The organism is Natronomonas gomsonensis, assembly GCF_013391635.1.
GTDB lineage: Archaea > Halobacteriota > Halobacteria > Halobacteriales > Haloarculaceae > Natronomonas > Natronomonas gomsonensis_A.
Window position 1 is genome coordinate 274,289 of sequence record NZ_JACAWU010000002.1, and the last position, 214,980, is coordinate 489,268.

Genomic DNA, 214,980 nt, shown 5'->3' on the forward strand with positions numbered 1-214,980 from the left:
ACCTCCGAAGCCGTCGGGTACACGAAACCCGACGATCGGATGTTCCGGGACGCCCTCGAGGCGACCCAATCCGACCCCGAACGGACGGTGATGGTCGGGGATCGCCACTCTCACGACGTCGCTGGCGCGTCGGCGCTCGGCATCGCCGCCGCCGGCTACGGCGAGGAGGGCTGGGGCCCGGAAGCCGACCACGAACTCGAATCCCTCCGAGAGCTGCTCGCGGTCGTCGGCGTCGCCGAGTGACGTTCGCCCCGCGTTCCCACGACCCCTACTAAACGCCCCTCGTATCACCGTCCAAATCCTTATAGCGAAACCCGGAGACACCTGTGTTGCAATGGACCTAGGACTCGACGACAAAACCGCCCTCGTGACTGGCGGTGCCGGACGCATCGGAAGCGAAGACTGCCGCGTACTCGCCGAGGAGGGCGCCGAAGTGGTCGTCCTCGACGTGAACATCGAAGCCGCCGAGAACATCGCCGACGAAATCGAGGAGGACTACGACGGCACCGCCCACGCCGTCGAGTGTGACCTCACCGACCGCGCCGATGTCGCCGACACCGTCGCCGCCCTCGAAGAGGAGACCGGCGGCATCGACATCCTCGTCAACAACGCCGGGATGGTCGACGCCCGCGACAAGGTCGAGAACTTCGACGACGACATCTGGGACCGCGACATCGCCGTCAACCTTACCGGCGCCTACAACATCACACAGGCCGTCTACCCCGGCATGAAGGAGCGCGGCTTCGGTCGCATCATCTCGATGTCCTCGATGGCCGGCTGGCAGGGTGGCTTCGGACAGCTCTCGTATTCGGCCACGAAGGCGGCGCTCATCGGCTTCGGCAAGACCCTCGCACTCGAAGGCGCCCAACACGGCGTCACCTCGAACATCATCGCCCCCAGCATCGTCGTCGGCCAACTCGCCGACCTCCCCATCGACCAACTCGAACAGGTCGACGAACACTTCGCACGCATCGCCAAGGCCACGCCGATGCGGAAACTCGGCAAGGAGGAGGACGTCTCGAACCTCGTCGCCTACCTCTCCTCCGAACAATCCAACTACATCACCGGACAGGTCATCGGCGTCACGGGTGGTATCGACCTCTTTAGCTTCTAGAACCCTCTTTTTGCACCTCCTTCGCGCGCCTTCGGCGCGCGGTAGTCGGCTCTCGCTACGGCGACTCGACGGCTGCGCCGTCTCGTCGCCGCGAACCGCGCTCGCTACGCTCGCGCGGACATTTATGTGGGACTACCAAACAGACAAGCATCCGCGAGCGCCGGAGTCTCCGGGTCGTTTTTCCCCAAGTTTTTGCGACCGAGTGGTGCCCGCAGCGTGCCGCAGGCGCGCGAGGACACCCGAGGGAGTAAAAGTGGGGTTTCTAGAACGTGGGTGTCCGCTCCAGTTCGTGGGCGTTCTCCTCGGCGCCTTCGAAGGCGTCGCGGGCGATGACGCGCTGGTGGACCTCGTCGGCCCCGTCGACGATACGGAAGGCGCGGACGCCCTCGTAGAAGTCCGCAAGCGGGAGGTCACGGGAAATGCCGGCGCCGCCACAGCACTGAATCGCGAGGTCGATAGTCTCCTGGGCGACGTTTGCGGTGAATACTTTCGACATCGAGACGGGAACGCGGGCCTGTTCGCCGCGGGCGATTTCCTCGGCAGCGTGGCGGACCATCGTCCGAGCGGCATGGAGTTCCGTCTCCTTGTCGGCGATGTCGTAGCGCAGCGACTGTTTGTCCGACAGCGACGAGCCGAACGCCTCTCGCTCGCTCATATAGGCCTTCGCGATGGTGAGCGCCCGCGTCGCCATTCCGGAGAAGCGCATGCAGTGGGTCAGCCGGGCGGGGCCGAGTCGCTGTTGGGCGATTGCGAAGCCGGTGTTCTCCTGGCCGAGCAGGTTCTCCTCGGGGACACGCACGTCGTTGAACTCGAATTCGGCGTGGCCGTGGCCGTCGAGGTCGGGGCCGAGATGCGGGATGTCGCGGACGAACTCGACGCCGTCGGCGTCGGTGGGCACGAGGATGATGGAGGCGCCCTTGTAGGGGTGGACGTCGGGGTCGGTGACGGCCATCACGAGCAGCACGTCGGCGTGGCTGCCCTGTGTCGTCCACCACTTGTGACCGTTGATGACCCACTCGTCGCCGTCCTTCTCGGCGGTGGTTTTGAGCATCTTGGGGTCCGAGCCGGCGCCGGCCCGCGGCTCGGTCATCCCGAAGGCCGACCGAATGTCGCCGGCGACAAGCGGCTCGAGCCACTCCTCTTTCTGGGCTTCGGTCCCCACCAGTTCGATAGTGTGCATGTTCCCCTCGTCGGGGGCGTCGACGCGCATCGCCGAGGCACCCAGAAGCGAGCGACCCGCTTCCTCGAACAGCGGCAACACGTCGGCGAGGTCGTACCCCATCCCGCCGTGTTCCTCGTCGATTTGGGGGCAGTAGATGTCACGCTCGCGGGCCTCCGCCCGGAGGTCCTCGATGACGTCCTCGCCAACGGGTCCGCCGCCGAGGTGTTCGCGTTCGGTTGGGATGACGACGTCGTCGACGAACTCGCGTGCACGGTCGGCGAGTTCCTTCGCTTCCGGGGAGTCGTGGTACTCCATGCCGGAGCGTTTAGGGCACAACATTGTAAAAGAACCGGCGAACTTCCGACCCGTTGTCGCGACGACGGCGGCAGATATTTGGGGCAGGGTCGCACACAACTCCTTACAATGTTAGCGAATTCGGAGGGTGTCGGCCGGTGACGGACACTAGCTCCGACTACTTCGACCGCATCGTCGACCGGGAGAAACTGCAGGCGTATCTCGAATCGGAACTCGGCCCCGCCGAGACCTTCGAGGTCTCCCACCACCAGGAGGGTCACTCCAACGAGACGCTGTTCGTCACGTGGGGCGAACAGGAACTCGTCATCCGGCGGCCGCCGCCGGGCGACATCGCCGAGAACGCCCACGACGTACTCCGGGAGTACCGCGTCATCGACGCCCTCCAGGACACGGAGGTCCGAGTCCCGACGACCGTCTTCGCCACCGACGACCACTCGATTCTCGGGTGTGACTTCTACGGGATGGAGATGGCCGAAGGCGACGTGCTCCGCGACACCGAACCGGAGCGTTTCGCCAACCCCGAGGCACGGGAGGCTATCGGTCACGAACTCGTCGACCGCCTCGTCGAGATTCACGAGGTGGATTACGAATCGGTCGGCCTCGAACACGGCGACTTCGGCTACCCGCCGGGCTTTACCGAACGGCAGGTCCGCCGGTGGTCCGAGCAGTTGACGTGGGCCTTCGAGGTCACCGCCGAAGAACGGGAAGTCGAGACACTGTACGACGTGATGTCGTGGCTCACCGAGAACGCCCCCGACGACGACGAGTACCCCTCGACGCTCGTCCACGGCGACTACAAACTCGACAACGTGATGTTTGCGCCCTCGGATGACCCCGAAATCGCCGCCATCTTCGACTGGGAGATGTCGACGCTCGGTGACCCATTCACCGACCTCGGGTGGATGCTCTCGTACTGGCGCGAGGAGAAGGACCCCGAACCCCCGACGCCGACGCTGGCCTCGACGTTCATGACCAACGAGGGCTACCCCACCCGCCGTGAACTCGTCGAGCGCTACGAGCGGAAGACCGGCTTCGAGTTCGACAACTGGAAGTTCTACTGGGTGCTCGCCGTCTACAAACTCGCCGGCCTCGGAGAGATGTTCTTCCGGCGGTATCTGGAGGGCAACTCCGACGACCCGATGTACCCGAAGATGCGCGAGGGCGTCCCTGCCCTCGCCGAGCAGGCCCAGATGATAATCGACGGCGAGATGGAACTGTAGAAGCCTAACCCTCCCTGTCACCGCATCCCGAACACCTATCGTCTCGGCCGAACAGTCCTCCCCATGCAAGCCGCCGTGTTCACCGCCTTTGGCGACGGTGACGAAGTCGAAATACAACAGCGACCGGACCCGGACCCGGCCGCCGACGAAGCCGTCGTCGACATTCGTGCCTGCTCCATCAACCGTCACGACCTCTGGATTCTGCAGGGCGATTCGGCGATGGTGCCGGAGGGTGCGCTGCCGTTCGTCTCCGGCCTCGACGCCGCGGGCGTCGTCAGCGAGGTCGGCGACGACGTACACGGACTTGAGGCGGGCGACCGAGTCCTGTTGTGTCCGAACCAGACCTGTGGGGAGTGTGAGTTCTGCCGGGAGGGTCCCGAGACGCTGTGCGAGCAGTTCATGCTGTTTCACGGCGCCCTCGCCGAACAGGCCGCCGTCGACGCCAGCCGCCTGATTCAGCTCCCCGAATCGGTGGGGCTCCGCGAGGCCGCGGCGCTGCCGACCGCCTATCTCACGGCGTGGCACATGCTGCAGGAGGCCGACGTGGGACCGACCGACCTCGTGTTCGTCCCCGGTGCGACCGGTGGCGTCGGCGTCGCGGCCGTCCAACTCACCGACGTGCTCGGCGGCGAGGCAATCGGCACCTCGACCTCCGAGCGCAAACTCGAACGCTTGCGTGACCTCGGCTGTGAACACACGATTCACTCGGCGGACCCCGAGGAACTCACCCGGGAGGTCCGTTCGCTCGGCCCCGTCGACGCCGTAGTCAATCACCTCTCAGGGGAGTACACGCAGGTCGGTCTCGAAGCCCTCCGCCGCGGTGGGACGATGGTCATCTGCGGTCGAACCGCCGGCTCCTCGCAGTTCAAGCCCGCCCCGTTCTTCCTCAACCACCACCGCATCGTCGGCTCGACGATGGGCACCCAACCCGAGTTGGAGACGCTCGTCGAACTGCTCGCCGACGGCGCCTTCGAACCGCCGGTCGGCGACACCTACGCGCTCTCGGAGACCGGCGACGCATTCGACGACATGCTCGAACGGGACGCCTTCGGAAAACTGGTCGTCGAGCCGTAGGACTCCCTCGCCGAACCGCCGAGTTATTTGACGCCCCCGCTCCTCGTCCGGGATATGGCAGCACCGGCCGTCGCCTGGTACGTCGTACTCGCGGTCGGTATCCTCGTCTCGCTTTCGACGCTCGTCGCGCTCGCCCGTCCCGGCGGACGCTGGGGACGACTCGCCCGGAAACGGCTCGTGTTGGGCGTCCCGTGGGGGACGCTTCTCGTCGTCGCGGTCGTCGGGGCGTTCTATCTGTTCGTTCAGGACGGACTCGGGAACCCCACCAACCCCGTCACTATCCCGTTTCGCGCGTGGGGGTACTTCTATCCGACCGGGATGCTCACGGCGGGCTTTGCCCACTCGGGGCTTGGTCACGTCACCGGGAACCTCCTCGGAACGCTCGTTTTCGGGACGCTCGCGGAGTACGCCTGGAGTCACTTCCCCCGCGAGCGCGGACGCTCGTCGTTTTCGTCGCTCCGAACGAACCCCTTCGCCCGCATCCTCGCGTGGGCCGGCGGCGTGTTCGCGGTGACCGTCCTCACCTCGCTGTTCGCCCTCGGACCGGTCATCGGGTTCTCCGGCGTCGTCTTCGCCTTCGTCGGGTTCGCGCTGATTCGGTACCCACTGTCGACGCTCGTGGCGGTGCTCGTCAGCGGCGTCGTCAGCCTCGTGTTCAACGCCTTGCGGTCACCCACACTCCAACAGACAGCAGCCGAATCGTTCTCCCGTCCGTGGTGGGCCAACGTCGCCATTCAGGGCCACGCACTGGGGCTGTTCGTCGGCGTCACGCTGGCTATTGCGGTGTGCTATCGCCGGAACGTTCGACCGAACCCGACGCATCTGTGGCTCGCCGCGCTCGTCTTCGCCGTCGACCGAGGGTTGTGGGCCGTCTACATCATCGAGGGCTCGGAGACGTTCCGGCTGTTCCGCGCACTCGGGACGTCGCTCGTTTTCCTGTTGGCGGCGCTTCTCGCCAGCGGTGCCGCGGCCTCGACGCGAGACCTGATAGCCAGCATCGACCTCTCGCGGCGCGAAGCTGCGTACGGTCTCGTCCTCGCGTCGCTGTTCGCCCTCGCCCTCGTCGCCGTCCCGCTGAACCTCTTCGCCGTCGACGACGCCAGCGCCGGTATCGACGACGCCGAACCGACCGAAGTCGGCGACTATACGGTCTTTTACGCCGAAGATGTCGAAAACCAGTTCATACCTGCAGTCCCGCTCCCGGGTGGAAATTCGACTAACCGAATCAACGCCAGCGGCGTCATCGTCGTCTCCGAGGAGCGGAACATCTGGTGGGAGGAGGTCTCGAAGAGCCGACTCGCTTCTCGCGGGACGGCGACGGTTCGACTCGGCGGCCTCACGTGGAACGAAGACGTTCGCGCAAACCGGACGACGTGGCGGCTCGCAGGCGGCAACCAGACGTACAACGTCCGTCTCGGCCCTGCCGCGGCCGACGAACGGGCGGTCGTCTATCGGGCTGACCGAGCCACCGCCGACGCTCGCATCGACGGCCGGAACGTCTCCATCCAGCCAGTAGAGTCACGCTTCGATGTCGTCGTTTCACGGAATAACGACACGCTCGGCCGGGCTGCCGTCCCCGCAAACGGAACGGACACGACTGTCGGCGGCCTCACCGTCGAACGCGACGAACGTGACCTCTTCGTCGAACGCGGCGAGACGCGCGTCCGTATCGCCCAGCGCTCGAGGTGACTTGCCTCACTGCCCCCACTCGATACGGAACACTTCGGTGTCGATACTTCGGGTCGACTCCTCGTGGTGGTCGAACTGCCGCGGAAGGTCGAACTCCGCGGCGAAGGCGTGGGTCACCTCGCCAGCGTTGTCGTCGGCGAAGGATTCGACGAAGGACTCGCTGCCGGCGTTGTGGACGGAGTAGGAGACGGCGGCGATGTCGACGGCCGTCTCGAGGAACGCCCGGTCGGCGCCCTCGTTGCCGGTCTGGGCGCCGAACGGCGGGTTCATCAGCACGGTCACACCGTCGTCGGGACACAATGGCGCCTCGGTGGCGTCGGCGCGAAGCCACGACACGTCGGCCGTCGCGCCGACGCGGCGCTCGTTGTCCAGCGCGGTCGATAGCGGCGCAGGGTCGATATCGACGCCGACGACCCGCTTCGGCCCCCGAAGCGCCGCCCCGAGCGCCAACATCCCCGTCCCACAGCCGAGGTCGACGACCGTCTCGCCCTCGATGTCTCCCTGCAGGTCGGCGACGTGGACGATGTGGGCCGCCAAATCCGGCGGCGTGTGGTACTGCTCCAGCGGCGCCCGCGGGTCCTCGAAGCCGGCGACGACCGCCAGTTCCTGTGCTAGCCGCCGTCGTGTCGCCCCGGGAGTCCCGTCGGTCATCGAGATTCAATACTTGCCAGATATTCTTATAGGTTGGTGTATGTTTGGAGGTAATCTCGGGACCGCACCCGAACCGCCCATCGCTCACCCTTCGAGCGTGTCGAGGGTAGCCCCGCTTCTGGCCACCCCCTGCCGGGCACACTCCGCCGCGGAGACGTACAGGAGGTGGGCGAACGCGGTTTCCTCCGTTATCGCCACCTCCCGTTCGGCGTGTCGGTCACCGTTGCGGAGCAGTCCGTGGGCCCGTCCAGCGAGTTGGCGCTGGAGGGCCGTCCCTTCTGCGACAGTGGTCACCGCCTCGGCGGCACGACGCTTCTCGGTAGGAATCGTTTCAGCCGGAAAATCGTCGGCTTCGAGGCGGGCCAGCGTCCGGTCGACGGCGGTGTCGACGGCTTCGAACAGCACCAGCCACTCGGTCGCATCGACGAGTGCCAGCACTCGGAGGCCGTCCTCGCGGTAGTCATCGAGGTCCGTCGCCCACCGACGGCCCTGGCGACTGACCGACTGTCGGACGCTCCGAAACCGCGTCTCGCCGGGCCGTCCGGAGCCTCCCGGCTGTTCCGGCGCTTCGGTACCGTGCTCCTCGACGATGGACCTGATGTCGGGTTCCAGTCCGGTGAGGGCGTCGTCGATTCGGTCGCGAATAGAGGGCGCGCTCTCGTCGGTCGCCGTCGCGTGGAACTGTTCGACGTCATCGCGCTGCCGACGGAGGTATTCGAGGTGCAGTCGCAGTTCGCCGATTCGACTCGGTTGAACCGCTTCGTCGTCCGCCTCCTCCGTCTCGGCCCGGGTCGGGAACGGCCGTTCTGTCAGGTTATCTAGCTTCGATTCGGCGGCGTACAGCGTCGGCAGGTACCGCTCGACCGGTGTGGCGACGCAGTAGTCGAACTGACCGGGGAGTGCGTCGATGGCGTCGCGTTCGGCTTCCAGTTCCGACCGCAGTGACTCTGCATCGGCCGCTCCGGTCTCCGCCTGCAGAACGCCGAGCAGCCGGCTGAGTTCCCGGAGTGTGTTCGAGGCGACTCTGAGCGCCTGCTCAGTTCGTCCCAAATCACGAACATCTTCGAGTCGTTTTTCGGTGCTGTCGAGTATCGATTTTGGCGTCCCGTATCGGACGCCATCGTAATTTTCGGGCTCGATATCGCTGTCTGCGAGCACCGATTCCACCGCCGAACGCACCGATTCGATGTGATCGATGGCCGCTTGGTGGTGGGATTCGCTGACGATGACGGCCTTCGGAACCGACGGAACGTCGATGTTGGCGGCTTCCTGCAGCAGTTCCTCGTCAGTCTGAGGAACGTCGACCGGCGTGACGGTCCCTTGTCGAGAGGGACTCGACTGTTCGTTACAGCCGGCCAAGACCGCGAGCGCCCCGGCCGTTCCGGCTAGGAAACGGCGGCGAGTGGAGGGAGCAGGCATCGTTCGAGGTTTTCTATCCGGCGGTAAACCTCTTCGGGTCAGCGATTGGGGTCGTCTTCGTCTTCCACTCCCCAGCTCGGCTCGTCGCTGGTGTCGGTCTCCTCGCGGGTGTCCCACTGACTTTCGTCGGCACGTTTATCGCTTCCCCACGCCGAGTCGTCCGTCTCGTCGCTACTCCATCCCGAGTCGTCGTCGGCGTCGCTGCCCCACTCGTCGTTACTGCCTCCCCACGCCTCGTCGACTTCCTTCTGTCTCTCACTGCCGCGGTCGTTACCGGCCGTGTCGATACCGCCGCGGCCGTCCGGCGGTGATGTCGAACCACGCGAACTCGTGGAACCGCCGCCGCTGTCGTCGTCCTTGTAGTCGAAGTACGCGGCGCCGACGCCCATACTGGAGAGGACGAACCCGAGGAGGCCACCGAGAATCGGGACTCCGCCGGCGACGGCCGCGACGACCAACGCGACGAGGAGGACGACGGCCCACTCGTCGCTCACCGACCGGCCGACCGCGAGGTAGCCCAACTGACCGACGATGGCGAGGACGATGGCCATCGGAATCACGGCGAGAATGCCGATGATGGTGATGGCGAGCAGGAACATCACGACGACGGCCGCAATCGAGATGCCGAGGCCGTAGAGAAACGTTTCGAGGGGTTCGTTTTCGATTCGGTCGGTCGTCCGCTCGGTGTACTCCGGGGCCAACAGTATCAGTCCGCCGCCCAGAATCAGGGTACCAACGACGGCGCCGACGACGTTCGTGAAGAACGACAACGCCAACTCGGCGCCGGAATCGACTCCCGGCTGGGTCTGTGCGGCGACTGGTACGGCGACAGCGAGCGCTGTGAGTGCGACGATACTCCCGACTATCGACAGTCGTCGTCGGGCTGGAGGGCCTGACATAGTGGGGCTGTTACTGCCGACCGACGTTACTCTTACTGTTCGAACCGCCGAGAATAACGGCGGGCGGGGAGTTCGGCCGCTACCACGTCCCGTGGAACGTGTCGAATTCCAGGCTGTCGAGGGGTTCCTCGCCGATGGCGATTTTGTACTCGCCGGGCGTCAACATCGGCTGTTTGAACTGCGGGCCGTCGTCGGTCGTGATGCGGGGACAGCCGGTGTTGACGTAGGCGTCGAAGCCGAAGTTCGTCAGGCGGTCCGGCGTCACCTCGTCCATCGTGATGAGGTAGGCGTTGTCGTTTTCGGCGACGATTTCCTCGGCGGTCTCCCAGCGCCCCTGTCCGATTTTGGTACAGAAGATGACGCCCCACTCTTCGGCGTCCATCGCCTTGTGGACCGAGGCGTACCGCTGTTTCATGAACTGCTCGGTGTCCGCGATGGTGACGACGTTGTTGACCGGGTCGGCGATGACGACGTTCTTGTCGGGATGTTCCATCGCCAGGCCGAGTGGGTGGAACTTCCCGCCGCCGACGTACAGTATCTGGTCGGCGTCGACGTCCGCGGAGGCGTAGTTACAGCCCAACACCTGGCCCTCGTGGGTGAGTCGCTCGTCGCCGCGACGGGTCTCGACGACGTAGCCGCGCTCCTCCAGCCACGTCCGCATCTCGTCGAACTTGTTCATGTGCTGGGCGGTCGTCACCAATCCGACGTTCTCGTCGTCAGCGGGGTCGGTCAACTCCTCGAGGGACTCCTCCATGATGGGCAACACGTCGACGTTCGAGAACAGCGGCACGTAGAGGATTTTCTCCGATTCCTTCATCGGCGAGTGGCCGAAGTGAACGAACACGTCCGTCCGGCGCATCATGTAGGTGTCGAGGTCGCAGGCACCGTAACAGGGCTTCCCGGAGGTCATCACGTTGACCTCGTCGGGAAGCAGGTCCCGAAGGTCGTCGACCACGCGGGGGGCGCGTCGCTTGAGTCCCTCCGGGAACTGCAGGCCGACCGTCGTGGCGTCACGTTCCTCGACCGCCTCGACGATGCGGTCCAACTCGTAGTCCCACGTCCGGTCGTGTTTCAGCGACATCCCCGTATTCCGGAGGTCTCCCTCCGTGTACTCGGATTCCGATTCCTGACTCATTACTCGCCGTTGGATGTCGTCGCGTAAAACGTGCGTGCTTCCAAACGCCTTCGTCGCGGCCCGGAGGCGGCCCGTTCCTCATCCGGCACGCCTATACGTCGCCGGTCCGAAAACCGGACAATGAGCGTCGAGACCACCCCCGAGGGCGACGTGACCCAACACGACGTGACCGAACTCGCCGAGTCGCTCGGCGAGGCTATCACTGAACTCCCCGCGTATCAGGAGTTCGTCGAGGCGAAAGTCGCCGTCGAGAATGACGAGGAACTCCAAGAAGAAATTCGAGAATTCGAGCGCATCCGCGAGGAGTTCATGATGGCGCGTCAGACCGGCGACGCGACGAACGACGACCTCCGAGAGCTCCAGAGCGCCCAGCAGGAACTCCACGAGAAGCCGAAGATGGCGAAGTACCTGCAGACCCAATCCGAAATCGAACTGACGCTGCAGGAGCTCAACGTCACCATCTCCGAACCGCTGGAAGTCGACTTCGGCGAGAAGGCCGGCGGCTGCTGTCAGGACTGACTGCGACGGCGATTCTGCGGTTTTTTCACCCGCCGAGCCACGCCACTCGGTTTCGAACACCTGCTTGTAGTCCGGCGTCCCTCTACGCGACGGTTTCCTATCGCGGAATCCAGTTTATTCACTGGTCGAGGACCGACCGACTTTTTGTCCACTCCCCGCGCAGTTGCGAGTATGACCGTCCACTCCGACTGGGGCGATTGGCTGCCCACCGCCGTCGCCGATGCCGAACCCGACGGCCTCCAACTGTGGTATCTGGGCTGTAACGGCTTCGTGCTGAAGGCCGACGACGGAACGACCGTGTTCATCGACCCGTATCTGGGATTGGGCGACCCACCGCGGACGGTTCGGATGATTCCGGTGCCCTTCGACCCGACAGATGTCGTCGAGGCCGACGCGGTGTTGGCGACGCACGAACACACCGACCACGTCCACGGCCCCTCGCAGGCACCGATACTCGAAAATACCGACGCGACGTTCTACGGCCCGTCGGCGTCCGTCGAGACGGCCCGCGAGTGGACGACCGACTACGGCCTCACCGACGACGACTTCGCCGAAATCGAGGAGGGCGACACCATCGAAGTCGGGTCGCTGGAGATCGCGGTCGAACCGGCTCACGACCCCGACGCCGACCACCCGGTGTCGTACGTCATCCGACACGAGGCGGGGACGTTCTTCCACGGTGGCGACGCCCGCCCGAGCGAAGCCTTCGAGTCGGTCGGCGAGCGTTACGACATCGACCTCGGGGTGCTCGCCTTCGGCTCCGCCGGCATGATTCCCGACAAACAGACCCGCGAGCCGAAGTACACGAAGTGGTACTCCGACGAGAACATGGCCGCCGAGGCGGCGGCGCAACTCCAACTCGACCGCCTGCTGCCGACCCACTGGGACATGTGGAAGGGACTGACCGCCGACCCCGAGGCACTCCGGCACCACGTCCGCTCGTTCGCGCTCCCGCGGACGCTCGAGGTGCTGGAAATCGGTGACGACACCACGCTTTGAGGCTGTGGCCGGCGATATATTCGAGTTCACGAATAAGTTTATTGAGGGCAAGGTACAGTAGGAGATATGAGCAACGCCGAACCAGAAGAACGCGTCACGGCGTCGAGCGACGGCGTCACGGTCGAGAAATCCTTCGAGCCGGACGATTTCCCAGTTCCGGCTATCGCTTTCGTCATTCGCTCGGAGCGAGAGGAGACCGTCGCCGTTCGGATGGTCGACTCCGTTCCCGAACACGTCACGCCGGAGGACATCGGCTTCCACCCCAAATACGGGGCCGAGTTCTGGGGCGTCGACGGCGACGCAATCGTCTTCGAGCGGGAGTTCGAACCGGGCGAGGAGTACACCACGGTGTACGGCCTCCGTGGCGGTGACTCCGACGACGTAGAGAAGTACATGACCGACCCGGTGTTGGAGACGGTCCATCCGCCTTTAGAGGAAAGCGAGGACTCCGAAGACGTGGTCCGCGACGTCATCGAGGGCGATGCGGAACCCGAAGACGAGGGAGAGTCCGAAGACGAAGCGGTTCCCGAGACAGACGACGAAGCCCACGACGACATCGAGAGCGCCATTCGCGAGGCTGACACCGATGGAGTCGCCACCGACACCGAACCCGAGGAATCGGCGGAATCGGACGAGGTTGAATCCGAACCGAGCCACGACGACGGCACCGCCGCGGCCGTCGCCGGGGGGAGCCTCGCCGCCGCACTCGCCACCGAGATTCGGGACGGCGAGGTCGACGACGAGGACCTCGAGGAACTCCGTGACGCACTCGGTGTCGAGGCCGACACCGGTGGGGCGGCGGCCTCGAGCGGTGCCGTCGACGCCAGAATCGAACGCCTCCAGTCCGAGGTCGCCGACCTGCAGGCGTACACCGACGCGTTGGAGTCGTTCCTCGACGAGAACGGCGACGCACAGACACTCATCGAGGAGTTCCGGACGGAACTGGACGAGACTGGAGGGCGAGTCGACGACATCGAAGACCGCGTCGACTCGACGCTCCAAGATGTCGAAGCGCGGGTCGAGGAAGCCACCGACGAGATCGAGGAGACCATCGAGGAGCGGGTCACCGACCACGTCGAAGAACTCCGCTCCGACATCGAAGCGCTCGAAGCGCAGGTCGAAGAGGGCGTCGACGACGAGCGTCTCGAGGCCATCGAGGAGGACATCTCCGATATCGAGGACGAACTCTCCGATGTCTCGGAGATGCGCGAGCGACTGACCGCGGCGTTCGGCACGCCCAGCGACGACGAGTAGCGCGCTTTCGGTTCCGTTTTATCGGTCGAGTTCCTCACGCCGACAATGACGACTATCCGTGTTGCCGTCCCGCGGAAGGGACGCCCCCTCGAGGCCGTCCTCGAACGGGTCGCTCGCTTCGCGGGCGTCGAAGACGTCGCCGACGAAATCGCTTCGACGCTTCGCTACGAGAAGGCGGTCACGAAGGGAGACCAGACCGTCGAGGCCGGCGTGTACGACCGTCTCAAATCCTACAGCGACACCGACCGCTACGCCCCCGAGTACACGCTGTTCCGCGATGGCCGCCCCGGGATGCCACGACGGGTCGTCTTCGACAGCCTGATGGTCGATTTGGGCGATGACGACCTCCAGTTGGTCGGCCGCGAGGAGCCGTTTCGCGCCCTCAGGAAACACGAGTTCGCACTCGGATTCGACAGTGCGGACCTCGTCTTAGAGGAGGTCGTCCAACTCACTCCCGAACCCCTCTCGACGCTTTCGGAACTCAACGACCGCATCGACCCTCACGACACCGACGTTCGCGTCGTCGGTGGCCTCGGCGATACGGTGTATCATACCCTGTTGTCGTCGCCCGACATCGCAGAGACCGCGACGCGTGAGTTTGTCGAGTCCTACGAGGGACCGCTGTGTATCTCCCCGCGGTACGAGCGACTGGTCGAGGCCGTGTTGGGCACGCGGGCGATGGAGGGCATCGAGTTCCGGTATCCGGGCGACCGCGAGGAGGAGGCCGCCATCTCCTCTGTCGGTCTCGGCGTCTACCTCACCGTCACGGGGTCGACCGCTCGCGACCACGGGCTTCGGGTTGGACAGGAACTGTTCCCGAGCGAGACCGTCCTGCTTCGGAATCCGGCGGAGACTGTCGAAGCAAGTGAAGCCGTCGCGAAACAGCTCGTCGGCGGTGCCGAAACGGTCGTTTAGGGCCGTTATCGGGTTCGTCCCCAGTGTCTTGGTGCGATTTCCCGGAGGACGTACCCCTCGATTTTGCGGAGGTGTTCGCCGACCGTTGTGGCCGTACAGTCGAGTTCGCCAGCGATGTCGCTGTAGGTCGCTCGACGGGGGTTGTCGTAATACCCCATCTCTAGGGCCGTCAGCAGCGTCTCCCGCTGGCGGTCGGTGAGGTCGGTGAACAGCCGCTCGGTGCCGGGGCGGTACTCGCCGGTCTTCTCGACGGTCACCTGTGCGCCCTCGGGGGCGGCACCGAACGCCGACTGGAGGGACTCGGCGGTGCCGATGAGTCGGACCTGTAGTTCGTCGTCGTCGCTGAACTCGATGGGTGTGTCGACGACGACGCTGTGTTCGTTGGCGACGGTGAGCAGGTCGTAGGCCACGTCGCTCGGGTCGTGGTGGGTGTAGACCAGGGTGTCGTCCCCGAGATGTGCGGTTTCGGCGGGGTGGTCGTGTTCGGCGTGTAAGGCGTCGACGCGCTGTTTGGGGCCGTATATCTCGTAGAGGACGACCATCGTGTCGTCCGACAGGAGGTTGATGTGATGTATCGGCCCGTGACACAGTTCGGGGTCCGCGGCGACCAGTTCGTCGAACTCGTGGAACCACCTGTCTCCGGGCCGAATCTTCAGTTCGACGTACTCCATATGGGTTTGTTTCAGTACAGTAACCTCTCCGTGAAGTGCCTGCCTCCGGATATTCCCCATCTTTTATGTCGAACGTCACTCGGTCCCTTTCGCCGCTGTCGGAACGGTTAGGAGCGACGGCGACGGACCCGAGCCTGTGGAGGAAACCGTCGCCTGGCTTCGGGAGCGCCCGTACTACGAGGGACAGATATGCACCCACGAGACGCTCGATCTCTCCGAGGCAGTATTCGCGGATATCGACCTTCCGACGCGTCTCCGAGAGGCACTCGAAACCCGCGGTATCGACCGCCTCTACGGCCACCAGGCGAGGGCAATCGAGGCGGTCCGAGACGGCGACGACGTCGTCCTCGCGACGGAGACGGCGAGCGGTAAGAGCCTCGCCTACACCGTTCCGGCCTTCGAGCGGGCGATGGACGACCGCGCGACGACGCTGTACCTCGCCCCGCAGGTCGCACTCATCAACGACCAGACCGAGTCGCTGTCGGCGCTGGCCGACGACCTCGGCTTCGCCAGTGGCGTCACCGTCGAACAGTACACGGGCCGGCAATCCCGGAGTGAGAAGGCCGCGATTCGGGAGCGCCAGCCGACCGTGCTGTGCTGTACGCCGGATATGCTGCACTACGGGCTTCTCCCGCACGCCCGCCGGCTGTGGAAGTGGTTCTTCGAGCGGCTCGAAACCGTCGTCGTCGACGAAGTCCACGAGTATCGCGGCGTGTTCGGCAGTCACGTCTCCCTGGTGTTCCGACGGCTCGCTCGCCTGTGTTCGGAGTTCGGTTCGGACCCGGAGTTCGTCTGCTGTTCGGCGACCATCGGCAACCCAATCGAGCACGCGGCGACGGTGACCGGACGGGACCCCGACGGCATCCGACTGGTCGACAGCGACGACAGCGAGTCGGGGTCGACCCACTGGCTGTTGTGGAACCCCCCGGAGTACGGCGACGGCGAGTCGTGGGGGAGCGGCCGGCGCAAGTCGAGTCACACCGAGGCTGAACGGCTGTTCTGTGATTTGGTCTCGGAGGGCCATCAGACGCTGGTGTTCACCGGCTCCAGACAGACCGCCGAACGCTACGCCACCGAAAGCGCGGGCACGCTTCGCGACCGCGGGGCGTACGACCTCGCCGACGGTGTGGCGGCGTATCAGGCCGCGCTGTCGGACGACCGCCGACGCGAGATAGAGCGTGGACTCGACTCTGGGGCGATACGCGGCGTCTGGAGTACGAACGCCCTCGAGTTGGGCGTCGATATCGGCGGTCTCGACGCCGTCATCCTCGACGGTTATCCGGGGACGCGGATGGCGGCGTTCCAGCAGGGCGGCCGTGCCGGACGTGGGGCCGACCCCTCCCTCGTCGCCTTGGTGGCCGGCGAGGACCAACTCGACCAGTACCTGATGTCCAATCCCAAGTCCTTCTTCGAGGGGGACCCGGAGAAAGCAGTCACCAACCCCGAAAACGACCGAATCATGCCCGCCCACGTCAGGTCTGCGGCCGACGAGTCGTGGCTCCGGCCCGACGACGACCGGTACTTCGGGTCGCGGTTTCCCGAAGTGGTCGCCGACCTCACCGACGATGGGTTGCTCTCGCGCCGCGAGACGAGCGAGGGCGTCCGGTGGCTGAACGACGGCTCCAGCCCCCAGTACGACACCAGCCTCCGGGCTATAGACGACCGGCAGGTCCAACTGCGCGGCCCCGACGGCGAGACGTTGGCCGAGTTGGCCTTCGACGACGCGCTGCGGGACGCTCATCCCGGAGCCATCTACCACCACCAGGGACGAAGTTACGAGGTGACCGACCTGGATTTGCGGGCGAACGTGGCGCAACTCCAGCCGACGTGGGCGGATTACTTCACCCGCGTACTCCACGAGAAGGCCATCACGGTCGAGGAGGACCTCCAAGAGCGGACGCTTCCGGCACGCGATGACGTGACCGTCCGGTTCGCCGAGGTGGAGATGCGCAAGCAGATAACCGGGTTCCAGCGCTTCGACGCTTCGAGTGGCGAACCGATGGGGAGTGAGGAACTCGACCTCCCGGAGACGAGTCTTCGAACCCGGGCGCTGTACTTCGCGGTGCCGCCGGACCTCGAGATGGCACTCGTTGAGGGTGGTGACCTCCCGGGCGGCATCCACGCTGCCGAACACGCGATGATATCGATGTTCCCGACGGCGGTGCTGTGTGACCGTCGGGACGTGGGCGGGCTGTCGACGCCGCTGCATCCACGGACCGACGCGCCGACGATATTCGTCTACGACGGCTATCCCGGTGGGGTCGCTCTGGCGAAGACCGGCTACGGGGACATCGACGGCCTGTTGGAGACGACACAGGAGATGCTCGCCGGTTGTCCCTGTGAGGGCGGCTGTCCGAGTTGTGTCCAGTCACCCCATTGTGGCAACGCCAACGACCCACTCGACAAACGACTCGCGAAGCGGCTGCTCGATGGGCTACTCGATTAGGGTGACGGGTCGGCGTCGATGCCGAGAACGGTCGTCGCGGCCTCACGAACGGGTTCGACCGACTCCGACGGCGTGTAGACGCCGAGTCGCCACAGTTCGCGGGCGCAGGCGTCCAATCCCGAAACGAGCGCCGACCGCTCTTCGAGGGGCGTCGGCCGACCGTCGACGAGGATTCGAGCTCTCGATTCGGGTGAACTCGGCACCGCCGGGCTGTCGACGATGACGGCGCCGGAATCGACGCCCGCAGCGGCCGCGATGTCGGCTTCGAGGTCCCGGGTGTCGTCGTAGTCCAATGCCCCGAACTGTTCGGGGGCAGCGTCTCGACGGACCCAGACGGCGCGTTTGTACAGTTGCCGCTGGCGAATGCGGGTCGACAGTTCCGCCGTCGGGTCGTGGTCGCCCATCGTCGCCAGCAGTTCCGCGTCCGTCAGGCGGGCGAACCGTTTCGGCGAGACGACGCCGTCGGTCAGGAGTTGCTCGCTGCCCCGGTCGAGCATCGTCCCGGCGATTCGGGAGACGTGGTGTCGGTACACCGTCGCGTTCATCAGCGTCCGTGCGATGAGGGTGCTTTCGGCGGTGGCGATGTCGCTGCCGTCCAACACGAGTTCCCCGTCGACGACCCGGAGAGAGCGAACGAGTCTGTCGTGGTCGATAGTGCCGTAGGGAACGCCGGTGTGGTGGGCGTCGCGGACGAGATAATCCATGCGGTCGACGTCGAGCGGCCCCGAGACGAGGTCACCCAGCGGCCCGCCGCCGTCGACGGTTTCGGCGACCGACTTTGGGTCGAGTCCACGGGATTCGATGGCATCGCCCAATTCGGTGTCGGAGAGCAACCACTCGATTTCGTCGTGGTGGCGGCCAAGGTGGCGTTCGATGGCGGCCTCGGTCTGGTGGCCGAAGGGGCCGTGGCCGGCGTCGTGGACGAGGGCGGCGATTCGCAGCCGCCGAGCGAGGTCGTCCTCCACGTCGAGTTTCTCGACGGCTTTCGAGGCGAGGTGATAGACGCCGAGGGAGTGTTCGAAGCGGGTGTGGTTGGCGGAGGGATAGACCAACTGGACGGTGCTCAACTGCCTGACGTACCGAAGTCGCTGCATCGGTTCGGTGTCCAGAATCGCCTCCGCGTCGGGGCTGAGTTCGATGTAGCCGTGAACGCTGTCCTTGATTGCCGTCATCGGCTTCCCCCGGTGATTGTGGGTCGGCAGTTCACAGGAGCGCCTCCTCGAGTGCGGCTTCCATCTCGGCTACGCTTCCCGAGTTGTCGATTTCGACGTGCTCACGTTCGAGGCTATCGAAGCGCTCCTTCTGCTGGAGATACGTCTCGAAGGTGGCGTCGCTGACGGTGTCGTTCCGTGCTTCCATGCGGCGCTTGACGACGTTGTCCCGGCAGGTCACGCGGACGAACGTACAGTCGGCGTCCGTCCGCTCGGCGAGGTCGGCGGCTGCCGCTCGGTACCGCTCGGAACTGAAGGTGGCGTCGAGGACGACGCTTCCCCCGGCTTCCAACTCCGACTGAGCGCGGTCGAGCAACGCCTCGTAGGTACGTTCGGTTTCGGCGTCGTCGTAGGTCGGGTCGTCGAACAGTTCCTTTCGAACCTCGTCGCTCCGGTAGCGCTCGGCGGAGCACGCCTCGGCGACGTACTTCGAGGCGGTCGACTTGCCGACCCCCGACAGTCCGCAGAAGACGATAAGTCTCGGGCGGTCCATACCGCCGAATCCGGCGTTCAGCTACTAAACCGCCGGGGTTTGGGGGCGTTACGTGTGTCGCAACCTCTGTCAATTTGATATAGCAATATGTGATTTATGAGGTCGCTGCCGAACAAGATTGTGTCGTTCATATCGGCCAAAATACGCGGTCGGCGGCGAAAAGACGGGCTACAGGAGGTCGTAGACGTTGGCTTCGTACACCTCTCGGACGCGGTCGCCCCAGTTGTGGGTGTAAGTGTCGATGATGTCCGTGGCTACGTCCCCGCGGAGGTACTTCACGACGCCTCTGTCGCCCGTTCTATCGCGGAGATGCGTGGTGAAGAAGTGCCGAAAGTAGTGTGGCGTGACGTTCTCCGAGGCGTCGCCACCTTCTCGGTACCAGCCCCGTCTTCCGGCCTGCTCGGCGACGATGGCCCGGACCATCGACGGCGTCGCCCGCTTGCCCCACTCGCTCGTCGAACAAAAGAGCGGCTCCGCCGTGGATTGTGTGTCCGGCCGAATCGCCAGCCACGCCTTCAGGAGGCGCTTTAGCTCCCCGTCGACCGGAATGACGGTGTCTCGCTTCCGTTTGTTCGATGCCGTTCGCTTCTCACCGTTGTATGTCGCTCCCTTCGCGGGGTCGCTTGCGACGTACAGAGAGTCCGGGCGGCCGTCTAACGCGCCGCGGTGGTCGATTCGATAGGCCGCCTGCACCTCCGAATCGTCGAGGTGTATGTCACGTAAATCGAGGTTACAGCACTCTCCTACGCGGATTCCGGTCTTCAGAAGCGTGCCAACGAGTGCGCGCTCGTAGGGGTGGCGGATGTCCGCGAAGAACGACCGCATCTGGGGGATGGAGATCTCTCGGCGGGCAGGATCGGTATCGATTGACTCGTCCATCTCCTCGGTGACCAGCGCCATCGGGTTTGAATCGAAAGCTCCGACCTGCGTCATGTAGGCGTAAAACCGGTGGACGTAGGAGGCGTACGACGCCACGGTGCTGTCGGCGTGTTCGCCCCGAAGCGAGTGGACCCACGCCATACACTCCCGTTGTGTCGCCGTCGGAAGGGTCGTCCCCCGCTCACTGACGACGAACGACTCGAAATCCCGCAAGACGCGTTCGTAGGCCGCCTTCGTCCGGTCGGTCCGGCCGTGGAAGGTCATGTCCTGGAGGAAGTACGCGACGGGGTCGTCGGGTGTCGTCGTTCCGCTACGGTCGTCAACGCCCATCGTCCACCACCGTGTACCCGCCGTGGCGGCCACTGTATCGAATTCGGTCCTCTGACTGGAGTTCGTCGAGTGTCTCTTCGAGTCGCTCCTCGATGTCGTCGGTGACGCCGGCGAGCAACAGCTCCCAATCCGCGAACGCTTCGTCGCGAAGCACCTCGAGAACGCGGTCTTTCAAGCCCTCTCCCCCAGGGGTAGCGTCCGGAGAACGGGCTTCGACGGAGTTACTCGAGTTGGTATTTAAAGAATCTCCTTCAGTATTTAAATCGAAGCTTCGCCGACCGGCCTGAATCATCGTTCGAACGTACTCGGCCTGACTCATGTCGAGTTCGTCGGCTTCCTCGCGCCACCGCTCCCGTTGGGTCGACGACACGTAGGTCTGCACCGAGACGCGTTCGCCTTCGCTGCTCATAGCGGGGCCACGAACCCCTTCCACATCAAAGTACGTCAGACACACCGATAAGGGCCTTTATCAACGAATATGCGCCCTTAATCGGTGGCATCATCGCTGATTATCGTCGAATCTGGGTTGAATTTTCCCAGTGTGATTTAGATAAACCGATAATTAATTCTAAATATGTGTCGATCCAGAGGACAGAATATGTGGTCGCTTCCCGGCGTGGCTCGTTTCGAGAGCTACGCCTCGAGGTGTGGTCGAGTTGGACGTCTCTCCAACCGGTGGCGAGTGGTGGAAACTGGTGGTGTTGTCGGGTGTCTCTAATTCGCCGCCTCGCCTCGAGATGTTTGGTATCTTCGGGCCACACGGGCGACTGTATGGCGTGTTCGTACTGTTGTTTCTGCTAGATGTCTGGCCGCACGACTCTTCTGAGCCGCTGTATCGGCTGCTAAGGCGCTTGGTGGCTGAAGTGGGGGAATTGAGTGTCGTTCTCGAACTGTCGGTGTTCAATCGGTGATTGGAAATTAAATATATGATTAGTGTCATTATTGTCTGTGGTGCATCGAACTCATAAACTACATGCTGCTATATCTAATATCTCCACATCGGCCCACTCGTTCGGTGTCGGATTTCGGGCAAACTGACGGGGCTACGGCCAATCGTCGCGCTTGTGGGCGCTCGATTGTGATGGCGTCGACGGTGTTTCCTCGGCGAGTTCCCAACCGGCACGGTCGGCGGCGTCGCTCGTCGACCGGTGCTCCCATCCCTCGGGTGCGTCGGCCGTCGACTCGGCCACGAAAACGAATCGGTCGGTGTCGAAGTGCGCCAGCAGATGTTCGAGGGTCTCGGCTGCTGGCTCGACCGCGGGCTCGAAGTCGTTGCGGATGTGGTTGTCGCGAGTGAACTTCGTCAGAACGTGTGGCGGCCGGTCGGTAACGACACCGACGTGTTCGCTCCACTGACGAGCTTGGCGAACGGCGCCCTCGGGGTCGGCGAGACGACGGAGCGCCGAAAGCTCGAAGGCGAGGGTCAAACTCATGGATTCCTTTTTGCTCTTCGAGGGAATTGAGTGTTCGGCTCGACCCGCGGCAAAACAACCCACTATCATGAACATTTATTATAGATACTGCCGAACGGTGCAGTACGCGATGCACCCCAAACCCGTATCCCCGTAAGCCCCCTTCTCCCCGAGTTGCATCGCCGCTTGACCGCCTACGCATCACAAAACCCATGCAGACACCTGACACCAACGACGCGCCACTCGTTCCGTACACACCCGACCGCTCGACCGACGAAACAACCCGAATTGACGGTTCCGGAGGCAAGATTTCGCTACCGTACGACCGTCCACCGAAGACCGACCACGTGACGCCGTACACGCGCGGTGACGAGGAAATCGAACCGTTCGTCGCCGATCTCCGGTAGCGTCGGTGCGGTTCCAGGCTCGAATAGAGGTGAAGGGATTACGCCCAAACAGTAACCGCACGACAGATTTGTCCGTATTTCAGAAAAGCGGGTGAATCACTCCTCGACAGTTCCGCCATCGGCCATCTTCCGCTCACCGCGGGGGAACCACGCGAGTTCGTGGTCGGCGTCGAGGCTGACGAAGACCGGGTCGTCCAGCGACACCTCGTCGGCGTGGTTGTGCATACAGCCGACGACGTCCCCGGAGTCGAGCTCCACCCGGTACAGCACCGTCGGGCCGAGGTAGCGTCGGTGGACCACTTCGCCGTTGGCCGCTCCGGGTTCCGCACCGCGTGAGCGAACGTCGTCCGGCCGGACCATGAGGTCGATATCGGAGCCGACGTACTCCTCGGTGAGGCCGTTGACCTGCTCGAAGGGGATACAGCCGACGCCGGTGTCGACACAGTCCTCGCGCACGCGCCCGGAGACGAACGACGCGTGACCGAGGAATCCAGCTACGAACCGCGAGCGTGGCTGTTGGAACACCTTTTCAGGGGTTCCAACCTGTTCGAGACCACCCTCGCTCATCACGGCAACGCGGTCGGAGATGGACATCGCCTCCTCTTGGTCGTGTGTGACGGAGATGGCTGTGACGCCCGCCTCCTTGAGGATTTCCCGGACCTCCTCGCGCATCTCGACGCGGAGGTCCACGTCGAGATTCGAGAACGGTTCGTCAAGAAGGAGGAGACTCGGTTCGGGTGCCAGCGAGCGAGCGAGGGCAACGCGCTGCTGTTGGCCGCCGGAGAGTTCTTCGGGCGTCTTTTCGCCGTGTTCGGTGAGTCCGACGAGTTCCAGCAGTTCGTCGATTCGGCGTTCGCGCTCCGTCTCGGAGCGGTCCTGTATCCCGAACGCGATGTTCTCGCGGGCGTTCAGGTGTGGAAACAGGGCGAACTCCTGGAACACCACGCCCACGTCTCGGTCCTCCGGGGCCACGAACCGCTCTCCGGAAACCTGCTCGTCGCCGAGTCGGACGACTCCGCCGTCGGGACGTTCGAGGCCGGCGATGAGCCGGAGCGTCGTCGTCTTCCCACACCCGGAGGGGCCCAGAAGGGTGAGCAGTTCCCCCTCCCGGACCGTAAGTGAGAGGTCGTGAATCACCTCCGTCTCGCTGTAGGACTTCCGAACTCCCTCGAGTTCGAGAACCGTCGGACGCTCTCTCGATAGGTCGGTGGTGGCGTTTGCCGCGCCGGCCGTGAACTCCGCCGTTCCGCTAGACATCGGAGACACCTCCTCTCGTCATCGGCGCGTATGCACTCATTACATCGTATTGTTTAGGCAAGCCAAAAATACTTTCCGCTCCGCGCGCATCAAATATCGAATAGTTGTCAACTTCTCACCGCACGAAACGGGTCGGATAAACCTCATGCTCCGATACCGAATCACCAGCCAATCTTGATATTTTCAGGAAGTGTATAATGTCTCGTAGGGTAATCGTTAAACCAATCTGGAGTAGTAGTTGTCTTGAAGAAGCCGTGTAATAGAGGTTGTAACGATAAACTACGGGGGAGAATTCGAATTCATGACACTCGAAAACCGAACCTGCGTCGTCACGGGCGCATCGCGGGGTATCGGGCGGGCAATAGCCGAGGAGTTCGGTGACCACGGCGCGAACGTCGTCGTCAACTACCGCTCCTCCGAGGGGGAGGCACACGAGGTGGCGGAAGCCATCGAGGAATCCGGCGGCGCTGCGCTGCCGGTGCAAGCCGACGTGGCGGACGAAGCCGCAATCGAGGCGATGGCCGAAACGACGCGGGAGGCGTTCGGACCGGCAGATGTCCTCGTGAACAACGCCGGCGTCACCGTCGACAAGAAGTTCGAGAACATGAGTCGGGAGGATTGGAAACGGGTCGTGGAGGTGAACCTCGGTGGCGTGTTCAACGCGACGAACGCCTACTTCGAGGACATCAAGTCGGCCGACGACGGCCGACTCATCAATATTTCGTCGGTCGTCGGTCAGCAGGGCAATTACGGCCAGGCGAACTACGCGACGACGAAGTCGGGGCTGTTCGGCTTCACCCGGACGCTCGCGCTCGAATTGGCGTCCAACGGGTCGACGGCGAACTGCGTCGCCCCTGGATTCGTCGAGACGGACATGTTAGAGACCGTTCCCGAACGGGTCCAGGAGAAAATCCTCCAGCGGGTTCCCCTCGACCGGTTTGCGACTCCCGACGACGTGGCGGGTATCGTCCGCTTCGTCGCCAGCGAGGACGCCAGCTACATGACTGGCCAGATTCTCGCCGTCAACGGCGGCATGGAGTGGTAGGTCGTCGGCCGCCGTTCGTGGCGGCGCGTTCGCTCCCGAACGCTTAGGACAGTTCCGCCGTGAGTCGGAACTATGCCCGACGTTGCTGTCATTGGCGCCTCGATGACGAAGTTCGGACAGCGCGAGACGTGGGTGCGTGAACTGCTCGCCGAGGCCGGTGAAGCCTGCCTCGACGACGCGGGCGTCGCGCCCGACGCAGTCGAACACCTCTACGTCTCGAACATGGCAAGTGGCGAGTTCGAGGGACAGACCGGCGTCCCGAACGCCCTCGCCCACGACCTCGCGGCCGTTCCGGCGTACACCGCCCGCATCGACCAGACCTCGTCGTCCGGTGGCGCCGGCATCTATGCCGCCTGGCAGTCCATCGCCAGCGGAGCCAGCGACATGACCCTGCTCGTCGGCGGCGAGAAGATGACTCACCGCACGACCGGCGAAGCGACCGATGTCATCGCCTCGCTCACGCACCCCGTCGAGTACAAACAGGGCGTGACGTTGCCGTCCTTCGCCGGGCTCACGGCTCGACTGTACCTCTCGCAGTTCGACGCGCCCAGAGAGAGCCTCGCGAAGGTCGCGGTGAAGAACCACGCCAACGGCGCCCGCAATCCACACGCACAGTTCCAGAAGGAGATCGACGTCGAGACGGCCATGGAGTCCCCGATAGTCGCCGACCCGCTCCGCCTGTACGACTTCTGTCCCATCACGGACGGGTCGGCGGCGCTGCTGTTCTGTCCCGCAGAGATGGCCAGCGAGTACACCGACGAGTACGCCGTCGTCTCCGGCATCGGCGGCGCGACCGACACCCACGTCGTCCACGAGCGCGCCGACCCGACGACGATGGGCGCCGTCGTCGAGTCCGGCCGAGAAGCCTACGAGATGGCCGGCCTCGGCCCTGACGACGTTGACGTGGCGGAACTCCACGACATGTTCACTATCCTTGAGTTCCTCCAGATGGAGGGGCTGGATTTCGCACCCAAAGGCGAGGCCTGGAAGGAGATGGACCGCGGGACGACCGAACTGGACGGGGAATTACCCATCAACACCTCTGGCGGCCTGAAGTCGAAGGGACACCCGCTCGGCGCCTCCGGTGTCGCACAGGGCTACGAGATTTACAAACAGGTGACCGGTTCGGCCGGGGACCGGCAGGTCGACGCCGATGTGGGGTTGGCCTGCAACGTCGGTGGTTTCGGGAACTGTGTCACCACCGCGATTATGGAGGGTCGACGATGACGATGGAAGCCTATCGCTACGAGGACGGGTCGATAACGTACCCGGGACACCCCATCGGCCCGGACGGGAGCGAACCGGTCGACACCGTCGACCTCTCTTCGTACACCGCCGAAGTCGTGACGTGGACGACCTCCAACGCGACGCCGCCGGGCGTCCGCGAACCGAACCATCTCGCAATCGTGGAGTTCGACGTCGACGGCACGCCCGTGCGTGCGCTCGGACAACTCACGACCTGTGACGTCGACATCGGCGACGCAGTCGAACCGGTGTACTGCGAGGAATTGCGAGAGCCCGGGGCAGGCATCCGCGAACCCGATAGTCAGGCGTGGGACGGTTACCGGTTCGAGCCGGTCTGATTGTCTACTCCACCGTCAGCGTCGTTTTCCTCGTCGTCGATCTCGCGTTTTATCGACTCCAGTTCCGCGTCCACGTCGATACCGACGGCGTCGTCTTCTGATGCGTCCCGAACGGTGATGCCGACGCTGTCGTCGCCGCGTTCGCGCTCCGGTTCGGGGGTGTCGGTCGCCGCCGCCAGCCGGTCGTCGACTTCCTCGCGGAGCGAGCGGGCTTCCCCGAGTAGCCGCCGAATCTCGGGGTCGTCGGGCTGGCCGCCCGCAGCGGCGTCTTGAACCTCCGCGAGGGCGTCGTCGAGCCTTCGAAGCGTCGACCGACTCACCTCGGCGAGACGGTCGGTGCGTTCGTTCGAGTCGTCGAAGGCTCGTCCCTCGGCCAGTCGGATGGCGCCAGCGAGCAACTCGAGAACGCGAATGCTCGTCTCCAGCAGCGAAATCAGGGCTGGAATGGTGTACTGTTCGGTGAATCGAAACAGCTCTCCGGGCGTCGGCGGTCGGGGGAGGCCTCCCGGGCCACGCGGCGGCGATTGCAGTTCCTCCCGAAGTGCTTCGAGCGTGTCGGCGAGGTCCTCCGTGGCGGCTTTGAGCTCCCGTTCACGGTCGTTCATACGCGTGTGTCGGTGGCCGACGACCAAAACCCCGTGGGTGGCTGCAGATTCGGGACGACTCCGGTGGCGGCTCTGAAGGCTTCGTCGCTGAACACGACCGAACGTTTATACTCCTCGCGGACTTTTCTTCAGAGGATTAGGTAATGAAATTCGAATCGCCGCCGCCGTTCGACGCGGCAGTCGCAGAAACGCTTTCGGCGGTGAAACGGCGAGGCGGTTCGGTGCTCGTCGTGGGACCCTCCGAAGTGTCCCACACCGACATCTGTCGACGCTTCCTCGATGGCGAGGCCGAGGAGATAGCCGTTCGGACAGAGCGCTCCACCTCGGGTGGAAACACCGTCGATAGAGTCATCGAGCGCACGATTCCGACACGGAGCGTGTCGGCGAGCCGGTCAGCGGGAGAGAAGTCGCCGACGAGCGTCGACATCGAGTCGGTCAGCGAGGACCTCCGAACCGAGATGCGCGATGCCGCGGGCGAGGCGTCGTCGTTACGGGTGTGTTTCGATTCGCTTCGGCCGTTCGTCGATTCGGGAGCGGACCGACGACTCGCCGACGCGCTCGATGCGATTCGCTCGACCGCCCGCGAGACGGACGCCGTGGTCCACTTCCATCTCCCGGCGATGCAGGCGGCGGTGCCGTCGGCGCTGCTCGACGCCGTCGATTTGGTCGTCGAGGTGCGCCATCAGGGCGATGCCACGTACCAGCGCTGGCAGTTGGGGTCCGAGGAGCCGACGACCGAGTGGGTTACGGTTTAGGCCGACCAAAACATTTTAGCTACCTGGGCCACGAGAGTCGGTAATGGCAGCTACCTCCGAAGACGAGGACCAGCCGGTCGGACTCAAGGCACTCTGTACCTCGCCCGACAGGACGGTTTTCACCGAACCGGAAAACAACGACGGCTGGATAGCGACCGATTACACCGTCGACGTAGAACGGTAGGTCGGAGGAGCCGAGTGGTTACCAGTTCCTCCCGGGCGGCCTGCGTTCGGTTCGCACGGCCGAGCGAGTTCATAAGCGCTTTTATGCGGTGATGCAGTACGGGAGTGTACAGCCTACGCGGGGTTGTGATGCTCCTAGCCGGACAAGGACAAGCGCGCCCGTCGCGGGTGCGAGAACCGCGTCCCAATTCGGGACGCGTTCGACGGCGGGGGAGCGCGAGCCTGCGCGTGGGAGGAGCCAATACAAACAATGTCAGTGTACGTAGATTTCGACGTGCCGGCTGACCTCGAAGAGGACGCCCTCGAGGCCCTCGAGGTTGCCCGGGACACAGGTTCGGTAAAGAAAGGAACGAACGAGACCACCAAGGCAGTCGAGCGCGGGAACGCCCAGCTCGTCTTCGTCGCCGAGGACGTCAGCCCCGAGGAGGTCGTCATGCACCTCCCCGAACTCTCCGCCGAAAAGGAGATTCCCTACGTCTTCGTCGGCACGCAGGACGACGTCGGCCACGCCGCGGGTCTGGAGGTCGGCAGCGCGGCTGCCGCCATCGTCGATGCCGGCGACGCCGAAGGTGACGTCGAAGACATCGCCGAGAAAGTCGAGGAACTCCGGTAGGTGACCGAAGATGAGTGCTGAAAACGAAGGGGACGGCGCAACCCCTGCCGAAGTAATCGAAGTCGTCGGCAAGACCGGCATGCACGGTGAAGCCATGCAGGTCAAGTGCCGGATTCAGGAGGGCGAAAACCAGGGCCGAATCATCGCTCGGAACGTCCTCGGGCCGGTGCGTGTCGGCGACATCCTACAGCTTCGCGAGACGGCTCGCGAAGCCGACTCCATCGGAGGCCAGTAACCAATGCCACAGACGAAAGCATGTGACTACTGCGGGTCGGACATCGAACCCGGTTCGGGGACGATGTTCGTCGGTATCGACGGGTCCGTCACGCACTACTGTTCCGGAAAGTGCGAGAAGAACGCCGACCTCGGCCGCGAGCCGCGCGACCTCGAGTGGACCGAGACGGCACGTGCGGAGGGACAGGAGGCGGAGGCCGAACCCGAAGCCGAACCGGACGCGGAATCCGAGGAGGACGCCGAGGCAACGACCCCCGACCTCGAAGCCGCCGAGAGCGAATCGGCGGCCGACGAGGAGTCGGCGGAACCCGACGCGGCTGACGAGGCCGAGGAACCCGAAGCGGCCGACGAAGGCGAGGAGGCCTCCGGCGACGACGATGCCGACGAAGAGGAGGCCGAAGCGTAGATGAGCGACCACGAGCGCACGTTCGTCATGGTCAAGCCCGACGGCGTCCACCGCGGACTCATCGGCGAAATCGTCTCCCGCTTCGAGGACCGCGGACTCAAGATGGTCGCGGGCAAGTTCATGCAGTTGAGCGACGACCACGCCCGCGAGCACTACGCGGATCTCTCGGAGGAGCCGTTCTTCGAGGGCCTCGTCGAGTTCATCACCTCCGGCCCCGTCTTCGCGATGGTGTGGGAGGGACAGGACGCGGTCGCTCAGGTGCGGAACATGATGGGCGAGACCGACCCCGCCGAATCGCCGCCGGGCAGCATCCGCGGCGACTACGGCATCGATTTGGGTCGGAACGTCATCCACGGTTCGGACACCGAACCCGGCTCCGCCGAGCGCGAAATCGAGCTGTTCTTCGACGACGAGGAACTCATCGATTACGAGCGCAACGACGAAGCCTGGCTGTACGAGTAACGGCGTCATCGCGACGTTCCGCGTTTTCGTTTCTTCCGACTGATTCGGTCCACCAGCACCAGCCGTGTCACCGACGACGGCCGACGAGTGGGTTCCGACGGCGGGTCTCCGAGAGCCGTGACCGGCGGAAAGCTTAACCTCGTCTCCTTCTACGTGCTAACAGATGGCACGCCCTGCCCCGAATCGGCTGTTGCGCGTGGACCTCTCTTCGGGCAGCGTCGAGAGCGAACGCGTTCCGGAGGCGTGGCGACGGAAGTACGTCGGCGGGAAGGGATTGGGTGCTCGGTATCTCTACGAGGAACTGTCCCCGGGCGTGGACCCGCTGGGGCCCGAAAACGCCTTGCTGTTCATGCTGGGTCCGGTTTCGGGGCTCCTCCCCGGCGAGGACCGCTACGCCGCGGTGACGAAATCGCCGCTGACGGGGACGTTCCTCGACTCCTACGCCGGTGGCTCGTTCCCGACGACGCTCGCCGGTGCGCTCGGAGACCACCTCGGCGTTCTCGTGACCGGTGCGGCCGACGAGTTCGTCCGACTGGTCGTCGAAGCCGGCGACGCACGCATCGAGAGGGCCGACACCGCTGGCCTCGACGCCGCCGAGACGGCAAACGTCCACGACGGTGCGGTGGCGTGTATCGGCCCCGCCGGAGAGGCCGAGGTGGCGTATGCGACGATAGCCTCCGACGGCGCCGAACACCACGCCGGTCGAGGCGGTGCCGGCGCGGTGATGGGTTCGAAGTCGCTGAAGGCGGTCGTCGCCCGGGGGGACCCTCCGGAGGGGTTCCCGGACCTCCGTCGGCGCTACGCCGAGCGGTATCGGCGCGACGACACCGGCAAGTGGCAAGCCGCATCCGGCACCGTCGAGACGGTAGAGTTCGCCGACGAAACCGGAGTACTCGCTGCGCGAGGGTGGTCCGAGCGCGGCTTCGACGGCGCCGAAAGCGTCGGCGTCGGCGCCGTCCGGGCACGCACAATCGAGCGAGAGCACGACGGTCCGATTCCGGGCGGATTCCGAATCGAGACGGAGGCCGGTGACTCGGTGCCACGTGGTGCGACCGCCATGACGCTCGGAGCGGGACTCGCGCTGGACGACTTCGACGCCGTCGCCGAGTTGGGCGAGCGCTGCAACCGGCTCGGCCTCGACCTCATCTCCGCGGGCAACGCGGTGGCGTGGGCAGCCCGCGCCAGCGAATCGGGGTTGGTGGACGCCGACGTGCGTTTCGGCGACGCGGCGGGCGCCCGAGAGCTACTGGAAGCCGTGGCGACCCGTTCGACGCCGCTCGGTGACGCCCTGGCAGACGGCGTCGACGCCGCGGCCCGCGAGTACGGCGGCGGCGAGTTGGTGCCGACGGTCAAGGACATGGAACTTCCCGCCTACGACCCCCGCGGCGCCGCGAGCATGGCGCTCGCCTACGCGACGAGCGACCGTGGCGGGTGTCACCGCCGGGCCCGCCCGGTCGAAGAGGAGGCGTTCGACGGGCCGTGGAGTCCGGACCGAGTGGTCCGGTCGGTCGCCGCCGCACAGGACACCCGCTCGGTGCGGTGGTCGCTCGTCGCCGACGACTTCGTCGGCGAGGTGCTGGCCGACGACGGCGCCGAGTGGCTCGATTCGGTCGGTGCCCCCTACGACGACCTCGGTCGGACCGGCGAGCGCGTCTGGAACCTCGTTCGGCTGTTCAACGTCCGAGAGGGGTTCGACCGCGCCGACGACGCACTTCCCGAGGTCGTCGACCCCGAGGAGTTGTCGGTCGAGTTCGAGGCGACGCTCGACCGCTACTATGCGGCCCGCGGCTGGAGCGAAGCCGGCATCCCGGCCCAAGAGACGCTCGACCGACTGGACCTGCTCGAAGCGGTCGACGAGGAGACGCCTGTGGCGTCGAACCCCCTGACTCTCGACCATGACTGACGAAATCGACCTCGACGACATCGAGACCGAATCCGAATCGGAGTCCGGAAACGACGGTGACTGGCTCTGGCGCGACGATATCGACCAGTCCCCACCGGGTCCACCCGACTCCCCGGAAGCCGATACCGGGGCCGCTCGAAACGCGGACCGAAAGGACGAAAGCGTCGCTGCCGAGGAAGGTGGCTCCGGAGCGGTCCCACACGTCCCCCACGAGAACAAGGACAGGCCGGCGGGCATCCCCGTCGAAGGCGGCGGTTCCGGGGGTGGTGCCGGCCGGACTGCGGAAGCCGAGTCAGCACACCAGGAAACGTCGGAGGACGACCACCAGCAGGCGTCCGGTCCCCACGGCGGCGACGCCGACGACATGACGCTCGCGCTCACCTACGAAGCAGCGAAACGGCTGGCGAACCCCGCCTACGTTTTCGCGGACGCGGCGGAGTGGGCCGACTGGCTCGGGCTGGTCGGCGAGGTACCGGCCCACGTCATCAACCGGTTCCAGCGAGAACACACCATAGACGTGGATTTCTTCAGCGGAAGCGGAACCGGTCCCACCGAACGCCTCGCGGAGATAGACCGCCACTCGATGTTCTACGCCGAGCGGTTCGTTCTCGTCGGCGTCCCCGAGGAATCCGGGTGGGCGCCCGACGGCTGGGAGTTCCTCCCGCTGGAGGACGCCGCGGAGAAAGCCGACTGGCAGGTGGAGTAACCTTTTCATCCTCGGCCACACAACAGTCGTGTGGTGAGTTACCATGGGTCTCAGAACTGCGCTTCAACGGACGCGGTGGATAACGCTCGCGGCTCTCGCAGTCGCGATTTGGTCGGTCGTCGTCTGGTTCGAGGTGTTCGGATCGATAGAGTGGGCGTCGATGGACTACATCGGCCGGGCCGCCCCCAGTGGGGTCGTCGGGTTGGTCGTCCTCGGGGCCTTCCTCGCGTTGCTCGTCGTCCTGTTCGGCGAACTGGGCGAAGAAGAGCCGTCGCCGGAGAGTTGGCCACCCGAATGACGTACTTCGAGTGCACCGACTGCGGGCAGATGGGCAACTTCGCCCGGATGGAGCGGTCGGAACTCCGCCAGCAGTGTCCGGTGTGTGAGGAGGAAACCGTCTGGACGACCGCCTTCGAGGCCGAGGAGGGAGCGTCGTTTTGATATCCTTCGAGGTCAGCGACCGGCTGTACGACGCCGCCGAACAGTGGGGTGAGGCGCGTCTGGAGGACATCGACGACGCACTCGAGACCAAGGTCGAACAGGCGTTGTTGGAGGTCGAACACCTCGTCTCGGGGGCCCACGAGGTGACGTTCGAACTCGAGGGCAGAACCGTCCACCACGACCCGACCGACGAGTTGGCGGCGTTCCTCGAAACGCAGGCCGCCTCGGCCGACATCGAGGCCTCGGACGTACTCGCGATGTACGTCGACCTGTTCGCGCGGGTGTTCCTCGACGAGGCCGACCGACCGTCCAACGCACCGCCGACGGGGTAGCCCTCGACGGGACACCGCACAAAACTTAATACCGTCTCGGGAGTATGTCACGATATGGCACACAAGGACGGCGAATGGCGTCCCAAAGGCGCGACCGAGACGTTCGACGGCTTCGAGGTGTGGGACCACGGGGTCTGGCCGAACGAACTCCCCACCGGCGAAGTCGACGGCGACGTTTCCCTCGAGGAGTAAGAGCTACGGCGAAAACGCCGGAAACGCCCGGTCGGAACGCGGCGGCACGTAGAAGTTCGCCCGCGATTCCACTTCGATGAAGTTCAGCAAGCCGTTGTTCTTCCTGTCGGTCACTTGCTCGTGTTCGTTGCGCAGGAACCACCCGTTCATCGCCTTCCGCGTGGCGACGAAGTCGTCGAGCGACGCCTGAAACGACAGGAAGTGGACGCCGGCGCGGCCGCCGTCCGTCGTGTTGAAGTCCCGACGCAGGATGACCGGTTCGCCGTCTTCACGCGTCCGAGCAACCTTCTCGTGGTGGCCGACGACGCCGAACTCCGCGGCGTGGTCGAAGGCGCTGTCGGCGAACGGGACGGTGTCGGTTAGCGCGTCGACGTCGGACGGGGAGAAGTCGGGTGAGAACATCCGAGCGACGCGCTCTTCGTCGGCCATCGCCCACCAGTCGTCGAGTGACTCCGAGAGATGCGAGAGATGCATCGTCGTGCCGCCGTCGAAGCGGCCGTCGTCGAGGGCTCCGCCGTCGATGGTGATACGGTCTTCGCTCGGTTGTGTGCCCCGGCGCATCGACATGAACCCGGTGAACATGGGTGCGTCTTGGGGAATATCGTTCGGAACGCCTTCGGCGTCGCTGTGTTCGGCTGGAAGGCCCGCCCCGTGGAACCCGGTTCGACGGGCGGCAATCGAGAACACCTCTCCGAGTCGGGCATCGAGGTCCCGGCCTTCGAGGGGGTCGGACTCCGAGAACAGCGCCGTCTCCGTGCGGACCAGGTGTGAGGGCACGTCGGCGGCGAGGACGAGGGCGGCGTCGTAGGAGAGGAGGTCGGGGTCGTCCGTCCGTGACAGCACCTCCGGCTTGCGAATCGGCGAGGCGTCCAACTCGCCGATTCGCTCGAAGTAGTCGGTCCCCCACGCCAGCGCGTGGAGGAGTCCTTCCGGTGACCACTCGTAGGTGGACTCCACCTCGCGCATCGCCGTCTCGACGGTGTCGGCAGCCTCGACGGACGGCTCTACATCCAACTCCAACAGGAGCACGCGGTGATGACGCGGCGGGTGGCGGTTGCCGTGTTCGTCGGTGTGCAACACGGTGTCCCACGCGTGCTGGCGGTCGGGCACCTCGTGGGGGTTCGGCGGGAGCGACACCGGCGAGTTACGGCGCCGCGACAGTACCGCCGAACAGCCCGGAATCGTCGCGGCGCCGACGGCGACCAGCCGTCCGAGGAGACCGCGTCGCGAGGGCATGCCCTGGAGTACGTCTGGACAGTCAAAAGCGTTTTTCGCGGCTCGATGACCTGTTCGACCCACTTCGTGACAGAAACGATTGGGGTTCCACAAGGGTTTAGACTGGTGATTCATAACTATACCCATGGTCAATGGTATCGCACATGTCGGAACGACTCCTCAGGCGTCGCTGACCTCGTTCGTCGTTCTCGGTCTCGGGTTCGTCGCCGTCGCCGTCGTCGCCTACGACGCCTACAGAGAACACTGGTGTTGAAGATGGCCGTCGAAACGGATTCCGACGCGACGGCCGAATTCGGTGTCGAACGGGTTTTGAGCTACGTTCGCGCGACCGTCTACGTAGTCGCGGCACTCATCGGACTGTCGCTTCTGGTCGTCGGTACCGTCGCCATCATCGCCGGGCTGAAGGGAACGTGGCACTGGTCTATCCACCTCGAATCGACCATCAGGTACATGTCGACGCTGGTGAGCTACCTGCTCGCGGCGCTGGTTCCGCTGTTCGGCGTCCTCGTCGTCGGACGGTGGTACGATGGGTGAGATGAGTACCGCGGCGCTGACGACTGCGGTCGGTGCCCTCCTCGCCGTGGTCGCCGGCGTCGGCGTCGTCTCGCTGTTCGCCGAGTGGCGGGGCGTCTGGAGCAGTTACTTTCTGATGGAACGGACGATTGCGGCTGGTGCGCCCCTCGCTGCGGCCCTCGCGGTGCTGGCTCTGCTGTCGGGGTTCGTCGTCGTCTACGGTGCTAGGTAGGAACCTGCTGGGCGACGAGTTCGTCCTCGAAGTCGACGAACCCGACGAGCACTTCCGCGCCGGCGAGAAAGAGGTCCGTCTCGGCGTCGCTCTCGTCCAACTCCGATTCGATGGTTTCGAGGAACGGCTCGTGCCACGTCTGGAGATGTTCGTCGATGAGTACGCGCTCGTAGTCGAAGGCGGCCTCCTCGCCACGCCGCTGACGGTCGACGAGGTTCCGGAGGAACGCGAGTTCGACGGCGACGTGGTCGTTCTCCTCGGGGTAGTCATCCGGTGGTGTCCACCCGGCCGCCGAGTAGGCGGCTTCGACCGTCGCCAGTCCTTCGCCGATGAGTTCGGTATCCTCACGGAAGTACGTCTCGTGGGGCAACACCGGCGGTCGTGGCCCCACGAACAGCCGGGTGTACTCCGTCCGGAGTTCGTCGGCCACCGCCTCGACCGGGCGGGACCGGTTGGCCTCGATGAACGCCTCGAGGCGCTCGAAGCCACGGTCCATCCGCTCGTTGATTTCGTCGTCGGGGACGGCCACATCGCCGGAGAACAGCCGTCCGAGGAACTCCTCGCTCGGGGCGTCGTAGAACACCTCGATGAGGAAATCTATCACTTCCAGTCGGGCCTCGTAGATTCGTGTGTCGTCCATCAGTTCTCACCTCGTTCGAACAGCAGGTGCGTCCGGCAGTCCCCGCAGTACTCGAAGACCGAGTGTGGGGAGTCGGGCGCGATACCTTCGACGGCGTCGCCGACTTCCCCCCGAACCGTCTCGATGGTGCCGGCGGAGGCGAAGGGTTTGCCACAGCGAACACACTCCTGCATCTCGCCGTCGTAGACGCGGGTCCACGCGGTCCCGAGTTCCTCCGGGACGCCGTCGGGGGGTTCCTCGCGGTGTTCCGGCAACAGCGACAGCTCCAACCCGTCCTGCATCGTAATCGCCGTCTCCGGGCAGCCCTCCTCACAGAGTCCGCAGTTGACACAGCGCTCGTGGTTGAAAAGCAGGTCGCCGCCGTCGGTCCGCTGGATGGCGTCGGTCGGACAGAGGTTCGTACACGTCGGCGTCAGGTTGCAGGCGTCCGACACCTCCATCCGACCGAAGTCCTTCAGCCCACGAACGATTTCGCGCTCGGGCTCGACGTGTTCGAGGAGTACGCGAACGGATTCGAGCGTCCACGCGTGGGAGGCGAACGCCGGGCGGTCGATGTCGCCGTCGATGGTACCCGCCGCCTCGTGTTCACCGGTGGGAACCGGCGATTCGTCGAGGCCGTCGACGAACGCTTCCAGTTCCGCACAGAACGTCTCGGGGTCGGCCCCAGGCGCGAGGAACGTCACGCGCTCGCCCAATCCGAGGTCTGAACAGGCGAGATTCAGCCGCTCGACGAGTTCGGCCTTCGGGTCGGGGCCGGAGTGGAGACAGGCCTCTCCACAGCCGACGACCGCGACGCCGTCGGCGCCGGCGGCCAGCGCGTGGAGGGCGTGGGCCTCGCCGACCGTGTCGGTGCAATTGACCTCCACGGGCAGCACCGGGGGGTAGGAAACTTCTTCATCGAGTGCGGCCCGGCGGCCGTACTCCCGCAGGCGGTCGGCGGCCCGCTCCGAGCAGACGAAGGCGACGATGGATCGCTCGATGCCGTCGGTCCCGCGGGAGAACAGCCAGCCACCGTCGTCGTTCTCGGCGGTGAGAAGTGCCTCGACTTCACGGGCGATGCGTTGGTTCGAGGGTTCACGAAGCTTCGTCGCACCCGTGGGACACGCCGACGTGCAGGCGCCACAGTTCTGACAGGCCACCTCGTCGAACTCCACGGAGTCGATGGTCGGTCGCTGGACCGCGTCGTGTGGACAGGCGTCGGTGCAGGCGGTACAGCCCTGTTGGGAGGATTCCCCCGCGGCACACACGTCCATCTCGAGGTCGAGGAAGGCTGGTTTCTCGATGCCGCCGAGGTGGGCTTCGATTGCCGCCGTCGTGGCGGCGTCGACGGGGCCGGTGTAGTAGCCGACGCGACCGCCGCGGGTGTCGGGGTCGGCGTCGGGGTAGACCACCTGGTCGACGACGATTCGACGGGTCGTTCCCTCCATCTCGATGGCGTCGGTGGGACATACGTCGGTCCACTCGCCGTCGGGGGCGTCCGCGGGAATCTGTACGGGTCTGGCCGTGACGCTGTCGGGCCCCTCGCGGACGCACTCCATGCAGTCGATGCAGGCGTCGGTGACTCGCGACTCGAGCGTGAGTTCGAACTCCCCGAACGACCCATCGACGCCGACGACCGTCCCTCGGGCGATGTCGACGTCTTCGAGGTCGACATCGACGTTTGCGAACTCCTTGCCGTCGGCGACGAGGGTTACGTCGGCGGAGTCGGCGAGGGCCGCCGCTGCCTCGACATCGCCGATGACGGCGACCTCGTCGCCGGCCTCTCGGGAGACCGTCCGGGAGACGGCCTCTTCCTGTAGGCCGGCGTGGGTCGCGTTGAGCAGGCGTGCGGTCTTGTCGGTTGCGGCCGCGTCGTCGTGGACCCACGCGTTGCGTTCCCTGTGGTCGACGAACGCCGCCGCCTCCGGGTGTAGCCCCTTCCGGTCGAGTACCTCCCGGAACGTCTTCCGACAGCGGTCGTCGGGGGCCGTCACGATGAGTTGGTCGAGGTCGTACTCGTCGATGACGTGCTCGACGCCGTCGAGGCCACCCTCACAGAGCAACTCCGAGGAGGCGACGACATCGACATCGCGGACGCCCTCGCGGACCTCCTCGAGGTCGACACCACACGTTCCACCACAGCCGCAGACGAACGCCCCTACATTCATCGAGTGTGTTCAATGCTACCACAGATATATGCCTTACGACGGTTCTTTTCAGAAAGGAAATCAAAATAGATTGAATATTCTCGATTATCGACCACTGCTTTAAAAATATGCCCACAGCTAGCCCCGTATTTTAATATAGGATGGTTTCTAACGTGCTAGGGAATCGCAAGCAAAGACGAGGCAGAGAGCCAACTAATGGAATGAGCACAGAACCAGTTTCCCTCGACCTCGACCGGCGGTCGTTCATGAAGGCGAGCGCGCTGGCAGGAGTGGCGGCACTCGGCGGCGGGACGGCCGGGCAGGTACTCGCCCAAAACGACGACGAGGTCGACGGACAGGACACGGAAGGCGAGTTGACAAAGACCATCTGCAACTACTGTTCGGTTGGCTGTGGCTTCCACGGCGAGCGCAAGGGTAACTCCTTCGTCGGCATGGAGCCGTGGGAAGACCACCCGATAAACAACGGCTCGCTCTGCTCGAAAGGGGCGGGCATCTACGAGACCGAACACTCCGAAAAGCGCCTCAAACACCCGATGATTCGGGAGGACGGCGAGTGGCAGAAGCTTTCGTGGGACACCGCCTACGACCGCCTCGCCACCGACATCCGGGCGCTGTGGCCCGACTCGGACGTATCGCCGAGCGATGCGGTCGACGTCGACGAAGAACACAGCCGCGAGAGCGTAATGTTACTCGGGAGTGCCCACCACTCCAACGAGGAATCCTACGCCATCCGAAAGCTCGCGGCGTTCATGGGGACGAACAACGTCGACCACCAGGCGCGTATCTGTCACTCGACGACGGTTGCAGGGCTGGCGAACACCTGGGGCTACGGCGCGATGACGAACACGGTTCCGGACTACCGGAACTTCGATTTGAACATCATCGTCGGGCAGAACCCAGCCGAAGCTCATCCCATCGCGATGCAGCACATCCTCGAGGGGCAGAAACGCGGCGGAGACATACTCGTTCTCGATCCACGGTTCACGAAGACCGCGGCCCACGCCGACGAGTTCGTCCGATTCCGGCCCGGGACCGACGTGGCGCTGATGATGGGCGTCATCAAGGAGCTCCGCGACGAGTACGGGCTGGCGATGGACCCGGATGCCGACGACACGGGTCAGAACATGCTCACGGACCGCGTTCAGGGCTGGGAAGACCTCGAAGTCGAACTCGACCAGTACGACAAGGAGACGGTGTCGGACATCACGTGGGTCTCCGAGGAGGACATCGAGCGCATCGCGGAGATGGTCGATGAGAACCGACCCCACGTCCAAATCGAGTGGGCGATGGGCGGCACCCAGCACAACAACGGCACCCAGAACATCCGCTCGTACGCCGCGTTGAGCCTCGCATCGGGGAGTTCCGCCCGGAGTGGCGGCGGCCTGCAGGTCATGCGCGGCCACGCGAACGTTCAGGGTGCGACCGACCTCGCGGTGGCGAGTCACATCCTGCCGGGGTACTACGGGCTCACCCCCGGCGGCTGGTCGTGGTGGGCCGAAATCTGGGACAAGAACCCCTACACCAGCGGTTCGACTTCGTTCGCGGACATGTACGACCGCTTCGAGTTGATGCCGCCGGACAAGTACGTCCGCCAGCATCCGGTGTACGAGGGCAACGACGAGGCGGACCTCCCGGCGAATCGGGACGACCCCGGACACAGTCCCGAGGAACCCGCCGAGAACTCGATGATGTTCCAGAACGGGCTCACGGTGGCCCGCTGGTTCGAAGGCGCTCTCGACCAGGAGGACCGCTATCAGGAGACGCCGATTTACCAACCCGACCAGGTGAAAATCGCGGTGTTCTGGGGCCACTCCGCGAACTCCATCAGCGAGATGGAGCAGATGAAAGAGGGCATGGAGAACCTCGACCTGCTGGTCGTCATCGACGTGTTCCCGTCGGTCGCGAGCGTCCTTCCGGACTACGAGGACGGCCCGCCGGTGCTGTTGTTGCCGGCGTCGAGTCAGTACGAGCACTACCGCTCGCTGACGAACACGAACCGGTCGGTGCAGTGGTCGGAACCGGTCGCAAAGCCCGCACACAACTCCCGACCCGACCTGCGAATCATGCAGGAGCTGGCCGACGCCCTCGGCTTCGGCGAGCACTTCGACTGGGGGTCCGGGCCCGAGATGCACAACGGGAAGTCGTCCTACGAGAACGTCATCCGGGAGTTCAACCTCGGGACGAACACCATCGGCTACCGCCAGACGCCCGAACGGCTCCAACAGCACTTGGAGTACGACTACGCCTTCTCCAGTGAGGACCTCAAAGGCGCCGAGGGGACGCCCGTCGAGGGCGAATACTGGATGCTCCCGTGGCCCTGCTGGGGCGAGGGGCATCCGGGAACGCCCATCATCTGGAACGACGACATGAACCCCAACAACGGGGGCCAGGACTTCCGGACCCGGTGGGGCATCCAAGCGCCGACGCCGGATGAGTGGGACGCGATGCCGACCGACGCGGACTACCCGCTTCAGGAGACCGTCGACGCCGTCGGCGACAGATACGATAGCCAGGAGGACGCGCTGAGTCTGATTCGGGACCCCTACGTCCCCGATTGGGCCAGCAGCAGGGATTTGGCCGATGACGGCCAGATTCACGGCGTTCCGGAGTATCCGGGCTGGAAGGTAACGCCGCCACAGAGCCTCATCGATCCGACGCAGTCGACACAGTCCGACGAGTTGACCATACCGCAGCAGTACGCGCTGGACAACCAGGAGTCGGTATACACTGCCGCACAGGAGCTCAACGACCCCAACACCGGAAGTCCGGAGTTCGACGAGTACCTCAGAACCAGAATCGGGGAGGGCGTCGACCCCGAGTTCTACGAGGAGTACGACTACAGCCAGCCCGACGCACCGACCGGTCGCGGGCGGGCGCGGGCGGTGGTCTGGAGCTTCCTAGACACGGTTCCGGTCCATCGCGAACCCATCGAGAGTCCGCGGCCGGACCTCGTCGAGGAGTGGCCGGCGAACGGTCAACAGCGGAATTTCTATCGTCTCGACCAGAACAACGCCACCGAGCAACAGCAGGCGATGGACATCATCCACGGTGAAAGCGACGGGCCGGAACTCGACACCATCATGACGACCGGCCGGCAGGTCGAACACCAGGGTGGCGGCTCGGAGACGCGGTCGAACATCCACACGGCCGACCTCCAGCCCCACATGTACGCCGAGATTACGCCCGCGAAAGCCGAGGAACTCGGCGTCGACGGCGGCGACCTCGTCGTCGTCTCCTCGACGGACCGAGGGTCGGTACTCGTGAAGGCGCGCGTGACCGACCGTCCGAACGACGGCGAGGTGTTCCTGCCGTTCCACTGGGGCGGCGTGTTCAAGGGGAAGAGTCAGGAGGACAAATACCCGGAGGGGACCGTCCCCTACGCCATCGGCGACTCCGCGAACGCGATTACGTCACGCGGCTACGACGTCGAGACGCAGATGCAGGAGACGAAGGTGTCGATGGTCGCCGTCCGACCGGCGACACAGGAGTTACTCGAGGAGCTCGGGATGGACACGGACCTCGAGTTCCCGCAGGACCGCGACGGCATCGGTTCACAGAAGAACTTCGACGTCCGTGACAGCGAAACAGTTCAATGAGGTGATAATCCATGTCCCAATCGAACAAAGAGGTAATGGGCGACGGCGTGATGAGCGTCGGGGAGGGAACGCGAATCTTCCCGGACGTCGGCGCCTGCATCGACTGTGGCGGCTGTGTCGTCGCCTGCAAACGTACGTGGGACGTCCCACAGGACGAACAGCGCATCAGTATCTCGACGATGTTGGAGGGCCAAGAAGGGTCCGGGATGTCCGGCGCGGCCGCACTCGCACAGGGGGAATCCCCCGGCGAGACGTCCATCCCGATGCAGTGTTACCACTGCGAGAACGCACCGTGCGTTTCGGTGTGTCCGACAGACTCCCTCATCAAGACGGACGGGGAGTTCGTCGACGTCCGTGAGGACCTCTGTGTCGGCTGTCAGTACTGTCTGTCGGCGTGTCCGTTCGGCGCGCCGCAGTTCCCTGAATCCGACGACGGCGCCGCACAGGTGTTCGGCACCGGTGGCAAGATGGACAAGTGTACGATGTGTGAGGAACGCCAGGACATCGGCAAGGGGCCGGCCTGTGCCGAGGAGTGTTCGACCGACGCCATCCTCGTCGGCCAACCCTCCCAAATCGCGGACGAACTCGATAAACGCGACGAGGGTACGTTCTTCAACGACGTGGCGATGGACATCGTCTTCGGCGAGGACGCCGGTGAGTTCCGATGAGCTACGAGACGCCGGAGGTAGACGGTTACTCCCCGATTTCCGTCCTCATCTCGGCGGTTGTCGGGATTGCTGTCGCGCTCCTGTCGGTGTGGTGGGCCAGCGGTTTCGGGCCGTTCTACGAGACGCTGTTCCGCGTCAACCCCACCGTCGAGGGCGGCGGCGTCGGCAGTGACTGGGTCGCAGGTAACACCATCCCGTCGCTGGACTTCCTCATCGCACTGATTCACGCCGCCGACGTCATCATGGGGGTGTTCATCCTGTTTATGGTGTTCCTCCACTGGGCGAGTTTCCGTCGCCTCGCCGCGCGGATGCGTCACCCCGGTGAGAGCGAGTCGGGCGAAGCCGTGATGGCCGACGGCTCCGGTTCGGGAGGTGAGACGGAATGACCAACCTCGACCACGGGAAGTTCACGCGGGTGACGACGCTGTTCCACTCGCTTTTGGCGCTCGACGTGTTCCTGCTGTTCTTCACCGGCTACGCCATCATGTTCAACTCCGAGTTGTGGTGGATGGTGACGCTGATGGGCGGTGCGACCGGCGTCACCGCACTCCACCGTGCCGCGGGGCTCGGACTCGTCGCGCTCATCGTCTTCTGGATGGTGCTGATGGTCATCAGTCCGACCGGCCGAAGCAACTTCAGTGAAATCGTTCCGCGAAAAGCGGACGTCGACGCGTTCCTGCAGGACGTCCAGTTCATGCTCGGGCGGACGGAGGAACGCCATCCTCACGCCCGGCAGTTCGCCGGCTACGAGGCCGACGAGGTGCCGCTTCTGTCCTACGTCGGCAAGGGGGTCGTCTTCATCTTCGCCGTCGAACTGCTGTTGCTTACCATCTCGGGGCTGCTCATCTGGTCGAAAACCGGACTGATGCAGTACTTCGCGACGCGGACGGCCGCGATGGCGTTCGTCATCTTCCACGGACTGTTGGGCGTCATCATGGTCATGGGGGTGATGTTCCACATCTTCGAACACGGGATGCACCCCGCGTTCTACCCGGTGGAGACGAAGGCGTTCATCCCCCGGAGCATGATTCCGGAGTCCCACGACGAAGACGACGACCACGAGGGAACCGGCATCGAGGCACTGGAACTCGCGCCGAGTTGGCACTCCGTGTCGACGATTTTCGGCTCGCTCGTCGTGGTTGGAATCGTGTCGGTGCTGATGGGGAGCATCGTTCGGGAGGGGTATCCCGTCCCGAGGGAGTTGGTCGTCAGCGGTGACGTGACCAACCTGCTTCTCACCATTGGCATCAACATCGGGATGTTCGTGCTGTTCGTCGGTATCGTCCTCTCGATGTACGGCAACGTCATGCGAGTCCGCTGGGAGAAGGAGATGCAACAGCGACAACGCGAGGGCGAAACGGTCGCTGACGGCGGGGAGCCACAGACCGACGACTGAGGCCTCGATTTTGTAATCAGGCCGTCAGCAGTTCCGCCCCTTCCTTGGATAACTCGAGGGTGACGTCCTGTCGAGTCTGCTCTTGAATCTGGTCGATGTTTCGCGTGAGCACTTCGAGGATGTCCTTCGGCTCCGGATACACCAGCATGTTGCCGTCTTCGTCCTCCATGACCAACTGTGTGTCCGAGAGGGTCACCTGGTCGTTTTCGATGCTGGCGACGATGACCGGAAGCGCCTCGGCGCCCCCGGGGTCGCCCTCTTCGACTTTGGTGATATAGACGGAGTCGAGGCCGATGAGGTCCTTGTACTCGCGGACGCGCTCGGCACAGTCCACCATGTCCCTCGTCACCGCCGTTTTCTGTTGGTTTCCGTGGTCACCCTCGTGGCAGTGCTTGCACACCCGCAACTCGATTCGCATGAGTCACTGTATCGGTTGGATCGGTAAAGACGGTTGTGCCACCAACGTTTTTATGCAGTCGGGAGATATGCTAACGCATGGCAGGAGCACTGAACATCGTCTACGGAGTCATCGTCGCGATGGTCGCAATCGGCGGCTATGCTTACGTGTTGACTCAGTCCGACGACGGTACGGGCAAAGAGACGCGGTGGAGCGACTGGGGTACGATAGCGGCCGTCGCGCTGTTCGTGGTGGCGCTGTTGTGGACGACCGTGTTCTAGTCGCCGACGTAGGCCGCGTCGACTTCGCCCGCGTCGAGTTCGGCCTCGACCTCGCGAGCGGCCTGCACCATGTTCTCCATCTTCTGGTAGGCCACCTCACGCGGTAGGAGTTTGACGCCACAGTCCGGCGAGACGGTCAGGCGCTCCGGCGGAACGATTTCGAAGCCTTTCTTGATGTTATCCTTGATTTCCTCGACGGACTCGATGTCGGTCGTGTGGACGTCGACGACGCCCAACGCGAGGTCTTTGGTGAACTCGTCGGCGGTGAACACGTCTAACTGCTCGTAGTCGCCGTTTGCGAGTTCGAGGTCGTACTCGTGGACGGGCATGTCGAGGATTTCGGGATAGATGCGCGAGTAGTCGCCGTAGCAGACGTGGAGGCCGAGTCGGACATCTTCCGGAATCCCCTCGGCGATGTGTTCGAGACACTCGCCGACGATGGCGTGGTCGTCGGGCGTCGTCGCGAGGGCGGGTTCGTCGATTTGGATGTACCGACAGCCAGCGTCGACGAGCCGCTCGATTTCCTCGTTGACGAGGCCGGCGAGTTCGTAGGCCAACTCCGCCTCGCTATCGTAGTGTTCGTTGAACGACCACGACGCCAGCGTGTAGGGCCCGGTGATGGGTACCTTCACGGGCCGGGTCGTCGCGCCGGCGGTGAACTCGAACTCGTCGACGAGCCACGGTTCGTCGTAGGCCACCTCGTCGGCGACGGAGGGCTTATCGAAGTAGTTGTGTCCCCACACTTTCACAGGGCCGTTGAACTCGTAGCCGTCGATGCGGTCGGCGAAGTACTCGACCATCTCGTTGCGCCGCATCTCGCCGTCACACACCACGTCGAGGCCCGAACGCTCGTGTTCGTGGGTGATGAGGCGGGCGGCGTCGTCGAGGGCCTCCTGGAGGTTCTCCTCGTCGAAATCGCGGTCGTCGTCCTCGTGGAGTTCCTTCGCGCGGTTGAGCCACTTCGGCTTGGGATACGAGCCAACGACGGTCGTCAGCAGGAAGTGTTCGGTCGGGTGGTCCTCGGGGCGGAACTGCTCTCGGGTGTTGGTCTGGTTCGTGAGACTCATAGTGTCACCTCCTCGACGCCGTCGGCCAGCGCATCCAGTTTCGCTTCGAACTTGTTCTGCGGGAGGTAGAACAGTTCTGTGTTGCTCGTCGCGTAGACGGAGTCGAACGTCTGGGCGGGGACGCTGTCGTCGACCCACTCGATGCGCTCGGCGATTTCGTCGGGCGTCTCGACGAGGGTGTTCTGTCCGTCGACGACGCCGAGGGCGATGCTGTCCTTCGTGCCGTACTCCTGGATGTTGTAGACGTTCTGTTCGTGGTCGGCGACGAAGTCGAATCCGATTGCGTCGATTTGGGCGTCCATCAGGTGGGCGTAGGGTTTCTCCGGAATCGCACCCCAGTAGGTGTGGACGACGACTTCGGCGTCGACTGCCGTCGCCACGCGGTCGATGGCCTCGCTTGCGCGTTCGTCCTCGCCATCGTCGGGAGTGTTCTCGACGAGCGACGGTTCGAGAAGGAACAGCGTCTCGGTGTCGAACTCGGCGGCTTCGCCGGCGAGGAACTCTGCGATGGCGTCGAGGAACGCGGCGTCGTCGCCGTAGTGTTCGTCGGTCGCGAGGTCCGCAAGCGAGTAGGGACCGGGGAGAACGGCCTGATTCACGTCCGGTTGGCCGGCCAACTCCTCGGCCACGTCGCCGTCGAAAGTGAGGTCGCCGGTGACGACCGGCTCCCGATAGAAGTTGTTGTTGTCGTAGTAGCGGACGATACCGCGGGTGTCGACGCTGTCGTGGACACACAGCGGGTGGGCGAGCATGTCGTCCCAGCGGAGTTGCCCCTCGACGACGCCGTCTATTCCGGCCTCGAGTTGTCGGTCGATGACTTCCGTCCGTGCGCGTTCGTAGGCCTCGAGGACGTCGTCGCCCTCGTCGCCGGAAATGAGGTCGTCCTTCTGGTGACCCTTCAAATCCGAGAGGTCGTCCTTCGCCCAGTCGGGCAGCGGGAACAGTCCCGGTGTCGTAGCGATTACCTCCGTCATTACCGGCGCTACGTAATGACGGCGTTTAATATTTCCTACTCACGTATGTCTAAGAGTAATTCCAACACGACCAACCGCTCGAAGGGGAACGCCTCCTCGGCGACCTCTCGACTCGTCAATCCGGCGTCTGCAGCGAGGTCGGTCACGGCCTCGACGTCGGTCAGCGAGGAGACCAACAGCAGGACCCTGCCTCCGGGGGCGAGAACGCGGGCCACGTCCGCGATGAACGGCCGAATCACGCGTCGGCCGTCTTCGCCGCCCGACAGCGCGTGTTCAAGCGGGTCGTCCCACTCCCGTTCGGGCGGCGTCGGGAGATACGGCGGGTTGAACAGCACCCAATCGAAGGCGTCGGTGCCGAAGGGGTCGGTCAGGTTCCCGCGGACGGCCGGCACGCCGCGCTCGCGGGTCTGCCGGCAGGCCTCCGGGTTGATGTCGCTGCCGACGACCCGAGCGCCCGTCTCCTCGCCGACGTACTCGGCGACGTGGCCCGACCCGGTTCCGACTTCGAGGACGAAATCTTCACCGTCCACCGTCTCAGCGGCCGTTTCGGCCAGCAGTCGTGAGTCCTCGGCGGCCTCGTACACCGTCGGCATCTCCCGACGGTCCGAAAGCGTCATTCGTCGTCCCTCTCCTCGTCCTCGTTCTCGGGGCCGTCACGTACCGGGTCGGGGTCGCGCTCGAAGCCGTCGACGGCCATCGGGTCGTCGGGATCGTGGCTGTGTTCCTCGCTGACGGGTTCGCTCACGTCGGTCGGTTCCTCGCTCGCCGTCTCTTCGTCCCCGCTCTCGGTTTCGTCCTCGTCGACGGGGTCTCCGGAGGGGTCCCGCCCGTAGTCCTCCTTGAACGGTTCGGACACGTCGGTCGCGGAACGCCCCTGAGATCGACCGTCTCGGTCGTCCGAACCCCGGTTCGCGACGGTCCGTTTGTCGGCGGAGAGCCGTTCCCGCTCGGCTTCGGCGACCTGTAAGCCGCCGGTCTCTTCGCGTCCCATCAACTCCCGCTGTGGGAACGGTATCTTGATGCCCTCGGATTCGAAGGCCTCCTTCACCGCCTCGATGACCTCGTTTTGGGCGCGCCACTTGTGCTGGATGGTCGGCTTGTCTATCCAGTAGCGGAGTCGAAGGGCGACGGCGGAATCGTCGAAGGCCGTCCGGACGACGTCCGGTGACGGGGAGTCTGACACCGACTCACAGCGCTCCATCGCCTCCCTGGCGACGCTCGCCGCCGTCGCCACGTCCACGTCGTAGTCGATGCCAACGTCGGTCGTGATGCGAAGCCGGTCAGTCTTCGAGTAGTTGATCACCTCGCTGCCGGTCACCTGGTCGTTGGGGACGAGAACGTGCTCCTCGTCGAACGTCCGAATCTGAGTGTTGTACAGCGTGATGTCAGTGACGATGCCTTGCCGGTCGTTGACGGAAATCCAGTCGCCGACCTCGAAGGGTCGGGCGAAGAGGATGACGAAGCCCGACAGCGCCCCCGACAGGGTCTGTCTCGCGGCGAACCCGAGGACGATACCGAGCGCACCGGCACCGAGAAAGAGGCTCTGGACCGGGACCCCCCACAGTGCGATGGTGAACAGTATCGCCGGGATGAAGACGGTCAACTGGACGATGTGGTGGGCGACCTCCCGCTGGTGGGCCGTGATGACGTTCCGGCCCGCGCCGAACTTGATGGAGCGTTTCGTCAGGCGCGTGACGGTGAACGCGCCCGCGAAGACGATGAACGTCAACAGGAGTTTCACTCCTGCTTCGGGACCGATTGCGAGAAACGACAGCGACTGGACGACCGTCCCGGTGAGCCCCCAGACGACGACGAGAAACCCACTGAGGACGATACTGCCGACCGTCACGAACACGCCCTGTATGGCCTGCACCGCGTCGCTCCGAACCCGCCGTTTCAGAATCTTCCCGCTGAAGTACGCTATCGCCATCAGGAGACCGAACACTCCGAGTGCGAGCGCCGTCAGGTAGTACCGTTCGGTCGTCGAGAACGTTCGGTAGAACTCGAACTGGAGGTCGGCCCACCACGGAAGGCTCTGGAGGACGACCGATTTCATCCGCCGTCACCTCCGCCGGTCTCGTCTGCGATTCGGGCCAGTCGGGCGAACGCCTCCGGCGGCACGTTCCCGGCTCGCTTGCTCATCAGTTCCTCACCGGCCGCCTCGACGACGGCGTCGGCGTCGTCGATGCCCGAGATGTGTGTCGTGTTCCGAACCGCGTTCCGCATCGTCTTCCGGCGTTGAGTGAAAATCGCCCGAACCAGCGACATGAACGCCTCGTCGTCGGGCACTTCGTAGTCGGGGTCCCGTGGCGTCGTTCGGACGACCGCGCTCTCGACGGCCGGTGCCGGCGAGAACGCCTCCTTCGGAACCGGTTCGACGACCTCGATGTCGGCGTAGTGGCCCGCAGTCACCGATAGCCGGCCGTAGGCGTCGGTCCCCGGTTCCGCGGCCATCCGCTCGGCGAACTCCTTCTGGAACATCAACACCGTCGGCCGCTTCTCCGGGAGGAGTCGGAACGTGATTTCCGAGGAGACGCCGTACGGGAGATTCGACACCGAGGCGGTGAAGTCGGGTAACTCGACCTCTAAGGCGTCGCCTTCGACGACGGTGAGGTCGCCGTCGGCGATTTCGGTCTCGAACTCCTCGTGCAGAAACGACGCCAGTTCCGGGTCGCGCTCGATGACCGTCACGTGGTCTGCGACGGCGAGGAGCCGGTCGGTGAGCGCGCCCGTCCCGCCGCCGACCTCCAGGATGTGGGTCGTGTCGGCGTCCTCGGGGAGGTAGCCTGGGAGTCTGTCGAGGACGCGGTCGTCGACGAGAAAGTGCTGGTCGCGGTCGGGGTCGCCGCGGACGCCAGCACGAGCGATAAGCGCGTCGGGGTCCCGCATGTTGTCCCGCCGTATGCCCGCGCCCCGTATATCGTTCACTCTTTGGTGTCGCGAGCGGTTACTCCTCGTCGCTCTCTCGGCGGGCGAAGATACGGTACTTGAGGTCCTCTTCGCCGAGTTCCTCCTCGATTCGCTCCAGGAGGACGCCCCGGGGGTCGTGGAGTCCCGAGACGCGCTGTTCGATGTCCTCGAAGCTCTCGAAGGGCTTGCGCTTGCGCGCATCGAGGATGTTGTTGCGGAGTTTCTTCCCGATGCCGGGCAGCAGATTGAGTACGTGCAGCCGAGTCGTAATCGGTTGGGCGTCGTTGTAGAAGTCGACGAAGCGCTTCTCGTTCGCGTCGATGATTTCGTTGAGCGCGTACTCCAGTTCGGACTCGGCCGTACTGGAGAGGTCACCGTACGCTATCGCTCGACAGTCCTTGACGTTCTCGCCGGGGGGGTCGATTTCGACCCGGTCGCCGATGTTGACGCCCGCGTCGTCGGTGAGGGCGAGTTCGACGAGTCGGAAATCCGACTCGCCGAGGGCGTAGGCGACCGGCGATTTCTGATACTGTGGCCGGTCGTCGTCGGGGCGGCCCCTGGGTAGGAAATCCAAGACGACTGCGGTAGTAGGGTCTCCGGCGTCGCTGTCGCTCATACCTACGGTACGGGGAGGCGATATTTAAAACAGGTGCCGGTCCGTATCAGGCGTACTTGACGACGATGTCGAGCACGTCGTCGAGTTCGTCACCGGACATCGTGTACCGCCCCTGTGAGAACACCGAGCGGAGTTCGTTGCGGTCCTGCGGAAGGAGGTCGGCGATTTTGTACGCCGTCGCCTCGTCGACCTTCTCCAGTTCGGTCAGCTCCGCGACGAGTTCGCGGGACTCCTCGGCGTCGAGAACCGAAAAGCGGTTGACGTGCTCGATGGCGCGCGCCAACTCGTAGCGCATCTCGCGGTCCTCGTCGAGTGCGCGCTCGGCTTCGATGTCGGCGAGCAGTTCCTTCGCCTCGGAAACGGTGAGGAACTCCTCGTCGACGACCTCCTTGAATATCGTCATTCCTGCTGGCGTTGGAGGTGGGCCGGCGCGACGATGAGCGTCTTCGTGACGCCGCCGTCCTTGATTTCGACCTTGAACGCGCGGCCCTGCTTGCCGGCGACCGTTCCGGTTCGGCCGTTGAATCGGGGGTGGAACTGGCCTTTCGGCACCGAGGGGTCGACCTTGAGGTGGACCTTCTCGCCGTTTTCGTACTCTTCGACCGAGCGCTGCGGCGGGGATGCCCCGCGCTCTCGGGGTTTGTTCTTCAGCTTGTTTCGGGTCGCCTTCCGCGGACCGTTGGAACTCGGCATTGTTGATGAGTCCTAATCAACTCCGACACATAAAACGTGCGTTCCGGCGGCGCCCCGTCGGTCGCCCGACGGTTGGCGATTCGTCTCGGTGGCGCGTCGAAATCGGAGAGAAACGACCGACTATATTCGTCCGACTTCGTCGACGTCGACGCTCTCGACGCCCTCGACGCCGCCGAAGGCCTCCTCGACGGCGTCGGTGCCGCCGGCCTCGTCGGGGATGAGTACCGTCGGGAACAGCGCGATGAGTCCGAACGCCACGTCCTCGCGGTCGACGCGGCTGATTTTCGCGCCCTCGGGCAGGGAGTTCTCGAGGCGGTCCTGCAGTTCGTCGAGGTCCACCTCGGGGCTCTGCGGCATGACCTTCATCTTGGCTGCGACTTTCCCCATCGTTACGGCCCCATGAACCCACAATCCGGGCATTCGTAGAGGTTGCTCTGCTTGCGACACTTCGAGCAGCGGTAAATCTGGTGCCCACAGTCGGGGCAGTCGAACTTCGCCGCGCTCGTCCCGGAGATGTTTATCCCACAGGAGATGCACTTCCGTTCCCTCCGTTGGGTACTCTCGCTACTCATATCAACTGGTCCGGCGCGGCGACATTTAACCCTTATCAAGCGCGTTCGGTCCCGCCGAGCGGTCGTCAGCCACCCCGCTCGACGGCGGGGTAGGACTGTCGCCCTCCGGTCGTGTTCCGCGCGACGATACGCGCCGTCGCGCTGTGTTTTCCCTCGTGAGGCGTCGTCGTCTCGTCGTAGTACAACACCGTCATGTCGAGACAGGCGTGAAGGAGTTCGTTCGAGGCGAATCGGAAGCGGTCCGTACTCGGCCCCGAGAGCGGGCCGTCAGTCGACCGGAGGTGGTGTTCGACGAACAGGACGCCACCGTCGACCAGCGCCGCCTTGATGTCGGGAAATCGGTCGACAGCGCGATAGTAGCTGATAGTGATGGCGGCGTATCGGTCCTCGGGGAACTCGTAGGTGTTCGCGTCGGCCTGAATCGGCTCGATTCGCTCTTCGACGCCGACTTCGGCGGCGTTTTCGCGGGTGATTTTCAGGCCCTCTCGGGACTGGTCGAGGGCGTCGACCTCGTATCCTGATTCCGCGAGGAACACCGCGTTGCGACCCGTTCCGGTCGCCACGTCGAGGGCGTGACCGTCGGGAAACGATTCGACGTAATCACGCAACACCGGCGATGGCTCTGGGTTCTGGGGATACTCGCCGGCGGCGAACCGTTCGTCCCACGTGGGCATCTCAGGGCTCCCGTTCGCCCACCTGCACGAGCTGTTTCCCGATTTTCGTCCCCTCGAACAGCCCGAGGAAGGCGTCGGGTGCGTTCTCCAGTCCCTCGACCTCGTTCTCGCGGTACTCGATGTCGCCCGAGGCAACCCACCCCGAGAGTCGTTTGAGCGCCTCCCCCCAGCGGTCCTCGTAGTCGCGGACGAGCAACCCTTCGACACGGGCGCGTGACTCGATGAGTTTTCCGAGTTTGCGCGGCCCCGTCGGCACCTCGGTGGCGTTGTACAGCGCTATCTGTCCGCAGATGGCCACCCGCGCTCGGACGTTCAATAGCGGCCAGACGGCATCGGTGACGGGGCCACCGACGTTGTCGAAGTACACGTCGATGCCGTCGGGACAAGCTTTCCGAAGCGCTGCGCTCACGTCCTCTTCTTTGTAGTTGATGCCCTCGTCGAAGCCGACGGATTCGAGCCACTCGAGTTTCTCCTCGGCGCCCGCGATGCCGACCACGTGACAGCCGGTGAGGTCGGCGATTTGGCCGACGACGCTGCCGACGGCACCGGCGGCGGCGCTGACGACGACAGTGTCGCCGGGCGTCGGTTCGGCCACGTCCGTCGTCCCGAAGTAGGCGGTGACGCCGGGCATTCCCAACACGCCGAGCGCCGTCGAGATGGGGCCGTGTTCGGGATTGACCCCTCGGAGGTCACGACCGTCGGCAATCGCGTAGTCGGCCCACTGGAGGTCGCCGGTAACCACGTCGCCGGCCTCGAAATCCGGGTGTTCGGAGGCTTCGACTTCGCCGACGACGCCCGCCTGCATCGGGTCGCCAACGTCCCACGGTTCGGCGTAGGATTCGGCGTCACGCATCCGCCCTCGCATGTAGGGGTCGACGGACATGTACAGCGTCCGGACGAGGACTTCGCCCCGCTCCGGGTCGGGGAGTTCCGTTTCGATTAGCTCGAAGTTCTCCATCGTCGGCTCACCGACGGGTCGGCTGTCGAGTATCCACTGCCTGGTTGGAGTTGCCATGCTCGGAGGTCAGCCCCACCGGTGAAAGGGTTTCGCCCAACCGGTGGAACCTTCCGGTACCGTCCCCTTCCGCCGGGCATGGACGCGGTTCGAGAGACGGTCCTCGCCCTGCGCTCGGAGGCCGAAGCGACCAACGAGCGACGGCTCCTCGTCTGTGCCGGAAGCCGCGAGGCCGGCTACGCCGCCGCTCGGACCGCCTGCGAGGCAGCCGGCCTCGATGCCATCGCGCTGTCGGAACGCGACATCGTCGGTCGCCGACTCGCCCCAGCCCGCGCCGACGAACTCCTCGGGGAGACCCACGACTGCGTCGTCGTCGACTGCCACGACGCCTGCCGGCCGAACGCCCTCGGCCGCGCCGCCGGCGCCGTCGACGGCGGCGGACTGCTCGTCCTCGTGGTGCCGCCGCTCGACCGCTGGCCCGACGAACGCGACGGTTTCGACGAAACCCTCGCGGTCCCTCCGTTCGGCCTCGACGACGTGGCCGGAACGTTCCGCCGCCGACTCGTCCGGACGCTCCGAGAACACCGCGGCATCGCTATCGTCGACGTCGATTCCGAGACGGTCGAAGCCGACGGCTGCACCGACCCCTCGCCGAAGTTTGCCGAGGTCCCGTTTTCGCCACCTGATGACGCCGCCTTCCCGAAGTCCGTTTACGAGGCCTGTCTCACCGCCGACCAGCGCGACGCCGTCCTCGCCTGTGAGGCGCTCTCCGATTCAGGCGCCGCGGTCGTCCTGGAAGCCGACCGCGGTCGCGGGAAATCCAGTGCCGCTGGACTGGCGGCCGCCGCCCTCGCTGCCGACGGCCGAGACGTGCTCGTGACGGCGCCGAACTACCGCAACGCCGCCGAACTGTTCGATCGCGCCGCCGAGACGCTGGGAGAAATCGACGCCCTCGTCTCCGACGGCCGAGGCACCGACGCCGCTCACGAACTCCGAGCAGAGGGCGGCGGCGGGGTTCGGTTCGCCCCTCCTACCGACGCGAAAACGGAGACCGCCGACGTACTCGTCGTCGACGAGGCCGCTGCGCTCCCGGTTCGCGTGCTCGAATCCCTGCTTTCGGTCGCTCCGAGCGTCTGCTTTGCCACGACCGTTCACGGCTACGAGGGCGCAGGTCGGGGCTTCGACGTTCGGTTTCGTGACATCCTCGACGACGAGCGGGTGGTCGACACCGTGACGCTCGGCGACCCGATTCGCTACGCCGCGGCCGACCCAATCGAGGTGTGGTTGTTCCGGGCGCTGCTGCTCGACGCTCGCCCCGCCGTCGAACCGCTCGTCGCCGATGCGACGCCCGATGACGCGACCTACGAACGCCTCGGCCCCGTGGCATTGGCCGACGACGAGAACCGCCTCCGGGAGACGTTCGGCCTCCTCGTCAACGCCCACTACCGCACCGAACCCGACGACCTCGCTCGCCTGCTCGACGCGCCGAACATCGCGTTGCGAGCACTGACCGTCGACGGCCACGTCGTCGCGGTCGCACTGCTCGCCCGCGAGGGGGGACTCTCCGAGTCGAGGCGACGCGAGATGTACGAGGGCGCCCGGGTACGGGGGAACATGCTCCCCGACGTGCTGACGAGTCAACTACGGGACCCCGAGGCCGCCCGCCCGGTCGGCCTGCGCGTGATGCGCATCGCGACACATCACGCCGTCCGCTCCCGTGGGCTCGGCTCACGGCTGCTGTCGGCGGTCGAAAGCGAGTTCGACGCCGACGGGGAGCGCCCGGCCAGCGGCCGATTCGACGCCCTCGACTACCTCGGTGTCGGCTACGGCGCGACGCCGGAGTTGCTGTCGTTCTGGGACGACAACGGCTACACGACGGTCCATCTCTCGACGACCCGCAACGACACGAGCGGCGAGTACTCGGCGCTGATGGTTCGCCCGCTGTCGGATGCGGGAATGGACCTCGCAGAACGACACGCAGCGTGGTTCCGGCGGCGAATCCCCGACGTTCTCGCGGACGCACTCGACGACACCGACCCGGATGTCGTCCGCGGCGCCCTCGCCGCGGCGTCCGGCCCCGTCCCGCTGGAGTTGACCGACACCGAGTGGTGCGTCCTCGCAAGCGCCGCCTACGGGCCGGGACTGTACGACGTGGCACCCGGCCCCTTCCGACAGGTGGCGCTCCGGGCGCTCGTCGACGGGGCGCTCGAGGACCGCGACGCCGAGCGACTCCTCGTCGTGAAGGCCCTGCAGGCGACGCCGTGGGACGAGACGGCCGAAAGACTCGGCTACGTCTCTCGCCGGGAGTGTATGCGGACGCTGGGTGACACGTACCAGCCGCTCGTCGACCGCTACGGGTCTGTAGCGGCCCACGAGGAGGCCGACCGCTACCGGGAGTGATTTTTCACGCCGGGCACCGAAGGTCGGGACGTGCTCCCCGTCGACCCGTTGTACGTCGCCATCGTGCTGCTCGTCGCGGCCGTCGTCGCCAGTTTCGTGCCGTTCGTTCCCGGCGGCGCGCTCTCGGTGGCGGGCGTCGGCTACTACTGGTACGCCACCGGCGAACCGAACCTGTTCGTCGTCGCACTCCTCGTCTCGGTCGGCCTGCTGACGCTCGCCGTCGACTGGCTGGCCGGGGCGCTGTCGGCCCGATACGGCGGCGCCTCACTGCGGACGACGGCCATCGCTGCCGTCGCCGGGTTCCTGTTGCTGTTCGTCCTCGGCCCGCTCGGCGTCGTCGTGGGCGTCGGCGGCACCGTTTTCGTAGCCGAGTACTACCGCCACGGCGATGTCGAGCGTGGACTTCGGACGGCGGCGTACGCCACGGTCGGGATGCTCGCCTCGTCGGTGATGCAGGCGCTGTTGTCCGGAGTCGTCCTCGTCGGATTTCTCATCGCCGTGTTCGTCTGACCACAACGGCTGTTAGCCGGGAGGTCCTACGGTGGACATGGAGTGTACGGAACCGGACTGTGAGGAGACGGCGGCCGTCGAGCTCCACATCCCGTGGACCGAAAACAGGGTGGTGTGTCCGGGACACGCCCGCGTCCTCGCTCGGCAGGACGGCGTCGTCGCAGACCCGCTGCCGGACGCTGGCGACGAGTGGCCCTGAACGAGCGGTCGCTACAGCTCTTTTCGCATACAGATAGCCGTCGACGGACAGAACTCTTCAAACTCGCGTGTCTCCCGGACGGCATCGGGGGCTTCTTTCCGGTCGATTTTCGTGTAGCCTCCCTCGGCGAAGAAATCGGCGGCGGTCGTCGTGAGCAGGTACAGCGTGTCGACACCGTCGGCGCGGGCCTTCGCCCCCAGCGCCGCCCGAAGCGCCTCGCCGTAGCCTCGTCCCCGGACGGCCGCTTCGACGACGACTGACCGAAGGAGGGCGTCGTCGCCGGCGGGTTCGAGGCCACCGATTCCGACTCGGTCGTCGCCGTCGAAAGCGACGTAGAACCTCTCCGGGTTCGACCGAACGTCCTCGGCCGGCAGGTCCGCCGCTGTCAGCAGGGTTTCGACGTACTCGAGTGCCTCGGCGTCGGCGCCTCGAAGTCGCAGGCCGCTCTCGTCCATACGAGGTTACTCGGATACAGAAAATAATGGATTACCGGCGTGGAATAGGCTCTGTCAATCCCGGCCTTTACCACCCTACGCGAGCAGCTTCGCCATCATCACTTCATCGAGATACTCGTCGTCGATTTTGTAGTGTTTCTTCCGGATGGCCTCGGTCTCCCAGCCGCGGTTTTCGAGGAACTCGATGGCCGCCTCGTTCGAGGATGGGACGCTGTTGTACAGTTTCTCGAAGCCGTTGTCGAGCGCCCAGTCGACGCCGTGGTCGAGCAGTTTCGTCCCGATGCCGTGGCCGCGGTACTCGTCGATGACGCCGACGGTCAACTGCGCGGTGTGTTCGAGCTTCTCCAACTCGGGGGCGTTGAGGTGAACCCACCCGACTACGTCGCCGTGGACAGTCGCGACGAAGAACATCCGTTTCTGGAGTTCGTTGTGTCGCAACAGGACGTTCTCGCTTTCGACCACGTCGGCGACCGTCTCGCCCTCGATGTAGGTCTTATCGCCCAGCGCCTCCCGAATCGCGCCGACCAACCCGGTCAGGTCGTCCTCGCGGGCCGCGCGAATGGTGACTTCGAGGCCGTCGTCGACGTACGTCTCCTCGCTGTCGTCCTCGAAGGCGATTCGAAGGTCGCTCTCGTCCGTTTTGGAGACGATGCCGTCACGCCGGAGGACGGCGATGTGGTGGCCGAACGCCTCCGGACTCATGTTCAGTGCCCGACGCGTCTCGTCGTAGTCGGCCGTCCCGTACCGCTCGACGTATTCGTAGATGTCCTTGCGGTCCCGGTGGCTGAATTCGAGTTCGTCGGAGAACTGCATGAGGGTTGGTAGCACGAACCAGCATATAAAATTGTTGCCGGAGCCGAACTAGTTATATGTCAGTTTTCGATACGCTCTGTGACCACGGCTTTCTGTGGTTTCTGTCCGGGACGTTCGTCAGCAGTATCGCGGTTTCGCGGATGCTGTGGGTGTCGACGACCAGCTCTGCGGCCTCCCGGACGGTGAACGACGCTTCGAGGTCGACGCCGTAGCAGGCCGCATACAGGTCGAGCCAGTCGTTGAGCGCCCGCTCCAGCATGGCGAACTCGGCGTCGTCGAAGCGGACCAACTCGCCGGTCCGCGCCTCGATGTACAGCCCCACGACATCGCCGACGCCGTCGACGAGGTACTCGAGTGCGGCCTCGTCGTCGGGTGGGTCTACCGGCGGCTCGAATGCCTCACGGTCCCGTCGGGCCCGCTCGGACAGCTCGGCGATGCGGTCACTGAGGGCGTCCATCTATCCGTCCTTGAACTCCACGCCCTTGCCGCCGGCCGGGTGTTCCCAGTCGGTGTCGGCGACGACCGCACAGGTGCCGCACTCGACGCAGGGCTGGGTGTCGAGGCTGACGACCTTCTCTTCGCTACCGTTGGTCTTGACGGTCTCCTCGCGGTAACAGCCGCCGCCGAAGTCCTTCGCGCTGACCGGACAGGCAGCCACGGCGGCGCCGCTGGCTGCGAAACTGTTGTCGACCAACTCGATGTGGGGGTCGCCCACGTCGTAGGTCAACTCGCCGATTCGGTCGTCGAGTTCCGGCGGTTCGATGGTGTTTTCGGCGTCGATTTCCTCGCCCAGTACCTCACCGACGACTCGTGGAATCGTCACGTAGGAGGTCCGGGTGTCGGGTATCATCCCCAGCAGGAACGGGGAGTTGAACGCCCGCTCGATGGTCCCGTCGAAGAGTTTCACGCCGGCCCGGCCGACCGCCGAGTCGAGGACCCCGCCGGCTACTTTCGTCACGAAGTCGCTCTCCGAGAGGGTTCGAGTCATCCGGTACCGCTGGGGGCGGAGCTTGGCCATCACGCCCTCGTCGACGAGCTTCTTCTCGTAGAGGTCGCCCGCACTGCCGGGATTGCCACGGGATTTCGCCTCCGCGAACGCTTCGGCGGCCAAGCCGCCGGCGGTGACCGCGTGGTTCATCCCCTTGATTATCGGGCCCTGAGCTTGCATCTGTCCGGCAGCGTCACCGACCAACAATAGCCGACCCTGATGTGGCGAAGGGTTGGCCGCCTTCTTCGAGTCGGGGACCAGTTTCGCGGAGTACTCCCGCTCGTCGTACTCGCCGTCGAGCCACTGGTCCAACAGGGGATGAGTGAGCAGCGAATCGAGCAGTTCGTGCGGTTCCGCCCCCTCCTCGGTCAGCGAATCGAGGTGGAACACCGTCCCGATAGACAGCGAATCCTCGTTCGTATAGAGGAAGCCGCCGCCGCGGACGCCCTCGAAGAGGTCTCCCGAAAACAGGTGGGCGACGCCGTCGTCCGATTCGACGCCGAACCGCTCGTTGACGGCTCCGGGGTCCATATCTACGACGGCCTTGACGCCTTGGAACCACTCGTCGGGTTCCTCCCAATCCATCAGGCCGGCGTCGCGTGCCAACTCGGAGTTGACGCCGTCGGCAGCGATGATGATGTCGGCCGTAATCGGGTCGATTTCGTCGCAGGTGACGCCGACGATTTCGCCCTCCTCTCGGAGCAGTCCGTTGACCCGCACCTCGGTCAGCAGTCCGCCACCGGTATCTTTGCACTTCTCGTGGACGCGCTCGGCGAGCCACGAGTCCATCCGCCGCCGGAGTACCGCATCACACCACTCGGTGTCGTGGTGGTGAATCTCCGAGAGGTCGAACGTCTTGACCTTCTCACCGGCGAGGTTGTGGATGTAGTACTCCGAGATGGGTCGTTCGGAAGCCGCCTCGCGGAACCCATCGAAGATGCTGTCGATGGTGTAGGGCGCCGATTCCTCGGCGTAGATGAGGCCACCCGAGACGTTCTTCGACCCGGCATCCACGCCGCGTTCGAGGACGAGCGTTTCGACGCCCTGTTCGGCCAGCGTCGCCGCTGCCGCCGCCCCGCCGGGGCCGGCCCCGACGACGACCGCCTCGAAGTGTTCGTAGTCGTCAGTCATCGCTCACCTCCGCGACCGCACGAGAGAACTCGCCGGCTTTCAGCGCCTCCGTCAGCCGCGGCAACACCTCGAAGAGGTCGCCCTCGATGTAGTAATCGGAGAATCCTCGGATGTCGGCGTCGGCGTCGGTGTTGATGGCGACGATGGTGTCGGATTCGTCCATGCCGACCTTGTGCTGGACCGCTCCGGAGATGCCGGCGGCGATGTAGAGGTCGGGTTCGACGACCTGTCCGGACTCGCCGATTTGTCGCTCCTCGGCGACGTAGTCCTCGACGTGGCCGTCGAACTGATAGGAGGCCGTGATGACGCCCCGGGAGAGACCGAGGTCGGCCTCCTCGAAGGCGTCGGCGAGTTCGAGGCCCAACTCCATCCCTTTCGTCGGGTCGTCGCCGATGCCGCGGCCGAGTGCGACGACGACCTCGTTGCCCGTCAGGTCGACACCGCCCTCCAGTTGGTCGTAGTCCGTCACCTCGACGTGGAACCACCCCTCGGGCAATTCGAGTTCGTGTTCGACGATTTCGCCCTCCCGTTCCGGGTCGGGGTCGGGCAAATCGAACGTTCCGGGAATGACGCTCGCACCCTGTGGGTGGAAGTCCCGGTGGGGTTTGTCGATACAGAGAATCGTCGAGTACTCGAACCCGGAGAAGTCCGGTCGCGGCATGTGGAGGACGCGCTCGAACACCTTGTTGTCGCCCGGTGTCCCCGTCTTCGCAGGGTTCGAGATGGTGGCCGAATCGATGTAGAGGTCCGAGCAGTCCGATGCCAGCCCCGAATCGAGTTCGGCCTGCACCAACGCCGAGAGGTCCCGGCCGTTGTTCGTCGCCGGAAAGACGGTGTATCGCGGTTCGTGGTAGTCGCGCCACTCGAAGTCGCTGTCCCGACACATCGAACAGAAAATCTCGGTGTAGGGCTTGTGTCGGAAGCGTTCGAGACGTTCGTCCTCCTGGTAGACGACGCGGTCGGCGCCGTAGGCGACGGCCTCTTCGGCCAACTCCGAGATATCGTTGCCGATGAGTACCGCGACGACGGCCTCGTCTTCGTCGTACTCCTCGTTGTAACCGGCCATCAGTTCGCTGGCCTTCCCGAGAATCTCCTTGGAGGCGTCTATCAACTCGCCCTGCTGGGTCTCACAGTACACCCACATATCCCGGTAGTCGCCGTCGACGGTTCCCTCGACCCACCGCTTTTCCGACGTGGGATGGTCGAGTTCGGGGTACTTCTCCTCCGGCGGCACGTACTCGACTTCCGCCTCCTCGCCGTCGTCGTCCTGTGTCAGGTCCTCGATTCGATTCTCGATTTGTGAGATGGCGGATTTCCGTTCCTTCCCGTCGCGTTCGCGCTCCAAGATGTCCTCGAGAACGTCGACGTCTTCGATGCCTCGAACGAGGTTCGCGATGTCCGCGACGGTCAGTTCGGTCAAATCCGCCTCGCTCGGGTCGAGCTCCTCGTCGTCCGCCGAGAGTTTCTCGATTCGCCCCTCGATGAGCGTCTTCACCGGGTCGCGATCCTCGCCGCCCGCTTCGAGTTCGAGCATCTCCTCCAACTCTTCGAGGTCCTCGACGTCCTTGATTTTCGGTCCCAACTCCGCGATTTCGTGTTCGGTCGGGTCTACGGATACCATGGTCAGTCACCTGCCGCGAACGGCTCCATCTCTTCGAGTACGTTTCGCATGCCCTCCTCGTCGTCCGGTGTGACCGTCGTCGCCTCGCGTTCGGAGGGCGCCTTCGGAATCGGGTCGACCCCGGAGACGATAGTCGGCGAGCCGTCGAGTCCGATGTAGTCGGGGTCGAGATTGAGGTCCTCGTGGTCCCACACCGTCACGATGTCCTCGTAGTCCTCCGCGCGCCGTTGGGTCTCCTCGCGGAGTTCCTTGTGTTTGAGCCGGTGTTCGGCCTTCCGATAGGTCGGCTCGAACTCCGGGTCGGTGACGACGAACGCCGGGAGGTCGGCTTCGACGGTCTCTATCTCCTCGACGTCACCCTTGACCAGTCGCTTCGCCCGGAGTCGACCCGCCTCCTCGTCGATCTCCAGAGCGATGACGTGGGTGACAAGCGGCCAGCCGAGACACCAGTTCGTCTGGGGGCCGGTGTGACCGGTCTCCCCGTCGGCACTCTTGAAACCCGCGAACACCAAGTCCGGCGTCTCCTCGAGTTTCTCGATGCCGGTCGCGACCGTCATGGCCGTCGCCCACGTGTCGGCGGCGCCCATCTCGCGGTCGGAGAGCAGATACAGGTCGTCGGCGTACACGTCCCGCATCCCCTCCTGGAGGATTTCCTTGTAGCCCGGCGGGCCCATGCTCATAAGCGAGACTGTCCCGCCGTGGCGGACCTTCGTCTGTAGTGCCGCCCGCAGCGCGAACTTGTCGTTCGGATTCATCACCGTCGGCGTCTTCCCCCGTTCGAGGTGACCGTCCTCGTCGAAGGACACCTGCCCCTCCCGGAAGTCGGGAACGCCTTTCGTCAACACGAGTGTGTTCATTGGTACCTCATCACCTGTGGCAAATACTGCTACCGCTCCCTAATAGTTGTTAGTGCGGAACGGAAGCGAAAAACGCGATAGAAGGCTATAGGCAGGGGCTACCCGAGGAGTACGACGGGGCTGTCAGGTTCGGCCTGCACGACCGGGGTCGACGTCGATGGCGTCGACCGGACAGACGTCGACGCACAGCATACAGTCGATACACTGGTCCTCGTTGGTCGGATTGGCCTTGATTTCACTCTCGGGGTGGTCCGGGGAGTCGACCCACTCGAATACGTCGACCGGACAGTCCTCGAGGCAGGCGCCGTCGGCGATGCAGATGTCGAAATCGACGGCGACGTGCGTGCCCCGAATCCCCAACTGCTCAGGCGGGTCGGTCGGTCCCCACACGTCGACGCCGTGTTCCTGCCCCTCGTTTTCTCGATTTTGCTCGAAGTTCGGGTCGATGGCCATTGCTACCTATCACCAACACTGGGCGGGACTTAAACGTTCCCGACGCTCAGGGATGGGCGAAGTAGGCGACGGTCTCCTCGTCGGCATGGTCGTCCACTCGCGCGAAGCCGATACGCTCGAACTGGACGACTTCGTCCGTGTCGTAGTCGGCGAGTCCGGGTTCGGCGTGGCCGGTCTCGTCGCCGTCCATCGTTCGGAGACGAAGTGGAACGTTCTCGTCGGCCGGCACCCAGTGGACCACGTCGACGCCTTCCTCGCGGACGATATCGAGGTCCTCGCCGGTGAACTCGAAGGCGTCGCGGGTGTGACGGACCGGACCGAGTCCCTTCAGCCAGACTCGCTTGCCGTTCGGCGGCACGTCCTCCGGTTCGACGAGGACGGCGCCGCCGACCGGAATCGACCGGGTCCCGCGGTCCTCGTGGTCGGGGTGAATCGGCGGCTCGCCGAGTTCAGGGCCGCCGAGGACGGTCTTCTCGATGCCATCGCGGACGAAGAACGCTCTGTCGGATTCGTCGTCTATCAGCTCGCGGTTCTTCGCGTACACCGACGACATCGCGAGGTCGACGTTCGAGGTCGACGTGCCGAGTTCCGTCATCGCCGCGACGATGGCCTCACCGCGGATGCCGCGCCGCCGTAAACTCGCGACGGTCGGCGCTCGGGGGTCGTCCCAGCCGTCGAGTTCGCCCGAATCAACGAGTTCCTTGATTGTCGACGTCGACATCTGCACGTCGTAGGCGTCGATTTGGACGTGCCCCCAATGAAGCACCTCGGGGTACTCCCAGTCGAAGTAGTCGTAGACGAACCCCTGTCGCTTCGCCGAATCCTGCAGGTCGATTCCGCGGATGATGTGGGTGATGCCGAAGAGGTGGTCGTCGATGCCGGACTGGAAGTCCAACATCGGCCAACAGCGGTACTCCGACGCTTCCTTTCGCGGGTGCGGCGTATCGACCATCCGGAAGGCGACCCAGTCCCGCAGCGCCGGGTTCTTGTGTTCGATGTCGGTCCGAACGCGGAGGACCATCTCGCCGGCGGCGTACTCGCCGTCTATCATCGCCTCGAACTCCTCGTGGGTCGTCTCGGCGTCCTTCTCGCGGTGGGGACACGCCTCGGCGTCGTTTTTCAACTCCGAGAACGTCTCGCCGCTACAGCTGCAGGTGTAGGCGCCTCCTTCGTCGATGAGGTCCCGCGCGTAGTCGTAGTAGGTCTCGACGCGGTCGGAGGCTTTGACGACCTTGTCGGGGTCGAAGCCGAGGTAGTCGATGGCGTCGAGAATCTCGTCGTAGGCGTCGAGGTCCGGCCGTTTCGTCTCGGGGTCGGTGTCGTCGAAGCGACACAGCATCCAGCCGTCGTACATCTCCTTGTACGTCCCGATGACGGCGGGCATCCGGGCGCTGCCGAGGTGCCACGGACCGTTCGGGTTCGGCGCCAGCCGCATCCTGATGTCGTCGTAGTTCTCGACGTTCGGGAGGTCCGGCAACGGCTGGTCGTCCTCCTCGTCGTCGGCGTCGAGTTCCTCGAGCCGTTCGGGAGCGAGTTCGGCGAGTCGCTCGCGTTGCTCCTCGGTCGAGCGGCCGTTCACGCGCTCGATGACGGGCGCGATGACGCCGGGAATCTCGTCGCCGTGCTCGCGGAACTCGGGGTTCTCGCCCATCAGCGGCCCCATTATCGCGCCGACCTGTGCGTCGCTGTCGTGTTTGAGCGCGTTGAACAGCGCGGCCGTCTCGGCCTCGCGTTCGACCCGCTCTCGGAGGTCGTCGTCCATTGACGACGACTTCCCCGGGGAGCACCAAAACCCCGTGGGTTCCGCGCTCGTGTGCGGCGGTGTGGCTTACAGGCGGCAGGCCCCGCTCGACCGTCCGTGTGCCGCGCTCCCGCCTCGGCGGACGGCCGTCCGTTCGCTACGTCACGGGCCGTCTGGCCGTGCTATCAGTTATAAAATATGGGTCGAACGCATCCGCGAGGCGGCGAAGCCGCCTCGCTATTTCCCTAACGTTTTTGCACGCGAACGCGGGTCGAGTGCAAAAACGTGGGTGTTAGTACCCGCGCTCGACGAGGTAATCCGCGATGGATTCGAGCAGTTCGCGGGACTCACCGTCGGGGAGCACTTCGAGTCGCTCCTTGCCGCTCTCGACTAGGTCCTGCGCCATCTTGCGGGCGAAGTCGATGCTGCCGGCGTCTTCGAGCGTCTCGACGGCGGCTTCGATTTCGGCCTCGGTCGGGTCCTCGGAGACGAGGCTCTCCACGTCGATGCCCTGGTCGCGAGCGTGCAGCGTGATAATCGTCCGCTTGCCTTCGATGAGGTCCGACCCGCGCTGTTTCCCCAGCGTGTCGCTGGGGACGGTCAAATCGAGGAGGTCGTCCTGAATCTGGAATGCCCGGCCGATGTCGAGGCCGTAGCCGTGGAGCGCGTCGACCGTCTCGTCGTCGGAACCCAACAGGATGGCGGGTATCGACGCCGCGGCTGCATAGAGGACGGCGGTTTTGAACTCCACCATCTCGAGGTACTCATCTGTCGTCACGTCCCCGCGGTTCTCGAAGTCCACGTCCAGTGCCTGTCCCTCACAGATTTCGGTACAGGTGGTGGCGAGTTCGTCGAGCGCCTCGACGCTCCGCTCGGCCGGTGCGCCGGTGTCGAGCATGTACTCGAAGGCCTTCGAGTACAGCGTGTCTCCGGCGAGGATTGCGGTTTCGAGGTCGTACTCGCGGTGGACGGCGGGGACGCCGCGACGAAGGTCGTCGTCGTCCATGATGTCGTCGTGGATGAGGGTGAACGACTGGATGACCTCGATGGAAACGGCCGCTGAAAGCACGTCTACTTCCTCACCGGTCGGCGACGGGAACTCGCGGTACTCGGCGTCGAACGGTTCCACGCCGGAGATGGCCTCTGCGGTGAGCAGCAGGATGGTCGGCCGGAGTCGCTTCCCACCCGCGTCCAGCAGGTATCGGGAGGCGGCGTACAGTCGCTCGGGCTTTTGCACCGGCAACTGCTCGGTAATCGCCTCGTTGACGATTTCTCGTCGCTCCGCAATCGCCGATTCAACGCGGTCTGAAGAGCTCATTCCGTCAGCTGAATCGTGTTCCCGTTCTCGGTGATGTGGAGGTCGCGACCCACGCTGTAGCCCTGGTTCCGCGCGAGGTCGACGTACGGCGAGAAGCCCTTCATGTCCTGGTGAGCCGGGATGATGTTCTGGGGCTGGAGCGCTTCGAGCATCTGGAAGTGACCCTCGGTGTTGAGGTGCCCGGAGACGTGGATGTCGTCGTAGATGCGGGCACCCTGCATGCCGAGCAGTTTCTCGGCCTGATAGCGCTGGCCCTCGTTGGTCGGTTCGGGGATGACTCGCGCCGAGAAGACGACCTTGTCGCCGTTGTCGAGTTCGTACGGCGTCTCGCCGCGGGCCATCCGAGTGAGCATCGCGCGCGGTTCTCCCTGGTGGCCCGTCACGACGGGGAGGTAGTCCTCTTTCCCCTCGTTCATGATTCGTTTGAAGGTGCGGTCAACGGATTTGCGGTGGCCGTACATCCCGAGGTCACTCGGGAAGTCGACGAAGTCCAGTCGCTCTGCGGTGCCGGAGTACTTCTCCATAGAGCGGCCCAACAGGACGGGCTGGCGGCCGATGTCCTCGGCGAACTCGACGAGTGATTTCACGCGTGCGATGTGGGAACTGAACGTCGTAGCGACGATGCCGCCGTCGTAGTCCTCAAGCGAGTACAGCACGTCCTTCAGTTGCTCGCGGGCGACCGACTCGGAGGGCGTTTTACCCTTCTTGCTGGCGTTGGTGCAGTCCTCGATGTAACAGAGAACGCCCTCGCCCTCGCGGCCGATTTCCCGGAATCGCTTCATGTCGATGGGGTCGCCCAGCACCGGCGAGTGGTCCATCCGCTTGTCGAGGCCGTAAACGACGGCGCCCTCCGGCGTGTGGAGGACGGGGTTGATGGCATCGATAATCGAGTGCGTGACGTTGACGAACTCGAGTTCGCACTTCTCGCCGATGGGCATCGTGCCGCCGGCTTCCATCTCGACGAGGTCGTTTTGGACGCCGAACTTCTCCTCGCTCTCGATTTGCTGTTCGACCAACGCGAGGGTGAACGGCGTGGCGACGATGGGTGCGTCGTAGCGGTGGGCGAGCTTCGAGATGGCGCCGATGTGGTCGAGGTGGCCGTGGGTCGGGACGATGGCCTGCACGTCGCCCTCGATGTCGCTCATCACGCGGTCGTCCGGAATGGCCCCCATGTCGATGAGGTCCAGACTGTGCATCCGTTCGGTCTCGACGTTGTCGTGGATGAGCACCTTCGAGAGGTTCAGTCCCATGTCGAAGATGACCACGTTGTCGCCTGCCCGTACCGCTGTCATCTGTCGTCCGACTTCCTCGTAGCCGCCGATTGTCGCGATTTCTACTTCCATAGTTGAGAGCCGAGAGACCGCTCTCCGGACTCACGAACGAGCGACCGGCTTCCGCAGGGCCGTCTATGACGGACGCGACACCGACCGATTCGGTGGGCCGGCGGTCGGAACCGACGAGGCAACCGTCGCGGCAGCGCCGCCACGTTCCTGCCCAATCGACCGTCTCCCGCCAGCGTCTGCCGGTCGCCCATACGTGTCCGGGGCGACCGTTGCTCGGTTATCCGAAGCTTCTACCTCTGGGGTTAAAAAGTACGTGGGTCGGACGAACTCACGCCGTAGCGGCCCTCCGCCGGGGATTACGGCGGAAGAGCCGTCGCTGCCACCACTCCGAGACCGGCGAGGGCGACGAGTCCGCCCACCCCGGTGTACAGCAGCCAATCCCGTCTGTCCGCGATGAGCTCCGACTCGGTGCTGTCGGCGACGAGGAACAGCTCCGCATCGGGGTGACCGTCGTCGGCCGAACCGACCAACTCGAAGTCGTTGGCCCCGAACGTCTCCGCGCCGACTCGGGTCGCAGTCCCGTGGACGTACACGTCGTCGCCGGGTCTCAGGAGTCGCTGATGGTACTTCCGGTCGCCGACCTGCGTTCCCCAGTCGAGAGCCTTGATGAATGCCTCGTCGGGGTCGCCGGGCGTCGAATCGAGGTCGAGAAACCGGCGTATCGCCTCGGGCGGTTCCTCGTCGACGCCAACCTGAGTCGTCTCGCGAGGACCGGAGAGTTCGACCGTCGCCTCGCGTGGTCGAACCAACGCGCGGTCGGTGCCGTCGTCGACGTAGAACGGTGTCGTCACCGTTCCCTGTCCCTCGGTTCGCCAACTGGAGTGTTTCCCCGACTCGTCCCACTCTTCGATTTCCCACTCGGCGATGAGACACGTTTCCTCGGAAAACGGTGCCGGGAGCGCTCCCTCGTCGCTCCGTTCGGCAGTCCCGACTACTTCGGCCGGTCCGGGAGTCAACCGCAACACGTCCGTCGTTTCGGTGCCCGCGATGACGCTTCGCTGTCGGCGCCGACGCCAGCCGTATCCGACGCCGAGAACGCCCACGGCGAACAACAGCGAGCCGAGAACACCGACGACGAGGCTCACGCCGAACCACCACTGATGGAGGGCATAGACGGCGGTCGGAGCGGGAGGGAAATCAAACCCTAGTACGGCGACGGCAACAGCAGGTGCCCGCCGTCGACGGCGTAGTAACTGCCGGTGACGTACGCCGAGGCATCCGAAGCGAGATACACCGCGAGCGGTACGCAGTCGCCCGCGGTCCCGAAGCGGTCGGCCGGGACGGTGTCGAGTATCTGCTCCGGGAGCGCGCCGCCGGCCGCTTCGGTGACCCCCTCCGTCTCGATGATGCCCGGTGCGATAGTGTTCGCGCGGACGTTGTACTTCGCCCACTCGCTTGCGACCGTCTGCATCAGGTTGTGGACGCCGGCCTTCCCCGCCCCGGAGTGGCCGTGGTACGGCGCGCCGTGGACGGAGTTCGTCGCCCCCATCGCGATGATGGAGCCGCCGCCGTTGTCTATCATGTAATCGCCGACGCTCATCGTACAGTAGGCCGTCCCGTCGAGGATGGTGCCGACGACGGCCCGCCAGCCGTTCGCCGAGAGATCCTCAAGCGGCGTCAGGAAGTTCGCGCCGGCGTTGTTGACGAGAATCGAGATGTCACCCAACTCCTCGAGAACAGTATCCCGCATCGCGTCGACTTCGTCTTTCTCGCGGATGTCGACGGTCGTCGCACAGGCGTTCTGGCCCTTCTCCTCGATGGCCTCGGCGACCGGTTCGAGGTGGTCCATGTCCCGAGAGGCGACGGCGACGTCGGCGCCGTGGTCGGCGAAGGCCAGCGCCATCTCCTCGCCGATACCCGTCCCTCCGCCCGTGATGAGCGCGGTCTCTCCGTCCAGCAAGTCGTCGGCGAAGATGTCGGTACTCGGTGGCGTCTCGGGCCAATCGTTCGGCATGCGAACAACCCCCGTAGGGAGCCAGTATTAATCCGTCGTCTCCCACTACCGGGGGATTAATACGGGCGTCAGAAATCGTCCCGAAGCGACACCTTGTCGATTTTCCGCGTGGAGGTCTTCGGTAACTCCTCGACGAACTCGATGCGACGGGGTATCTTGTAATCGGTCAACCGGCCGCGACAGTGCTCTTCGACATCGTCTGCCGAGAGTCCATCCCCGACGACGACGGCGGTGACCGTCTCCCCGAGCCGGTCGTGTGGCGTCCCGATGACGGCTACCTCGACGACGTCGTCGAGTTCGTAGATGACGTCCTCGATTTCGCGGGGATAGACGTTCTCGCCGCCGGTGATAATCATGTCGTCGATGCGGTCCTCGACGAACAGGTGACCGTCCTCGTCCATCCGGGCGATGTCCCCCGAGCGGAGCCACCGTTTACCCTCTCGCTGGACAAAGGCCTCCTCGTTCTTCTCGGGCATCCGGAAGTAGCCTGGCGTGACGGTGTCGCCGTGCCACAGCAGTTCACCCTTCTCGTTGGTGCCGACTGCCTCGCCGGTTTCGGGGTTCTCGATGCGTACGTCGACGACTTCCGTCGCCGGTGGGCCGATACTGCCAGCCTTCCGAACGTCCTGTCCCGGGCGGTTGATGGCTGCGAGCGGTGTCGTTTCGGTCATGCCGTACCCCTCCAGAAGCGTCACGCCGAAGGTTTCCTCGACAGTTTCGATGCGCTCTTTCGGCATCGGCGACCCGCCGACGCCAATCAACTCCAGCGAAGAGAGGTCGTAGTCCGACACGTCCCGCTCCAGTAAGTCGATGACCATCGTCGGAATGAAGAAGGCGTAGGTGGCGTCGTGTTCGGCCATCGTCGCGAGGGCGGCGTCGGGGTCCCACTCCGGCAGGAAGTGGTTCTCCGCGCCGACGGTCAGAAGCGGCGTCGTCGAGACGTTCAACCCCGAGACGTGGAACAGCGGACACACCGTCAGCGTCGTCGTGTCCTTCGACCACCCCATCGCCTCGACGAGTCCGCGGGCGTTCGTCTCGAGGTTCCGGTGGGTGTGTTCGACGCCTTTCGGCCGTCCGGTCGTTCCGCTGGTGTACATCAACTCCGCGAGTTCGTCTTCCTTTCGCGGGTAAGCATCGTAATCGGTGTCGGCGGCTCCGACGAGTTCGCGGTAACTGTGGCCCTGTTCGCCGTCGGCGACGATGAGGTGCTCTAACGACGGTACGTCCAACCCGGCGAGTACGTCCTCGAACTGGCCGTGTGTCACCGCCGCGACCGCCCCTGAATCCCCCAGTACGTACTGTATCTCCTCGCCTTGGAACCGCATGTTGATGGGGAACGGAATCGCACCGCGTTTCATCGCGCCCAGATACGCGGTCATAAAGCCGATACTGTTCGGCAGGTACAGCGCGACCCGGTCGCCCGCCTCGACGCCGAGTGATTCCAGGGCGTTGGCGAAGGCGTTGGTCTCCCCGGCCAACTCCGCGTAGGTGACCTCCCGTGTGTGGTCGGTCATCGCCAAGCGGTCTGGTGCACTGCGGGCTATCGCGTCGACGTGGGTGGCAAAATTCATGCTGTATGCTAGTATACATCATTATTGATTAGTGTTACGCCACCTCATGTTCCGGCAGTACCTGCGAGCGCCGGCAGGATTAAACTATCATACTTGTTTGTAGTTTCATGGTAAACTTCGGCTTCTCCGAACAGGAGCGTGCAATCCGACAGACCGCCCGCGAGTTCGCCGAGAACGAAATCGCTCCCGTTGCCCGCCACCACGAGGAGACCGGTGAGTGGCCCGAGGAGGTCTGGGAGAAGGCCGTCGATGCGGGACTCGTCGGTGGCACCATCCCCGAGGAGTACGGCGGTGCCGGCCTTTCGCAGGTCGAGACGTGTCTGTTCATGGAGGAGATTTGCCGCGTCGACGCGGGCATGCTCGCCGCCATCGGCACGGAGTTCGGCACCCGAATGATTCGGGAGTACGGCACCGACGAACAGAAGGAGTGGATTCTCCGCGGCGTCGCCGAGGGCGACCTCATCGGCGCGCTCGGCAACACCGAACCGAACCACGGCTCGAACGCCGCGGGTATCGAGACTACGGCCACAAAAGACGGCGACGAGTACGTCATCGACGGCGTGAAGACGTTCATCACCCACGGCACCATCGCCGACTACGTGCTGACGATGGCCCGCACTGGTGGTGAGAGCCACGGCGGCATCTCGGCGTTCATCGTCGAGACCGACCGCGACGGTTTCGAGGTCGAAAGCGAGATACACAAACTTGGCTGGAACGCGAGCGAGACGGCACAACTCCGCTACGACGGCGTGCGCGTCCCCGAGGAGAACCTCGTCGGCTACGAGGATGCCGGGTTCTACCAACTCATGGAGTTCTTCGAGGAAGAGCGCGTCGGCATCGCCGCTCAGGCGCTCGGCATCGCACAGGGCTGTCTGGAGGAGACCATCGATTACGTCTCCCAACGCGAACAGTTCGACCGCGAACTCCGAGAGTTCCAGGCTGTCCAGCACAAGGTCGCGAACATGGGGATGAAAGTCGAACTCGCACGCCGACTCGTCTACGACGCCGCCCAGCGCGTCGACGACGGCGAGAAGCCGACCAAACTCGCTTCGATGGCGAAACTGTACGCCAGTGAAATCGCCGAGGAAGTCGCCAGCGACGCCATCCAACTCCATGGCGGCAACGGCTACACGACCGACTATCCGGTCGAACGTCACTATCGGCACACGAAAATATATCAAATCGGCGAGGGCGCGAGCGAAATCCAGCGCAACATCATCGCCAAGGAACTGCTCGACTTGTAATCACGCGGCAGACATCTCGATTCCCTCCGCCGTCACGTCGATAGTGACTCGTCCCTCCGCTTCTAGATGTCGCAGGTACTCGTAGACGACGAGCGTCAGGAACGGTGCCCGTGCCCCACCGATGCCGAGTTCTTCGGTGACGAACTCCCGTGCGTAACACGGTCCATGTTGATCGAGAAAATCGAGCAGTCGCCGCTCGGTCGTCTCGGCGTTCGCAAGCGAGGCCTCGATTCGCGCCGTCGGGTCGTCCATCGGCGGGCCGTGCATCGGCACTACCGTTTCGGGGTCGAGGTCCCGAATCCGGCGTAGCGACTGCTTGTAGTCGCCTACGTCACCCAACAGCGGGCCGTACTGGAAGCGGCCGTCACGGTCGACGAGGTCCCCCGAAAACAGCGTTCCGCTCTGCTCGTGATGAAAGGCGAGGTGTGGGTCGGCGTGGCCCGGCGTCGTGACGGCTGTCAGTTCGTAGTCGCCACAGCGTACCGTGTCGCCATCACTCAATTGGCGTTCGACGTGAATCCGTTCCTCGGCGTAGTCGTCGCGGACGGGAAAGTAGGTGTCCCACGTCGCGTCATCGGCAGCGAACCCACCGAGCAGTCGCGTCATCTCCTCGCGGGCACGCTCCAGATACCCGGCGTAGTCGTGGAGGATATCGACCGACCCCTCAGGAATGATGTGAGGCACCTCAGCCAGCGCATCGATGGTCTGGGAGCCCCCGACGTGGTCGATGTGTGGATGTGTAATCAACACGCGCTCGATGCCGGCCAGTTCGTCGTCGAGTGCGGCGACGACGGCCTCTCGCGAGACGGGTGCGACGTGGCCGGTGTCGACGAGCGTATCGCCGATTCGGAGGACGTTGACGCCGCCGTACAGCGGTTGCGTGAACTCGAAGCGTTCGTACTCCATCGTCCGGTCAACGGCGCCCGGGCTGAAAAGTGCTCTCTGTTATCGGGACCCACACTTATGCCGAGGCGCACACAGCAACGGCTATGAACCTCTACGAGCGCTTCGCGCGACAGGCACGAAGCAACCCCAACGTCTCCGCAGTCGTCGACCCCGACGGAGAGGATATCAGCTACGCCGCTCTCGACGAACGGGCCAGGGCCGTCGCCGCGTTTCTCGATAGCCGGACGGAACCGAGCGACCGCGTGGCAGCCTATATGCTCGACAATCCGACCGTCGTCGCCACCGCTTTGGGCGCTTGGCGCGCCGGCTGTGTGTTCACGCCGGTCAACTACCGCTTCGGGGCGGAAGAGGTGGCGTACGTCCTCGACGACGTGGCTCCGGAAATCGTCGTCCACGACGCCGTCTTCGCCAGCACGGCCGAGGATGCTCTAGAAGCCGCCACCGTCGAGCCGACGGTTCTGCAGGGCCACGCCGGCCAGTTCGGCTCCGAAGCGTTCGGCGACCCCGAAGACGCCCCCGACCCGACGACGCGGCTGGACGACGACACCGCAATCGTCATGCACACCTCAGGAACGACGGGCGACCCGAAGGGCGTCGTCCAGACCCACCGCAACGTCGGTGCGCAGGTCGACGCCGGCATCTCGACGTACGACGTGACGCCCGAGGACACCGCTGTCGTCTCCGTTCCGCTGTTCCACGTCGGTGGGTTCCACGGCGCGACGCTGATGGGGCTGTTCACCGGCGGGTCCGTCGTCATCCATCCAGCGTGGGGCGCCGCCGAGTGGGCACGGCTCGTCGCGGAAAGCGAAGCGACCATCTCGGGGCTGGTGCCGGCGATGATGGTCGACGCACTCGGCGACGAAGCCGCCCGCGAACACGACACCTCGTCGCTTCGGATGTGTTTTTACGGCGGGAGTCCCACCGCCGAATCGACGCTCCGTGAGTTCGAGTCGGCCTTCGGCGTCGACGAACTGCTGAACTATTACGGCCAGACCGAGGCCGCGGGCCTGACCGTCGCAGGGACCCCCGAGACGCCTCGGACAGAGGGCGCACTCGGACGTCCGGTCCCAACAGTGGAGGCACGCGTCGTCGACCCGGACACCGGTGCGGACTGTGTCGACGGTGAGGACGGCGAGTTGTGGCTCCGCGGGGACAGCGTCATGCCGCGCTACTGGGAAGCTCCCGACCGGACCGACCGGGCCTTCGAGGGGGAGTGGTTCCGTACCGACGACGTGATTCGCCGCGAGGACGGGGTGCTGTACTTCGTCGACCGCCTCGACGATATCGTCCTTACGGGCGGGGAGAAGGTCGCACCCTCCCGCGTCGAGAGTGTCCTCTCCGAGATGGACGGCATCGAAGCCGTCGCCGTGTTGGGTACGCCGGACGAACGCCTCGGTGAAGCCGTGACCGCTGCAATCGTCAGTGACGACGAACTGACAGCCGACGCCGTCGAGGCCTTCTGTGACGACCACGCGGGACTCGCCGGCTACGAGAAGCCACGACGAATCGAGTTCGTCGACTCCCTCCCGCGGACCGGAAGCCAGAAAATCGACAAGACGGAACTGGCCGAACGGTTTGGATAGCTAACAGGCGGTGTCGCTGCTCCCCGACGCCACACCGCGCGGTATCCGACGGCGCCGGGGTCGTTCACTCGGGCACGGGGCGTCTGGTCCCGGCTTCGAATAAAAACCTTCAGCCGATTCGAGTGCCCGGGTGCCGTCCGTCGAGGAACGACTCGAGACCGTCGATGCCGAAGACGTAGGCCTCGGCGTCGAGTTCGAGTAACTGGCGGACTTTCCCGGCCATGCCGCCGGTCACGTCCGTCTCGTCGCTCTCGCCGAGAGCGTCGGCAACGGCTTCGAACGAGTCGATCTGTGCGATAACCTCGCCGGATTCGTCGTAGACGCCGGGAACGGCCGAACAGACACCGACGCGGTCGGCATCGAGCGCAGAGGCAAGAGTGACGACGAGTTCGTCACCCGAGAGGATGGTCGCACCTTTCTCGGCGTGGGCGATGACGTCGCCGTGGAGAATCGGGACGAACCCTTCCGAGAGCATCGTCTCGACGTGGGTTGTCGGTGCGTGAAGGTCTCCGTCGGCGTCCCGCGAGGCGACCGACAGTGGATGTACCGGTAGTGCGGGGGTCCCCTCTCCCGAGAGGCCTTCCACGACCGCCGCGTTCAGCCGCTTCATCGCCCCGTGGATAGCCCGAATCGCTTCGTCGTTGTGCGTTCCGTCGGTCGTCGTGACGCCGTGTTCGGCGGCGTGATGGTGGCCGAAACTCCCACCGCCGTGGACGACGACGATGTCCTCTCGTCCCGCGAGGGCCTCGACGGCGACGCCGAGGTTCGCCACGTCGACGGCTTCCGTGCCGTCCTTCTCGGTGATGACACTCCCGCCGAGTTTCAGTACCGTGGTCATGATTCGGGTTCCGCTTTGACACCTTCGGTGTCCAACTCCGCCCGGAACGCCTCCTCACAGCCAGGGGTGTACTCGAGGGCGGTGTGGGTCTGTTCGGTGCGGTCCAGGGCAACGATACAGCCACCGCCACCGGCGCCCGTGAGTTTCGCTCCGAGAGCGTCGGCCTCTCGTGCGGCCCACACCATCGTGTCCAGCGTCCGTGCCGAGACGCCGAGTGCCGACAGCAGACCGTGGTTGAAATCCATCAGTCGACCGAGTTCCTCGATGTCTCCGTTCCGGAGTGCTACCTCACCGTTCCGAACGATGTCGCCGATGGCCTCGACCGTGTCGGCGGCGAAGCCGTACTCCTCTTTGAGTGCTCGGACGCCGGCGACGAGTTCGCCGGTGTCGCCGGTCCCGCCGTCGTAGCCGATGACGAAGGGGAGATTGGGCGGGTCCGCCAGCCGTCGGCAGTCGTCGCCCTGCACCCGGACGGCCCCACCCATCGCCGAACAGAAGGTGTCGGCGCGGGAGGCTTCGCCGTCCTGTACCTCGTGTTCGACCTGATAGGCGCGGTCGGCGAGTTCCTCGGACGTGAGGTCGGTTCCCAGCGCCCGCGTCGCGGCGTCGATGCCCGCGACGACGACGGCGGCGGAGGACCCCAGTCCCGCCCCCAGCGGGATGTCGCTTTCGACGGTAATGTCGAAGCCCGCTTCGGGCGCGTCGGCGGCGTCTCGGGCCTGTTCGACGGCGCCGTCGATGTAGCCCATCGCCGCCTCGACCAGCGGCGTTGGAACGTTCACGTCCGGTCTGTCGTCGGCGTCGCCGCCCCACGTCACCGTGAAGCCGTCGAGCGTCAGGTCCTTGGCCCGCACGCGGAGGCGGTGGTCGTCGCGGGGTTCGACGGTCACCCGCGCGCGGCGCTCGATGGCACACGGGACGGCCGGCTCGCCGTAGACGACGGCGTGCTCGCCGAAGAGATACACCTTCCCGGGCGCGCTCGAAGTGGTCATACCCGAGTGTCTGGCCGGCCAATAAAAAGCGTATCCGAACCGGTCGAATCCCTGCTGCGGGTCGCGCGCACCACCTCCCGGCTACATCAGGAAGGTGACGATCAAGAGACCGACGCCGACTGCGCCGACGAGCACGCCGAACAGCACAGCGCCACTCCCATCGGGCACGTCGTCGAACGGCTCCGTCGACAAATACAGGGTCGACTCCTCCGACGGAGCGACGGCCAGGCGGTCTTCGGATTCGCCATGTGATGCCGCCGAATCACTCCGGTGGCTCACATACCCGAGAAGACTTACCTCGTCGCCCGGCTGGAGCGTCGCCTCGCTGTAGCGCCGCTTGCTCGCATCGACGACGAGGTCGGTCGCCATCGGGTCGATCGATACGCCCGAGGTAGTAGCGAGGAAGTCTCGTATCCGCTTCGGTGGCGACTCCTCGTAGTCGGTTTCGACGTCGGTCTCGAAGGAGTCGAACTCACACTGCAATCGGTCGAAGGCGACCCCCTCCGAAACGAGCAATTTCTCTGGCGTGAACACGTCGCCGGTCTCGTTTCCGACCGTCCGGTCGTCGATGGCTACCGATAGCCTTCCCGTCGCGTCCTCGACGTCGAACGGCTCCGAGCAGACGCCCCACGCGGCGGATTCCCAACTGTTCGTCTTCGGGGTGTCGTACTGTTCCTCGATTTCCCACGCCGACAGCACACACTCCCGGTCGCCGGCGATGGGTGAAATAAACGTCCCCTCTTCCGACGGAACGACCGTCCCACGGACGCGAACGAGTCCCGGTGATTCGATGTCGCCGATGTCGACCCGCGGCGTCTCGTCGACGAGTGTCGCTATCTCCCGCCGTTTCCAGGCGGAGTACAGCGCGAGGACGCTCGCGAACATCAGGAGGACGCCACTCCACAGTGCGAGTTCGCCGAGGATGTCACCGAACCAACTACCGACGAACGCGACCAGCATCCACGCCGATTCCGACGACGACGGCGCGAATAGTTCTTTCGCCGTCTCGGCTCGACCGTCTCACAATCAGTAATGCACAAACCGCTCGGTCCCGTTTCGACGGTGTGTCCGCCGAACTCCACCGGCACGTCAACGCGCTCGTCGCGGACCTCGCGGCCGAACACGGCGAGGTCGACCTCGTGGGTCGCCGAGTGGACTGTGACCCGGACGCCCGCGACGCTTTGGTAGAGACGTTCGACTCGTTCGGCGTCGTTGGTGGGGCCGGCGTCCGGGTCCGCGATGACGACGGCCGTGTCTTGCTCGTCCGCTTCGAGGGAACTGAGGGGTGGGTCGACCCCGGCGACGGCCGGCTCCCGGGGGAGTCCTACCGGGAGTGTGCCCGACGCGCACTCAAGGAAGTGGCAGGTATCGACGCCGACCTTGCCGGCCTCGCACAGGTTCATCTCCTCTACATGGACGACTGGACCGACCGCCAACCCGTGCCCAACCCCTACGTCTGTTTCGACGCCCGGCCGGTCGATGGGGACCTCGAAACAACGCCCGGCGATGGTGTCGCGGCACTCAGGTGGGCCGATTCGGTTCCCGAAGACGTGCTGTACGACGAACTCGCGGAGTTGTCACTGGGCGGCTGAGAAACACGAAAACGAAAGCCGTTACAGTTCGGTTTCGAAGTCCTCGAGCGCGTAGGCGGGTTCGGCGCCACGGCGGTCGAGGGTCTCGTTTGCGAGCAGCCAGTAGATGACCGACAGGGCCTTCCGACCCTTGTTGTTCGTCGGCACCACCAAATCGACGTTCGAGGTGGTGTTGTTGGAGTCGCACATCGCGATGACCGGAATGCCGACCGTGATGGCCTCCTTGACCGCCTGGGAGTCACCGATGGGGTCGGTGACGACCACGACGTCCGGTTCGATGTAGCCCTCGTAGTCGGGGTTGGTCAGCGTGCCGGGGATGAAGCGGCCGGTGCGGGCGCGAGCGCCCACGGCGTCGGCGAACTTCTCGGCCGGAAACCGACCGTACTGACGGCTGGACGCCACCAGAATCTGCTCGGGGTTGTAGTTCGCGAGGAACGACGCCGCCGTCCGGATTCGGCTGTCGGTCTGGGAAACGTCCAGCACGTACAGGCCGTCGGTCCGGACGCGGTGGATGAACCGCTCCATGGACTTCGTCTTCTGCTGAGTCCCGATGTGGACACCCGCCGCGAGGTAGTCCTCGACCGGGATGAGGAGGTCCGCCTCGTCGTCGGGCATGACGTCCTCGTCGAGGACGGGGGCCTCCTCGGCCTCCGAATCCTCGTCGGCCGCCTCGGTGGCGTCCTCCGTGTCGTCTGGTTCTGCCTCGTCGGCCTCCTCGGCCTCGGGGGCGGGCTGTTCGTCATCGGTGGGGTCGGCCTCCTCGGCCTCTGTGTCGAGTTCCTCCTCGAGCTCGTCTTCGAGCTCGTCGAGTTCCTCGTCCAGTTCGGAGGCGTCGAGCCCCTCGTCGTTATCGCTCATGCGTTTGCCTCGATTCGAATGAGTTCGTTCAGCTTTGCGGTGCGCTCGCCACCGACCGCCCCCGTCTTGATGAACGGGGCATCGGTCGCGACGGCGAGGTGTGCGATCGTCGTATCCTCCGTCTCGCCGCTGCGGTGGGAGACGACGGGGTCGTAGCCGTTCTCGACGGCCAACTCGATTGCGTCGAAGGCGTCAGACAGCGTGCCGATCTGGTTGGGCTTGACGAGGATGCTGTTGGCCGCACCCTGCTCGATGCCGTCGGCGAGTCGCTCGGTGTTCGTGACGAACAGGTCGTCACCACAGATGAGCGTCTCCGAACCGACGCGGTCGGTCAACTCGGCGAAGCCCTCGTAGTCGTCCTCGTCGAGGGGATCCTCGACGTATGCGAGGTCGTATTCGTCGACCAACTCGGCGATGTAGTCGATTTGCTCGTCGGGCGTTCGGGTGTCGTCGCCGTAGCGGTAGACGCCCTCGTCGGCGTCGTACAGTTCCGCGCCAGCAACGTCGAGTCCGAACTTGATATCGAAGCCCACGTCGTCTGCAACCGTCTCGACGGCTTCCTCGACGATTTCGAACGCCTCGCTGTCGTCGATGGGCGGCGCCCACGCGCCCTCGTCGCCCTTCGCGGCGGGGACGCCCCGCTCGCTCAGGATGTCGCCGACCTCGCCGTGGACCGCCGCGTTGGCGAAGACGGCGTCGGCGACCGACGGCGCTCCGATCGGCGCGGCGAGGAACTCCTGGATGTGGGTCGCATCGGCAGCGTGTTCGCCGCCGCCGATGACGTTGCCGAGCGGCGTCGGGAAGTCACGGCCGCGGAACGCACCACCCAGATGCTGATACAGCGGCGCACCGAGGACGTCGGCGGCAGCCTTGCCCGCCGCCATCGAGATGGCGACGGCGCTGTTGGCGCCGATTTCCGAGAAGTCGTCGGTGCCGTCGGCGCCGCGGAGCGTCCGGTCGACGCCGCGTTGGTCGCCGGCGTACACCTGCCCTTCGAGTCGGGGGACGGCGAGTTCGCGGGCCGCCGCGATGGCCTCCTCGGCCGGTCGTTCGACGGCTTCGTACTCGCCGGTTGACGCACCGGAGGGTGCCGCACCGCGGCCGAAGCCGCCGCTTTCGGTGCGGACCTCGGCCTCGACGGTCGGATTGCCGCGACTGTCCAAGATTCGGCGCAGCCGAACCTCCGTGATGAGCGTCATCTACTCGCCACCCCGCCGGACGGTGAACGGCAACACGCCGGCGTCGTACTCCTCTGCGGCCACGAGAATCGGTTCCGTCTGTTCGGTGTCGATGAGCACCGGCGCCCCGTAAGACACCTGCAGGGCTCGTGCCCCGAGGATACGCGCCTTCTCGTAGCGGTTTGCGCCTCTCATTGGTAGGGGGATACGATGTCGACGAGGTCTTTGTGTGAGACGAGCATGCGTCGACAGCACGCGCGGTCGACGCCGAGCTCGTCGAGCACCTCGGCAGGGTCTTCGTCGCCCTCGCGGGCGCGAGCTTTGAACTCTTCCCAGTGCTCGCCGACGACTTTACCGCACGTGAAACACCGGACCGGTACCATCATTTGTGAATCACCTCAGCGGTAGGACTTCTGGTAGCGGGCCCGAGCGCCGGGGCCGCCCCACTTCTTCGGTTCGGACTGCCGCACGTCGTTGACGAGCAGCGACCGGTCGAACGACATGAACGCATCGCGCAGTTCGGCGTCGTTGGTGTGCTCGACGAGGCCGCGGGCGATGGCCGTACGGACCGCGTCGGCCTGCCCGGAGAACCCGCCGCCGGAGACGACCACGTCGATGTCGACGCTGTCTCGGAGGTCCTCTTCGGCGATGCGGAACGGCTCGAGCATCTTCAATCGCGCCTGCTCGGGTTCGACCAGCTCGACGGGTTTGGAGTCGATCCGAACCCGACCGGAGCCTTCGCGAACCGTCGCACGGGCGACAGCTGTCTTCTTCTTACCGGACGTGTTAGTTACCATGTGACGTTAGCACCCAAGTTCTCGCTGACTTCGCCGAGCGAGATGAACTTGATGTTCGACAGTCGGTCCAGCGACGTGTCGTCGAGGACCTCCGCGTCGTCGTAGGGGTTGCCCAGGTAGACGCGGACGTTCTCGAACGCTTCCCGGCCGCGGGTCTCCTTGTACGGCACCATCCCGCGGATGGCGCGTTTGAAGATGCGGTCGGGTCGCTTCGGGTAGTTCGGCCCGCGGTCGGAGCCGACCTCCGCACGCTGGCGGTAGACGCTCATCACGTCGTCTTCGCTGCCGGTGATGACCGCGCGTTCGGCGTTGACCACAGCGACCGTCTCGCCGTCGAGGGCGCGCTGGGCGACCTGCGAGGCGACACGACCCATGATGCAGTCACGGGCGTCGACGACGACGTCGGCGTCGAATTCAGCGTAACTCATCGAATCACCCGTACGTTGGAGCCGTTGGGGTTGTCTTCGAGTGCCTGTTCGAGTTCGATCGCTTCGCCGACCGTGTCGATTTTCGTCTGGGCCGTCGACGAGAAGTCGACAGCTGCGACGGTGACCTCCTTGCGGAGGGCACCGGACCCGAGCACCTTGCCGGGCACGATGACGGTCTCGTCTTCCTGGGCGTATCGCTCGATGCGTCCCAAGTTGACCTCCGCGTGCGTGCGCCGGGGTTTCTCGAGGCGCTCGGCCACATCGTTCCAGACCTCGCCACCGCCGTTGCGGGCGGTCGACTTCAGGTCAGCGATGAGACTGGAAAGCCTCGGGTTCGTTTTGCTACTCATCGGTTATCTCTCCTGAGAAACGAATGCAGGGAGCAGGATTTGAACCTGCGGACCTCTACAGGACAGCGCCCTGAACGCTGCGCCGTTGGCCTGACTTGGCTATCCCTGCGCGCGTTTTCGTGTTCTTCGCCCCCACTAAAGCCCCTTTCGGTCCGGCGGATGCCGGTCCCGGCCGAGGAACGCGCGGCCGCACCGCCGCTCGTCGGTCGGGTTGCGACGCTCTCCGTCGTGGCGAGCGTCGTGTGTGGGGTGTGGGGTGTCATCTGCTTACAGTTGAACCGCTTCTTCGAGTTCTTCCGCGCGGGCCTCGATGCTCTCGACGGCCGCGAGGACGAGTTCGTCGACGGGCAACGACCCGTCGCTTTCGACGCTGAAGACGAACGCGTTCGGAACCTCCTCGATTTCGACTTCCTTGCCGGGGTACCGCTGGCTGAGGTCGTTGTCGAACTCTTCGGTGGGGACGAGTTCGCCGTCTTCCTCGATGACGCCGCGGATAATCTCTGGCTCCTCGTCTTCGAACTCGCCTTTCTCGCCGACGACCTCGACACGCTGGAGGTGTCGATAGCCGACGGCGACGCCACCCTGATGTTTGGCGTGGTCCTTGCCGCGCCCGAGGACGGCGTCGGCTTCGAGTTCGAGCCGTTGGCCCTCCTTGAGTTCGATGATGGGAACGTTCTCCTCTGCCGGCTGGACCTGTTCGTCGCTGGAGACGAGGTCGCCCGAGTACGCGGTCGCGGGACCCTCGACGTCGATAGCGAGCGTGACCGTATCGCCCGGTTCGTAGTCGTCCGGCGTCGTCAGCGGGACGAGTCCGAGTCGGAGTGCGATCTGCTCGTCGAACATCACCGACGAGTTCTCGATGACGCGGAGCGTGTCTATCGACAGCGTCTCCACGTCGGCGAGCATCGCACGGCGGATGCCATTGGCGAAGGCGGGCGTGACGCCGCGAACGAGGAACCTCGCGCTCCGGTCGTCGCGGTCGATGAACGTTACCTCGTACTCCTCGCTCATCTCAGAACCCTGCGTTCTTCGGCCCGCGAGTGCCGTCGTGCGGGATGGGAGTTACGTCCTCGATACGACCGATTTCCAGTCCGGCACGGGCAAGCGCGCGAATCGTCGCCTGTGCGCCGGGACCGGGGTTCTTCTGTTGGTTGCCGCCCGGACCGCGAACGCGGACGTGCACGCCGTCGATGCCGGCGGCCTGCACTTCCTCGGCGACGACTTCCGCCATCTGCATGGCGGCGTACGGCGACGCTTCGTCGCGGTTCTGTTTCACGACCGTCCCGCCGGAGGACTTCGTAATCGTCTCGGCGCCGGTCAGGTCCGTTACCGTGATTATCGTGTTGTTGAACGAGGCGTAGACGTGTGCGACGCCCCAAGTGTTGTCGTCTGCCATTTACTGTCCCTCCGCGCGTTCGGGGTGAAGGTCGTCCGCGAGCGGACTCGTCTCGTCGAACTCGATGCTGTCCTCCTTGGCCACGTCGACCTTGTACGACGGCGCCGACACGCGGGCGCCCTCGATGGTGACGTGTCCGTGGACGATGAACTGTCGGGCCTGCTTTGCGGTGTTGCCCACGCCCTTGCGGTAGGCGACCGTCTGCAGGCGACGCTCGAGGATGTCGGTCACGTCGAGCGACAGGATGTCGTCGAGGCTCTCCTCGTCGTCGAGGACGCCGATGCGCTTCAGCCGAGCGAGGAACTCGCTGCCGGCTTCCGTCGCCACCTCGGCGTCACCCTGTGCCTCGCCGAGCAGTCGGCGGGCCTCCCGCCGGTAGTCGCGAAGCTCCGATTGGGCACGCCACAGCTCTTCTTTCGTCGCGAGACCGTATCGGGAGACGAGGTCACCCTCGTCGGCGATTCGCTCGCCCTGGAAGGGGTGGTTCGGCGTCTCGTAGAACTTGGTGTTGTTACCGAGTGCCATTATTCGTCCTCACCTGCTTCTTCCTCGGCCATGTCCTCCTTGATGGCCTCGACGTTGACACCGATGGTGCCCTCCGTCCGGCCGGTGGACTTCGTTCGCTGGCCGCGGACCTTCTGGCCGCGGTTGTGGCGAACGCCCTTGTAGGAGTCAATCATCTTCATCCGGTTGATGTCCTGTCGCCGACTCATGTTGAGATCGTTGCCGATTTCGTGGGTAGTCTCGCCGGTGAAGAAGTCGTCCTGGTGGTTCGTCAGCCAGGCGGGCACTTCGTCGGCGTACCCCTCGACGTGTTCGACGACGGTGTCGATGGTGTCTTCGTCGAGTTTACCGAGAATCGCGGTTCGGTCTACGTCGGCTTTCTCGGCGATGATGCGAGCGACTCGTCGACCGATACCGTTCATGTCGGTCAACGCTCGCTCGACGCTCTTCGTCCCGTCGAGGTCTGTCTGTCCGATGCGGACGAAGTACTGGATGTCCTCGTCTTCCTCGTCCGCCGGGGGTTCTTCTGCACTCATATGTGGGTTGTGTTAGCGTCGTGGCGGGGATTTGAACCCCGGAGGCTGTACGCCACAGAGTTAGCAACCCTGCGCCTTGGGCCATGCTTGGCTACCACGACTCGCGTGCGTGTATCTTCGCCCTCTCGGACTCGGGGCCGACACCCCTACATCGATTGCGTTCTTCGCTACCCGACCACCGTACTTAAGCACAACGATAGTTGCCCCGCGTGCGAGCGACTCGCGTAGGATGAGAAATACGGCTAGACCCCGCTCGGTCAGCCGTCTCGTTCCGGCAACCCGCCCCGTTCCTTGATCTCGAGGATGTTCTGGACGTTCCGATAGATTTCTGGCACCGTCGTCTCCTCGTCGGCGTCATAGAGGTCCGAGACGCGATACAGGATGGCGGCGAGCTGTTCGCTCTCCGAAGAGTCGCCGCGAACGTCCTCGGCGATGTCCCGTAGGAAGGCAGCACGGCCGGTGTCACTCTCGCGCTCGCTATCGGAGCCCTCCGGCATGGTTATCGCTGGCTACTCGCCTGTCGGCGGCGGACGATGCCCTGCATCTTCGCCGTCTCGTCGGCGAACGACCGGAACGCTTCCCCCGTCTCGCTGTCCTCGTCGAGGACGATTGGTGCACCGGAGTCACCGCCCTCTCGGACTGCGGGGTCTAGCGGTATCTCGCCGAGGAACGGCATCTCCACCTCGTCGGCGAACTCCCGCCCACCGCCGCTGCCGAAGATGTCGTGTTCGTTCCCACAGTCAGGACAGACGAACCCGGACATGTTCTCGACGATGCCGAGTACCGGCGTGTCGTGTTTGCCGAACATCCGAAGTCCCTTCCGGGCGTCGTCCAGCGCAACCTCCTGTGGCGTCGTCACGATGACCGCTCCCGACACCGGCACCGACTGCAACAGCGTCAACTGCGTGTCACCGGTCCCCGGCGGCAGGTCGACGACCATGTAGTCCAACGAGCCCCACTCCACGTCCTCCCACAACTGTGTCAACACCTTGTGGACCATCGGCCCCCGCCAGATGACGGGGTCGTCCTCGCCGACGAGGAAGTCCATGCTCATCAGTTTCATCCCGTATTTTTCCGGCGGGACGATGGTCTCCTCGTGGGTCGCTTTAGGCCGCTCGTCGGTTTCGACCATCCGCGGGACGTTGGGGCCGTAGATGTCGGCGTCGAACAGGCCGACGCGGGCGCCCATCTCGGACAGTCCCGCAGCGAGGTTGACCGCGACCGTCGACTTCCCGACACCGCCCTTTCCGGAGGCGACGGCGATGATGTTCTCGACGCCCGGCAACACCTGCTCGTCGTCACCAAGCCCGGTGTCGATGCTCGCCGAGAGGTCGATTTCCAACCCGGTGTCGGCGAGCGCCTCTCGAACTTCACCCGCGATAGCAGTCTCCGTCGAGGAGTACGGCGCCCCGAGTGCGAGATCGATACGAACCGTTTCACCCTCGACAGTCACGTCGTTGACCAATCCGAGGGAGACGAGATCGTCTCCGAGTTCGGGGTCTTCGACGGCCGACAGGCGGTCGAGGATAGCGTCTTCGTCCATACCTTCGGTAGGCCCCGTGGCGCCGATAAGAGTTGTGCACCGAATTCCACGGTTCAAAGCACGCCGGACGTTCAGCGCAATCCGAGAAACTACAATTGGTTACGTAGCGACCCAACCTAGCGTCGAATTTAAGCACGTGTGACCGAACTCTCGGGCATGCTCGAAGACGGGTTCGGACGGGAAGTCACCGGCGTTCGCGTCTCCCTCACCGACCGGTGTAACTTCGACTGTGTCTACTGTCACAACGAGGGTCTCGGCGACACGCGGGGGCCGATGGAGCCCGCCGACGACGAGATGTCCACCGACGACGTGGTCCGATTTCTCGAAGTCGCCGCGGAGTTCGACGTCGACTCGGTGAAGTTCACCGGCGGCGAACCGATGCTTCGAGAGGACCTCGAGGAAATCGTCCGCCGGATGCCAGACTCGATGGAAACGTCGCTCACGACCAACGGCACGTTCCTGCCCGAGCGCGCTGACGCCCTCGCCGACGCCGGACTCGAGCGCGTCAACGTCTCCCAGGACGCTCTCTCTCCGGAGGCTTTCGCGGAGGTGACCAAGAGCACCGCTTACGAGGACGTTCTCGAAGGGGTCGATGCGGCCCTCGATGCCGGCCTCGCACCGGTCAAACTCAACATGGTTGTCTTCGAGCAGACTGCCGGCTACGTTCCCGAGATGGTCGACCACGTCGCCGAGAACGACGGCCTCCAACTCCAACTCATCGAGTACATGCCCGAACTCGCGGGTCGCCCCGACTGGGCCGTCGACATCGAACGCGTCCACGGTTGGCTCGAAGAACAAGCCGACCGCGTCGAGCGCCGTGAGATGCACGGCCGAAACCGCTACTTCGTCGACGGAGGGATGGTCGAAATCGTCGACCCCGTCGGCAATGCGGACTTCTGTGCCAACTGCCACCGCGTCCGCGTCACCCACGAGGGCTACCTCAAGGGCTGTCTCAACCGTAACGACGACCTCAAATCGATGGGCGAGATGTCGAAACCCGAAATCCGTGATGCGTTCCGCGACACTGTCGCCGAGCGGGTGCCGTACTACGGCGAGTACATGGTCCAAGAGGACGGCGAATGGGTGTTCAACGAGGAGTATATCGGCGCCTAGGCGTTCGGATGCTCACGACAGAAGTTCTGTGTGGCATAGATTTCTCCCTTCTGCGTGACGTAGACGCCGACGGCGCTAACTCGATCGTACGTCGTTAGCATCGATGTGTTATGCCCCGGTGAGTTCGCCCACATCTCGACGAACTTCGCTGCAACGTCGTCCGTTTCGTTCACTTGATGTGGAGTTAGATACGCGATGTTCTCGTTGGTGCTGTCGCATCCGTCGTACTCCTCGTGGCGCTCTTCGGAGCCCTGCCCGTCCGGATTTCGGTGGTCGTAGAAATCCCGGTCGGCCATATCCTTGCTGTGGAGACGTGCGATTAACCGGACTCGCTCAGAGTGGACGAACGGTTCGCGACCGTATTCCGTCCGTCGTTCGTTGACTGCCTCGAAGATATCCATCTCCAGTTGTTCACCGTCGATATCAGGATGAGCAGACGCCCCAACCTTCGGTACACCCGTCGTGTTCTCCGGGGCGTCGACATCGGGGGGAGACGCCTTGTCGACCGGACCAAAGGTGACCGCTAGAGTCACGAGTAGGGCCCCTGCAAGAGCGAGTAAAATCACCGACGAAACGACGTTGAGGACTCGCTTCCACACCATCTTCACAGTATATTTATCCTGATGGATTCCCTATTTATTCAAATCGGTTGTGGTTCAGTAACATCGGTTTCGCTGCTGCTCCATTCGCTGGATGGCTTCCCGTGCGAGCGACTCGCCCTCCTGTTCGTTCCCGGCTTCGATTTTTTCAATCGCCTCGGCGAGCGTCTCCGTTCCGTCCAGCAGTCCCGACAACGAACAGCGGGATTGCTCGACAATCGGGACGACGTAGCCCACTCGCTGCCCTCGGCCTCGCGCCTCCTCGAAGGAGTCGTTCGCACTCTCGAATCGAGCGTTGGCGGCTCGATACTGCTCTATGGCTGTCGCAGAGTCGTCGTCTTCGAGCGACCGATTCGCATCGTCGAGTAGGGCGTATCCACGAGCCATCTCGTGTAAGGCTCCGTTGATTGGGGAGAGCCACGTCACGACGTCGAGCAACATCGCTTGCTCCCTCTTCACGGTCCCGTAACTGTAGCTGTCTACCGTCACGTTCGTATCTTCGAGCTGCTGTTGGTGTGTCTCGACCCGTTGTCCGACCGTGGATAACTCTTCGAGGGCTTCACCCGCGAACACTACTGGTTCGGTCGCTGCGTCGTATCTCGAATCACGAACCCGTTCGTCGTAGGCGAACGTGGCCGCGATGGTCTGATGGAGTAGGTATCGCTGTGAGGCACGGTCGTCAGCCAACCGTGCTAGTGCAGACAGCGTTTCAGCCCGACTCGTGGAAATCTCGCCGCTGTCCTCCAGTTCCGCTACATCTGCGAGGATTTTGTCGGTCCTGTCGGAAATCGCTCGGTGGTCGAACTCGTCTTCGAAGGCACTAACATCGAAGACGAAATCACCATCGTCGACGAGTGGGAGGGCCGTGAGACGTTCGTACACGCGTTCTAACCGCGCTTCGATATCCAACAGTTGTTCGGAGCGCCGTTCTTCTGTCTGAGGCTCATTCGGCGTCCCGTTTCCGTCGGTTTCTGACGGCCGGTCGTTACCACACCCCGCAAGTCCGCAACAGACCGCTGCTGCCGCGGAGACGACTCCACGGCGCGTCCACGTCCGACGTTCGGAAGCGCGTTGGCTCATTCGACCAACCCTCCTCCGATACCGCTCGGTCCACCCGTATCGTCGGGTAGTGTCGCTTCGGGTTCGTCGTCAGTTCCTCCCGCTGTATCGTCTTCAGTTCCTCCAAGGTCGGTTTCTGGTAGCCGAGAGGGGAGGTCAGATGCAGCGGATGTTGATTCGGGCGATTCCTCATCAGTCGGGCCATCACCGGTCGCAACCGGTGTAGTGGGCTCGTCCCAACTGTCCGGTTTGGCGTCGTCGCTTGACTCGTCTCCAGAGGTAGATGACTGACCGACATCACCGACAGCCTTGGCGACATCAATCCCTCTTTCTACGATGTTGTCTTTGCCCTCTTGAACAACGACAGTAACATTAGCATCCTGGCCCTGTTCGAGATCAGACGGATCAGAGCCGCGAACTCTCTCCGCATTTTCCAATCCGTACTGATGGAACTTTCCACCATCAGACGGAGAGTACGCGTTCGTGGTTCCGCCCTCGTCTTCGAGTTGTCGTATCTTCTCGTCACAACTGTTCCACTCACCGCCAGTCGTCTCACACGTCACGGTTTTCTGTTCTTGTCCGAAGACGAACGTCGAGGCGGCGCCGACAGTGTCCTCGTAGATTTGCTCGCCCAAGTCCTGTTTCCATGGAGCGTTTTCTCCTCCGTCGAGGCCGACAGCGTCCGCCGTACTCCCGAGATACGACGAATCGGCGATTCGCGACCCCACACGGAGTGTCGAGGCGTACCCGTCGGTGTCGTAGAATATCTCCTCGTCTTTCGGAGGCTGTGGCGTGGGTTTGGGCGTCTCGACATCGGTCGTTGGTGCGGCCGGTGTCGGCGTCGGTGGGCCACCCGAAGGTGGTTCGCTCGAAAGACAGACATCGGAGTTCGAGGCGAGGTAATCCGGGTCGCTGCAGTCCGGGGGAGACGGGCCGGGGTCGATATCGTCCCATTCGGTGTCCGGTGTCGATTCTCGACCGGGACGGACGACGATGTCGTCGTACGCCGTTCGGCCGTTCGTATCCACTACGACGACCTGTACGCGGTACGGACCCGCTCCCGGAAACGCGATTCGGAGGTCGTCGGTAGTGGCCGTTCCGTTTAGGGACCGCGTCGCGACGATTTCGTCGTCGACCGCCCACGCGATTTCCTCGAGTTCGGCATCGGGGCTCTCCGCGGTGGCGACGTACTCGGCCGGATTCGTGGCTTCCGGCGACGTCGCGCCGGTAACCGAGACTGACGGGCCGGCGTCGTTGACGTGAACGTACAGCGTGTCGGAGCTTCGAGCGCCGTCTTCGCCGATGACCGTGAGCCGCACCTCGTATCGACCCGGTTTCGTCGGGACGAACGATGTCCGACTGCAGTCCGCACAGTCGGGCGTAATCTGACGGCCACTGGGCGTGTCGATTTCCCATCGGTACGATGCGATGTCCCCGGAGGGGTACGTCGAACCAGTTGCGTCAAGCTGGACTGTCGTATCGACGGTCACCGTTTGGTCGAGGCCACCGTCGGCCATCGGTCCATTGGCGGCGGCAGCGGCACCCACAATCCCACAGAAAGCGAGCGAAACGGCAAGGAGCAACACCAATCGTTTCATTCGAAGTGAGTCGGATTAATATTGGTTTTATTCAAAAAGTTTCGCATCGGAATCGAGCGGATGTACCCTTCCAAAATACAGCGCTCGCCCACGGTAGTACCTATACCCGTCAATCGAGGTTCCGATATCTTGGAGAGACGTGTCTATCGATTCACAGCAGGTTCGCATCGGCGGCGACACGGGTGGAACCTCGAGGCCGACGGCGACGATGGCGTACGGTTCGAGTTCCGACCGTGATGGGCGTCAGTCAGTCGCGCTGTCGGCGCGGATTCGGCCGTCGGTAGCGACTACGTAGCCGTCGTCGTCCGGAAGGTCTTCGAGGGCCTCGTCGAGTTCCCGCTCGACGGTCTCGAGTCGGCGACACAGTTCCTCGTACTCCGGCATCCCTTCGACGTCGTCAGTTGATTCGGTTTCCAGCGTCGCTCGCTTGGCGGACAGCGAGAAGTACTCCTGAAGCTTCTCGTCGTAGGTGGCGCGTCTGAGCATCCGCTGGACCGTCCCCCGGAGTTCCGCTCTGTCCACGGGCTTTCTGAGGTACTCGTCGAAGCCCATCGAGACGATGTCGGCGGACGGTTCGACACCGGTGACCATCACGATACGGCAATCGAAGCCGTGGTCGCGTGCGGCTTCGAGCACTTCGTCGCCCGAGAGCCCCGGCATCCGCCGGTCGAGGAACACGATATCGACCGCGTCATCGAGGGCGTCGAGTGCCTCTCGGCCATCGTAGGCCGTCCGAACGTCGTGTTCCTGCAGCCGGGCCGCGTGCCCATCCGCGAGCCCCGGTTCGTCGTCTACGATGAGTATCGTCGCCGTTTCGTGTTCTCCCATTTCGGTGTGGTCCTTAGTGACACACCAGTCTTCACGCGGTAAAATATGTCTTTCGTCAGACAATAGTCGACTAGGAAACAGGACGTTTCGGTGAGTCGAGGTCTTCGAGCGCCCACGAGACGATGCGGGCTTCGACGACATCGCGTGTCTCGACGAGGTCGTCCCCGTCCTCGAAGCGCTCCAGCGTATCGCGAGCGTCGTCGAGCATTTCGGCTTCTAACGGTCGCTGGTCGGGTTCCTCTCGAGTCGCGTTCAACAGCGCCTCGAAGTCCTCTCGGAGGACGAAAGACGCCCGGGCGGCGTTACACCGCGAGAGTGGGCCCATCCCCGTTTTGAGGACGAGGTCACGGACGGTGTGCCAATCGTCGGCACAGAAATGCAGCGACACCTCGCCTTCGATGTCCCGCCACGCGATGGGCTCGGAGTGTTTCAGCAACTGGACCGCACGCGGTGGGATGTCGATTCGGTGGGCGGTTTCCGGTCGGCCGCAGAGACAGCAAGGTTTCTCCGTTCGCCCGGTGTACATATTCGAAGTTGGGTGGGAAGACGTTTGGATGTACGGTAACCGGCTATCCGTACTCGGAGTTGAGTGTCGATGTCCATGTGGGTCGGTACCGCTACTGGACGTACCCGAACGTTTTATCGGCCGTCTCACGGTAGCGAACGCATGGACACGGCCGAGCGGACCGAACTGGTCACGCGATTCACCGAAGAGGTCGTAGAGGTCGAGGAAATCGAGGCGTTGTTCGAGGAACGCGAGAACCCCACCGCCTACATCGGCTACGCTCCGACCGGCGAGATGCACATCGGCCACTTCACGACGATGCGCAAACTCGCCGACTTCATCGATGCCGGACTCGACGTGACGGTGTTGGTCGCGGACCTCCACGCCCACCTCGACGACGCCAAGAGCCCATTCGAGTTGCTCGAGGCTCGCTCGGCGTACTACGAGGCGGCCATCGTGGGAATGATAGAGGCGGCCGGCGCCGACCCCGATTCGGTCTCCTTCGTCCGCGGCACCGAGTACCAACTCGAGGAGCCCTACACGCTCGACCTCTACCGCATGCTTGCGGAGACGACGCTCTCGCGCGCCCAGCGCGCGGGCAGTGAAGTCGTTCGACAGTCCGAGAACCCGAAGTTGGGCGGACTCGTCTACACGCTGATGCAGGCGCTGGACGTGGCCGCACTCGGTGCGGACATCGCCTACGGCGGCATCGACCAGCGCGGCATCTACATGCTCGCCCGTGAGCAGTTGCCCGACTCCGGCTACGACAAGCCTGCGTGTGTGTTCGCGCCGCTTCTGTCCGGCCTTTCGGGTGGGAAGATGTCGGCCTCAGAGGAGTCCTCGAAAGTCAATCTCACCGACGACGACGACGCCGTCGAAGAGAAGATCAACGGCGCGTACTGCCCCGCTGGAGAGGTCGAGGACAACGGCGTCCTCGAGTACCTCCGATTCCTCGTGTTCCCGGTTTTCGAGGAACGCGACGAGCTGTTCGTCGTCGAACGGCCCGAGGAGTACGGTGGCGACCTCGTCTACGACGACTACGAAGCGGTCGAGGAGGACTTCGTCTCCGGCGAACTCCACCCCGCGGACCTCAAACCCGCTGCGGCCACCGCGATTTCGGCGGTCGTCGACCCAGTTCGGGAGCGACTGCTCGACGAGCCGGAACTTCTAGAAGACGCCTACCCCGAAAAGTACGCCTGAGGGCTCTTACTCCGCTTCGGCTTCGAGCCAGTTGTCGGCCCACGCCTCGATTTCGTCGAACACTGGACACAGCGACTGCCCTTTGTCGGTCAGCGAGTAGTACGTCGCCACGGGGGCGTCCTCTTCGAGTCGGCGTTCGACGAAGCCGGTCTCTTGGAGGTCGTCGAGCACGCGAGAGAGCGTCCGCGCGTTGGCCTCCGTCGAGCGCTTCAGCTCGTTGAACCGCTTTTCGCCGTCCTGTAAATCGTGTAAGACGAGAAGACGCCACTTCGAGCCGATTTGCTCCATCGACTCGACGACCGGACAGGCCGCCTCGACTGGCGCTTGGGGAACGTTCGACATATCGCTCCGTACGAGGCCCTCCAATAAATATTCACGCCGACAGTGTGGTAGCGGGTTGCACTCGAACTGGGAACGTGGGTGTCGAGCACTACTGGTCGGTCACGTCGGTCAACACGAGGAACGACAAGGAGTAACAGACCGACCAAACTGACGCTTCCGGCCACAAATAATCACTTCGGTCGGGATAGACGGCTTCGCTCCCGTGACATTGACAGTATGTGTATTCCTATCCACACAAATCCTGTGGCACCTGACACCGGTGTTACCCGGTGACGACAGTGTTCGCGAAGTGATATAACAGTTCGAATGCGTACGTGGTTGTGTAATGTTACTAAACCCCCGGCCCGACCGCATCGACTCACGAACGCCCGCAGTTACGGAGGCGAACTAATGCTGGAAAGTGCCGGTGCCGAGGTCGCGTTTCTCGTCGCTCGAATCCTCTTCGGCGGCGTCCTCGCGTTCATGGGATTGAACCACTTCATGGACACCGAGGGGATGACCGGCTACGCGGAGTTCAAAGGGTTGCCCGCACCGAAGGCCTCGGTCCTCCTCAGCGGTGGCCTGCTCGTCTTCGGCGGCATCTCGATTGCCGCCGGGATTCTTCCCACCATCGGAGCAGGTGCCCTCGCCGTGTTCCTCGTCGTCTCCGCGGTGACGATGCACGACTTCTGGAACATGGAGGGTGAAGAAGCCCAAAACGAGATGACCGGCTTCCTGAAGAACCTTTACGGTGCCGCCGGTGCCCTCGTGTTCCTCGCGCTCGCGAGCGCCCCGTGGCCCTACGCGGTCAACGTCGGCCTCTAAGAGCGCCCCTTTTAGGTACTCGACGCCACGGTACACCTACCTTACTCCATGGAACTCGACCCGGATTCCGTCGATTCGATGTATCGCACCCTTTCGACCGCCGTGGTTCCTCGCCCCATCGCGTGGGTGTCCTCGACGGACGGTGAGACCGACAACCTCGCGCCCTACAGCTTCTTCAACGTCGTCGGTATCGACCCGCCGGTCGTGATGTTCGCGCCGGCGTCGATGAAGGATACGCCGCGAAACGCCGTCGAAACGGAGGAGTTCGTCGTCAACGTCGTCACGCCCGACCTCGCGGAATCGATGAACGCATCCTCGGCGACGCTCCCATCCGATGCAAGCGAGTTCGACCACGCGGGCGTCGAGCGCGCGCCGTCGGTGGTCGTCGACTCGCCCCGTGTCGCAGCGTCCCCGATTAGCTTCGAGTGTGTCCTCTACGATACCGTCGAGGTCGGCACGTCGACGATGGTGCTGGGCGAAGTCGTCTACGCCCACGTCGACGACGAACTGCTCACCGACGGCAAACTCGACGTCGAGAAGTTCGACGCCCTCGGCCGACTCGCGGGGAGTCAGTACACTTACACGCGCGAGCGGTTCGGTCTCGAACGCCCCGACTGACCGTCGGCACAGACGGTGGTCTCGATTCGGAGTGGACGTTCGTCCACTGACTTCTCGGAGCGGCCCTAACGGCTGTTTGCGCCCCTCTCGACCGTCAACGAACGAAGGGGCACTTCTATTACCCTTCACGTCAGACGTTCGAATATGACCCACACGTGCCGTAACTGTAAACGGACGTTCACAAGCAAACTGCAGTACGAACTCCACCGAGACGTCTGCTCTTCGGAGGCGCTCATCTGTGAGAGCTGCGGCGAACAGTTCTCCGAGCGCCGCGCCACCCGCGACGGGTGGCACTACGCCTGCCCGAACGAGGACTGCGACGGGACCGGACTCGGCGAGGACCTCCACTCCGTCGGCGATTTCAGCCTCGAAAAGAGCGTCCAGTAACGACAACCGACCCACCTGGCCCGCGTAAGCCGCTCTTACTGTTCGGTGAGCGCCGCGATTGACCGACACGCTGCCCGACACACCGGCGCGTACCCCACGGCTGCAAGCGGTATCTCGAACTCGACGCGGCAGCCGCTGGCCCGTTCCTCGACGCGATGACCCGTCGCCGGTATCCGCGCCACGTCCCAACTCCAGCGACGGGTAGCATCGTCGACCGCCGTCACCTCGAAGGGGATCCACGCGCCGACGCCTCGGATTCGAACGCGTCCCGTCGTTCCCGTCTGGATGTGCCGCTCGGAGGCCTCGACGTCGGTGATGGAGACACCCCACTCGGGCCACCGTGCGGTGTCGCACAGCACACTCCAGACGGCCGCGGGGTCGGCGTCGATGTCGCGACCGACGACCCAGCGGCGTCCGTCGGGCGTCCGTTCGAGGTCCATACCTACCGATTCGCGGGCCGGATTTTTGTAACCGCCGCTCTACCCCTCGGCCGTGATAGACGTACGCGACCTCCGGAAGGAGTACGGCGAGTTCGTCGCCGTCGAGGGCAGTTCCTTCGCCGTCGATTCGGGAGAGGTGTTCGGCGTCATCGGGCCGAACGGTGCCGGGAAGACGACCACGCTGAAGACGCTGGCCGGATTGTTGGAACCGACGAGCGGCCGCGTCGAAATCGACGGCGCCCCCGCTGGCGCTCGCGAAACGCGTCGAAAACTCGGCTTCCTTCCCGAGGAGTCGCCGCTGTACGAGGAGATGACACCTCTGTCGTATCTCCGCTTTTTCGCCGACCTCTACGACGTGCCTCGGTCGACCGCCGCCGACCGGATTCACGACGCCCTCGACCGCCTCGAACTCGACCACCGCGACCGCGCCCTCGGCGACATGTCGAAAGGGATGAAGCGGAAGGTCGCCATCGCCCGGTCGCTCGTCAACGACCCCGACGTGCTCGTCTACGACGAACCGGCCTCGGGGCTGGACCCGCTGACGACCAACTACATCATCGAGTTCACCCGCGAGTTGGCCGAGGAGGGCCGGACAGTCGTCTTCTCGGCGCACAACCTCTATCACGTCGAGGAGGTCTGTGACCGCGTCGCCATCATGAACGAGGGCCGAATCGTCGCGAAGGGTCCACTCGAGGACCTCCGAGACCGCTACGGCGACACCGAGTACCACGTCTTCACGACCGTCGACGTACCCGACGCAGTCGCGGAGAACGGCCGCTATCGCAGCGTCGTCGATGACATGGAGTCGGTCGAAGAACTCCGAGCGACTGCGAGTGACCGCGGCGGCGAAATCGACGACATCCGAACCGTCGAACCGAGCCTCGAACGGCTGTTTCTCGACCTCGCCGAGGCCGACGACGCGCGGGAGACGGAGGCCTGATGCGGCCTCGAAAGCTCCTCCGCATCGCCCGCTGGGAGGCGACCAAGGGCGTCGGCGGGCTCGACCGTGGGGCGGTTGCGGTTGCCGTCGCCGCTACTGCCTTCGTCCTCGCGGTCGGCGTCGCCGTCGCTGGCGGCGGCGTCGCCCTCGAAGACGGCATCTACCGCGTCGGCGTCTCCGAGGATAGCCGGCTTCACGACCCCATCGCGGCTGATTCCTCGTTTGCCGTCGTCGAACCGGACCCCGAAGCCATCGAGAGCGGCACGCTGCCGGCAGGCGGCCGATACGACCTCTACATCGAGGAGCGTGGCGACGAAACGACGCTGTATCTGGCAGCAGAAGGGGGAGCGCCGACGGACAAGAGCCGGGCGGCCGTCGCGGCGTTGCGGGAGTCCGTCGACCGCTACAACGACCGGCGGATGTTCGAGGAGGACAACGAAACGGCCGCCTTCCCGGTGACAGTGACGATTCGGTACGTCGAACGGGGCTTCGACGCGGGAGGTGACGGGGGCGGCGGGGGTGACTCCGGCAGCGGTGACGGTTCCGGGGGTACCGGAACCGGCGGCACCGACGGCGGCAGTACCGGCAGTGGAGATGCTGGCGGTTCCGACGGGGAGACGACCGACGACGGGTCCATCGGCGCACCGTCGCTGGGCGCCTTCGATTTGTTCGACACCACCGAGTCGACGGGGTCGCCCTCGGACATCTCGCCGCCGTTTCCCTTCCAGTCGCTCGTGTTGGCCTTCCTCTTCGTGTTGCCGCTGAACTTCGTCATCCAGGCCTACGGCAGTTCGATGCTCTCGGAGCGACTGAATCGCCGTGGGGAACTCCTGCTCGTCGCGCCCGTCAGCCCCGCGGAAATCGTCTTCGGGAAGACGCTCCCGTATCTCGCCGCGGCGCTGGCCATTACCACGGCCGTCGTCGCCGGCCTGTGGGCGTTGGGCGGTGAGGCCGGCCCGCTGTCGGTGCTTGCGGTTCTGCCGCTTGCACTGCTGTTTCTCGCGACGACGTTCCTCGGCGCGATGTTCGCCCGCTCGTTCAAGGAACTCACCTTCGTCACCGTCACCGCGAGTACGGTGTTGACCTCGTATGCGTTCGTCCCCGCCATCTTCACCCAGACCAGCCCAGTCGCCTTCGTCTCGCCGCTCACCGTCGCAGTTCGGGACCTCACCGGAGCGGGCGTCACCCCCGGCGAGTTCGCCTTCGCGACCGGCCCCGTCACCCTCGTCGCCGGGGTCTGCTTTCTGCTGGGGTTGGGCGTCTACCGCGAGGAGGACCTCTTCACCCAGCGACCGGTCCACCTGAAGGCGCTGGATGCGCTGGCGGGCCGTATCCGGCGGCCCCGGAGTCTCCTCTTGGTCGTCGCGTTGCTCGTCCCGTTCGTCTTCGTCGCCGAGTTGCTCGCCGTCGCGCTGCTGTTTGCCCTCCCCGTCGCCGTCTCCGTGCCACTGGTCTTCGCCACCATCGCCGTCATCGAGGAGTTGGCGAAGGGATTGCCGATATACGCGGGGTACGTCCACGGCCGCTACGACCGCTCGATGGCCGTCGCCGTCGTCGTCGGCGCGGCCGCTGGCGTCGGCTTCTTCCTCGCCGAAAAGGTCTCACTCGCCGTCCAACTCGTCGGGCTCCCGGGGACCGAGGTGGCCGACGCGGCCTTCCAGACCGGCCTCGGAACCCAAAACCCCGCGATTATCGCACTGCTCGCAGTCGCGCCGCTGGCGCTGCACGTCGTCACGTCGATACTGTCGGCACTCGGTGCGAGCCGTGACCGGACCGGCTTCGTGGTCGGACTCGTCGCGGCAATCGCGGTTCATCTCGTCTACAACCTCGCGGTGGTGAGCCGCCTTGTCTAGAACGACCATCGCCAGACGGGAACTCGGCTCGCTGTCCCGCGAGAAGACTATCGTCCTCGCGATTCTCATCCAATTGATTATCGCGGGCTTTTCGTCGTTCCTCGTCGTCGGTCTCACATCACTGTACGACCCCGGTGGGGGCGGCGAGGAGATACAGGTCGCCGTCACGGGCGAGGCCGCCGACGAACTGATTGCGGCGGGCAACGAAATCGAGGGCCTGAACCCCGTCGAGTACCGGGACCGCTCCAACGCCCGAGACGGTTTCGACAGGGGTGATGCGGCGGCCGTCGCCGTCGCCGAACACCGAAACGGCCGCATCGAGGTGTCGGTGGAGGCACCGCAGTCGAGTCTCCAGAAGACGCTCGTCGTCGTTCGTCTCCGGGCGGCGCTGGAGCAACTCGAACGCAGCGAGCGACGGGACCGTGCGGCACACCTCGACTTCGACCCCATCCCACTGCCGCCGTCGGTCGACGCCAGCCCCTACTTCGGCTTCACCTACACCATTCTCGTTCCGTTGCTCGTCTTCCTGCCGGTGTTCATCAGCGGCGCCGTCGTCGTCGACTCGGTGACCGAGGAGGTCGAACGCGGGACCCTCGAACTGCTTCGGGTCACGCCGGCCTCGCTGGTCGAAATCGTCGAGGGGAAAGCCGGCCTCATGGCGGCCCTCGCGCCGCTACAACTGCTGCTCTGGGTCGTCCTCTTGGGTGCCAACGGCATCGCCATCTCGAACGTCCTCGCACTGGTGGTACTCACCACGGCAGCAGCAGTCCTCGCCGCAGTCTTCGCTGCCGGCTTGGCGGTCACGGTTCCCGTCCGACAGCGCGCCCAGTTGACGTACTCCTTCGGCGCGCTCGCGGCCTTCGCTGCGGCGACGGCGCTTCCAGAACACCCGGGGACGACCGTCGCCCTGCTCGCAATCGACAGCCCGACGCTCGTGACTTACGTCCACGTTGCGGGATATGCTGTCCTCGCGGCCGTTGCGGCCGTCGCTCTCCGCGTTGGTATCGGCCGAATCGACTCCGAAACGCTCGGGTAGCTTTTTGCTCGGGGCGAGCGTCGACCCGCTATGGAGTACACCACACTGGGTTCGACCGGTATCGAAGTGTCACGCCTCTGTCTCGGTTGTATGAGTTTCGGCGACTCCGACTGGCGGGAGTGGGTCAAAGGCGAGGAGTTCGGCCACGAACTCGTCGAACGGGCGCGGGACCTCGGCATCAACTTCTTCGACACCGCCAACATGTACTCTCGCGGCGAGAGCGAGCGCATCCTCGGGGACGCCCTCGAAGGCCACCGCGAGGAGAGCGTCGTCGCGACGAAGTGTTTCTTCCGAATGCGCGACGACGACCCGAACTCCGGTGGGCTCTCCCGGAAGGCCATCGAGCAGGAACTCGACGCTTCACTGGACCGCCTCGGGATGGATACCATCGACCTCTATCAGATTCACCGCTGGGACTACGACACGCCAATCGAGCAGACGCTCCGGGCGATGACCGACGCCGTCCGCCGCGGAAAGGTCCGTCACATCGGTGCCTCCTCGATGTGGGCCCACCAACTCGCCGAGTCGCTACATACGAGCGACAGGGAGGGGTTAGAGCGGTTCGCGACGATGCAGAACCACTACAACCTCGTCTACCGGGAGGAGGAACGCGAGACCCTCCCGCTGTGTGAGAAGGAGGGCCTCGGCGTCGTCCCCTGGAGCCCGATGGCTCGGGGGTACCTCACTCGCCCCCACGAGGAGTACATGTCGACGAAGCGCGCCGAAACAGACGACTACGCCCAAGAGCACCCCTACGCCAACAACGGAGGGAAGGAAATCAACGAACGCGTCCAGGAGTTGGCCGCTGATAAGGGCATCTCGATGGCGCAGCTGTCGCTGTCGTGGCTGCTACACAAGGATTGGGTCGACGCTCCCATCATCGGCGCCTCGAAGATTCAGCACCTCGAAGACGCCGTCGAGGCGCTGGAAATCGACCTCTCGGCCAGCGACATCGCGTACCTCGAAGAGCCGTACGAACCCGTCCCCATCTCGGGTCACGAATAAATCGGCACTCAGCGCCGACGAGCGAGCAACGCCGCACCGACCAACGCCACGACGGCGACGCCGCCGCCGAAGCCCGCGCCGTCGCCGGCCGTCGGTGACTGGACGACTTCACGTTCCCACTGTGCCTCAGTCGGCGTGGGCGTCGGTTGCGGCCGCGCCGTCGGCTCCGGTGTCGCGGTCGGTTCGGGCGTCGACTGCGGCGTCGTCTCGGCTGGAGTGTCGTCGGGGGTCGGTGTCGATTCGGATTCGGTCGTCGAGGTGTCCTCGCTCGTCGTGTCGTCTTCAGGCGTGCTCTCTTCGGAGGACTCGGGCGTCGGTTCCGGCGTCGGCGTCTGCTCCGGTTCCGACGGCGGCGGTCCGAGTTGCTCTCTGGCCTCGGCTTCGTTCTCACAGTCACAAATCCAGAAGTAGTGGGATTCGGCCTCGATGGTCTTCCGCTCGCCGCTTGCGGTCACGCCCGTCGTACTCCCGGTGACCTGATACCAACCGGGCTCGTCGGGGTTCGTGTAACACGTGGCGACCGATACGATTTCGTCGCCGTCGTCAAGGTGTGTCGTCGAGCCGCCGAAATCGTCCTCGCCGTAGAAGTCGACTTCGAAGCGGTCCTCGCCGGCGGAGAAGCTCTTGACGTTGCTCTCGAGGCTCTCGTCGACCTTCTGGCCGTCGTAGGTGCTCCCGCGGTCGATACCGAACGTTTCCGAGTTGGAGGGTCCACAGCCCTCGAAACTCCCCTCCTCGTAGACGGCCAACAGCGTTTCGAGCGTCTCGAAGTCCGTTCCGGCTTCCCCGACGACGAACTGGCCGTACTTCACGTCGGTCGCGCCGGGCGAGCGGTCGCCCATCGGCTCAACGGTGAACTCCGCGCTTTCGGGTTCGTGGCTCGCGGCCGCGACGCCGGCACTGCTGGGTACGGCGCCGACAATAAGCGCAAGCGTCAGGACGGTCACGAATCCGACGGTTACTCCCCGGTTCATCGTCTCTATCGGGGTAGAGGAGTCCAATCCGGTTACGGCTACTGCCGGCAATGACCGGTTCCACGCGATTCGACCCGAGCGAGGAAGATATATAGCCCGCCTGCCAACGACGGGTTGATGCGGTACGTCAAAGTCTCTCTCATGCCCACGGACGGCGATATCGACCCCGTGGGAGAGGAAATCGAGGCCGACCCGTCGCTGACGCGGGAGTCCATCCTACACTTCAACCGCCTCAACGACGGCACGGCGGTGCTTTTGACCCAACTTCGGGGGAGCCGCGAACGACTCGAAGCGATATTCGAGGACTGCGAGGAAATCCTCTCGTACAACGTCTCGTCGGTTCGAGACGGCCTGCAGGCGTACGTACACACGGAGCCAACGGAGGCCGGCGCCGCCCTCTTCGACCTCACCGAGGAACACGAGTTCGTCGTCGACACCCCCATCGAGTACGGCGGCGACGGCTTCCGTGTCGCCATCATCGGCAAGGAGGAGACCGTCCGCCGTGCAATCGACGACGTTCCCGACAGCATCCGGCTGGAACTCGAACAACTCTCGGATTACGACCCCGAACTCCGGGAACTCTCCTCGCTGCTCACCGACCGCCAACAGGAGATACTCAACACGGCCTCCGACCTCGGGTACTACGAGGTACCCCGCCGAGCGACCCACCAGGACATCGCCGACGAACTCGACGTGTCGACGACGACCGTCGGGGAACACCTCCGGAAAATCGAGGCGCGGATGCTCTCCGAAATCGCCCACTGAGAACGCTACCGAACTACTGGATGGACTCGTCGTCTCCGGTCTCGGTCGACCGGTCCGGCGCCGGAACGGCCGCCACTTTCTCGCCGTCGCTCACCCGACTCGTGATGTATGCACTCACCAAGCCGACCAGTCCGACCGGGAGACTCACCTGAACGGTCAGCGTGAGGAGGCCCGCCGGGTCGAGCGGGCCGCCTCCACCGCCTCCGCTCCCGCCGCCTCCACCCAAAGCGCCGTACTCGGCGAGGACGGAGAACGTGAAGAACAGCGACAGCGCGACGAATAGGTAGTATCCGAGGAACGAACTGATGCCGACGACGACCGCCGCGGCACCTTCCCTGTCGGGGAGCACCTGTCCGATGACGACGCCGGCGACGACCGAGGCTATCGGGCCGGTCGCATACACGATGACGATGACGACGAGGAACATGAGGCCGACCTGGGTCACGTCGAGGGGGTTGGTTCCGGGGTCGACGAACTGCTCGATGAAGAAACTGAGCGTGAAGTTCCCGGCCAGGCCCAACCCGACGCCGAGGACTCCGAATGTGCCCACCACGGCCAGCGCGTACGTGAACAGCCGCCTCATGTTTTCTACCCAACGCTCCGGACGGGTGTGCGTGTTGCCGCGATACAACGGTTCGTTAAATACGCCGGCGGTCACTCCGAGGCTCGGACCGCCCCGGCGACGGTTCGAACGGTTTCGAACTCCTCGTCGCTGTAGGCGATGAACCGCACGTCCGACAGCGACTCGGGGTCGTAGGCATCGATGGTTTCGGCGATGATACGGGCACCTTCTTCGAGGTCGAATCCGGCGACGCCACAGCCGAGGGCGGGAATCACGAGCGACTCACAGCCGCGTCGGTCTGCGGCGGCGAGCGCGTTGTGGGTCGCATCTCGAATGCTCTCGGCGGTCGCTTGACCGTCGCCGTAGTGCGGCATCGCGGCCGCGTGAATCACGTAGTCGGCGTCGAGGTCGAAGGCGTCGGTGACGGCCGCCGCTCCGAGGTCGACCGGTCCTTCCGCGACGGCGGCCTCGTTGAGGCCACGACCGGCCGATCGTCTGAGCGCGCCTGCGACGCCCGACCCCATCTGGAGGCTTGTCCCGGCGGCGTTGACGAGTGCGTCCGCCGACTGTGCAGCGATATCGCCCTGTACGACGCGGAATTCCATACGTGACTGTTCGGTCGGCCGAGACAAAAACGCTCGCCGAATCGGGCGTTTCCAGTCTCGATTCAGCCAACGCTTTTTTATCGTGACAACAGTTCACAACACGTATGGCATCGACCGACGCCTCCGGACCGGACGGCGAGGTGACGGACGCCGTCGAGCTGATTCGTAACCGGGCCGAGGAAACAGTGTTCAGCGTCGTTCGGTTCGACCCCGACCGGTTCGAACCGCTGTACGTCGCCCCCGAGACGCGGGCGATGTACCCCGACGAGGAGGCGATGGAGCAACACTTCTCGGAACTCCACGACTACGTCAACGTCGACTTCGCCGAAATTGCGCTGTTCTCGGAGGAACTCCTCCCCGATGCGGGGTCGGTGAACTACGTGACGACCGCGATGGACGGCGTGAAGATACTCCGCGTTTACGCCGGCCACAGCGGCGTCTTTCTCGCGCTTCACCCCGACGAACCGGTGGTTCCACTCGTCGACATCGTCGACGCCCACCTCCTGTAACCTCCGGGACCGACACGCCGAAACCGACGGCGGCCGTACGTTCAGGTATGCGGGTACTGCTCTCGATGACGTGGCGGGACCTGCTGTTCGCTCACTGGCTGATAGACGCCGAACCCGTCGCTCGACGCCTCCCCGACGGCGTCTCAGTCGACACCTACGACGGTGATGCCTACCTCGGCGTCGTCCCGTTCGTGATGGCAGACATCCGTCCCCGAGGCGTTCCCGTCGGCCTCCAGTTCGGCGAACTCAACCTCCGGACGTACGTCAGCGTCAACGGCCGGCCGGGCGTGTACTTCTTCAATCTCGATGCCGACGACCGCGTCGGCGTCGGCCTCGCACGAGCGCTGTTCCAGTTACCGTACTACCGCGCCGAGATGGATATCCAGACGCGCGGGGAGGGCACCGACCGCGAGGTCACCTTCAGGAGCCACCGCCGGGATACCGGCGCCGCGCCGGCGGCGTTCGATGCGACCTACGGCCCGGAGGGTGCCTTCGAGACGCCCGCTCCCGGCTCGCTCGACGCGTTCCTCACCGAACGCTATCGGTTCTACACGACCGACGATGGCGGCCGACTGTACTACGGCGACATCGACCACGAACCGTGGTCGCTGGCACCGGCCACCGCCGACATCCGGACGAACACGCTGTTTTCGGCCAACGGCTTCGAGCGCCCCGATGGCGACCCACGACTGCGGTTTGCCGCCCCGATAGACGTGACTGCCGGCCGCATCCACCGCGAGTGAGACGGCGACCGGACACGGCCTACTATATACGACCCGCTCACAACGAAACCCAATGGACGATTCGGACCCAGCAGGCGACGGCCCCCTCGGCGACGAGTTAGCGCCGGCTGTTCGGCGGGTAGCGGACGACACCGACGCCGACACCGAGGGGTCACCCGAGGAACCCGTTCCCGACATCGAATCCCTCATCGGACCCCAGCAGACGCTCGAACCGGAGATTCAGGCAGTCTGGATACTGCAGAGCGGCATCTCGGCGGCGGTTCTCGGTGTCATCTCTGCTGTCGCGTTCGCGTTTTTCTCTCCCGGCGACCCGTGGCTCGGCGGCGTCGTCTTCACCGTCGTGTTCCTTCTGGGCGCGACGCTGGCGGTACTCCGGTATCGGTCGTGGGCCTACGAGGTCCGGGAGGACTCGCTGTATCTCGAACGCGGCGTCGTGACCCGGGTGAAGACCGTCGTCCCCTACGTCCGCATCCAACACGTCGACGCCAGCCGCGGCCCCATAGAGCGGACGTTCGGGCTGGCGACGACCGTCGTCTACACCGCCGGCTCTCGCGGCGCCGACGTGTCGATACCCGGACTGACTCCGGAGCGGGCCGATGACCTCCAGGACCGGCTGAAACAGTTGGCCATCGCCGCCGAAGGCGAGGACGCAGTGTAATGAATCTCGACCCGCTGTCGATTCCGTACCGCGCCGGCGAGTCGGTCCTCAGGTTGGCGTGGGTGCTCATCTTCCTCGTCTTCGGCAACCAGACGTTCGGCGGGTTCACGGGGGTCGGACTGGTCGTCGTCGCGTGGTTCCTCGTCACGCTCGCGTACCAATTCGTCTACTACCAGCGTTTCGAGTACGAACTCACCGAGGACACCCTCGACATCGCTTCGGGCGTCGTCTCCCGGCGGAACCGAGAAATCCCGATTCGTCGGGTCCAGAACGTCGACATCTCGCGCAACGTCGTCCACCGACTGCTCGGCATCGCCCAAATCGACCTCGAAACCGCCGGTGGTTCCTCGACGGAAGCCTCCCTGAAGTACGTCAGTTTCGAGGAGGCAAAGCGACTCCAGTCGGAAATCGGCCGGCTCAAACGAGGCGAGGCCTCGACCGACGAGACGACCGCCGCCGCGCCGACCGAACGTGAACTGTTCGCCATCACGTCGAAGGAACTCGCGTTGCTCGGCGTCATCGGCATCGACCTCCGGCTCCTGTCGTTCGTGACGGTGCTGTTGCCGGTCGTCGCGCCGTCGCTCACCGGGCAGTTCGGCGACCCACTGGTGGGGCTCGCCGTGACGGCACCGCTTGCGGCCGTCGCAATCGTCGCCGTGACCGCTGCGATAAGCGGCGCGTTGGCCGTGACGAACTACTACGGGTTCCGGCTGTCGCGGGTGTCCGAGGAACTCCACTACGAGCGAGGACTCCTCCAGCGGTTCAGCGGCACCATCCCACTGGAGAAGGTCCAGACGCTCTCGATTTCGGAGAACGTCATCGCCCGACACCTCGGGTACGCCTCCCTGGCCGTCGAGACGGCTGGCTACTCCCCGAACGATGCTGGTTCACAGTCGGCGGTGCCGCTCGCCGACCGCCGGCGGGTGTTCGACCTCGCCCAGTCCGTCGAGTCCTTCGAGGACGTGGCATTCGAGCGTCCGCCGAAACGCGCCCGCCAGCGGTACGTCGTCCGCTACGGCATCGTCGCTGCCGTCGTCGTCGCCGCCGCCTTCGCCGTCGACCGGTTCACGGGATTCACGTTCGCGTGGTACGCGACGGCCGTGTTGGTCGTCGCAGCGCCGGTGGCCGCACACCTGAAGTGGCGCAACCTCGGCTACGACCTCCAGTCGGAGTACGTCGTCCTCCGGGAGGGCTTTTGGACGCGAACGATTTCGGTCGTTCCCTACTACCGGGTCCAGACCGTCGTCGATTCCCAGACGATTTTCCAGCGCCGCCGTCGACTGGCGACGCTCGTCGTCGACACCGCCGGGTCCAGCGGTCTGACGAGCGGGGCCACCCGAGCACTCGACATCGACGAGGCGAGGGCGAGCGAACTCCGCGAAATCGTCGCCGACCGCCTCCAAGAGGAGCTAGTCGAGCGACGCGAACAGCGGCGACGAGAGCGACTGGACTCCATCGAAGCGGCGGCGTGACTACTCGAAGACCTGTATCTCGACGGTTCGGCCCTCCGGGTCCGTGAGGAAACACTGGTAAATCCCGTAGCGTTCGTTGTAGGTCGGTGGGGACTCCCCGACGGACTCCAGTTCGGCGTAGAGTTGGTCGACCGCCGCTCTGGAATCGACGACGAAGGTGAGGATGCCGTCGGTTTCAGCGGTCTCGCGCTCACAGAACCCGAACCGGAACCCACCGACTTCGAGGATGGTGCAGTCGGGCTGTTCGCGCCACACGTCGGCGCCGAGACGTTCGGTGTAGAAGTCGACGACCTCGTCGAGTCGCTGCGTTCGAAAGAAGACGATACCGTCCATATTCGCGCTATGGCCACTACCCTTATACGTGGTACGCAACCACGTCGGATATGGTATCCCGTTCGACACTAACCGTCTCGGTCGTGGTCGTCGTGTTACTCGCCGGGTGTTCCGGACTCGTCGGTGACAGCGGCGGCGACGGAACGCCCGAACCCGAGGGCACGCCGGCCCCCGAAGACCCCTCGGAGTTCGAGTATGCCGACGGGTTCGGCTCCGACGGCATCACTGACGGCCAACAGGCCGTCGAGAGCTACGACGCGGCCGTCCAATCGCAGGGCAGTTACACCGGCGACTACCAGTACACCATCGACACCCAAGACGGGGAAACCCTCGTCGAGGGAGACTACCGCGTCGACTTCGAGAACGAACAGGCGCTGCGAACCGTTGCGGTCGAAACCGACAGCGCCAACGGGACGAGTGAGACCTACTACGGCGACGGCGAGCAGTACAACCGGAGTTCCTACAACGGTCAGTACGGCGACGTGGCCTCCTCGAACGAGACGTTCCCGGCCTCGGAATTGACGGCGTCGGAGGCCGTCGAGCCGTTCCTGCTCAACGCCTCCCAGTACGACGCGAGCGTCGAACAGCGAGACGGCGAAACCGTCGTCGTCTACGAGTCCAGCGACATCGAGGGCGCGGGGAGCTTCCTCGGCGTCGACAGTGCTGAGAACGTCTCGACGTTCGACGCCAGTTTCGTCGTCGACAGCGAGGGTCTCATCCACACCGCGGAGTACGAAATCACCTACACCGTCGACGGCACTGAGCGGACCGTCGACATGTCCTTCGAGTTGTCGTCGCTCGGAGAGACGACTGTCGAGCGACCCTCCTGGGTCGACAGTAGTTGAACCGAACACAGCGTTTTTACATTCTCGGTGACAGGAATCGGCATGAACCGCCGACTCGGAGTTCTCGCCGCCCTCGTGTTGTTCGTGTCGCTCGCCGGCTGTTCCGCGCTTCCAGTGTGGGACGAAGGCGGCACCGACACGACGCCCGAGGCGGACGGTGCGACGCCGACGCCCACAGCAACGCCGACGCCGACAAGCGAATCAAGCGACAGCGTCCCGTCGGCGGACCCCGAGGCCGAACCCGGTGAGGGACCGACCGACGCGGCGTATCCCGACGGCTACGGCCCCGGCGGCGTCACAGACGCAGGAACGGCCGCTACGACGCATCTCGACGCACTCACCGGCTACGACGGCTACATCTTCAGCTACGACAGCCTCATCCAGGAGGGGGAGGCGAACACGACGTTCACCTACCAGCAAATCGTCGACCGCAATGACGAACGCGCTTACGTCATTCAGGACACTGGGGAGGCATCACAAGTGTCCTACTTCGAGGACGACCGCGTCTACATCCGGGTCGAATCCGGTAACGAGGTCCGGTACAACGACTCCGACCGGGCGTACAACATGTCCGAGTTCAGTGGCATCCAGTTCGTCGGACCACTGTTGGCCAACGTCGAGTACGGCGACGCGACGGTCCACGAAACCGACCGGGGGACGTTCTACAGTTACGCCAGCGAGAACGTCACCGACCCGGGCGCCATCCTCCGAAGCGATGCCGACGAGAGCGACATCGACAGCTTCGAGACGAGCATCGTCGTTGACGAGCGGGGAACCATCCGGCGAGCGGCGTTCGTCGTCGAGTCCGACCGGACGGTCTCCGTCCAGATGGGCTTCGGCGAAATCAACGACACGAGCGTCGACCGCCCCGACTGGTTCGAGCAGGCCAACGATTCCTGAACCCGCCGCGTCACCCTTTTTCCCGCTCGCGTCGGAGTCGCGGTATGGCACGCGAAGTCCGCCACGAGGCGACTACTCCGGCAGTGTTCGACGAGTCCGACCTCGCTGAGGACGGCAAACTGTTCCTCTGTCAGTGTGGACTCTCCTCGGAACGACCGCTGTGTGACGGCTCCCATCGGGCGACCGAAGACGAGGATGAGGATGTCGTCTACCGGTACGACGCCGACGGAGAGGGTCGTCGCATCGTCGAAGCACTCGAACTCTCAGAGGAGTAACGCGACGTAGATTTTTGACCCTCGGCCGTGTCCGGTGGGTATGCGCCCGACTCGACAGCGGCTTCTCGCAGTCCTCCTCGCGGCGGTCCTCGTCGGCAGTCTCGTCGTCGCAAGCGGCCCAATCGGCCTCGTTGCGCCGTTCAGCGGCGACGCGTGGGCGCTGACCGACGAAGCGAACCCCGATTCGACCGGCAGCCAACTCTCCCGGGCGGCGAACGGGCCGACGACCGTCGACAGCCCGTATGGGGAGGCGACGGTCCGGTACGACGAGCGCGGCGTCCCACACGTCGAGGCCGAAAACGACCGAGCGCTGGCCTACGCCGTCGGCTACGTGCAGGCTCGGGACCGCCTGTTCCAACTCGACCTGCAGCGCCGACTGATGCGGGGGCAACTCGCCGAGGCGTTCGGCCCCGGACAGGTCGAATCCGACCGTTTCCACCGCCAGATGGACTTCGCGGCCGCCGCCAACGCCTCGTGGGAAGCCATTGAAGACGAGGAGACCCGCGCCGGCGTCGAGGCCTACGCCGACGGTGTCAACCGCTACATGGACGACCGACCGCTGCCCGTGGAGTTCCAGGTCGCGGGCTACGAACCCGACCGGTGGACGCCACAGGACACGCTTCTCGTCGGCAAACTCGTCTCGTGGGGGTTGACTGGCTCCTTCGCCGACATCGAGGAGACGACGGTTCGAGAGCGCGTCGACGGTTCGGGCGAGCTGTACCCCGACCGACTCGACCACGACACGCCCATCGTCCGCAACGGGACGGCCGGCACCGCCGACTCCCAAGCCTCCGTCGCCCGCCCTGCCCCTGAAAAAGCCGACTTCGGTGCGATACACGACGCCGTCGCGTCGTACGAACCCGAACGGGGAATCGGCTCGAACAGCTGGGTCGTCTCCGGCAATATGACCGAAGACGGCACGCCGGTCGTCGCCAACGATCCCCACCTCCAGCTCACGGTGCCGCCGACGTGGTACGAGATGCACCTCCAATCGCCCGAGACGAGCGTTCGCGGCGTCTCCTTCCCCGGCCTTCCCGTGGTCGTCATCGGCGCGACCGACGAGGTGGCGTGGGGCTTCACCAACGTCGGCGCTGACGTACTCGACACCTACGCCTACGAGTGGGTCGACGAGGAGACCTACCGTTACGAGGGCGAGACGCGAACCGTCGAGTCGCGAACGGAGACCATCGCAGTCTCCGGCGGCGAAAACCGAACCGTCGAGGTACAGAAGACCGTCCACGGGCCGCTGCTCGAACGCGAGGGCCAACGCGTCGCGGTGGCGTGGCTCGGCCTCACGGGGACGCGGGAAGCCGAGGCCGTCTACGACCTCAACCACGCCGACAGCGTCGACGACGTTCGTGAGACCCTCCGACGATTCGACCTGCCGACACAGAACATCGTCGCCGCCGACCGTGACGGCGAGACGCTGTTCCGCATCACCGGCCAGTACCCGATTCGAACCGTCGACAACGAGACGGTCGCCGGCGACCGGGTCTTCGACGGGTCGGCCGGCGACGGCGAGTGGGCCGGCTTCGAGCCCTACGGCGTCAGCGACTTCGACGGCCCCGGGTTCGTCGACTTCGAGCGGTACCCCGAGATACGCAACGCGCCGTACGTTGCGACGGCCAATCAGCGGACGACCGACGACCCACCGTTCTACATCGCCCGAAGCACGCGCTATGCCGACGGCTACCGCGGTGAGCGCATCTACGAGCGACTCGACGAACGGGCCGCCTCGGGCGAACCCATGAACCGGTCGTTCCACACCGACCTGCAGAGCGACACCTACTCGAAGGCGGCCGAAGCGTTCCTGCCGCACCTGACCGGCGCTCGCGAGGAGATGACGCCGGAGCAGCGCGCCGTGGTCGACGACCTCGAAGCGTGGGACCGCCGGATGGAGGCCGACTCGGAGGCGGCGCTGGTGTTCCGGTTGTGGCTCGACGCCTACCGCAATGCGACGTGGGGGCCGCAGTTCCGCGCCAACGGCCTCGACGAGTCGTACTTCCCGGCCGACCGGACGCTGGAGACGCTGCCGGCCGACAGCAGGTGGTTCGACGACCCACGGACCCGCGAAACTGAGACCCGCGCCGACATTGCCGCGCGGGCGCTGAACCGGACGCTCGAGAGAATCGACAGCGCGGGCTACGACACCTACGGCGACTACAACCAACTGGATTTGAACCACCCGTTCCCGCTTTCCTTCCTCGACTACGAGGAACGCGCGATGGACGGGTCGCCCGATACCGTGTTCAACTTCCGCTCGGACCGCTCGACGCAGGTCGGCGCCTCCTTCCGGATGGTCGTCGACGGCGACGGCGGCGTCGGGTCGCTGCCCGGTGGGCAGTCCGGTAATCCCTACTCGCCACACTACGACGACCGACTCGGCACATGGGCGGCCGGCGACACCGACCCGCTCCCCTTCGAACAGCGTGGTCCGGTCGTCATCCGATTCGAGGGGGAATCATGAGCGCCGCCGAACGCCTGCGCGGCGTCCGCGAGGGGCCCCGCACCGAGGCGGCCATCCTCGCCGTCTTCGTCGTCGGCGTCATCGCGAGCGCTGTCCACTGGGCTGGATTAGTCGTCGCCGGTGCGCTGTTGGGGCTCGTTGCCGTCTCGACCGGCCGGGCGTTCGTCCTCGGGGTGTACTTCGGGGCGTTCGTCCTCGGGACCTACGGCGTCGTGTTGGCCTGGCACGGGACGCTCGGCTCCGTCGCGACGGCGTTCCCGTTGTCGCTCGGTATACTCGCCGTCTCGGTCGTCCTCCCGACGGCCGCGGCGACGATAGTTCGGTTCGGAACTCGCCTCGACACCGAGGGTTAACACCGACCGACGCCTACCCCGGGTATGGCATACGAGGGCGCGGTACTGGACCTCGACGGGACGGTGTACCGCGGCGACGAACTGATTCCCGGCGCGGCGGCGGCCATCGACCGCCTCCGCGCGGACGGAACGCGGACGCTGTTCTTCTCGAACAACCCGACGAAGTCACGGGCAGCCTACGCCGACCGCCTGTGCGACCTCGGCATCAGTGTCGACCCCGAGTGGATACTGTCCGCCGGCACCGTCACGACGCGGTTTCTCGCCACGAAACACGACGACGATTCGGTGTTTCTCGTCGGCTCGGAGGGACTCCGCGAACAGTTCGAGGCCGCCGGTATCGACCTCGCTCCCGACGCCACCCAAACCGACGTGTTGGTCGCCTCCTACGACCGGGAGTTCGGCTACGGTGACATGCTCGCGGGCTACCGCGCGCTAGACGCCGGCGCGACGTTCTACGGGACAGACCCCGATTTGCTCGTCCCACACCACGACGGGATGATTCCGGGGTCGGGCGCGGTCATCAACGCCATCGGTGGTATCATCGAACGCGACCCCGAACGAATCCTCGGCAAACCGTCCGCGGAGGCTCGACGCGCTGCGCTCGATGTCCTCGACGCCTCCCCGGAGCGGTGTCTCGTCGTCGGCGACCGACTGAACACCGACATCGCTCTGGGGGAACGAGCGGGAATGACGACGGTACTGGTTCGGTCCGGCGTCTCGACGGACGACGACATCGAAAAAAGCGACCTTCGGCCGGATTACGTCATCGACTCGCTGGCCGAGTTGGATACCGTACTGGACGGCTGAGGCTCACTCCAACAGGTCGCCGAGTCCGCTGGAAAGGTCACCGGTCGGCGCTTCGGGCGTCTCGGGCACCTCGGTGTCGCCCGCTGAGGCTTCGGCGGGCGCCTCGGTTGCGCGGTCGAGGATGCCGTTGATGCTCCGTTGTAGTTGCACGGGGACGTTCCGGACGGCACGAATGCCGCCGCCGGGGACCGACAGGAGGTGGACCGCGAGGTCAGTCACCGGGCGTCCCACATCGACGGTGTCGTAGCTGCCGGTCCGGACGGTCTTCTGTTCGACCGCTCGGGACTCGACCTGCTCGCGGGTGATTGGGTGGGGCTTGTAGTCGAAATTCACGTAGAGGTCGAGTTGGTTGGTCAGTCGGTCGGGTTCGTCGCCGGCCAACGTCAACGGCAGTTCGTCGATGCTCTGGTGGCCGGAGTTACTCGGCGGCAGCACCGACTTCGAGTCGTCGAGTCCCTTGCCGATGACGATGGATTGCTGGAAACTCGAGCGGTTCGACATCGGGATACGACTGGGATTGGCGGCGCCGAGCGGCGAGAACTCGCTTTGGCGGTTCTCCAACAGCCAGTCGGCGGGGTCGTCGCTGCCGTAGCGATCCGACAGCGTGTCGGCGGCCCGCTGCATCGCCTTCCGGATGACTGCGCTTCGCTGTTGAACTCGGGAGGATTTGTTCTCGCCGTCGATGTCGTCGAACCACCGGTGGTCGGTATCGCCGTCGATGGCGGCGACGAGCGTTACGTCCTCGTTGACCGTCGCGCCGTGGTCTGCGGCGTGGGGGTCGCCGCCGCCCTGGCCGTCGACAGCGGTCGGGTCGTAGTTCAGCGTTGGCGTCCGTTCGCCCAACTCGTCTTCGAACACCAACTCTTGGAGCTCTTTGCGGACCTCTTCCCAGATTGCCATGCCGCCGTTGTCGTAGGTACCGTTCGAGCCGGGGCGGAACGAGTAGTCCTCGCTTTTCCACGTCTCCAGTTCTTCGGCCATCGCCTTCAACTGGGAGTCGACGAAGCCCGGCCGAGTGGCATCTATCATCGCGGGCACCGACCGCGGGGCGAAGGGGTGTTCGACCCCGCAGTCCTCGACGATGTCCGCGACGTCCTGTCTGGTGAGATTGCCGTCGGTGCGCTCGATGGCCTCGCCGATGAGTCGCTCCATCACGTCGACGCGGTGGACGGTGCCCCACTGCTGTTCGGAGTCGCCGGAGCGCCACCCCGGTGCCGGGGCGTTGTTCCAGTTGACGACGTAGCCGCGGTCGGGGTTGCGGACGCTGGCGCCGATGTTCGTCCCCACGTCGACGCCGCCCCAGTCGTGTTCGGAGACGGGTTTCGGCATCCGGGGGTCGCCGTCGCCGCGGCGGTCGGGAAGCTTGCCCGTGCGGAAGAACGCGATTTCCTCGTCGGAGACGACGTGGAAGTTGAAGCCGAACGGGAACTCCGAGAGGTACGACTCGAACTCGTCGATGCTGTTGGCGCGGCCGACTTCGGCCCACTGGAAGGCGCCGTCGAGTTCGTCCATGCGTGTCGTCACGCGCTGACAGTAGGCGATGTTCTCCTCGGGATTCCACGCGACGACCGGCATCGAGGTCCCTTCCTGCTCGACGCGGGCGACTTCCTGTTGGACCACGTCGTAGCTCTCGGGGTCAGTCTGTCCCTGCGTGGCGCCGCCGACCGGACTGGTGTAGTGGGTCACCTGCTCGGTGGCCATCTCGTGCCACTCGCCGTCCCACTTGTAGCGGTGTTTGTCGTCGGGGGCGAGTTCGACGGCGATGGTGTCGACCATGTCGTCGCCGGAGGTGGTGACCGTCCAGGCGATTTCGGGGGTCCGGCCGATGACCAGCGCCGGCGCGCCGACGACGCCCATCCCGACTACGTCGAAGCCGTCGCCGTGGAGGCCAACCTCGTAGGGTATCGGCGGCTTGAACAGCCCCATCTGGGGACCGGCACCGAGAATCGGTTTGTCGACGGCGCTGAGTTCGCTACCGACGATAATGGCGTTGGAGCCGAACTTGAACCCCTCCATCATCCCGCGAGACTGTCGGAGCCCCTCGGTGACGCCGTCGGGGATCTCGAGAGCGCTGCTCACACCCCACGGTTCGACATCTTTGGCGGCCCGAATCGCCTCGAGTTGCTCCTCGGAGAGGTCGTCGTATGCGAGGGCCTCCTCGTCTGTTTTCTCGATTTCGTCCTCGCCGACGGAGCCGTAGTGCTCGTCGGGGACGACGACGTGGTTGTAGTCGCCGTAGGCCTCCCACGCCTCACGTTCGCTGTCGAAGTTCTCGAACATCTCCGCGAGTGTTTTCGCGTTCGACAGTTCGCTGCCGCCGCCGACGCCGAAGAAGCCGATGGCGTAGTTGATGAACGCGATGGAGTCCTCGGGCTTCCACGGTTCAGGGGTCCGCCCCAGCGCCGCGAACTCCCCGGGGAGGTTCCCCTTCGCTGCCAGTTCGCTAATTTGCCGGTTGACGCCGTCGGCGTACCCGCGGAGGGCCTCTCGGGTCGTTTCGCTCGCCTGTTCCCACTGTTGGTTTATCTCCTCGCGACTGTAGAGATCGCGGCGAACCTCGATGTCGGAAGGTAGCTGTGCGGGGCCGAGCCACTCGGCGCTCTCGCCGCGGCCGAGCAGTCGGACGGCGTCCATCTGGAACAGGCGGTCCCGCGCTTGGACGTAGCCGTTGCCGAAACTCAACGAGTACACGTCGTCGGCATAGACGTGGCTGACGCCATAGGAGTCGGTCAGTATCTCGACGTCTTCTATCGGAGTCTCTACCTGTGCGGTGGCCGTTCCGGCTCCCAGTAGCCCGGCGGCAGTCGCCCCCGTCGCCCCGAGAAACGTGCGTCGCTTCATGAACGTACCTCGCGTTTCGTGTTTCCAATGTTAGGTTCGTCGCCGTCGATAGTGGGTTACTTATATCGATTCCATTCCGGGGAGCCCCGACAACGCCGGCTCGATTCGAGTGGTAACGTCTGACAAGGATTTATATGCGATGGGTGCCGACACACTGGTATGGTTAAACACCACACACCATACGAGTACGGCGACGCTGAGACGGAAGCGCTGGGCGAGGACCCGCCGCACGAACGCCAACACGGCGTCGACACGGTCATCGTCGACGGGTCGGTGATGAGCTACAGGAGCTACACCAGCGAAGAGCCGGACTGATATCGGGCCGAGCGACTCGGCCACCGACCGGTCGCTGCCGACGGCCGGTCCGGTACGGCGAAACACTGTTCTCGACTGACTTCGACGCTCTCGTGAGCGCTGCTCTTCTGCTCGGAATCGCACCGGCCGGCAACCCGTATTAAGTCACCGGGGGACGAAGGTTCTCGGTATGGAGTACGCCGACTTCCTCGACGAGAGCTACGACCCCCAACCCGACGACCTCGTCTGTACGTTCCGGCTCGTGCCGGGAGAAGGACTGTCGGTCGAAGCGGCAGCCGCTCGGGTCGCATCCGAGAGTTCCAACGGCACGTGGGCGGCGCTCTCGCCGGAATCCGACGTGCGGCAGTACTCGGCTCTGGCCTGCGACATCGGCGACGTTGGCGAACACGGAACCGAGGTGACCGTCGCCTACCCCGAGGCGCTGTTCGAGGACGGCAGCATGGCACAGGTGCTGTCCTGTATCGCCGGCAACATCATGGGGATGAAAGCCGTCGACACCATCCGACTGCTCGACTGTGAGTGGCCCGAGAGGCTGGCCACCTCGTTCCCCGGACCGCAGTACGGCTCGGCGGTCCGGACCGAAATCCTCGACGCTGGGGACCGACCGCCGCTTGCGACCGTCCCCAAGCCGAAAGTCGGGCTGTCGACAGAAGAGCACGTCCAGGTCGGCTACGACGCGTGGGTCGGCGGCGTCGACCTCCTGAAGGACGACGAGAACCTCACCGACCAGGACTTCAACCCCTTCGAGACGCGCGTTGCCGATTCCCTGGAAGCGCGGGACCGCGCCGAGGAGGAAACTAGCGAGCGAAAGGACTACCTCGTCAACATCACCGCCGAAACCGACGAGATGGTCCGCCGCGCCGACTACGTCGCCGACCAGGGTGGGTCGTTCGTGATGGTCGACATCATCACGGCGGGCTGGAGCGGCCTCCAGACTGTCCGCCGCCGGACCGATGACCTCGATTTGGCGATTCACGCTCACCGCGCGATGCACGCGGCTTTCGACCGCCTGCCCCAACACGGCGTCTCGATGCGCTGTCTCGCACAGTTCGCTCGACTGGCCGGCGTCGACCACATCCACACCGGTACCGCCGGACTCGGCAAACTGGAAAACGAAGACACTGCCGGCATCAACGAGTGGCTCCGCTCGGACCTCCACGGTCACAACGACGTGCTGCCGGTCGCAAGCGGCGGCCTCCATCCGGGCATCGTCGACCAACTGCTCGATGCGCTGGGAACGAACGTCATGGTGCAGGCCGGCGGCGGCATTCACGGCCACCCCGATGGCACCGAAGCGGGCGCTCGCGCACTCCGGGCGGCCGTCGACGCCTCCGTCGAGGGCGAGTCACTCCAGTCGCGCGCCGAGTCCGTTCCGGACCTCGCCACGGCGCTGGAGAAGTGGGGCACCGAGACACCACGATAACACGCCAGCAGTCGCCACGTCTCACGAACATTTATTCGGTCAGGTGTCCATCAGGTGGTGTGATTCTCACCACTCTTGGCGCCGTGGTGCCGCTGGCAGTAGAGGTCGATATCGGCTCGCAGGTCGATGTCAATCCACTCGTCAGTTTGCTTGGTAGCGCCGTCGGCGCCTCCCTGACGACGCTCGTCGTCGGCGCCATCATGATAGCTCTCGCTCCCGAATACACCGAGATTCTGATGGCGGACGTACTCGATAACCCCCTCGGCTCGTTCCTCTATGGACTCGTCTGTCTGGTGTTCGTCGTCCTCGTCACGTTCGTCCTCGCCATCACGATTATCGGGCTCGTCGTGGCGATTCCGTTCGCGCTGATTTCGTATCTCGTCTGGGCCGTCGGCGCGGCCATCGCCTTCCTCGCTATCGGCGACCGACTCGTCGGCCACGACGACGGCTGGCCGAAACCGCTTCTCGTCGGGGCGGCAATCAACGGTGCGCTGACGCTCACCGGTATCGGGAGCATCGTCACGTTCGGTATCGGCGCCGCTGGGTTCGGCGCCGTTCTGCGGGCGTATCTCGAATAAATCGCTACTGGAAGCCCCGGCCCACGTCGCTCTCCTCGATGAGGTCGTCGAGTTCCTTCGTCAGCAGTTCCTCGGCCTCCTCGAACGTCTCCGAGAGGTCGTCGAGACCCTCGGGGCGGTCGTACATGTCGTAGGCCATCGGGCCGTGTGCGGGGCTGTCGAGGGCGTCCATCACGTCTTCGAACAGCGCATCGCCGGTCGTCGGCGCCTCCGCGTGGGTCTCGATGACTGTTTCGAGTTCCTTCGCGCGCTCTTTGGCCTCGTCTTCGTCCTCGATACCCTGATTGACGCCGAACCGACCACCGCTGTCCTGTCCGGGAAACAGCGGGTCGAGTTCGTCGTCGATTTTACGGGCGACGCGGGAGCCGACCCCCTGTACCTCGAAGGGGTTCTTCGCGTAGGTCTTCAGCTGATAGACGCCGACGGAGGGGTGGCCGAGGAACATGTCCTCGCCGACGCCGCCGCGACGGTCGCCGGCCACCGCTCGCCAGTCGCCCGGGTCCGCTCCCGAGTCGACCACGTCTTCGAGGATGTCCTGCCAGTCACGGACGCGCATACCGCGTTCTCGGTGCGGCAACGGAAAGAAGGTGTCGGCTTCGACGACCGATAGCGTTTTTCCGCCGAGGACGCAGGGGAGTATGTGAACATCAGAGGCCCCATCGTCGAGGCACGCGACCCCCGAACCGTCGAGACGAGTCGCGGGACCTCCGAACTCGCCGAAGTACTCGTTCGGCCCGACCGAGGGGCCGCCGAGGCGGTGCAGGTGACCCTGTGGGGAAAGTGGACCGAAACCGCCGAACTGCTGGATGAGGGAATGGACTTGCTCGTCACCGACGCCGAAGAGCGGGAGTTCCGCGGGGAGACGCAGTACTCGACGACCGGCGACTCGCTCGTAGTTGTCGAACCCGACTTCCTCGTCGACGTGACCGACATCCGCGGGTGGGTGCAGTGTCCCCGCGTCTACTATCTCAACAAACTGAGCGGGATTCCGCTGAAATACCCGGTCGTGAAAGGGACCGTCGTTCACGAGGTGTTCGGCGACCTTCTCAGGGGCCGAGACCTCGACGACAGCATCGACGAGCGGGTCGCCGAGGCCGCACTAGATTTGGGATTGCTCGGGGAGACGGCCGACTCGGTCGCCGACGACGTACGGCAGAACGCCGCCGCGATTCAGGGGTGGCTCCAGCAGGGCACCCTCTCTGATGAGGATTCCTGGCGCTCCGAGCAGACGCTCATCTCCGAACGCTTCGGCATCAAGGGGCGGGCCGACGCCGTCAGACGCGGGATGCCCGTCGAATTGAAGACCGGCAAGAACACGACGCGGGACCCCCGATTTCAGGACAAGGTGCAGGCGGCCTGCTATGCGCTGCTTTTGGCCGACAGCGTCGCCGACGCGCCGGACACCGGGACGCTCTTGTACACGAAGAACACGGCGCTGGACCGAAACGAGGAATCGGGGGACCTCTCGCCGGCCAAGGAGTTCGCCATCGGCCCCGGATTCCTGAAGTTCGTCCTCCGGCAGCGAAACGAAATCGCCGCCGCCGAGTACGACCTGACGGTGCCGACGGGCTACGAGGCCGACGCGAAATGCGAGTACTGCTTCGAACAGGACACCTGCATGGTCGTCGCCGGCCGTCTCGACCAGGAGTCGAAAGCCGGCCAAATCGGCCACCCCCTCCCCGAGGAGGAACGGGCGTACTTCGAGCGTTTCTACCGTGCCATCGAGGAGGAACGCCGGGAGGTCCACCGCGAGTACCGCAAACTGTGGGAGCAATCCGCCGAGGAACGCGCCGACGACGACCGCGCACTGCTGGACCTCGAACCGCTCGGTCGGGAACCGGTGTCGGGCGGTCGCTGGCGACTGCGGGCCCGACGAACCTCCGAGGCGGTGTCGAAGATACGCGAGGGCGACCGGGTGCTGGCCAGCGACGGCCATCCAACACGCGGGACGGCGGAGTTGGCGACCGTGGAGGAGTTGGGTGACGAAATCGTCGTGACTGCCGACGAACCGCTCGAACTTCGTCGACTCGACGTGTACCCCTCCGAAATCGGCGTCGACAGGCAGTTGACGGCGCTCCACGACGCCATCCTCCGTGGCGACCCCGACCGTAAGGACGTGCTGTTCGGCCGTCGCGACCCCGATTTCGCCGATGGGAACCGAACCTACATCGACAACAACGACGCCCAGAACGAGGCGGTGAACCTCGCGGTCACCGCCGAGGACTTCACGCTCGTTCACGGCCCGCCAGGGACCGGCAAAACCTACACGCTTGCGCGAACGATTCGCGCCCTCGTCGACCGCGGCGAGCGCGTGTTGCTGTCGGCGTTTACGAACCGCGCCGTCGACAACGCTATCGAGGCCCTCGAGGAGCAGGGCTTCACCGACATCGTCCGCTGGGGGTCGGAGACGGGCGTTCGGAAGGACATGCAGGCGTACCGACTCGAACGGTCCGGAGACCCCCGAGAGCGTGCCGCGACGCTTCGAGACGCCAGCGTCGTCGCGGCGACGACGGCCGCCTGCGGGTCGCGCGTCCTGAAGGAACAACAGTTCGACGCCGCCGTCGTCGACGAGGCCGGACAGTTGACCGAACCGGGGACGTTCCTCGCGGCGAACCTCGCAGACCGGTTCGTGTTGGTCGGCGACCACCAGCAGTTGCCGCCCGTCGTTCGGGCCGAAAACGACCTCCAGGAGTCGCTGTTCCAGCGGCTCATCGAGGCGTATCCGGACGCCGGCGTGATGCTCGACAAGCAGTACCGGATGAGCCAGCGCGTGCAGTACTTCTCGAGTCGGGAGTTCTACGACGGGGCGCTTCGGCCGGCGACCGGCGCGGTCGCGGCCCAGCGACTCGACGATTTGCCGGGCGTCTCGACGGACGCGCTACCGCCCGAACTCCGGGACCCTGTCTCCTTTGTCGACCCCGACGGCGTCGCGGACGGGAACACGAACTCCATCGAGGCCGACCGCGTCGCCGAAGTCGTCGCGTCGTTCCGCGAGGCTGGCGTCGACCCCGATGATATCGGCGTCATCGCGCCGTTTCGGGCACAAGTCGCCGAGATTTCGCGCCGGCTGCCGGACGTGGCTGTCGACACCGTCGACCGGTTCCAGGGCTCCGCCAAGGAGGTCATCGTCATCTCCTTCGTCACCACCGAGGACCTCACGAGTCCAATCTTCGAGGATCACCGTCGGGTGAACGTCGCGCTGACGCGGGCGAAGAAGGCGCTCGTGTTGGTCGGCGACCGTGGGGCGCTCTCGACGGACCCCTTCTACGCGCGGATGCTGGAGTGGGCTGCGTGAGCCGAGCGATAGGGAGGTCCGCTGGGAGTGAACCCTTTGGTCACTCGTAAGTGAACGTCTCGACACGACGGATTGCGTAGCGATAGCATACGAATCCGACGACTGCGAGGAACGCCGAAACAACCCCGACCGGCAGGACTCGGATGGCGACCGAGGGCGTATCGAGGAGGTGCGGGACGGCGATTGCGAGAAAGCCGACGAGTGCAGCGATACCGACGCCGAAGAGGTGGCCGAAGACGGCCCACGGCGTCGGCTGAACTGCCTCGACGCCGAAGACGCGCTGGGAGTCGAAGTTCGGGACGAGCGTCCCGAGGCCGACGGCGAGTGCGGCGCTGTACCCAGTCAGGACGACGCCGAAGGCGACGACGAGTGCGGCGGTCGTGAGCGTCATCGGACCGACGACGCCCGCGACGACGGCGAGTATCAACGCCGGTGGCAACAACGGCGCGATACCGGCCGCCAGACGAGCACGGACCAGCGTCCGGCCGGCCGCCCCCGCGAGAACGACGGTCGGCAGCGCAGCCCCCTCGTCGCCGAGGGGATTCAGCCCGAAGGTCGCACCGGCGAACAACGCACCGACGCCGAGGGTGACGGGCGGAAGCCACAACAGCGGCGTTTCGGCGCCCGCGAGCGACCCCAGCGCAGGGAACGTCGCGAAGACGACGTACAGCAAGTGGACGAACCCGGTGGGTGCGCGAACGCCGCGGAGCCACAGCCAGAACACCGCCCGGCCGAGAGGTCGTCCCGACAGGACTGCCGGTACGTCGACGGTTCCCTCGTCGTCAGCCGTGTCGGTTCGGTGCGTGGCGTCGCCGAACCACAGTCTGGTCGACAGCGGTATCGACGCCGCGAGGCCGACGACGGTGAGCGAACACATCATCGCGATGCCGAGGGCCGTCTCGATGCCGACTGGCGGAGCAGTCGGTACCCCGAGGACGAACAGGTCGGCGTACGGCGCCAGCGGGATGGCAGCGAGCACCGACGGCGGCGACCGGAGGAAGGCGAGTGCCTCCGGCGTGAGGGCGAACGTCCCGCCGACCAGCACGACCGCGCCGAGGATGCCGAGCAGTTGGCCACGCCGTCGGGTTACTCGGAACCGCCGACCAGCCAGGCGAACGAGTAGACCGAGGGTGTACCCGACGGCGAGCGTTGCGGCCAGTGCAGGGACAGCGGCGAGAACGGCGACGACCCCCATCGCTGGCGCACCGAGACCGAGAAGGAAGGGTCCGTAGACCACGAGGAAGACGGGACCGAGGACGCCGAGGGTGCGGAGGAACTCGGCGCCCATGAGGCCGACGGTGAGCGCACGCGGGGAGATGGCCGTTAGGAGGTAGTCGGCGTGGTCGACCGTCGAGGCGCGTTCGAGCGCCCGGATGACGCCCAACCCGACGAGGCCGGCGAAGGTGGTGACGAACTGTCCACGGACGACCGTCGTCGACAGCGTCACCTCGCCGCTGGCGACCGCGTTTCCGGTCAGATACAGCGACGGCACGGCGCCGACGAGGACGGGTGACATAGCGAGGAAGGCGACCCCGAGTGCAGCGAGTTGCCGTCGATCCGACAAGAGGGCCCGGAGACTGCGTCGCGTCTCGGTCCGGGCAATCGTCCACGCGACGACGGCGTCGGCTCTCAGTCCCATCCGTCGGTGATGTCGAGGAAGGCATCTTCGAGACTCCCTTCGTCACCCTCGACGCGCTGTCGGAGCGTCTCGGGGGACCCCTCCGCCAGGAGGTGGCCCTCCGAAAGGACGCCGACGGTGTCGGCGAGTTCCTCGACGACCGGGAGGATGTGCGTCGAGAGGAACACCGTCACGTCCTCGGCAGCGAGGTCGGCGATGAGGTCACGGACGGTCCGGGCCGCCCGGGGGTCGAGACCGCTGGTCGGCTCGTCGAGGAAGACCACGTCCGGGTCGTGTAACACCGTCGCGATGAGCGCGGTCTTTTGTCGCATTCCCTTCGAGTACGTGCCGATACGTCGGTCGGCGTCGTCGGCGAGACCGAAGCGGTCGAGGTAGGCATCGATGCGCTCTTCGATGTCGCCCAGTCGCCGGAGGTCAGCGACGTAGCGCAACCCCTCTCTGGCGGTGAGTTCGTCGTAGACGGGCGGTACCTCCGGGAGGTAGCCGACGTGTTCGATGACGGCTCCGCGGTCGGTCACGGGGTCGCCACAGACGGACGCGGTCCCCTCGGTCGGCCGCGTCAGCGTCGTCAGTAGTCGCATCGTGGTCGTCTTGCCGGCGCCGTTCGGGCCGAGGAAGCCGTAGACGCTGCCGCGCGGAATCGAGAGGTCGAGGCCGTCGACCGCCGCGGTCGAGCCGTAGCGTTTCGTCAGACCGTCGGCGGCGATGGCAGGGCTGGAGGACACGTCTCGGGACTGAGGCCCACGGTAGCAAAATACCGTCGAAAGCGGGGGCTCAGAAGTGGTCGGCGTCGATTTCCATGATGTCGGCGGCCTCTTCGGGCGTGGCGGGTTCCCGGCCGACGTTGCGGGTCATCTCGGCGGCTTTCGCGACGAGTTCGGGGTTCGTCGACATCTCGCCGTTCGGGAGATAGAAGTTGTCTTCGAGGCCGACGCGGACGTTGCCGCCCATCGCGAGGGCGGCGGCGACGAGTTGCCACTGCTCTCGGGAGATGCCGATGACCTGCCAGTTGGCGCTGTCGGGGAGCTGTCGGACCTGGTGGGCGAGGTTCTCGACGGTCGGTGGGATGCCGCCGAGGACGCCCATCACGAGCGAGAAGTTGATGGGATGTTCGAGTTCGCCTGATTCGACGAACGGCCGGATGTTGCCGATGTGGCCGGTGTCGAAACACTCCAGTTCGGGTTTGACTCCCGAACCGTTCATGGCCTGCAGGAACTCCCGTATCTCGTTGAACGGGTTCTCGAACACCATGTCGAAGACGAAGTCGTCCCTCGATTCGGAGTACTTCGCGTAGTTCATCGACCCCATGTTCAAAGCCGCGATGTCGGGCTGGACGCCCTCGACGTACTGGACGCGGGTGTCGACGGGTTCGTGGAGCGCGCCCGTCGAGAAGTTGATGAGGATATCGGTGCGGGCGCGAACCTCGTCGTATATCTCCTGATACGTCTCCTCGTCGAAGGTCGGCGAACCGTTGTCGGTGCGGGCGTGGATGTGTGCGATGGCCGCGCCGTTCTCGCGGGCCGCAGCGGCGTCTTCGGCGATTTCCTCGGGCGTGTAGGGAATCGCTTCACACTGGTCGCGGGTGGTGAGCGCGCCCGTGAGGGACGCACTGATTACTGCTTTGTCGGGGTCGTTGCCTTTGATTGAGTCTTGTTCGATTGTCATGGTTGTGTCGTGGTGTGGTTTCGGTCGGTTAGCGGGTTATTCCTCGTCGGAGCGGCCCTTCCAGTCTGGTTCGCCGTCGGTGAGAAAGGAGTTGAATCCCTCTTCGGCGTCGTCGCTCATCGCGAGCATCGTCACCATCTCGCGCATGTAGTCCAGCGCCTCGTCGAAGTTCATCTCGCGTTGGTTGTAGAACGACTCCTTGCCGATTTCTATCATGAACTCCGAGGGCGTCACGAGGTCGTCGACGAGTTCGTTCAGTTCCTCGTCGAACGCCGCCTCGGGGACGAGGTCGGTGACGAAGCCGATGTCCTGAGCTTTCTCGGCGTCGAAGTGTTCTCCGGTGAAGAGGTACTTGAACGCCTGTTTCTCGTTGACCGTCCGCATGATAGGGACGAGCGCCTGTGCGGGGAAGATGCCGATGTCGACCTCGGGGGTTCCGAAGGTGGCCTCCTCGCTTGCGACGATAACGTCGCAGGCGGCGGCAAGGCCCATCCCGCCGGCCAGGCAGTAGCCTTCGACGGCGGCGACGGTGAGGGCGGCGGTGTCGACGGCCTTCTCGATGAGTTGTTTCATGCCTGCGAAGCCCTCGCGGTAGGCCTTCGACCCCTGTCCGACGGCGCTGGCCATCGACTTGATGTCGCCGCCGGCACAGAAGGTGCCCCCCGCGCCTCGGATGACGACCACGCGTGCGGGCCCGTCGTCGGCGAAATCGAGGACGGCCGAGAGGCCGTCGATGACGTTGCCGTTTAATGCGTTGCGCTGGTCGGGGCGGTCGATGGTCGCCCGGACGACGAGGTCGTCGTCGTCGACCGTCACGTCCAAATCCTCGTTCGAGAGTTCGTCGCTCGTGGCCATCCTGTCGAAGGCATGCGGTGGCGTCGGTATGACGATTTCGGACAGGTGTAAACGAACAATTAGTTTAACCGTGAAATACGGAATCGAGGTTTTCCGGCCGTCCGGCGTGGGTTTATACTTCGGGACTCGAAACGATTCGGTATGGCGACCGACCCGATACAGTACGGCGACTACGACGAAGGCCGGTACTGCAACTACTGGGAGTTGGACCCGACGCTGCAGTTCGAGGCCCGTCGCATCTACCCCGAGGACGAGTACGAGTGGGCCGAAGACGTGTTGTCGGGCTACGGTGAGGTTCTCGGCGAGCGAATGGCTGACACCGCCGACCGCATCGACGAGGAAGGCCACGAACTGCAACCGTTCGACAAGTTCGGTAACCGGCTCAACGAGGTGGAGTACCACCCACTCATCGAAGAACAGGAGCAACTCACCTACGAGGAGTTCGGCGTCACCCACGACGCATTCCACGCGCCGCCGGGCCGCGACGAGCCAGTCGGGTTGAGCCACACCCTGATGATGCAGGCACTACTCTCCTACGTCGACGGCGGGTTCTGCTGTCCGGTGTCGATGACGACCGGCGCGGCTATCGTCCTCGACAAGTTCGACGACGGCGAACTGGAGGAGTACTTCCAGGGGCTCACCAGCCGCGACCTCGAAGACCACATCGAGGGTGCGATGTTCCTCACCGAAGAGCAGGGCGGCTCCGACGTCGGGGCAAACGAGGTTCGCGCCGAGCCACAGGGCGACGGCACCTACCGGCTGTACGGCGAGAAGTGGTTCTGCTCGAACATCGACGCCGAGGGCGCACTCGCGTTGGCGCGGACGCCCGACGCTCCCGAGGGAACCGAGGGGCTGTCGCTGTTCCTCGTTCCGCGGACGAAACCCGACGGCGAGGTCAACGAGTCACACTTCCGCCGACTGAAGGACAAACTCGGCACCATCTCGGTGCCGACCGGCGAAATCGAGTTCGAAGGCGCAGAGGCGTACCTCGTCGGCGAGGAGGGTAAGGGCTTCAAGTACATGGCCGAGATGATGAATTTCGAGCGCCTGACGAACGCGACGGGTGCAATCGGTATCATGGGCCGGGCGCTGCTGGAGGCGAAGGTTCGCGCTGCGGACCGCGAGGCCTTCGGCAACCCCATCGACGAGTACCCCCTGATGCGCCGGGACCTCGTGGACATGTCCGTCGACTACGAGGCCGGCACCGTCTTCTCCTTCGAGGGTGCGCGCCTGCTGGACGAACGGGAACGGCAGGGCGACGACTCCGAGGCGTACCAACTGATGCGGCTGTTCATTCCCATCGCGAAGTACAAGACGGCGCGGATGTCCGTCGACACGGCGTCGTACGCGATGGAGATTCTCGGCGGGAACGGCTACGTGCGGGAACACACAACCGAGCGCCTGCTGCGGGACGCACAGGTACTGCCCATCTGGGAGGGTCCCTCGAACATCCTCGCGTTGGACGTGCTGCGCGCCCTCAACCGCGAGAACGCCCACGAGGCGCTGCTCCCGTACGTCCAAGAGAAACTCGGCAGCGTCGAACACCCGCTGTTGGAGGAGTTGGCCGACGAAGTCGAAGCCGAGTTCCTCGACCTCCAGAACGCCCTGGCGACGATGGCGACCGAAGACGGCGACTACGCGCAGTATCACGCGAAGCGGCTGGCGGATTTCATCTTCGATGTTGTCAGCGCGGCACTCCTGCTAGAAGAGGCCCAGTGGCAAATCGACGAGGAAGACAACGGCCGGAAGGCGCTCGTCGCCCAGCGGTTCGTCGAGACGCGCTTCGGCGACGACGAAGCCTACGGTGTCGCCTCCGGGGACCGCTTCGCGATGGACGAGGAGAACTTCGACGCCGTTGCCCACTACGCCGGCGTCGAACCGGAGTCGCTGGTCGAGGCGACGCCGGCCGACGACTGAAACAGCGAGTCGCTTCGAACGAAGCCGTCGCTTTGCGGCGTGAAAACGGTAGAATACTGGACTGACTGCTTACAGGCGGTGGCTGAATACCGTCTCTTCGAGGGTCTCCGTTTCGAGGGTCGAGGGGGTGGACTCGTCGGTCTTAATCGGGACCATCGGCGCGCCGGTGTTGGTTTCGTCGGTGTAGCGGGTCATGTGTCGTCGGGCGCTTTCGCGCTGTACTCCATGAACAACAGTGAGGGATAATAAAGTTAATGAACGATAATGTTAATACACCTCTATGAATTTAAGGTAGTTTTCATACCGAAGGTTTTTGAGACAATATGGGTGAAATTTTCTATGATATTCAACTAATACGCGCTCAAAAATTAATGTTTTGGTCAGATAGCATCACCACTGTTCGTTACGGAGGCGGCGAATCCGGTTCTCGTTTGAAGGATGGGTTGTCGGTCGCCACGTCAACAGTTCGTTCACTCGTTCGAGGAACCGACTCGTCGGTGTGTCGTCCTGTTCGAACTGTTTGGGGAACCATTTGCGGGCTTTCGACTCGACGGACTCGGCGTCGGTAGTTCCCTCGATGGGCCGAGAAACGATGCCGAGCGTGGCGCTTGCTGCAAGGCGGGCGTCGGTTGTCGGACGGTGTTCGGGTCCAAGGGTTTCGAGAGCCGATGCGAGGGCTCCGGGTTGGCCAACCAATCGCACAGCGGTCCGGTCGGCTGCGTACTCACGGGCGCGGGCGTGAAAACGCATACAGACTCCGTTGACCGCAAGCAGTCCCCGTGTGGCAGTACTCACAGCGATGTATACCGGGATGGCAAGCAGTGCCGGCGCCAAGAGGACCAGTAACACAGGTGAGGCGAACAATAGCGGAAATAGCCGGAACCAGTCGGCGAACCGCCGTTCACGGCGCCTGAGTGCCCTCGATAGCTCCGATATCGCCGCCGCGACCGTGGCGACGGTCGTGTCCCGGTTGGCAATGTGTGCGATTTCGTGGGCTAGAACCGCCTGTAGTTCCTCGCCGTCGAGTTCGTCGAGCAACCCCGTCGTAACGGCAATCGTGGGTTCACGTCCGTCGGCCGTCGAGAGGCTGTTCGGTTCCGGGCTGTCGATTATCACGACGTCTGGCGGCGGCACCTCGACCGAATGGGCCAGACGACGAACCCGAGCCTCGACGTCCGCTAACCGTTCGTCCGCGACTTCTTCCGCTTCGAGCGCTCGTCGCTTTCCAACCCCGGCCTCCACGAGCAGTAGCCCGACAGCCGCGACCGGTAACAACACGGCCAGCACCCCCACCGGGACCGCGAGGCCGAGTGCTGCCGCCACATGATAGACGATGCCCCCAAGTCCCACGAAGAGGGAAAGATTCAGGAGGACGACGACGAGCAGCGTCGCCAGCAGTCGAACCCGCAGCGAGGGGTCGGGCAGCCGAGCCAGCACCTGCGAGGGGAACGCTGACTCCGATTTCGGGAGGTTGGCATCCGCGAGGTCGGGTTCGGCTTCCGTGGGGTAGGTTCCGCGACGAACGCGCACGGCGTCGTCGGCGAGCAAGAGACAATAGGTCGAAACTCCTCCGACGACCGGAAACAGTAGGTGCGGCCAGAGGGGAAGGAACGTCGCCGTCGATAGCAGTATCCAGATGAAATACAGCGGCCACAGCGCGACTGCGAGGAGCGCACCGCCCAGACTGAACGCGACGTGTTCGGCAACGGGCCTGACTGGCGTCGTCCCGGAGACACGAAGGCCGAGGGAGATGCCGATGCCAAGCGACAGGACGACGGCACCCGGACGGAACGTCTCGGGTGCCGCGATGAGCAGACCGGCGACGACTGGATATCCGACACCCAGTACAGTCAGAATCCGTATCCTTGTTTTCCCTGGCGGGTCGGCCGACCAGCGTTCGGCAGCCTCGGTGTCGAAGGTGTCCCCTTGACGGATGCTTTTTCGAACCCGATGAAACGGCCTGGCGGCGTCGTGGGGAATCTCGGACCTATCCTGACAGTTGTTGAAATATTCCGTCGTGCTGTACAACAATGCGGAGCAAACTGCAACGGCGAGCACCGTCAGAACCACCAATGGAGCCAGTTCATGCTCCATGAGGTCCGTTCCCATCTCCTGCTTGGCGACTTCGAGCATCCCCACCACGAACAGCATGGCGAACACGCCAACGACCGCCCCGAACCTCACGAACCGGTCGAAAAGAAATGCAGTACTCGCTATCACGGGCCCGACGACGAGCCCGTAGATTCTGGCCCACTCCTCGGAGGCACTTATCAGCAGCATTGATAGTCTCACCAACAGTTCGATTTGAGTCCGGCGCGCGAATTGTATTAGAACTTCGGTCCGAACGGTGCCCTCTGCGACAATCAGTAGGAGTAAGTCCCCACCAATCGAAGCGCGGGCATGGACGCCGAGTCGACGGTTCGGGCGTACTACGATTCGCTCCGGTCGGGCGAGCCGCTGTATCCGTTCTTCGCCCGCGAGGAGTCGACCGTCAAGTTCGGCATCGGCGAGCGACTGACGGGGTACGAGGAGGTCGAAGCCGGCCTCCGAAAGCAAACCGAGTCGACCGATGGCTGGGTCGTCGACAGCGACCGACTGGTCGTCACCGAACGCGACGACCATGCGTGGTTCTCCGACGACGTGTTCATGGCCTGGAACAGCCTCGAACGCGGCATTCGATACGAGTTCGAAACCCGCTGGAGCGGCACGCTCGAACGGCGCGGCGACGACGCGGATCTCGGCACCGACTGGCGGTTCGTCGGGATGCACGTTTCGACCGAGGGGGGAACGAACTGATGGTCGGACCCATCTCCGACGAGGACCGCGAGCGGACGATGCGCAAGCTAAAAATCGGGTCCGTCCTGCTCGTCGGCGCGTCGGCGGGCCTCATAACGCTACAGGGCGATGCCTCCATCGAAGTCGTCGCGGGGGCGATTGCAATCGGCCTGCTCGTCGGGATGGCACTCGTGTGGTATCTGTTCCCCGATACGGAGGCGCTGTCGCCGGCGTCGAACCGGGAGTACCGCCGAAAGTAAGGGTTTCAGTTCCGCATCCGTTATAAGTCACACTCCCCCACGGTGTGGTATGGCACGCGCAGCAGTCGTCGGCGCCGGCATGACGAAGTTCGGCGTTCACGACAAACCACTCCAGGAGCTGTTCGGCGAGGCGGCGCTCCCCGCACTCGACGATGCGGGCGTCGAACCGTCCGAAATAGACGCCTTCTACTTCGGCAACGCCATGAGCGGACAGGCCGAAAACGACACCCACCTCGGCCCGAAACTCGCCTCCCACGTCGGGATGGCCGGCGTTCCGGTCCAGCGCTTCGAGGACGCCTGTGCGACCTCTTCGAACGCCTTCAAAAACGCCGTCGAGGCGGTCGATGCCGGCATCCACGACGTTGTCTTGGTGGGCGGGGTCGAGCGCTGTACCCCCGAAACCGGGAAGGACACCGCGGCGATGACGCGCATCTTCGCCTCCGCGTCCCACCGGCAGTACGAACAGCCCACGGGGCTGACCTTCCCCGGCGTCTTCGCGCTGTTCACCAAACGCCACATGCACGAGTATGGGACGACCGAGGAGCAACTCGCGGAAGTCGCCGTCAAGAACCACGGCAACGGGGCGTTGAACCCCAACGCCCACTTCGGCAAGGAGACGACCGTCGAGGAGGCACTCGACGGCCCCATCGTCGCCGACCCGTTCCGACTGATGGACTGCTGTCCGTTCTCCGACGGCGCCAGCGCCGTCGTCGTCGTCAGCGACGAGATGGCCGATTCCTACGACGCTCCCGTCGACGTGTCGGGCGTCGGCCACGCGACGGACGTGGTCCCCATCGGCGACAAGGACACCCCGCACGTCACCCAAGCCGCACGCGACGCGGCCGCCCAAGCCTACGAGCAGGCCGACAGCTCGGCGGCGGAGATGGATTTCGCCGAAGTGCACGACTGTTTCACCGGCGCGGAAATACTCGCCAGCGAGGCGCTGGGCCTCGTCGAGGACGGCCAGGGCGGACCAGCGGCCGAGGCGGGCCGGACGGCACGGGACGGCGACGTACCGATCAACCCCTCCGGCGGTCTGAAGGCGAAGGGCCACCCCATCGGCGCGACGGGCACCGCCCAACTCGTCGAGTTGACCGAGCAACTCCGCGGAACGGCGGGGGAGCGACAGATAGACGGCGCCGACCGCGCCGTCGCGCACAACCTCGGCGGGGACGCTGCCACCACCGTCGTCACGGTCATGGAGGCCCGCCGATGAGCGACCGACTCACACACGGCGAGTGGAGCGACGCGGTCGAGTCCGGCGACCTCCTCGGACAGACGTGTTCGGACTGCGGGAAGACCCAGGGCACGCCGAAGGCGGCCTGTCCGCACTGTGGCTCTCGGGACCTCGAAACGGTGGAACTCCCGACCGAGGGCGTCGTCTACACCGAGACCACCATCAACGTCCCGCCGGTCGGCGTCGAGGAACGCGGCTATCAGGTCGCCGTCGTCGACCTCGGCGAGGCGCGCGTGATGGGGCGACTCTCCGATGGCGAGGTCGGAATCGGTGACACCGTCGAAGTTTCGGGGTTCACCGAGGACGACGACGGCTACGTCGCTCCGGCGTTCGAACCGCGATAGGTTCCGCTCAGCTCCCCAGGCGTTCGGTCGGTCCGTCGCCGCTCGCGGTCGTTTTTCCGGCCGAGAGGTCACTGATACAGCGTCGACAGAAGCGATAGGTGGGGTCGTTCGGGGCGCCGCAGGTCGGACACACCGTCCTATCGGGGCCTTCCGCGCGTGGCTCACGCTCGTGGTTGGTGGCGGGGTCGGCGGTCTGGCTCTGGCCGCTGGAGTCGGTCACCGTCTCCCGATACAGGTACAGGAGTAGGCTCATGTGGACGGCAATGAGCGCCGCGACGCCGAGCAGGAGCCACACGAGTGTGTTCATCCCTAGCACGAACTACGCTGTCGGAGTACTTATTCGTTCGGCGGGGCCGACGGTCGCCGTCGTCCGTCAGGCGACGCGTGCGAGCCACGCGTCGGGGTCGTCCAACTCTGCGTCTGTCGGGAGGTTCGCGGGGTCCTCCCAGACGACGGCGGCGCCGGCGACGCCACGCGCGTCGGCGATGGCATCGAAGAATTCCTTCCCGCGTTCGTACTGCTCGCGTTTCATTCCGAAGCCGAGGAGGCGGCGAATCAGCGCCGAAACGGGGCCGACGTTCCGTCGACGGTCGTCGAGTTTCCGCCTGAGGTCCTCGTACTCGCGGTCGAAGGCGCGGTCCATGATGAGTTCGGCGTACCCCTCGACGGCGGTCATGGTGACGTTGAGTTCGCCCAACGCCTCGCGGTCGAACTCGCCGGTGGCGAGTTTCGAGACGGTTTCTTCCATCGCGTTTTCGAGATGTGGCCCGAGCCACGGGGCAGCCCCGAACTCCGCGGCGTGGGCGACCTCGTGGAAGGCGATCCATCGACGGAACCGGTCGCGGTCGACGTCCAGCACCGTCGCGACCGACTCGATGTTCGGGTGGACGAAGTAGAGTTCGTGGTCGCCGTCGCCGAGCAACAGCGGGTCGTACTGTCCGAGGACGTTGTTCGCGAGGAAGCCGAGCGTCAGCGCCATCGACCCGGTGTTCGCAGAGCGTGCCAACGACGGCGCGAGCGAGGCCTGTTCCTCGAGCGGGCCGAGCAGTCGCTCGAAGGTGGCGAGATTGGCGTCTATCCAGTGGTGGCGATTCTGGACCTGTACGCTGTAGGGGAGGTCGAAGTCGACGCCGGCGGCCTCTCGAATGCTGTCGCGGGCGTCCGCCACGTCGTCGGCGTACCCCTGATGTTCGGCCTCGGAGAGGGTCAAATCGCCCGGTTCGGTCGCTGCGCGGGCGGCGTTCCCGACGGCACTCCAGTCCACCGGTCCTTCGCCCTCGGCATCGGCGACCGCACGGACGGCGCGAAAGAGACTCACAGGACTGCTAGCCGACGACACGGCAAAGAGTTTCCGGGTCGGCACACTCGACGACGCCCGGGGAATACTCGATACCAGACCCCCACTGGTAACACCGCCGTCACCTGATTGCGTCGGCGTGCGCGAACCGATTTAACCCCACAACTCGTAACCAGGTAACACGAGTAAACTATGCCCGCACCCATCTCCGGACTACACCACGTGACGGCCATCGCCAGCGACCCCGAGGAGAACGTCGACTTCTACACCGACGTACTCGGGCTCCGGCTGGTGAAGAAAACCGTCAACTTCGACGACGTGACGACGTATCACCTCTACTACGGCGACGAAGTCGGCTCCCCGGGAACGATTCTGACGTTCTTCCCGTTCGGCGTCGGCCAACGCGGGTCGGTCGGCCGAGGACAGACCTCGGCGACGGCGTTCGTCGTCCCCGAGGGGAGTCTCGACTACTGGCAGGAGCGCTTCGACGACTACGGGGCCGAGTACGATGCCGTCGAGGAACGCTTCGAGGAGCGCGTCCTCCCGTTCTACGACCACGACGGCCAGCCACTGGAGTTGGTCACCGGTGCCGCCGACATCGAACCCTGGGACGGAAGCGACGTACCGGCCGAACACGCCATCCGCGGATTCCACGGCGTCACGCTGCTGTCGGCCAATGCCGAGGCAACCGTGGACGTACTGGAGACGATGGGGTACGAACGCTTCGAGGCGACCGGCCATCGAACCCGATTCGCGGCTGCGGGCGACCGCGCGGCGTTCGTCGACGTACTCGACGACCCGGAGGCGTCGAGCGGGATGCAGGGCGCGGGCACCGTCCACCACGTGGCCTTCCGGGTCCCCGACGACGACGCCCAGATGGCGTGGCGAGAGGAACTCGCCGAGACGGGACTGCGCGTGACGCCACAGAAAGACCGGCGGTACTTCCGGTCGATTTACTTCCGGGAACCCGGTGGCGTGCTGTTCGAGTTCGCGACGGACGGGCCCGGATTCGATGCCGACGAACCACTCGCGGAGTTGGGGTCGGAGTTGAAGCTCCCGCCGTGGCTCGAAGCGGACCGCGAAACCATCGAGCGCAGTCTTCCGCCGCTGTCGGCGGACTGATACGGACTACAACTGTCCGACGAGTTCAGGCGTCGATATCGTCGATTTCTTCCACGTCATCCTCGAACTCGAACGTCGACTCCTCGTCGTCGAGAACCTTCGTCTTGACCACGTAGGCGACGGCGACGAGGAAGACGAGCCCGACGATGGCGGCGATGGCGCCCCCTTTCTTCGACCCGGAGGACTCTTCGAGTGGCTCGTCGGCGGCCGAGACCTCCTTTTGGCCGCTGTCGTACCCTTTCGTCGCGCTCAACTCGGAGTCCGTGAAGTGAACCTCGAGAAACGTGAATTTGGCCATACTACACCTTCGCCGGAGAGGAACTTATAGGTTGATACGGCCGGTCGAGACGTTCTTGTGTCTGCCCGTCGGTTCGTGGATATGGACGACGAACGGCGAGCGTTCCTCGAGGCGTTGCTGTCGACTGCGACCCCCTCGGGGTTCGAGACGGCCGGACAGCGACGGTGGCTCGACTACGTCGAACCCTTCGCCGACGAAACGCGCGTCGACGCCTACGGGAACGCGGTCGCCGTTTCCGAGGGCACCGGCGACGGGCCGTCGATTGCGATCGCCGGCCACGGCGACGAAATCGGGTTGATGGTCCGGGACATCACCGACGATGGGTTCCTGAAACTCTCCAGTATCGGCGGCTCTGACAAGACGGTCACCCGCGGCCAGCACGTCCGGGTTCATACCGCCGAGGGGACGCTCAACGGCGTCATCGGGCAGGTGGCGATTCACCTCCGGGACACAGCGAGCGACGAGTACGACGAAATCAACGAACAGCACGTCGACATCGGCGTCGAGGACGGCGACGCCGCGCGGGAGTTGGTCGATATCGGCGACCCCGTGACCTTCGACACGAACATCGCCGAACTTGAGGGTGACCGACTCGCGGCCCGCGGGATGGACAACCGCGTCGGTATCTGGGCTGCGGCCGAGGCGTTCCGTCGGGTGGCCGAGACGGACCACGAATCGACGGTGTACGCCGTCTCGACCGTCCAGGAGGAAATCGGCCTCAAGGGTGCCAAAATGGTCGGGTTCGACCTCGAACCGGACGCCGTCGTGGCGACGGACGTGACCCACGCCACCGACCAGCCGGAATCGCCCGGCGACCGCTCGACGGGCATCGAGTTGGGGGCGGGACCAGTCGTCGCTCGCGGTAGCGCCAACCACCCCAAACTCGTCGAGGCGACTCGAACAGTTGCGGAAGACGAGGGCATCGACGTACAACTGCAGGCCTCGGGCAGTTTCAGCGGCACCGACGCGGACGCCTTCTACACCACTCGGGGTGGCATCCCCTCGCTGAACGTCGGCCTGCCGAACCGCTACATGCACACCCCAGTCGAGATGGTCGACCTCGCTGACCTCGAAGCCGCCGCCGAGTTGCTCGCGGTGGTCGCCGTCCGTGCCGAGTCGTTCGCGCCGTTCACCGCCGACGTGTGAACGAGGGGGATGTGGACACGACCCAAACCACGATACGCCGGGCGCCGCTGGATTGGGTATGAGCTCAGATTTGGGGAACATGCTCCGGATACTACAGGTGCTCCGAGACGAGGGGTTCGTCGACGCGCTGACCGACGTCGAGCGTCTGGTCGCCGACGTCGACGAGCGACTGGAACACGTCGAACAGGTGGAGAACGATGCCGAACGGGCGGTCCGGGATGCGGAGGCAGCTCTCGATGCCGTCGACGACCGACTCGAGCAGTTCGACGAGATGATATCGCTGCTCGAGGCGAAAATCGAGGCGGCCTTCTCGATCGGATTCTTCTTTTTTGCTATCGACCGGTGGACGGCCGACGACCCGTTCCTGGCGCTCGGATTGTTGTTCATGGGCTTGCTCGGTGCGTCCTCGCTTGCGGTGACGGTTAGACGGCTGCCGCAGGTGCGTCGGCTTCGGAGCGTCGGTCGGTACGCGACGAACCGTCTCGAAAGCACCGACGACCGGATGGACGACGAGGAAGACGAAGGGAAAAGCAAGTGAGTACGGCCCGAACGTGACCGTACCCGGTGCGTTTATACTGTCGGGGCGTGCTCCGTCCAGTATGACCGACCGACCCCTCGACGTGCTCGAAGAGACCCTTGGTTCGGAAGTGAGTGTGACGCTGAAAGGCGGCGAGGTGTACGACGGCATCCTCGCCGGCTACGACCAGCACATGAACCTCGTCTTGGAGGAAGGCGACAACGTAACCATTATCCGCGGGGATAACCTCGTCTCGATACAACCATGACTGGAGCCGGGACCCCGAGTCAGGGGAAGAAGAACAAGACGACACACGTGAAGTGCCGACGCTGCGGCGAGAAGTCCTACCACTCGCGGAAGAAGGTCTGTGCCTCCTGTGGATTCGGCAAGACCGCAAAGCGTCGAAGCTACGCGTGGCAGTCCAAGCAGAACGAGTAACGAACGACCGACGCTTTTCGCTTTCATTTCCCGAGTAGCCGCAGCTCCGGTCTCCTCACGTCCTCCTGAGACAGCACCGGCCGTCGAACTTCCGCTAGCCTCTCGACTGTGGGTGTGTCGAGGGACCCACGGCGCGGCGCTGTTGTTCACAAACGTGTATATGCACGTCCGTGACTACCCGCATATCACGCACGATGGAGTGGGTTTTTACGCGTGGCCGTCAGAGAATCGTCCATGCCAGACGGGCGGCACACGGAGGGGCCGACGGAGAAATGCGGCGTGGTCGGCGTCTCGCTTGACGGGCGAGACGCGGCGCGACCGCTGTACTACGCACTGTACGCGCTCCAACACCGGGGCCAGGAGTCGGCGGGTATCGTCACCCACGACGGCTTCCAACAGCACAGCCACGTCGAGATGGGGCTGGTCGGCGACGCCTTCGAAGAGGGCGACCTCGAAACGCTCAACGGGTCGACGGGCATCGGCCACGTCCGCTACCCGACGGCCGGCAGCGTCGACTCCAGTTGCGCACAGCCGTTCTCGGTGTCGTTCAAATCCGGGTCGCTCGGCTTGAGCCACAACGGGAACCTCGTCAACGCCGAGGAGGTCCGGACGGAACTCGCCGAAAGCGGCCACGCCTTCACCAGCGACGGCGACACCGAGGTCATCGCCCACGACCTCGCCCGGAACTTATTGGAAGCGGACCTCGTTCGCGCCGTCAAGCGGACGATGAGCCGCATCCACGGCTCCTACGCGCTGACGATTACCCACGACGACACCGTGTTGGGCCTACGTGACCCTCAGGGCAACCGACCCCTCTGTATCGGAAAGCTCGACGACGGCTACATCATCACCTCCGAATCGGCCGCCATCGACGTTCTCGACGGCGAGTTGGTCCGGGACGTCCGACCGGGCGAACTCGTCGTGTTGGGTCCCGACGGCGACGGCTTCGACTCCTATCAACTCGTCGAACAGGAGAACACGGCTCACTGCTTCTTCGAACACGTCTACTTCGCGCGCCCGGACTCCCGCATCGACGGCAACCTCGTCTACGACGTTCGGCGCGAACTCGGCCGCAAACTCTGGGAGGAAAGCGGTGTCGAAACCGACGTGGTGCTCCCGGTGCCGGACTCCGGGCGGGCCTTCGCCTCCGGGTACGCCGAAGCGGCCCAAGAGGACGACGCCGACGTGGAGTTCGCCGAGGGACTGATGAAGAACCGCTACGTCGGCCGGACGTTCATCATGCCGACACAGGACGCCCGCGAACGGGCGGTCCGTCTCAAACTCAACCCCATCCGCGACGTGGTCGAGGGGAAAACCGTCACCGTCATCGACGACTCCATCGTCCGCGGGACCACCTCGACGCAGCTAGTCGAGTTGCTCAACGACGTGGGCGCCGAGGCGGTCCACATGCGCATCGGCGCACCGGCTATCGTCGCCCCGTGTTACATGGGCATCGACATGGCCTCCCGTGAGGAACTCATCGCCTCGGGGAAGGACACCGACGACATCCGCGAGGAAATCGATGCGGCCTCGCTGTCGTATCTCTCCATCGACGCCATCGCCGAGGCGCTCGACGAGTCCCGCGCGGACCTCTGTCTCGGCTGTGTGACGGGCGAGTACCCCTACGACATCGACGGAGAGTCGACCGACCGCGACGTAGTTCGTCCCACCATCGACGGCGCCCAGGCCGGCGTCGCCAGCGACGACGACTGACGCCGTCCGTCAGTACACGTGATACAGCAGCGCGTAAATCACGATCCCCATGCTGAAGGAGATGAGCCACAGGCTCGCGGCGATGCGGCCGGCCTTGCGGTGGGCGGTTTCGTAGATATCGGCGACTGGGCGGGTGCCGGCGACGAGTAGCGCATAGAAGACGAACGGGACACAGACGATAGCCAGCGCGATGTGGACGAAGAGTATCGGCAGATACGCGTAGGTGTAGACGACTTCCGGCCCGGCGAACTCGCTGGGGCCGAGGAGCGCGACCCGGTAGAGATACAGCGCGAGAAACAGTGCGAACAGTCCGAAACTGCCCACCATGAGTCGTCGGTGTCGCTCAACGTTCTCCCGCCGAATCGCACGGACGCCGAGGGTGATGGTGCCGATGGCGAGGAGGCTAATCACCGCGTTGACGTGTGGAATGGCCGCAAGAAGCGCTTCGGGTTGCGGGAGCGACTCGACAGGTAACACTTGAAGGACGGCGCCGAACACGAGCGCCAGCGACACCGCCGTCAACAGGGCCGTTAGGGCGGGGACGTGTTCCCTGGCCCACGTCTGGGTTTGCATACGTCTAATTACGTCGGTCGTGTGGATAGATGTTGGTGGTTTTCTACGTGGTATGATAACGTTTAACATATAACGGGGTTAATGAGCCACCGGTATGCGAGGGGCACAACCGGACGAGGACACGCTGTACGAGTGTATCGACTGCGGTGACCGCCAGACGGACCCGGAGGGGCGGCTCTGTTCGTGCGGCGGCTACCTCAAGAACATCGGCGTCAGCCGCGGCCTCTAACCGTTTCTCGCTAGCACCGACGCTGGTGGGTGTAGCGTCGGTCGGATGATGCGTGGGCTGTCTTCGAGCACCCGCACTGTGTACGGCGACGGTGAGTCGCCAGCAGTGCGTGGGACCGGATTTTGAACTACGCCGGAGAACCTGCTCGCTCCGCCCCCAGAACCTCCGTCTACTTCAAATCCGGAGCCATCGCTGTTTATTTTGTTTTGTGAGAAGTTTGCGTGGGTGCTGTCTTCGAGCACCCGCACTGTTGTGACAGTGCGTGGGACCGGATTTGAACCGGCGGACCTCTACAGGACAGCGCCCTCAACGCTGCGCCGTTGGCCTAGCTTGGCTACCCACGCACGGCGTGTCTTGCTGCAATTCCTCGTAAACCGGGGTACGATAAAAGGGCTTTCCTTTGGACTGCGTGCGGGCGACCACGCCGCGGAGCGTCGGGTTCAAGTACGTTCCAGCAGCACATAGGACATGGCGAAATACTCGACCGGCGGAGTCGGGGGGGACTCCAGCGGCGCCTGCGAACTCTGCGGGGCCGAGGACCGCGACCTCCAGACGGCGACCGTCGCCGGCGCGCGACTCGAAGTTTGCAGCGAGTGCGCCCACCACGGCGAGGAGCCCGACCGAAAGAAATCGGGCAAGCGAGACGACCAACGCGGCGAAAGCCGCAAAAAGAAAGCCGCACAGAACGTCGCCAAGCTCAGCGACGCACAGAAAGTCGACCACGACTGGGAGGAGGGAACCGACTACGAGGACGACCCGCTCCCGTATCTCGTCCGAGGCTACGGTGACGTGCTGGAAGACGCCCGACAGGACGCCGGCCTGCAAACCGACGAACTCGCCGCGGAGTTGGAAATAGAAGAGGACGACATCGTCGCTGTCGAACAGGGCCGGGCCGCCCGCGCCAACGTCGGCGGGTCGGTCATCGAGGCGCTCGAAGAACGACTCGGCATCGAACTCGCAGAGGAGTAACTCGGCTTCCGACCGGCTTTTGTCTCCGAGCGTTCTGTCGGTAGCTATGGCACCCGTTACCGCGGCCGAGGACCCGGAAACGCTCGCCTTCGAGACGACCGTTCGGGACGGCGGGAACGAGGTCGTTCTCGAAGAGACGTACTTCTACCCCGAGGGCGGTGGCCAACCGGCCGACCGTGGGACGCTCGGCGGACTGACGGTCCTCGACGTACAGCAGCGCGGCGACGATGTCGTCCACGTCGTCGACGGAACGTTGGAGGCGGGAGAAACCGTTCATGGTGCTATCGACCCCGATTTCCGGCGGTACTGCATGCGCGCCCACACCGCGAGTCACGTGTTGTACGGTGCCGGCCGTCGCCTCTTCGACGAGTTGGGCTACGGCGGGTTCGGCATCACACCGGAGAAAGTCCGGGTGGACTTCAGTACACCGACCGACATCGACGACGAGACGCTCGTCGAACTCGAACGGCTGGTCAACCGCTGTGTCTGGGACTCCCGGGACGTGACGTGGAGCCGACAGCCGCAAGCGGAGGCACTCGACCGCGATGACGTAGCGTTCAACACCAAAACCGAAGAGGGACTCACCGACGAGACGGTCCGTATCGTCGAAATCGACGGGTGGGACGCCGCCGCCTGCGGCGGGACGCACGTCTCGAACACGCAGGAAATCGGGCCCGTGACCGTGCTCGGCCGGTCCAACCCCGGCGAGGGGTTGACCCGGGTAGAGTTCGCCGTCGGTCCCGAGGGAATCGACCGCCGGGCGGCGGAAAAAGCGGCTGCACTCGACGCCGCGGAAACGCTGGGGACGGCGCCGACCGACCTTCCCGAGGCAGTCGGCCGACTCCGAGAGGAACGCGAGGCGGTTGCCGCCGAGCGCGACGCGCTTCGAGAGCGCATCCTCGACGCCAGCGTCGCCGACATCGCCGCCGAGCGCTTCGAACGCGACGGTCGGACGTGGGCGGCGGGCGTCGTCGACGCCGATGCGAACGCCCTCGCCGAGCGGGTCCGGGACCGCCCCGAGGGCATCGAGGTACTCGTCTTGGCGACGCCCTCCGGACAGCTCGCGGTCGGGACGGGCGAGGGATGTGATGCGGGCGATGTCGTCGCGACACTCACCGACCGCTTCGGTGGCGGTGGGGGCGGCTCCTCGGAGGTGGCACAGGCCGGTGGCCTCGACGCCGACGGCTCGACGGTCGTCGATTCGCTTCGGGACGACTGACGGGCGGACTACTTTTGGCACTCGCGTCCAACGTGGTGGCATGGAACTCTCGCCCGAACAGCAAGCCATCCGGGACACCGTCCGCGAGTTCGCGGTCGAGGAGATACGACCGACGGCCCGCGAAGCCGACGAAACGGAGACGTTCCCCGAGGAGGTCTGGGACGGCCTCGCCGAGATGGAACTCACCGCGATGACGATACCCGAGGAGTACGGCGGTCTCGACGTCGACGGCCTCACGTACGCCATCGTCAACGAGGAAGTCGCCTACGGCCAACTGGCCGTCGCGACGGCGCTGTCGGTACAGACCCTCGTGACCTCCTGTATCGCCGAGTTCGGCGACGAAGACCAGAAGGAGCGGTGGCTCCCCGATATGGTCGAGGGCCGACCCGTCGGCGCGTTCGCGCTCTCGGAGCCACATGCCGGGTCGAACCCCGCCGAGATGTCGACGGCGGCACGACGCGAGGGCGACGAGTACGTCATCAACGGGACGAAACAGTGGATAACCAACGGCGTGCGGAGCGACGTGGTCGTGCTCTTCGCGAAGACCGACCCCGAGGACCCTCGGACCGTCACGCAGTTCATCGTCCCGAAGGACGCCAACGGTCTCGAAGTCGGCAAGAAAGAGGAGAAACTCGGGTTGCGGGGCAGCGACACGACGACACTCGTCTTCGAAGACGTTCGCATTCCCGTCGAGAACCGCCTCACGCCGGAGGGCCGGGGCCTGTCGGCGGCGCTGTCGATTCTCACCGGTGGCCGCGTCGGCATCGCGGCCCAGTCGGTCGGCCTCGCCCAATCCGCACTCGACCTCGCAATCGATTACGCTCACGACCGCGAGCAGTTCGACGGCCCCATCTCGGACATCCAATCGATTCGGCACAAACTCGCGGAGATGCACGCGAAGACACAGGCAGGCAGACTGTTGACCTACGAGGCTGCCCGAAAACTCGACGACGATGCACCGCCGTCGATGGCCGCAAGCACCGCGAAGTACGTCGCAAGCGAGAACGCGATGGACGTGACCAACGAAGCCGTCCAGATTCACGGCGGCTACGGCTACACGACCGACTTCCCGGTCGAGCGACTGTACCGCGACGCCAAGATTACGACCATCTACGAGGGGACGACCCAGGTTCAGAAGAAGGTCATCGCCCGCGAACTGCTGGAATGAACACCGGCCACGAGACGGTCATCTTCGACCTCGACGGAACGCTGGTCCGCCTCGTCGTCGATTGGGAGGCCGTCGCCAGCGACGTAGCCGAGACGCTCCGAGAGCGCAACGTCGCCCCGCCCGAGAGCCTCTGGGGGATGTTGGAAACGGCGAACGAGACGGGGCACAGGCCGGCGGTCGAAGCGGTCATCGCAGGGTACGAACGCGACGGCGCCCGGGCCTCAGAGCGATTGCCGGCGGCCGACGCCGTCCCGGAGGAACCGGTCGGCGTCTGTTCGCTCAACTGCGAAGACGCCTGCCACATCGCTCTGGAGGAACACGGAATCGACGGCGTCGGCGCCGTCGTCGGCCGAGATACGGTCGCCACCGAGAAACCCGACCCGGAACCGCTGTTGGAGACGGTTCGTCGACTCGACGGCTCGCCCGAATCGACGCTGTTCGTCGGCGATACGGTTCGTGACGAGCGAACCGCCCAGCGGGCTGGCTGTTCGTTCAGTTACGTCTCCGAGTGGCTCCGGGCGTAGAGGAAGACGGGAATCCCGATACAGAGCCACACGACCGCGCCGACGCGGATGGCGAAGTTCGCCCGCTGAGTCCACGTGTCCAACCCCACGAACACCGACAGCGCGGCGACGACCGGTGCGCCGACGACGATGGTGAGCACGAAGGTCACCTGCATCACCCAGCCGTAGTCGACGCCCTCGGGGTCCGTCGTCTCCACCTGGGTCGGCATAGAACCGAGTCGGTGTCTCGGCGGGTAAGCCGTTACGGTTCCGGCCTCGTTCGATGGGAGCGTTTAACCGCCGCCGCGATGGATTCGGAGGTATGCGAGCGAAGGACATCCGAGCGAAGGCCGGCGAGGAGCCTATTACGATGCTGACGGCCTACGACGCGCCGACCGCCCGACTGGTCGACGAGGCGGGCATCGATATGACGCTGGTCGGCGATTCGGTCGGCAACACTCGGCTCGGATACGACTCGACCCTTCCGGTCACCGTCGACGAGATGGCCAGCCTCACCGCATCTGTCGCCCGGGCGACGGACGAGGCCCTCGTCATCGCCGACATGCCGTTTCTCTCCTACGGCGCCGACGAGGCCGACGCCATCGAGAACTGCGGGCGGATGCTGAAAGAGGCCGACGCCGACGCCGTCAAACTCGAATCCGGTCCGCACACGGTCGATTTGACCCGCCGGCTCACCCGCCTTGGTATTCCGGTGCAGGCGCATCTCGGGTTGACGCCACAGCGCGAAAACGAGACGGGACTGTTCCGACAGGGGACGAGCGAGGAGTCGGCCCGCCGGATTCTCGATTTGGCCCGCGAACACGAGGCAGCAGGTGCGTTCTCGCTCGTCTTGGAGCACGTCCCGGCGAACCTCGCCGAGGCGGTCACCGATGCCATCTCGATTCCGACCATCGGCATCGGTGCCGGCCCGCACTGCGACGGACAGGTGCTCGTCGTCGACGAGGTCATCGGGCTCTCCGAGCGGACGGCGCCGTTCTCGAAGGCCTTCGGCGACGTACGTAGTGAGATGCAGAGCGCGATTTCGGAGTACGCCGAGGCCGTCGAAAGTGGTTCGTTCCCGGCCGAGGAACACAGCCACTACGAGGACGAAATCGAGGACGTGTACTGATAAGTTGATTTGTTACAGCCCCGTCGTTGGTTAGACGGTTTTCACTTGGTGTACGAAAATCACTCCTCAGATTCGGTTAATGCAGTGGATTACATATCGTTCACCGAAATTAGCCACGTGTGAGAGACAGTCAGCAGTAGTTAATCGTCTCTCGTCGTAATTCGATGGATGGCTAGGTACACCACCATAGAGACACACAATTAATACCATCCCCTATTAACGAATTTCACATGGACGATGTCCTGATGACTGGAGCATTCGGCCGTGTCGGGACTGCAGTTATTGAATATTTATCAGACGAGTATTCTTTTGATTATCTTGACCGAAATGAGAACAACGATTATCCGTCAGTTACAGCCGATATTGCGGACTTGAAAGACATCCAGCCAGCGTTCACAGGACAGGACGCAATTGTTCACCTTGCGGCGGACCCATCTACCGAGGCAAGTTGGGACTCGGTTCTTCGAAACAACATCGTTGGTACTTACAATTGTCTCGAAGCCGCTAGGCGTGCAGAAGTCAACAGTTTCATTTTTGCTTCTTCTAATCATGTCGTGGGCCAATACGAAAACAATCTCTCTCCCGAGTTATATGACCAAGGGCACGGCATTGTTTTGGACCACACGACCCCTCCACGTCCTGATTCGTTCTACGGTACATCAAAACTATTTGGTGAGTATTTAGGACGACAGTATGTGGATTCTTTCGATTACCCAAAGCGTTTCTACGCTTTGAGGATTGCTAGTGTACGAAGTCCGGAGTACGACCATCCGTATGGTGATGCTGAGCGTGGAGTTGACTCTGGTGAATTTGATCGCGGGAGTGAAGATTATAAGAGAGCAGTAAAACGAATGAAAGCGACCTGGAACTCTCGAAGAGATATAGCTCAGCTCGTCGAATGTTGCCTATCTGACCAATCAGTAAACTTTGATATATTTTATGGAGTTAGTAATAATTTAAATCGCTGGTTTGACTTAGAACATGCCCGTGCTATCTTAGGATATTGGCCAGAGGACAGCGCTAACGACTGGATTGAGCCTCCTGAAAATAAATCATGACGTCGCCACCTGATCTCTCGTCAGATGACAACCGTGACCCACTACAAGATGTCTATGAGCAATACTGGTGGCATGCCCGACACGTTGAAAATCAAGTGTGGTCATACACACGCGTATGGGCCCTCGTCCTTACAGCGATTTTTACCATCACTGGCACCAACCTTCCGGATGATGCAAAAGCAACTGCGGCCCTATTTGGAGGGTTACTCTCCCTGCTTGGATTTTTTATTGTGTATTCGTTGCGAGTCCCGTTCTTAGCTTTCGCACTAAAATCCGAACTAATCGCAATCAATGAATTCGGGCTTGAGCCAGGATACCGACGATTCTTCGAGAACGGGCTAGATTTTCGAGAAGACAAGAGCATAGACATACCAGAGATATTAATGCTGATATACGGCCTTGTTAGTGTGGGTCTGGTTTTTATCTCAGTATATATCTGGGTCGGCTACGTTGCGGGTTTCAGTATTAGTGGAATTCTTGCAACTACACTCGTGATAGCCTATTTGAAGCTAATCCGACCGAAATTCACCGAGGAGAAACGGAAAGTATACACTCAGTTTGACGACTAAAATCGGGTTCATTTGTAAGGAGGTGTGTTAGATGACTACACTAGTGGCTAGTGTTGCATAGTAGACTGCCCAACTCTTGACTACTCCCCTTACGAAATGTATGTTCTGTACTCAACACAGCTCTCTGAGAATCTACACTGATGAGCGGTTCTCTGGTGGTTAATAAGCACCCGTACTGACCGCGAGTTTCAGATATATCCCAAATAAAGAAACCGCACTACCGTCTACGATTACTCCTGAAGCTCCCGTGCGATGATGTTCTTCTGGATTTCCGTCGTTCCTTCGTAGATTTGGGTGATTTTGGCGTCCCGATAGAACCGCTCGGCGTCGAAGTCGTCGACGTACCCCGACCCACCGTGAATCTGGACGCACTCGTTTGCGTTCTTGACGGCGACCCGGGAGGCGAACTCCTTGGCCATCGACGCCAGCGTGGTGAGCTGTTCGTCCTTGTGGTCGACCGACCATGCCGACTTGTAGGTCAACTGCCGTGCGGCCTCGCACTCGGTGTGCATATCGGCGAGTTTGTGTTGAATGGCCTGGAAGTCGCCGATGGGGCGGCCGAACTGCTCGCGTTCCTGGGCGTACTCCAGAGCGCGCTCCGCGGCGCCCTTCGCGATGCCGACGCCCTGAGCGGCCACCTGCGTCCGCGTTTCGTCGAAGAACTGCATCTGCTGGAGGAAGCCGGCGCCACGGGTCCCGACGAGGTTCTCCTCGGGGACGCGGACGTCGTCGAGGACGAGTTCGGCCGTGTCGGAGGCGCGAATCCCCATCTTGCCCGTAATCTTGTCGGACTCGAATCCGTCGCGGTCGGACTCGACGACGATTTGTGAGAAGCCATTGTAGCGGCCGTCGGCGTCGGGGTCGGTCTTACACAACACGACGAAGAAATCGCCGATTGACCCGTTGGTGATCCACATCTTGTTGCCGTTGATGACCCACTCGTCGCCGTCCTTTTCGGCACGCGTGCTCACGCTCGACACGTCAGAGCCGGTATCGGGTTCGGAGATGGCCGACCCACAGATGGCGTCGCCGGAGGCGAGGTCAGGCAGCCACCGTTCCTTCTGGTCTTCGGTGCCGAAGGCGATGATGGCCTCGCTCCCGAAGGCGGTGCCGAGGATGCTGCCACCGATGCCGGGGTCGGCGGCGTACAACTCCTCGACGATGAGCGCCACGTCGAGCATCTCGTAGCCGGCGCCGCCGTACTCGATGGGAATCTGTGCGCCACACAGTCCCATCTCTGCACCTTTCTCGATGAGGTCGAACGGCGCCTTCTCCTCGCGGTCGTACTCCGTTGCGACGGGACGAATCTCGTTGTCGGCGAAGCGGCGGACCTCCTCGCGAATCTGTTGCTGCTCGTCGGATAGCTCGAAGTCCATACTCTACACTGTGACCGATGTATGATAAAACTCCGTACTAGGTTTACAGTGTTAGCGCTATTCCCATTCGCCGTCGACGAAGTCGGTTTCGGCCTGTCGAGCCATCTTCAGCTGATAGCTCGGGAGGTACAGCGCGAGGTCGGTCGTCGTGATGATGCCGATGGCCTTGCCCCCCTCGACGACGGGGAGTTTCTTGACGCCGTTGTGGCCCATCCGCTCGGCGGCGACTTGCAGGGTCTCCGTGGGTCGTGCGGTGACGACGGGGTCGGACATCAACTCCGAGACAGGCGTCGAGGGGTCGAGTTCAGCTCCGACGGCCGCGACGATATCCCGCTCGGTGACGATGCCTTCGAGTCGGTCTTCGCCGACGATGAGCGACCCGATTCCCTTCTCGTCGAGGATGCGGGCCGCCTCGGCGATAATCGCATCGGGTGACACCGTCTCCACGGGTGAGGTCATCAACTCCTCCACGTTCGTGTCTTGCTCGGCCATGTTTTCTACTCCGAGCGGACGGCCATAAGCCTACGGCCTACCGAAAACCAGAGCACCCAGCAGTCCTCGATTCAGGTGGACCACGCTTCCCGACAGTCGTCGTCACAGAAATGAGCGGTGTGGACGCGGTCGTCCTCGACCCACGTGATGACGCGGTGGGTCGGTTCGCTCACTATCGGTTCGTCGCACACCTCACATCTCGGCGCATCGTCCTCGGTGACGTCCTCACCGAGGTCCGAAGTCGGGTCTACCATCTTGTCGTACGGTTAGTAGGCACCCATATGAACGATTATGTTCACGCAGGCGGTGCCAGGACCTCCCGTCACTCCGGGCGTTCGTAGCTCGGGTCGAACATCTGGGCCGACATCGGTGCCGGGTCCCCTTCGGTGAGGTTGTACTTCGAGAAGTCCTCGACGCCGACCTCTCGGAGCAGGTCCTCGTCGTAGACGGCGTTGCCCGTATACGAGGCGGGGTCGCGGCTGAGTATCTCCAGAACGGTGTCGGAGACGATTTCGGGCGTCCGCCAGTCGTCTTCGGTGCCCATTCCGAAGTACCGCGTCGCCCGCGTGTCGATGGCGGTGACCGGCCAAAAGGAGTTACAGCCCACCTCGTGTCCGCTGAGTTCCGTCGACAGCGACAGCGTGAGGAACGACATCCCCATCTTCGACCACGCGTACGGTGCCTCTCCCGGCGCGCGGTCGACGGTGACCGGCGGCGCGTTCGTCAACAGCCACGCGTTGTCGACCTCTTTGAGGTGGTCGAGGAAGGCACGGGAGGTGAGATACGTCCCGCGGACGTTCACGTCGGTCAGCAGGTCGAAGCGGTTCGCCGGCAGGTCCTCGACGTTCGCGATTTGGATGGCGCTGGCGTTGTTGATGACGATGTTGACCTCGCCGAACTCCTCGATGGCCTCCTCGGCGGCGGCCTCGACGGCCTCCTCTTCGCGGACGTTCAACTGGATAGGGTGGGCCTCGACGCCCTTCTCGCGGCACTCACGGGCGGTCTGTTCGATGGTCCCTTCGAGGTCCTTCTCCTCGCCGTAGTCGTCGTTCTCGCTGGTCTTGCCCGTCGAGACGATGTTACAGCCCTGTTCGGCCAAGGCGAGGGCGATGGCTTTGCCGATTCCGCGGGTCGTTCCGGTGATGAATGCGGTCTGTCCCGAGAGGTCGGGCTTTTCGAGCGTCATACCCCGCACGTTCGCGGCAGTGAACTTAAAACCCGATTAGTCCGGCAACGATTCGGGCGCCACGCAGTCTCGGCACCTCACCGGTCCCGAGTGACCGACTCCCCGGGTTCGGTTCGGGCGTTCGCCGACAGCACGACGCCGGGTGAGAGGCTTGTGTTGATGGCGGTCTTCACGTTCGGCCCGGCGACGACGCCGTACTTCCGGCGGCCCGTCGAGACGCGGTCGCCTTTCACCGTCTGTTTCACGTCCGACCCGTCGTGTCTGAGATTGGCGACCTGCGTTCCGGCACCGAAGTTCACGCCCGGTGCGAGCAGGCTGTCGCCGACGTAGGAGAGATGCGGCACGTTCGAGTCGGCCATCACGACGGAGTTCTTCAGTTCGACGCCGTGGCCGACGTGACAGCCCTTGCCGACCAGCGTCGCCCCGCGGATGTAGGCGTTCGGCCCAACGTCGGCTTCCGACCGGACGAGCGCCGGCCCTTCGATGACCACGCCCGGTTCTATCGTCGCACCTTCCTCGACGACCACGTCTCCGCGGAGTTCGGCGTCGCCGCGTACGTCGCCGTCGACGCGGCCGTCGAGTTCGCCGAGTTTCCACTCGTTGGCTTCGAGCAACTCCCAGGGCCGGCCCACGTCGAGCCACCGCGACAGCGTCACCGCCGTCACGTCCGCGGTGTCGATGACTCGCGCCACGACGTCGGTTATCTCGTACTCGCCGCGGTCGCTCTGCGGCACGTCGAGATGTGACAGTGCCGCCTCCGGGAACGCGTAGGCGCCGGCGTTGGCGAGGTTCGTCGGCGGCGCTTCGGGTTTTTCGACGATGTCGGTCACTCGGTCGCCGTCGACCGAGAGGACGCCGTAGTTTCGTGGGTCCTCGACTTCGATGGCGGCGATGGCGGGAGCAGCGTCGAACAGTTCCTCGACACTCTCTGGGTCGTAGAGGTTGTCGCCGTTCAGCACCGCGAAGGCGCCGTCGAGGTGTTTCCGTGCCGCTCGGACCGCGTCGGCGGTCCCGCGCTGTTGCTCTTGGACGGCGAAGGAAACGTCGACACCGCGGTATTCGTCGCCGAAGTACTCCCGGACGGCGTCGGCTTCGTAGCCGACGACGAAGATCAGGTCCTCGGCGCCCGCCTCGACCGCCGCGTCGGCGGTGTGGGCACACAGCGGCCGGTCGGCCACCGGCAACATCGGTTTTGGAACCGTCTCGGTCAGCGGGCGCATTCGGGTCCCCTCGCCGGCAGCGAGGATGACTGTCTGCATAGCAAAGGCGTCGGCGGCAAGGGGGAAAAACCGGACGGTTGGGCCGCGGGTTGCTGTCAGTCGTGGCGCCTTACTCCTCTAGGATGTCGTCGGCGGCCGGTTCCGGTTCGTCGTCGTCCGCGCGGCGCATGACGTCGACGTGGTAGTGCTGGAGGATGTCCCGGCCGAGCAACAGCGGGTAGTCCATGTGGCTTCGGTCCTCGACGCTGGCAGTGACGGTGTGTTGGGTGCCGCCGATGCCGACCACGAGGTCGACGACGGGGCGGGACCGACCGCTCTTGACGCTGCCCGATTTGATTTTGACGATGTCCTTGATCGGGCCGGTACCGATTTCGGCGGCGAGGTGGGCGTCGATGCTCGTCCGAGTCGCGCCGGTGTCGGACTTCGCGAGCACCGACTTCGTGCCGCTGGTCCCCATCACGACGACGTCCTCGACGTAGCCGATGACGACCGTTTTCGTCGGCCCGGGGGCTTGCTTTCGCGGCATACACGCCGGTCTGGAGTCGTCGAGGTTCGCCGACAGTTCGTACACCCGCTCCTCGTCGACCTCGCCGCCGGCACGCTCGATGGCGAGGCGGGCGATGTGCGGTGCCGGCGAGCGCCCCGTCGCCTCGAACAGACCCTTGAACCCGGCGGTCGGGTTGACCTCGAGGACGTAGTAGCCGTCATCGCCCTCGACGATGTCGACGCCGGCGTAGTCGAGTCCGACCACGTCGGTCGCCCGTTCGGCAATCGTGACGACTTCCTCGGGGAGGTCTTCGGTCGCGTCTTCGACCGATCCACCCAGGGCGACGTTCGTCCGCCACTCGCCTTCCGGTGCGTAGCGGTTCATCGCGCCGACGACGCGGCCGCCGACCGTGTACACTCGCAGGTCGTGGTGTTGCTGTTCGTCGTGTTCGATGAGTTCCTGGAGGAACGCCTGTCGGGACCCGACCATCGAGTTGACGGGGTCGTCGGTGTCGAGTTTCCACGTCCCGCCGCCGTGGGTCCCGATTGCGGTTTTGTAAACGACTTCCTCGCCGAACTTCTCACGGCGACTGTTGAGCGTCTCTCCCGACAGCGCCAACAGCGCGTCGGGAACCTGAATGTCGGCTTCGGCCAACGCCGTCCCCGTCGCGAACTTGTGAATCGCGGTCATCGTCGACGTTGGGGTGTTCAACATCGGCCGCATCCGGTCGAGCATCGTCGCCAGTCCGAGTGCCTCCGCCGGCTGTTCTTCCTTCGAGAGCAACAGTCGATTGACCACGATATCGACCTCGGGTTCCAGCGTCACTTCGCCGTCCTCGATTTCGACGACGGTGTTCTCTTCGCGGAGCCACTCGGTATCGTATCCGAGTTGCTCGACCGCGTTGAGTATCGCTTTCGACTCCTTCGAACTGTGAAGGCTGAGAACGCCGACAGTGAGGTCAGAAGACATACTCCTACTCCAGTCGGTTTCGGCAAAACGCTAACGGTCGACGCTCCGCGAGTGCGGGGCCTTTTATATCCCTATCGCCTGGGTGGGGTATGTCGGAACCGTTCACGTACGACGGTGGGTCGGTCGCCCCCGGGGAGATAGCAAACGTCCGCTACACCGTCAGCGAAACGTACCTCGGCGACCCGGTCCGCGTTCCCGTCACCATCGTCAACGGCGAGCAAGACGGGCCGACTCTGTTCCTCTCGGCGGCCGCCCACGGCGACGAACTCAACGGCATCGAAATCGTTCGCGAGGTCGCCCACGAGTGGGACCACTCCGACCTCCACGGCACGCTCGTCTGTCTGCCCGTCCTCAACGTCCCGGCGTTTATCGCCCAACAGCGGTATCTCCCCATCTACGACCGCGACCTCAACCGATCGTTTCCGGGCGACGATGCCTCGACGAGCGCGAAACGCATCGCCGCACGCATCTTCCGAAACTTCATCGAGCCCTGCGATCTCGGACTGGATTTCCACACCTCGACGCGTGGCCGAACCAACATGCTCCACGCCCGTGCGGATATGGAACACGGCGCGGTCGCACGCCTCGCCAACGCCTTCGCATCGAACGTCATCATCTCGACGCAAGGTCCGGAGGGAACGCTCCGCCGGGAAGCCGCCGACGCGGGGACGCCAACCGTCACCGTCGAGTTGGGCGAGGCTCACCGCTTCCAGCGCCCCCTCATCGACGAGGCCCTCGAGGGCGTCCTGTCGGTGATGGCCGAGTACGGAATGCGTGACACCGAGACGGTGAAGTGGCCCGGCTGGCGGACCGTCATCGACGGCTCCGACGAGAAGACGTGGCTCCGGGCCGACGCCGGCGGACTCGTCGAGATGCACCACGACCGTGGCTCGCTCGTCGAGGAAGGCGACCGGGTCTGTACCATCACGAACCCGTTCAAGACCGACTCGACGGTCATCCAGGCCCCGTTCACCGGCTTGCTCGTCGGCGTTCTGGAGAACCCGCTGGTGTACCCCGGCAACCCCCTGTGTCACCTGGTCAAACTCGACGAGGTGACCCTTCGGGCGATTCGCGGACGAAAACTCGCCGACCGGGCCTGAGTGGTGTCGGTGAGTTGCCCGGTTCAGTACGGTGGTAGACGTTCGCAGAAGGTAACTACTATACCACCGCGGACCCGACCCTACCGTGCATGAGTCAATCGTACGACCGAGGTCTGATAGAGGACTTCGGGCGGTGGCAGGAGTTCTCCGCCGGCATGTGGGCTTGGATTTTCCACAAGTTCACCGGCTGGGTGCTCATCGGCTACCTGTTTACGCACATAGCCGTGTTGAGCACCTCGACGGTGGATGGGGCCACCTACACGATGACACTCCAGAGTCTGGAGAGTCTTCTGGTGGTCCGAATCCTCGAGGTCGGCCTGCTCGCAGTCGCCGTGTTCCACATCCTCAACGGCGTCCGCCTGTTGTTCGTCGACCTCGGTGTCGGCCTGGAATCGCAGGACAAGGCGTTCTACGCCGCACTGATAGTTTCCGCGGCCATCACGGTCGCGAGTATTCCGACGTTCCTCGTGGGGGCATTCTGAGATGGCTGACTACTACTCCTCGTTCGAACCGAAGGGGACGCGGTGGCTGCTCCAGCGGCTCACCGCAGCGTTCCTCGTCGTCGTCTTGGCGTATCACTTCATGCTGCTGCACTTCGTCAACCACGCAGCGGAAGTGACCATCGCCGGGACGACCGCCCGGATGAGTCAGGTCGGCTACTTCATCACGATGGTGTCGTTCCTCGTCGCCGGGACGTTCCACGGCGTCAACGGCGTGTACAACGCCCTCGTCAATCAGGGCCTCGAGGGAACCCCGAAGACGGCCGTCAAGTGGCTGCTCGCCGTCGCCGGTGTCATGCTCGTCGTGCAGGGCATCCGCGTCGCAATCGCCATGACGAACCTCATCTGATATGAGCACGCAAGTAACCGAACAAGAAACCGAGACCGAACCGCAGGAAAAAGAGGAGTCCACTCACCAGGAGCGGCGACTCACCGAGAAACACGACCGCGCCGACATGCGCGAGCGTGCCGAGGCGAACCTGAAGGACGCCGAGGAGACGGTGAAGCTGAAGGTGTTCCGGTACGACCCCGAAGTCGAGGGCAAGAAGGACCCGCGATTCGACACGTTCCGCGTGCCGTTCAAGAAGGGGATGACGGTGCTGGACGCGCTCATCTTCGCCCGGGACCACTTCGACTCGAGTCTCACCTTCCGTCACTCCTGTCGGCAGGCTATCTGTGGCTCCGACGCGCTGTTCGTCAACGGACGCCAGCGTCTCGGCTGTAAGACCCAGATGTCGGATCTGGATTGGCCGGTTCGCATCGAACCGCTCCCGCACTCCGAGGTCGTCAAGGACCTCGTCGTCGACATGGAGCACTTCTACGACCAGATGGAGGCCGTCGAGCCGTACTTCCAGACCGACGAACTCCCGTCCGGCGAAGAACAGAAACAGACCCGCGAGAACCGCGAGAAGGTGAAGATGTCCACGCGCTGTATCTGGTGTAGCGCGTGTATGTCCTCCTGTAACATCGCCGCCGGGGACAACGAGTATCTCGGCCCCGCGGCCATCAACAAGGCTTACCGCTTTGCGATGGACGAACGCGAAGGCGAGGCGATGAAGGAACACCGACTCAACATCATCGAGCAGGAACACGGTGTCTGGCGGTGTCAGACGCAGTTCTCCTGTACCGAGGTGTGTCCGAAGGACATCCCGCTGACCGAACACATCCAGGAACTGAAACGGGAAGCCGTCAAGAGCAACCTGAAATTCTGGTAACCGCAGGCTGAAGTCCACCGAATCCTAACTACAGACAATGACACTACACGAACACGACGTTATCGTGGTCGGGGCCGGCGGCGCCGGACTCCGTGCGGCCATCGCGGCCCACGAGGAGGGCGCCGACGTGGCCATGGTCACGAAACTCCATCCGGTTCGCTCCCACACGGGCGCCGCGGAGGGTGGCATCAACGCCGCCTTGCGCGACGGCGACGACTGGGAACTGCACGCCTACGACACGATGAAGGGGTCGGACTACCTCGGCGACGCCCCCGCCATCGAGACGCTGGCACAGGACGCCCCCGAAGAGGTCATCCAACTCGAACACTGGGGGATGCCGTTCTCGCGAGAGGACGACGGCCGCGTCTCCCAGCGACCCTTCGGCGGCCTCTCGTTCCCACGGACGACCTACGCCGGCGCCGAGACCGGCCACCACCTCCTGCACACGATGTACGAGCAGGTCGTCAAACGAGGCATCCAGGTGTACGACGAGTTCTACGTCTCCGAACTCGCCGTCACCGACCACGACGACCCCGAGGACCGCGAGTGCCACGGTGTCGTCGCCTACGACATCAAATCCGGCGAGGTCGTCGGCTTCCGAGCCACCGACGGCGTCGTTCTTGCCACCGGTGGCGACGGACAGGTGTTCGACCACACGACGAACGCCGTCGCCAACACCGGCGACGGCCCGGCGATGGCCTACCGCGCCGGCGTCCCCGTCGAGGACATGGAGTTCGTCCAGTTCCACCCGACGACGCTGCCGTCGACCGGCGTCCTCATCTCCGAGGGTGTCCGTGGCGAAGGTGGTATCCTCTACAACGACGAGGGCGAGCGGTTCATGTTCGAGTACGGCTACGCGAGCAACGCCGGCGAACTCGCCTCCCGCGACGTGGTCGCCCGCGCCGAGTTGACCGAAGTCAACAACGGCCGCGGCATCAACGACGAGTACGTCCACCTCGACATGCGACACCTCGGCGACGAGCGCATCTACGACCGCCTCGAGAACATCATCCACCTCGCGGAGGACTTCGAGGGCGTCAACCCTGTCGAAGAACCGATGCCGGTCAAGCCCGGCCAGCACTACCACATGGGCGGCATCGAGACAAACGAGAACGGCCAGACGTGCATCGACGGCCTCTACGCCGCCGGCGAGTGTGCGTGTGCGTCGGTCCACGGTTCGAACCGACTGGGCGGCAACGCCCTCCCCGAACTCATCGTTCTGGGTGCCCGCGCCGGCCACCACGCCGCCGGCAAGGACATGGAGACCGCACAGGTGCCGACCGGTCCCTCCGCGAAGAGCGAGGACGAAACGTCGCTGGAAACGCCGGTGTCACCGGGAGAAGTCGGTGTCGACGACGACGTCGTCGCCGACGGCGGTGCAATCGCCGACCCGAAGGCCGTCGTCGAGAACGCCGTCGAGCGCGAACGCCAGCGGATCGAGGAACTGCTGGAGCGCGACGGCACCAACCACGCCGAAATCCGCGAGGACCTCCAGAAGGCGATGACCGAGAACGTCAACGTCTTCCGCAACGAGGAGGGTCTCAAGAAGGCACTGGAGGTCATCCGTGAGTGCCGCGAGCGGTACCAGGACGTCGCCGTCGCCGACCCATCGCGGACGTTCAACACCGACCTCATCCACACTATCGAGACGCGCAACCTCATCGACATCGCCGAGACCATCACCCTCGGCGCGCTCGCCCGAGAGGAGTTCCGCGGTGCCCACTGGCGGCAGGAACACCAGGAGCGAAAGGACGACGAGTGGCTGAAACACACGATGATTTCCTGGAACGGCGGCTCGCCGGACCTCTACTACAAGCCGGTCATCCTCGAAGGCGAGAACAAGGAGTACGAGCCGAAGGTTCGCTCGTACTGAGCTCCGCTTTTCCGTCGCTTCCTTCGACGTTACAGGCCCAACGTCCCCAGCAGGTCGTATCCCCAGCCGACGTATTCGACGAGTTTGAAGCCCAGATAGATGCCGACGATGCCGAGCACACCGGCGACGTTCGGTGGCGCGGGAATCGGCACGCCGACGAACGCGAACGCTGCACCGGCGAGGAATCCAGTGAACAGTGCCAACACCGCGATGACGAGACTCGCGTCGACCATACCGAGGAGGGAACCGGACGCGGCAAAGCCGTTTGGTTCACAGCACCGCGACCCAAACGTCGAGCAAAGGTATTAATCTAGGCGGGGTCGATGCCCCATCTGATGGGGGGACGATTTCGCTGGAGCGGTACGGTCGCGAGACGCGTCAGTGCGGGCAGTGCGCTCACGCTGGCAGGGGTTCGGAGCGTCCTCCCGGAAACGGGCGTCGCCGCCGTCGAAGAGCTCGTTCCGGTCGTCCTCTCGGCGGTGATAAACACCGGTTCGTTCGGGCCGGCGCTGGCGTTTCTGCTGAACGCCGCGTTCTTTTTTGCGGTGTTCACGACGCTCGTTCCGGAGTTGTACCCGGACTCGATGGGGTCGGCTCGGGAGACGGTCGTGTTCCGCCTGTCGGTCGGTGCGGTTGGGGCGATTACCGCGGTACCGCTGTACTACGCGCTCTCGGATGTGACACCACCGCTGGAGTGGCCGCCGGCACTCGGTCTCGGCGTTGCCGCCGGCCTGTCGGTGGTCGTCTTTTGGGACTGGAGCCGTCGGAACGTCGGTATCGATTCGCCGTCGGACCTCTTCGCTCGAATCCTCGTCGCCGAATCAGCGGAATCCCCCGACGATGCGCTTCCGCCGTGGCTCGAGGGAGTTAACGAACGCGTCGAACTCATCGCCGGCGTCTTGATAGTCGGTGCACCTGCGTATCTGGCAGGCATGCTCGGCGGGGTTCTGGGAACGTTCTTCCCCGCGCTCGAACTCCTCTTGGTGGTCGGTCTCGTCTCGGCGCGATTCGACTCCGTACTGCCGACACCGCTGCGCCGTCGCCTCGATAAAGGCCGGTCGGTCGAGACACGTGCCTACGATAGCCTCTCGTCGAGCATCAGACACGGCCGCGGCATCGCGGGATACGCGTCCTGTTTGTTCGGTTTCATACTTGGTGCACTCCCGCTTGCCGTCGGCTTGGGTGGATACGGGCAGTTCGCGAACAACGCTGCCCACGAGTGGGAAGTCGCCGTCGGCGTCGGTGTGAACGCGCTGTCGGGGGGTGTCTCGCCCGTCGTACTTCCACGGTTCCTCGTCGATGCGGTCGCAGCGACCGTTTTCCTCGTCTCCCTCCCCTTGCTTACGGCCTATTACTCGTGGTACTGGTATCGACAGCTGCGGCGGATGCCGACGGCGCTCCGATACGCCGATGCGGTGTCGCTGACCGACCGAACCCTTCCGCCGGTCGGCCGACCACCGTTCGCGTTGGTTCCGGCGACAGTTCTGTTCGTCCTCACGATGGTGTACGACCGCTGGTACGCGTTCGGCATCGACCAGTGGGTCGGTGAGACGGTGCTCGCGGTCGTTGGACCGGTCTTGCTCGTGACGTTGGCAGTCGGCGTTCGGCGGTCGCTCCGGACGCCGCGGCTGTATCCATCCCGGGATGGCATCGTGACGATGACTGCACTCTCGGTGAGTTGCGCCGGCTTCTACGTCGTGTGGTTTGCCTTCGACTCCTCGCAGAGTGGTCTCGTCGTCTTCATCCCCGTCGTCGCCATTCTCACTTACTACTTCAAGAACATCGTCGAGTTCGCCGCCACCCTGTCGCCCGAATCGAATACGATCTTGGTGTTCGCTCCGCTTGCTCCGCTCTCGCTGTTCTGGCTCCCGGCCGTCCCGTTCGACTGGCGCGTGGCAGCGTTCTTCGTGACGCTCGTTCCGTTGTTCGGTTACGCAAGCCTCGCCAAACGGTACGAGGACTAGCCGTTACTCCTCGATTACTTCCGCGACCGATTCCGAGATGTCCTCCTCGATGCGCCACAGATACAGGGTGGCGTAGCTCCGATACGGCGCCCAGCGTTCGGCTTCGGTGACCATCTCCTCGCGGGTCATCTCGCCGAAGAGGGTCTCCATCCCCTTCCGAACGCCGAGGTCACCGACCGGGAACACGTCGGGACGGCCGAGCGAGAACAGCAGTTGCATGTTCGCGGTCCACTCGCCGACGCCGGTAATCGACGTGAGTTCGGAGACGACCGCATCGTCGTCGAGTGTTTCGAAGTAGGCCTTGCTGAACTCGCCCCGGAACGTCTCCGCGACGTTGCGGACGTACCGAGTCTTCTGTCGGGAGAGACCGGCGTCCCGAAGCGTCTCGGGGTCGGCAGCGAGGATGCCCTCCGGCGTCACTTCGACCGACTCGAACAGCCGCTTTCGGGTCGCCGCGGCCGACGCCATCGACACCTGCTGGCGGAGGATGGAGACGACCAGTCGCTCGAACATGTCGTCGGCGGTGTCGAGTTCGAGGACGCCGTGTTCTTCGATGAGCGGTCCGACGTAGGCGTCTTCGCGGAGGGACTCGTGTGGCGACTGCACGGACGCCCATCGGCGCGGCGAGGATAAAACTCACTCGGGCGAACAGTCCTCGGTGACCCGGTCGGAACCGGTTCCGGAGACCGGTTTCGCGGGCGACCCCGCGACCGTCGTCCCTGCGGGCACGTCGTCGACGACGACGCTTCCGGCGCCGACGGAGGCGTTCTCGCCGACGGTGATGGCGCCGAGCAGCGTGGCGTTGGCGCCGACGCTGACGCCGTCTTCCAGCGTCGGGTGGCGCTTCTCGCGGCGCATCGAGTCGCCGCCCAATGTGACGCCGTGATACATCAACACGTCGTCGCCGATGTCGGCGGTTTCACCGACGACGACGGCCGCCCCGTGGTCGATGAACAGTCGCCGACCGATGTCGGCGGCGGGGTGGATTTCGACGCCGGTGAGTAGCCGGACGAACTGCGAGAGCGCACGTGCAGCGAAGGTGTTGTTGCGGTTCCACAGCCAGTGGGCGATTCGGTAGCCCCATACGGCGTGGAGGCCGGGATACAGGAGCGCGACGGAGATGGCGCTGGTGGCGGCGGGGTCCTTTGCGAGTGCGGTGTGAACGTCCTCTCTGAGTCGGTCGAGTAGCATATCTGATTCGTGTCGGGTGGGAAGCGGGCGAGACGGGAGCGAAGCGGCCGTCACTGGGAGCGACGGACGGAAAAGAGGCTCAATAGCAACACCGACACGCAAGCGTTGTGTCCGGGAGTCCTGCTGGGCAACCCGGTTCGGCATGACTGCGTGCCATTCTGTCTACCAATCCAGCGACGACGATATAAAAACTGTCGGTCGGAACGATGCCGCGTCGGGGTTCGGTGTTATTCGTCGTAGTCTTCGCCGTAGATATCCCGAACCTGCTCGTCGAACTCTCCGAGGACGTTACGGCGCTTGATTTTCATCGACGGCGTCAGCAGGTCGTTGTCGGCGGTCCACTCGACGGAGACCAGCCGGAACTCCTTGATTTTCTCCGACTTCGAGAGGTCTTCGTTGACGGCTTCGACTTCCGCTTCGATGAACTCGTGGACGCGGTCGTCTTCACAGATGGCTTTCTGGTCGTCGGGGAGGTCGATACCCTCGTTTTCGGCCCAGCGGCGGACGGCCTCGAAGTTCGGCACGAACAGCGCCGCGATGAACTTCTGGTTGTCACCGATGACCATCGCCTGGTCGATGCGGTCGGAGGTGGCGAACTCGTCTTCGATGGGCTGGGGTGCGATGTTCTTGCCCGTGTCCAACACGATGAGTTGCTTGAGTCGGTCGTGGTAGATGAGGTAGCCGTCGTCGCCCTGCTCGATGATGTCGCCGGTTCGGAACCAGCCGTCCTCGGTGAACGCCTCCTCGGTCGACCCGGGGCGGTTCCAGTAGCCCTGCGTGACGTTCGGCCCTTTCACGTGGAGTTCGCCGATGTCGCCGTCGACGTCCGCACGTCGGTCGTCGCCGACGACGGATTCGTCGAGTCGCACCTCGACGTTGGAAAGCGGTGGGCCGAGCGTGCCCGCCCGTGAGTCTTCCGGCGGGTTCACGGAGACGACCGGTGAGGTCTCGGTCAGGCCGTACCCCTCGTAGATGGGCAGGCCCATCCCCTCGAACAACTGTGAGAGTCGCTTCGAGAGGCTGCCGCCGCCGCTGATGAACGCCTCGATGTTGCCGCCCATCTGCTCGCGGACGTTGGAGTAGACGAGTTTGTCGAAGAAGGCGTGTTTCATCCGCAGGACGACCCCGGGGTTGTCCGTGGTCGCCCACTCGCGGGCGACGGAGACGGCTCGGCCGAAGACGGCATCGGGAGCTTCCTCGCGGATGTTGTCGTAGATACGCTCGTAGACGCGGGGGACCGAGGAAGCGCCCGTCGGTCCGACCATCTTGATGTCGTCGGCGACGGTGTCGGTCGATTCGGCGTAGGCGACGGTCGCTCCGGAGCCGAACTGCAGGAAGTGTCCGGAGACGCGCTCGAAGACGTGGGCCAGCGGCAGGAACGAAAGCATCCGGTCGTTCTCGTCGAAGACGGGGATGTCAGGGTCCTTGTCGGGACGCGGTCCGACTCGCTTCCGGATGCCGTTGACGTTCGCCCGGAAGTTGCCGTGGGTCAACTGGACACCTTTCGGCTTGCCGGTCGTCCCCGAGGTGTAGATGAGACTGGCGAGGTCGTCGAGGTCACGCTCGGCGAGCCACTCCTCGTAGGCGTCGCCGTCGAAGTGCTCGGCGCCGAGTTCGTATACGTCTGCCAAAGAGAGGATGTCGTCGCGGTCGTCGTAGCCGTCGAACTCGTCGATGACGGCGATAAAGGAGAGGTCGAGTTCGTCTTCGACCTCGAGGACGCGTTCGAGCAACTCGCCGTTCTCGACGACGACGCCCTCGGCGCCGGGGTCGTCGAGGAGATACTGCACCTGTGCGGGCGCGGATTCGGTGTACACCGTGGTGACGACGCCACCGGCGGCCAACAGCGCGAAGTCGGATTGGGCCCACTCCATGCGGGTGTTGGCGAAGATGCCGACGCGGGTACCACCCTCGACGCCGAGTTCGCGGAACCCGGCGGTGAGGTTGTGGACGATGTTCTGCATCTCGGCGTACGTGAGCGCCGCGTACTGGCCTGTCGGGGCGGTCGGGACGATGTCCGGCGCCAGCGAGCGGTCGTAGACGCCGCCTTTGTACCACTGTGCGTCGCGGCTGGCGTGACGCGCCGCGGCCTCTTCGAACATTCGAGGGAGGGTAGTGTCTCCTATCACCTCGTCTTCGTATTCCGCCTCCGCCTGCATCCAAACGGGAGTGTTGCTAGACATCTTAGGTGATTGTTGGGTAACGAGCCAATCATATTAATAGGGGTGCTTCGCTTCGAGTGTCTATTGTCGAACAGATTCGCACAGTCACTGAGCGGAGATCTCACAGAAAGCGGGGGTGAAACGGAAGAGAACGGAAGTGCAGTTTTTGGGTTATCGTATCGGATGCTGGAGAGGTCAGTCGATGTCGATGCGGTGGCCGCTCTCCGACTCGACATCGGATTCGGTGGGCAGGTGAACTTCGAGGACGCCGTTGTGGTAGTGGGCCTCGATGTCCTCGACGATGAGTTCACCGGGGATGCGGACCGTCTCGTGGACGCGGCGGCTACTCGTTTCGTAGTCGTCGCTCACCTCGTGGACGGCGCGGATGGTGAGCCGTTCGTCGTCGTATCGGAGGTCGATTTCCTCCTTCTCGAACCCCGGCAGGTCCGCGTGGAGGACGTACCCCTCGGAGTCGGTGTCCAGGCGCACGTTGATGTCGCGGCCGAAGTCGTACCAACTGCCTTCGCCCATCATCGAGCGTCGCATTCCTTCCAGCAAGCGGTCCATTTCGTCGAACGGTGTTAATCGCATGTTGAATTTCACCTCTATTCGACCTGTATTATGGCTCTCCGAGGAGATAAATACGTAGTAATACGTGATAGCACGGCTTCGAATCGGGTAGCAAAACGGCCAAGACCCCTCGCGCGTACCGTTTCATCTGTGTTTCCCTCGTTTCCCGACATCGCCCCCGGCGGGTGGCGCTACGCTGCCGTCCCGCTGGTACTCTCGGTTCCCCTGTCGATACTCGCCTTTCCCGTCGGTGTCGTTTGTCTGTTCGCCGGCCTCGGCGCACTGTGGTTCCACCGGGACCCCGAGCGGTCGCCGCCGCCGTCGGGAGTCGTCGCGCCCGCCGACGGCCGCGTCTCCGTCGTCCGCGAGGAGGGCGACCGCGTCCGGGTCGCTGTGTTCATGAACGTCACGGACGTCCACGTCAACCGCGCCCCTGCACCCGGAACCGTCGAGTCGGTCACGCACACTCCCGGCAAGCACCTGCCGGCGTTTTCGAAGGAATCCGACCGCAACGAGCGCGTCGACATCGTCTGTGCGGAGTACGAACTGTCGCTCATCGCGGGCGCCGTCGCCCGGCGCATCCACCCCTACGTCGACGGCGGCGAGCGCCTCGAACGCGGCGAGAAGGTCGGTCACATCTCCTTCGGGTCGCGAGCAGACGTGTTGCTGTCGTCGGCGTACGACCTCGAAGACGTCCGCGTCTCGAAGGGCCAACGGGTCCGCGCCGGCGAGACCGTCATCGCCGCATAGTGGCGCGAGTTTTTAGCCACCGGAGTCCGTAGAGGTACCCGTGTCACAGCGGGAAGCGACGGTGCAGGGAGAAGTCCACGCCGCCGAGAGCGACAAGCGTGCCCTCTTGGAGCGCGGCCTCGAGGAGTACGACGCGGTGTTAGTCGAGGGGCGTTCACCGACGCTCGTCGTACGGAAGTTGACTATCGGCTACGCTGCCTTCCTGATGGGGTACGTGACGCTGATGTGGGTACAGGCGGTCGTCGCACGACTCCGGGCGAAAGTCGCCGGCGGAACGTCGCTGCGGGCGGCCGTCGAGGCGGCGGGCGTCGACTACCACGACCGCATCGACGCCGACACCGCAGCCGTCTACGAAATGGTCCCCCGCTGGGGGAAGTATCTCCTCGGAGGCTGGCTCGTCGCCGCGCTCGCCCTCTCGATTGTCGCCGGCGTCAACCGCCTCGTCCTCGTCGTCTTCGCGCTCTCGGTTCCGTACCTCTACGCCACGTTCTCGGTGGTATTCGTCGCAGTCGCCAGCGGCGGTCGCGCCTCGCACATGGCCGACCGAATCACGGCCGTCGCCGACCAGCAGGCCTACGAGCGGGTGGCTGTCCTCTGTGGGGACTCACATCGGGAAGCGATTCGTGAGGAACTGGAAGAACGCGAGTGGTCGGTGACGACCTACGGGAGTCGACACCCACTGATACGGCTGTTCGGACGGACGTAGCGACGACAGTAGGATGCTCGCTAGGGGATTTGAACCCCTGTCATCGGCTGTCCTCCCTCGGAAGGGTTGAACCCTCCCCGAGGCCGAAAGGCCGATATGATTGGCCGGGCTACACCAAGCGAGCGCGTATCCGACTCTGGGTGACGCCGTTGTATAAATCCTGCTCTTTGCGGTGGGTTCTGTGAAAGGTCACCACGGTGCGTTCTGGCGGTTCCTCCCGTAGCGTCACACGTCGAAGACGACGTAGGCCCGCCAGCCCTCGTCGGTTTCCTCGAGTTCCATCTCGGAGTAGGTGACGGCTTTGATTTCCCGGGCCTCGACTGCGTCGAAGGGAACGCCACGGGCGGAGCCCTCCAGTACCCACTCGCCGTTCCAGTGGACGCGGGCCTCGTGGTCGGCCGGGAGCACCGAGCGAACGTCGCGCTGGTAGATGAGTTCGTCGAGGTACTCGAAGAGGAGGGCTTCCTTCGACTCGGCGTGGGCGACCACCGGAAAGCGTTCGCCGACACCCTCCGGGATGGACTCACAGTGGGCGGCTGAGAGCCCGTCTGCAGCGTACACGAACACCTCGTCGATGTCTTCGCCGGTGGCTTCGACGGCTACGTCGGCGGTGTGTTCGCGGAGTTCGTAGCTCATCGGTCGTCGCCGGCGTCAGAGTCACCGTCGGCGTCGATATCGCTCGAGGGAACCGGGTCGTCGATATCCTCCGGGTCGAGGTCGGCGGCGCGGGATTCGGTGTCGGTCATCTTCTCGGTGTCCGGTAGTTCCTCGCCGTTTTTACCATCGTCGGCGAGCGGCGACTCACCGTCGGTGTCGGCGGCGTTGAGCTGGCGTAGCTGCTGTTCGCTGAGGCCGCTCGGTCCGTCGTCGCCCTCGCCGAAGGCGACGCCGCTGGTGACGATAGAGCGGATGCCCTGTTCGACAGTGAGGTCGACGTCGACGACGCGGTCCGTGGAGACGTGGATGACGAACCCGCCCATGACGGGGTTCGGCGCCATCGGCATGAACAGCGTAATCATCTCCTCGTTGCCGGTGTCCTCGGCGACGACTTCCGGGGTTTCGGCCGTCTTGAACGCGACGACGTAGGAGTCCTTGCCGGGGTACTCCACCAGCTTCACGTCCTGGAAACTGTCGGTGTCGGAATCGAGGAGGAGTTCGCTCATCTCGTTGAAACTGGTGTAGACGGAGCCGAGGCCGGGAATCGAGGCCATGAATTCGTTGAACTGGGCACTGAGACGGTCGTTTTTGGTGCCGTACTCCGCGACGGAGCCGACGCCGACGACGAGCAACAAAAAGAGGACAATCGTCGACGCCGCGACGACGATTTCACTCTGAAACGGCGTCACCTGGACGACGGCGGTGACGACCGGGTTCAGTTGTTGAAAAACGAACCCCAACACGAACGAGAGAACGAACAGCGTGACGAGAAGCGGCAGGAGGATGGCCAGCCCCTTGATGAACGACTTCCGGAGGGCGTCTTTGGGGTCTGGCCGCTCGGAGATGAGCTCTTCGGCGGCCTCGATATCGGCCGGCGCGGAAGGCATTGGAGAATCGAACTCGTTGACACGTTGAAAGCCTTATGGCATAGAACGTCGCTGCTTGAACCCGGAGCGGTCGAGCGGTGGCGGTGGAGTTATATTCGACCCGTTCCTACGTTGTGTCAGTGAGTGTCACCGTCGATATTCGGGTGTTCGGGACGGGTGACGACGCGTTCGTCGAGGAGGCGTGGGAACTGAAAGAACGCATCCGTCGAACGGAGGGCGTCCTCAAACAGCGGCGGGGCTTTTTTACCGACGCCTACAAGCGCTCGCGCGTGTACGCGCTCGTCGAACCCGCCTACGACGGCGACGAACTCCTCGGCTTCGCGGCCACCCGGCGCGACGGCTACATCCTCTTTCTCGCCGTCGACCCGGAACACCGACGCAGGGGGTTCGGCCGCCGCCTCGTCGCCGCGGTCGCCGAGGACCACAACTCCGTGACGTGTCACGCCCGCGCGTCCAACGACGCCGCGTTGGACTTCTACGAACGGCTCGGCTTCGAGATTCAACGCCGAGTCGACAACTACTACGAGGACCACGGCGACGCCTACTACCTGCGACTCGGGGAGGGCGGCCTCGCCTCGAAGATATCCAAGTTCGTCCGCGGCGGTTGAGAGGGCAACGCTTTTTCGCACCTCTCTCGAAGCCGAGTCCATGGACGGTCGCACCCGTGAGTACCTGAAGGGTCGCTTCGGCGACCACTACCGTCGGAGCGACATCTCCCCGCCCCCGGCGGCCAACGAACGGGAGTGGGGGTACATCACGTGGAGTTCGGGCGGGACCACGATGGTTCGGCACCACTCGCATCTGGATTTGGTCGGCGGCGGCGATTTGGGGGACTTCCTCGCGGGCGAGCGCCCGCGTCACGTCTACTTCTCGGCCGGCCGGTACGACGACCCCGGCGCATCCAGCATGGGAAAGAAGGGCTGGCGCGGGTCGGACCTCGTCTTCGACCTCGACGCCGACCACCTCCCGGGCGTCGACCCCGAAGCCGACAGCTACGCCGAGATGCTCGCGGAGTGTAAGGAAGCCCTGCTCAGACTGCTCGATTTACTGGAACAGGACTTCGCCTTCGAGGACCTGACCGTCGTCTTCTCCGGGGGTCGCGGCTATCACGTCCACGTCCGCGACCCCGGCGTTTTGGAGTTGAGCCGCAGTGCCCGCCGGGAAATCGTCGATTACGTCCTCGGGGACGGCGTCGACATCGAGGCGCTCATCGAGACGGAGAAGGTCTCAGGCAGTTCGGGTCGGAAGACGCCGGCGGACAAACGGACGCTTCAGAACGACGGCGGATGGGGCCGACGGCTCCAGACCGAACTGAACGCGTTCGTCGAGGAACTCGACGGACTGAGCGACGACGAGGCGATGGAGCGGCTCACGGCCTTCGACCGCATCGGGGAGGGGAAAGCGACAACGATGCTCGGAGCGATTCGGAAACAGCGTGACGCCATCGAAGCTGGAAACATAGACGTTCACAACGCGCTCAAGACGATCGCCGAGACGCTGTTGACTCGGGTGCTCGAAGAGCAGACCGCACCAATCGACGAACCGGTGACGACGGACATCAACCGACTCATTCGACTGCCGGGCAGCCTCCACGGCGGGAGCGGCCTCGAAGTTCAGCACATCCCGCGGGACGAACTCGATTCCTTCGATCCGCTCGTCGACGCCGTCCCGGAGACGTTCGTCGGGAACGACATCTCGGTGTACGTCCGCGAGGAGACGACGATTCGACTCGGGGGGGAAAGCTTTAGGCTCTCGGAGGGAGTGCATTCGATGCCAGAGTACGTTGGCGTGTTCGCGATGGCTCGCGGCCACGCCACCAAAGCCGCAGAATGAATCTCGACGAACTTCAATCGGTACAGGCCCGCGAGCGCCAATCCAGCGACCTCCAGCACCTGCGCTCGTCGTTCTATCGGGAGGTCGGCGAGTACATTCACGAACTCACCGAGGAGCGCGCGCGGAAGGTCGAGCAAGCCGAGGACCCCTTCTCGTCGTCAGAGGTCCGACGGCTCTCCGACGACATCGAAACCGCCGAGGGAACCGTCGAGGCCATCTACGAACGCCGTGTCGGTAAGGTCGTCAAGAAAGCGTCCATCGCTGCCGCCGGCATGCCGGTCGACGACGACGGCCTCACCGACGAGGAGGAGGCACTGTTCGACGACCTCGTCGCCCGCATCGAGGACAACCGCGAGTCCGTCCTGTCGGTGCTGGACGGCGACGCCCCCTCAGTGTCGTGTTCGATAGACGACGACGCCTCCGAGACGGCGCCGACAGACCCCGTTCGGGGCGGTTCGGAGGCCGACTCACGCTCCACTGACACCGGTGAAGAGCCGTCACCGAGTCCCTCGACGGCTTCCGACACCGACGGCGTCAGCGCGGCGGAGTTGATGGGGAGCGGTCCGAGCGACGCCGCGGAGGAAGCCGCAGACACGGCGCCCTCGGCCGGCGCCGAAAGCGAACCGGCGACCGACCCCGAATCCCCCTCGGCGGACCCGCTCGTCTCGGATTCGTCACAAACGACCGAAGTCCACCCCGACCCCGAACCGCCGGAAACCTCCTCGGAGTCCCGTCCGCCCGAGTCCGAGGGCGACCGACCACCGAAGGACGCCGCAGGGACGGATGACTCACAGTCTTCGACAGATGACTCGGGTCGCAGCGACATCCCCGGTATTCCCCGAACGACGGTCCGAATCACGGCGGATGTCGGCGAGATGGTCGGCACCGACAACCGTGATTACGACCTCGGTTCCGAAGACGTGGTCACCCTCCCGGAGGGGACTGCCGAGGCGCTCGTCGACAACGGTGCGGCAGAGCCGTTAGAGTAGGAACGAACGAACCGACTCGTTGAACTCCTCGGGTTTTTCCAGCATGGGCATGTGTGCGGCGTCGGCTATCTCGACGTACTCGCAGTCCGAAAGCTCGGCTTCGAGGTACTCGTGGAACGACGGCGGCGTCAGCGGGTCGTGTTCGCCACACAGCGCCAGCGTGGGTACGTCGACTTCGTCGAGGCGGTCGCGAACGTCGAAGGTGTCACAGCTCTCGAAGTCCCGGACGGTGACCGCCTGTCCAGATTCGAGCAGTCCCGCCTTCGAGACCTCGACGAGTTCGTCGTCGGGGTCGTGAAACAGGGTGTCGGGGACGTGCAGCGAGGCGACGGCGGCCTCGAAGTTCCGGGCGAGCGATTCGAGAAAGCCGGGGTCGACGCCGAGTTTCGCGCCGGTGTCCGAGAGCACGAGCGCCTCGAGGTCGAGGTCGCCTTCGAGGGCGACCCACAGCGCGACGGCGCCACCCATCGAGTTGCCACAGATGACCGACGCGTCGGTCGCCTCACAGACGGCCGCCACGTCGTCGGCGTAGGCCGCTATCGTCTCCATCCCGGGTTCGGTCGTCACGTCGTCGCTGTCGCCGTGTCCCGAGAGGTCGACGGCGACGGCCGGCGGTCCCTCGCGGTCGCCGTACTGTTCGACCCAGACGCCGTGGTCGCCGCCGGCGCCGTGAACGTAACAGACCGTCGGCCCGTCGCCGAAGCCGGTTTCGCGGTAGGCTGTCGTCCGCCCGTCGTGAGTGACGGTTTCCATACGTTGGTTCTCACGGCGTCACCCGATAAACGCGACGACCGCTCGTCGCCGCTTTCTCGCGTCAGGACGATCTCCAATGAATGTGAACCGCAATTCTACTGTTACTGCAATACACCACTCCGTCTCCTCATTTTTAGAGAAAGATTTAAATACTATCGTAACTAACTCTGAGTTAGTATGACTGAATACACGCAGTCGATTCGCGGCGACGCGGACGGCATCGTTCGTCAGTACGAGTACGACGACGGCGCGGTCCTCGTCGCGGACTTTGGCCCCGTCGAAGGGGGTGTTGACGTCGTCGACGGGACGGCCATCGTGGTCGTCGACGACGAACAGTACGAGTACGAAGTGCCCGAGGGGGCATCCCGTGCTATTATGAACAACGGAATCGTTACTATCGAGGTGGAGCGATAACCGATGAAACTGACGGTCAAACCCCTCAAACAGAAAGACGCCGGTCGCGGACTGGCGGCGATAGACCGCGCGGCGATGGCCGAACTCGGCCTCGAGAACGGTGACTACATCCTCATCGAGGGTGACGGCCGCGCCGTCGCCCGGGTGTGGCCCGGCTACCCCGAGGACGAAGGCCAGGGCGTCATCCGCATCGACGGCCGCCTCCGACAAGAGGCCAACGTCGGCATCGACGACCGCGTGACGGTCGAGGCTGCCGACGTCAACCCCGCAAAGCAGGTGACGGTAGCGCTACCGCAGAACCTCCGCATCCGCGGGAACATCGGTCCGCACATTCGCGACAAACTCAGCGGTCAGGCCGTCACGACGGGCCAGAACGTCCCCTTCTCGCTCGGCCTCGGGCCGCTGTCCTCACAGAGCGGACAGCGCATTCCGCTGAAAATCGCTGACACCGACCCCGACGGGACGGTCGTCGTCACCGATTCGACGGACATTCAGGTGAGCGAAAAGCCCGCCGAGCAGATCGCCGACACCGGCGACAGCACGGCCGCAGGGGGCGACGGCACTCCCTCGGTACGATACGAGGACATCGGCGGTCTCGATAACGAACTTGAGCAGGTCCGGGAGATGATAGAACTCCCGATGCGACATCCGGAGCTGTTCCAACAGCTCGGCATCGAACCGCCGAAGGGCGTGTTGCTGCACGGCCCGCCGGGGACGGGCAAGACCCTGATGGCGAAGGCCGTCGCCAACGAGATAGACGCCCACTTCACGGACATCTCCGGCCCCGAAATCATGTCGAAGTACTACGGGGAAAGCGAGGAGCAACTCCGTGAGGTGTTCGAGGAGGCCTCCGAGAACGCCCCAGCGATAGTCTTCATCGACGAACTCGACTCCATCGCGCCGAAGCGCGGCGAGACCAGCGGCGACGTCGAGCGCCGTGTCGTCGCCCAACTGCTCAGCCTGATGGACGGTCTCGACGAACGCGGCGACGTCATCGTCATCGGTGCGACGAACCGCGTCGACGCACTCGACCCCGCACTGCGCCGGGGCGGCCGCTTCGACCGCGAAATCGAAATCGGCGTCCCGGACAAGGAGGGTCGCAAGGAAATCCTGCAAGTCCACACCCGCGGGATGCCGCTCGTTGAGGGCATCGACCTCGACCGCTACGCCGAGAACACCCACGGGTTCGTCGGCGCCGACATCGAGAGCCTGACGAAGGAGGCTGCGATGAACGCCCTGCGGCGCATCCGGCCCGAACTCGACCTCGAAGCCGACGAAATCGACGCCGAGATACTCGAGGCGATGCAGGTCACGGAGGGTGACTTCAAAGACGCCCTGAAGGACGTGACGCCGAGTGCGATGCGGGAGGTGTTCGTCGAAGTCCCCGACACCACGTGGGACTCCGTCGGCGGACTCGAAGACACCAAAGAGCGCCTGCGTGAGACCATCCAGTGGCCGCTGGAGTACCCCGAGGTGTTCGAGCAGATGGACATGCAGGCCGCCAAGGGCGTCCTGCTGTACGGCCCACCCGGCACCGGGAAGACCCTGATGGCGAAGGCTATCGCCAACGAGGCTCAGTCGAACTTCATCTCCATCAAGGGTCCCGAACTGCTCAACAAGTACGTCGGCGAGTCCGAGAAGGGCGTCCGAGAGGTGTTCGAGAAGGCACGGTCGAACGCGCCGACCGTTGTCTTCTTCGACGAAATCGACTCCATCGCCGGCGAACGCGGCGCCCGCATGGGCGACTCCGGCGTCGGCGAACGGGTCGTCTCCCAACTGCTGACCGAGTTGGACGGCCTCGAACAGCTCGAGGACGTGGTCGTCATCGCGACGACGAACCGACCGGACCTCATCGACTCGGCGCTGTTGCGCCCCGGTCGACTGGACCGACACGTCCACGTGCCGGTCCCCGATACGGACGCACGGAAGGCCATCTTCGAGGTCCACACGCGCAACAAGCCGCTGGCTGACGATGTCGACCTCGACGAACTGGCCGCCGAAACCGACGGCTACGTCGGCGCCGATATCGAGGCGCTCTGCCGGGAGGCCGCCATGGCCGCAACCCGGGAGTTCGTCAACAGCGTCTCCCCCGAAGAGGCCGCGACCAGCGTCGAGAACGTCCGCGTGACTCGCGAGCACTTCGAGCAGGCACTCGAAGAGGTCGGTGCCAGCGTCGACGAGGACGTCCGGGAGCGCTACGAGGAACTCGAAGAGAAGTTCACCCACGGTAGCGAACCCGACGAACCCGAAATCAGCCGGACGTTCCAGTAACTACCGTTCTATTCCATTTTGTTTCTTTGAATACCAATTGGTGGTATATTAGGGCATCTGAGGCACAAAGGGTTTATCTCCTGACCGCCTAGACCGGGGCGATGACCACCACAGGACGATGCGCCGACACACCGGCGGACAGGAAGACGCTCCTGTTCTGTCCGGCGTGCGGCCACGAGGCGCCAATCGACGGCGAGTGGTCGGTCCGACACCGCCACGGTACCGACGGTGACCGCACGGTCACCGAATGTCCGGAGTGTGGCGACGTGGTTTTGAGCCAGCCGCAGTTCGAACCCTCGGCGGCACACTCCACGTGGCACTCCCTCGATTTAGTCCGGCCGTTACTCGGGTTTGTGAATTCCGTCGTCCGTCACGACGTTCTCTAGAAGGTGCGTCGGTGTCGCGTCGTACGCCGGATTTTCGATACTGAAGCCCTCTGCCGGTTCTCGCATTACTTCGCTCGGAGAGCGGAAGTCGTTCTCGAAGGCGAACCCCTCGTCGATGAGCTTTGCGCTCGCGCCGAACACCGAGACGGGGACGGCCAACTCCGCCGCAGTCGCGGCGATGGGGAACGTCCCGACGCGGTTGTACAGCGTGTCGTCGACGATACAGGACATTCCCAACACGACCCGGTCACACTCGTCGAGGTAGTGGCCGGCGGCGCTGTCGACGATGAGCGTCGCGTCGACGCGGTCGATACTCGCCAGCGTCCGAGCGGTCTTCCGGCCGAGGAACCGAGGTCGGGCTTCGGTGACGTACACCTCGATGTGGTGGCCCTCTTGGGCCGCGAGTTCGATGGCCTCCAGCACCGTCGAGGAGTAGTCGTGAGTCAACACCGTCGCGCCGTCGGGGAGCAGTTCGACGGCGTGTTGGGCAGCCTCGTGTTTCGCCGTTTCCACGTCGTCGACGACGGCCTCGATGGCCGACTCGGTCAGGTCCTTCGCCTCCTCGACGGTGTCGGGGGCGCCGTCTTCGACGCGGGCGACGATTTCGCGTTGGGTGTTGTGCAGCGACGCGTGAGAGGGTTGGGCGCGCCGGAGGGCGCTGCTGTTGCGGTCCAGCGAACGGACGTACTCCTCGACGGTCGCGTACTCGCGGTCGAGGAGTTCCCGCAACGCCTCGGCGGCCTTGATGGCGACGGTCGACGAGGAGTGGGTCTGCATCTCCCGAATCTCGCTTGCAGTCTCGTCTATCATGCCGGTACCGTCGTGCGGCGAGCCCATAGGCCTTCGGGGACCGTCCGACGGCCCTATGGCGGTTCGGCCCCTACGAACGGTATGGTCGATGTCTCGTATTACTGCCCGCGGTGTGGGGCTGTCGCCGAACTCGAACGCGATGCATACCTCGAGGATAAATGCGTCACCGCCGAGCCCCTGGAGGGGTGGACCTACGAGGATGCCTACGAGGATTTCGAGGACGGAGAAGGGGTCGTCATCGTCTGCGGCGCCGAGGAAACCGACGGGGAGGGCTGTGGCGAACCCTACTATCTCAGTTTCGTGAAGTTCGAAAACGGCGAAGAAATCGACCCGCGCGTTTCCGCCGACGAGGTCCGGTTCGACTTCTTGCGATAGTTCCGAGCAATCAGTCGTCGTCGCCGCGGCGTTTGACCTCGTCGATTGCCGAGCGGGCGGAGACGCTCGTTTCGCCCAGCGTGGCACCCACGAGTCCGCCGATGGCGCCGCCGGTACTCGCCGCGTTCCGGCTGATTAACCCGCCGATACCCGCACCGATTGCACCGCCGATGGCTGCGTACCGGGCACGGCCCAGCACCCGTTTGATTTGTTTTCGCATACTTCGAAACTTCAGTCGGCGGTTTCATAAAGATGCGGTCCGGCCGGCACAGCGGGAAGCGACCGCGGCGGTCAGTAACTGCGCGGCATCCCGAGTTGGTGTTCGCCGATGAAGTTCAACACCATCTCGTTGGAGACCGGGGCGGTCTGGGTGAGTCGGAGGTTCTGCCAGATGTCGTAGACTTCGTACTCGCGGGTGAAACCGTTGCCACCGTGGGCTTGGATGGCGCGGTCGGCAGCCTCGGTGCCGGCCCGAGAGGTGAGCAGTTTGGCGACGTTGGCCTCCAGTCCGCAGTCCTCGTCGTCGTCCCACTTCTTGGCGCCCTTATACAGGATTTCGCGGGCAGCCATCAGCTTCGCGTAGGATTCGGCGATGGGGTGTTGGATGCCCTGATGGGCGCCGATGGGCTGGCCGAATACTTCGCGGTCCTGTGTGTACTCGACGGCGAGGTCGACTGCCCGGAGACCGCCGCCGAGTGCCGACGCCGCCCCGCCGAGGCGTTCTGTGTTGAGGGTGTCCCACAGCAGATAGAGACCGCCGTCCTCCGTGCCGAGGATGTCGTCTTCGCTCACGCGGAGGTCGTCGAACTGCACCTGGTACTGCCGTTCGAACCACGGAACGGTGGTGTCGAGTTCCGAAAGCGAAATGCCGTCGCGCTCGGCGGGGTCGTCGACGAGAAACAGCGTGACGCCGTGGGTTGGATTCGACTTGTCGAACTCGGAGGTGCGGGCGACGAGCAGCATCGTGTCGGCATTCTCGACGCCGCTGATGAACGTCTTCTGTCCGTCGACGCGGAACTCGCCGTCGCCGTCCCGCTCGGCGTGCGTCGAGATATTGAGGGTGTTCGTCCCTGCCTCGGGTTCCGTCAGCGCCATGCAGAACTTCATCTCGCCATTTGCGATTTTCGGGAGGTACTCCTGTTTCTGCTCCTCGTTTCCGTGGCGCTGGATGCCGATACCGCCGAAGACGGGCGTGAGAACGAAGATGATGCCACCCTGTCCGCCGCCCCGGGACAACTCCTCGATGATGATGGACATCTCCAACATCCCGAGTCCCTCGCCACCGTACTCCTCGGGGATGGTGACGCCGAGCCAGCCGTCGTCTGCCAGCGCCTGCCAGTACTCCTCGGGGAACTCTTTGTCGTCGATGTGCTGTTGCCAGTACTCCCGGCCGAAGTCGTCCGCGATGCCGCGAACCGACTCTCGAATCAGGTCGTGGAGTTCGGATTCTCCGAGTGCCATGGTGCCCGTACCCAGTTACCATACTTAGGATTTCTGCCGCTCTTCCGAGGGTCGACGACCGCCACGACCGAACCTACCGCTTGGCTGACTCGTGTACCCACAATGTTTTTACCTCGCGTTGGTATATCACGGCATACGCACATGCTGGAAACTCTAAACATTCGGTGAGTTTCCGAGGACACCATGGAAATCAAAATCGACAACGACACCGACGAGGAAATCGCACAGGCAATCGCGACGGCCGTCTCTGAGCACTTGGGCCGTGGCGTCGAGTTGGTCGGCGACGACGGAACCCTCGCCGAAGCCGGCGAAAACTGGAGCGAGGAGGGCGCCGTCGTCACCGAACGCGAGGAGGCCATCCGGGAGGACATCGAGTCGATTATGTCCGGCGGCCCCGAGCGCGGTTTCGACAAAATCGAGGACCTCGGCAAGGTGTTCGTCCGGGACCGCCTCGACATGATCTTCGACGATATCGAATACGAGGACGGCTCCTTCGCCCGCTTCGGCGACGACGACGAACTCCCCGCAGACGGTCTCATCACCGGCGTCGGCACCATCGACGGCCGGAAGGTCGCCTTCACCGCCAACGACTACACCGTCAAGGCCGGCTCGCTCGGACAGATGGGCGTCGAGAAGGTCATCCGGATTCAGGAGCGGGCGCTGGACCTCGGCATCCCGATGTTGCGGCTCGTCGACTCGACGGGCGCACGCCTCAACGCCGAAGAGCGGGAACCCGGCGACACCCACATGGACCGCTATCGCGGCGGCAAGATGTTCTACAACCAATGTCGGATGTCCGGCGAAATCCCACAAATCGGCGTCCTCTACGGCCCGGACGTGGCCGGGTCCGCCTACACGCCCGTCTTCTGTGATTACCTCATCATGGTCGAGGACATCGCCGGGATGGCCATCGCCTCGCCCCGCATCGTCGAGGCGATGACCGGCGAAAAAACCGACATGCAGCAGTTGGGCGGCCCGCAGGTCCACGCCCAACACTCCGGCAGCGCCGACCTCGTCGTCCCTGACGAGGAAACCGCCGCCGAGAAGGCCCGGGAGGTCCTTCGATTCCTCCCGCAGAACTACTCCGAATCGCCCCCCGAAGAGACGCCGAAACCGCCGAAGAAGAACCCCTACAGCCTCGACGACATCATTCCCGAGGAGCCGAACAAGGCCTACGACGTCCAAGAGGTCATCGACCGCGTCGTCGACCGCGATTCGTTCGTCGAGATGAAGCCGGATTTCGCCCCCGAACTCGTCACCGGCCTCGGACGCATCGACGGGCAGGTCGTCGGTATCGTCGCCAACCAACCCGACCACATCTCCGGCGCCATCTTCCCGGATTCCGCCGACAAGGGCGCCGGCTTCGTCTGGACGTGTGACGCCTACAACATCCCGCTGGTGTACCTCTGTGACACGCCCGGATTCATGATCGGCTCACAGGTCGAAAAGGAAGGCGTCCTCCGGCGCGGCCGGAAGTTCATCTACGCCACCTCCAACGCCCAGGTGCCGAAGTTCTGTGTCATCACCCGGAAGGCCTACGGCGCCGGCATCTACGCGATGGCCGGCCCCTCCTTCGGCCCCGACGCGACGCTGGCGCTGCCCTCCGCCGAAATCTCGGTGATGGGGCCCGACGCCGCCGTCCACGCGCTGTTCGGCGGCCAAATCGAGGACATGGACGGCGACGCCAAGGACGCCTTCATCGAATCCGCCAAAGGGGAGTTCGACAAGTACATCGACATCAAAAAGCAGGCCGGCAAGATGCAGGTCGACGAACTCATCCCGGCAGGCGACCTCCGGGAACAACTCGAAGTGCGACTCGATACCTACCGGACCAAACAGCGCGACGACCGTCCGCGGCACCACGGGACGGTTTTCTTCTAACGAACCTTTTTGCACGGACCGGCGAAGCCGGTCCGGCAAAAACGTTCATGAAAAAGACACGTCGGCCCTCCCTCAGGAAGACTCACTCCGTTCGTCTTCCACGGCTCCCGCTCGCTTCGCTCGCGGGACCTACGGTCGGGCCTCGGTTCTGCGCGCCGTAGGCGCGTAGTGAACCGCTCGCTCACTTCGTTCGCTCGTGGATGCTAATCGAGTACTACCGTCTGTGCGTCATATCCTATGAAAAGAACAGCTACCCCACCAGCGTCCGCAGCACCCGCGACTCGGCTTTCCGGAGGTGTTCGTCGACCGTCGAGGGCGCACACTCCAGTCGCTCGGCGATGTCCTCGTGGGTCGCCTTGCGAGGAATCTCGTAGTACCCCAACTCGACGGCCTTCCGGAACACCTCCAGTTGTCGCTCGGTGAGTTCCGAGAGCGTGTCCTGTCGGTCCGGAGTGTAGGAGCCGACCTGCTCGATGTTGACCGAGATGTCGTCCGGGAGCTCCTCGATTGCCCCTTTCACCATGTCGTGGGCGCCGATGACGGTCAACCGGAGGGCACCCCGCCGAGTGAAATCGATTGGCGTGTCAATCATCAGCGCGTACTTCTCGGCGAGCATCATCAACGCCCCGGCGGGGTTTCCGGGTTCGATGTGGAGATACAGGTGAAACTCCTCGTCGTCGGCGTCAAGGAGGTCGTAGGAAATCACGTCGGGATGGTCACCGATGTCGGGAACCAGTATCTCGGAGTTACCCTCGAGTCGGTAGAGCAACACGCCCGTCCCGTCGCCGAGGGCGTCGATGTGCATGAGCGAGATTCGAGAGATGGCCCCCGTCTCCGCGATAGCCCGGTCTACGGGGTGAATCGCGCCGTCCTCCGGGGTCAACGTGAAATCGAAGTATCGCATAGTCGGCTGGCGGGGGCCTGTCAGCCTATTAAACCGGTTTTGCGGGTTTAGACCTTTCGGCTGGTCCACGTTTCGAGTGTACCGAAACCCTCCGTAATCGACGACTCGCTTCTCATTCCAGCTCCCGATATCGGGACTCTATATCGAGCATCGGTTGGGGATAATCGGTGCCCAACTCGACGCCGAAGTCGGCCTGTTCTTCCGGAGAGAGCCGCCACGGACGATGTGCGTACTCCGACGGGAGCGACGCCAGCTCCGGGAGCCACGTCCGGATGTAGGTGGCGTCGGCGTCGTAGTACTCTCCCTGTGAGAGCACGTCGAAGTGGTTGTTCCGTGAGTCGTTGCCGACGCCGGCTTGATACGCCCAGTTTCCCCAGTTGGAGGCCACGTCGTAGTCGACCAGTCGGGACTCGAAGTACGCCGCACCCCACCGCCAGTCGATGCCGAGCGCGTCGACGAGAAACGACGCCACGTTCTGTCGGCCACGGTTCGACATGTAGCCGGTCCGGTTCAACTCCCGCATGTTCGCGTCGACGAAGGGGAAACCCGTCCGGGCGTCGGCCCAACGCTGGAAAGCCGAGCGGTCGTGGTCCCAGTCGGTGGCGACGCCGCGAATCCCACCGGCCGAAAAGAACCGAGCGCCGTGCTTCCGGAACTGGAACTGAAAGAAGTCTCGCCACAGCAACTCGAAGACGAGCCAGTAGGTGTCCTCGTTTTCGACGCGTTCGTCCTCGTAGCGTTGGACTTCGCGGTGAATCCACCGCGGCGAGAGACACCCTGCCGCAAGCCACGGCGAGAACTTCGAGGAGTAGTTCGCCCCCAGCAGGCCGTTTCGGGTCTCCTTGTACTCCCGGAGGTGGTCGCCCTCCCAGAGGTACGATTCGACGCGCCGCTTTCCGGCCGTCTCACCGCCCTCGAATCGCAACACGGCTCGGTCGTCGTCGGTCGGGGGGTCGATTCCGAGGTCGTCCAGTTCCGGTAGGGCACCCGGGTCGACGCTCTCGGGGACGGCGACCGAGTCGGGCGCCGCCCGCGGGGGGTCAGGTTCGATGGCTCCCTCGACGGACTGTCGCCACGGCGTGAACGTGTCGTCGATGTCCTCGGGCGGCGTCGGCAAGTCGTCGGGGTGATACAGGGTGTGCGTCCACCGTCGTTCGAGGTCGATGTCTCGCTCTGCGAGGGCTTTTCTGACGGCTTCCTCGACTGCTCGCTCCTCGGTCGCCGGCTTCGTCTGGGCGTAGACGGCCGACGCACCGACCGACTCGGCGAGTTCGGGCACCACCGTTTCGGCCGGCCCATCCCGGACGAACAACTCGCCGCCGCGGTCACGAAGCGAGGCACGCAAATCGGCGACCGCTTCCTGACGAAAGCGACCGCGGTGGGGTGCCATCTTCGGCGGCCCGTATCGCGTCTGGCCGCGCCACCGGGGATCGAACGTGTAGACGGGGACCACCCGGTCGGCCGCCGAGACGGCGTCGGAAAGCGTCGGACTGTCGCTCACCCGGAGGTCGTCGCGGAACCAGACGACTGCGGTGACCATACTCGCCGTTTGGGGTCCGCGGCGCAAAAGTCGGTGGAAGCCGGAAACGCGCTCACACCCGGACCTCGACCGTCCGCGAGCGCGGCCCGTCACACTCGACGAGCAACACAGACTGCCACGTCCCGAGGTCGAGCGTGCCGTGGCTGACGGGGAGGGTCTCGGAAGCGCCGACCAGAAGCGCCCGGAGGTGGGCGTCGGCGTTGCCGTCCAAGCGGTCGTGGTCCCAGCCGTCGTCGTCGACGGCGTCGGCGAGGAACGCCTCGAAATCGCCCAGCAGTCTCGATTCGGCCTCGTTGACGGCGATACCGGCGGTCGTATGCCGGACGAACACCGTTGCGGTTCCGTCGGCGTCGTCGGGAACTGCGGCCTCGACGCGGTCCGTGATGTCGATGACTTCGAGACGGCGGTCGGTGTCGACGGTGAACGTCGTCATTCCCGGAGTCGCTGGAAGATGACGCGGTCCTGCTGGCTGTACACGTGGTACGCCGAGGCGGCCATCAACCCGACGAAGAAGACGCCGGAGACCACGGTCATCCCGACTTCCGAGATGGCCGGGACGCCGACGAGAACCGCAATCGTGGTGAGCAGGCCGAGCAATCCGAGTCCGAAGTAGAACTCTCCCCACGATAGCCCGTACTGCGGGACGACCTCCATGTACACCTCGATTTCGCGGACGCGGTCCCGTAGCGCCACGCGCTTGCTGTCGTTGTCGTAGTCGACGATACCGAGGTCGTCGAGTTTCGGGAGGTGCGTCTGGTGCAGCGAGACGTAGACGGACTGGCGTTTGTCCCGCGGCGGCGGGTCCTCACCCGTCTCGCGAGCCGCGACCTCCTCGGAGAGTTCGCGGACGTTCATCTCCCCCTCGCCCTCCCGGAGCGACCGGATGGCGAGCCGCCGTCGACCGTTCCGCAGAACGTCGTGGATTTCCCCCTCTTCCAGCGCCCCGTTCGCCGAGGCGGACCCAGCGCTCTCTGACACAGTTCGAGTAACGAACGGGGTATTAAGAAGTTATCTCCTCGTGTACCACCGAACCAGTTCGGTTCACGTCATGGCCGATACACTTTAACACACCCGTTCTGAAGAACCGAATCATGGGTGAGGAGTCCTCGCTATCCAAAAGACGGGTGCCGCAGGCACTCGTTGGGGCCAGCGGGGTCCTCGTGTTTGTCGTCATTTTGGAGACGATCGGTAGACTCCGATCCATCGAGTCCCTCACTGGCGTGGACCCGGTAGTCTTCACCGGTGAGTACCTCGTTGGAGTGGTCACCTCGCTTCCATTCGTCGTGGGCGTCGGATATGCCGGTTACTGGCTCACGAAAAGCTCGATATCCCCGCGAAGACACCGTCGCGTCGGAATATGGGGCGTCGCCGGTCTCGTGGCGTCTCTTATTATCAACGGCGCGATGATTGTTGCCTTCACTGTCGATTCCACGTGGTTGGTCGTCGGCTGGCTCCGGTGGGCGGCGGCAATCGGACTCGGCATCGGCGTCGCAATCGGTATCAGCGAAGCACGAGCAGTCGACAGCGCGATAGAGGCCGAACGGGCAGAACTGCAGGCAGAACACCTCGAAGCCCAGCGTGACCTTCTCGAATACCTCAACAGTCTGCTCCGACACGAAGTATTGAACTCGGTCAATGTCATCAGTGGCTACGCGTCACTGCTTCAGGAAGAACATCCATCTGAGAGCCGTTCACACGAGTACGGCGAGACGATAGAGGAACAGAGCCAGGATATGTCCCAAGTCATACACGACGTTCGGGTCTTGCTCGATGCGACCCACGGCACCGCGACTTTCGACCCGGTGAACCTCTCAGAGATACTTCGAGAGGAAGTAAAAAAGGTCGACCGGACGTACGACACTGCTGAAATAGACGCCTCGATTCCGGACGACGTTCTCGTCCCGGCAGACCGCCTTCTCCGTCGTGTGTTCGGGAATCTGCTATCGAACGCCGTCGAACACAACGACAGCGAGACACCGGTCATCTCGGTGACTGTGACGACGACCCCGGAGACGGTCCGCATCGAGATTGCCGACAACGGCTCGGGAATTCCCGACACCGCGGCTGAAACGCTTTTCACTCGGCCCGAGACGGGCCGACCGGACCACGGAGTCGGTCTGTATCTCGTCGGAAAACTCGTCGAGAACTACCGGGGGCGCATCGACCTCACGGAGAGTGGCTCCAATGGGAGCGTCTTCACCGTGGAACTCCCGCGCGTATCGTCCGAGAACTCGGGGTCGGGCGGTGGCGTCTCGACGGCGTTTACCCTCACCGATGCCGAACATCCCTGACTGTGAGCGAGCGAATGTCGCTCAGAGCCACTCGTCGGGTTTGGTGTTGTAGTCCACTTCGGTCGCCCTGATGTCGGCTATCTCCTCGTCGTCTAACTCCTCCGCTTCGAAGGATTCGCCGTCGAAACGGATGAGTCTCCCCCGCTCGGTCGGTTTGGGTTCGCGGTCTCGGCGGCGAGCGACCTCGATGTCGTGTTCGTCGATTTCCTTGACGATGGTCTTCAGCGCGACGGGACGGCCCCACAACTCGAAGACACGTTCGAGCGTCTGTTTGGCCTCGGTCAACTCCAGCCCGACGCCGTTGTAGTGGTGGGCGAGGAGCAGTTCGTTGCGGTTTCGGTAGTTGCCGTCGTGGACCGCGATGGTCGGCTTACCGAAGTTCGTGAACTGCAGCATGAGCTTCTTTTTCACGTCTTCGGCGTCGGTCGAGGTCACACGAAAGTCCCGAGTCGTGTGGGTGTACTCGTAGGTGAAGTAGTCGTTGTCGTCGACGAACTCGTCGGTGAGGAACTCGTCGAGGAACGTGACGTCGTTGTGACTCTCCCGGACCTCACGCATCCGGTCCCAGCCGGCGGCGCGGTCGACCGCTTCGACGGCTTCCTCGACGGTGGTGTACCGGTCGGTGTCGAAGAGGTACCGCGAGGTGCGTTCCAGTTCCTCTTGGGAGATGCGCTTGAGGAATCCGCGACTCTGCGGGCGGACGAGCGAGTAGTGACGCTCGGCCAACCCCTCGTAGGTGAGCAGTTTCCAGGGGTACGTCTCGGCGTCGATGTCGCCCGCTCTCGCCGCTGCGAGCGCGTCGGCATCGATGCGTGGGTCCTCGGGGTCGAGGGAATCGAGGTGTGTGACCGGGTCGGCGACGAGTGGGTCAGGTTCCAGTGATTCGAGAACCGCATCGAGGTCGACGGTGTCGGCGAAGTTCCGCCAGGTCACGCCCTCGACGCGCAGCAGGTGTTCGACGACCTCACGTCGGTTCCGTCGGTTCTCGATGTACTGCCACAGCTCCAACCCGAGTTTGTAGGGGTTCAGCCCCGGCGAGCCCAACACCTGTGCCATGTGGTCGGCGTAGGAGACGAACTCGTCGGCGGCGGCGAAGCGTTCCCCGGCCATCATCTTCGACTCCCAGTAGGAGGCCCATCCCTCGTTCATGACCTTCGTCATCTTCTGGGGGGCGAAGTAGTACGCCTCCTTCCGCAGCATTTCGAGTATTTCCCGTTGCCACTCCTCGTAGTCGGTGGCCTTCTCGGCGTCGTCGTCGTAGGCCTTCCCGTGGGCACGCAGGAACGCGAGGATGTCCTTTTCGGGTTCGGCGGGGAACGTCGGGCCGTCGCCGTCGTCGGCCATCGCGTCGAGCCACTCCTCGGAGAACACCTGTTTGCGGACCTCCTCGGAGAGGTCGAGTTCGTCGAGGTTCTCAGCGAGATCTTCGGGCATCTCGCCGTCTTCGGTCCACCCTTCGGCCGTCGTGAACGTGCGGTGTTGGTCGATGTTGTCCTCCAGACAGAGGACGTGGTCTATCCACTCCTCGACCGCCTCCCGGGAGATGTCGGGGTCCTCCATGTACTCGGCGACGGTTTCGCCGTGCCGTTCGAGCATCGCCGCGGCGTCCGGCGACGTGCCGAACAGTCGGAACCACTCGTTGTTCTTGAAGAAGTCCGCGTGGGCTTCGACGTGGGTGATGACGGCCTTCTGGTCGGCAAGCGCGTTGGACTCCTGGAGGAAGGCGTTCGAGGGGTCGTCGTTGTTGACGATTTCGAAGGCCTTCCCGCCGAGGAACTGCCGCTGTTTCCGCTGGCGGTCGTAGCCCATCCCCCACCGCCAGTGGGGGTATCGCGACTGGAAGCCGCCGTAGGCGATGAGTTCGTTCATCTCGTCGTAGTCGACGACCCAGTAGTTCACGTCGAAGGGGTCCAGCCCCAGTTTCCGTGCGAGACGGTTGGCCTCGCGGGCCGGCTCTTCGAGCTCATCAGCGATGCGCTGCTTTTCGAGTCGGTCGTCGGTGCTCATTCGTTTGCCTCCGTACTGAGGATGGTGTAGATGGCGTCGACCACGTCGTCGGGGCTCTGGACGTAGGCGACGGCGACGTTGTCCGAGGCCTCGAAGTGACTTTCGACCTCTTGGGCGTGGGTCGCGTTGATGGCGTTGCCCGAGGGCTGGGTCTCCACGTACGCGTGGAGGTTCGCCGGAATCGCCTCCATCAGCGGAATCACGTTCTGTTCGGTGTCGTTCGAGGAGTTCTCCGAGTCGCCGGCGGCGAAGACGTAGCGGTTCCACTCGCTCCAGGGGTACCGCTCTTCGAGGACTGCCGCGGCCAACTCGTAGGCGCTGGAGATGCGGGTACCGCCGCCCGACCGGATGCCGAAGAACTCCTCGCGTTCGACCTCCCAGGCGTCGGCGTCGTGGGCGATGTAGACGAACTCGGCGTTGTCGTACTTCCCCGTCAGATACCAGTCCAGCGGCGTGAACGTCCGCTCGACGAGTTCGCGTTTCGACTGCCGCATCGACCCCGACACGTCGCGGATGTTCACGACGACGACGTTCTTCTCGCGTTCCTCGATGATTTCGGGGTAGCGGTAGCGTTCGTCCTCGCGTCGGAACGGGATTTCGTCGACGCCTTCCCGGCGGATGCGGGCGGCCGTCGACTCCTTGTCGACGTTTTGCTCCATCTCCTCGATGGACGACCAGCGGTCCCGCTCGTCGGCCGGAATCGACTCGTAGGCGTCGACTATCCACGGTCGCGAGACGGGGATGTGGTTCGCTCTGGCCCACTCGAAGACCTTCGCCGGCCCCCAGCCGTCGACGCGCAGCGCCTCCCGTACGTACTCGCCGTCGAAGTCCATCGCGAGTTTCCGCTTCAGCCCTTCCTTGAACAGTCGCTCGAAGTCCAGCGTCGAGGCGGGGCCGGTCCGGGTCATATCCGTGAAGTCGCCCTCCTTCTCCTCGATTACCTTCTTGCCCTTCGGTTCGAGTTCCAGGCCGAGTTCCTCGTCGAGTTCCTGGGCGAACTCCTCGGGGTCCATCTCGTAGTACTCGTGTTCGCCACCTTCCTCGCCGGGTTCGTCGCCGTCGCCATCGTCGTCGCCGTCACCGGGTTGCGGTTCGGGCTGACCGACTGGGTCGCCCACGTCGGGCGTCCCGCCCTGTCCCTTGCCGACGCCGCCCTGGTCGCGGGGGTCGTAGACGAACTCCGGGAGGTCGACGATTTTGATGGGTATCTTCACTTCGTCGGGCCGCGATTGGCCCAAATCGCCGTACTGGATGAACTCCGAGAGGTCCTGTCGCTTGGCTTCGCCGACCTCACGGAAGCGGTCGAGGTCGTCTCTCAGTCCCATCGGTAACTCACCTGTCCCATGACGTGTCTGCTGGTCAACTCCGCGGAAGCCGCCGAGTAGCCGAACATCTCCTGGAGGTTCCGAATCGTCTCCTCTTTGATTGCCTCGGTGTCGGTCCCCGATGGCGGGTCGTCCCACTGGCTGGGGTCGAGGTCCTCGTGGGTGCGTCGCACGTCGTCCCAGTCGTGGCTCCCCAGCACCGTCTCGATGACCGGAATCTCCCGGGGGTCCACGTCGGAGACGCGGAACTCGTCGTCGCGGTTCCGCCAGGCGTGGCGGTTCAACGCCGTAATTATCTTCTCGGCGCGGAACCGCTCGACGCCCTCGGTCGGTTCGGCGCCGTCGTAATCGGCCTCGTCGAACCGGCCGAGGTGCTCGATTTCGAACACCTTCATCTTCAGCGGGTCCGGGGCTTCGAGTTCGCCGCGGTCGTTCTCTATCTGTTCGCCCTCGACCCACGCGTAGACGTGTTCGATGTACTCCTCGACGGTCGCCTCGTCGACACGCTTCTCGCGCATGATTGCGTCGATGATGTCCTGTTCCTGCTGGCCGAAGACGTGGTTCTTGACCGGGACGAGGCGGTTCTCGTACTCCGTGCGCTCGCTGCTCGAGAAGACAGGGGCGTCATCGAAGCGCCCCGCCATCGCGTTCAACACGTCACGCGGCATGATGACGTCTTCGACCGGCAACTCGGCGTGGAAGCGCTCGGTGTCCTCGTACAGCAAATCCGCGACGATGTCGCGGGTGTAGGTCACCGGGATGCCGCCGTCGCCGTCGTCGGGGGTGCCGAAATCGAAGTCCTCCTTGTACCGGCGCTCGTCGCCGTCTTGGAGATAGCCGCGGTCGTAGACGAGTGCCTTGTCGACCAAATCGAGGCCGGGCGGCAGCGACTCGGCGTCGAGCCGCGAGACGACCGCATACAGCGCTGCGGCCTCGATGGCGTGCGGTGCGAGTTCGCGCTCACGTACCTCGCCGGCGCTGTTCCGCACCGAAATCGTGACCGGCTGGCGAATCCGCTCTTCTAACCGCTCGTAGCTGTCGGCTTCCCAGATGTCGGTCTCGTTCGTCAACTCCCGCTGGAGGAGTTCGGCCTCCAGCGAGAGGTTCGTCAGGTAACCGAACTCGTGTTTGTCGAGGCGGCGCTTCAGCGCCTTCAGGGGGTCCTGGCCCTCGCGTTCGGCGTGTTGGTTCAACTGCGCTTCGAGGTCGGGATTCGAGATGATAATCATCTGGGTGTCGATGTCCATCCCGATTCCCTTGTCGAGTTTCACGGTTCCCTCGTCGGGGACGTTCAGAAGTTTCTGCAACAGGTCGGCGTGCTGGGCGGCGTCCTCGACGATGGTCAGCAGGCCGTTGCCCTGCGAGAGGACGCCGTCGTAACTGAACGCCTGAGGGTTCTTCCGACCGCGGGAGTCGAGCCGCTGGAGCATGCCGGCCATCCACGACCCGACGAGTCGTTCCTTCGGGGTGCCGTCGTCCTCGCTGTGGAGGACGCCGATGCCCTGTCCCACGTCGACGACGAAGTTCTTCACCCGGAGGTGGTCTTCGTCTGCGACCGCCGAGAACAGGTCCCTGGTGTCCTGTCGGCGGTACTGCTCTTCGAGGTGGTCGTAGGCTTCTCGGCTGAAGGGGTCCAGGCGGGCGTCGAGATGGACGGGAATGTGGTCGTCCAAGGCGTCGTTGAGGTCGGCGAGCAGTTCCTCACGGACCGACTCCGGGAACACCGACAGCGGGTGGGCCTGCACCGGCGATGGGTACCAGTCGTCCTCGTCGGGTGCGGGCGTGTCGCCGTAGGTCATCCCCGGGGAACTGTCGGCCCCGGAGACGTTCCACTCGACGGTGTAGCGCCGGCCGGCTTCGGTCTTGGAGTACTCCCGAAGTCCGTTGACCAGACAGCGCTTGAGTTCGGACTTGCCGGTCGCCGTCGGGCCGTCGAGCCACAGTATCTTCTCGTCTTTGCCGCGACGGGCCGCGATGGAGCGCAAATCGTCGACGAAGGCGTTCAACACCTCGGTGTTGCCGAGGATGGCGTGTTCGCCGTCGTTGTGCGGGTCGTCGAAGAATCGATACCGCTCTTTGCGTTCACCCTCCTCGACGACGGTCCGGGTGCCGGCGGCCTCGATGGCTTCGAGCAGGTACTTCGAGGCGTGGGCCGCCGTCCGCGGGTTCTCGAAGACCGTCTCGACGTACTCCGAAAGCGACATCGGCGGTTCGTACGTCTCCCGAAGGGCGTCGTCGGCGCGGTCGATGTACTCCTGTCCGGTCATTCCTCGCCTTCCATCTCGGCTTTCGCCACCTCCGCGCCGGCGAACTCGAGGACCTCCTTTGCGCCCTCGGTGCTGTACCCCTGTTCTTCGAGGGCGTCGACCCACGCGTTGCGCTCCTCGTCGTCTAAGTCGCCGCTGGAGACCAGCGCCGAGAAGTTGATGTTGTGTTTCTTGTCCTCCCAGAGTTTGCGCTCCAGCGCACGGCGGAGGCGGTCGTTGTCCTGTGGGTTGAACGTGTCACCCTCGCGGGCGCGCCGGGAGACCCAGTTGGAGACCTCCTGTCGGAAGTCGTCCTTGCGGTCCTCGGGGACGTTGAGTTTCTCCTCGACGTCCCGCAGGAACTTCTCGTCGGGTTCCTGTTCGCGACCCGTGATTTCGTCTTCGACGGTGTCGTCGTCGATGTAGGCCATCACGTGGTCCATGTACTTCTCGCCCTGTCGCTGGATTTCGTCGAGATCGTAGGCCAGGGCGTGTCGGACGTCCTCGATGGCGCGTTCTTTGTACTCCTCGCGCACCAATTCGAGATAGCGGTAGTAGGTCTCGAAGTTCTCTGCGGGGATGGAGCCGTGGTTTTCGAGGTTCTCCTCGAGGTGGTTGAACGTCGTCAGCGGAGAGAGGAACATCCGGTTTCGGTGCATCGAATCCATCAGCGCCTCGGCGATTTCGTCGCCGATAAAGCGAGGCGAGACGCCGTCCATCCCCTCGCCGATGTCGGCGGTATTGCTCGCCTCGTCGCGGAGTTTCTTCACGTCGATGTCGTCGCCCTCGTCGATTTCGCCGTTGTAGGCCTTGGCCTTCTGGACGACCGAGACGTTGCCGCCGTCGGGTTCCTCGATGCGGGTGAGGACGCCGAACAGCCCCGCCATCTCCAAGGTGTGTGGCTCGACGTGCATATCGGGCACGTCGGCGTTCTTCAGCATCTTGCGGTAGATTTTCGCCTCCTCTTCGTACTGGAGGACGTAGGGGAAGTCGATGCGCTTCGTTCGGTCGTTGAACGCCTCCATCTTCTCGTCGCCCTTCTTGTCGCGGTACTCAGGCATGTTCGTCCGACCGACGATGACCTGGTCGATGTCGATTCGGGGGTTGTTCTTCGGCTTGATGGTCTGTTCCTGCGTGGCGTGCAGGAAGTCATAGAGGAACTCCCGCTGGAGTTTGAGCAACTCCTCCCCGGAGAAGATGCCGCGGTTGGCGTTACAGAACGCCCCCGAGTAGTCGAAGGCCCGGGGGTCGCTTTCCCCGTAGACGGCGATTTTCGAGTAGTTCACGTCGCCGGTCAACTCGGTTTCGTCCTGGTTCTTCTTGTCCTTCGGTTCGAACGTCTCGATGGCCTGCCGTTTGTTCTCGTCGGCGAGCAGGCGGACGATTTCGACGTGGTTCTCCAGCACCGACTGGAGGTCGTCGTCGTAGTACTCCAGCAGTTTGTCCATGTAGAACTCGCTCGCAGGGTCCAGCGCCTGCTCGTTGCGGATGGTGTAGGGGGCGTCGAGACGCTCGTTTACGTCCTCGATGACGCCCTCGCGTTGCTCCAGCGGGAGCAACACGACCGGGTCCTGGTTCATCGGCGAGCGAACCACGTCGTCTGCTGGGTCTTGGTCCCTGAGTACGTCACAGAGGCCGGTCCACCGGAAGGTGTACATCCGCCCCTCCTCGCGGGTGGTGTAGTCCTCGTAGTACTGTCGGACCTGTCGGTCGAAGTCCGACTTCCCCGAGCCGACGGGACCGAGCAGCAGTTTGATGCGTTTCTCCGGCCCGAGCCCCCGGGCACCCGATTTCACCTTGTTGACGAACTCGTGGATGGCCTCGTGGATGACGCGGCCGTAGAAGGTGTTCTCGCCGTTGCCGAGCGGGTCCTCGGAGGCGAGTTCGTATTCGACGACGCCGGCGTCCTCGTCGTACGACGTGCCGTAGTAGTCGAACATGTCCGCGACGCGTTGGTGGGCGTTGCGGGCGATTTTCGGGCTGTCGTACAGTTCTTCGAGATACCAGTCGAACGACCGCGTCTCGCGGAGGTCCGACGGAATCGAGCTTCTGTACTCCTTGCTGAGTTCCTCGAGTGTTTCCATATCGCTCATTCTATCACGGGGACGCTCACGCATCCCACCCGGCGGAGCCGGGCTGGCCGTCTGGCCGTCGTCTCGATGGCTCGGTACGTCACCACATACCACGACCCGATTCCGGCCGGCGGCCTCGGAGCACAACGACACGGTCGGGGACGGCACGTGGCGACGACGCCACCGATACTATCTTATATATGAGTGCTGCTGCTACATAAATCTTGTCTGCAGTTGACACGCACCACGGCCGAGCCGTCGGCGCAAAACCAGCAACAGACGCCGGATTAATCGTCTTCGGTTTCCCGTCCGTCAGACGAGTGACTGACGTGGTTTATAAACCGAGGGGCTGATAGGGACCGAGTTCGAAGCCAGTGTATGCTCGAGGAGGCGGCGCTCGGCGACGGTTGGCAGGTGTGGAACGCCGAAGACACTCGGGCCATCCTCGCCTACCGCCCCGACGTGTTCAACGGCAGCGAGTTCCCCGCAGCGTGTCTGCCGACCGTCTACGTCACGCGCGGTCGACGGACCCGCCGGCCGGAGGGCAACCGCAACCTCCCGCCGAACGCGCCGTGGATGGTGACGCTGTATCTGGAACCCGAGGTGAATCGCGACCCCGACGCCTACGACACCCGGTCGGCGGCGCTGGACGGCGCCGTGGACCTGACCCATCGGTTCGCCGACGGCGACATCGACTACCGGGAACTGTACCAGGTGCCGCGAGAACGGTACTTCGAGAAACTCGACGAGCTGACCGGACGCAAAGTCTAGCTGCCGACGGCCTTAACACGTCACCGGGGAAAGGACGACACATGTCGAAGGTCACGCTCATCGGCGAACGGCTCGCGGAGGTGGGCACCGAGTTCGTCTACGGCGGCGAGTCCGATGCCTGTGAGGGCTGTCCCTACCGCGAGCAGTGTCTCAACCTCACCGAGGGGCGCCGCTACCGCGTGACCGGCGTCCGGGATTCGGGGACCCTGGAGTGTGCCGTCCACGACACCGGTGTCACCGCCGTCGAAGTCGAACCCGCGCCCGTCCTCGCGAACGTCCCCGACAACGCCGCCTACGCCGGCAGCAAGGCCAAACTCGCCGGTCCGTGTCCTTACACCGAGTGTCCGAGCCACGAGTTCTGTGAACCCGCCGGCGCGGAGTTCGACGAAGAGTACCAGATTACCGAGGTCGTCGGCGACCCACCGCACGACTACTGCATGCTCGACCGGGAGTTGACGCTCGTCGAGTTCGCCGCCGCCGAGGAGTAGCCGAACGTTTTTGTTCGACGGCGCCGCGTGCCGCCGTGTGCTATCGAACGTCACTGCCTTCGTCACTGGCGCAAGCGGCGGAATCGGACGGGAAATCGCCGAAACGTTCGCCGACCGTGGCGCGAACGTCGCCGTCGCCGCACGGAGCGACGGCATCTACGAAACCGTCGACGCAATCGGCGAGGAACAGGCGCTGGCTGTGGAGTGCGACGTAACCGAGGAAGACAGCGTCGAAGCCGCAATCGAGGCAACCGTCGAGCGGTTCGGCAGCCTCGATTGTGTGGTCAACAACGCCGGCGTCGCGGGGCCAGTCGAACCGTTCGACCGCGTCGACTCCGAGGATTTCCTCGACGTACAGGCGGTCAACGTCGCCGGCGCACTGAGTTGTGTGAAACACGCCGCACCGCACCTCCGCGACAGCGAGCAGGGAAGCGTCGTCAACATCGCCTCTATCGGCGGGAAGCGACCCTATCCGAACCGTTCGCCGTACGCCGCCTCGAAGATGGGACTCGTCGGACTCACGCGGACACTCGCCTACGAACTCGGCCGCGACGACGTGACGGTGAACAGTGTCCTCCCGGGTCCGGTCGAGGGCGACCGAATCGAGGAGGTCGTCGCCAAACAGGCCGAACTCGCTACCGTCGAGAACGCCGAACCGGCGAGCATCGGGCCCGACGACTTCGCACTACCGGACTTCTACATTCCGAAATCCGACGTTGCCGAACAGGTCGCCTACCTCGCGGGGCCGAACGCACGGAAGGTAACCGCCCAAGAAATAGCCGTCGACGCCGGCGGAACGTGGTACTAGCTATCGGTTCCGGCCGTCGGCGCGGGCCGAAGCGCTCTCTCGGGCCGGGACCGCGGGTTCGTCGCCGTCGAGTCGACCCACCAGGTCGCCCGCGTAGCCGAACTCGTTCTCGTAGCCGTAGGCCGACAGGAGAATAGGGTAAAACGGCGTCTCGGAGAACAGCTCCTCGCCGTCGACGGCGGCGATTGCCTCGCCCTCCGCGACGCGCTCGAAGTTCTCGACGAACACCTCGTATCGTTCACCGACCGGTTTCGGAATCTGTCGTTCCAGTCTAAACACCGGGAGGGGGTGGTGTCGGCCGCTGCCGGTCTCCCCCGAGAGGACCCCCGTTGCGACGAGGAACTCCCGAGCGAGTTGTTTGGCGTTCTTGGTCGCGGACGCCGACCGCTGGATGCCACACTCTAACTCGACGACATTGGGGTAGGCGATGAGCCGGCCGGTGCTGTAGCCGGCTGTCTCGACGACCGCCTCGACGGAGAGGTACGGACACACCGACCGGGCGTAGCCGTCCATCTCGTCGACGAGTGCGAAGGGAGCGGCGTACGATTGCGTCGAGTGCAGCGAGAGGATGTCACAGCCGCGAATCTCCCGTAGCAGTTCGTGTGCCAGTCGCCCCTCGTGGGTGTCCGCCTCGGGGTCGCCGGGGAAGGCGCGGTTGAGGTCCTCTTCGAGGTAGCGGACGCCGGCTTCGAGAGCCCTCTCGTTTGCGACGATGAGTTTCACCGGTCGCTGGATTTCGAGGTCGGCTTCGAGGAGGTCGTCGACGGCGTTCGGGCCGCACGGCTCGTCGCCGTGTATCCCACCGACGATAGCAACTTCGGGGTCGCCGTCTCCCAGCGTCTCGACGCGCATCTACCTCGGCGTAACGGGGCCGGGAGTATGAACCCCGCGCTTCCGTGCCGTCAGCGACCCATCCCGTAGAATTCGTCGTTGGGACGCATGTCGGCGAACGTCGCCATCCGGTTCGAGAGGTTGAACACCGAGACGACGCTGCCGATGTCCCAGATTTCCTCCTCGGAGAATCCGACTTCGCGGAGCGCTTCGAGGTCCTCGTCGCCGACTTGCCCCGGCTCTTCGGTGAGCTTTACGGCGAAGTCCAACATCTCGCGGTGCTGTTCCGAGAGGTCGGCGGTGCGGTGGTTCGTCGCCAGTTGGTCGGCGAGTTTCGGCGCGTCGGCGAAGATGCGCAGCAGGGCACCGTGGGCGACGACGCAGTAGAGACAGTCGTTGACGCCCGAGACGGTGACGATGAGCATCTCGATTTCCTCCCGTTCCAGCGGCGTGTCCTCGGTCAGCGCGTCGTGATACGCGAAGAACGCCCGGAAGTGACTCGGCTTGTAGGCGAAGCCCTCGAAGACGTTCGGCGTAAAACCGGCTTGTTCGGTCTCTTCTTCGATTCGCTCGCGGATGTCCTCTGGCAACTCATCGTGGTCGGGGACCGGAAACCGGCCCATCGCGTCGTCGCTCATAGTTCTCACTCGACCCCCGTCGGTAAAACTGATTCCCCGATGTCGACTAGTTTACTCGTCGGTGCGGTAGTCGTCTTCGTCGCGCAGTCGTCCCAGCAGCACGACGACGCCGTAGAAGACGACGCCGAGGAAAAACAGGCCGGCGGGAATCAGAAACGGACCGAAAACGTCGACTGCCATACTGGCCCGTGGGGCGGCCGATATACAGGTTCTTCCCTCCCGGCGTCGAACGGGGGGTATGTACAAGACGGGGCACTACGGCGCTGCACTGCTCGTGTACGCGCCCGTCGGGTTCCTGTTGCTGTCGGTCGACCCAGGTGTCGCCATCGCCGGCTGTATCGGCTCGGTCGGACTCTCGCGGCTCCCCGACTACGACCTCCGCGTGCCGTTTCTGGAACATCGCGGCATCACCCACACCCTGCTGTTCCTGAGTGTCGTCACGGCGACTCTCGGCGGTTCGGGATTCATCGTGGGACAGCGGGTCGGCGTCGACCCCGTCTTGGCGACCGGATTTGGGGCAGTCGTCGCCGTCGTCGGCGTCGGCTCTCACCTGCTCGCGGACGCGCTTACGCCTGCCGGCGTTCCGCTTTTGTGGCCGCTGTCAGGCACCGACTACTCGCTCAGCGTCGCGCGGGCGTCGAATCCGATAGCCAACTACGGCCTGCTCGTGTTGGGCGTCGCCGCGACAGCGGCGGTCGGCTACGTCGCGGGAACGCTGTAGCCGGTCCCCGTCGACACTCCGTATCCCCCGATGGAGAGGGTTTTTCCACCGATTTTAGCCGGGAGAATCTTTAATAGGTGCCGTTCGGAGTTGCGGACGCTACCATGGAACACTATAACGGTGCACCCTTGCGGAACATGGGTGACCTCCCCTCGATGGCTGCCGACCGATATGGCGAGAAGACGGCGATTACGTTCATGGGTCAGGAGACCTCCTTCAACGAACTGGAGTCCTCGGCCAACAGCGTCGCGAACGTGCTCGTCGACAACGGCGTCGAACCGGGCGACCGCGTCGGCCTCTACATTCCTAACACCGACCAGTTCCCCGAGTCGTACTTCGGCTCGATCAAAGCGGGCGCGATTCCGGTTCCGCTGAACCTCCGGATGGACCCCAACACCCTCGAGTTCGTCCTCCAGGATGGCGACGTAGACCACATGATAGGGTCGCCACTGCTCGCCGGCGGGATGGACACCGAGGAAGGCCGCATCATCGGGCCGACCGAACTCGCCGACAACGCCGGGGTGTCGAACGTCTACGTCTCCGGCGTGAGCGACGACGGCGTCGTCAACTACTCCCAGGCCGTCGCCGAGGCATCCGACGAGTTCGACACCGTCGACCGGGATTTCGACGACGTAGCGTGTCAGCCCTACACCTCTGGGACGACCGGCAAGCCGAAAGGGGTGCTTCTGACCCACGAGAACCTCCTTTCGACCATCGAATCCTACGCGAAGGGCGGACTCCCGATCGACCCCGACGACAGCATCGTCCTCGTGTTGCCGCTGTTCCACATCTACGCGCTCAACGCCATCCAGGGAACCTACCTCTACAACGGCGCGGAGATGCACATGATTCCGCGGCCGGACCCGAACATGATTCTGCAGACCATCTCGGACAACGACGTCACCAACTTCGCCGGCGTCCCCGCGCTGTACAACATGATGTGGCAGGTGTACCGACAGGACCCCGACGCCTACGACATGGAGTCGCTGACCGACGTTATCTGTGCAGCTGCCCCGTTGGCCGACGACACCCGACGCACCATCGAGGAGGCGTGGGGCGTCCCGATGACCGAAGGCTGGGGGATGACCGAAACTGGGCCGGCCGGCTGTGTCGAACCCTCCCGTGGCGTCCGGAAATCCGCCGGCTGTATCGGTCCGGCGCTCCGGAACATCGAAATCAAGTTGGTCGACCCCGACACCCGCGAGACCCGCATCTCGACGGACGACCTCGAACCGAACCCCAGCGACGACATCGACTTCTCCGACGAGGAGCAGGTCACCGGCGAAATCGCGATTCGGTCGGCGACCGTCTTCGAGGGGTACTACAACCGCCCCGAGAAGACGCAGGCGGTCTTCGACGACGAGGGCTTCTTCTACACCGAGGACATCGCCCGCGTCGACCAGGACGGCTACTTCTGGATGGTCGACCGCGCCGACGACATGATAATCGCCGGCGGGGAGAACATCTACCCGGCGGAAGTCGAGGACGCACTCTACGAACACCCCGACGTGGCGGAGGCTGCCGTCGTCGGCGCCCCCCACGAAATCAAAGGTGAGGCGCCGGTCGCCTTCGTGGTCCTCGAAGAGGGCGCCGACCGCAGCGAGGAGGAACTCCGCGAGTTCAGCCTCGACCACGTGGCGACGTACGCCCACCCGCGACGGATATTCTTCGTCGACGAACTGCCGCGGTCGGCCACCCAGAAGGTCCAGCGGTTCAAACTCGAAGAGGAGGCCAAAGAACGTCTCGGCGGCCCGCTCGGCTCCAGCGAGGAACTGTAACCGCCGAGAAGCGACGCTCGACCGCCGAGCCTCGCCGTTTTTGTTCTTTCGCTGCGAGGACCTCCGTATGGCTGCAGACCTCGAGGAGAAGACGAACCGTTACGAGGAACTGCTGGCGGCGGCGCTGGACGCCGCAGACATCGCCGCCCAGGAGGGGACGCCCCTGTACGAGGCCGGCGAGGAGTTCGAGGAGATGGCCCGGTCGTATCTGGAGGACGGCCGGCACTTCCGGGAGGAAGACGATTTGGTCAACGCGTTGGCGTCGTTCTCCTACGGGCACGGCTGGATGGACGCCGGCGCCCGAATCGGCGTCTTCGACGTGCCAACCGACGGACACCTATTCACCGTATGACATCGAAGTGATACCCCCCTATTTTACGTCATTTGGATGTGTGGATGTCGCTAATGGAGGCGGCCCTCTGGTACGTACTCTCGGGCACGCGTGGCGGTGCCAACCGCGCCCGCATTCTGCGTGCACTCGACGAGCGGCCGCGAAACGCCAACCAGTTGGCCGAGGACCTCGAGTTGGACTACAAGACGGTTCGGCACCACCTCGATGTCCTCGAGGAGAACAACGTCGTCACCGACAGCGGCGACGACTACGGGAAAGTGTATCTCCCGACGGAGTCCGCACGCGTCCACTGGGACACCGTCGAGGAGATAATCGGGAAAGTGATCTGAGTATGGGCGGAATTTGGGTAAGAGTATATGTACGTCGATAAGTTAGGTGGTTCATAGTGCTCGTCAGTATCGTCCAGGTGTTTGCCGTCCTGAACATCCTCCTGTTGGGTGCCCTACTGTACGTCTGGGGTGGCAACTGGTGGGAACTCCGGTCGAAACACACTCTCGGACTCGTCCTCTTCGGCGTGTTCCTCCTCGGTGAGAACGCCCTCGCCGCGTACCTGTTCATCTTCCACGCCGGCCTCTCGGCGTGGATTCACGACCCCAACATGGTTCCGTACCCCGCCCAACTCGCGCTCGCAACCCTCCGCGTCTTCGAGTTTGGCGGCCTCGCGTTCCTTACGTGGGTTACGTGGGACTGACCCGCTTCAGGTCCCCGTCATCCACCTAACTTTTCGCGCTGTTCGGCCAATACGTTTTTATTCTCCAGCTTGCGACGAGAGTTCCCACATTCACACCGAGAACCGGCAAAGAGGGCGGTAATCCGGACTGCTGTGGGTCGAATTTGGGTGTCAGTTCGGCAAATGCCTTTTTATACTTCTCGGAACAGTGTGCCATGCATCGACGCATAGGTGCAGTCGTCATGACTCTGCTCATGGTCGCGAGCGTCGCGACCGCGGGAGCGGGCGTCGTGTCGGCAAACCACGTAGCTTCAGCATCGATTTCAGACCAGACCAGCGGCGGCCACACGGTCGTCGTCGACGACGTGTACCTGCCCGAAGGCGGGTTCGTCGCGATTCACGACTCCAGCCTCAACGACGGCGGCGAGGCGGTGCTCACGAGTGTCCGTGGCACGTCCGGCTATCTCGAAGCCGGCAATCACAGCAACGTCACCGTGACGCTGGACGAGCCGCTCGAAGAGGACGACACGCTCATCGCGATGCCGCATCTCGACACCGACGGCGACCGAACCTACGAGTTCGTCTCCAGCGGTGGCGAGGAAGACGGCCCCTCGACGAACGAGGACGGCGACATCGTCATCGACAGCGCGAACGTGACCGCCAGCGCGACGGTGGCCATGTCCGACCAGTCGACCGGCGGCTCGTCGGTCTCCGTCGACCGCGTCGAACTCTCCGAGAGCGGCTTCGTGGCGATTCACGACAGTTCGCTTCTGGACGGCAACACCTTCGACAGCGTCCGCGGCGTCAGCGACGTCCTCTCTGCGGGCGTCCACGAGGACGTCCGGGTCGAACTCGACGACGAGCTCGACAACGAGGACACCATCATCCCGATGCCGCACAAGGACACCAACGACAACGGCGAGTACGACTTCGTCACCAGCGAGGGCGACGAGGACGGGCCGTTCGAGGACCCCAACTCCGACTTCGACATCGCGGTCGACACGGCGGCAGTGACGCCCACCGACGAGGCTAGCGTCTCGATGAACGACACGAACACGGGCGGGAACTTCGTCGTGGTCGACGAGGCGTTCCTGCCGAACGGCGGGTTCGTGACGGTTCACGACTCGACGGTACTCGACGGCGATGTCTTCGACAGCGTCCGCGGCACGAGCGAGTACCTCGCGCCCGGTACGCACGAGGACATCCACGTGACCCTCGACGAGCCGCTCGAAGAGGACGACACGCTCGTCCCGATGGCTCACCAGGACACCAACAACAACGAGGCCTACGACTTCCCGGACAGTGAGGGCCAACAGGACGGTCCCTACACGACCGACTCCGGTGACGCCGTCGTCGACACCGCCAACGCGACGGTGTCGGCGCTGGTCTCCGGCTCCCAGCAGGAATCCAACGGCAACACCGTGGCGGTTCACCACGTCGACCTCTCGGAGGGCGGCTTCGTGACGATTCACGACAGTTCGCTGCTCGGCGGGGCGACGTTCGACAGCGTCCGCGGCACCAGCGAGTACCTCGAAGCCGGCTTCCACTCCGACGTGGAGGTCACGTTGGACGAACCGATGAAGACCTCCCAGACGGCCATTCCGATGGCCCACCGGGACACCAATGGCAACGAGGAGTACGACTTCGTGACCAGTGAAGGCGCCGACGACGGCCCCTACACTGCCAACGGCAACGCAGTCGTGGACACGTACCGAGCGAGCGTGCAGGCACAGGTGACGTTCACCGGTCAGGAGGACGTTTCCGACACCGTCACCATCGACAGCGTCACGCTGCACAACGGCGGCTTCGTCACGCTGCACGACTCGACGGTGCTCGACGGCGCGGTCTTCGACAGCGTCCGTGGCACCAGTGAGTACCTCGGCCCCGGCACACACGAGAACGTCAGCGTCTCTATCGACGAGGTGCCCGGCGGCGAGGACACCTTCGTCGCGATGCCGCATCTCGATACGAACGGCAACGAGGCCTACGACTTCGTCACCAGCGAAGCCGCAGACGACGCACCGTACACGGTCGCTGGTAACGCCAACGTGGCCCCCGCGACGGTGAGTGCAGTCCCGGAGGCGAGCGTCTCCATCTCCGACCAGACGACCGACGGCGAGTCCGTCACCGTCGACAGCGCCTCCCTCTCGCAGGGTGGGTTCGTGACGATTCACGACGGGACGCTCCTTGACGGTGCGACCTTCGACAGCGTTCGCGGCACCAGCGAGTACCTCGAATCCGGCGACCACTCCGATATCGAAGTCAGCCTGGATACGCCGTACGAGGGGGACGGCACCGCCGTCGCGATGCCGCATCTCGATACGAACGGCAATCAGGAGTACGACTTCGTCGACACCGAAGGCGGCGAGGACGACCCCTACACCACGGAGGGTGGCGACATCGTCCTCGACGACGCCTCGCTGACGGTCGAAGGCGGCATGGGCGAGACGACCGAGACGGACGGTATGGACGACATGACCGAAACCGACGGTGGTTCCAGTGGTGACGGCGCCGGCTTCGGTGCGGTCGTCGCGCTGCTCGCCATCCTCGGCTCGGTGCTGGCCGCTCGCCGACTGAACTGACGACGGACGCGACGCCGCGTCCGACTCGGAAACGGCGGGCCGGCCGCCGTGGCGGTTTTTATGTGGTGTCCAGCGCTCGTAGCAACATTTATCACTAACAATCGTTGGGCAAAGGATGCCACACGACATACGGTAACACACAATACTGTCTCTACTGCCCGATATCGGTGTATTCGAGCCACACGCCTGCGAAAGGTTTAAGTACCTTTCGGACTAACATACTGTTAGCAACAGTCCGATACCGGATTTCTTCGGGTTTTCCACCTCCGGAGACGGGCGTAACCCATACAATGAGCGATACAAGCATCCGAACCTACACCGACGAGCGAAGTACCGAGACGACGACCGAGCGAGCCGACGAGCACGAACACGAAGACACGACGGTGTGTCCGGAGTGTGGCGCCCGCCTCGAATCGGACACCGAACACGGCGAGACGGTCTGCAGCGAGTGCGGACTGGTCGTCGAGGAGGACGAAATCGACCGCGGGCCGGAGTGGCGGGCCTTCGATTCAGCCGAAAAGGACAGCAAATCCCGCGTCGGCGCCCCGACGACGAAGATGATGCACGACAAGGGGCTGTCGACGAACATCGGCTGGCAGGACAAAGACGCCTACGGCAACTCCCTGTCGAGTCGCCAGCGCCAGAAGATGCAGCGGCTCCGCACCTGGAACGAGCGGTTCCGCACCCGTGACTCCAAGGAGCGCAACCTCAAGCAGGCACTCGGCGAAATCGACCGTATGGCGAGTGCGCTCGGCCTCCCCGAGAACGTCCGCGAGACAGCCTCGGTCATCTACCGCCGAGCGCTGCAGGACAACCTCCTGCCCGGCCGCTCCATCGAGGGCGTCGCCACGGCATCGCTGTACGCCGCCGCCCGACAGGCCGGCGTCCCCCGCAGCCTCGACGAGGTCGAACGCGTCTCCCGCGTCGACAAGATGGAACTCACGCGGACCTACCGCTACATCATTCGCGAGCTGAACCTCGAGGTCAAGCCGGCCGACCCCGAGAGCTACATCCCCCGGTTCGTTAGCGACCTCGACCTCTCGGATGAAGTCGAGCGTCGGGCCCGAGACCTCATCGACGCCGCCCGCGAGGACGGCATCCTTTCGGGGAAGTCGCCGGTCGGCCTCGCCGCCGCCGCGGTGTACGCCGCCGCGCTGCTCTGCAACGAGAAGGTCACTCAGAGCGACGTCAGCGAGGTGGCCGACATTTCGGAGGTCACCATCCGTAACCGATACAAAGAGTTGCTGGAGGCCGGCGACGTCGTAACGGCCTAATCGGGTTCGGATTCATCGCTCGATTCGCAGCGTGAAACGTTTTCAATCGCTTTTACTGATGCCACACAGCGTAGCGTATGCGACGACGGGAGTTCATCGTCGGTTCGGGTACTGCAGCGACGGCGGCCCTCGCCGGCTGTCTCGGCGACGATGTCGACCACAGGGCGGCGTTTCGTGACGACGTCGAATCCAGCGGTGTCACACTCGACGCGTTGGCGTTGGATTCGGGCGTCGTCTCGGTGGAGTACGACAGCGACAGCGTCGGCGACGACCTCGGTGCCGTCGCCGTCGCCTTCGCCGACCGGGTCGGCGAGGGATGGACCGTCGAGAAACTCGACAGCATCGCCTATGCCGACCGGACGCTGACGTGGTACGCCGAGGGAGCCTGGGCAAGCGCCTACGTCTCCGGCGACATCGACGCAAGCGAGTACGGCCGCCGAATCAACGAGACGCTTGCCCCCGCTGTCGTCGTCGGCGACGACTGAATCGTGACAAAGGTTTTCATACCTGCCCGCCGTTGCCGGAGGTATGGAAACGTACGTCCGACTGCTGTGTCCCGAGTGCGGTAAGAACTGGCAGGATTCCCCGAGTGAGTTGCCCGACCCCGGCCGGACGTTCCACTGCCCGAACTGTCACGCGAGCAGACGGCTCTCGGAGTTCGCTCGAACCGAACACGACCTCCAGAACCTCAAGCAGTTCTGAAACGCGAACCCCGCGTTAGAAAGCGCCTGCCGTCACGTCGATGTCGGCCTGGAGCCCCTCACGGACCGCGGCGTGGACGTGACAGATCTCCTCGCCCAACTCGATGACGTTCTCGACTTGCTCGTCGTCGAGGTCCGCTTCGATGTGGAGGTGGAAGGCGATGGATTCGAGGTCGTCGTCGTCGTCGAGGGCGGCTTCGGCCTCGGCTTCAATTTTACCGAGGTCGATGTCGAGTTCGCGCTGGGCGCCCGCTCGGCAGGCGAAACTGAAACAGGAGGCGTAGTCGGCGACGAGTACCTCGTTCGGTGTGGGGCCGTCCGACCCCGTGGCGTCGATGCTCAACTCGAAATCGCCGGCCCGGCTCAGTGCGTGAAACTTCTCTTCGTTGACCGTAGTGGTCTCGATGTCAGCCATTGCGAACGAACAATCGGCCGGCGAGTATAAAAAGGCGGTGTAGCCCTCGGACGCCTACAGGGTGTAGGACTCGTCGCCGTCGAGGATGACGGCTTCGGCGCCGGCGCCCGTAGCCTTCAGTTCGCGCTCGAAATCCTCCGTGTCGATTTCTATCGGCGGGAACGTGTCGTAGTGCATCGGGCAGGCGTAGTCGACGCTCAGCCAGTCGGCTGCGATGGCGGCTTGGGCCGGCCCCATCGTGAAGTGGTCGCCGGCGGGAAGCGCCGCGAAGTCGGGTTCGAGGAACGGGGCGATGACCTCGCGCATCTCGACCATGAGACTGGTGTCGCCGGCGTGATAGAACGTGGTGGTGTCGGGGTCGGACTCCTGTGTCGGCTTCTTGTCGCTGATGACGAAACCGGCCGGCATCCCCGCCGAGGCACCGTAGTCGGTTTCGATGCCGTTGGTGTGGTCGGCCCGAACCATCGTCACCCACGCGTCGCCGCACTCGACGGTTCCTCCGAGGTTCATTCCCATCCCCCCGACGGCGCTGTCGTAGCCGAAGTTGTCCTCGGCATAACTGACGAGTTCGGGCACGGCGACCAGCGTCGCCCCCGAGAAGCGGTCGGCGTCGCCGATGTGGTCGGCGTGGCCGTGGGTCAACAGGACGTAATCGGGGTCTACCTCCTCCGGGTCGGTGTCAGTCATCGGGTTTTCGAAGAACGGGTCGATGAGCAGGTCGGTGTCGTCGACCGTGACGTGCCACGTCGAGTGGCCGTAGTAGGTGAGTTCCATTGCGCCTTGGACTACTCCCGTCAGCGTATTAAGCGTGGGTGCCGCTCAGATACCGCAAGCGCGAGGGGGAAATACGACGACCGGAAACGTCAGGCCGTTCGGCGCACACGCCTCGCGTATGGACGTTCGCCGGGTCGAAACCGACAGTGAACTGGACGACGCCCTCGCAGTCCGACGCGAGGTGTTCATCGACGAACAGGGCGTCCCCGAACACAGGGAACTCGACGGCAAAGACGACGAGGCGATACACTTCCTCGCGACCGACGAGGGAACGGCAGTCGGGGCGGCGCGGATGCGGGCCTACGACGAGACGACGGCGAAGGCCGAGCGGGTCGCCGTCGTCGAATCGCACCGCGGAACCGGCCTCGGCCGAGCACTGATGGAGGCGCTCGAAACGGAGGCCGCCGACCGCGGCTACGACGAGGTCGTTCTCCACGCACAGGTCCCGGTCGTCGCTTTCTACGAACGCCTCGACTACGAGGTGACGAGCGAAGAGTTCGAAGACGCCGGTATCCCCCACCGCGAGATGCGGAAGCGACTCTGACCGACGAACGGTTCCGTTTCAATCGTTCTCACTTCCAGGGAGTGCCGACGACTTCGGCCTGAATCTCGTGGCCGACGCGCAGTCGGCAGTCGGATTCGGGTGTGGCGATACACGGCAGGACGTACCCGGCTTCGAGCGAGCGGGGTTTCAGCGCCCGAGGGGGCTTCCGATGGCTCATCTCGCCTTCGAGTAGTTCCGCGGTGCAGGTGCCACAAGCACCGTAGAGACAGCCGTACGGAAGGGCCACGCCGGCCCGCTCGGCGGCGTCGACGACGGCTTCACCGCTGCCGACCCGAACCGTCTCGGTCCGTCCATCCGGCCAGACGAGTTCGACGACATCGGTGGCCGTCTCCGGGGCGAGCATTCACTGCCAGACGTCGCTGGTGCAGTCGCCGCCGGGCCAGCGAATCTCGTGGGCGCGTGCGGGTCCACCCGGTGCGTCGCCGAAGTCGACGAGGAACTCCTCGTCCAACTCCATCCGCCCTTCCTCGGGGTACACGTCTGCTTTCAGCATCAGCGACCCCTCCTCGGCGATGTCAGGGAAGAACTGGTTGTCCCACGAGGAGAACAGCGACGTCGTCCAGTAGAGTCGCCGGCCGTCTCGCGAGAGCTGGAGCATCTGTGGTGCGCCGCGTATCTCCTCGCCTCCGACCTCCTGTCGGTCGCCGAAGAGGCCGCCGGCCCACACCTGGTCGACCAGTCGCGGATTACCCGCATCACTCACGTCGTACATCCGCACGTCCCCGTGGAGCCAGTTCGAAAAGAACAGGTACTGGTCGTCCAGCGACAACAGGAGGTCCGTGATGAGCGGCGGGACCGGCATGTCCCAGTCCTCGTGTTCCCGGGCATCCTCGTCGATGACGACGTCCCAGTCCCACCGTCCGTCGTCGGTCTCGTAGAAGCGGATGACGTTCGAGGACAGCGCCGCTCCGACGTATCCCTGCGTTTCCTCGGGGTTGTGGCTCATCCGAACTTCGAGCGGAATCCGACCCTGCTCGCCGAAGGTGAGCGTCTGTTGGTGCTCGCGGTCGTTCCACGACCAGATGTGGATACTGTCGCCGTACTTGCCGTTCTCGACGTCGTCGAGGTCGAACCCCGGATAGTACGTGTTCGGTGCGGCCCACTCACTTGAGATGAGGACGTCGTGCCGTGGCTGGTACCAGTAGTCGTAGTTCATCTCCATCTCGCCGCGGCCGGCCTCCCAGTGGCCGTCGATGCTGAAATCCTCCTGGTCCAACTGGAGGAAGCCACCGGGGAGTTTACCGTCGGAATCGCCCAGCATACTGATGACGATTTTCCCACCGGGGACACAGTGGACGGTGTGCGGTGCCGAGAGGTTGTACTCGAACACCTCTTCGGGTTCGATGACCTTCACCATCTCGGGGTCTCGTGGGTCTTCGGCGTCGATGATGTGGATGCGTGAGGACCGTTGGCCGGGGACGACCAGATACTGTCGGGACAGCCCCTCGGCGTGACAGGACGACGAGCAGGCGTTCCAGCCGAAGTGATGCAGTTCGTCGCCCTTGTTGGGCATCTCTATCACGTCGATGAGTTCACTGTACGTCTCCGAATCGGGGTCGAGGTCGACGATGCCGACGAAATCCGGCCCGTCGTTCTCCATGCCGACTCGTGGCGCCATCACGTAGGCCGTCTTCTCCCGACTGCTCTCGGTTCGCATCGCGGCCGGCGTCGGATACCCCGGCCCCTCGACTTCGTGGTGTTCGTGGCCATGCTCCTCGGAACCATGAGTAGAGTTATCAGTACTCATACCGTCCATGATTCGGGACCAACCTAATTAATAATGTGGGTCTATCCGCGAGCGCCTTGACGCCGCCGTGGATAGAGCGACACCGCGCGGCTACTCACGGCAGCCGTCGCTGCCGGCTCAAAAAGCGTGGGGGCAGGCTACTGGAACCGCGAACGCTTAAGCCACGGCCGGCCGTCGGACGCCGATATGAGATACGTCCGATTCCGCGACCCCGAAGGGACGGTGCGCCGCGGCGAGTGGACCGACGAGGCCGGCGCCGAAATCGACGCCTATCCGGTAGACGAGGGGCGAATCGACCTCGGCGAGGAAACGGTCGCCGCCGACGATGTCGAGATACTGCCGCCGTGTGACCCCTCGAAAATCGTCTGTGTCGGCCTCAACTACGCCGACCACGCCGCCGAACAGGGCAAGGAGGTCCCCGACCGCCCGCTTCTGTTCCTCAAACCGCCGAACGCGGTCGCCAGCCACGGCCAGACCGTCGAGTTGCTGCCCGACAAGCAGCGACTCGACTACGAGGCCGAGTTGGGCGTCGTCGTCGGCGAGCGCTGTCGGAACGTCGACGCCGACGACGCCGAGTCGGTCATCGCGGGGTACACCTGCGTGAACGACCTCTCGAACCGCGACGACCAGTCCGTCGAGACCAACTGGGTCCGAGGGAAGGCCTTCGACGACGCTGCACCAATCGGCCCAGTTGTGGCCTCACCCGACGAGGTGCCCGACGACGCCGCCGTCCAGTGTCGGGTCAACGGCGAACTCCGACAGGACTCCTCCCGGGAGCAGTTCATCTTCTCGGTGCCGGAGCTCATCGAGGAGATTACGGCGTACCTGACGCTGGAGCCCGGCGACGTGATTTCGACGGGAACGCCCGAGGGCGTCGGCCCGTTGGACGACGGTGACACTGTCGAGGTGACCGTCGAGGGCGTCGGGACGCTCGAAAACGAGATTCGGATTCCCTAGAAGGGCAGGCCGTATCGACCGGCAACACCCAGAAGCCCGGCGACGACGAGCAGTAACGCGGCGAAGACGGCGGCGGCGAGATAGAACGGCCGGGCGTCGCGGGCCGGTTCCCGGATTTTCCCCGACTCGATGCCACGCTGTGCGCGGGCGCTACCGATTTCGACGACCGCCGCGAGCGCGAGCCACAGCGCCAGCATCGTGAGGACGAGGTGACCGCTTCCGCTTCCAGTCAGCGATTCGACGGAGTACAGCGTCCCCGCGAGGTGGCCGCCAGTGAGGAACGTCACGAGAACGCTGAGTCGCGTCACCCACTGGAGTTTCGAGACGATACTGCCGAAATTTTCGGGAGCGATGTCGCCGTCCATCGCAAGCGGAAGGACGGCGGCGACGACGAACAGGACCGCCCCGGCCCACAGCGACGCGAAGGCCGTGTGCAGGGTGTACATAATCGTATCCAAGACCATACGCCAACGCCGAACGCCGACCACAAATAAACACCCGAACCGGCAGAGCCGTTTTGTGTCGGGCCGTCGTCGCCTCGGTATGGACCTCAACGAGGCGTTCGACCCGGAGGGTGCGGTTGCCGTCGTCGGTGCCGGCGGCAAGAAGTCGACGCTGTATGCGCTTTCGGCCGCTCTCGACCGGGCCGTCGTAACCGCGACGGTTCGCATCCCGCCGTTCGAGGGCCACGTGGGTCGTCTCGTCGTCACCGACGACCCGGCCGGCGCCGTCGAGGCCGCCGGTCCTGACGACTGGCCACTCGGCGTCGTCCCGGGACGCGACGGCGACCGAGAGCGGTACCTCGGCTACGAGACGGCGACGGTCGAGAAACTGACCGACGCGACGGACGCGCCGATACTCATCAAGGCAGACGGGGCACGACGCCGGTGGTTCAAGGCGCCGGCCGACGACGAACCTCAGATACCGGAAACCGCCGACGTGGTCGTTCCCGTCGCGAGTGTTCGCGCGGTCGGCGAACCGCTGACCGACAAGCGCGTTCACCGCCCCGAACGCGTCGCCGAACTGACCGGGCTCGATATCGGCGAAGAGATACGTCCGGACGACATCGTGACCGTCCTGACGCACGACGACGGCGGCCTGAAGGGCGTTCCCGATGGGGCCCGCGTCGTTCCGCTTTTGAACATGGTCGACGACGAATCGTTGGAAACGACCGCCCGAGAAGTCGCGACGGACGTACTCGAACACCCACGAATCGACCGGGTCGTTCTCGGGCGGATGGACCTCCGGAACGTCGTCGACGTACTGACTGGGTGAGTCAGTCGCCGTCCCGAAGTTCGAAGGTAGCCTTGACGGAGGCTTCGATTTCGACGGGCCCGGGGTTGAACCCCGATTCGGCCGACCCGAGTGCATCGTCAACGATACTGTCCATCCCACTGGGCATGTTGTCTGTCGTCACCTCCAAAACCTCGCCGACGGTGAGGCCTTCGGCGGCCGCGATGGCTTCCGCCTTGCGGCGTGCGACCTCCATCGCATCGTCGAGCGCTTTCTCGCCGAGACGTAGTCGCTCCTCGTCGCCGACGTCGAAACTAATCCGCTCGATGCCGGACCTATCGCCAGCATCGAGCACTGCGCTCACGATATCGTCGGCCTGTTCGGGAACACAGTCGACGACCATCGAAAACTCCGCTCGGTACTCGGGGTCGTCGCTGTGTATCTCGAACCCGTTGTCCCTGTCCTCGATTTGAGCGTCGGTCCGACGGATGCAGTCTTCCGGCACGTCGGCTGCAGAGAGCGCGGCCCGAAGCGACGCTTCGGTGTCTCGGGCCCGTTCGTGTGCGATTTCGGCGATGTCGTCCCGTCCCGCCACCCACAGCCGGACTTCCGCGATGTCCGGTTGTGCTGCTGTACGCCCCGCCCCGCTCGTGGTGACCGTCCGTTCGGTCATACGTGTTCGTGACGGCGGGACGACATAGTTCCTCGTCCTGGATCACAGGAACTCGACGGTTCCGTTGCCGTTCGTGATGTGAACCTCGAAGTCCATCGTGTCGGTCGATTGTTCGACCAGCGTCCAGTACCGCTCGGCGATGGCGTCGGGGTCCAGATACGAGTCTGCGTCGTCCTCGACACCGTCCGGCGGTCGGATGACACCGTCGAGAACGACGTGGGCGACGTGAACACCCTCGGAACCGAGTTCCTGTGCCATCGACTGCGCGAGGCCACGGCAGGCGAACTTCGCGGCGCTGAAGCCGACCGACCCCGCGCGCCCACGGACCGAGGTCGTCGCGCCCGTGAAGATGACCGTTCCGCCGTCGCCGTCCAGCATATCCGAGACGGCTTCCTGCGAGCAGCGGAACGCCGCCTCCGGGCCGACGGCCATCGCCCGTCGGAAATCATCCGTCGATTGCTCCAAGAGGCCGTCCCAGGACGCGGCCGAGGCGTGATTGACGAGCACGTCGACGTCGCCGAATGCCTCCCGCGTCTCCGCGAAGGCGACCTCGATGTCGGACGGTTCGGCGAGGTCCGTCGGCACGGTGAGTGCCTCGCCGGGCGTCTCCTCGTCGAGGCGGGCCGCGAGTCCGTCGAGGTACGCCTCCGAGCGCGCCAGCAACGCGACCGAACAACCTTCCTCCGCGAATCGTTCGGCGAGCGACGCACCCAGTCCGGGGCCGACGCCGGCGATAACTGCAGTTCGTGGCATACCCGACAGACAGTTTCCGATGACAAGAGGGTGGCCCTACTCGCGGAGTCGCTCGGCGGCCCACTGCAAATCGTCGGGCGTGTCGACGCTCTCGAAACTATCGAGACTGCCGTGGGCGGTGAGATCGCTGCGCTCGACGACGACGTAGTCCAAGGAGAACAGCGGTTCGATGATGCGGGTGTCCTCCTCTTCGAGGGCGGCTTCACAGGCGTCTGCCATCGGTTCGGGTCGGTAGACGGCGTGCAGCGGCTCGAACCAGTCGCCGGGGCGAGGGACGGCGGTGTCGTGCCCCGCCGCGCGCTCGAAGAGATACTCGAAGAGGCCGGAATCGAGCAGCGGCATGTCGGCGGCGGCTACGGCCGCGTAGGGCGTTTCGACCGCTTTCAGCCCGGTCGCGATGCCGCCGACCGGTCCCCTGTCGGGTTCCTCGTCGATGGCGAACGTCGGGTCCAGTCCCGACAGTGCCTCGGCGATTGCCGCCCGCTGGTCGGCCCGGCAGTTGACGACGAGGCGGTCGGCCGCTTCCAGCAGTCCCTCGGCGGCGTGCCGAATCAACGGCTTTCCGGCGAGGTCGGCGACCGTCTTGTCGCGGGCCCCGAAGCGGACTGACCGACCGCCAGCGACGACGACGCCGGTACGCTCGTCAGTCATCGGTGGGTGCCGTCGCGCTCTCGCCGTCACTTTCGAGCGGTGTCACGCGGACGCTCGCGACCTTGTACTCGGGGATGCCGCTCGTGGGGTCGTAGCGCTCGCCGGTGAGGACGTTCGCCGCGCCGTCGGCGAAGTGCATCGGGACGAAGACGACGCCGTCGCCGGGGCGGTCGGTCACCCACGCCCGGACCTCGATTGCGCCGCGTTCGGACTCGACGCGAACCGTCTCGCCGTCGGTGACGCCGAGTCGCGTCGCCGTCTGGGGGTTGATTTCGACGAAACTCTCGCCGACGTGGTCGGTCAGCGCGTCGACACGGCGGGTGAGCGTCCCCGTATGGAAGTGATACAGGACGCGCCCGGTGGTCAGCGTCAGGGGGAACTCCTCGCTGGGGAGTTCGCCGGGTTCACCCATATCCGCGGGGACGAACCGGGCCATCCCGTCGTCGAAGTTGAAGCCGTCGGCGTAGAGGAATTTCGTTCCGGGGTCGGCTCCGTCTCTGCAGGGCCACTGGAGGCCACCCTCGCGTTCGATGCGGTCGTGACTGATGCCGCCGTAAATGGGTGCGACGCGGGCGATCTCGTCCATGATTTCGGCTGAGTCGTCGTAGTTCCAGTTCGCGCCCATTCGGTTGGCCAGCGACTGGACGATACGCCAGTCGGGGCGAGCCTCACCGGGCGGGTCGACGGCGGGATTGACTATCTGGACGCGCCGTTCGGTGTTGGTGAACGTCCCCGACTTCTCGGCGAAGGACGCGGCCGGCAACACTACGTCGGCGTGGTCTGTCGTCTCCGTCTCGAAGATGTCGACCACGGCGAGAAACTCCAGTTTCTCGAGGGCGCTCTCGGCGTGGCGGATGTCCGGTTCCGACAGCGCCGGGTTCTCGCCCATCACGAACAGGCCGCGCACGTCGCCAGCGTGGATAGCTTCGAACACCTCGGTGACCTTCAGGCCGATTTCCTCGGGTGGGCGGACGTCCCACTCGGCCTCGTAGCGGTCGACCGTCTCGGGGTCGGTCACGTCGCCGTAGCCAGGGAGTTTGTTCGGCAGCGTCCCCATGTCGCCACCACCGCCTTGGACGTTGTTGTGGCCGCGGAACGGCGAGAGGCCGGCGTTCGGCTTGCCGACGTTGCCCGTCAACAGCGCGAGGTTCGCCATCGCGAGCACGTTGTTCGTCCCGTGGCTGTGCTGAGTGAGTCCCATCGCCCACCCGAAGACGACCGAGTCGGCCTCGGCGATGGTTTCGGCGGCCTGTTTCAACTCCTCGGGAGCGATGCCCGCCAGGCGCTCGACTTCCTCGGGCGTGAAGGGGTCGACCTTCTCTCGAAGCGCCTCGAAGTCCTGGACGTTCTCCGCGACGAAGTCGGCGTCGTAGCGGTCCTCCTCGATGATGTAGCGGGCCATCCCGTTGAGCCACGCCACGTCGTAGCCGGGGTTCGAGCGGAGGTACTGGTCGGCGTGTTCGGCGATGTCGACTTTCCGGGGGTCGACCACGACGAGGTCGGCGCCGTCGCGGACGTTCCGCTTGATTTTCGTCGCCAGCACTGGGTGGGATTCGGTGGTGTTCGTCCCCGACAGCAGGTAGGCGTCGGCGTTGGCTACGTCCTCGATGCTGTTGGACATCGCGCCGTAGCCGACCGTCTGGAGCAGCGCCGCGACAGTCGAGGAGTGACACAGTCGCGCGCAGTTGTCGACGTTCGGCGTCTCCAGTACCGTCCGGGCGAACTTCTGGAGGAGGTAGTCGTCCTCGTTGGTGCACTTCGAGGAGGCGAAGGCCGCGACCGAATCGACGCCCCCTGTCTCGCGGATGCCGCCCAGTTCAGATGCCACGCGGTCGAGGGCCTCCTCCCACGAGGCTTCTCGCAGTTCGCCGTCCTCGCGAACCAGCGGCGTCGTCAGGCGGTCCTCGCGTTCGACGAAGCCGTAGCCGAACTTCCCCTTGACACAGGTCGAGAAGTCGTTTGCGGGGGCGGCTTCGAGGTCCGTCGCCCGGACCCCGAGTATCGAGTCGTCCTTCGAATACACGTCGAACCGGCAGCCGACGGCACAGTAGCCACAGGTCGTCTCCGTTTCGTCGACGCGTTTCAGTCGAGCGTCGCCGACGCGCTTTGCGATACCGAAGAGAAGCCCCTCCGAGAGGACTGTCGCCGCCATATCCTCGGCGAGGTGTTCGCCGAACTTCATCGCGCGAGCGCCGAGTCCCCTCGCGCCGTCGGTCGCCTGCCGCTTTGCTCGCTGCATGAAGCCGTCGACGCCCGGTTCGGCTTCCGTCCCGCTGCTATCACCGTCGTCACGCTCCAGCACCTCGCCGACGGAGTTCCGCTGGGAGAATCCCGGCAAGGGGAGGGTCGTCGCGTCGACCAATCCCTCCTCGACGAGGCTGCCGGTCGGACACACAGTCGCGCAGTGGCCACAGGAGACACACGTCGAGTCGGCCATCGTCTCCGCGCCGGTCTGGAAGCCGATTCGGGTGTCCTCGCCGGTGCCCTCGACACGGAGGACGCCCTCCACTTGCACATCGTTGCAAGCCTCGACACAGCGGTTACAGAGGATGCACTTGTTGCGGTCGATGTTGATTGGCGAGGAGGCGTCCAGCGGTTCGTACTCGTCACGTTCGTCGAAGACGCCGTAGCGGGGATGGGAGACCCCCGCCTCGATGGAGGCGTCCTGCAGTTCACAGCGGCCGTTCTTCCCGCAGGTCGTACATCTGAGGTTGTGATTCGAGAGCACCAAATCGAGGTTGACGCTGCGGGCCTCCTCGGCGTCCGGAGCCGTGGTCTCGACCGAGAGTCCGTCTTCGGCGGGTGTCGAGCAGGCGGCGACGAGGTCGCCGTCGGACTCGACGACGCAGGTCCGACACGTCGACCGCGGGCCGATTTCCTCGCCGGCGTCGGTCTCCCGGTCGTAGTGACACAGCGCCGGGACCTCTCTTCCAGCGGCTTCGACGGCGTCCAGAAGCGTCGATTCGGGCGGGACGACCACCGTCTCGCCGTCGACGGTGAGCGTCGCGGCGGCATCGGTCTCCGAGTCCTGCCTCGGCGGGTCGTTGGCAGTTCCGGTCCGGAAGTCCTCGGTCAGCGGCGTCGACGGCCGAGGGTCCTCGATGTCCGGTATCCCTGGCGTCGGTCCGGGTTCGTCGGCGCTCATTGCATCCCCCCGCAGGCGCCGGCCGGACACCTGCCGTCGGCGTGAGCGCGGAACTCACCCTCGAAGTCCTCCAGTGCTGTCCGGACGGGTCGAGCGGCGGTTTCGCCGAACGTACAGAGGCTCGTCGTCGCCATCACGCGACTCAACTCCCGAATCTCGCCGGCGTCGAACTCGCCGTCGTACACCGCCCGAAGCGCCTCGTGGAGTTGTTTCGACCCCTCGCGACAGGGGACACACCGGCCGCAGTTCTCCTCGCGGGCGAAAGCGGCGCGTTCCCCGACGCTGGCGACGATACAGCGGTCGGGGCCGAGCACTTCGACGACGCCCTCGGTGCCAAGCCCGGCCGCGCTCAGCGCGGGCGCGGCCACGGGAACGTCCAGCGAACGGGTTAGGCCGCCGAAACGACCGCCGACGGCGAACCGGGCGTTCGCCGGCGAATCGACCGCCGAAAGCGCTCTCGACAATGGCACGTCGGTCGGCAACTCGATGGTCGTCGGGGCGGCCACGTCGCCCCCGACGGAGACGAGACGCGTTCCGGGGTCGGCGGTGTCGGCGTCGAAGGCTTCGGGATTTCGCCAGAACTCGGCGGCCTGCAACAGCGTTCGCGGGGTGTGGACGGCGGTCGGCCGGCCGTACAGCCCCCACTCCTCGGGGCCGGGCGGGCGTCGTCGCGCCTCGATGCGGTCGTTGCCCTCCAGTCGCTCCAGCGCCATCGTCGGTTCGCCGAGTCGGAAGTCGTCTTCGGCGGCGACGACGTGCCATTCGCCGGCGGCTTCGAGGCGCTCGACGACGAGGGGGTCCTCGGCAGGAGCCAACACGATAACGTCCTCGGCGCCGACGACGGCGGCGACGGCGTCCGCGGCGTCGTACAGTCGTCCAGCGGCCGACGCACACAACAGTCGGTCCGCGTGAGCCTCCGGGTCGGCATCGGCTGCGTTTACAACGAGGACCGGGTCGCCGTCGGTCTCGCGTATCCGTCCCCACGATTCGGCGAGCGGTTCGTCCGCGGCCGCGTCGGCGCGTCCACGGCCCAGCAGGCCGATTTCCTCGACCGTCTCGAATGCCCTCTCGGGGTCGGCACGAACCTCGGGAGCGACCGGGTCGGGGGACGCTGTGGGAGCGTGCCAGCCACAACCTTCGAGGACGCGACGCGTGCCGACCGACAGCGGTCCCTCGGTCGGACGCGGTGGACCGTCGCCGTCGGTTACTGCTTCGGCCTCCGCTGTCGGAAGTGACCCCTCCTCGCAGGCGTCGACCAGTCGTTCGAGCGTCGAGTCTGTGACGGCGGCGTACAGCGCCGTCCGACCGTCGACTGTCACGTAGGCGTAAGGGCCGCTCGGCGCCCCCGTCGATCCGGTTTCGACGACCGCCGTTCGTTCGGCGCGGTCGCGGACGGCATCGAGTGAGTCCCGGTCGGCCGCCCCGGCGACGCTCACCCGCAGCGTCGGTCCGTCGGCTGAATCCGTCATCCCGTAGACGGTGGGACGACGCCGTGAAAAGCGTTGTCGCACCCCCGATGGCCGAACCGGATGGACGCCTACTTATGGGCCGCCGTACACAACGTTGGATATGGAACCACGGGACCTGTCGGCGCACGTCGCCTACGAGGCCGGCCGGGGCGTCGAGGAAGTCGCCCGCGAGTTGGGTCTCGACCCCGAATCTCTCGTGAAACTCTCCTCTAACGAAAACGCCTACGGACCCGCACCGAAGGCGGCAGAGGCGATTCGGGAGTACGCCCCGAACGTCCACACGTACCCGAAGTCGTCGGCGGCGGACCTCCGTGAAGAGCTCGCCGAGCAGTGGGCCGTCACGCCCTCACAGGTGTGGCTCGCGAACGGGGGCGACGGCGCGCTGGACTACCTCGCCCGCGCCATGCTCGACCCCGGCGAGTGTGTCCTCGTCTCCAAGCCCGGCTTCGCCTACTACGCGATGAGCGCCCGGTACCACCATGGTACCGTCTCGGAGTATCCGATTCGGAAATCGGAGGACTTCGAACAAACCGCGGACGCGGTCCTCCAACACTACGAGGGCGAGCGCATCGTCTACATCACCAGTCCGCACAACCCCTCCGGTAGCGAGATGTCGCTGTCGGAAGTCGAGACACTCGCCGACACGACCGACGAGGAGACGCTGGTGGTCGTCGACGAGGCCTACGGCGAGTTCTCCGACTCCCCGTCGGCGGTCTCACTCGTCGAGGAACGCGACGACGTGGCCGTCCTCCGGACGTTCTCGAAGGCGTACGGACTGGCTGGCGTCCGCCTCGGTTACGCCGTCGTCCCCCGCGAGTGGGCCGACGCCTACGCCCGGGTGAACACGCCGTTTGCGGCCTCGGAGATCGCCTGCCGGGCCGGCCTCGCCGCACTGGACGACCCGGACCACGTCGAGAAGACCGTCGAGGGAGCACGCTGGGCGCGACAGTACATGTACGACGAACTCGACTGTCACACCTGGGAGAGTTCGGGGAACTTCGTGCTGTGTGAGGTCGGCGACGGGACGGCCGTCGCCGAGGCGGCCCAACGCGAGGGCGTCATCGTCCGCGACACCACCTCCTTCGGCCTGCCGGAGTGTATCCGTGTCACTTGCGGTACGCGCGAGGAGACGAAACGCGCCGTAGAGGTGTTGAACAACCTATTATGAGGGTCATCGTCACCGGAACCCCGGGAACGGGCAAGACGACTGCGACCGACCTCGTCGACACCGACCTCAACGTGGTCCACCTCAACGACCTGATTCGTGATGAGGGACTGGCGATCGGCGAGGACCCCGAACGCGGCAGTCTCGTCGCCGACATCGACGCGCTTCGCGAGCGACTCGCCGACCGCCAGGACGTACTCGTCGAATCCCACCTCGCACACCACCTTGATGCCGACCGGGTCGTCGTGTTGCGGTGTCATCCCGAAACGCTGCGGGAGCGACTGCTGGACCGCGGCGAGGTCGAGTCGAAGGCCGAAGAAAACGCCGATGCGGAGGCACTGGACGTAATTCTCTCCGAAGCCGTCGACGCCCACGGTCTCGATAGCGTCTACGAAATCGACACGACCGACAGAACGCCCGAGGCAGTCGCCGCCGACATCGAAGCCGTCATCGCCGGCGAGCGAGCGCCGACGGCAGGGGAGGTGGAGTTCCTCGATTACCTATGACACTCGATAAATTCCGGCCGCTGGCCGACCGCATGCTCGAACCCTTCGTGACCGCTGCCGACCGCGTCGGCCTGTCGCCGGACGGCGTCAGCGTCATCGCCTTCGGCTTCGCCGTCTTCGCGGGTACCGCCTACGCACTGGCGGGGGCGGCGGCGGGGATCTGGCGTCCGGACCCGCTTCTGTACCTCCTCGGTGCGGCCTTCGTGTTGGTCAACGGCTGGCTGGACCTCTTAGATGGGGCGCTGGCCCGCCAGCAGGGAACCGACTCGAAAGCCGGCGACCTCCTGGACCACGTGCTGGATCGATACGCCGACATCGTCATCATCGCCGGACTGGCCGCCGGCACCGAGGAGTACCTCCTCGGCTTCCTTGCGGTTACTGGCGTGTTGATGACCTCCTATCTCGGGACGCAGGCACAGGCCGTCGGTCTCGACCGGGTGTACGGCGGCCTCGTCGGCCGCGCGGACCGGTTGGCCATCATCGGCGTCGTCACCGCCGCGGCCGCCTTCTACACCGCCGAACCGTACGGATTGACGCTCGTGGGGTGGCTGCTGGTTTTCTTCGCCGTCGTCGGTCACGTCACCGCACTCCAGCGGTTCTACTACTCGATGGTCGCCCTGGAGTAGGCGGAAAACCCTTTTGCGCCCCGACGATAAGGGCGAGTATGGTACAATGTGAGATGTGCGGCGCCGAGACGGCGTCGCCGAAGACCGTCAAGGTCGAGGGGGCCGAACTCGACGTGTGCGACGACTGCGCGGACTTCGGCACGGAGGTCCAGACACAGGACACGTCCTCGTCCTCGACGAAGTACTCCACGTCGTCCTCTTCGTCGTCCTCGTCGTCGTCCAGTTCCACGTCGTCTTCGTCCTCGTCGGGTGGCGGTGGTGGCCGACGCCGCGACATGTTCGACGAGATGGACGAGGTCGTCACCGACTACGACGACCGCATCCGTACCGCCCGGGAATCCGAGGGGCTCACCCAGGAGGAACTGGCGAACCAGCTCAACGAGAAGGCGAGTCTCATCCGGAAACTGGAGCGGGGTGACGTACTGCCGAGTGACAAAGTCCAGCGCAAACTCGAGAAGGCCCTCGACATCACGCTGTCCGAAGGCGGGTCGGCCGACGACAGCGAGTGGTCCGGTGGGTCCTCGACGGGCGGGACGACCCTCGGCGACGTCGTCAAGCGGAAGGACTGACGAACGAGACGCAGTCTTCTCGCGCTTCGCACAGCGTTTCGAGGTGGTCCGTCGACAACGCGACGGTTTCTGCACCGGTAGCCTCGGCGACGGCCGTCGCGACCGACGGTGGAACGTTCTCGTCGTCCTCGCCGAACCAGATTTTCACGGGTTCCTCAGGGTTCGGAACCGACCACGATTCGCTGAGCAGTGCGAACTCTCGTGCGAGCCACCTACTACCCTGTTCGCTCGCGGTCAGGGCGTCCTCGGCGAACACCTCGATTGGGTCGACGCCGTCGGGGACCGACAGCGAGGCGGGTTCGGCGTCGGTGTACAGCGACAGCGCGGCATCCGGGTTCCAACGGACGATGGGACGCTGGAGTGCGAAGAGCCCACGGAGCAGTATCGGCGCGTGCCGCCCGGCCACCGTGAGCGGGTCGGTCGGACCGGCTTCGGGCGGGCCGCTGGGGGCGAGGAGTCCCACGGCCGTTGCCCCCGGCGCGTCTCCGGCAGCGAGTGCGAATGGGCCGCCGCCGGAGAACCCGACGACGCCGAACTCGTCGATGCCGAGTTCCTCCGTCAGCGCTGCCACGTCCTCGCGCCACGAGTCGAAGTCGCGTCCGGCGTCGGGGTCGGAGGCGCCGATACCGGGGCGGTCGGGGGCGACGATACGAGCCGAACAGTCCTCGAAGAGGGCCGCCGAGCGGCGCGAACCGGGCGTGCCGTGACAGAAGACGACCGGCGGCGCGTCGGCGTCGCCGTACTCGTCGTAGGCGAGCGTGCGTCCGTCGGGGAGGGCAATCGTCTCCATCTCAGGCGTCGCTGTCGAACAGTACGTCGTCTATCTGTGGGTTCACGACCACTTCGTCGGTGTCGCCGACCGGGTCGTCCAACTCGACGGCCAGAAGGGGTGCCCCCGTCTTCGGGGCGTACGAGTACCTGACCACCGTCCCGAGTCGCGGTTCGCCGTCGACCGACACCCACGCGCGGCGT

At 64.5% G+C, this 214,980-nt stretch carries 243 protein-coding genes and 4 tRNA genes (2 of these 247 only partly in view); 120 read left to right on the forward strand and 127 right to left on the reverse strand.

The features are described from left to right. On the forward strand, nucleotides 1-243 hold the end of the coding sequence (locus HWX69_RS09670; RefSeq protein WP_178916915.1) for an HAD-IA family hydrolase. The gene continues 447 nt to the left of window position 1, outside the view; only the last 243 of its 690 coding nucleotides appear in the window; the start codon falls outside the window, past its left edge; its stop codon occupies nucleotides 241-243. Nucleotides 244-334: 91 nt separating this feature from the next. Continuing rightward, nucleotides 335-1,114 carry an SDR family NAD(P)-dependent oxidoreductase gene (locus HWX69_RS09675; RefSeq protein ID WP_178916916.1) on the forward strand — a complete coding sequence of 260 codons (780 nt, stop codon included), beginning with the start codon at nucleotides 335-337 and terminating at the stop codon, nucleotides 1,112-1,114. 262 nt (nucleotides 1,115-1,376) lie between these two features. Here HWX69_RS09675 and HWX69_RS09680 read toward each other — a convergent pair whose 3' ends face one another. Next, the gene (locus tag HWX69_RS09680) at nucleotides 1,377-2,591 is read right to left on the reverse strand and encodes an acyl-CoA dehydrogenase family protein (RefSeq protein WP_178916917.1); all 1,215 of its coding nucleotides are present in this window, start codon (nucleotides 2,589-2,591) and stop codon (nucleotides 1,377-1,379) included. A gap of 137 nt (nucleotides 2,592-2,728) precedes the next feature. Here HWX69_RS09680 and HWX69_RS09685 point away from each other — a divergent pair, with 137 nt between their 5' ends. From HWX69_RS09685 to HWX69_RS09695, 3 genes are all read left to right on the forward strand, one after another. Next, on the forward strand, nucleotides 2,729-3,811 hold the full coding sequence (locus tag HWX69_RS09685) for a phosphotransferase (RefSeq protein WP_178916918.1): 1,083 nt from the start codon (nucleotides 2,729-2,731) through the stop codon (nucleotides 3,809-3,811). 63 nt (nucleotides 3,812-3,874) lie between these two features. Beyond that, a complete protein-coding gene (locus tag HWX69_RS09690) occupies nucleotides 3,875-4,885 on the forward strand; it encodes an alcohol dehydrogenase catalytic domain-containing protein (protein ID WP_178916919.1) in 1,011 nt (336 codons plus the stop codon). A gap of 54 nt (nucleotides 4,886-4,939) precedes the next feature. Then, nucleotides 4,940-6,574, forward strand: a complete 1,635-nt coding sequence (locus tag HWX69_RS09695; protein ID WP_178916920.1) for a rhomboid family intramembrane serine protease — start codon at nucleotides 4,940-4,942, stop codon at nucleotides 6,572-6,574. Nucleotides 6,575-6,580: 6 nt separating this feature from the next. On the opposite strand, the gene HWX69_RS09700 is transcribed toward HWX69_RS09695, so the two are convergent. From HWX69_RS09700 to dph2, 4 genes are all read right to left on the reverse strand, one after another. Beyond that, nucleotides 6,581-7,225 carry an METTL5 family protein gene (locus tag HWX69_RS09700; RefSeq protein ID WP_178916921.1) on the reverse strand — a complete coding sequence of 215 codons (645 nt, stop codon included), beginning with the start codon at nucleotides 7,223-7,225 and terminating at the stop codon, nucleotides 6,581-6,583. Between the two features lie 84 nt (nucleotides 7,226-7,309). Continuing rightward, complete coding sequence (locus HWX69_RS09705) at nucleotides 7,310-8,644, reverse strand: hypothetical protein (protein WP_178916922.1); 1,335 nt, start codon at nucleotides 8,642-8,644, stop codon at nucleotides 7,310-7,312. Between the two features lie 38 nt (nucleotides 8,645-8,682). Next, complete coding sequence (locus HWX69_RS09710) at nucleotides 8,683-9,543, reverse strand: hypothetical protein (RefSeq protein ID WP_178916923.1); 861 nt, start codon at nucleotides 9,541-9,543, stop codon at nucleotides 8,683-8,685. A 79-nt stretch (nucleotides 9,544-9,622) separates the two neighbouring features. Next, on the reverse strand, nucleotides 9,623-10,678 hold the full coding sequence (gene dph2, locus HWX69_RS09715) for a diphthamide biosynthesis enzyme Dph2 (protein WP_178916924.1): 1,056 nt from the start codon (nucleotides 10,676-10,678) through the stop codon (nucleotides 9,623-9,625). A 120-nt stretch (nucleotides 10,679-10,798) separates the two neighbouring features. On the opposite strand from dph2, the gene HWX69_RS09720 reads away from it, so the two are divergent. From HWX69_RS09720 to HWX69_RS09735, 4 genes are all read left to right on the forward strand, one after another. Beyond that, entirely contained in the window at nucleotides 10,799-11,197 is a 399-nt protein-coding gene (locus tag HWX69_RS09720; RefSeq protein ID WP_178916925.1) for a YlbF/YmcA family competence regulator, read from the forward strand. 171 nt (nucleotides 11,198-11,368) lie between these two features. Then, nucleotides 11,369-12,196 (forward strand): MBL fold metallo-hydrolase, encoded by an 828-nt coding sequence (locus HWX69_RS09725; RefSeq protein WP_178916926.1) that lies wholly within the window; start codon nucleotides 11,369-11,371, stop codon nucleotides 12,194-12,196. 66 nt (nucleotides 12,197-12,262) lie between these two features. Continuing rightward, nucleotides 12,263-13,450 (forward strand): hypothetical protein, encoded by a 1,188-nt coding sequence (locus HWX69_RS09730; RefSeq protein ID WP_178916927.1) that lies wholly within the window; start codon nucleotides 12,263-12,265, stop codon nucleotides 13,448-13,450. 45 nt (nucleotides 13,451-13,495) lie between these two features. Continuing rightward, nucleotides 13,496-14,365, forward strand: coding sequence for a hypothetical protein (locus tag HWX69_RS09735; protein WP_178916928.1), 870 nt, complete (start codon nucleotides 13,496-13,498; stop codon nucleotides 14,363-14,365). A 5-nt stretch (nucleotides 14,366-14,370) separates the two neighbouring features. Here HWX69_RS09735 and HWX69_RS09740 read toward each other — a convergent pair whose 3' ends face one another. Further along, the gene (locus HWX69_RS09740) at nucleotides 14,371-15,036 is read right to left on the reverse strand and encodes a helix-turn-helix domain-containing protein (RefSeq protein WP_178916929.1); all 666 of its coding nucleotides are present in this window, start codon (nucleotides 15,034-15,036) and stop codon (nucleotides 14,371-14,373) included. Between the two features lie 136 nt (nucleotides 15,037-15,172). On the opposite strand from HWX69_RS09740, the gene HWX69_RS09745 reads away from it, so the two are divergent. Next, the gene (locus HWX69_RS09745; protein WP_178916930.1) at nucleotides 15,173-17,482 is read left to right on the forward strand and encodes a DEAD/DEAH box helicase; all 2,310 of its coding nucleotides are present in this window, start codon (nucleotides 15,173-15,175) and stop codon (nucleotides 17,480-17,482) included. Here the strand turns inward: HWX69_RS09745 and HWX69_RS09750 are convergent. The 4 genes from HWX69_RS09750 to HWX69_RS09765 all read right to left on the reverse strand — a co-directional run bounded on the left by HWX69_RS09750 (nucleotide 17,479) and on the right by HWX69_RS09765 (nucleotide 20,804). Beyond that, nucleotides 17,479-18,654, reverse strand: coding sequence for an HD domain-containing protein (locus tag HWX69_RS09750; protein WP_178916931.1), 1,176 nt, complete (start codon nucleotides 18,652-18,654; stop codon nucleotides 17,479-17,481). The two genes, HWX69_RS09745 and HWX69_RS09750, sit on opposite strands and share 4 nt — an antisense overlap. A gap of 31 nt (nucleotides 18,655-18,685) precedes the next feature. After that, the gene (locus tag HWX69_RS09755) at nucleotides 18,686-19,186 is read right to left on the reverse strand and encodes a P-loop nucleotide/nucleoside kinase family protein (RefSeq protein WP_178916932.1); all 501 of its coding nucleotides are present in this window, start codon (nucleotides 19,184-19,186) and stop codon (nucleotides 18,686-18,688) included. Between the two features lie 168 nt (nucleotides 19,187-19,354). Next, nucleotides 19,355-20,395 (reverse strand): tyrosine-type recombinase/integrase, encoded by a 1,041-nt coding sequence (locus HWX69_RS09760; protein WP_178916933.1) that lies wholly within the window; start codon nucleotides 20,393-20,395, stop codon nucleotides 19,355-19,357. Then, entirely contained in the window at nucleotides 20,385-20,804 is a 420-nt protein-coding gene (locus tag HWX69_RS09765) for a DUF5805 domain-containing protein (protein WP_178916934.1), read from the reverse strand. Before HWX69_RS09765 ends, HWX69_RS09760 begins: the two co-directional genes overlap by 11 nt. Before the next feature lie 238 nt (nucleotides 20,805-21,042). Between HWX69_RS09765 and HWX69_RS09770 the strand changes: the two genes are divergently transcribed. Next, entirely contained in the window at nucleotides 21,043-21,306 is a 264-nt protein-coding gene (locus HWX69_RS09770) for a hypothetical protein (RefSeq protein WP_178916935.1), read from the forward strand. Nucleotides 21,307-21,438: 132 nt separating this feature from the next. On the opposite strand, the gene HWX69_RS09775 is transcribed toward HWX69_RS09770, so the two are convergent. Beyond that, complete coding sequence (locus tag HWX69_RS09775; RefSeq protein WP_178916936.1) at nucleotides 21,439-21,828, reverse strand: DUF7124 domain-containing protein; 390 nt, start codon at nucleotides 21,826-21,828, stop codon at nucleotides 21,439-21,441. A 191-nt stretch (nucleotides 21,829-22,019) separates the two neighbouring features. On the opposite strand from HWX69_RS09775, the gene HWX69_RS09780 reads away from it, so the two are divergent. Further along, nucleotides 22,020-22,214, forward strand: coding sequence for a hypothetical protein (locus HWX69_RS09780; protein WP_178916937.1), 195 nt, complete (start codon nucleotides 22,020-22,022; stop codon nucleotides 22,212-22,214). A 96-nt stretch (nucleotides 22,215-22,310) separates the two neighbouring features. Here HWX69_RS09780 and HWX69_RS09785 read toward each other — a convergent pair whose 3' ends face one another. Further along, nucleotides 22,311-23,471, reverse strand: a complete 1,161-nt coding sequence (locus tag HWX69_RS09785) for an ABC transporter ATP-binding protein (protein ID WP_178916938.1) — start codon at nucleotides 23,469-23,471, stop codon at nucleotides 22,311-22,313. A gap of 301 nt (nucleotides 23,472-23,772) precedes the next feature. Here HWX69_RS09785 and HWX69_RS09790 point away from each other — a divergent pair, with 301 nt between their 5' ends. The 3 genes from HWX69_RS09790 (at nucleotide 23,773) to HWX69_RS09800 (ending at nucleotide 26,099) form a co-directional block, all read left to right on the forward strand. Next, nucleotides 23,773-24,516 (forward strand): beta-ketoacyl-ACP reductase, encoded by a 744-nt coding sequence (locus HWX69_RS09790; protein ID WP_178916939.1) that lies wholly within the window; start codon nucleotides 23,773-23,775, stop codon nucleotides 24,514-24,516. A 72-nt stretch (nucleotides 24,517-24,588) separates the two neighbouring features. Next, entirely contained in the window at nucleotides 24,589-25,743 is a 1,155-nt protein-coding gene (locus HWX69_RS09795; protein ID WP_178916940.1) for a thiolase family protein, read from the forward strand. Then, on the forward strand, nucleotides 25,740-26,099 hold the full coding sequence (locus HWX69_RS09800; RefSeq protein ID WP_178916941.1) for an OB-fold domain-containing protein: 360 nt from the start codon (nucleotides 25,740-25,742) through the stop codon (nucleotides 26,097-26,099). The genes HWX69_RS09795 and HWX69_RS09800 overlap by 4 nt, the downstream gene beginning before the upstream one ends. On the opposite strand, the gene HWX69_RS09805 is transcribed toward HWX69_RS09800, so the two are convergent. Continuing rightward, a complete protein-coding gene (locus HWX69_RS09805) occupies nucleotides 26,078-26,704 on the reverse strand; it encodes a DUF7547 family protein (RefSeq protein ID WP_178916942.1) in 627 nt (208 codons plus the stop codon). The two genes, HWX69_RS09800 and HWX69_RS09805, sit on opposite strands and share 22 nt — an antisense overlap. A gap of 143 nt (nucleotides 26,705-26,847) precedes the next feature. Between HWX69_RS09805 and HWX69_RS09810 the strand changes: the two genes are divergently transcribed. The 12 genes from HWX69_RS09810 to HWX69_RS09865 all read left to right on the forward strand — a co-directional run bounded on the left by HWX69_RS09810 (nucleotide 26,848) and on the right by HWX69_RS09865 (nucleotide 32,931). Continuing rightward, nucleotides 26,848-27,459 carry a DUF7504 family protein gene (locus tag HWX69_RS09810; protein ID WP_178916943.1) on the forward strand — a complete coding sequence of 204 codons (612 nt, stop codon included), beginning with the start codon at nucleotides 26,848-26,850 and terminating at the stop codon, nucleotides 27,457-27,459. Between the two features lie 43 nt (nucleotides 27,460-27,502). Then, nucleotides 27,503-27,643, forward strand: a complete 141-nt coding sequence (locus HWX69_RS09815; protein WP_178916944.1) for a hypothetical protein — start codon at nucleotides 27,503-27,505, stop codon at nucleotides 27,641-27,643. A 249-nt stretch (nucleotides 27,644-27,892) separates the two neighbouring features. Beyond that, nucleotides 27,893-28,255, forward strand: coding sequence for a 50S ribosomal protein L7Ae (rpl7ae, locus tag HWX69_RS09820; RefSeq protein ID WP_156710292.1), 363 nt, complete (start codon nucleotides 27,893-27,895; stop codon nucleotides 28,253-28,255). Nucleotides 28,256-28,265: 10 nt separating this feature from the next. Then, nucleotides 28,266-28,490 carry a 30S ribosomal protein S28e gene (locus tag HWX69_RS09825; protein ID WP_156710291.1) on the forward strand — a complete coding sequence of 75 codons (225 nt, stop codon included), beginning with the start codon at nucleotides 28,266-28,268 and terminating at the stop codon, nucleotides 28,488-28,490. Between the two features lie 3 nt (nucleotides 28,491-28,493). Further along, nucleotides 28,494-28,895 (forward strand): 50S ribosomal protein L24e, encoded by a 402-nt coding sequence (locus tag HWX69_RS09830; protein WP_178916945.1) that lies wholly within the window; start codon nucleotides 28,494-28,496, stop codon nucleotides 28,893-28,895. Continuing rightward, nucleotides 28,896-29,357 carry a nucleoside-diphosphate kinase gene (gene ndk, locus HWX69_RS09835; protein WP_156710289.1) on the forward strand — a complete coding sequence of 154 codons (462 nt, stop codon included), beginning with the start codon at nucleotides 28,896-28,898 and terminating at the stop codon, nucleotides 29,355-29,357. A gap of 163 nt (nucleotides 29,358-29,520) precedes the next feature. Beyond that, complete coding sequence (locus HWX69_RS09840) at nucleotides 29,521-31,260, forward strand: aldehyde ferredoxin oxidoreductase family protein (RefSeq protein WP_178916946.1); 1,740 nt, start codon at nucleotides 29,521-29,523, stop codon at nucleotides 31,258-31,260. Continuing rightward, nucleotides 31,253-31,966: a DUF7124 domain-containing protein gene (locus HWX69_RS09845; protein ID WP_178916947.1), complete on the forward strand. Its 714-nt coding sequence runs from the start codon at nucleotides 31,253-31,255 to the stop codon at nucleotides 31,964-31,966. The genes HWX69_RS09840 and HWX69_RS09845 overlap by 8 nt, the downstream gene beginning before the upstream one ends. 43 nt (nucleotides 31,967-32,009) lie before the next feature. Further along, nucleotides 32,010-32,264, forward strand: coding sequence for a hypothetical protein (locus HWX69_RS09850; RefSeq protein ID WP_178916948.1), 255 nt, complete (start codon nucleotides 32,010-32,012; stop codon nucleotides 32,262-32,264). Further along, on the forward strand, nucleotides 32,261-32,407 hold the full coding sequence (locus HWX69_RS09855) for a hypothetical protein (protein WP_178916949.1): 147 nt from the start codon (nucleotides 32,261-32,263) through the stop codon (nucleotides 32,405-32,407). Before HWX69_RS09850 ends, HWX69_RS09855 begins: the two co-directional genes overlap by 4 nt. Then, nucleotides 32,404-32,739: a hypothetical protein gene (locus HWX69_RS09860; RefSeq protein ID WP_246286499.1), complete on the forward strand. Its 336-nt coding sequence runs from the start codon at nucleotides 32,404-32,406 to the stop codon at nucleotides 32,737-32,739. Before HWX69_RS09855 ends, HWX69_RS09860 begins: the two co-directional genes overlap by 4 nt. A 54-nt stretch (nucleotides 32,740-32,793) precedes the next feature. Continuing rightward, nucleotides 32,794-32,931: a hypothetical protein gene (locus HWX69_RS09865; RefSeq protein WP_178916950.1), complete on the forward strand. Its 138-nt coding sequence runs from the start codon at nucleotides 32,794-32,796 to the stop codon at nucleotides 32,929-32,931. Nucleotides 32,932-32,934: 3 nt separating this feature from the next. Here the strand turns inward: HWX69_RS09865 and HWX69_RS09870 are convergent, their stop codons facing one another. After that, nucleotides 32,935-34,167, reverse strand: a complete 1,233-nt coding sequence (locus tag HWX69_RS09870; RefSeq protein ID WP_178916951.1) for a DUF7405 family protein — start codon at nucleotides 34,165-34,167, stop codon at nucleotides 32,935-32,937. Nucleotides 34,168-34,291: 124 nt separating this feature from the next. On the opposite strand from HWX69_RS09870, the gene HWX69_RS18265 reads away from it, so the two are divergent. Genes HWX69_RS18265 through HWX69_RS09880 form a run of 3 tightly spaced genes read left to right on the forward strand, consistent with a single transcriptional unit; the run spans nucleotide 34,292 to nucleotide 34,912 of the window. Continuing rightward, on the forward strand, nucleotides 34,292-34,420 hold the full coding sequence (locus HWX69_RS18265) for a hypothetical protein (protein ID WP_281361565.1): 129 nt from the start codon (nucleotides 34,292-34,294) through the stop codon (nucleotides 34,418-34,420). Between the two features lie 2 nt (nucleotides 34,421-34,422). After that, a complete protein-coding gene (locus HWX69_RS09875; RefSeq protein WP_178916952.1) occupies nucleotides 34,423-34,701 on the forward strand; it encodes a hypothetical protein in 279 nt (92 codons plus the stop codon). Then, entirely contained in the window at nucleotides 34,694-34,912 is a 219-nt protein-coding gene (locus tag HWX69_RS09880; RefSeq protein WP_178916953.1) for a hypothetical protein, read from the forward strand. Before HWX69_RS09875 ends, HWX69_RS09880 begins: the two co-directional genes overlap by 8 nt. Here HWX69_RS09880 and HWX69_RS09885 read toward each other — a convergent pair. Both HWX69_RS09885 and HWX69_RS09890 read right to left on the reverse strand, forming a co-directional pair. Then, nucleotides 34,905-35,552, reverse strand: coding sequence for a TorD/DmsD family molecular chaperone (locus HWX69_RS09885; protein ID WP_178916954.1), 648 nt, complete (start codon nucleotides 35,550-35,552; stop codon nucleotides 34,905-34,907). The genes HWX69_RS09880 and HWX69_RS09885 overlap by 8 nt on opposite strands. After that, nucleotides 35,552-37,699: a 4Fe-4S dicluster domain-containing protein gene (locus HWX69_RS09890; protein WP_178916955.1), complete on the reverse strand. Its 2,148-nt coding sequence runs from the start codon at nucleotides 37,697-37,699 to the stop codon at nucleotides 35,552-35,554. Before HWX69_RS09890 ends, HWX69_RS09885 begins: the two co-directional genes overlap by 1 nt. Before the next feature lie 200 nt (nucleotides 37,700-37,899). Here HWX69_RS09890 and HWX69_RS09895 point away from each other — a divergent pair, with 200 nt between their 5' ends. The 4 genes from HWX69_RS09895 to HWX69_RS09910 are packed head-to-tail and all read left to right on the forward strand — an operon-like array spanning nucleotide 37,900 to nucleotide 43,359. Beyond that, a complete protein-coding gene (locus HWX69_RS09895) occupies nucleotides 37,900-41,295 on the forward strand; it encodes a molybdopterin-dependent oxidoreductase (RefSeq protein WP_178916956.1) in 3,396 nt (1,131 codons plus the stop codon). 11 nt (nucleotides 41,296-41,306) lie between these two features. Further along, entirely contained in the window at nucleotides 41,307-41,963 is a 657-nt protein-coding gene (locus HWX69_RS09900; protein WP_178916957.1) for a 4Fe-4S dicluster domain-containing protein, read from the forward strand. Beyond that, nucleotides 41,960-42,349 carry a hypothetical protein gene (locus HWX69_RS09905; protein WP_178916958.1) on the forward strand — a complete coding sequence of 130 codons (390 nt, stop codon included), beginning with the start codon at nucleotides 41,960-41,962 and terminating at the stop codon, nucleotides 42,347-42,349. Before HWX69_RS09900 ends, HWX69_RS09905 begins: the two co-directional genes overlap by 4 nt. Further along, entirely contained in the window at nucleotides 42,346-43,359 is a 1,014-nt protein-coding gene (locus HWX69_RS09910) for a cytochrome b/b6 domain-containing protein (RefSeq protein WP_178916959.1), read from the forward strand. The genes HWX69_RS09905 and HWX69_RS09910 overlap by 4 nt, the downstream gene beginning before the upstream one ends. A 16-nt stretch (nucleotides 43,360-43,375) precedes the next feature. Here the strand turns inward: HWX69_RS09910 and HWX69_RS09915 are convergent, their stop codons facing one another. Beyond that, nucleotides 43,376-43,777 (reverse strand): hypothetical protein, encoded by a 402-nt coding sequence (locus HWX69_RS09915; RefSeq protein ID WP_178916960.1) that lies wholly within the window; start codon nucleotides 43,775-43,777, stop codon nucleotides 43,376-43,378. Between the two features lie 77 nt (nucleotides 43,778-43,854). Between HWX69_RS09915 and HWX69_RS09920 the strand changes: the two genes are divergently transcribed. Next, nucleotides 43,855-44,037, forward strand: a complete 183-nt coding sequence (locus HWX69_RS09920; protein WP_178916961.1) for a hypothetical protein — start codon at nucleotides 43,855-43,857, stop codon at nucleotides 44,035-44,037. On the opposite strand, the gene HWX69_RS09925 is transcribed toward HWX69_RS09920, so the two are convergent. The 12 genes from HWX69_RS09925 to HWX69_RS09980 form a co-directional block, all read right to left on the reverse strand. After that, the gene (locus HWX69_RS09925) at nucleotides 44,034-45,104 is read right to left on the reverse strand and encodes a methionine synthase (RefSeq protein WP_178916962.1); all 1,071 of its coding nucleotides are present in this window, start codon (nucleotides 45,102-45,104) and stop codon (nucleotides 44,034-44,036) included. The genes HWX69_RS09920 and HWX69_RS09925 overlap by 4 nt on opposite strands. Next, nucleotides 45,101-46,078 (reverse strand): methionine synthase, encoded by a 978-nt coding sequence (locus tag HWX69_RS09930; protein WP_178916963.1) that lies wholly within the window; start codon nucleotides 46,076-46,078, stop codon nucleotides 45,101-45,103. Before HWX69_RS09930 ends, HWX69_RS09925 begins: the two co-directional genes overlap by 4 nt. 35 nt (nucleotides 46,079-46,113) lie before the next feature. Then, nucleotides 46,114-46,695: a HemK2/MTQ2 family protein methyltransferase gene (locus HWX69_RS09935; protein ID WP_178916964.1), complete on the reverse strand. Its 582-nt coding sequence runs from the start codon at nucleotides 46,693-46,695 to the stop codon at nucleotides 46,114-46,116. Beyond that, the gene (locus tag HWX69_RS09940) at nucleotides 46,692-48,134 is read right to left on the reverse strand and encodes a mechanosensitive ion channel domain-containing protein (protein WP_178916965.1); all 1,443 of its coding nucleotides are present in this window, start codon (nucleotides 48,132-48,134) and stop codon (nucleotides 46,692-46,694) included. The genes HWX69_RS09935 and HWX69_RS09940 overlap by 4 nt, the downstream gene beginning before the upstream one ends. Next, nucleotides 48,131-48,967 (reverse strand): 16S ribosomal RNA methyltransferase A, encoded by an 837-nt coding sequence (locus tag HWX69_RS09945; RefSeq protein ID WP_178916966.1) that lies wholly within the window; start codon nucleotides 48,965-48,967, stop codon nucleotides 48,131-48,133. Before HWX69_RS09945 ends, HWX69_RS09940 begins: the two co-directional genes overlap by 4 nt. Nucleotides 48,968-49,025: 58 nt before the next feature. Then, the gene (locus HWX69_RS09950) at nucleotides 49,026-49,604 is read right to left on the reverse strand and encodes a DUF655 domain-containing protein (protein ID WP_156709407.1); all 579 of its coding nucleotides are present in this window, start codon (nucleotides 49,602-49,604) and stop codon (nucleotides 49,026-49,028) included. A gap of 46 nt (nucleotides 49,605-49,650) precedes the next feature. Continuing rightward, a complete protein-coding gene (locus tag HWX69_RS09955; RefSeq protein WP_178916967.1) occupies nucleotides 49,651-50,007 on the reverse strand; it encodes an RNA polymerase Rpb4 family protein in 357 nt (118 codons plus the stop codon). Continuing rightward, nucleotides 50,004-50,297: a 50S ribosomal protein L21e gene (locus HWX69_RS09960; protein WP_178916968.1), complete on the reverse strand. Its 294-nt coding sequence runs from the start codon at nucleotides 50,295-50,297 to the stop codon at nucleotides 50,004-50,006. The genes HWX69_RS09955 and HWX69_RS09960 overlap by 4 nt, the downstream gene beginning before the upstream one ends. Nucleotides 50,298-50,417: 120 nt before the next feature. Next, nucleotides 50,418-50,684: an elongation factor 1-beta gene (locus HWX69_RS09965; protein ID WP_156709404.1), complete on the reverse strand. Its 267-nt coding sequence runs from the start codon at nucleotides 50,682-50,684 to the stop codon at nucleotides 50,418-50,420. 2 nt (nucleotides 50,685-50,686) lie between these two features. Further along, nucleotides 50,687-50,869: an HVO_2753 family zinc finger protein gene (locus HWX69_RS09970; RefSeq protein WP_156709403.1), complete on the reverse strand. Its 183-nt coding sequence runs from the start codon at nucleotides 50,867-50,869 to the stop codon at nucleotides 50,687-50,689. A 65-nt stretch (nucleotides 50,870-50,934) separates the two neighbouring features. Continuing rightward, entirely contained in the window at nucleotides 50,935-51,543 is a 609-nt protein-coding gene (locus tag HWX69_RS09975) for a class I SAM-dependent methyltransferase (protein ID WP_178916969.1), read from the reverse strand. 1 nt (nucleotide 51,544) lies between these two features. After that, a complete protein-coding gene (locus HWX69_RS09980) occupies nucleotides 51,545-52,558 on the reverse strand; it encodes an NADP-dependent oxidoreductase (protein WP_178916970.1) in 1,014 nt (337 codons plus the stop codon). Nucleotides 52,559-52,636: 78 nt separating this feature from the next. On the opposite strand from HWX69_RS09980, the gene tmcA reads away from it, so the two are divergent. The 3 genes from tmcA to HWX69_RS09995 are packed head-to-tail and all read left to right on the forward strand — an operon-like array spanning nucleotide 52,637 to nucleotide 55,607. Next, complete coding sequence (gene tmcA / locus HWX69_RS09985; RefSeq protein WP_178916971.1) at nucleotides 52,637-54,898, forward strand: tRNA(Met) cytidine acetyltransferase TmcA; 2,262 nt, start codon at nucleotides 52,637-52,639, stop codon at nucleotides 54,896-54,898. 30 nt (nucleotides 54,899-54,928) lie between these two features. Further along, a complete protein-coding gene (locus HWX69_RS09990; protein ID WP_178916972.1) occupies nucleotides 54,929-55,408 on the forward strand; it encodes a DUF456 family protein in 480 nt (159 codons plus the stop codon). A gap of 37 nt (nucleotides 55,409-55,445) precedes the next feature. Next, on the forward strand, nucleotides 55,446-55,607 hold the full coding sequence (locus HWX69_RS09995) for a hypothetical protein (RefSeq protein WP_178916973.1): 162 nt from the start codon (nucleotides 55,446-55,448) through the stop codon (nucleotides 55,605-55,607). Nucleotides 55,608-55,618: 11 nt separating this feature from the next. Here the strand turns inward: HWX69_RS09995 and arsN2 are convergent, their stop codons facing one another. The 13 genes from arsN2 to HWX69_RS10060 form a co-directional block, all read right to left on the reverse strand. After that, nucleotides 55,619-56,062: an arsenic resistance N-acetyltransferase ArsN2 gene (arsN2, locus tag HWX69_RS10000; protein ID WP_178916974.1), complete on the reverse strand. Its 444-nt coding sequence runs from the start codon at nucleotides 56,060-56,062 to the stop codon at nucleotides 55,619-55,621. A 75-nt stretch (nucleotides 56,063-56,137) separates the two neighbouring features. Then, nucleotides 56,138-56,875: a GNAT family N-acetyltransferase gene (locus HWX69_RS10005; protein WP_178916975.1), complete on the reverse strand. Its 738-nt coding sequence runs from the start codon at nucleotides 56,873-56,875 to the stop codon at nucleotides 56,138-56,140. 52 nt (nucleotides 56,876-56,927) lie between these two features. Beyond that, nucleotides 56,928-57,332, reverse strand: coding sequence for a hypothetical protein (locus HWX69_RS10010; protein WP_178916976.1), 405 nt, complete (start codon nucleotides 57,330-57,332; stop codon nucleotides 56,928-56,930). Then, on the reverse strand, nucleotides 57,333-58,994 hold the full coding sequence (locus HWX69_RS10015; protein ID WP_178916977.1) for an FAD-dependent monooxygenase: 1,662 nt from the start codon (nucleotides 58,992-58,994) through the stop codon (nucleotides 57,333-57,335). Next, on the reverse strand, nucleotides 58,987-60,615 hold the full coding sequence (locus HWX69_RS10020) for an electron transfer flavoprotein subunit alpha/FixB family protein (protein WP_178916978.1): 1,629 nt from the start codon (nucleotides 60,613-60,615) through the stop codon (nucleotides 58,987-58,989). Before HWX69_RS10020 ends, HWX69_RS10015 begins: the two co-directional genes overlap by 8 nt. Nucleotides 60,616-60,617: 2 nt before the next feature. Further along, the gene (locus HWX69_RS10025; RefSeq protein ID WP_178916979.1) at nucleotides 60,618-61,472 is read right to left on the reverse strand and encodes an electron transfer flavoprotein subunit beta/FixA family protein; all 855 of its coding nucleotides are present in this window, start codon (nucleotides 61,470-61,472) and stop codon (nucleotides 60,618-60,620) included. Nucleotides 61,473-61,595: 123 nt separating this feature from the next. Continuing rightward, nucleotides 61,596-61,925: a 4Fe-4S dicluster domain-containing protein gene (locus HWX69_RS10030; protein WP_178916980.1), complete on the reverse strand. Its 330-nt coding sequence runs from the start codon at nucleotides 61,923-61,925 to the stop codon at nucleotides 61,596-61,598. 46 nt (nucleotides 61,926-61,971) lie between these two features. Further along, nucleotides 61,972-63,687, reverse strand: coding sequence for a glutamate--tRNA ligase (locus tag HWX69_RS10035; RefSeq protein WP_178916981.1), 1,716 nt, complete (start codon nucleotides 63,685-63,687; stop codon nucleotides 61,972-61,974). A 271-nt stretch (nucleotides 63,688-63,958) separates the two neighbouring features. Continuing rightward, nucleotides 63,959-64,984: a geranylfarnesyl diphosphate synthase gene (gene idsA3 / locus HWX69_RS10040; protein ID WP_178916982.1), complete on the reverse strand. Its 1,026-nt coding sequence runs from the start codon at nucleotides 64,982-64,984 to the stop codon at nucleotides 63,959-63,961. Next, nucleotides 64,981-66,327 carry a ribonuclease J gene (locus HWX69_RS10045; RefSeq protein WP_178916983.1) on the reverse strand — a complete coding sequence of 449 codons (1,347 nt, stop codon included), beginning with the start codon at nucleotides 66,325-66,327 and terminating at the stop codon, nucleotides 64,981-64,983. Before HWX69_RS10045 ends, idsA3 begins: the two co-directional genes overlap by 4 nt. A 296-nt stretch (nucleotides 66,328-66,623) precedes the next feature. Beyond that, nucleotides 66,624-67,412, reverse strand: coding sequence for a GIDE domain-containing protein (locus HWX69_RS10050; protein ID WP_178916984.1), 789 nt, complete (start codon nucleotides 67,410-67,412; stop codon nucleotides 66,624-66,626). A gap of 59 nt (nucleotides 67,413-67,471) precedes the next feature. Then, nucleotides 67,472-68,281, reverse strand: a complete 810-nt coding sequence (locus tag HWX69_RS10055; protein ID WP_178916985.1) for an SDR family oxidoreductase — start codon at nucleotides 68,279-68,281, stop codon at nucleotides 67,472-67,474. A gap of 68 nt (nucleotides 68,282-68,349) precedes the next feature. Then, on the reverse strand, nucleotides 68,350-69,852 hold the full coding sequence (locus HWX69_RS10060) for a class I adenylate-forming enzyme family protein (RefSeq protein WP_178916986.1): 1,503 nt from the start codon (nucleotides 69,850-69,852) through the stop codon (nucleotides 68,350-68,352). Between the two features lie 107 nt (nucleotides 69,853-69,959). On the opposite strand from HWX69_RS10060, the gene HWX69_RS10065 reads away from it, so the two are divergent. After that, nucleotides 69,960-71,096 carry an acyl-CoA dehydrogenase family protein gene (locus HWX69_RS10065; RefSeq protein WP_178916987.1) on the forward strand — a complete coding sequence of 379 codons (1,137 nt, stop codon included), beginning with the start codon at nucleotides 69,960-69,962 and terminating at the stop codon, nucleotides 71,094-71,096. Here HWX69_RS10065 and HWX69_RS10070 read toward each other — a convergent pair whose 3' ends face one another. Further along, a complete protein-coding gene (locus tag HWX69_RS10070; RefSeq protein ID WP_178916988.1) occupies nucleotides 71,097-72,002 on the reverse strand; it encodes an MBL fold metallo-hydrolase in 906 nt (301 codons plus the stop codon). Between the two features lie 83 nt (nucleotides 72,003-72,085). Between HWX69_RS10070 and HWX69_RS10075 the strand changes: the two genes are divergently transcribed. After that, the gene (locus HWX69_RS10075; RefSeq protein ID WP_178916989.1) at nucleotides 72,086-73,585 is read left to right on the forward strand and encodes a class I adenylate-forming enzyme family protein; all 1,500 of its coding nucleotides are present in this window, start codon (nucleotides 72,086-72,088) and stop codon (nucleotides 73,583-73,585) included. A 109-nt stretch (nucleotides 73,586-73,694) separates the two neighbouring features. On the opposite strand, the gene HWX69_RS10080 is transcribed toward HWX69_RS10075, so the two are convergent. From HWX69_RS10080 to HWX69_RS10090, 3 genes are all read right to left on the reverse strand, one after another. Beyond that, on the reverse strand, nucleotides 73,695-74,423 hold the full coding sequence (locus HWX69_RS10080; RefSeq protein WP_178916990.1) for an isopentenyl phosphate kinase: 729 nt from the start codon (nucleotides 74,421-74,423) through the stop codon (nucleotides 73,695-73,697). Continuing rightward, nucleotides 74,420-75,415: a mevalonate kinase gene (gene mvk, locus HWX69_RS10085; RefSeq protein WP_178916991.1), complete on the reverse strand. Its 996-nt coding sequence runs from the start codon at nucleotides 75,413-75,415 to the stop codon at nucleotides 74,420-74,422. Before mvk ends, HWX69_RS10080 begins: the two co-directional genes overlap by 4 nt. 81 nt (nucleotides 75,416-75,496) lie before the next feature. Beyond that, nucleotides 75,497-76,375: a hypothetical protein gene (locus HWX69_RS10090; RefSeq protein ID WP_178916992.1), complete on the reverse strand. Its 879-nt coding sequence runs from the start codon at nucleotides 76,373-76,375 to the stop codon at nucleotides 75,497-75,499. 104 nt (nucleotides 76,376-76,479) lie between these two features. Between HWX69_RS10090 and HWX69_RS18145 the strand changes: the two genes are divergently transcribed. Next, entirely contained in the window at nucleotides 76,480-77,007 is a 528-nt protein-coding gene (locus tag HWX69_RS18145) for an NUDIX domain-containing protein (RefSeq protein WP_178916993.1), read from the forward strand. A gap of 21 nt (nucleotides 77,008-77,028) precedes the next feature. Here the strand turns inward: HWX69_RS18145 and rpsB are convergent, their stop codons facing one another. The 15 genes from rpsB to HWX69_RS10170 form a co-directional block, all read right to left on the reverse strand. Beyond that, entirely contained in the window at nucleotides 77,029-77,865 is an 837-nt protein-coding gene (gene rpsB / locus HWX69_RS10100; RefSeq protein WP_178916994.1) for a 30S ribosomal protein S2, read from the reverse strand. Continuing rightward, entirely contained in the window at nucleotides 77,862-79,064 is a 1,203-nt protein-coding gene (gene eno / locus HWX69_RS10105) for a phosphopyruvate hydratase (protein ID WP_178916995.1), read from the reverse strand. The genes rpsB and eno overlap by 4 nt, the downstream gene beginning before the upstream one ends. Then, entirely contained in the window at nucleotides 79,065-79,238 is a 174-nt protein-coding gene (locus tag HWX69_RS10110; protein WP_178916996.1) for a DNA-directed RNA polymerase subunit K, read from the reverse strand. Then, on the reverse strand, nucleotides 79,235-79,429 hold the full coding sequence (locus tag HWX69_RS10115) for a DNA-directed RNA polymerase subunit N (RefSeq protein ID WP_156708642.1): 195 nt from the start codon (nucleotides 79,427-79,429) through the stop codon (nucleotides 79,235-79,237). The genes HWX69_RS10110 and HWX69_RS10115 overlap by 4 nt, the downstream gene beginning before the upstream one ends. A 12-nt stretch (nucleotides 79,430-79,441) precedes the next feature. Continuing rightward, entirely contained in the window at nucleotides 79,442-79,840 is a 399-nt protein-coding gene (locus HWX69_RS10120) for a 30S ribosomal protein S9 (RefSeq protein WP_156708643.1), read from the reverse strand. Beyond that, nucleotides 79,834-80,268, reverse strand: a complete 435-nt coding sequence (locus tag HWX69_RS10125; RefSeq protein WP_178916997.1) for a 50S ribosomal protein L13 — start codon at nucleotides 80,266-80,268, stop codon at nucleotides 79,834-79,836. The genes HWX69_RS10120 and HWX69_RS10125 overlap by 7 nt, the downstream gene beginning before the upstream one ends. After that, entirely contained in the window at nucleotides 80,265-80,618 is a 354-nt protein-coding gene (locus tag HWX69_RS10130; RefSeq protein ID WP_178916998.1) for a 50S ribosomal protein L18e, read from the reverse strand. The genes HWX69_RS10125 and HWX69_RS10130 overlap by 4 nt, the downstream gene beginning before the upstream one ends. Before the next feature lie 24 nt (nucleotides 80,619-80,642). Continuing rightward, nucleotides 80,643-80,727 (reverse strand) — tRNA-Leu (locus tag HWX69_RS10135). A gap of 158 nt (nucleotides 80,728-80,885) precedes the next feature. Beyond that, complete coding sequence (locus HWX69_RS10140; RefSeq protein ID WP_178916999.1) at nucleotides 80,886-81,629, reverse strand: DNA-directed RNA polymerase subunit D; 744 nt, start codon at nucleotides 81,627-81,629, stop codon at nucleotides 80,886-80,888. Between the two features lies 1 nt (nucleotide 81,630). Further along, nucleotides 81,631-82,014 carry a 30S ribosomal protein S11 gene (locus HWX69_RS10145; RefSeq protein WP_156708647.1) on the reverse strand — a complete coding sequence of 128 codons (384 nt, stop codon included), beginning with the start codon at nucleotides 82,012-82,014 and terminating at the stop codon, nucleotides 81,631-81,633. Beyond that, the gene (locus HWX69_RS10150; protein WP_156708648.1) at nucleotides 82,015-82,539 is read right to left on the reverse strand and encodes a 30S ribosomal protein S4; all 525 of its coding nucleotides are present in this window, start codon (nucleotides 82,537-82,539) and stop codon (nucleotides 82,015-82,017) included. Further along, complete coding sequence (locus tag HWX69_RS10155) at nucleotides 82,539-83,054, reverse strand: 30S ribosomal protein S13 (RefSeq protein WP_178917000.1); 516 nt, start codon at nucleotides 83,052-83,054, stop codon at nucleotides 82,539-82,541. The genes HWX69_RS10150 and HWX69_RS10155 overlap by 1 nt, the downstream gene beginning before the upstream one ends. Before the next feature lie 16 nt (nucleotides 83,055-83,070). After that, nucleotides 83,071-83,155: transfer RNA gene (locus tag HWX69_RS10160), tRNA-Ser, on the reverse strand. A gap of 156 nt (nucleotides 83,156-83,311) precedes the next feature. Beyond that, entirely contained in the window at nucleotides 83,312-83,551 is a 240-nt protein-coding gene (locus tag HWX69_RS10165; protein ID WP_178917001.1) for a hypothetical protein, read from the reverse strand. Between the two features lie 2 nt (nucleotides 83,552-83,553). Next, on the reverse strand, nucleotides 83,554-84,597 hold the full coding sequence (locus HWX69_RS10170; protein ID WP_178917002.1) for an Mrp/NBP35 family ATP-binding protein: 1,044 nt from the start codon (nucleotides 84,595-84,597) through the stop codon (nucleotides 83,554-83,556). Nucleotides 84,598-84,753: 156 nt separating this feature from the next. Here HWX69_RS10170 and moaA point away from each other — a divergent pair, with 156 nt between their 5' ends. Further along, nucleotides 84,754-85,710, forward strand: coding sequence for a GTP 3',8-cyclase MoaA (gene moaA, locus HWX69_RS10175; protein WP_178918323.1), 957 nt, complete (start codon nucleotides 84,754-84,756; stop codon nucleotides 85,708-85,710). Here the strand turns inward: moaA and HWX69_RS10180 are convergent. From HWX69_RS10180 to HWX69_RS10200, 5 genes are all read right to left on the reverse strand, one after another. After that, complete coding sequence (locus tag HWX69_RS10180; RefSeq protein ID WP_178917003.1) at nucleotides 85,707-86,243, reverse strand: CAP domain-containing protein; 537 nt, start codon at nucleotides 86,241-86,243, stop codon at nucleotides 85,707-85,709. The two genes, moaA and HWX69_RS10180, sit on opposite strands and share 4 nt — an antisense overlap. 123 nt (nucleotides 86,244-86,366) lie before the next feature. Continuing rightward, nucleotides 86,367-87,389 (reverse strand): hypothetical protein, encoded by a 1,023-nt coding sequence (locus HWX69_RS10185; RefSeq protein WP_178917004.1) that lies wholly within the window; start codon nucleotides 87,387-87,389, stop codon nucleotides 86,367-86,369. Further along, nucleotides 87,386-88,954: a PKD domain-containing protein gene (locus HWX69_RS10190; RefSeq protein WP_178917005.1), complete on the reverse strand. Its 1,569-nt coding sequence runs from the start codon at nucleotides 88,952-88,954 to the stop codon at nucleotides 87,386-87,388. Before HWX69_RS10190 ends, HWX69_RS10185 begins: the two co-directional genes overlap by 4 nt. A gap of 255 nt (nucleotides 88,955-89,209) precedes the next feature. Next, nucleotides 89,210-89,794, reverse strand: coding sequence for a HalX domain-containing protein (locus HWX69_RS10195; RefSeq protein ID WP_178917006.1), 585 nt, complete (start codon nucleotides 89,792-89,794; stop codon nucleotides 89,210-89,212). 70 nt (nucleotides 89,795-89,864) lie between these two features. Then, nucleotides 89,865-90,320 carry a hypothetical protein gene (locus tag HWX69_RS10200; RefSeq protein WP_178917007.1) on the reverse strand — a complete coding sequence of 152 codons (456 nt, stop codon included), beginning with the start codon at nucleotides 90,318-90,320 and terminating at the stop codon, nucleotides 89,865-89,867. A 141-nt stretch (nucleotides 90,321-90,461) separates the two neighbouring features. Between HWX69_RS10200 and HWX69_RS10205 the strand changes: the two genes are divergently transcribed. Next, nucleotides 90,462-91,499 carry a tyrosine--tRNA ligase gene (locus HWX69_RS10205; protein ID WP_178917008.1) on the forward strand — a complete coding sequence of 346 codons (1,038 nt, stop codon included), beginning with the start codon at nucleotides 90,462-90,464 and terminating at the stop codon, nucleotides 91,497-91,499. Between the two features lie 6 nt (nucleotides 91,500-91,505). On the opposite strand, the gene HWX69_RS10210 is transcribed toward HWX69_RS10205, so the two are convergent. Continuing rightward, nucleotides 91,506-91,841, reverse strand: coding sequence for a winged helix-turn-helix transcriptional regulator (locus HWX69_RS10210; protein ID WP_156708658.1), 336 nt, complete (start codon nucleotides 91,839-91,841; stop codon nucleotides 91,506-91,508). 390 nt (nucleotides 91,842-92,231) lie between these two features. Between HWX69_RS10210 and HWX69_RS10215 the strand changes: the two genes are divergently transcribed. The 3 genes from HWX69_RS10215 (at nucleotide 92,232) to HWX69_RS10225 (ending at nucleotide 93,650) form a co-directional block, all read left to right on the forward strand. Then, nucleotides 92,232-92,645 carry a DoxX family protein gene (locus HWX69_RS10215; protein WP_178917009.1) on the forward strand — a complete coding sequence of 138 codons (414 nt, stop codon included), beginning with the start codon at nucleotides 92,232-92,234 and terminating at the stop codon, nucleotides 92,643-92,645. Between the two features lie 48 nt (nucleotides 92,646-92,693). Beyond that, nucleotides 92,694-93,263 (forward strand): flavin reductase family protein, encoded by a 570-nt coding sequence (locus HWX69_RS10220; RefSeq protein WP_178917010.1) that lies wholly within the window; start codon nucleotides 92,694-92,696, stop codon nucleotides 93,261-93,263. A gap of 144 nt (nucleotides 93,264-93,407) precedes the next feature. Further along, nucleotides 93,408-93,650 carry a transcriptional regulator gene (locus tag HWX69_RS10225; protein ID WP_178917011.1) on the forward strand — a complete coding sequence of 81 codons (243 nt, stop codon included), beginning with the start codon at nucleotides 93,408-93,410 and terminating at the stop codon, nucleotides 93,648-93,650. A gap of 35 nt (nucleotides 93,651-93,685) precedes the next feature. On the opposite strand, the gene HWX69_RS10230 is transcribed toward HWX69_RS10225, so the two are convergent. Further along, entirely contained in the window at nucleotides 93,686-94,090 is a 405-nt protein-coding gene (locus HWX69_RS10230; protein ID WP_178917012.1) for an SRPBCC family protein, read from the reverse strand. 52 nt (nucleotides 94,091-94,142) lie between these two features. On the opposite strand from HWX69_RS10230, the gene HWX69_RS10235 reads away from it, so the two are divergent. From HWX69_RS10235 to HWX69_RS10250, 4 genes are read left to right on the forward strand one after another with little or no spacing between them, the layout of a single operon-like run. Continuing rightward, the gene (locus HWX69_RS10235; RefSeq protein ID WP_178917013.1) at nucleotides 94,143-95,030 is read left to right on the forward strand and encodes an ATP-binding cassette domain-containing protein; all 888 of its coding nucleotides are present in this window, start codon (nucleotides 94,143-94,145) and stop codon (nucleotides 95,028-95,030) included. Continuing rightward, on the forward strand, nucleotides 95,030-96,883 hold the full coding sequence (locus tag HWX69_RS10240) for a PrsW family glutamic-type intramembrane protease (protein ID WP_178917014.1): 1,854 nt from the start codon (nucleotides 95,030-95,032) through the stop codon (nucleotides 96,881-96,883). Before HWX69_RS10235 ends, HWX69_RS10240 begins: the two co-directional genes overlap by 1 nt. After that, nucleotides 96,876-97,919, forward strand: a complete 1,044-nt coding sequence (locus HWX69_RS10245; protein ID WP_218644776.1) for an ABC transporter permease — start codon at nucleotides 96,876-96,878, stop codon at nucleotides 97,917-97,919. The genes HWX69_RS10240 and HWX69_RS10245 overlap by 8 nt, the downstream gene beginning before the upstream one ends. Before the next feature lie 30 nt (nucleotides 97,920-97,949). Further along, nucleotides 97,950-98,924 (forward strand): aldo/keto reductase, encoded by a 975-nt coding sequence (locus HWX69_RS10250; RefSeq protein ID WP_178917015.1) that lies wholly within the window; start codon nucleotides 97,950-97,952, stop codon nucleotides 98,922-98,924. Nucleotides 98,925-98,932: 8 nt separating this feature from the next. On the opposite strand, the gene HWX69_RS10255 is transcribed toward HWX69_RS10250, so the two are convergent. Continuing rightward, nucleotides 98,933-99,898: a PGF-CTERM sorting domain-containing protein gene (locus HWX69_RS10255; protein ID WP_178917016.1), complete on the reverse strand. Its 966-nt coding sequence runs from the start codon at nucleotides 99,896-99,898 to the stop codon at nucleotides 98,933-98,935. A gap of 117 nt (nucleotides 99,899-100,015) precedes the next feature. Here HWX69_RS10255 and HWX69_RS10260 point away from each other — a divergent pair, with 117 nt between their 5' ends. After that, nucleotides 100,016-100,663, forward strand: a complete 648-nt coding sequence (locus tag HWX69_RS10260; RefSeq protein ID WP_178917017.1) for a helix-turn-helix domain-containing protein — start codon at nucleotides 100,016-100,018, stop codon at nucleotides 100,661-100,663. Nucleotides 100,664-100,676: 13 nt separating this feature from the next. Here HWX69_RS10260 and HWX69_RS10265 read toward each other — a convergent pair whose 3' ends face one another. After that, nucleotides 100,677-101,246: a hypothetical protein gene (locus HWX69_RS10265; protein ID WP_178917018.1), complete on the reverse strand. Its 570-nt coding sequence runs from the start codon at nucleotides 101,244-101,246 to the stop codon at nucleotides 100,677-100,679. Between the two features lie 71 nt (nucleotides 101,247-101,317). After that, entirely contained in the window at nucleotides 101,318-101,830 is a 513-nt protein-coding gene (locus tag HWX69_RS10270) for a macro domain-containing protein (RefSeq protein ID WP_178917019.1), read from the reverse strand. 104 nt (nucleotides 101,831-101,934) lie between these two features. Here HWX69_RS10270 and HWX69_RS10275 point away from each other — a divergent pair, with 104 nt between their 5' ends. The 4 genes from HWX69_RS10275 to HWX69_RS10290 are packed head-to-tail and all read left to right on the forward strand — an operon-like array spanning nucleotide 101,935 to nucleotide 105,212. Then, entirely contained in the window at nucleotides 101,935-102,339 is a 405-nt protein-coding gene (locus HWX69_RS10275; RefSeq protein ID WP_178917020.1) for a hypothetical protein, read from the forward strand. 47 nt (nucleotides 102,340-102,386) lie between these two features. Continuing rightward, nucleotides 102,387-103,082, forward strand: a complete 696-nt coding sequence (locus HWX69_RS10280; protein WP_178917021.1) for a YqjF family protein — start codon at nucleotides 102,387-102,389, stop codon at nucleotides 103,080-103,082. Between the two features lie 52 nt (nucleotides 103,083-103,134). Then, the gene (locus HWX69_RS10285) at nucleotides 103,135-103,740 is read left to right on the forward strand and encodes a PH domain-containing protein (protein WP_178917022.1); all 606 of its coding nucleotides are present in this window, start codon (nucleotides 103,135-103,137) and stop codon (nucleotides 103,738-103,740) included. Further along, complete coding sequence (locus HWX69_RS10290; RefSeq protein WP_178917023.1) at nucleotides 103,740-105,212, forward strand: PH domain-containing protein; 1,473 nt, start codon at nucleotides 103,740-103,742, stop codon at nucleotides 105,210-105,212. The genes HWX69_RS10285 and HWX69_RS10290 overlap by 1 nt, the downstream gene beginning before the upstream one ends. Here the strand turns inward: HWX69_RS10290 and HWX69_RS10295 are convergent, their stop codons facing one another. Next, nucleotides 105,213-105,545 (reverse strand): VOC family protein, encoded by a 333-nt coding sequence (locus HWX69_RS10295; RefSeq protein WP_178917024.1) that lies wholly within the window; start codon nucleotides 105,543-105,545, stop codon nucleotides 105,213-105,215. It lies immediately after the preceding gene. A 50-nt stretch (nucleotides 105,546-105,595) separates the two neighbouring features. Between HWX69_RS10295 and HWX69_RS10300 the strand changes: the two genes are divergently transcribed. The 6 genes from HWX69_RS10300 to HWX69_RS10325 are packed head-to-tail and all read left to right on the forward strand — an operon-like array spanning nucleotide 105,596 to nucleotide 111,192. Beyond that, nucleotides 105,596-106,390 (forward strand): DUF7537 family lipoprotein, encoded by a 795-nt coding sequence (locus HWX69_RS10300; RefSeq protein WP_178917025.1) that lies wholly within the window; start codon nucleotides 105,596-105,598, stop codon nucleotides 106,388-106,390. 42 nt (nucleotides 106,391-106,432) lie between these two features. Further along, entirely contained in the window at nucleotides 106,433-107,290 is an 858-nt protein-coding gene (locus HWX69_RS10305) for a hypothetical protein (protein WP_178917026.1), read from the forward strand. A gap of 44 nt (nucleotides 107,291-107,334) precedes the next feature. Then, nucleotides 107,335-107,565: a CDGSH iron-sulfur domain-containing protein gene (locus tag HWX69_RS10310; RefSeq protein ID WP_178917027.1), complete on the forward strand. Its 231-nt coding sequence runs from the start codon at nucleotides 107,335-107,337 to the stop codon at nucleotides 107,563-107,565. A 40-nt stretch (nucleotides 107,566-107,605) separates the two neighbouring features. Next, nucleotides 107,606-110,032 (forward strand): penicillin acylase family protein, encoded by a 2,427-nt coding sequence (locus HWX69_RS10315; RefSeq protein ID WP_178917028.1) that lies wholly within the window; start codon nucleotides 107,606-107,608, stop codon nucleotides 110,030-110,032. Beyond that, nucleotides 110,029-110,385: a hypothetical protein gene (locus tag HWX69_RS10320; protein WP_178917029.1), complete on the forward strand. Its 357-nt coding sequence runs from the start codon at nucleotides 110,029-110,031 to the stop codon at nucleotides 110,383-110,385. Before HWX69_RS10315 ends, HWX69_RS10320 begins: the two co-directional genes overlap by 4 nt. A gap of 24 nt (nucleotides 110,386-110,409) precedes the next feature. Further along, entirely contained in the window at nucleotides 110,410-111,192 is a 783-nt protein-coding gene (locus HWX69_RS10325; RefSeq protein WP_178917030.1) for an HAD-IIA family hydrolase, read from the forward strand. Nucleotides 111,193-111,195: 3 nt separating this feature from the next. On the opposite strand, the gene HWX69_RS10330 is transcribed toward HWX69_RS10325, so the two are convergent. Then, nucleotides 111,196-114,033, reverse strand: a complete 2,838-nt coding sequence (locus tag HWX69_RS10330; RefSeq protein ID WP_178917031.1) for a penicillin acylase family protein — start codon at nucleotides 114,031-114,033, stop codon at nucleotides 111,196-111,198. A gap of 159 nt (nucleotides 114,034-114,192) precedes the next feature. Between HWX69_RS10330 and HWX69_RS10335 the strand changes: the two genes are divergently transcribed. The 3 genes from HWX69_RS10335 (at nucleotide 114,193) to HWX69_RS10345 (ending at nucleotide 116,349) form a co-directional block, all read left to right on the forward strand. Next, nucleotides 114,193-114,348 carry a hypothetical protein gene (locus HWX69_RS10335; protein ID WP_178917032.1) on the forward strand — a complete coding sequence of 52 codons (156 nt, stop codon included), beginning with the start codon at nucleotides 114,193-114,195 and terminating at the stop codon, nucleotides 114,346-114,348. 169 nt (nucleotides 114,349-114,517) lie between these two features. Next, nucleotides 114,518-115,771, forward strand: coding sequence for a type III ribulose-bisphosphate carboxylase (gene rbcL, locus HWX69_RS10340; RefSeq protein WP_178917033.1), 1,254 nt, complete (start codon nucleotides 114,518-114,520; stop codon nucleotides 115,769-115,771). A 59-nt stretch (nucleotides 115,772-115,830) separates the two neighbouring features. Beyond that, nucleotides 115,831-116,349 carry a hypothetical protein gene (locus tag HWX69_RS10345; protein ID WP_394353442.1) on the forward strand — a complete coding sequence of 173 codons (519 nt, stop codon included), beginning with the start codon at nucleotides 115,831-115,833 and terminating at the stop codon, nucleotides 116,347-116,349. 4 nt (nucleotides 116,350-116,353) lie between these two features. On the opposite strand, the gene HWX69_RS10350 is transcribed toward HWX69_RS10345, so the two are convergent. Next, entirely contained in the window at nucleotides 116,354-116,905 is a 552-nt protein-coding gene (locus HWX69_RS10350) for a hypothetical protein (protein WP_178917034.1), read from the reverse strand. Nucleotides 116,906-116,989: 84 nt separating this feature from the next. Here HWX69_RS10350 and HWX69_RS10355 point away from each other — a divergent pair, with 84 nt between their 5' ends. Then, nucleotides 116,990-119,644, forward strand: a complete 2,655-nt coding sequence (locus HWX69_RS10355) for an AAA domain-containing protein (RefSeq protein WP_178917035.1) — start codon at nucleotides 116,990-116,992, stop codon at nucleotides 119,642-119,644. A gap of 40 nt (nucleotides 119,645-119,684) precedes the next feature. On the opposite strand, the gene HWX69_RS10360 is transcribed toward HWX69_RS10355, so the two are convergent. From HWX69_RS10360 to HWX69_RS10375, 4 genes are read right to left on the reverse strand one after another with little or no spacing between them, the layout of a single operon-like run. Continuing rightward, nucleotides 119,685-121,283 (reverse strand): hypothetical protein, encoded by a 1,599-nt coding sequence (locus HWX69_RS10360; RefSeq protein WP_178917036.1) that lies wholly within the window; start codon nucleotides 121,281-121,283, stop codon nucleotides 119,685-119,687. Beyond that, nucleotides 121,274-122,008 (reverse strand): ATP-binding cassette domain-containing protein, encoded by a 735-nt coding sequence (locus HWX69_RS10365; protein WP_178917037.1) that lies wholly within the window; start codon nucleotides 122,006-122,008, stop codon nucleotides 121,274-121,276. Before HWX69_RS10365 ends, HWX69_RS10360 begins: the two co-directional genes overlap by 10 nt. A 49-nt stretch (nucleotides 122,009-122,057) precedes the next feature. Next, a complete protein-coding gene (locus HWX69_RS10370; protein ID WP_178917038.1) occupies nucleotides 122,058-122,948 on the reverse strand; it encodes a beta-keto acid cleavage family enzyme in 891 nt (296 codons plus the stop codon). Nucleotides 122,949-122,984: 36 nt separating this feature from the next. After that, on the reverse strand, nucleotides 122,985-123,803 hold the full coding sequence (locus HWX69_RS10375; RefSeq protein ID WP_178917039.1) for an enoyl-CoA hydratase/isomerase family protein: 819 nt from the start codon (nucleotides 123,801-123,803) through the stop codon (nucleotides 122,985-122,987). Between the two features lie 141 nt (nucleotides 123,804-123,944). Between HWX69_RS10375 and HWX69_RS10380 the strand changes: the two genes are divergently transcribed. After that, nucleotides 123,945-125,720, forward strand: coding sequence for an acyl-CoA dehydrogenase family protein (locus HWX69_RS10380; RefSeq protein WP_178917040.1), 1,776 nt, complete (start codon nucleotides 123,945-123,947; stop codon nucleotides 125,718-125,720). A gap of 69 nt (nucleotides 125,721-125,789) precedes the next feature. Here HWX69_RS10380 and HWX69_RS18270 read toward each other — a convergent pair whose 3' ends face one another. After that, nucleotides 125,790-125,915: a hypothetical protein gene (locus tag HWX69_RS18270; RefSeq protein ID WP_281361567.1), complete on the reverse strand. Its 126-nt coding sequence runs from the start codon at nucleotides 125,913-125,915 to the stop codon at nucleotides 125,790-125,792. A gap of 195 nt (nucleotides 125,916-126,110) precedes the next feature. Continuing rightward, complete coding sequence (locus HWX69_RS10385; RefSeq protein WP_178917041.1) at nucleotides 126,111-128,000, reverse strand: M48 family metalloprotease; 1,890 nt, start codon at nucleotides 127,998-128,000, stop codon at nucleotides 126,111-126,113. 120 nt (nucleotides 128,001-128,120) lie between these two features. Here HWX69_RS10385 and HWX69_RS10390 point away from each other — a divergent pair, with 120 nt between their 5' ends. From HWX69_RS10390 to HWX69_RS10405, 4 genes are read left to right on the forward strand one after another with little or no spacing between them, the layout of a single operon-like run. After that, on the forward strand, nucleotides 128,121-128,516 hold the full coding sequence (locus HWX69_RS10390; RefSeq protein WP_178917042.1) for a nuclear transport factor 2 family protein: 396 nt from the start codon (nucleotides 128,121-128,123) through the stop codon (nucleotides 128,514-128,516). Further along, nucleotides 128,516-128,755, forward strand: a complete 240-nt coding sequence (locus tag HWX69_RS10395; protein ID WP_156708689.1) for a hypothetical protein — start codon at nucleotides 128,516-128,518, stop codon at nucleotides 128,753-128,755. The genes HWX69_RS10390 and HWX69_RS10395 overlap by 1 nt, the downstream gene beginning before the upstream one ends. A gap of 49 nt (nucleotides 128,756-128,804) precedes the next feature. Next, on the forward strand, nucleotides 128,805-129,971 hold the full coding sequence (locus HWX69_RS10400) for a thiolase C-terminal domain-containing protein (protein WP_178917043.1): 1,167 nt from the start codon (nucleotides 128,805-128,807) through the stop codon (nucleotides 129,969-129,971). Further along, nucleotides 129,968-130,336, forward strand: coding sequence for a Zn-ribbon domain-containing OB-fold protein (locus HWX69_RS10405; RefSeq protein WP_178917044.1), 369 nt, complete (start codon nucleotides 129,968-129,970; stop codon nucleotides 130,334-130,336). The genes HWX69_RS10400 and HWX69_RS10405 overlap by 4 nt, the downstream gene beginning before the upstream one ends. Nucleotides 130,337-130,343: 7 nt before the next feature. Here HWX69_RS10405 and HWX69_RS10410 read toward each other — a convergent pair whose 3' ends face one another. Beyond that, nucleotides 130,344-130,643, reverse strand: coding sequence for a DUF7577 domain-containing protein (locus tag HWX69_RS10410; RefSeq protein ID WP_178917045.1), 300 nt, complete (start codon nucleotides 130,641-130,643; stop codon nucleotides 130,344-130,346). A 66-nt stretch (nucleotides 130,644-130,709) separates the two neighbouring features. Beyond that, a complete protein-coding gene (locus HWX69_RS10415; protein WP_178917046.1) occupies nucleotides 130,710-131,654 on the reverse strand; it encodes a zinc-dependent metalloprotease in 945 nt (314 codons plus the stop codon). Between the two features lie 171 nt (nucleotides 131,655-131,825). On the opposite strand from HWX69_RS10415, the gene HWX69_RS10420 reads away from it, so the two are divergent. Further along, nucleotides 131,826-132,755 (forward strand): ring-cleaving dioxygenase, encoded by a 930-nt coding sequence (locus HWX69_RS10420; protein WP_178917047.1) that lies wholly within the window; start codon nucleotides 131,826-131,828, stop codon nucleotides 132,753-132,755. Between the two features lie 25 nt (nucleotides 132,756-132,780). Here HWX69_RS10420 and HWX69_RS10425 read toward each other — a convergent pair whose 3' ends face one another. Continuing rightward, entirely contained in the window at nucleotides 132,781-133,053 is a 273-nt protein-coding gene (locus tag HWX69_RS10425; protein ID WP_178917048.1) for a hypothetical protein, read from the reverse strand. Between the two features lie 81 nt (nucleotides 133,054-133,134). Between HWX69_RS10425 and HWX69_RS10430 the strand changes: the two genes are divergently transcribed. The 5 genes from HWX69_RS10430 (at nucleotide 133,135) to purF (ending at nucleotide 136,867) form a co-directional block, all read left to right on the forward strand. Continuing rightward, complete coding sequence (locus tag HWX69_RS10430) at nucleotides 133,135-134,199, forward strand: M20/M25/M40 family metallo-hydrolase (RefSeq protein WP_178917049.1); 1,065 nt, start codon at nucleotides 133,135-133,137, stop codon at nucleotides 134,197-134,199. Between the two features lie 58 nt (nucleotides 134,200-134,257). After that, a complete protein-coding gene (locus HWX69_RS10435) occupies nucleotides 134,258-134,737 on the forward strand; it encodes a hypothetical protein (protein ID WP_178917050.1) in 480 nt (159 codons plus the stop codon). A 61-nt stretch (nucleotides 134,738-134,798) separates the two neighbouring features. Further along, nucleotides 134,799-134,984 (forward strand): LSM domain-containing protein, encoded by a 186-nt coding sequence (locus tag HWX69_RS10440; RefSeq protein WP_178917051.1) that lies wholly within the window; start codon nucleotides 134,799-134,801, stop codon nucleotides 134,982-134,984. Continuing rightward, a complete protein-coding gene (locus HWX69_RS10445; protein ID WP_156708703.1) occupies nucleotides 134,981-135,154 on the forward strand; it encodes a 50S ribosomal protein L37e in 174 nt (57 codons plus the stop codon). The genes HWX69_RS10440 and HWX69_RS10445 overlap by 4 nt, the downstream gene beginning before the upstream one ends. Before the next feature lie 234 nt (nucleotides 135,155-135,388). Next, nucleotides 135,389-136,867 (forward strand): amidophosphoribosyltransferase, encoded by a 1,479-nt coding sequence (gene purF, locus HWX69_RS10450; protein ID WP_178917052.1) that lies wholly within the window; start codon nucleotides 135,389-135,391, stop codon nucleotides 136,865-136,867. A 9-nt stretch (nucleotides 136,868-136,876) separates the two neighbouring features. Here the strand turns inward: purF and HWX69_RS10455 are convergent, their stop codons facing one another. Then, on the reverse strand, nucleotides 136,877-137,440 hold the full coding sequence (locus tag HWX69_RS10455; protein WP_178917053.1) for a DUF420 domain-containing protein: 564 nt from the start codon (nucleotides 137,438-137,440) through the stop codon (nucleotides 136,877-136,879). Between the two features lie 94 nt (nucleotides 137,441-137,534). Between HWX69_RS10455 and HWX69_RS10460 the strand changes: the two genes are divergently transcribed. Continuing rightward, nucleotides 137,535-137,669: a rubrerythrin-like domain-containing protein gene (locus tag HWX69_RS10460; RefSeq protein ID WP_156708706.1), complete on the forward strand. Its 135-nt coding sequence runs from the start codon at nucleotides 137,535-137,537 to the stop codon at nucleotides 137,667-137,669. Nucleotides 137,670-137,928: 259 nt separating this feature from the next. Here the strand turns inward: HWX69_RS10460 and HWX69_RS10465 are convergent. Beyond that, a tRNA-Leu gene (locus tag HWX69_RS10465) sits at nucleotides 137,929-138,013 on the reverse strand. 124 nt (nucleotides 138,014-138,137) lie between these two features. On the opposite strand from HWX69_RS10465, the gene HWX69_RS10470 reads away from it, so the two are divergent. The 4 genes from HWX69_RS10470 to HWX69_RS10485 are packed head-to-tail and all read left to right on the forward strand — an operon-like array spanning nucleotide 138,138 to nucleotide 141,549. Next, on the forward strand, nucleotides 138,138-138,638 hold the full coding sequence (locus HWX69_RS10470; RefSeq protein WP_178917054.1) for a multiprotein-bridging factor 1 family protein: 501 nt from the start codon (nucleotides 138,138-138,140) through the stop codon (nucleotides 138,636-138,638). 46 nt (nucleotides 138,639-138,684) lie between these two features. Continuing rightward, nucleotides 138,685-139,857: an alanyl-tRNA editing protein gene (locus HWX69_RS10475; protein ID WP_178917055.1), complete on the forward strand. Its 1,173-nt coding sequence runs from the start codon at nucleotides 138,685-138,687 to the stop codon at nucleotides 139,855-139,857. A gap of 40 nt (nucleotides 139,858-139,897) precedes the next feature. Continuing rightward, nucleotides 139,898-141,025 carry an acyl-CoA dehydrogenase family protein gene (locus tag HWX69_RS10480; RefSeq protein WP_178917056.1) on the forward strand — a complete coding sequence of 376 codons (1,128 nt, stop codon included), beginning with the start codon at nucleotides 139,898-139,900 and terminating at the stop codon, nucleotides 141,023-141,025. Beyond that, nucleotides 141,022-141,549, forward strand: a complete 528-nt coding sequence (locus HWX69_RS10485) for an HAD family hydrolase (protein WP_178917057.1) — start codon at nucleotides 141,022-141,024, stop codon at nucleotides 141,547-141,549. Before HWX69_RS10480 ends, HWX69_RS10485 begins: the two co-directional genes overlap by 4 nt. Here the strand turns inward: HWX69_RS10485 and HWX69_RS10490 are convergent. Then, nucleotides 141,522-141,758 carry a DUF5822 domain-containing protein gene (locus tag HWX69_RS10490; RefSeq protein WP_156708710.1) on the reverse strand — a complete coding sequence of 79 codons (237 nt, stop codon included), beginning with the start codon at nucleotides 141,756-141,758 and terminating at the stop codon, nucleotides 141,522-141,524. The genes HWX69_RS10485 and HWX69_RS10490 overlap by 28 nt on opposite strands. A 92-nt stretch (nucleotides 141,759-141,850) precedes the next feature. Here HWX69_RS10490 and panB point away from each other — a divergent pair, with 92 nt between their 5' ends. The 3 genes from panB to HWX69_RS10505 all read left to right on the forward strand — a co-directional run bounded on the left by panB (nucleotide 141,851) and on the right by HWX69_RS10505 (nucleotide 144,284). After that, nucleotides 141,851-142,657, forward strand: a complete 807-nt coding sequence (gene panB, locus HWX69_RS10495) for a 3-methyl-2-oxobutanoate hydroxymethyltransferase (protein ID WP_178917058.1) — start codon at nucleotides 141,851-141,853, stop codon at nucleotides 142,655-142,657. A gap of 230 nt (nucleotides 142,658-142,887) precedes the next feature. After that, on the forward strand, nucleotides 142,888-143,715 hold the full coding sequence (locus tag HWX69_RS10500; protein WP_218644777.1) for an NAD-dependent epimerase/dehydratase family protein: 828 nt from the start codon (nucleotides 142,888-142,890) through the stop codon (nucleotides 143,713-143,715). After that, nucleotides 143,712-144,284 (forward strand): hypothetical protein, encoded by a 573-nt coding sequence (locus tag HWX69_RS10505; protein WP_178917059.1) that lies wholly within the window; start codon nucleotides 143,712-143,714, stop codon nucleotides 144,282-144,284. The genes HWX69_RS10500 and HWX69_RS10505 overlap by 4 nt, the downstream gene beginning before the upstream one ends. A 230-nt stretch (nucleotides 144,285-144,514) precedes the next feature. Here the strand turns inward: HWX69_RS10505 and HWX69_RS10510 are convergent, their stop codons facing one another. From HWX69_RS10510 to HWX69_RS10535, 6 genes are all read right to left on the reverse strand, one after another. After that, on the reverse strand, nucleotides 144,515-145,660 hold the full coding sequence (locus HWX69_RS10510) for an acyl-CoA dehydrogenase family protein (protein ID WP_178917060.1): 1,146 nt from the start codon (nucleotides 145,658-145,660) through the stop codon (nucleotides 144,515-144,517). Nucleotides 145,661-145,717: 57 nt separating this feature from the next. Continuing rightward, entirely contained in the window at nucleotides 145,718-146,152 is a 435-nt protein-coding gene (locus HWX69_RS10515; RefSeq protein ID WP_178917061.1) for a CBS domain-containing protein, read from the reverse strand. A gap of 71 nt (nucleotides 146,153-146,223) precedes the next feature. Then, nucleotides 146,224-146,406, reverse strand: a complete 183-nt coding sequence (locus HWX69_RS10520) for a DUF7576 family protein (RefSeq protein ID WP_156709272.1) — start codon at nucleotides 146,404-146,406, stop codon at nucleotides 146,224-146,226. 68 nt (nucleotides 146,407-146,474) lie between these two features. Further along, a complete protein-coding gene (locus tag HWX69_RS10525; RefSeq protein ID WP_178917062.1) occupies nucleotides 146,475-147,338 on the reverse strand; it encodes an SDR family oxidoreductase in 864 nt (287 codons plus the stop codon). A gap of 77 nt (nucleotides 147,339-147,415) precedes the next feature. Beyond that, nucleotides 147,416-148,597: a bifunctional sugar-1-phosphate nucleotidylyltransferase/acetyltransferase gene (glmU, locus tag HWX69_RS10530; protein ID WP_178917063.1), complete on the reverse strand. Its 1,182-nt coding sequence runs from the start codon at nucleotides 148,595-148,597 to the stop codon at nucleotides 147,416-147,418. A gap of 70 nt (nucleotides 148,598-148,667) precedes the next feature. Beyond that, entirely contained in the window at nucleotides 148,668-150,014 is a 1,347-nt protein-coding gene (locus HWX69_RS10535; protein ID WP_178917064.1) for a RimK family alpha-L-glutamate ligase, read from the reverse strand. Between the two features lie 89 nt (nucleotides 150,015-150,103). Here HWX69_RS10535 and HWX69_RS10540 point away from each other — a divergent pair, with 89 nt between their 5' ends. The 5 genes from HWX69_RS10540 to HWX69_RS10560 all read left to right on the forward strand — a co-directional run bounded on the left by HWX69_RS10540 (nucleotide 150,104) and on the right by HWX69_RS10560 (nucleotide 154,701). After that, nucleotides 150,104-151,114, forward strand: coding sequence for a succinylglutamate desuccinylase/aspartoacylase family protein (locus HWX69_RS10540; protein WP_178917065.1), 1,011 nt, complete (start codon nucleotides 150,104-150,106; stop codon nucleotides 151,112-151,114). An 89-nt stretch (nucleotides 151,115-151,203) separates the two neighbouring features. After that, nucleotides 151,204-151,596: a succinate dehydrogenase, cytochrome b556 subunit gene (gene sdhC / locus HWX69_RS10545; protein ID WP_156709268.1), complete on the forward strand. Its 393-nt coding sequence runs from the start codon at nucleotides 151,204-151,206 to the stop codon at nucleotides 151,594-151,596. 1 nt (nucleotide 151,597) lies between these two features. Further along, on the forward strand, nucleotides 151,598-151,963 hold the full coding sequence (locus HWX69_RS10550) for a succinate dehydrogenase hydrophobic membrane anchor subunit (RefSeq protein WP_156709267.1): 366 nt from the start codon (nucleotides 151,598-151,600) through the stop codon (nucleotides 151,961-151,963). Between the two features lies 1 nt (nucleotide 151,964). Next, entirely contained in the window at nucleotides 151,965-152,828 is an 864-nt protein-coding gene (locus tag HWX69_RS10555; RefSeq protein ID WP_178917066.1) for a succinate dehydrogenase/fumarate reductase iron-sulfur subunit, read from the forward strand. Between the two features lie 37 nt (nucleotides 152,829-152,865). Beyond that, nucleotides 152,866-154,701, forward strand: a complete 1,836-nt coding sequence (locus HWX69_RS10560) for an FAD-binding protein (protein WP_178917067.1) — start codon at nucleotides 152,866-152,868, stop codon at nucleotides 154,699-154,701. A 29-nt stretch (nucleotides 154,702-154,730) separates the two neighbouring features. Here HWX69_RS10560 and HWX69_RS10565 read toward each other — a convergent pair whose 3' ends face one another. After that, nucleotides 154,731-154,934: a XapX domain-containing protein gene (locus tag HWX69_RS10565; RefSeq protein WP_178917068.1), complete on the reverse strand. Its 204-nt coding sequence runs from the start codon at nucleotides 154,932-154,934 to the stop codon at nucleotides 154,731-154,733. Nucleotides 154,935-155,036: 102 nt separating this feature from the next. Between HWX69_RS10565 and HWX69_RS10570 the strand changes: the two genes are divergently transcribed. After that, a complete protein-coding gene (locus HWX69_RS10570; RefSeq protein WP_178917069.1) occupies nucleotides 155,037-156,665 on the forward strand; it encodes a hypothetical protein in 1,629 nt (542 codons plus the stop codon). Between the two features lie 3 nt (nucleotides 156,666-156,668). Here HWX69_RS10570 and HWX69_RS10575 read toward each other — a convergent pair whose 3' ends face one another. The 4 genes from HWX69_RS10575 to HWX69_RS10590 form a co-directional block, all read right to left on the reverse strand. Continuing rightward, on the reverse strand, nucleotides 156,669-157,271 hold the full coding sequence (locus HWX69_RS10575; RefSeq protein WP_348643006.1) for a DNA-3-methyladenine glycosylase family protein: 603 nt from the start codon (nucleotides 157,269-157,271) through the stop codon (nucleotides 156,669-156,671). A 30-nt stretch (nucleotides 157,272-157,301) separates the two neighbouring features. Further along, the gene (gene cysE, locus HWX69_RS10580; RefSeq protein WP_178917070.1) at nucleotides 157,302-157,856 is read right to left on the reverse strand and encodes a serine O-acetyltransferase; all 555 of its coding nucleotides are present in this window, start codon (nucleotides 157,854-157,856) and stop codon (nucleotides 157,302-157,304) included. 227 nt (nucleotides 157,857-158,083) lie between these two features. After that, nucleotides 158,084-160,039: an AMP-dependent synthetase/ligase gene (locus HWX69_RS10585; RefSeq protein WP_178917071.1), complete on the reverse strand. Its 1,956-nt coding sequence runs from the start codon at nucleotides 160,037-160,039 to the stop codon at nucleotides 158,084-158,086. Between the two features lie 174 nt (nucleotides 160,040-160,213). Further along, nucleotides 160,214-160,585 carry an Hsp20/alpha crystallin family protein gene (locus HWX69_RS10590; protein ID WP_178917072.1) on the reverse strand — a complete coding sequence of 124 codons (372 nt, stop codon included), beginning with the start codon at nucleotides 160,583-160,585 and terminating at the stop codon, nucleotides 160,214-160,216. A gap of 153 nt (nucleotides 160,586-160,738) precedes the next feature. Between HWX69_RS10590 and HWX69_RS10595 the strand changes: the two genes are divergently transcribed. Continuing rightward, a complete protein-coding gene (locus HWX69_RS10595; RefSeq protein WP_394353443.1) occupies nucleotides 160,739-161,338 on the forward strand; it encodes a protein sorting system archaetidylserine decarboxylase in 600 nt (199 codons plus the stop codon). A gap of 40 nt (nucleotides 161,339-161,378) precedes the next feature. Beyond that, on the forward strand, nucleotides 161,379-162,044 hold the full coding sequence (locus HWX69_RS10600) for a hypothetical protein (RefSeq protein ID WP_178917074.1): 666 nt from the start codon (nucleotides 161,379-161,381) through the stop codon (nucleotides 162,042-162,044). 14 nt (nucleotides 162,045-162,058) lie between these two features. Here HWX69_RS10600 and HWX69_RS10605 read toward each other — a convergent pair. From HWX69_RS10605 to HWX69_RS10615, 3 genes are all read right to left on the reverse strand, one after another. Next, nucleotides 162,059-162,168, reverse strand: a tRNA-Glu gene (locus HWX69_RS10605). A 101-nt stretch (nucleotides 162,169-162,269) separates the two neighbouring features. Beyond that, a complete protein-coding gene (locus tag HWX69_RS10610; protein WP_178917075.1) occupies nucleotides 162,270-162,680 on the reverse strand; it encodes an archease in 411 nt (136 codons plus the stop codon). Further along, nucleotides 162,677-163,588, reverse strand: coding sequence for a DUF502 domain-containing protein (locus HWX69_RS10615; protein WP_178917076.1), 912 nt, complete (start codon nucleotides 163,586-163,588; stop codon nucleotides 162,677-162,679). Before HWX69_RS10615 ends, HWX69_RS10610 begins: the two co-directional genes overlap by 4 nt. A gap of 119 nt (nucleotides 163,589-163,707) precedes the next feature. On the opposite strand from HWX69_RS10615, the gene HWX69_RS10620 reads away from it, so the two are divergent. The 3 genes from HWX69_RS10620 to HWX69_RS10630 are packed head-to-tail and all read left to right on the forward strand — an operon-like array spanning nucleotide 163,708 to nucleotide 166,410. After that, nucleotides 163,708-164,196, forward strand: coding sequence for a GNAT family N-acetyltransferase (locus tag HWX69_RS10620; protein ID WP_178917077.1), 489 nt, complete (start codon nucleotides 163,708-163,710; stop codon nucleotides 164,194-164,196). 40 nt (nucleotides 164,197-164,236) lie between these two features. Then, nucleotides 164,237-165,421, forward strand: a complete 1,185-nt coding sequence (gene priS / locus HWX69_RS10625) for a DNA primase small subunit PriS (protein WP_178917078.1) — start codon at nucleotides 164,237-164,239, stop codon at nucleotides 165,419-165,421. After that, nucleotides 165,418-166,410, forward strand: a complete 993-nt coding sequence (locus tag HWX69_RS10630) for a hypothetical protein (RefSeq protein ID WP_178917079.1) — start codon at nucleotides 165,418-165,420, stop codon at nucleotides 166,408-166,410. Before priS ends, HWX69_RS10630 begins: the two co-directional genes overlap by 4 nt. Here the strand turns inward: HWX69_RS10630 and HWX69_RS10635 are convergent. After that, nucleotides 166,402-167,163, reverse strand: a complete 762-nt coding sequence (locus HWX69_RS10635; protein ID WP_178917080.1) for an alpha/beta fold hydrolase — start codon at nucleotides 167,161-167,163, stop codon at nucleotides 166,402-166,404. The two genes, HWX69_RS10630 and HWX69_RS10635, sit on opposite strands and share 9 nt — an antisense overlap. Before the next feature lie 177 nt (nucleotides 167,164-167,340). Here HWX69_RS10635 and HWX69_RS10640 point away from each other — a divergent pair, with 177 nt between their 5' ends. The 3 genes from HWX69_RS10640 (at nucleotide 167,341) to HWX69_RS10650 (ending at nucleotide 170,234) form a co-directional block, all read left to right on the forward strand. After that, nucleotides 167,341-167,577, forward strand: coding sequence for a DUF7127 family protein (locus tag HWX69_RS10640; protein WP_156709253.1), 237 nt, complete (start codon nucleotides 167,341-167,343; stop codon nucleotides 167,575-167,577). A gap of 3 nt (nucleotides 167,578-167,580) precedes the next feature. Next, the gene (locus HWX69_RS10645; RefSeq protein ID WP_178917081.1) at nucleotides 167,581-169,848 is read left to right on the forward strand and encodes a CDC48 family AAA ATPase; all 2,268 of its coding nucleotides are present in this window, start codon (nucleotides 167,581-167,583) and stop codon (nucleotides 169,846-169,848) included. Nucleotides 169,849-169,949: 101 nt separating this feature from the next. After that, complete coding sequence (locus HWX69_RS10650; RefSeq protein ID WP_178917082.1) at nucleotides 169,950-170,234, forward strand: hypothetical protein; 285 nt, start codon at nucleotides 169,950-169,952, stop codon at nucleotides 170,232-170,234. Here the strand turns inward: HWX69_RS10650 and HWX69_RS10655 are convergent. Next, nucleotides 170,190-171,044, reverse strand: a complete 855-nt coding sequence (locus tag HWX69_RS10655; RefSeq protein ID WP_178917083.1) for an eIF2B alpha/beta/delta subunit family protein — start codon at nucleotides 171,042-171,044, stop codon at nucleotides 170,190-170,192. The genes HWX69_RS10650 and HWX69_RS10655 overlap by 45 nt on opposite strands. A gap of 81 nt (nucleotides 171,045-171,125) precedes the next feature. Between HWX69_RS10655 and HWX69_RS10660 the strand changes: the two genes are divergently transcribed. Continuing rightward, a complete protein-coding gene (locus HWX69_RS10660) occupies nucleotides 171,126-171,419 on the forward strand; it encodes a hypothetical protein (protein ID WP_178917084.1) in 294 nt (97 codons plus the stop codon). A 10-nt stretch (nucleotides 171,420-171,429) separates the two neighbouring features. On the opposite strand, the gene HWX69_RS10665 is transcribed toward HWX69_RS10660, so the two are convergent. Next, nucleotides 171,430-171,639, reverse strand: coding sequence for a hypothetical protein (locus HWX69_RS10665; RefSeq protein WP_178917085.1), 210 nt, complete (start codon nucleotides 171,637-171,639; stop codon nucleotides 171,430-171,432). A 71-nt stretch (nucleotides 171,640-171,710) separates the two neighbouring features. Next, complete coding sequence (locus HWX69_RS10670) at nucleotides 171,711-172,880, reverse strand: acyl-CoA dehydrogenase family protein (RefSeq protein ID WP_178917086.1); 1,170 nt, start codon at nucleotides 172,878-172,880, stop codon at nucleotides 171,711-171,713. Between the two features lie 183 nt (nucleotides 172,881-173,063). Here HWX69_RS10670 and HWX69_RS10675 point away from each other — a divergent pair, with 183 nt between their 5' ends. Beyond that, on the forward strand, nucleotides 173,064-174,761 hold the full coding sequence (locus tag HWX69_RS10675) for an acyl-CoA carboxylase subunit beta (protein ID WP_178917087.1): 1,698 nt from the start codon (nucleotides 173,064-173,066) through the stop codon (nucleotides 174,759-174,761). A gap of 250 nt (nucleotides 174,762-175,011) precedes the next feature. Here HWX69_RS10675 and HWX69_RS10680 read toward each other — a convergent pair whose 3' ends face one another. The 4 genes from HWX69_RS10680 to HWX69_RS10695 all read right to left on the reverse strand — a co-directional run bounded on the left by HWX69_RS10680 (nucleotide 175,012) and on the right by HWX69_RS10695 (nucleotide 178,183). Further along, nucleotides 175,012-175,665: a helix-turn-helix domain-containing protein gene (locus HWX69_RS10680; RefSeq protein ID WP_178917088.1), complete on the reverse strand. Its 654-nt coding sequence runs from the start codon at nucleotides 175,663-175,665 to the stop codon at nucleotides 175,012-175,014. A gap of 112 nt (nucleotides 175,666-175,777) precedes the next feature. Next, nucleotides 175,778-177,205, reverse strand: a complete 1,428-nt coding sequence (locus tag HWX69_RS10685; protein ID WP_178917089.1) for a DASH family cryptochrome — start codon at nucleotides 177,203-177,205, stop codon at nucleotides 175,778-175,780. A gap of 52 nt (nucleotides 177,206-177,257) precedes the next feature. Then, the gene (locus HWX69_RS10690; RefSeq protein ID WP_178917090.1) at nucleotides 177,258-177,638 is read right to left on the reverse strand and encodes a secondary thiamine-phosphate synthase enzyme YjbQ; all 381 of its coding nucleotides are present in this window, start codon (nucleotides 177,636-177,638) and stop codon (nucleotides 177,258-177,260) included. Beyond that, on the reverse strand, nucleotides 177,635-178,183 hold the full coding sequence (locus HWX69_RS10695; protein ID WP_178917091.1) for a DUF7344 domain-containing protein: 549 nt from the start codon (nucleotides 178,181-178,183) through the stop codon (nucleotides 177,635-177,637). Before HWX69_RS10695 ends, HWX69_RS10690 begins: the two co-directional genes overlap by 4 nt. A gap of 425 nt (nucleotides 178,184-178,608) precedes the next feature. On the opposite strand from HWX69_RS10695, the gene HWX69_RS10700 reads away from it, so the two are divergent. Continuing rightward, nucleotides 178,609-179,496, forward strand: a complete 888-nt coding sequence (locus HWX69_RS10700) for a sensor histidine kinase (protein WP_348643009.1) — start codon at nucleotides 178,609-178,611, stop codon at nucleotides 179,494-179,496. A gap of 21 nt (nucleotides 179,497-179,517) precedes the next feature. Here HWX69_RS10700 and HWX69_RS10705 read toward each other — a convergent pair whose 3' ends face one another. Genes HWX69_RS10705 through HWX69_RS10720 form a run of 4 tightly spaced genes read right to left on the reverse strand, consistent with a single transcriptional unit; the run spans nucleotide 179,518 to nucleotide 187,167 of the window. After that, nucleotides 179,518-181,503: a SpoVR family protein gene (locus tag HWX69_RS10705; protein ID WP_178917093.1), complete on the reverse strand. Its 1,986-nt coding sequence runs from the start codon at nucleotides 181,501-181,503 to the stop codon at nucleotides 179,518-179,520. After that, on the reverse strand, nucleotides 181,500-182,828 hold the full coding sequence (locus HWX69_RS10710) for a YeaH/YhbH family protein (RefSeq protein WP_178917094.1): 1,329 nt from the start codon (nucleotides 182,826-182,828) through the stop codon (nucleotides 181,500-181,502). The genes HWX69_RS10705 and HWX69_RS10710 overlap by 4 nt, the downstream gene beginning before the upstream one ends. Continuing rightward, a complete protein-coding gene (locus tag HWX69_RS10715; RefSeq protein ID WP_178917095.1) occupies nucleotides 182,819-185,095 on the reverse strand; it encodes a PrkA family serine protein kinase in 2,277 nt (758 codons plus the stop codon). Before HWX69_RS10715 ends, HWX69_RS10710 begins: the two co-directional genes overlap by 10 nt. Next, nucleotides 185,092-187,167 carry a PrkA family serine protein kinase gene (locus HWX69_RS10720; protein WP_218644778.1) on the reverse strand — a complete coding sequence of 692 codons (2,076 nt, stop codon included), beginning with the start codon at nucleotides 187,165-187,167 and terminating at the stop codon, nucleotides 185,092-185,094. Before HWX69_RS10720 ends, HWX69_RS10715 begins: the two co-directional genes overlap by 4 nt. A gap of 357 nt (nucleotides 187,168-187,524) precedes the next feature. Here HWX69_RS10720 and HWX69_RS10725 point away from each other — a divergent pair, with 357 nt between their 5' ends. The 3 genes from HWX69_RS10725 to HWX69_RS10735 are packed head-to-tail and all read left to right on the forward strand — an operon-like array spanning nucleotide 187,525 to nucleotide 189,213. Continuing rightward, the gene (locus HWX69_RS10725) at nucleotides 187,525-187,917 is read left to right on the forward strand and encodes a DUF5820 family protein (protein WP_178917097.1); all 393 of its coding nucleotides are present in this window, start codon (nucleotides 187,525-187,527) and stop codon (nucleotides 187,915-187,917) included. A gap of 41 nt (nucleotides 187,918-187,958) precedes the next feature. Next, nucleotides 187,959-188,405: a UPF0179 family protein gene (locus HWX69_RS10730; protein WP_178917098.1), complete on the forward strand. Its 447-nt coding sequence runs from the start codon at nucleotides 187,959-187,961 to the stop codon at nucleotides 188,403-188,405. Nucleotides 188,406-188,442: 37 nt separating this feature from the next. Beyond that, nucleotides 188,443-189,213: an SDR family oxidoreductase gene (locus HWX69_RS10735; RefSeq protein WP_178917099.1), complete on the forward strand. Its 771-nt coding sequence runs from the start codon at nucleotides 188,443-188,445 to the stop codon at nucleotides 189,211-189,213. Here HWX69_RS10735 and HWX69_RS10740 read toward each other — a convergent pair whose 3' ends face one another. Genes HWX69_RS10740 through HWX69_RS18275 form a run of 3 tightly spaced genes read right to left on the reverse strand, consistent with a single transcriptional unit; the run spans nucleotide 189,214 to nucleotide 190,862 of the window. Further along, entirely contained in the window at nucleotides 189,214-190,065 is an 852-nt protein-coding gene (locus tag HWX69_RS10740) for a M14 family metallopeptidase (protein WP_178917100.1), read from the reverse strand. A gap of 50 nt (nucleotides 190,066-190,115) precedes the next feature. Next, nucleotides 190,116-190,682, reverse strand: a complete 567-nt coding sequence (locus HWX69_RS10745) for a peroxidase-related enzyme (RefSeq protein ID WP_178917101.1) — start codon at nucleotides 190,680-190,682, stop codon at nucleotides 190,116-190,118. A 51-nt stretch (nucleotides 190,683-190,733) separates the two neighbouring features. Continuing rightward, nucleotides 190,734-190,862, reverse strand: a complete 129-nt coding sequence (locus HWX69_RS18275; RefSeq protein WP_281361568.1) for a hypothetical protein — start codon at nucleotides 190,860-190,862, stop codon at nucleotides 190,734-190,736. 58 nt (nucleotides 190,863-190,920) lie between these two features. Between HWX69_RS18275 and HWX69_RS10750 the strand changes: the two genes are divergently transcribed. From HWX69_RS10750 to HWX69_RS10790, 9 genes are all read left to right on the forward strand, one after another. Beyond that, nucleotides 190,921-191,403, forward strand: coding sequence for a metal-dependent hydrolase (locus HWX69_RS10750; protein ID WP_178917102.1), 483 nt, complete (start codon nucleotides 190,921-190,923; stop codon nucleotides 191,401-191,403). A 104-nt stretch (nucleotides 191,404-191,507) separates the two neighbouring features. After that, nucleotides 191,508-193,181: a class I adenylate-forming enzyme family protein gene (locus tag HWX69_RS10755; RefSeq protein WP_246286501.1), complete on the forward strand. Its 1,674-nt coding sequence runs from the start codon at nucleotides 191,508-191,510 to the stop codon at nucleotides 193,179-193,181. Nucleotides 193,182-193,248: 67 nt separating this feature from the next. Next, nucleotides 193,249-193,533, forward strand: coding sequence for a DUF357 domain-containing protein (locus HWX69_RS10760; RefSeq protein WP_178917103.1), 285 nt, complete (start codon nucleotides 193,249-193,251; stop codon nucleotides 193,531-193,533). Between the two features lie 53 nt (nucleotides 193,534-193,586). Further along, nucleotides 193,587-193,862, forward strand: a complete 276-nt coding sequence (locus HWX69_RS10765) for an ArsR/SmtB family transcription factor (protein WP_178917104.1) — start codon at nucleotides 193,587-193,589, stop codon at nucleotides 193,860-193,862. 56 nt (nucleotides 193,863-193,918) lie between these two features. Further along, nucleotides 193,919-194,224 carry a hypothetical protein gene (locus HWX69_RS10770; protein WP_254860421.1) on the forward strand — a complete coding sequence of 102 codons (306 nt, stop codon included), beginning with the start codon at nucleotides 193,919-193,921 and terminating at the stop codon, nucleotides 194,222-194,224. Between the two features lie 194 nt (nucleotides 194,225-194,418). Then, nucleotides 194,419-196,785: a DUF7282 domain-containing protein gene (locus HWX69_RS10775; RefSeq protein ID WP_218644780.1), complete on the forward strand. Its 2,367-nt coding sequence runs from the start codon at nucleotides 194,419-194,421 to the stop codon at nucleotides 196,783-196,785. Between the two features lie 290 nt (nucleotides 196,786-197,075). After that, nucleotides 197,076-198,059 carry a transcription initiation factor IIB gene (locus HWX69_RS10780; protein ID WP_178917105.1) on the forward strand — a complete coding sequence of 328 codons (984 nt, stop codon included), beginning with the start codon at nucleotides 197,076-197,078 and terminating at the stop codon, nucleotides 198,057-198,059. A gap of 77 nt (nucleotides 198,060-198,136) precedes the next feature. Further along, complete coding sequence (locus HWX69_RS10785; protein WP_178917106.1) at nucleotides 198,137-198,544, forward strand: hypothetical protein; 408 nt, start codon at nucleotides 198,137-198,139, stop codon at nucleotides 198,542-198,544. A gap of 43 nt (nucleotides 198,545-198,587) precedes the next feature. Then, complete coding sequence (locus HWX69_RS10790) at nucleotides 198,588-198,761, forward strand: DUF7836 family putative zinc-binding protein (protein ID WP_178917107.1); 174 nt, start codon at nucleotides 198,588-198,590, stop codon at nucleotides 198,759-198,761. A 15-nt stretch (nucleotides 198,762-198,776) separates the two neighbouring features. Here HWX69_RS10790 and HWX69_RS10795 read toward each other — a convergent pair whose 3' ends face one another. Continuing rightward, a complete protein-coding gene (locus tag HWX69_RS10795; protein WP_178917108.1) occupies nucleotides 198,777-199,175 on the reverse strand; it encodes an OsmC family protein in 399 nt (132 codons plus the stop codon). Nucleotides 199,176-199,229: 54 nt separating this feature from the next. After that, nucleotides 199,230-199,949, reverse strand: a complete 720-nt coding sequence (locus HWX69_RS10800) for a metal-dependent hydrolase (protein WP_178917109.1) — start codon at nucleotides 199,947-199,949, stop codon at nucleotides 199,230-199,232. Between the two features lie 118 nt (nucleotides 199,950-200,067). Here HWX69_RS10800 and HWX69_RS10805 point away from each other — a divergent pair, with 118 nt between their 5' ends. Then, nucleotides 200,068-200,493: a GNAT family N-acetyltransferase gene (locus tag HWX69_RS10805; protein WP_178917110.1), complete on the forward strand. Its 426-nt coding sequence runs from the start codon at nucleotides 200,068-200,070 to the stop codon at nucleotides 200,491-200,493. 28 nt (nucleotides 200,494-200,521) lie between these two features. On the opposite strand, the gene HWX69_RS10810 is transcribed toward HWX69_RS10805, so the two are convergent. Beyond that, the gene (locus tag HWX69_RS10810) at nucleotides 200,522-200,857 is read right to left on the reverse strand and encodes a 2Fe-2S iron-sulfur cluster-binding protein (protein WP_178917111.1); all 336 of its coding nucleotides are present in this window, start codon (nucleotides 200,855-200,857) and stop codon (nucleotides 200,522-200,524) included. After that, the gene (locus HWX69_RS10815) at nucleotides 200,858-202,261 is read right to left on the reverse strand and encodes a selenium-binding protein SBP56-related protein (RefSeq protein ID WP_178917112.1); all 1,404 of its coding nucleotides are present in this window, start codon (nucleotides 202,259-202,261) and stop codon (nucleotides 200,858-200,860) included. Between the two features lie 186 nt (nucleotides 202,262-202,447). Between HWX69_RS10815 and HWX69_RS10820 the strand changes: the two genes are divergently transcribed. Beyond that, the gene (locus HWX69_RS10820) at nucleotides 202,448-203,218 is read left to right on the forward strand and encodes a fumarylacetoacetate hydrolase family protein (protein WP_178917113.1); all 771 of its coding nucleotides are present in this window, start codon (nucleotides 202,448-202,450) and stop codon (nucleotides 203,216-203,218) included. Here HWX69_RS10820 and HWX69_RS10825 read toward each other — a convergent pair. After that, on the reverse strand, nucleotides 203,215-203,682 hold the full coding sequence (locus HWX69_RS10825) for a transporter (protein ID WP_178917114.1): 468 nt from the start codon (nucleotides 203,680-203,682) through the stop codon (nucleotides 203,215-203,217). The genes HWX69_RS10820 and HWX69_RS10825 overlap by 4 nt on opposite strands. A 79-nt stretch (nucleotides 203,683-203,761) precedes the next feature. Here HWX69_RS10825 and yqeC point away from each other — a divergent pair, with 79 nt between their 5' ends. Beyond that, nucleotides 203,762-204,493 (forward strand): selenium cofactor biosynthesis protein YqeC, encoded by a 732-nt coding sequence (gene yqeC / locus HWX69_RS10830; RefSeq protein ID WP_178917115.1) that lies wholly within the window; start codon nucleotides 203,762-203,764, stop codon nucleotides 204,491-204,493. 1 nt (nucleotide 204,494) lies between these two features. On the opposite strand, the gene HWX69_RS10835 is transcribed toward yqeC, so the two are convergent. The 5 genes from HWX69_RS10835 to HWX69_RS10855 are packed head-to-tail and all read right to left on the reverse strand — an operon-like array spanning nucleotide 204,495 to nucleotide 211,142. Then, complete coding sequence (locus HWX69_RS10835) at nucleotides 204,495-205,124, reverse strand: SIMPL domain-containing protein (RefSeq protein WP_178917116.1); 630 nt, start codon at nucleotides 205,122-205,124, stop codon at nucleotides 204,495-204,497. 42 nt (nucleotides 205,125-205,166) lie between these two features. Beyond that, nucleotides 205,167-205,877: an SDR family NAD(P)-dependent oxidoreductase gene (locus tag HWX69_RS10840; protein WP_178917117.1), complete on the reverse strand. Its 711-nt coding sequence runs from the start codon at nucleotides 205,875-205,877 to the stop codon at nucleotides 205,167-205,169. Nucleotides 205,878-205,913: 36 nt separating this feature from the next. Then, nucleotides 205,914-206,528, reverse strand: a complete 615-nt coding sequence (gene mobA, locus HWX69_RS10845) for a molybdenum cofactor guanylyltransferase (protein ID WP_178917118.1) — start codon at nucleotides 206,526-206,528, stop codon at nucleotides 205,914-205,916. After that, complete coding sequence (gene fdhF, locus HWX69_RS10850) at nucleotides 206,521-209,673, reverse strand: formate dehydrogenase subunit alpha (RefSeq protein WP_178917119.1); 3,153 nt, start codon at nucleotides 209,671-209,673, stop codon at nucleotides 206,521-206,523. Before fdhF ends, mobA begins: the two co-directional genes overlap by 8 nt. Continuing rightward, entirely contained in the window at nucleotides 209,670-211,142 is a 1,473-nt protein-coding gene (locus HWX69_RS10855) for an NADH-ubiquinone oxidoreductase-F iron-sulfur binding region domain-containing protein (protein ID WP_178917120.1), read from the reverse strand. The genes fdhF and HWX69_RS10855 overlap by 4 nt, the downstream gene beginning before the upstream one ends. A 100-nt stretch (nucleotides 211,143-211,242) precedes the next feature. On the opposite strand from HWX69_RS10855, the gene hisC reads away from it, so the two are divergent. Genes hisC through HWX69_RS10875 form a run of 4 tightly spaced genes read left to right on the forward strand, consistent with a single transcriptional unit; the run spans nucleotide 211,243 to nucleotide 214,008 of the window. Then, complete coding sequence (hisC, locus tag HWX69_RS10860; protein WP_178917121.1) at nucleotides 211,243-212,310, forward strand: histidinol-phosphate transaminase; 1,068 nt, start codon at nucleotides 211,243-211,245, stop codon at nucleotides 212,308-212,310. After that, complete coding sequence (locus HWX69_RS10865; protein ID WP_178917122.1) at nucleotides 212,307-212,813, forward strand: adenylate kinase family protein; 507 nt, start codon at nucleotides 212,307-212,309, stop codon at nucleotides 212,811-212,813. The genes hisC and HWX69_RS10865 overlap by 4 nt, the downstream gene beginning before the upstream one ends. After that, a complete protein-coding gene (locus HWX69_RS10870; protein WP_178917123.1) occupies nucleotides 212,810-213,439 on the forward strand; it encodes a CDP-alcohol phosphatidyltransferase family protein in 630 nt (209 codons plus the stop codon). The genes HWX69_RS10865 and HWX69_RS10870 overlap by 4 nt, the downstream gene beginning before the upstream one ends. 38 nt (nucleotides 213,440-213,477) lie before the next feature. Then, nucleotides 213,478-214,008 (forward strand): multiprotein bridging factor aMBF1, encoded by a 531-nt coding sequence (locus tag HWX69_RS10875; protein ID WP_178917124.1) that lies wholly within the window; start codon nucleotides 213,478-213,480, stop codon nucleotides 214,006-214,008. Here HWX69_RS10875 and HWX69_RS10880 read toward each other — a convergent pair. Both HWX69_RS10880 and HWX69_RS10885 read right to left on the reverse strand, forming a co-directional pair. After that, the gene (locus tag HWX69_RS10880; protein WP_178917125.1) at nucleotides 213,992-214,798 is read right to left on the reverse strand and encodes an alpha/beta fold hydrolase; all 807 of its coding nucleotides are present in this window, start codon (nucleotides 214,796-214,798) and stop codon (nucleotides 213,992-213,994) included. The genes HWX69_RS10875 and HWX69_RS10880 overlap by 17 nt on opposite strands. A gap of 1 nt (nucleotide 214,799) precedes the next feature. Further along, on the reverse strand, nucleotides 214,800-214,980 hold the 3' portion of the coding sequence (locus HWX69_RS10885) for a hypothetical protein (protein WP_178917126.1). 8 nt of this gene lie beyond the right edge of the window; 181 of the gene's 189 nt are visible here — the last part of the coding sequence; the start codon falls outside the window, past its right edge; its stop codon occupies nucleotides 214,800-214,802.

Coding starts and splice junctions, on each gene's coding strand:
- HWX69_RS10310 (WP_178917027.1), top strand. CDS start 107,335: ATGGCACGCGAAGTCCGCCACGAGGCGACTACTCCGGCAGTGTTCGAC.
- HWX69_RS10385 (WP_178917041.1), bottom strand. CDS start 128,000: ATGCTGCTGATAAGTGCCTCCGAGGAGTGGGCCAGAATCTACGGGCTC.
- HWX69_RS10330 (WP_178917031.1), bottom strand. CDS start 114,033: ATGAAGCGACGCACGTTTCTCGGGGCGACGGGGGCGACTGCCGCCGGG.
- moaA (WP_178918323.1), top strand. CDS start 84,754: ATGCTCGAAGACGGGTTCGGACGGGAAGTCACCGGCGTTCGCGTCTCC.
- HWX69_RS09675 (WP_178916916.1), top strand. CDS start 335: ATGGACCTAGGACTCGACGACAAAACCGCCCTCGTGACTGGCGGTGCC.
- HWX69_RS10730 (WP_178917098.1), top strand. CDS start 187,959: ATGTCGAAGGTCACGCTCATCGGCGAACGGCTCGCGGAGGTGGGCACC.
- HWX69_RS10260 (WP_178917017.1), top strand. CDS start 100,016: ATGCGGTACGTCAAAGTCTCTCTCATGCCCACGGACGGCGATATCGAC.
- HWX69_RS09705 (WP_178916922.1), bottom strand. CDS start 8,644: ATGCCTGCTCCCTCCACTCGCCGCCGTTTCCTAGCCGGAACGGCCGGG.
- HWX69_RS10170 (WP_178917002.1), bottom strand. CDS start 84,597: ATGGACGAAGACGCTATCCTCGACCGCCTGTCGGCCGTCGAAGACCCC.
- HWX69_RS09755 (WP_178916932.1), bottom strand. CDS start 19,186: ATGGACCGCCCGAGACTTATCGTCTTCTGCGGACTGTCGGGGGTCGGC.
- HWX69_RS10065 (WP_178916987.1), top strand. CDS start 69,960: ATGGTAAACTTCGGCTTCTCCGAACAGGAGCGTGCAATCCGACAGACC.
- mvk (WP_178916991.1), bottom strand. CDS start 75,415: ATGACCACTTCGAGCGCGCCCGGGAAGGTGTATCTCTTCGGCGAGCAC.
- HWX69_RS10420 (WP_178917047.1), top strand. CDS start 131,826: ATGCCCGCACCCATCTCCGGACTACACCACGTGACGGCCATCGCCAGC.
- HWX69_RS10380 (WP_178917040.1), top strand. CDS start 123,945: ATGGCGACCGACCCGATACAGTACGGCGACTACGACGAAGGCCGGTAC.
- HWX69_RS09850 (WP_178916948.1), top strand. CDS start 32,010: ATGGGTCTCAGAACTGCGCTTCAACGGACGCGGTGGATAACGCTCGCG.
- tmcA (WP_178916971.1), top strand. CDS start 52,637: ATGGACGCGGTTCGAGAGACGGTCCTCGCCCTGCGCTCGGAGGCCGAA.
- HWX69_RS09910 (WP_178916959.1), top strand. CDS start 42,346: ATGACCAACCTCGACCACGGGAAGTTCACGCGGGTGACGACGCTGTTC.
- HWX69_RS09760 (WP_178916933.1), bottom strand. CDS start 20,395: ATGGGCGTTGACGACCGTAGCGGAACGACGACACCCGACGACCCCGTC.
- HWX69_RS10150 (WP_156708648.1), bottom strand. CDS start 82,539: ATGGCACTCGGTAACAACACCAAGTTCTACGAGACGCCGAACCACCCC.
- HWX69_RS10640 (WP_156709253.1), top strand. CDS start 167,341: ATGACTGAATACACGCAGTCGATTCGCGGCGACGCGGACGGCATCGTT.
- HWX69_RS10590 (WP_178917072.1), bottom strand. CDS start 160,585: ATGGACCGCTTGCTGGAAGGAATGCGACGCTCGATGATGGGCGAAGGC.
- HWX69_RS10655 (WP_178917083.1), bottom strand. CDS start 171,044: ATGATAGACGAGACTGCAAGCGAGATTCGGGAGATGCAGACCCACTCC.
- rbcL (WP_178917033.1), top strand. CDS start 114,518: ATGGAGTACGCCGACTTCCTCGACGAGAGCTACGACCCCCAACCCGAC.
- HWX69_RS10815 (WP_178917112.1), bottom strand. CDS start 202,261: ATGAGTACTGATAACTCTACTCATGGTTCCGAGGAGCATGGCCACGAA.
- HWX69_RS10480 (WP_178917056.1), top strand. CDS start 139,898: ATGGAACTCTCGCCCGAACAGCAAGCCATCCGGGACACCGTCCGCGAG.
- HWX69_RS10840 (WP_178917117.1), bottom strand. CDS start 205,877: ATGCCACGAACTGCAGTTATCGCCGGCGTCGGCCCCGGACTGGGTGCG.
- HWX69_RS10035 (WP_178916981.1), bottom strand. CDS start 63,687: ATGGACGACGACCTCCGAGAGCGGGTCGAACGCGAGGCCGAGACGGCC.
- HWX69_RS09730 (WP_178916927.1), top strand. CDS start 12,263: ATGAGCAACGCCGAACCAGAAGAACGCGTCACGGCGTCGAGCGACGGC.
- HWX69_RS10690 (WP_178917090.1), bottom strand. CDS start 177,638: ATGACGACGTTCACCGTCGACACCGACCGCCGTCTCGAAGTCATCGAC.
- HWX69_RS10490 (WP_156708710.1), bottom strand. CDS start 141,758: ATGCCGACCCAGGTGGAGACGACGGACCCCGAGGGCGTCGACTACGGC.
- HWX69_RS10320 (WP_178917029.1), top strand. CDS start 110,029: ATGAGCGCCGCCGAACGCCTGCGCGGCGTCCGCGAGGGGCCCCGCACC.
- HWX69_RS10315 (WP_178917028.1), top strand. CDS start 107,606: ATGCGCCCGACTCGACAGCGGCTTCTCGCAGTCCTCCTCGCGGCGGTC.
- HWX69_RS09915 (WP_178916960.1), bottom strand. CDS start 43,777: ATGCGAATCGAGTTGCGGGTGTGCAAGCACTGCCACGAGGGTGACCAC.
- HWX69_RS09975 (WP_178916969.1), bottom strand. CDS start 51,543: ATGCCCACGTGGGACGAACGGTTCGCCGCCGGCGAGTATCCCCAGAAC.
- HWX69_RS10485 (WP_178917057.1), top strand. CDS start 141,022: ATGAACACCGGCCACGAGACGGTCATCTTCGACCTCGACGGAACGCTG.
- HWX69_RS09870 (WP_178916951.1), bottom strand. CDS start 34,167: ATGCCCTCGCGACGCGGTCTCCTCGGACGGCTGGTCGCCGTCGGCGCC.
- HWX69_RS10200 (WP_178917007.1), bottom strand. CDS start 90,320: ATGTACACCGGGCGAACGGAGAAACCTTGCTGTCTCTGCGGCCGACCG.
- sdhC (WP_156709268.1), top strand. CDS start 151,204: ATGAGTCAATCGTACGACCGAGGTCTGATAGAGGACTTCGGGCGGTGG.
- HWX69_RS10740 (WP_178917100.1), bottom strand. CDS start 190,065: ATGCGCGTCGAGACGCTGGGAGACGGCGACCCCGAAGTTGCTATCGTC.
- HWX69_RS09830 (WP_178916945.1), top strand. CDS start 28,494: ATGCCACAGACGAAAGCATGTGACTACTGCGGGTCGGACATCGAACCC.
- HWX69_RS10780 (WP_178917105.1), top strand. CDS start 197,076: ATGAGCGATACAAGCATCCGAACCTACACCGACGAGCGAAGTACCGAG.
- HWX69_RS10350 (WP_178917034.1), bottom strand. CDS start 116,905: ATGCGCGTCCGTGACTGGCAGGACATCCTCGAAGACGTGGTCGACTCG.
- HWX69_RS10145 (WP_156708647.1), bottom strand. CDS start 82,014: ATGGCAGACGACAACACTTGGGGCGTCGCACACGTCTACGCCTCGTTC.
- arsN2 (WP_178916974.1), bottom strand. CDS start 56,062: ATGGACGAGAGCGGCCTGCGACTTCGAGGCGCCGACGCCGAGGCACTC.
- HWX69_RS10455 (WP_178917053.1), bottom strand. CDS start 137,440: ATGCAAACCCAGACGTGGGCCAGGGAACACGTCCCCGCCCTAACGGCC.
- HWX69_RS10570 (WP_178917069.1), top strand. CDS start 155,037: ATGGGGGGACGATTTCGCTGGAGCGGTACGGTCGCGAGACGCGTCAGT.
- HWX69_RS09795 (WP_178916940.1), top strand. CDS start 24,589: ATGCCCGACGTTGCTGTCATTGGCGCCTCGATGACGAAGTTCGGACAG.
- HWX69_RS10800 (WP_178917109.1), bottom strand. CDS start 199,949: ATGGAACTCACCTACTACGGCCACTCGACGTGGCACGTCACGGTCGAC.
- HWX69_RS10075 (WP_178916989.1), top strand. CDS start 72,086: ATGAACCTCTACGAGCGCTTCGCGCGACAGGCACGAAGCAACCCCAAC.
- HWX69_RS10285 (WP_178917022.1), top strand. CDS start 103,135: ATGGACGATTCGGACCCAGCAGGCGACGGCCCCCTCGGCGACGAGTTA.
- HWX69_RS09955 (WP_178916967.1), bottom strand. CDS start 50,007: ATGACGATATTCAAGGAGGTCGTCGACGAGGAGTTCCTCACCGTTTCC.
- HWX69_RS10335 (WP_178917032.1), top strand. CDS start 114,193: ATGGTTAAACACCACACACCATACGAGTACGGCGACGCTGAGACGGAA.
- HWX69_RS09940 (WP_178916965.1), bottom strand. CDS start 48,134: ATGAAATCGGTCGTCCTCCAGAGCCTTCCGTGGTGGGCCGACCTCCAG.
- purF (WP_178917052.1), top strand. CDS start 135,389: ATGCCAGACGGGCGGCACACGGAGGGGCCGACGGAGAAATGCGGCGTG.
- HWX69_RS10290 (WP_178917023.1), top strand. CDS start 103,740: ATGAATCTCGACCCGCTGTCGATTCCGTACCGCGCCGGCGAGTCGGTC.
- HWX69_RS09845 (WP_178916947.1), top strand. CDS start 31,253: ATGACTGACGAAATCGACCTCGACGACATCGAGACCGAATCCGAATCG.
- HWX69_RS09790 (WP_178916939.1), top strand. CDS start 23,773: ATGACACTCGAAAACCGAACCTGCGTCGTCACGGGCGCATCGCGGGGT.
- HWX69_RS10670 (WP_178917086.1), bottom strand. CDS start 172,880: ATGGCACTCGGAGAATCCGAACTCCACGACCTGATTCGAGAGTCGGTT.
- HWX69_RS10010 (WP_178916976.1), bottom strand. CDS start 57,332: ATGGACGCCCTCAGTGACCGCATCGCCGAGCTGTCCGAGCGGGCCCGA.
- HWX69_RS10880 (WP_178917125.1), bottom strand. CDS start 214,798: ATGGAGACGATTGCCCTCCCCGACGGACGCACGCTCGCCTACGACGAG.
- HWX69_RS10790 (WP_178917107.1), top strand. CDS start 198,588: ATGGAAACGTACGTCCGACTGCTGTGTCCCGAGTGCGGTAAGAACTGG.
- HWX69_RS10875 (WP_178917124.1), top strand. CDS start 213,478: ATGGTACAATGTGAGATGTGCGGCGCCGAGACGGCGTCGCCGAAGACC.
- fdhF (WP_178917119.1), bottom strand. CDS start 209,673: ATGAGCGCCGACGAACCCGGACCGACGCCAGGGATACCGGACATCGAG.
- HWX69_RS10205 (WP_178917008.1), top strand. CDS start 90,462: ATGGACACGGCCGAGCGGACCGAACTGGTCACGCGATTCACCGAAGAG.
- HWX69_RS10295 (WP_178917024.1), bottom strand. CDS start 105,545: ATGGACGGTATCGTCTTCTTTCGAACGCAGCGACTCGACGAGGTCGTC.
- HWX69_RS10445 (WP_156708703.1), top strand. CDS start 134,981: ATGACTGGAGCCGGGACCCCGAGTCAGGGGAAGAAGAACAAGACGACA.
- HWX69_RS10325 (WP_178917030.1), top strand. CDS start 110,410: ATGGCATACGAGGGCGCGGTACTGGACCTCGACGGGACGGTGTACCGC.
- HWX69_RS09930 (WP_178916963.1), bottom strand. CDS start 46,078: ATGACGGAGGTAATCGCTACGACACCGGGACTGTTCCCGCTGCCCGAC.
- HWX69_RS09765 (WP_178916934.1), bottom strand. CDS start 20,804: ATGAGCAGCGAAGGCGAACGCGTCTCGGTGCAGACCTACGTGTCGTCG.
- HWX69_RS09920 (WP_178916961.1), top strand. CDS start 43,855: ATGGCAGGAGCACTGAACATCGTCTACGGAGTCATCGTCGCGATGGTC.
- HWX69_RS10430 (WP_178917049.1), top strand. CDS start 133,135: ATGGACGACGAACGGCGAGCGTTCCTCGAGGCGTTGCTGTCGACTGCG.
- HWX69_RS18265 (WP_281361565.1), top strand. CDS start 34,292: ATGGTCAATGGTATCGCACATGTCGGAACGACTCCTCAGGCGTCGCTG.
- HWX69_RS10080 (WP_178916990.1), bottom strand. CDS start 74,423: ATGACCACGGTACTGAAACTCGGCGGGAGTGTCATCACCGAGAAGGAC.
- HWX69_RS10360 (WP_178917036.1), bottom strand. CDS start 121,283: ATGGGACTGAGAGCCGACGCCGTCGTCGCGTGGACGATTGCCCGGACC.
- HWX69_RS09680 (WP_178916917.1), bottom strand. CDS start 2,591: ATGGAGTACCACGACTCCCCGGAAGCGAAGGAACTCGCCGACCGTGCA.
- HWX69_RS10755 (WP_246286501.1), top strand. CDS start 191,508: ATGGAACACTATAACGGTGCACCCTTGCGGAACATGGGTGACCTCCCC.
- HWX69_RS10505 (WP_178917059.1), top strand. CDS start 143,712: ATGACGTCGCCACCTGATCTCTCGTCAGATGACAACCGTGACCCACTA.
- yqeC (WP_178917115.1), top strand. CDS start 203,762: ATGGACCTCAACGAGGCGTTCGACCCGGAGGGTGCGGTTGCCGTCGTC.
- HWX69_RS10470 (WP_178917054.1), top strand. CDS start 138,138: ATGGCGAAATACTCGACCGGCGGAGTCGGGGGGGACTCCAGCGGCGCC.
- HWX69_RS10220 (WP_178917010.1), top strand. CDS start 92,694: ATGGAACTCGACCCGGATTCCGTCGATTCGATGTATCGCACCCTTTCG.
- HWX69_RS09720 (WP_178916925.1), top strand. CDS start 10,799: ATGAGCGTCGAGACCACCCCCGAGGGCGACGTGACCCAACACGACGTG.
- HWX69_RS09945 (WP_178916966.1), bottom strand. CDS start 48,967: ATGCGGGACCCCGACGCGCTTATCGCTCGTGCTGGCGTCCGCGGCGAC.
- HWX69_RS09740 (WP_178916929.1), bottom strand. CDS start 15,036: ATGGAGTACGTCGAACTGAAGATTCGGCCCGGAGACAGGTGGTTCCAC.
- HWX69_RS18275 (WP_281361568.1), bottom strand. CDS start 190,862: ATGGCAGTCGACGTTTTCGGTCCGTTTCTGATTCCCGCCGGCCTGTTT.
- HWX69_RS10030 (WP_178916980.1), bottom strand. CDS start 61,925: ATGGCCATCGACCCGAACTTCGAGCAAAATCGAGAAAACGAGGGGCAG.
- HWX69_RS10120 (WP_156708643.1), bottom strand. CDS start 79,840: ATGGTAACTAACACGTCCGGTAAGAAGAAGACAGCTGTCGCCCGTGCG.
- HWX69_RS10110 (WP_178916996.1), bottom strand. CDS start 79,238: ATGAGAGGCGCAAACCGCTACGAGAAGGCGCGTATCCTCGGGGCACGA.
- HWX69_RS10765 (WP_178917104.1), top strand. CDS start 193,587: ATGGAGGCGGCCCTCTGGTACGTACTCTCGGGCACGCGTGGCGGTGCC.
- HWX69_RS10410 (WP_178917045.1), bottom strand. CDS start 130,643: ATGAACACACTCGTGTGGCTCCTGCTCGGCGTCGCGGCGCTCATTGCC.
- HWX69_RS10565 (WP_178917068.1), bottom strand. CDS start 154,934: ATGGTCGACGCGAGTCTCGTCATCGCGGTGTTGGCACTGTTCACTGGA.
- HWX69_RS10185 (WP_178917004.1), bottom strand. CDS start 87,389: ATGAGCCAACGCGCTTCCGAACGTCGGACGTGGACGCGCCGTGGAGTC.
- HWX69_RS10775 (WP_218644780.1), top strand. CDS start 194,419: ATGCATCGACGCATAGGTGCAGTCGTCATGACTCTGCTCATGGTCGCG.
- HWX69_RS09815 (WP_178916944.1), top strand. CDS start 27,503: ATGGCAGCTACCTCCGAAGACGAGGACCAGCCGGTCGGACTCAAGGCA.
- HWX69_RS09855 (WP_178916949.1), top strand. CDS start 32,261: ATGACGTACTTCGAGTGCACCGACTGCGGGCAGATGGGCAACTTCGCC.
- HWX69_RS10650 (WP_178917082.1), top strand. CDS start 169,950: ATGACCACCACAGGACGATGCGCCGACACACCGGCGGACAGGAAGACG.
- HWX69_RS10810 (WP_178917111.1), bottom strand. CDS start 200,857: ATGCTCGCCCCGGAGACGGCCACCGATGTCGTCGAACTCGTCTGGCCG.
- HWX69_RS09825 (WP_156710291.1), top strand. CDS start 28,266: ATGAGTGCTGAAAACGAAGGGGACGGCGCAACCCCTGCCGAAGTAATC.
- HWX69_RS09695 (WP_178916920.1), top strand. CDS start 4,940: ATGGCAGCACCGGCCGTCGCCTGGTACGTCGTACTCGCGGTCGGTATC.
- HWX69_RS10275 (WP_178917020.1), top strand. CDS start 101,935: ATGGCATCGACCGACGCCTCCGGACCGGACGGCGAGGTGACGGACGCC.
- HWX69_RS10710 (WP_178917094.1), bottom strand. CDS start 182,828: ATGGGACTGAGAGACGACCTCGACCGCTTCCGTGAGGTCGGCGAAGCC.
- HWX69_RS10025 (WP_178916979.1), bottom strand. CDS start 61,472: ATGAACACACTCGTGTTGACGAAAGGCGTTCCCGACTTCCGGGAGGGG.
- priS (WP_178917078.1), top strand. CDS start 164,237: ATGGACGGTCGCACCCGTGAGTACCTGAAGGGTCGCTTCGGCGACCAC.
- HWX69_RS10265 (WP_178917018.1), bottom strand. CDS start 101,246: ATGAGGCGGCTGTTCACGTACGCGCTGGCCGTGGTGGGCACATTCGGA.
- HWX69_RS09780 (WP_178916937.1), top strand. CDS start 22,020: ATGCAGACACCTGACACCAACGACGCGCCACTCGTTCCGTACACACCC.
- HWX69_RS10250 (WP_178917015.1), top strand. CDS start 97,950: ATGGAGTACACCACACTGGGTTCGACCGGTATCGAAGTGTCACGCCTC.
- HWX69_RS10560 (WP_178917067.1), top strand. CDS start 152,866: ATGACACTACACGAACACGACGTTATCGTGGTCGGGGCCGGCGGCGCC.
- HWX69_RS09960 (WP_178916968.1), bottom strand. CDS start 50,297: ATGCCGAGTTCCAACGGTCCGCGGAAGGCGACCCGAAACAAGCTGAAG.
- HWX69_RS09980 (WP_178916970.1), bottom strand. CDS start 52,558: ATGGCAACTCCAACCAGGCAGTGGATACTCGACAGCCGACCCGTCGGT.
- HWX69_RS10370 (WP_178917038.1), bottom strand. CDS start 122,948: ATGACAATCGAACAAGACTCAATCAAAGGCAACGACCCCGACAAAGCA.
- HWX69_RS09875 (WP_178916952.1), top strand. CDS start 34,423: ATGGCCGTCGAAACGGATTCCGACGCGACGGCCGAATTCGGTGTCGAA.
- HWX69_RS10870 (WP_178917123.1), top strand. CDS start 212,810: ATGACACTCGATAAATTCCGGCCGCTGGCCGACCGCATGCTCGAACCC.
- HWX69_RS10725 (WP_178917097.1), top strand. CDS start 187,525: ATGCTCGAGGAGGCGGCGCTCGGCGACGGTTGGCAGGTGTGGAACGCC.
- HWX69_RS10390 (WP_178917042.1), top strand. CDS start 128,121: ATGGACGCCGAGTCGACGGTTCGGGCGTACTACGATTCGCTCCGGTCG.
- HWX69_RS09810 (WP_178916943.1), top strand. CDS start 26,848: ATGAAATTCGAATCGCCGCCGCCGTTCGACGCGGCAGTCGCAGAAACG.
- HWX69_RS10015 (WP_178916977.1), bottom strand. CDS start 58,994: ATGACTGACGACTACGAACACTTCGAGGCGGTCGTCGTCGGGGCCGGC.
- hisC (WP_178917121.1), top strand. CDS start 211,243: ATGGAACCACGGGACCTGTCGGCGCACGTCGCCTACGAGGCCGGCCGG.
- HWX69_RS10820 (WP_178917113.1), top strand. CDS start 202,448: ATGAGATACGTCCGATTCCGCGACCCCGAAGGGACGGTGCGCCGCGGC.
- HWX69_RS10515 (WP_178917061.1), bottom strand. CDS start 146,152: ATGGCCGAGCAAGACACGAACGTGGAGGAGTTGATGACCTCACCCGTG.
- HWX69_RS10130 (WP_178916998.1), bottom strand. CDS start 80,618: ATGAGTAGCAAAACGAACCCGAGGCTTTCCAGTCTCATCGCTGACCTG.
- HWX69_RS10785 (WP_178917106.1), top strand. CDS start 198,137: ATGCGACGACGGGAGTTCATCGTCGGTTCGGGTACTGCAGCGACGGCG.
- HWX69_RS10155 (WP_178917000.1), bottom strand. CDS start 83,054: ATGAGTGCAGAAGAACCCCCGGCGGACGAGGAAGACGAGGACATCCAG.
- HWX69_RS10280 (WP_178917021.1), top strand. CDS start 102,387: ATGCGGGTACTGCTCTCGATGACGTGGCGGGACCTGCTGTTCGCTCAC.
- HWX69_RS09905 (WP_178916958.1), top strand. CDS start 41,960: ATGAGCTACGAGACGCCGGAGGTAGACGGTTACTCCCCGATTTCCGTC.
- cysE (WP_178917070.1), bottom strand. CDS start 157,856: ATGCTACTCGACCGACTCAGAGAGGACGTTCACACCGCACTCGCAAAG.
- HWX69_RS09700 (WP_178916921.1), bottom strand. CDS start 7,225: ATGACCGACGGGACTCCCGGGGCGACACGACGGCGGCTAGCACAGGAA.
- HWX69_RS09965 (WP_156709404.1), bottom strand. CDS start 50,684: ATGGGGAAAGTCGCAGCCAAGATGAAGGTCATGCCGCAGAGCCCCGAG.
- HWX69_RS09890 (WP_178916955.1), bottom strand. CDS start 37,699: ATGAATGTAGGGGCGTTCGTCTGCGGCTGTGGTGGAACGTGTGGTGTC.
- HWX69_RS10395 (WP_156708689.1), top strand. CDS start 128,516: ATGGTCGGACCCATCTCCGACGAGGACCGCGAGCGGACGATGCGCAAG.
- HWX69_RS09840 (WP_178916946.1), top strand. CDS start 29,521: ATGGCACGCCCTGCCCCGAATCGGCTGTTGCGCGTGGACCTCTCTTCG.
- HWX69_RS10020 (WP_178916978.1), bottom strand. CDS start 60,615: ATGGTATCCGTAGACCCGACCGAACACGAAATCGCGGAGTTGGGACCG.
- eno (WP_178916995.1), bottom strand. CDS start 79,064: ATGACGCTCATCACGGAGGTTCGGCTGCGCCGAATCTTGGACAGTCGC.
- HWX69_RS10440 (WP_178917051.1), top strand. CDS start 134,799: ATGACCGACCGACCCCTCGACGTGCTCGAAGAGACCCTTGGTTCGGAA.
- HWX69_RS10700 (WP_348643009.1), top strand. CDS start 178,609: ATGATTGTTGCCTTCACTGTCGATTCCACGTGGTTGGTCGTCGGCTGG.
- HWX69_RS10045 (WP_178916983.1), bottom strand. CDS start 66,327: ATGGAAGTAGAAATCGCGACAATCGGCGGCTACGAGGAAGTCGGACGA.
- mobA (WP_178917118.1), bottom strand. CDS start 206,528: ATGACTGACGAGCGTACCGGCGTCGTCGTCGCTGGCGGTCGGTCAGTC.
- HWX69_RS09895 (WP_178916956.1), top strand. CDS start 37,900: ATGAGCACAGAACCAGTTTCCCTCGACCTCGACCGGCGGTCGTTCATG.
- HWX69_RS10510 (WP_178917060.1), bottom strand. CDS start 145,660: ATGGACTTCGAGCTATCCGACGAGCAGCAACAGATTCGCGAGGAGGTC.
- HWX69_RS10825 (WP_178917114.1), bottom strand. CDS start 203,682: ATGGTCTTGGATACGATTATGTACACCCTGCACACGGCCTTCGCGTCG.
- HWX69_RS10165 (WP_178917001.1), bottom strand. CDS start 83,551: ATGCCGGAGGGCTCCGATAGCGAGCGCGAGAGTGACACCGGCCGTGCT.
- HWX69_RS10835 (WP_178917116.1), bottom strand. CDS start 205,124: ATGACCGAACGGACGGTCACCACGAGCGGGGCGGGGCGTACAGCAGCA.
- HWX69_RS09935 (WP_178916964.1), bottom strand. CDS start 46,695: ATGACGCTTTCGGACCGTCGGGAGATGCCGACGGTGTACGAGGCCGCC.
- HWX69_RS10645 (WP_178917081.1), top strand. CDS start 167,581: ATGAAACTGACGGTCAAACCCCTCAAACAGAAAGACGCCGGTCGCGGA.
- HWX69_RS10550 (WP_156709267.1), top strand. CDS start 151,598: ATGGCTGACTACTACTCCTCGTTCGAACCGAAGGGGACGCGGTGGCTG.
- HWX69_RS10680 (WP_178917088.1), bottom strand. CDS start 175,665: ATGCGATACTTCGATTTCACGTTGACCCCGGAGGACGGCGCGATTCAC.
- HWX69_RS10405 (WP_178917044.1), top strand. CDS start 129,968: ATGAGCGACCGACTCACACACGGCGAGTGGAGCGACGCGGTCGAGTCC.
- HWX69_RS10300 (WP_178917025.1), top strand. CDS start 105,596: ATGGTATCCCGTTCGACACTAACCGTCTCGGTCGTGGTCGTCGTGTTA.
- HWX69_RS18270 (WP_281361567.1), bottom strand. CDS start 125,915: ATGACCCGCTACACCGACGAAACCAACACCGGCGCGCCGATGGTCCCG.
- HWX69_RS10525 (WP_178917062.1), bottom strand. CDS start 147,338: ATGACGCTCGAAAAGCCCGACCTCTCGGGACAGACCGCATTCATCACC.
- glmU (WP_178917063.1), bottom strand. CDS start 148,597: ATGCAGACAGTCATCCTCGCTGCCGGCGAGGGGACCCGAATGCGCCCG.
- rpl7ae (WP_156710292.1), top strand. CDS start 27,893: ATGTCAGTGTACGTAGATTTCGACGTGCCGGCTGACCTCGAAGAGGAC.
- HWX69_RS10795 (WP_178917108.1), bottom strand. CDS start 199,175: ATGGCTGACATCGAGACCACTACGGTCAACGAAGAGAAGTTTCACGCA.
- HWX69_RS10665 (WP_178917085.1), bottom strand. CDS start 171,639: ATGCGAAAACAAATCAAACGGGTGCTGGGCCGTGCCCGGTACGCAGCC.
- HWX69_RS10400 (WP_178917043.1), top strand. CDS start 128,805: ATGGCACGCGCAGCAGTCGTCGGCGCCGGCATGACGAAGTTCGGCGTT.
- HWX69_RS10585 (WP_178917071.1), bottom strand. CDS start 160,039: ATGTCTAGCAACACTCCCGTTTGGATGCAGGCGGAGGCGGAATACGAA.
- HWX69_RS10375 (WP_178917039.1), bottom strand. CDS start 123,803: ATGGCCACGAGCGACGAACTCTCGAACGAGGATTTGGACGTGACGGTC.
- HWX69_RS09785 (WP_178916938.1), bottom strand. CDS start 23,471: ATGTCTAGCGGAACGGCGGAGTTCACGGCCGGCGCGGCAAACGCCACC.
- rpsB (WP_178916994.1), bottom strand. CDS start 77,865: ATGAGCGATAACGACGAGGGGCTCGACGCCTCCGAACTGGACGAGGAA.
- HWX69_RS10500 (WP_218644777.1), top strand. CDS start 142,888: ATGGACGATGTCCTGATGACTGGAGCATTCGGCCGTGTCGGGACTGCA.
- HWX69_RS09995 (WP_178916973.1), top strand. CDS start 55,446: ATGGAGTGTACGGAACCGGACTGTGAGGAGACGGCGGCCGTCGAGCTC.
- HWX69_RS10435 (WP_178917050.1), top strand. CDS start 134,258: ATGAGCTCAGATTTGGGGAACATGCTCCGGATACTACAGGTGCTCCGA.
- HWX69_RS10115 (WP_156708642.1), bottom strand. CDS start 79,429: ATGATGGTACCGGTCCGGTGTTTCACGTGCGGTAAAGTCGTCGGCGAG.
- HWX69_RS09865 (WP_178916950.1), top strand. CDS start 32,794: ATGGCACACAAGGACGGCGAATGGCGTCCCAAAGGCGCGACCGAGACG.
- HWX69_RS10070 (WP_178916988.1), bottom strand. CDS start 72,002: ATGGAGTACGAACGCTTCGAGTTCACGCAACCGCTGTACGGCGGCGTC.
- HWX69_RS10230 (WP_178917012.1), bottom strand. CDS start 94,090: ATGGACCTCGAACGGACGCCCGACGGACGCCGCTGGGTCGTCGGTCGC.
- HWX69_RS10140 (WP_178916999.1), bottom strand. CDS start 81,629: ATGAGCGAGGAGTACGAGGTAACGTTCATCGACCGCGACGACCGGAGC.
- HWX69_RS10750 (WP_178917102.1), top strand. CDS start 190,921: ATGTACAAGACGGGGCACTACGGCGCTGCACTGCTCGTGTACGCGCCC.
- HWX69_RS09725 (WP_178916926.1), top strand. CDS start 11,369: ATGACCGTCCACTCCGACTGGGGCGATTGGCTGCCCACCGCCGTCGCC.
- HWX69_RS10805 (WP_178917110.1), top strand. CDS start 200,068: ATGGACGTTCGCCGGGTCGAAACCGACAGTGAACTGGACGACGCCCTC.
- HWX69_RS10610 (WP_178917075.1), bottom strand. CDS start 162,680: ATGAGCTACGAACTCCGCGAACACACCGCCGACGTAGCCGTCGAAGCC.
- HWX69_RS09900 (WP_178916957.1), top strand. CDS start 41,307: ATGTCCCAATCGAACAAAGAGGTAATGGGCGACGGCGTGATGAGCGTC.
- HWX69_RS10255 (WP_178917016.1), bottom strand. CDS start 99,898: ATGAACCGGGGAGTAACCGTCGGATTCGTGACCGTCCTGACGCTTGCG.
- HWX69_RS09710 (WP_178916923.1), bottom strand. CDS start 9,543: ATGTCAGGCCCTCCAGCCCGACGACGACTGTCGATAGTCGGGAGTATC.
- HWX69_RS10865 (WP_178917122.1), top strand. CDS start 212,307: ATGAGGGTCATCGTCACCGGAACCCCGGGAACGGGCAAGACGACTGCG.
- HWX69_RS10475 (WP_178917055.1), top strand. CDS start 138,685: ATGGCACCCGTTACCGCGGCCGAGGACCCGGAAACGCTCGCCTTCGAG.
- HWX69_RS10685 (WP_178917089.1), bottom strand. CDS start 177,205: ATGGTCACCGCAGTCGTCTGGTTCCGCGACGACCTCCGGGTGAGCGAC.
- HWX69_RS10540 (WP_178917065.1), top strand. CDS start 150,104: ATGTCGGAACCGTTCACGTACGACGGTGGGTCGGTCGCCCCCGGGGAG.
- HWX69_RS09880 (WP_178916953.1), top strand. CDS start 34,694: ATGGGTGAGATGAGTACCGCGGCGCTGACGACTGCGGTCGGTGCCCTC.
- HWX69_RS09950 (WP_156709407.1), bottom strand. CDS start 49,604: ATGAGCGACAGCGACGCCGGAGACCCTACTACCGCAGTCGTCTTGGAT.
- HWX69_RS10225 (WP_178917011.1), top strand. CDS start 93,408: ATGACCCACACGTGCCGTAACTGTAAACGGACGTTCACAAGCAAACTG.
- HWX69_RS10055 (WP_178916985.1), bottom strand. CDS start 68,281: ATGCCGAACGATTGGCCCGAGACGCCACCGAGTACCGACATCTTCGCC.
- dph2 (WP_178916924.1), bottom strand. CDS start 10,678: ATGAGTCAGGAATCGGAATCCGAGTACACGGAGGGAGACCTCCGGAAT.
- HWX69_RS10675 (WP_178917087.1), top strand. CDS start 173,064: ATGGAAATCAAAATCGACAACGACACCGACGAGGAAATCGCACAGGCA.
- HWX69_RS09735 (WP_178916928.1), top strand. CDS start 13,496: ATGACGACTATCCGTGTTGCCGTCCCGCGGAAGGGACGCCCCCTCGAG.
- HWX69_RS10305 (WP_178917026.1), top strand. CDS start 106,433: ATGAACCGCCGACTCGGAGTTCTCGCCGCCCTCGTGTTGTTCGTGTCG.
- HWX69_RS10240 (WP_178917014.1), top strand. CDS start 95,030: ATGCGGCCTCGAAAGCTCCTCCGCATCGCCCGCTGGGAGGCGACCAAG.
- HWX69_RS10715 (WP_178917095.1), bottom strand. CDS start 185,095: ATGACCGGACAGGAGTACATCGACCGCGCCGACGACGCCCTTCGGGAG.
- ndk (WP_156710289.1), top strand. CDS start 28,896: ATGAGCGACCACGAGCGCACGTTCGTCATGGTCAAGCCCGACGGCGTC.
- panB (WP_178917058.1), top strand. CDS start 141,851: ATGCGAGCGAAGGACATCCGAGCGAAGGCCGGCGAGGAGCCTATTACG.
- HWX69_RS09885 (WP_178916954.1), bottom strand. CDS start 35,552: ATGGACGACACACGAATCTACGAGGCCCGACTGGAAGTGATAGATTTC.
- HWX69_RS09805 (WP_178916942.1), bottom strand. CDS start 26,704: ATGAACGACCGTGAACGGGAGCTCAAAGCCGCCACGGAGGACCTCGCC.
- HWX69_RS10705 (WP_178917093.1), bottom strand. CDS start 181,503: ATGAGCACCGACGACCGACTCGAAAAGCAGCGCATCGCTGATGAGCTC.
- HWX69_RS10535 (WP_178917064.1), bottom strand. CDS start 150,014: ATGTCTTCTGACCTCACTGTCGGCGTTCTCAGCCTTCACAGTTCGAAG.
- HWX69_RS10615 (WP_178917076.1), bottom strand. CDS start 163,588: ATGCCTTCCGCGCCGGCCGATATCGAGGCCGCCGAAGAGCTCATCTCC.
- HWX69_RS09690 (WP_178916919.1), top strand. CDS start 3,875: ATGCAAGCCGCCGTGTTCACCGCCTTTGGCGACGGTGACGAAGTCGAA.
- HWX69_RS10520 (WP_156709272.1), bottom strand. CDS start 146,406: ATGGTAGACCCGACTTCGGACCTCGGTGAGGACGTCACCGAGGACGAT.
- HWX69_RS10760 (WP_178917103.1), top strand. CDS start 193,249: ATGGCTGCAGACCTCGAGGAGAAGACGAACCGTTACGAGGAACTGCTG.
- HWX69_RS10195 (WP_178917006.1), bottom strand. CDS start 89,794: ATGGGAGAACACGAAACGGCGACGATACTCATCGTAGACGACGAACCG.
- HWX69_RS10060 (WP_178916986.1), bottom strand. CDS start 69,852: ATGAATTTTGCCACCCACGTCGACGCGATAGCCCGCAGTGCACCAGAC.
- HWX69_RS10270 (WP_178917019.1), bottom strand. CDS start 101,830: ATGGAATTCCGCGTCGTACAGGGCGATATCGCTGCACAGTCGGCGGAC.
- HWX69_RS10745 (WP_178917101.1), bottom strand. CDS start 190,682: ATGAGCGACGACGCGATGGGCCGGTTTCCGGTCCCCGACCACGATGAG.
- HWX69_RS10855 (WP_178917120.1), bottom strand. CDS start 211,142: ATGACGGATTCAGCCGACGGACCGACGCTGCGGGTGAGCGTCGCCGGG.
- HWX69_RS10635 (WP_178917080.1), bottom strand. CDS start 167,163: ATGGAAACCGTCACTCACGACGGGCGGACGACAGCCTACCGCGAAACC.
- HWX69_RS10215 (WP_178917009.1), top strand. CDS start 92,232: ATGCTGGAAAGTGCCGGTGCCGAGGTCGCGTTTCTCGTCGCTCGAATC.
- idsA3 (WP_178916982.1), bottom strand. CDS start 64,984: ATGAGCTCTTCAGACCGCGTTGAATCGGCGATTGCGGAGCGACGAGAA.
- HWX69_RS10460 (WP_156708706.1), top strand. CDS start 137,535: ATGCGAGGGGCACAACCGGACGAGGACACGCTGTACGAGTGTATCGAC.
- HWX69_RS10210 (WP_156708658.1), bottom strand. CDS start 91,841: ATGTCGAACGTTCCCCAAGCGCCAGTCGAGGCGGCCTGTCCGGTCGTC.
- HWX69_RS10555 (WP_178917066.1), top strand. CDS start 151,965: ATGAGCACGCAAGTAACCGAACAAGAAACCGAGACCGAACCGCAGGAA.
- HWX69_RS10005 (WP_178916975.1), bottom strand. CDS start 56,875: ATGCAGTTCTCCGACGAACTCGAATTCAGCCACCGGGACCGCAAGGAC.
- HWX69_RS09925 (WP_178916962.1), bottom strand. CDS start 45,104: ATGAGTCTCACGAACCAGACCAACACCCGAGAGCAGTTCCGCCCCGAG.
- HWX69_RS10630 (WP_178917079.1), top strand. CDS start 165,418: ATGAATCTCGACGAACTTCAATCGGTACAGGCCCGCGAGCGCCAATCC.
- HWX69_RS09775 (WP_178916936.1), bottom strand. CDS start 21,828: ATGAGTTTGACCCTCGCCTTCGAGCTTTCGGCGCTCCGTCGTCTCGCC.
- HWX69_RS09800 (WP_178916941.1), top strand. CDS start 25,740: ATGACGATGGAAGCCTATCGCTACGAGGACGGGTCGATAACGTACCCG.
- HWX69_RS10660 (WP_178917084.1), top strand. CDS start 171,126: ATGGTCGATGTCTCGTATTACTGCCCGCGGTGTGGGGCTGTCGCCGAA.
- HWX69_RS10720 (WP_218644778.1), bottom strand. CDS start 187,167: ATGAGCGATATGGAAACACTCGAGGAACTCAGCAAGGAGTACAGAAGC.
- HWX69_RS09970 (WP_156709403.1), bottom strand. CDS start 50,869: ATGAGTAGCGAGAGTACCCAACGGAGGGAACGGAAGTGCATCTCCTGT.
- HWX69_RS09750 (WP_178916931.1), bottom strand. CDS start 18,654: ATGACGGCAATCAAGGACAGCGTTCACGGCTACATCGAACTCAGCCCC.
- HWX69_RS10090 (WP_178916992.1), bottom strand. CDS start 76,375: ATGCTGGTCGCGTTCGTCGGTAGTTGGTTCGGTGACATCCTCGGCGAA.
- HWX69_RS10425 (WP_178917048.1), bottom strand. CDS start 133,053: ATGGCCAAATTCACGTTTCTCGAGGTTCACTTCACGGACTCCGAGTTG.
- HWX69_RS10125 (WP_178916997.1), bottom strand. CDS start 80,268: ATGAGTTACGCTGAATTCGACGCCGACGTCGTCGTCGACGCCCGTGAC.